Genomic DNA, 230,686 nt, shown 5'->3' on the forward strand with positions numbered 1-230,686 from the left:
CAAGTTGTTCGATGCACGGCCCCATCGGCGCCTCTTCCTTGGTGCCCTGGCACAGGAAGGCTTCGATGGGCGCGTGCAGCTGGACGGCGCGGTCGGTGATCGGGTCGGCGCCGGGCACGTAGGCGCCCAGCGGGATCAGGTCGCGCACGCGCGCATGGCGCGCCATCGACGCTTTCAGCGCGCGCGCCGCCTGCATGTGGGTGGGCGTGATCACCTGCGCCATGCAGCGGCTGATCGAGGCGGCGATGTCGATGGCGGGGTAGTGGCCCCGCTCGGCCAGTTCGCGCGTGAGCACGATGTGGCCGTCGAGAATCGCGCGCGCCGTGTCGACCACGGGATCCTGCTGGTCGTCGCCCTCGGCCAGCACCGTGTAGATGGCGCTCATGCTGCCTTCCGGGTGGGCGCCATTGCCGGCGCTTTCCACCAGTTGCGGCAAGTTCGAAAACACGGACGGCGGGTAGCCGCGCGTGGCCGGCGGCTCGCCCAGGGCCAGCGCCACTTCGCGCAAGGCCATCGCATAGCGCGTCAGCGAGTCGACCAGCAGCAGCACGTGCTTGCCCTGGTCGCGGTAATGGGCGGCGATCGAATGGCACAGTTCGGTGGCCATGATGCGCATCAACGGCGATTCATCGGCCGGGGCGATCACCAGCACGGCTTTTTTCAAGCCTTCGGCGCCGAGCGACTTTTCGACGAATTCGCGCACTTCGCGGCCCCGTTCGCCGATCAGGCCGACGACGACGACATCGGCCACCGTCTGGCGCGTGATCAGGCCCAGCAGCACGCTCTTGCCCACGCCGGAACCAGCCATCAGGCCCACGCGCTGGCCCTTGCCCAGGGTTAGCATGCTGTTGATCGCCCGCACGCCCACGTCCAGCGGTTCGACCACCGGTTGTTTCTTCAGGGGATTGATCTTCGGCGGCGTGACTTCCAGGATGTGTTCGCCGCCGAGGCGGCCCAGGTCGTCGATCGGCTCGCCCAGGCCATTCACCATGCGGCCCAGCCACGACGGGCCGATCTGCAGGCTGGCCTTGTCGGGCAAGGGCAGAACCCTGGCGCCGGTGGTCAGGCCCGTGGCCTTCTTGAACGGCATCAGGTAGGACAGTTTTTCGCGAAAACCCACGACTTGCGCATCGAGCCACTCGCCGCTCACAGTTTCAATTTGACAACGCTGGCCCGTGTGCAGGCGGCAGCCGGCGCTTTCCAGCAGCAGGCCGGAGGCGCCGACCAGGCGGCCGGTGGGTGTCGCGACCGGGATATCGCCGATCTCGAAACTGCGCAGCGTGTCGGCGATCATGCAGGCGCGCCCTGGTCTGCGTGTTCGGCGGCCAGCGCCAGGTGGCTGCTGACTTGTTCCATGCAGGCCGACAGGCGCTGATGGCAGCCCGCGTCGACTTCATTGTCGCCCGCCTTGATGCGGCATTCGCCCGCGTCGAGGCGCGCGTCGGCGATCAGGTTCCAGCGCTTGGCGCGCTTCGGATCGAGTTCGCTGATGCGTTTGAGTTCTTCCGGATTGAGGAAGACGTCGATTTCCTCGCGCGTGGGCGGCATCGAGGCCAGGGTCTCGTCGACCAGGGCCAGCAATTGCACCGGCTGCAGCGCCAGTTCCGCGCGGATCACCTGGCGCGCCACCTTGGCCACCAGGTCGACCACTTCCTTGCGCTGCGCTTCGCGGTAGTCGGCGCGCACTTTTTTCAGGTCGCGCAGGATGGCGTCGACGGGGCGCGCCAGGCGGTCCAGCGCCACCAGGGTTTCATTGCGGCCTTCTTCTCGGCCCTGCGCCATGCCGTCGTTGCGTCCGGTGTCGTAGCCGTCCTGCTGGCCTTGCACCAGGCCCACTTCGTAGCCGTCGCGCTGGCCCTGCTCAAAGCCTTCCGAGACGGATGCCTGCCACTGGCCGTCCGTGTCCTCGTTGGAGGCACGCTGGCCGGCGGCGATGAATTGCGACAGGGGCGGGAAACGATACGAGCGGAAGTGTTTCATTCGATCACCGCTTCGGCAAACAGTTGCACTTCGATCTCGCCCGCATCGGCGAGGCCCTTGACGGTGGCCATGATTTCCTGGCGCGTTTGTTCGATACGGCTCAAAGGTACGGGGCCGGAACGGCGCATCATGTCTTCGAAGCTCTGTGCCTGGCGGCGCGGCATGGTTTTCAGCACGGCGTCGCGGATCGACGGTTCCGCACCCTTGAGGGCGATGGCCCACTGTTCCATCGGCACGTCTTCCAGGATGCGCGTGAGCGTGACATCGCTCTGCGTGGCCAGGATCAGGAAGTCGTACATGCTCAGTTCGATTTCCGACACGACTTCCGGGTCGTGCGCGCGCAGCAGTTCGACCAGTGCGGCGCGGTTGCCCGGCATGCGGTTGAGAATCTCGGCCGCCTGGCGGATGCCTTCCACGCTGGTGCTTTGCGTGTCGAGCGTGCCCAGGCAGCGGCCCACCAGTTCGTCGAGCTCGACCAGCAGGTCGCGGTCGATCTCGTCCAGGCGCGCCAGGTTCAGCAAGACCAGGTCGCGGCCTTCGACGGGCAGGGCGTCGAGGATCTGGCCGGCCAGCGCGGGCGGCAAAAAGGCCAGGAACACGGCTTGCATCTGCACGTGTTCATTGACGATGTATTCGGCCAGCCATTTTGGCGAAGCCCACTGCAGGCGCGCCATCTTGGGGCGGATCGCATCGCCGTAGATGTTGTTCAGCACGCTATTTGCGATATCGCTGCCCAGCGCCATGTCCAGCGAACGCTTCAGGTAGCTGCGCGAGGCGCCGTGCACGCCGCTTTGCTGGCGGTAGTCGTCGAAGAAGGTCTGCATCGCCGTTTTCACGGACTCGACCTTGATGCCGCTCATGCGCGACATCACTTGCGTGACTTCCAGCAATTCTTCGCGCGACAGGCAGCGCAGCACGTTGGCCGCCTGTTCTTCGCCTATGCTCAGCAGCACGATGGCAGCCTGTTCCACGGGGTTCAGGCTGGCGCTTTCGTATTCGGCGCCGTCGGAGGGATTATTGTTGTTGAGTTCGGCCATTTTTCTGCATCCATTGTTTGACGACTTCGGCGACACGCTCGGGTTCTTTTTCAGCCAGCACTTTCAGGTGGTCGACCATCACGTCGACCGCCGAGCCAGGTGGCGGCAAGTCATAGTTTTCCAGTAGCGGCACGACCGGCATGCTGCCGCCGGCGGCTTCGCCTTCGAGCGCCAGCGGTGTGCCATTCACGCCCAGGGCAGGCGCGCCGGCAACGGCCGCGCCAGTCGCGCCGGCGGCGGCGCTGCCGCCCAGTGCCAGGGCAGGGTCGAGCTGTTTCAGTGCCGGCGGCGCCAGGCGCGTGGTCAGCAGGCGCAGCAGCGGACGCAGGATCAGGAAGTAGCCGAGGATGGCGCCCAGGGCGTACAGCAGCCAGCTGCTGAAATCGACGACGGTGTCGCGCTCTTCCCACCACTGCGCCACGGGCGGCTTGGCGGGGAAGGCCAGCGCCGTCAGGCTCAGGCTGTCGCCGCGCTGGGCGTTGATGCCCAGGCCGCTGTTGAGCATTTTTTCAATATTGCCCAGTTCGGCAGGAGTCCAGCCCGTTTTCGGGTTCGGTGCGGCGGCGCTGTTGAGGACCACGGCGACGCTGAGTTTTTCCAGGCGGCCACGGCTGCGCTTGATCTGCGTGATGCTGCGGTCGTAGGCGTACTGGCGCGTGGTGGCGTTCTTGCGGGCCGTGCCGTCGTCGGACGGCTTCGGCGCGCCGTCAGCGGGTGCGGCGCCTGCTGCGTCGGCCGGTGCCGGCACGGCAGCCGCCGGCGGACGGTTCGACAGGCTGCCAGGAATGCCGGCCACGGTGCGGTTGCGTTCCTGCTCTTCGCGCATCGCTTCGCTCGTCACTTTCGGGGCTTCGCCGTATTTTTCCAGCGTTTCGTCCACGCGGTCGTTGTTCACGGCGGCCGTCACGCTGAGCTTGAAGTTGTCTTCGCCGATGACGGGACCGAGCAAGCCCGTGACGTTGCGGCGGATTTCATCCTGGAAACGTTTCGCGCCTTCATTACCGGCGGCCGAGGCGTCGAAGCCGTCCGTCAGGTCGACGTGCGCGGACAGCAGGTTGCCGCCCTGGTCGACCAGGCTCACGCGCGTGGGCGCCAGGCTGGCGACGCTGCCGGCCACCATGTTGATGACGGCGGCGATCTGTTCCGGCGCCAGGGTGCGGCCCGGTTTCAGCGCCACGACGATCGAGGCGGACGATTTGTCGCCGTCGCTGGCGACGAACGATGTCGATTTCGCAATCGACAGATGGACGCGCGCCGAAGCGATCGCGTCCATCGTCATGATGCTTTGCGCCAGTTCGCCTTCCAGGCCGCGGCGGAAGCGCACGTCCTGCACGAATTGCGATACGCCCAGCGGGTCATTCTTGTCCATCAGTTCCAGGCCGGCCGGCAGTTGCGCCGTCACGCCTTTCGAGGCGAGCAGCATGCGCACCTTGCCCAGCATGGCGTCGGGCACCAGCACCTGGCCGCTGTCCGGATGCAGGCGGTAGGGGATGTGTTCGGCGTCCAGCGTGGCCATCATGTCCGTCACGGCCACTTTTTCGCGCGCGCCAAACACCGGCTTGTAGTTGGCCTGGTCGCGCCAGGCATACATGGTCACCATGGCGGTGATGCCGATGGCCAGCACGACGATGGGAACCAGGTTTTTCAGCAGGGCGGGCGGGATGGCGGGCTGGGCACCAAGGCGCCAGCGCGCAAATGCGGACTTCATGGGGGTAATCACTTGGGGTAACTTTCGCTGGGAGGCTGGGCGTGGATCAGGACGTGAAGATTACAGAGGCAGTTTGATGAGTTCGTCGACGGCGCCCATGACCTTGTTGCGCACTTGCATCAACATGGAGAAGGACAGGCTCGCTTCCTGGCTGGCCAGCATGGCGCCGACCATGTCGTCGCTCTTGCCGCTGTCGACGTCGCTCATTTTCTGCGCCGCCATGCGGTCATCGCCGTTGACCTTGCCGATGGCGTCTTTCATGCTTTGCGCAAAGGAGTAGCCGGATTGTTCCGGCGCGCCGAACTGGGCGGCGGGCGCGATGCTGGCGCCCAGGGCGCGCGCGTCATTGCTCAGTGCTGCCAGATCGGCCTTGATCAGACCTGCGAGTTCGTTGCTCATCGTGCCCTCTACTTTCAATATGCGGTGACGTATCAATCAGAAATTACTGGTGTTGCCATTCCGGCAGGCATGACATCCCACGCCATCTTGCCCGGCCCGCTTACAGGGCCCATCAGTTTTATCAGTTGCCACACCATCCGCTCAAGCAGATTCAAACAAACCCGGCAGACCTGCGCCGACGTGATTCACATGGCCATGACAACTAATAATTATCTGATAAAAGTTTCTTCTGGTGGCAATAAGCGGGACTGGAAACTGCCATGAAAACCGGAATCAGGTAAGCGGAATGGCGCACTGCAAATCTATATTTTGTCGCTATAAGCTTACCTCGCGGCAACTATAAAGTAAAGAGAGGATTGCCTCAAGGAATATTGATACATGGCAATATTTAGCTTTTTCATGTATTGTTCAGCACCGTAGTCATCCAGCATGCGATACGATGCGCAATCGTTTGCTTGCAGACCGGTACGCCAGGTCAAGATGATGCTGTATTTAATTTCGGGCGATCCGTATAATTTGTTCTGCCACCGCAATACCGACATGACCACTACATGACAATCCTTACCAAGACAGATCAAACTGTGCGCCATCAAGTCCTCGATTCCTGTCTGCTTGGACGTCCTGTCCATTTGCTGCATGTATTCGGCGCCCAGCTGCGCGACGACCTGGCCGTGGCCCTGCGCCAGCCGATGAGTCGCCGCTACTGGGGGAATTTCCAGATCGATGCCGTGACCTTGTCGCGCGTGGAAAACGAGGACAGCGTGAACCGCTGGCTGAGTTTCTCCACGCCGGCCAGCCAGACGGGCTTTGCCCTCGAACGGCAGATACTCTTGAGCGTGCTGAACTATCGCTATGGTAGTGCCGGCGCCAAGGGCGCGCTGCCCGATCCGGCGCAGGTGCGCGTGACGGCTACGGAAGAGCGCCTCGCTGTGGTGCTTGGACAACAGTTGGTGAACAGTTTGTTCTCCCGCGTCCACAAGAACCTGCAAACCCTGGGCAAAAGCAGCGACATCGACACCAGTGCCGAGGTCGCCGCACAGTCGGGCGTGCATCCGGCGCGCGGCAGCTGGATCGTCACGGTGGCGCTCAGCGACGTCGAGGCGGGGCAGAGCGGCCAGTTCTGGTTCTCGCTGGACAAGCGCCTGATGGCCGACGTGCTGCGCGGCTTGCTGCCAGAGCGCGCGCAGGCGAAGAAAGCCTTGCGCGGCAGCGTGCGTCCGCTCGCGTCGCGCCTGCAAGTGACCCTGGAAGGCCGGCTCGTCAGCAAACAGGTGCAGCTGGGCGCCTTGTTCGACTTGCGCGTGGGCGACGTGATTCCCGTTAGCCTCAGCCGTACCGACGTCATGCTCGACGACTCCCGTCTCTTTACAGCTGCTGTTTCCGAACACAAGGGCAAGCTCTGTTTAACCTCCTTTGAAGATGTCGAATAATATGAATATGACCGATACCAACCAGAGCGAAACCCTGCTGGAAGACCTGGGCGATGACATGATCATCGACCAGGGCGACGTGTCCGACGTGGCCAGCGGCCGCGCGCGGCGCGACATTCCGCAGATGATGCGCAAGATTCCCGTTACCCTGACCCTGGAAGTGGGCTCGGCCCGCATTTCGCTGGAAGAATTGATGGCCATCGGCCCGGAAAGCGTGATTGAACTCGACATGCTGGCCGGCGAACCGCTGGTGATCAAGGTCAACGGCACGCCGATCGGCCGTGCCGAAGTGGTGGTGGCCGGCGAGAACTATGGCCTGAAAGTCATCGACCTCGACGGCCTCAATCTCGACCTGATGACAGCATGAAGCTGGCGGTACCCGGCTTGAGCCGGCGCCGCGGCGCGCTGGCTGCCGCGCTGGCTGTTCCCGTTCTGATGCTGTGCTGCAACGCCGCTGGCGCGCAGGACCTGCTGTCCGGCGTGGTGCCGGGCGCGAAGACCGACCTGTCGGTGAAGATGCAGATCCTCGTCGTCATGACCCTGCTCGGGCTGCTGCCCGTGATGGTCATGATGATGACCAGCTTTACCCGCTTCGTCATCGTGCTGTCCCTGCTGCGCCAGGCCCTGGGCCTGCAGCAGGGCTTGCCCAACCGCATCGTCACGGGCATCGCCCTGATCCTCACCCTGCTGGTCATGCGCCCCATCGGCGACCAGGTGTGGAAGGAAGCGTTCGTGCCGTACGACCGCGACCAGATCGGCATGCAGGAAGCGCTGAAGATCGCCGAAGTGCCGATTTCGCGCTTCATGCTGGCGCAGACGAGCAAGGCCGCGCTGGCGCAGATCGCGCACCTGGCCGGCGAACCGTCGACCATGCGCCCGCAAGACCACAGTTTCACGGTCAAGCTGGCCGCGTTTGTGTTGTCCGAACTCAAGACGGCGTTCCAGATCGGGTGCATGCTGTTCATACCGTTCCTCATCATCGATCTGGTGGTGGCGTCCGTGCTGATGGCCATGGGCATGATGATGCTCTCGCCGCTGGTGATTTCGCTGCCGTTCAAGCTGCTGCTGTTCGTGCTCGTCGACGGCTGGACCCTGACCGTCAACACGCTTGTTACCAGCATACAGGGCTATTGATCCATGTTTACCCCTGAAGTCGCCGTCGACCTGATCATCGAAGCGCTGCACGTCGTGATGCTGCTGGTGGTGATCCTGGTCGTGCCCGGTTTGCTCATGGGCTTGCTGGTCGCGCTGGTGCAGGCGGCCACCTCGATCAATGAACAGACCATGAGTTTCCTGCCGCGCCTGCTGGTCACCCTGCTGGCCCTGATCCTGGCCGGCCGCTGGATGGCCGGTTACCTGATGGATTATTGCGTGTCCATTTTTCAGCGCGCCGCCACCCTGGTCGGATAGCGCCGCGCGCCATGGATCAGATTTTCAATCAGGTGCTGCCGTTTCTGCTGGCCGTGTGGTGGCCGTTCTGCCGCATCCTGGCCATGCTCAGCGCCTCGCCCGTGATCGGCGACGCCATGGTGCCCGTCCCCGTGCGGGTGCTGCTGTCGCTGGTGCTGGCGATCCTGATGCTGCCCGTGATGCAGGCGTCGGGCATCTCGCAGGACTTGCTGAAGATCGATCCGTTTTCCCTGCACGCCGCCGTCGCCACCCTGGAGCAGGCCATCATCGGCTTCGTCCTCGGCCTGGCCTTCCACTTCGCCATGTCCGTCATGTCGGTGCTCGGTTACCTGGTGTCGAGCCAGGTGGGCTTTTCCATGGCCGTCATGAACGACCCGCTCAATGGCACCTCGTCGGACGTGATCACGGGGATGCTCACCATCATGTGCATGATCGTGTTTTTCGCCATCGACGGCCACCTCGTGCTGACGGGCGTGATCGGCGCCAGTTTCACGGCCTGGCCCGTGGGGCAGGGCTACGGGCCGCTGCTGCTGCAGACGGTGGCGTATAACGTGGCGTGGATTTTCGCCGCCGCCATGCTGCTGGCCTTGCCCATCGTCTTTTCCACCATGGTGGTGCAGCTGGGCTTTGGCTTCCTGAACCGGGTGGCGCCGTCGCTGAACCTGTTTTCGCTGGGTTTTTCCATGATCACCGTGTTCGGCCTGCTGATGCTGGGGCAGATCGTGCGCTTTATCCCCGAGCACTACATCGCCATGACGAATCGCGTGCTGGAAATGATCGCCGAACAGATGCGGGTGGCCCATGGATAGCGCACGTGCCAACAAGCTACTGCGCAGTCCACTTCCGGGCATCCGTTCGCTGTACCTCCGTACAGCTGCGCTACTCAACTCGGCATTGAACTTGCTCGCTACGCTTGCAGGGCAGGTGCGGAAAGGTGTGGCCCATGGCGGATAGCAGCACGGGCGACAAGACAGAAAAGGCGTCACAGCAAAAGCTGAAGAAATCGCGCCAGGAAGGGCAGGTGGTGCGTTCGCGCGACCTGTCGACGGCGCTGGGCATCCTGATCAGCATGAAGGTTTTCATTTACCTGCTGCCAAGCTATCTGCTGAGCTTTCGCGAGCTGTTCGCCATGGCTTTCATGCCGCTCGACAGCAAGGGCGCGCTGGAAAATGCCATGTCGATGGCGTTTACGACGTCGGTGGGCTTGCTGATCAAGATGATCGTGCCGCTGTTTTGCGTGCCCCTGTTCGTCGTGCTCGGCTCCTTGATCCCTGGCGGCTGGGTCATCAGCACGAAGAACTGGATGCCGAAGATGGAGCGCCTGAGCCCGGCCAAGAACCTGGGCCGTCTGTTTGCGCCCAAACATGCTTTTGAATTCGGCCTGTCCATCGCCAAGGCCGCCGTGCTGGGCATGGTGCTCGTGCATGTGAGCCGCTCCAGCCTGACGCAATACGTGGATTTGCAACACCGGCCCCTGCAGCAGGCCATGCTCGACGGCTCGGCGCTGATGCTCGACGGCTTGATGGCGCTCATTTCCGTCTTTGTCCTGTTTGCCATCATCGATGTGCCGGCGCAGGCGTTCTTCTTTGCCCGCAACCAGCGCATGAGCAAGCAGGATGTCAAGGAAGAACATAAAAGCAGCGAAGGGCGTCCCGAAGTGCGCCAGCGCATCCGCCAGCTGCAGCAGCAGATCGGCCGGCGCAGCGTGCGCAAGACCGTGCCCGACGCCGATGTGGTGATCGTCAATCCCGAGCATTACGCCGTTGCATTGAAGTATGACCAGGACCGCGCCGAGGCGCCGTTTGTCGTTGCCAAGGGCGTCGACGAGATGGCGCTGTATATCCGGCAAGTGGCGAAGGAACACGATATTGAAACGCTGGAGTTGCCGCCGCTGGCGCGCGCCATCTACAACACCAGCCAGGTGCAGCAGCAGATTCCCGTGCAGCTGTACCAGGCCGTGTCGCAGGTGCTCAACTACATCCTGCAGCTGAAAGCATTCCGTTCTGGGCAGCGCGCTGCCCAGCCCCCATTTCCCACCGAGGTGGTCGTGCCATCTCATTTGAGCGAGGTAGTACCTTCATGAATTTCCTGAACCGGTTGGTTGCCGAAATGCGCCGCCACAAGTTCGCCACGCCGCTGTTCCTGCTGGTGATCCTGGCAATGATCATCCTGCCGCTGCCGCCGGTGCTGCTCGATATCTTGTTCACTTTCAATATCGTGCTGGCACTGATCGTCATCCTCGTCAGCGTGTCGGCCAAGCGGCCGCTCGATTTCTCCGTCTTCCCGACGGTGATCCTGGCCACCACCATGCTCAGGCTGACACTGAACGTGGCATCGACGCGCGTGGTGCTGCTGCACGGCCACACGGGCGCGGATGCGGCCGGTAAGGTGATCGAGGCGTTTGGTAACGTCGTGATCGGCGGCAACTTCGTCGTCGGTATCGTGGTCTTCGTGATCTTGATGATTATCAACTTCGCCGTCGTCACCAAGGGCGCCGAGCGTATCTCGGAAGTGTCCGCGCGCTTTACCCTCGATGCCTTGCCGGGCAAGCAGATGGCCATCGATGCCGACCTGAACGCCGGCCTGATCAACCAGGAAAAAGCCCAGATCCGCCGCAAGGACGTGGCCGCCGAAGCGGATTTCTACGGCGCCATGGACGGCGCGTCGAAGTTCGTGCGCGGCGATGCCGTCGCCAGTATCCTGATTTTGATCATCAACATGGTGGGCGGCGTGGCCATCGGCTCGCTGATGCACGACCTGTCGTTCGGCGACGCTTTCCGTCAGTACGCACTGCTGACCATCGGCGATGGCCTGGTGGCGCAGATTCCGGCGCTGCTGCTGTCGGCTGCGGCCGCCATCCTGGTGACCCGCATCAGCGATTCGGGCGACTTCGAACAGCAAGTGGCAGGCCAGGTGCTGACGTCGCCGACGGTGATTTACAGCGCGGCCGGCATGATGGTGGCGCTGGCCCTGATTCCGGGCATGCCGTGGTTCATGTTCATGACGTTTGCGGCCGTGCTGGCCTTCGTGGCCTGGCGTTTGACCAAGCGCGTGAAGGGGCCCGACGCGGCCGGCATGGCGGCCATCGAGGCAGCCTTGCGCGAGGAGCGCCCGGCCGAGCTGGAGTGGCAGCAACTGCCTGCCGTGCAGCCGATGATGGTGATGCTAGGCTATAAACTGGTCGGCATGGTTGATAAAACGCAAGGCGAACCGTTGAACAAGCGCGTCAAGGGCGTGCGCCAGAGCCTGTCTGAAGCGATGGGCTTGCTGTTGCCGAATATCGGCGTGCGCGACGACCTGGCCCTGAAGCCGTCGCAATACGCGATCGTGCTGTCGGGCACCGTGGTGGCGCAGGCGGAAGTGCAGGCCGACCGCCTGATGGCGATCCCGTCGCCGAACGTGTATGGCCAGCTGGACGGCATTCCCGGCATCGAGCCGGCCTACGGCATGCCCGTCACGTGGATCGAGCCAAGCGAGAAGGCGCATGCGCTGGGTCTCGGCTACCAGGTCATCGAGGCGCCCAGCGTGATCGCCACGCACTTGTCGAAGATGGTGCGCGAATACTTGCCGGAACTGTTCCGCCACGAAGACGTCTCGAACATGATGGAACGCCTGACGGCCCTGTCGCCCAAGCTCGCCGGCGCGCTGGACAAGGCGCTCACGCACACGCAGCTGCTGCGCGTGTTCCGCGTCTTGCTGGCGGAAAATGTGTCACTGAAGGATATCGTGCCCATCGCCACCACCTTGCTCGACAGTTCGGAAACGACCAAGGACCCGATCCTGCTGGCGGCCGAGGTGCGTTGCGCGCTGCGGCGCCAGATCGTCAGCGGCCTGTTCGGCCAGAAGATGGAAATGCAGGCGTTTAACCTGGGCGGCGAACTGGAAAACATGTTGCTCGGTTCGCTGAACCAGGCGCGCCAGGCGGGCAAGGTGACTTTGGATAACTATCCGATCGATCCGCACCTGCTGTCGCAGCTGCAAGTGAACATGCCGGTGGCGCGCGAGCAGATGAAGCAGCAGGCCACGCCGCCGCTGTTGTTGGTGCTGCCGCAGATCCGTCCGCTGCTGGCCCGCTATGCGCGCCTGTTCGCGCCGGGCCTGCATGTGCTGTCGTACAACGAAATCCCGGAAAACCGCGAAGTGAGCATCATCGGCACGGTGGGATAAAACGCTGGCATGAAAAGAAAAACGGCGCTGCGGGCGCCGTTTTTTTATGCTGTATCAATTCTGTTGCTTCAATCCTGCTCGTCGATGGGCGGCAGCAGGTCGTGCTCCTGGCCGTCGGCCAGCAGCAGCACGGTGCGGCCTTGCGCCGTTTCTTCTTCGTCGCCATAGTCGTAACCGAGCGGCGCCGCCACTTCCTTCGAGACGATGATGGTTTCCTCTTCGGCCGCGTCCGCGGGGGCCGCGGGCGCATCGGGATCGGCCGCCGCTTCCGCTTCCGGCTGCGTCAGCAGCAGCGCCACTTCGGCCATGGCGCGGAACAGGGCCAGCGACAGCGAGGCGGCGCCCGCCTGCATCGGGTAATTGCCGTGCACGCGCTGCGCGTGCAGCTGGCGGTTCAGGCGGCAGCGCACGACGCGCAGGCCGGCGCGCCGCACGGCGTCGGCGATCTCGGGCAGGGCCAGGCGCACATGGCGCAATGCAGCTTCCTCGTCGGCGGCCAGCTCCAGCAGCACGCCGTCGCCGGACGGTTCCATCTGGATCACCACCCGGCCGATGCCGATGATGATCAGTTCCACGCGCAGCGCCACCTTGCCGCGCCGCCGGGGCGTCGCATCGTCTTCCTCGTCGCTGGCCAGCACGCGCAGCAGCAGGCGCTGGCCGCCCCAGCCATACACGGCGAAGCGCCACGCTTCGCTATCGACCGTCAGTGGGGGGCGGGCGCCTTCGCGCAGCAGGGCTGGTTGCTGCTCGGCCATGAACAGGTTGCCCGGCACGTGCTGGCCGCGCGCCTGTTCCTGCAAGGCAGCATATTGCTCGCCATACGTCTTGACCATCACGCGCCACGAGGCGGCCAGCTGCGCCGCGTCGGGCGGCTGCCAGACCAGCTGGCGCGTGAAGAACAGTTGATTGACTTGCATGGCGCTGCTGTCGCGCGGTAGGGCGCCGCCCGTCCCATCGGCATTCGGCTTGATGAGGGACGCCAGGCTGTCCTGTCCCTGCTGTTGCAGCTGGGCGGGCAGGGTGCCGGCGTCGGGCGCGGGCGCCATGTAGGGGCCGATGGGCACCAGCGGCTGAACCACGCCCGGCACCATCGGCGTCGCGGGGCTGACGTCGAAACGCTGGGTAATCAGGGGAACCGGGTTGCCCGATGAAATGCGGTCTATCGCCATGCCACTGTGTCCAGATGAAAGTCTATAAGAGCCGGTGAATCAGGCGGTATCAGCCATCATGGCTGCAACAGGGACAGTATCATTTTCTGCATGCTCTGGCTTTGCTTGAGCATCGCCGTGCTCGCCTGCAGCAACATTTGTGCCGAGACCATGTTGGCGCTTTCCGCCGCGTAATCGACATCCATGATGCGGCCGATGGCGGCCTTGGTATTGGTGACCATGTTGGCCAAGTTGTTGTGCACGTGGTCGAGGCGGTTGGCCGCCGCGCCCAGGGCCGAGCGCACGCCGCCGACCTGGTCGAGCGCCGCCGCCAGCTGGTCGATCATGTTGTTGGCGCTGCCATTCGTGCCGATTTCGCTGCCGGCCGTGCCGCTGGCAGCAAAGTTGGCCGAAATGGCTTTCAGCAAGGTGTCCAGGCCGCCCATCTTGCCTGACACGTCGAACTGCATGGTTTCGCTGCTGCTGGCGCCGATCTGGAAGGTCATCGCCTCCGACAGGGTGCCCTTGCCGGCACTGCCGTTGCCCAGCAGCAAGCCGCCGCCGTAGGAAGTGTTGGTCATGACGTTGTACAGCTCGAGCCCCAGCGCATCGTATTCGGACTGCATGGCGTCGCGGTCGGTCTGGTTGGACGAAGCGTCGGCCGCCTGCGTGGCCAGGTCTTTCATGCGCACCAGCATGTCGGTGACTTCGCCAAACGCGCCTTCGGCCGTCTGCAGCATCGAGGTGCTGTTCTGCGTGTTGCGCATGGCCACCGTCATGCCGCTGACCTGGGCGCTGAGGCGCGTGGCGATCTGCAAGCCGGCGGCGTCGTCCATGGCCGAGTTGATGCGAAAGCCGGTGGACAGGCGCTGCATCGATGTCGCCAGCCGGCTTTGCGCACTGGCGGCGGCGCTTTGGGCGTACATTGCGGCGATATTGGTGTGAATGCTCAGCACAAGGCGGCTCCGGTGGGCGGTGAGGGTGAATCGGGTCTACCTTGTATAGGCGACTGCGCCGCCCGCATTGTTAAATCGAAAGGCAATATAGTCAAATAAATACGTTTCGCGCATAAAAAAAGCCAGACCGCAGTCTGGCTTGGCGTTGCTGGCCGCAAGCGGCCCGGCAAAGATTATTGCAGCAAGGACATGACCATCGAGGACATGCTGTTGCTTTGTTTCAGCATCGCGGTGCCGGCTTGCAGCAGCATTTGCGACGACGTCATGTTCGAGCTTTCGGTGGCGAAGTCAACGTCCATGATACGGCCGGTAGCGGCCTTGGTGTTGGTGGCGATGTTCGACAGGTTGCTGTTGACGTGGTCGAGGCGGTTGGCGGCGGCGCCCAGGGAGGAGCGGATCGTGCCGACATTGTCGATGGCATTTTTCAGCAGGTCGATCGTGGCGTTTGCCGTGCCGGTCAGTTCCGTGCCGACGCCGGCGCTGGCTGCCTTGAAGTTGTTGGCGGACAGGCCTTTCAGCGCGCCGTCCAGCGTGACCATGCCTGCTTGCACGGTGAAGTCCATGGTTTCCGACTTGGCGGCGCCGATCTGGAAGGTCATCTTGGCTTCCGACAGGGTGCCCGTGCCGGTCGTGCCGGCGCCCAGCAGATTCTGGCCGCCGAACGTGGTATTGGTCATCACGTTGTACAGTTCCAGGCCCAGTGCGTCGTATTCGGCTTGCATGGCGGTCTTGTCGGCCGTGTTCGACGAAGCATCGGCAGCTTGCGTGGCCAGATCTTTCATGCGCACCAGCATGTTGGTGACTTCACCGAACGCGCCTTCAGCCGTTTGCAGCATCGAGGTGCTGTTTTGCGTGTTGCTCATGGCGACCGTCATGCCGCTGGTCTGTGCTTTCAGGCGGGTAGCGATCTGCAGGCCGGCAGCGTCGTCCATTGCCGAGTTGATGCGGTAGCCGGTCGACAGGCGGGTCATCGAGGTCGACAGTTGCGATTGGGTCTTGGCGATCGAGTTCTGTGCGGACAGCGATGCGTTGTTGGTGTGAAGGCTCAGCATTGTATTGCTCCTGGTAAGTGAATTCGTCGAGCGGCAGGTAATTTCTTGCCCTCACCCCTACAAGGCGACAGGGGAGCGTCTTTCATTAAATTCCACATGGAAATTTTTTATCTGGCGCGCCACCATGAAAAAAAGCCCCGGCAATCGCTTGCCGGGGCTTTCATGTGGCGCGAGGCGCCGGTGATTATTGCAGCAAGGACATGACCATCGAGGACATGCTGTTGCTTTGTTTCAGCATCGCGGTGCCGGCTTGCAGCAGCATTTGCGACGAGGTCATGTTCGAGCTTTCGGTGGCGAAATCGACGTCCATGATGCGGCCGGTAGCGGCCTTGGTGTTGGTCGAGATGTTCGACAGGTTGCTGTTGACGTGGTCGAGGCGGTTGGCGGCGGCACCCAGTGCCGAACGTACCACGCCGATGCTGTCGATGGCCGAAACCAGGCTGCCGATGGCGGCGTTAGCGCTGGCGGTCAGTTCGGTGCCCAGGCCGGCGGCGCCGAAGTTGGCGCTGGCCGAACCCAGTGCGGCGGTGACGCTGCCCATCGAGGTGGACAGGTTGATGCTCATCGTTTCCGACTTCGCGGCGCCGATCTGGAACGTCATGGCGCTGGCGATGGTGCCGCCGGTCAGCAGAGCTTGGCCGCCGAACGTGGTGTTTTTCATCACGTTGGACAATTCCAGGCCCAATGCGTCGTATTCGGCTTGCATGGCGTCCTTGTCGGACGTGTTCGACGAAGCATCGGCAGCTTGCGTGGCCAGGTCTTTCATGCGCACCAGCATGTTGGTGACTTCACCGAACGCGCCTTCAGCCGTTTGCAGCATCGAGGTGCTGTTTTGCGTGTTGCTCATGGCGACCGTCATGCCGCTGGTCTGTGCTTTCAGGCGGGTAGCGATCTGCAGGCCGGCAGCGTCGTCCATTGCCGAGTTGATGCGGTAGCCGGTCGACAGGCGGGTCATCGAGGTCGACAGTTGCGATTGGGTCTTGGCGATCGAGTTCTGTGCGGACAGCGATGCGTTGTTGGTGTGAAGGCTCAGCATTGTATTGCTCCTGGTAAGTGAATTCGTCGAGCGGCAGGTAATTTCTTGCCCTCACCCCTACAAGGCGACAGGGGAGCGTCTTTCATTAAATTCCACATGGAAATTTTTTATCTGGCGCGCGGCCATGAAAAAAAGCCCCGGCAATCGCTTGCCGGGGCTTTCATGTGGCGCGAGGCGCCGGTGATTATTGCAGCAAGGACATGACCATCGAGGACATGCTGTTGCTTTGTTTCAGCATCGCGGTGCCAGCTTGCAGCAGCATCTGCGACGATGTCATGTTCGAGCTTTCGGTGGCGAAGTCAACGTCCATGATGCGGCCGGTAGCGGCCTTGGTGTTGGTCGAGATGTTCGACAGGTTGCTGTTGACGTGGTCGAGGCGGTTGGCAGCGGCGCCCAGTGCCGAACGTACCACGCCGATGCTGTCGATGGCCGAAACCAGGCTGCCGATGGCCGTGTTGGCCAGGGTTTTCAGTTCGGTGCCGCCGGCGGTGCCGGTGAAGTTGGCGGTGGCCGAACCCAGTGCGGTGGCGACGCTGCCCATCGAGGTGGACAGGTTGATGGTCATCGTTTCCGACTTCGCAGCGCCGATCTGGAACGTCATGGCGCTGGCGATGGTGCCGCCGGTCAGCAGAGCTTGGCCGCCGAACGTGGTGTTGTTCATCACGTTGGACAATTCCAGGCCCAGTGCGTCGTACTCGGCTTGCATGGCGTCCTTGTCGGCCGTGTTCGACGAAGCATCGGCAGCTTGCGTGGCCAGATCTTTCATGCGCACCAGCATGTTGGTGACTTCACCGAACGCGCCTTCAGCCGTTTGCAGCATCGAGGTGCTGTTTTGCGTGTTGCTCATGGCGACCGTCATGCCGCTGGTCTGTGCTTTCAGGCGGGTAGCGATCTGCAGGCCGGCAGCGTCGTCCATTGCCGAGTTGATGCGGTAGCCGGTGGACAGGCGGGTCATCGAGGTCGACAGTTGAGATTGGGTCTTGGCGATCGAGTTTTGTGCGGACAGCGATGCGTTATTGGTGTGAAGGCTCAGCATTGTATTGCTCCTGTAGGATATATTCAGCGAGACGCGCTATTTTTCTGCTCTCACAAGCACAAGGCGGCTATTTCTGCTTATGTATTAAATGCTACATGGAAATATTTTTTATCTGGCCGCTGGCCTGCGATGATTTTTTATTGCCATGGAAATTATGATTAAAAATGCACCTTTAACTATTTTTCACGGCATCCCGCACGCGCAATTGCTCTTCCGCAATTAACAGCCCCTGGTCGCGGCTTTTGATACGCTTCGCCGGTGTGCCCGCATAGATTCCCCACGCCGGCAGGGACCTGGTGACCAGGCTGAGCGCGCCCACGGCGACGCCTTCGCCAAGCTGCGCGCCGGGCAGCACCACGCTGCCCGAGCCGATGATGACGTGCCTGCCCAAGTGGACGGCACCGCTCTTGCAGTTTGTAAATTCCGCCGGCACGGTGGGGTTGGTCATGCTCGCTCCGCTGTAGTCATCGGTCTTGCTGTACAGGCGCACGCCTTGCGACAAGCCGGCGTAGTCTTCCAGCGTGATGCCTGCGCCACCGGAGAGAAAGCAGCCGCCGCCAATGTGAACGTAGCTGCCGATGCGGATATGGCCACCTGCCGCCACCAGCGTGCTGTAGCCATCGATGCGCACGTTGTTGCCGATGGCGATATTGTCGATGCCGATGATGACGCAGTTCCTGGCGATGCGCACGTTGTGGCCGAGGCTGCGAAACCCCGCGCCGTGCAAGTCTTCTTCGGTGTAATAGCCGGGATTGAAAAGTTCAGACATGGTCATCCTTGTGCGGGTGTGCGGCGCCGGCTTCCAGGTGGCGGCGCTTGCTTTCTGCCAGTTCGGCAATGATGCGCAGCGCCTCGCCGTCGTCGGCCGTCATGTTTTGCAGGAAATGCGCATTATTCTCGCGTATCCAGCTCAGCGGCAGTTCCCACCAGGCCAGCGCCAGCAGGGCTGCGCGCACTTCCTCGCTGAAGCGGAAGCGCAGCAGCCGCGCCGGCGTCCCTGCGTAAATGCCGTAGGGTTCGCTGCGGAAATTGGGCTGCACCAGCGTGCGCGCACCGATGACGCAGCCATTCTCGATGACCGCGCCGCCCAATATCATCGCCTCGTCGCCGATCCACACATCGTTCTTGATGACCGTATCGGCATATTGGGGAATCGGGCTGTTTTCCAGGCCCATGCCACCCAATGCCAGAAGATACGTGGAAATGGTGCGCATGTCGTGCTGGCCGTTGAGGATGAAGCGCAGATTCGCGCCGCCGGAAACGTAGCGCCCGATTTGCAGGTGCTGCGCGGTCGAATCGTATTTGGCTTGCGAACCGATGCCGATGCCGGAACAGCGGCCGATGGTAAATTGCCCGAAGTCCGGCTCATTGCCCAGCCAGTTACGGAAAAAGCCATGCGGTATCAGGGTCTGGCCGCCGTCCTTGTAGGACAGCACGGTAAATTGTGCCGCCCAGCGATGGTCGTCGATGGTGCCGAAAAAGTCGGTGTCTGTGGAAATATTCATGGAGTCAGGCCGGCCTGTGCGTGACGCTCGACGATGGCGCAGATGGCATCGACCTGATCGAGGCCCAGGCCGGGATAGATGGGCAGGCAGATGATTTGCCGCGATGCCTGCAGCGCGTTCGGCAGATTGCTGTGGGCGGCGGTCGGCATGCTGCGGTACATGGGGAAGTCGCTGATGAGCGGATAGAAATAGCGGCGCGCATAGATATTCTCGTCCCGCAGCAGCTGGAACAGTACGTCGCGGCTGGTGCCGTAGGCTTCCTTGACGAGTATGGGAAAGTAGGAATGGTTGGCTGATTCTTCCTCTCCCGCCGGCAGGCAGTCGATGCCGGCGATGGCCGCCAGCCGTTCCCGGTAGCGGCCATCGATGGCGCGCCGCTGCAGGCGAGCCGCATCGATGCCCTTCAATTGCAGGAGGCCGAATGCGGCGTTGATCTCGCTCATCTTGCCGTTGATACCGGGTGCCACCACCGTCACTTCGTCGACGAAGCCGAAATTTTTCAGATGGTCGATGCGTTGCTTGGTCTTGGCGTCGGGGCAGACGATCGCGCCCCCTTCAAAGGTGTTGAAAATCTTGGTGGCGTGAAAACTCAGCACGGACAGGTCGCCGCAATTGAGCACGCTGCTGCCCTTGTGCCGCACGCCGAACGCATGCGCCGCGTCGTAGATGACTTTCAAGCCATAGTTGTCGGCGATCTTTTCGATGCGTTCCACGTCGCAGGGACGGCCATAGCAGTGCACCGGCATGATGGCGGTGGTGTGCGGCGTGATGGCTGCCTCGATCCTGGCGGGATCCATATTCAGGCTCAGCGGGTCGATATCGACAAAAATGGGCTTGATGCCATTCCACAGCAGCGAATGGGCGGTGGCGACGAAGGAATAGGGCGTGGTGATCACTTCGCCGGTGATGCGCAGCGCCTGCAGGGCCGTGATCAGCGCCAGCGTGCCATTGGTAAACAGGCAGATGTGCTTGACGCCCAGATAGTCGCACAGCGCCTGTTCCAGTTGCTGGTGGAACGGGCCGCCGTTGGTGAGGATCTTGTTTTCCCAGATCTCCTCCAGATACGGCAGGAAATCTTGCAAATCCGGCATGAGCGGCTGCGTGACGTAAATGGGCTTCTTGTCGCTCATGACTGCACCGCCTGCTTGCTGGCGTCGTCGGGCGCAATGGCGAACGATGCGGGCGGCAAGCCGCCGCACCAGCGCTGCCACATGGTGCGGAAAGCCTGTTCCATATTGTGGGCAATCGCCCGGGAGTCGGCTAGTGCCGACACTTGCATGCGGTTGCGCAAGTCTGCGCGCAGGACGGCCAGTTGCATGATGTTGCTAGACAAGAATATTCCTTTCCGGACGAAATCGTCGTCGTCGGTCGCGATGAAGGCGTCGAGACCCACATGCTGCAAGATGCAGGCGCCGGCATGGCTCGGTACGCTTGTACCCTTGAGCGTCAGCGTGGGCACGCCCATCCACAGCGCGTGCAGCGTGGTGGTGCCGCCCGTGTACGGGAAGGTGTCGAGGCACAGGTCGATTTGCTGGTGCAGGGCCAGATAGCCGCCCAGGTGGGTGCGGCCGTGGAAAGTCAGACGGTCGGCGGCGATGCCTTCCTGCGCGAACCAGGCTTGCAAGGTGGCGATGTCGCTGTCCTTTTGCATGGCAGCCAGATGCATTTTCGCTTCTGGCAGGGCCCGCAGCAGCTTTGCCCAGCGGGCGATGACGCCTGGATTGAGCTTGCTGAGCCGATTGAAGCTGCCGAAGGTCAGGTAGCCGTTGCCCAGCGCGGGCGCGCGGACCAGTTCCGGGGAGTCCGACGATGGCAGGAAGGGCACGCTGGCGGGCAGCAGCACGACTTTTTCCGTGAAGTACTTTTCATCGACGTCGAATTGCGGGTCCGTCAGGTAGTAATCCATGGTTTTCAGGCCCGTTGTGCCGGGATAGGCGATCCAGCTGACCTGAATCGGCGCCAGTTTGCGGCCAAAGGCCGTCAGGCGGTTGAAGGCCGTATGGCTGGACAGGTCGACCAGGATGTCGATGCCGTCTTCGCGGATCTTTTCCTGCAAGTTGCTGTCGCTCACCTCGATGATATTTTGCCAATGCGGGAAATAGCCGCGCAGGCGCTGCGTGACGGCGTCTTCCAGCGTATTGTTGTAATAGGCATACAGGCTCAGGCCGGGGCTGGCGCTCAGGTGCGCGATCACGGGCACGACGAAATTGGACACCACGTGCGAATTGAAGTCGCCCGAGACAAAGCCGACCCTGATGCGCCGCGCGGGATCGTTGTCGTTGTGAAAACCTTGGCCTTCCGCTGTCCCGGCCGTGGACGGGTGGTCGAAGGCGTCGCCGAAGCGGCAATGTTCCTCAAACAGGCGTTGGGCGTCGATATCGATGCTATGGCTGAGGCAAAACAGCAGGCCGCTGTGGCTTTCCGGAATATGCGGCGCCACCGTCCGTGCGCGATAGCCGCTGGCGATGGCTTCCTCCAGGTGGCCTTCGGCATGGAGTAGCGAGCACAGGTTGATTTCCGCCGCTGCGTAGTCGGGCTTGATTTCCAGGGCGCGCTGGAACGCGGCCAGCGCTTCCTTGCTTTTGCCCATGGTGCGCATGACATTGCCTAAATGAAAGTGCAATTCTTCATCATCTGGTTCGGATTCCATGGCCGTGTTGAGGCACGTCAATACATCCTGATACTGTTTCAGCGCCAGGTAGGCGGCGACCAGATTGTTCCGTGCCGCCCGGTAATCGGGTTTGATCTGCAACGCGCGCTGGAAGCTGCGCACGGCGTCCTGCACATTTTTGTTTTCGTGCATCGCCTGGCCGAGCCGGTTGTGCGCTTCGGCGTCGTCGGGCAATGCAAGGGTGGCGGCGCGGAAACTGTCGGCAGCGGCGCCAAACTGTTTCTGGCGCAGCAGCGCATTGCCCAGGTTAAATGCCGCCAGCGCGTAGTCCGGCTTCAAGGCAAGGGCGCGGCGGTAGCTCGCCACGGCCTCGTCCAGCCGGTTTTCCGCCTGGAGCAGGTTGCCCAGGTTGCAGTGCGCCTCGGCGAACGCCGGCTCGATTTCCAGCGCCCGCAGGTAGCAGTCGCGGGCTGCATCGAGTTTTCCGGCCGTTTGCCAGGCATTGCCCAGGTGGCCATGCGCCTGCGCATCGTGCGGCGTCAGTTCCACCGTCCGCTGCAGCGTGGCGAGGGCATCCTTGCCTTGCAGCTGCAGGGCCGTGCCCAGCACGCTCCAGCCGAACGGCGAGTCGGGATAGCTTGCCAGCAATTGCCGGCAGGCCGCTTCCATCTGCGCATGCTGGCCTGCCTGGTACAGCTGTACGATGTGGTCCATTTCCGGCTGCGACGGCGACAGGGCCGCCAGCGCGACGGCCTCCTGCGCCTGCCGGCGCAGCGCTTGCGAAGCATCGTTGTCCAGTCCGCGGGCGATGGCGGTGTCGACGATGTCGAGCGCTTCGTCGGGCTGTCCCGCCTGCAGCAATCCCTGCGCATAGGACAGCCAGAACTGGCCTTCGTCCGGGGCGACGGACAGCGCCTTGCGCAAATACGGCAGGCCGGCCACGTGCTGGCCTACTTGTCCGGCCAGCAAGCCCAGGTTGTGGTTGGCGATGGCATGGTAGGGATGGGCCTGCAGGATCGACAGGTAAATCTCTTCCGCCTCGGCAAAACGCCCTGCCTGGTGTTCAGCGATGGCTTGCTGTAATTCGGTGTCGGGGGAGACTGCGGGAGGGAGGGGCGGGTGCATGGGCTGAGGCTGGCAGAAATGTTTAGCAACGGGAATTGTAACTGGTGACAGTGCCCGTGAGAAACTTTCCGAGGGGAATTTGTTGACGCACGCCGCGCGAATGCGCACTTGCTGTTGCAGTTGGTCCAAAGTGCGGGCAATTCTGGTCCTTCCGACAAAAAAACAGCGCACTGCCGGACGGGAGTGCGCTGTTCTGGCCGATTGTCAGCCGCTGCTGCGGAGCCTTGCGATTACATATTCGGATAGTTCGGCCCGCCGCCGCCTTCCGGTGTCACCCACACGATGTTTTGCGTTGGATCCTTGATGTCGCAGGTTTTACAGTGCACGCAGTTCTGCGCATTGATCTGCAGGCGTTCGGCGCCGTCGTCGTTCTTCACGAACTCGTACACGCCGGCGGGACAGTAACGGGCTTCCGGACCCGCATACGTGGCCAGGTTGACGTCGACAGGCACGCTGGCGTTCTTCAGCGTCAGGTGGATCGGCTGGTCTTCCGCGTGGTTCGTGTTCGAAATGAACACGGACGACATCTTGTCGAAGGTCAGCTTGCCATCCGGTTTCGGATACACGATCTTCTTCGACTGGGCGGCCGGTTTCAGGCATTCGTGGTCGCCATGCGAGTGGTGCAGGGTCCACGGCGCCTTGCCGCGGAAGATCAGCTGGTCGATGCCCGTCATCAGGCTGCCCAGGTACAGGCCTTTCGACAGCCATGGCTTGACGTTGCGCGCCACGTGCAGCTCTTCATGCAGCCACGATTGTTCGAAGGCGACAGGGTAGCTCGTCAGTTCGTCGTGCTGGCGTTGTTCGCCCAGCGCGCCGAAGGCCGCGTCCGCTGCCAGCATGCCGCTCTTGATGGCCGCGTGGCTGCCCTTGATGCGGCTCATGTTCAGGAAGCCCGCATCGCAGCCGATCAGCGCGCCGCCGGCAAACACCAGTTTCGGCAACGATTGCAGGCCGCCGGCCGCAATCGCCCGCGCGCCGTACGAGATGCGCTTGCCGCCTTCGAAGAACTTGCGGATTTCCGGATGCGTCTTGTAGCGCTGGAATTCCTCGTATGGTGACAGGTACGGGTTTTCGTAGTTCAAGCCGACCACATACCCCACCATGACCTGGTTGTTTTCCAGGTGGTACAGGAAGGAACCGCCGTAGGTTTTCGTGTCCAGCGGCCAGCCGCTCGAGTGGATCACCAGGCCCGGCTTGTGCTGGGCGGGGTCGATTTCCCACAATTCCTTGATGCCGATGCCGTAGGACTGCGGGTCCTTGCCGGCATTCAAGTCATACTTGGCCATCAATTGCTTGCCCAGGTGGCCGCGCGCGCCTTCGGCGAACAGGGTGTACTTGGCGTGCAATTCCATGCCCAGCTGGAAGTCGGGGCCCGGCTCGCCGTCGCGCTTGACGCCCATGTTGCCGGTCGCCACGCCTTTGACGGAACCGTCGTCGTTGTAGAGGATTTCCGCGGCAGGGAAGCCGGGGAAGATTTCCACGCCCAGGTTTTCCGCCTGCTGGCCCATCCAGCGCACCACATTGCCCAGCGAGACGATGTAGTTGCCGTGGTTTTCAAAGCAGGCCGGCACGGCGAAGCCCGGCGTCTTATACGCTTTCGTTTCGGTCAGGAACAGGATGCGGTCTTCCGTCACTTCCGTGTTCAGGGGCGCGCCCAGTTCTTTCCAGTTCGGAATCAGTTCGGTCAACGCTTTCGGGTCCATGATGGCGCCCGACAGGATATGCGCGCCCAGTTCGCCGCCTTTTTCCAGCACGCAGACGGACACTTCCTGGCTCTTTTCAGCGGCCAGCTGCTTCAGGCGGATCGCCGCGGCCAAGCCTGCGGGGCCACCGCCGACGATCACCACATCATACTCCATGGTTTCGCGCGGTCCGTACTGTTCAACTAAGTTATTAGGCTGTGTCATGGTCTCGATTTATAGTCACTCAATTAGGTAGCAAGGATAGGGAATAAAGCATCATCGGGGAAATTTAAGCACGAGTGTGCTTGTTTTTGACGAGGATTGCAACTTTGGCGCCATTTTGCGTGACATTGCCCCTCGCCGCAATCTAAATCCGGCCATTTTGTGTAATGATGGCGTTTACCTTTGCTCAAGTGCGACGCAGGGTATTTTGCCCCTGCGCCATCGGCACGGCGTAAAGTGTTATCTAAAATAAAACAGGAGTAGCTCGTGGGCATAGAAGTCAATTTCGAGGGCAAGATTGCCCTGATTACCGGCGCATCGAGCGGCCTCGGCGCGCGCTTTGCGAAAGTGCTGGCCCAGGCCGGCGCGCAGGTCGTGCTGGCGTCGCGCCGCACCGAACGCCTGAAGGAATTGCGCGCCGAAATCGAAGCCGATGGCGGCGCCGCGCACGTGGTGTCGCTCGACGTGACCGACTTCGCCAGCATCAAGTCGGCCATCGCGCACGCGGAAACGGAAGCGGGCCCCATCGATATCCTCGTCAACAATTCCGGTGTCTCCACCACGCAACGCCTGGTCGACGTCACGCCCGAGGATTACTCGTTCGTGATGGATACCAACCTGCGCGGATCGTTCTTCGTGGCCCAGCAAACGGCCAAGCGCATGATCGCGCGCGCCAAGGGCGACCCGAAGAAGCAGCACCGCATCATCAATATCGCCTCGATGGCGGGCTTGCAGGTGCTGCCGCAGATCGGCGTGTACTGCATGAGCAAGGCGGGCATGGTGCACATGACGCGCGCCATGGCGGTGGAGTGGGGCAAGTACGGCATCAACACGAACGCCATCTGTCCCGGCTACATTTCCACGGAAATCAACGAAGATTACTTTGCCACTGAACAGGGCAAGAAATTGATCGAAATGCTGCCGAATAAACGTCCGGGCAAGCCGGAAGACCTCGACGGCCTGCTGCTGCTGCTGGCGGGCGAGGATTCGCATTTCATCAACGGCGCCATCATTTCCGCCGATGGCGGCATGAGCACGTTTTAACGCCATACAATCTGCTGCGCGTCGCGCTTCTCGGCCACAAATCGCTGCCGCTCGCGACGGTTTTATTCGGCGTTAAAGATAAGTAACCATGGCTGCAGCCTTAGCGCTGCAGCTGCAGTCCCACCAGCTTATGCACCAGCTCGGACGACGTCGAGGCGGCGAACTTGCGCATCAGCTTGGCGCGGTGCATTTCCACCGTACGGGGGCTGAGGTCGATCTGGCGGGCGATGACCTTGCTCGTCTTGCCTTCCACCAGCAGGGCGGCGATTTCGCGCTCGCGCGGCGTCAGTTCCGCCGTCACGGGACGTTTCTCGCTGACATCCTCGAACGTCCAGATGCCCGGCCCCAGCGGTTCCCGCGGCAGCATGGCGTGGCCCGTGACGTGGCACCAGAACAATTCTCCATTACTGCGGCGCATGATGCGTTCGTCCGAATAGCGGCCCTTGGCGTTCATGATGGGGATGATGCGGTCACCCGTGCGCAGGAATTCGTCGTGCGTGGGGTAGAGTACTTCGAACGACTGGTCGTCCAGCTGGGCGCGCGCATAGCCGAACATGGCCGCCAGCGCTTCGTTGCAGCTGCGCATGATGCGGTTTTCCGACATGCACATGCCCACGGGCGCGTGCAGGAAGATACTTTCATAATCGATGGCTGACGCGGCGTTCATCTGATACGTATCACTCTCACAGGGGGATTGCCGGCACGGCGCCGGTAGTTCTACGGTATTGTACTTTCCACTCGCGTATTTTATGCTGAGTCGCTGCCTGAGTCATGGACTCAAGACCAAAGCTTAACAAAAGATAGAGGGACACCCATGAATAAAGTTTATCCTGACGCCGCCTCGGCGCTGGCCGGTATCGTCCAAGATGGCCAGACCATCGCCGTTGGCGGCTTCGGCCTGTGCGGCATACCCGAAGCCCTGATCGGCGCCTTGCGCGATTCGGGCGTGACGGGCCTGACCGCCATTTCCAACAACGCCGGCGTCGACGGCTTCGGCCTGGGCCAGTTGCTCACCACGCGCCAGATCAAGAAAATGATCGCCTCCTACGTGGGCGAAAACAAGGAATTCGCGCGCCAGTACCTGGCCGGCGAACTGGAACTGGAATTCACGCCGCAAGGCACCCTGGCCGAAAAACTGCGCGCCGGCGGCGCCGGCATTCCCGCCTTCTTCACCAAGACTGGCGTGGGCACCATCGTCGCCGACGGCAAGGAACTGCGCGAATTCGACGGCGAGCAATACGTGATGGAACGCAGCCTCGTGGCCGATGTGTCTCTGGTGAAAGCCTACATGGCCGACCGCGCGGGCAATTTGGTCTACCGCAAGACGGCGCGCAATTTCAACCCGAACGTGGCCATGGCCGGCAAGATCACCATCGTCGAAGTGGAAAAACTCGTCGAAGTGGGCGAGATCGACCCGGACCAAGTCCACACGCCGAGCATCTTCGTGCACCGCATCGTGGTCAACGCGCACCCGGAAAAACGCATCGAGCAGCGCACCGTGCGCACTGACTAATAAATAGAAGATTTACGCATGGCAAAACCGTAGCGAGCGGCAGTGATTTGTGGCTAAGAAGCGCAACCGTACTTTAGTACGGTGAGCACCGCAGGCCGCAAAGCGCGCCGCACAGTAGGTTTGGACAGGCGTTCCACGAAAATTGAGGGAGATGATAATGGCTTGGACACGTGACGAAATGGCCGCGCGCGCGGCAAAGGAATTGCAGGATGGCTTTTATGTGAACCTGGGCATCGGCTTGCCGACCCTGGTGGCGAACTACGTACCGGAGAATATCGAAGTGTTCCTGCAGTCGGAAAACGGGTTATTGGGCATCGGCCCGTTTCCCACGGACGAGGAAGTCGATGCAGACCTGATCAATGCCGGCAAGCAGACGGTGACGGCCTTGCCGGGCGCCGCCTACTTCAGCTCGGCTGACTCGTTTGGCATGATCCGCGGCGGCAAGATCAACCTGGCCATCCTGGGCGCCATGCAAGTGTCGGAAAAGGGCGACCTGGCGAACTGGATGATCCCAGGCAAGATGGTCAAGGGCATGGGCGGCGCGATGGACCTCGTCGCCGGCGTCAAGCGCGTCGTCGTGCTGATGGAACACGTGGCCACGGCCAAGGATGGCACGACGTCGCACAAGCTGCTGAAACAGTGCGACTTGCCGCTGACGGGCGTGGGCGTGGTCGACGTCATCATCAGCGACCTGGGCGTGATCGACGTGACGGAAAACGGCCTGAAGCTGGTGGAACTGGCGCCGGGCGTGACCAAGGAGCAGGTGCAGGCGGCCACGGGCGCTGAATTGGACGTTTCCGCCGTATAAACGGATCGTTGCAGGCAATGAAAGGGCGGACAGCGATGTCCGCCCTTTTTTTATGCGCCTGCCTTGCCGCGCAAGCCGTCCAGGCTGTAGGCGCCGGCGCCGGCCACTGCGAAATACAGGAAGGTGAAGCAGTACATGACGGCCATTTCGCCGCCGTTCAGGATCGGCAGGAAACCGGCAGGCGCATGCGCCATGAAGTAGGCGGCCGCCATCTGGCCCGACAGGATGAAGGCGACGGGGCGCGTGAACAGGCCCACCAGCAGCAAGCTGCCGCCGACGAGCTCGATGACGCCGGCCGCGCCCATCACGGACAACAGTTGCAAGCCGTCGAACATGGCCACGTGCGGCGCACCGAACAGTTTGGCCGTGCCGTGTTGCAGGAAGAGGAAGCCGAGGATGATGCGGAGCAGGCCCAGCAGGCGTGGGTTCCAGGTGGCGTAGAAGGCGGGCGAGAGGGACATGACGTACTCCATTCAAAGGTGAGGATGGTTCGGTGTCAGGCTTGCATTAACGCAATGTCATTATGCGGGAACCAAGTGGCGAACAGGTGACCGTACTGTAATGGTTTTTCATTCATTGATCATCCAATGAAATATTGATGGATGATTTACTGTTTGTTGATGATGCCGGCAAAAGCCTGCACGCATGAAAAAAGCCCCGCAGAGTGATCTGCGGGGCTTTTCAATGAAGCGTACGGCTTACTTGACGATATTCACGGTCGGGGCGACATAGGCGTCGTCGGTCGGGTGGGTTGGATGGGCCAGCTCGCTATGCAGCTTGTCCATGTCCAGTTCTTTTTCCCATTTCGACACGACGATGGTGGCCACGCCGTTGCCGACGAAATTGGTCAGCGCGCGGCATTCGCTCATGAAGCGGTCGATGCCCAGGATCAGCGCCATGCCGGCCACGGGAATCGTCGGCACGACGGCCAGGGTGGCGGCCAGGGTGATGAAGCCGGCGCCCGTGATGCCGGACGCGCCTTTCGAGGTCAGCATCGCCACGCCCAGGATGGTCAGTTCCTGCCAGATGGTCAGTTCCGTGTTGGTGGCTTGCGCCACGAACAGGGCAGCCATGGTCATGTAGATATTGGTGCCGTCCAGGTTGAACGAGTAGCCGGTAGGCACGACCAGGCCGACGACTGGCTTGGAGCAACCGAGACGCTCGAGTTTTTTCATCAGGGCCGGCAGGGCCGATTCCGACGAGCTGGTACCGAGCACGATCAGCAGTTCTTCCTTGATGTACAACAAGAAGCGGCCGATGGAGAAGCCCGTGTACTTGGCGATCAGGCCCAGCACGACGAAGACGAACAGGAAGCAGGTCAGGTAGAAGGAACCCATCAGTTTCGCCAGCGGGATCAGCGAAGCCAGGCCGTATTTACCGATGGTAAAGGCCATCGCGCCGAATGCGCCGATGGGAGCGACTTTCATGATGATGTTGACCATGCCGAAGATGGCATGCGACAGCTCGTCGATCAGCTTGGTGACCGGACGGCCGCGCTCGCCCAGCAGGGACAGCGAAAAGCCGAACAGGATGGCGATCAGCAGCACTTGCAGGATGTCGCCCTTGGCGAAGGCGTCGACGAAGGTCTTCGGGATGATATTCATCAGGAAGTCGACGGTGCTCATGCCTTCGGCGTGCGTGTATTGCGCGATCGACTTGGCGTCCAGGTGGGCCGGATCGGCGTTGAAGCCGGCGCCCGGTTTGAGGATGTTAGCAACCAGCAAGCCGATGGCCAGCGCGAAGGTGGAAACCACTTCGAAGTACAGCAGCGCCTTGCCGCCCACGCGGCCGATTTTCTTCACATCCTGCATGCCGGCGATGCCGGAGACCACGGTACAGAAGATCACCGGGGCGATGATCATCTTGATCAGTTTGATAAAGCCGTCGCCCAGCGGTTTCATGTCGACAGCGTTCGTTGGGTAGAACACCCCCAGCAGCACGCCAGCCACGATGGCGAACAGCACCTGTACGTACAGGATTTTATAGAATGGTTTTTTCACGAGTGGTCTCCTCTTGCGGGTTGATGCTGCGATCATCCGCCCATTGCCAGGCAGGCTCAATTGTGGATAACCGCAGATATGCATTTTCGCTATATCGGGTATTGCGCCATGGCGAAGGTGCCAGTGCTGTGCTGCGGCGCAGCATTTCAGGCGCGCGCTTGGAGCATTGCCCGCGCTGCGCTACACTGCCGTAGCGTCGCGCGCGAGGCAACCGGCAAATCGCCGGTTTCTTTGTTTTTTACTACCAAATAACGACGCCGGACAAAACCGTAGCGAGCGGAAGGGAGTTGTGGCCGAGAAGCGCAACCGTACTTTGGTACGGTGAGCATCGCAGGCCGCAACCACCGACGCGCAGTAGGTTTTCTCCGGTGTTATAAGGAATCGCATGATCGAAGCGAGCATCAAGTCAGTGCAATGTATCTCCCCCGCAGGCTTGCACACCATGTCGTATAAAGAGTGGGGCACGGCGGACAATCCGAACGTGCTCGTCTGCGCCCATGGCGTGACGCGCGTGGCGGACGACTTCGACAACCTGGCGCGCGCCATGGCCAGCGATTACCGCGTGATCTGCCCCGACGTGGTGGGCCGCGGGCGCTCGGGCTGGCTGGCCAACCCGCAGTTTTACCGCGTGCCGCAATATGTGAGCGACATGGTGACCCTGCTGGCGCGCGTGCTGGCCAATGGCGAGCGCCAGACGGTGGACTGGTTCGGCACCTCGATGGGCGGCTTGATCGGCCTGGGCCTGGCATCGTTGCCGGACAGCCCGATCAGCAAGCTGGTCTTGAACGATATCGGCCCGACACTGGCGCCGGAAGCCTTGCAGCGCATCGGCGACTACATCGGCCAGGACCTGCGTTTCGAGACATTCGAGCAAGGCGCCAGGTTCGTGCGCGACGTGTCCGCCAGCTTCGGCCCGCACACGGACGCGGAATGGCATAAACTGGCGGTGGATGTGTTGCGCCAGGATAAGGATGGCCACTGGCGCCGCCACTATGATATGGGACTGGCCATGCCGTTCCGCTCGGCCACGCCGGAATCGGCGGCCAGCGACGAAGCCATGCTGTGGGCCGCGTATGATGCCGTGCGCTGCCCCACCTTGCTGGTGCGCGGCTCGGAATCCGATCTGCTGTCGCACGAGACGGCCACGCTCATGCTGGGCCGCGGCCCGAAGGCGGAGCTGGTGGAAATCGCCGGCGTCGGCCATGCGCCCACGTTCGTGCACGACGACCAGATCGCCATCGCCCGCAAGTTTTTGCTAGGCAAGTAATACCGCTGTACAGATTTTGAAACAACCGAAAGAAGAAGCATGGAAATTACACGACTGCACGTAGGCAAACGCCTCTCCGAAGTAGCCATACACAACAACACCATCTACCTGGCTGGCCAGATTGCGGAAGACACCACGCAGGGCATCGTCGGCCAGACGCGCGAAGTGCTCGGCCACGTCGACCGTCTGCTGATGGAAGCGGGCAGCGACAAGACTTGCATCCTGTCGTGCCAGATCTACATCGCCGACATGAAAGATTTTCCCGGCATGAATGAAGTGTGGGATGACTGGGTGGCTTCCGGCCACACGCCGCCGCGCGCCACGGTGGAAGCGAAGCTGGCCAATCCGGCTTGCCTGGTGGAAATCGTCATCATCGCTGCAGAGCGTTAAGTTATTCAGTTGTTGAGTTATTAAGTTTAAAGGTATTACATGGTTTCCATCTCGGCCCCGAATAGCGTCACCTCGGAACAACTGGTAGAGGGCTTGAGTGCGCCGGACAGCGCGCGCGTGCTGGACGCGCTCGCGTATGCCACCGAAGCGTATGGCGACAAGCTGACCTTTGCCGGCCGCTCCGCGCTGGAGTTCGCCCTCGGCGTGGCCACCACGCTCGCTTTCCTGCGCAGCGATGCGGAAACGCGCATCGCCGGCCTGATGTTCGAGCTGACCCTGCTGGAACCCGACACGGCGGCCGATATCGAGCCGCGCTTCGGCAAGCAGGTGTGCGACCTGGCAACAGGCGTGCGCCAGCTGATCCGTTTGCGCGCGCTGACCCAGGCGCAGCATGGCAGCGCTGGCGGGCGCGGCAAGAATGCGGCGCAGCAAGCCGTGGCCCAGGTGGAAACCCTGCGCAAGATGTTGCTGGCGATGGCGTCCGACATGCGCGTCGTGCTGGTGCGCCTGGCTTCGTGCGTGACCACCTTGCGTTACTTTGCTGAACTAAAACTGTTCAATGAAATGACGCGCGAGTATGGCAAGGAAACGCTGGACCTGTACGCGCCGCTGGCCAACCGCCTCGGTATCTGGCAGCTGAAGTGGGAACTGGAAGATTTGTCGTTCCGCTTCATCGAGCCGGAAGCGTATAAACGCATTGCCAAGATGCTGGAAGAAAAGCGCATGATGCGCGAGGGTTTTGTTTCCTCGGCGATCTTGCGCCTGCAGACGGAGCTGGCCTCGGCCGGTATCCAGGCGGAAGTGTTTGGCCGCCCGAAACACATTTACAGCATCTGGAACAAGATGCGCGGCAAGGAGCTGGACTTTACGGCCCTGTACGACGTGCGCGCCTTCCGCGTCATCGTCGCCGACGTGAAAACCTGCTACACGGTGCTGGGCGTGGTCCACAATATCTGGACCCCCATCCCGAAAGAATTCGACGATTACATTTCGCGGCCGAAACCCAACGGTTACCAGTCGCTGCACACGGTGGTGACGGCCGAGGATGGCCGTCCGCTGGAAGTGCAAATCCGCACGAATGAAATGCACAGCTTTGCCGAGTACGGCGTGGCTGCGCACTGGCGCTACAAGGAAGAGGGCGGTTCGAACTTTGCCGGCCAGAAATACGACGAAAAGATCGCCTGGCTGCGCCAGTTGCTGGCGTGGAAAACGGAAGTGGCCGACGCCGTCGTAGGCCAGGAAGAAATCCAGCGCGAATGGGTGGAAAAGCTGAAATCGGCCACCCTGGACGACCGCATCTTCGTCATGACGCCGCAGGCGCGGGTGCTGGAATTGCCCGTGGGCGCCACGCCCGTCGATTTTGCGTATCACTTGCATACGGACGTGGGCCACCGCTGCCGTGGCGCCAAGGTCGACGGCATCATGGTGCCGTTAAATACGCAATTGAAGAACGGCCAGACCTGCGAAATCATCACGGCCAAGGGTGCGCCGGGCACGGCGGGGCCGTCGCGCGACTGGCTCAGCGCCGGCTACGCCGTCAGCACGCGCACGCGCTCGAAGATCCGCGCCTGGTTCCACGCCATCGACATGCAGGAAACCCTGGCCCATGGCCGCGCGCTGGTGGAAAAATCCTTGCAGCGCGAAGGCAAGACGGCCGTCAACCTCGAAGCGTTGGCGCAAAAGCTGGGCTTTGCGAAAGTCGACGAACTGTTCCTGTCGGTGGGCAAGGATGAATTCAGCCTGCGCCACGTGGAGCAGGCGCTGCACGACAATGGCGAAGTGGTGGTGCCGGAAGACGCCGTTCTGGTCGGCAAAAGCCGCGCGTCCAGCGTGGAGCAGGGCGCCAAATCCGGCGTGCTGGTGGTAGGCACGGAAGGCCTCATGACGGTGCTGGCCAAGTGCTGCAAGCCGGCGCCGCCGGACAGCATCGTCGGTTTCGTGACGCGCGGCAAGGGCGTCTCCATCCACCGCGCCACGTGCAAGAACTTCGAGGAAATGCGCGCCAAATCGCCCGAGCGCGTGATCTTCACGGAGTGGGGCAGCACGGGCGGACACGATACCGTGTATCCTGTCGACATCTTCATCCTGGCCGGCGACCGCCAGGGCTTGCTGCGCGACATCTCCGAAATTTTTTCGCGCGAAAAGATCAACGTGATCGGCGTCAACACCCAAAGCGCCAAGGGCCAGGCCCGCATGACGTTTACGGCCGAGATCAGTTCGACGGCGCAGTTATTAAAAGCGCTGAATGTGATCAAGGACGTCAGTGGCGTGCTGGAAGCAAGAAGAAGTTAATTTATCCGTGGGAGTCCGGCCCGGATTCCCACGTTTCTTATCAATGCGTCTTGTCGCTCGCATGCAGCCCCGCCATCGTGGCCGTCTCCGGCTGCAAAGTAATGTGGTCGATACCGTGCTTGCTGAGTAACATTTTCTTGATCGCGCGCAATACCTTCGGCCAATGGTCGAGGTGCTCGATTTCCACGTGGCCGATCAGGGCCGGCTGGCCCGGCGACATGTCCCACACGTGCAAGTCGTGCACGGCAATCACGCCGTCCACTTCTTCCACGTCCGCACCCACCTGGATGTAGTCGATATGCATGGGCACGCCTTCCATCAGGAAATGGTAGGACTCGCGCAGCACGCCGAATGTCGACTTTAAAATCAGCAGCGACACCAGCACGGAGAGCAGCGGGTCGATCTGCATCCAGCCCGTGAAGTAAATCACGGCGCCGGCGACGATGGCGGCGACCGAGCCCAGCAAATCGCCCATCACGTGCACGAGGGCGGCGCGCGTGTTCACGCTTTGCTTGTCTTTCGATAATACCCACGCCACCACCACGTTGATCGCCAGGCCGATGAAGGCGACGATGAAGACCATGCCGCCCTTCACGGGTTGCGGGGAGGAAAAGCGCAGCGCCGCTTCGTAGCAGATCCAGCCCACCACGCACAGCATGGCCAGGCCGTTTACGAAGGCGGCCAGCGCCTCGGCGCGGCCAAAGCCGAACGAGTGGCGCGGCGAAGGAGGGCGGCGCGCGATCAGTTGCGCCAGCAGTGCCAAGCCCAGCGCGGCCGCGTCCGTGACCATGTGGCCCGCGTCGGAAATCAGGGCCAGCGAATTGGACAGGAAGCCGGCCGCCACTTCGATGCCGGCAAATGACAGGGTCAGCCCCAGCGCCCACGCGAGGATACTTTGGCTGCGCCCCTCGAACGAGTGGGTGTGCTTGGCGTCGCCCTTCAGGTGGGCGTGCAAATGGGTGGCGTCGTGTTCGGTGTGCGTCGGCTGCATGGAATGCTTTGTGGAATGATGTTGCCGCCAGTGTAATTGAAAAGCAACAATATAGTCGGCACGAAAAAAAACCTGCAAGCCCGGAGGACTGCAGGTTTTTGATGGAACAGGCAATTTTATTGCGCCGCCGTCTCGCCAAACTTCCCTTCACGGAAATCCTGTACGGCCTGGAACACTTCTGCCTGGGTATTCATGACAAACGGGCCATATTGCGCGATCGGTTCGTTCAAGGGCTGGCCGGCGACGAGGATCACGCGGCCGCCTTGCGGCGCTTCGATGCGCACGCAGTCGGATCCTGGCGTGTTGGCGAAAATCGCCATGCGCAGGGCGGGCACGGCCTTGCCATCGACTTGCACTTCGCCACGGAAGGTGTACAGGAAGGCATTATGGCCTGGCGGCAAGGGCTGCTCGAAGCTGGCGCCGGCCGGCAAGTCGATGTCGAGGTACAGCGGTTCCGTCAGCTCGCGCTGCACGGCGCCCGTCACGCCATGGCTGGCGCCGGCGATCACTTGCACGGTCACGCCCGCGTCCGTCGTGTAGCGGGGGATTTCGCTGCTGTCGAAGTCGCGGTACCACGGCGTGCGCATCTTGTCGCGCGCGGGTAGGTTCAGCCACAGCTGAAAACCTTCCATCACGCCTTCTTCCTGTTCCGGCATTTCCGAGTGGATCACGCCGCTGCCGGCCGTCATCCATTGCACGCCGCCCGAGGTCAGCAAGCCTTCGTGGCCCGCGCTGTCCTTGTGGCGCATGCGTCCCGTGATCATGTACGACACGGTTTCGAAGCCGCGGTGCGGATGCTCGGGGAAGCCGGCGATATAGTCGTTCGGCTTGTCGCTGGCAAAGTTGTCGAGCATCAAGAACGGGTCGAGGCGGCGCTGCAGCTGCTGCGTCAGCACGCGGTTGATCTTCACGCCGGCGCCATCCATGACGGCCTGGCCGGCGATCACGCGCTCGACGGCGCGTGGTTTGTTGATGGTGGTGGTATCGCTCATTGTTCTCTCCTCTAGGCCAGGACGGCGCCAGTGCGCCGCCCCTTTCACTGCTGGGGATTACACCAGGATCGCGTTGATCTCGGCGTCCGCCTGGGCTTGCGCCTTGGCCACGGCTTCCGGGCCCATGCCCATGCCTTCCGAATACACGTATTGCACGTCGGTCAGGCCCAGGAAGCCGAACATGGTGTTCAGGTAAGGCACCTGGCTATCGTTGGCGCTGTCGCGGTGCAAGCCGCCGCGGGACAGGCCCACGTAGACTTTCTTGCCGGTCAGCAAGCCCACGGGGCCGTTTTCCGTGTACTTGAAGGTGACGTTGGCGCGGGCAATCGCGTCGAACCAGCTTTTCAGTTGCACGGTGATGCCGAAGTTGTACATGGGCGCGCCGATGACGATCACGTCAGCCGCTTGCACTTGCGCAATCAGCGCGTCGTCCAGGGCGATGCGGGCCGCCTGCTCCGGCGTACGCTTGTCCGCTGGCGTGAACAGCGCTTGCAGGGTCGGCTCGTCGAGCACGGGGTGCGGTGCGGCAGCCAAGTCGCGGCGCACCAGGGCGGCGCCTGGGTTGGCCGCTTGTACGCGGGTAACGATGGCGTCAGCCAGGCGGGTCGAGGCGGAACCGGTGCTGCGGGCGCTGGAATTGATTTGCAGGATGTTCATCTTGTTTCTCCGTTGTGAGGTGTCTTGCGATGGATGAACTATAGCAATTCCAAAATTGATGCGGAAGCCGTTAAAATGGATAACATTAATCCATTAGTGGAACAATCGAACGTAAAGGTCAGTGATGGATATCGATCCCGGAGATTTGCTGCTGTTCGCCCGCGTCGTCGAATGCGGCAGTTTCTCGCGCGCCGCCGTGCGCGTGGACTTGCCCAAGTCGACCCTGTCGCGGCGCATCTCGCTGCTGGAAGCGAAATTGGGCGAACGGCTGCTGCTGCGCACCACGCGCAAGCTGGCGCTGACGGAATTCGGCGCCAGCCTGCTCGAGCATGCGCGCAAGGTGGTCGAGGAAACGGAGGCGGCCGGCGCGCTGGCCCAGCACCGCCAGGCGGGACCCAGCGGCTTGCTGCGCATTTCCATGCCGGCCGATTTTGGCGACACGCTGATGCGCCAGGTGCTGGCCGAGTTCGTGCGCCGCTATCCGGCCATTTCGCTGGAACTGGACTTGTCGGCGCGTCGCGTGGATTTGCTGGAAGAGAACTTCGACCTGGCCATCCGCATGGGCAACTTGCCCGACGACGCTAGCCTGGCCGCGCGCCGCGTGGCCTTCAGCACCCTGGCGCTGTATGCCTCGCCGCAATACACGAGCGTGCACGGCTTGCCCGAGCATCCCGACGATCTGTATGGCCACGATTTGCTCAGTTTGCCACGGTCCGTGCATGGCCTCGTGCACTGGACTTTGATCCGCGGCAAGACGACGTGGGAACGCGACTTGCCCGTGCGCCTGCTGGCGAACTCGCCGGAATTGCTGGTGCGCATGGCGTGCACGGGCGTGGGCATCGCGGCCAGCACGGACCGTTTTGCCAAGGCGTATGTGGCGACGGGGGAATTGGTGCGGGTCTTGCCGGAATGGAGTTTTCCGCTCGTCACGGGCTGGGCCGTGTTTCCCGGCCGGCGCTTGATGCCGGCCAAGACGCGCGCATTTCTGGACTTGATGGAGGAAATGTACCGGACCGACGCGCCCGTCTAGGCGCGCGTCTTGCTGCCTTACTTGGGCAGCTTGCCCATGACTTCGCCCAGCTGCACGGGGCCGGCCGGCTGCCAGCTGGCATTGAAATCGACCGTGTTTTTCGGGAACAGCATGACGACGGTGGAACCGAGCAGGAAGCGGCCCAGCTCGTCGCCTTGTTTCAGCACGACATTGTCGTTGGCATAGCTCCAGTCGCGAATTTCACCCGTGCGGGGCGGGTTGACGACGCCGTGCCAGACGGTGGCCATGCTGCCGACGATGGTGGCGCCCACCAGGGTCATGACGAAGGGGCCGTTGGCCGTGTCGAACACGCAGACGACGCGCTCGTTGCGGGCGAACAGGCCGGGAATGCCGCGCGCCGTGGTCGGGTTGACGGAAAACAGTTCACCGGGAACATAAATCATGCGCGTCAAGCGGCCATCGCAGGGCATGTGGATGCGGTGGTAGTCGCGCGGGCTCAGGTACAGATTGGCAAAGCTGCCGTGTTCGAACTGGGCCGCCAGGGCCGCATCGCCGCCGACCAGGGCCGTCGTGCTGAAATGGTGGCCCTTGGCCTGGAAGATCTGGTCCTTGTCGATCGTGCCGAACTGGCTGATGCGGCCGTCGACGGGGCAGACGTAGTCCGCTTGCGCCAGCGGACGCGCGTCCGGGCGCAGCGCGCGCGTGAAAAAGTCGTTGAAGCTCGCGTAGTGCGTGATGTCCGGGTCCAGCGCCTCATCCATGTTGACGTTGTAGCGGCCGACGAACCAGCGGATCAGGCGCGTCGTCATGGCGCCGCCCTTGGCACCGGCGATCCGGCCGGCAAAATTGGTCAACGCTCCCTTGGGCAGCAGATATTGAGGCAAAACGGCAAGACGGTCAGACACGATGGGAAGCCTTTGACGGGGTGATGGGAACAATGATGAAAACGCATTATAGCGGCGATGTGGCGCGCAATGATATGTACCGTATGCAAGGGGGCGTAGCGCAGCCGGCCGCCGAATTTAATTTGCCATAGGAAATATTTTCAGGAAACTGTGCCACGCGGAAAAAATTACAGCACAATACAGCGGCCTGTTTTTTAGCTTTTAGCCATTTTTATTCAGCCAACTTTTTTAGCCAGGTCATGATGCCACGCCGTTGCCTTCGCCTTACCGTCCTTTGTTCCTCCGTGTTACTTGCCTGGAATGTCCAGGCCCAGCAATCCGAAACGCCAGCCGCGGATGCCGCCGCTGCGCCGCTGAAGGCAGAGAAGGCCGAGAAATCCGCCGCTCCCGCCATGCAGACCGTGGAAGTGAAGGGCAGCGGCTACGATCCGCGCCGCGACGATACGGCCAGCAAGATGATCGTGGGCAGCGAGGAAATCCTCAAGTATGGCGACACGAATGTCACCGACGTGCTCAAGCGCTTGCCCGGCATTACCGTGTCCGGCGCGGCGGGGCGCTCGGGCGGCGAAATCCGCATGCGGGGCCTGGGCAGCGGCTATACGCAGATATTGCTCAACGGCGAGCGGGCGCCGGCTGGTTTTTCGCTCGACACCCTGTCGCCCGACGTGATCGAGCGCATCGAGATCTTGCATGCGGCCAGCGCCGAATACAGCACGCAGTCGATCGCCGGCACCATCAACGTGGTGCTGAAAAAGGCCGTCAAGACGGCGCAGCGCGACGTCAAGCTGGGCGTGGGGGGCGGGCGCGATGCGTTTTCCAGCAATGGCAACCTGCAATTGTCGGACAAGGATGGCATTTTTTCCTATTCGCTGGCGGCCTCGTTTTATCGCTACGATTATCACTATGAAAACCCGGCACGGGACCTGGGCTATGCACCGGAAGGCCAGCAAAATCTGCTGCGCAGCAGCAAAGGCACGGGCGATGGCCGTTCGGAAGGTATCAATATGTCGCCGCGCCTGAACTGGGCTTTTGCCGGCGGCGACAATCTGACGGCGCAATTTTTCCTGAATGTGGGACGCAACGAAAGCCGTACGCACAGCCGTACCGACACGCTCATGGGCTTGCGGCCGGACTACGATACGAATGACAGCGACGGCGGCAACCATTATGTCTTTGGCCGTACGGATCTGACCTGGGTGCGCAAGCTCGATGGCGGCGCCAGGCTGGAGCTGGGACTGCGCGTAGGCCTGAGCAATAATTCCTCCGATAACCATCCGCTCGGCCATATCGATGGCGTGGGACTGGCGCTGGACCGCAGCGCGCGCGTGGATGCGTCGGAAAAGAGCGTGTCGTCCACCGGCAAGTATTCTTCGCCGCTCATCCCGGGCCATGCCTTGTCGATGGGCTGGGATGGCAGTTACGGCAAGCGGGATGAAGAGCGCTGGCAGCGTGAGCTGGCCTTGCCGGGCGGGCGCCCTCCGTTCAACGTCGATGAAGACTTCAATGCCGACATCAAGCGCCTGGCGCTGTATGCGCAGGATGAGTGGGAAATCACGCCGCGCTGGTCCATGTATGCGGGCGTGCGCTGGGAAGGCATCGATACGCGCAGTATCGGCAATACCTATGACGAGGTGCAGCAGCGCAGCAGCGTCTGGAGCCCGCTGCTGCAAACCTTGTGGAAATTGCCTGATACCAAGGGCGACCAGGTGCGCCTGGCCTTGACGCGCACCTACAAGGCGCCGGCCACTTCCAGCCTGATTCCACGCCGTATGATGTCGACGAACAATAGCCAGACCGAGCCTGACCGCGAAGGCAATCCGAACCTGAAGCCGGAGCTGGCGCTGGGCATCGACGCTTCCTACGAACATTACTGGGCCGAAGGCGCCTTGCTCAGCGCGCGCGCCTCGGCCCGCCGCATCGATGGCTACACGCGCCAGGGTTTGTTATATATCAATGAGCGCTGGGTATCGACGCCCGTCAACGACGGCCGCGCGAATACGCAGACACTGGAGCTGGAAGCGAAGTTCCCGCTGCGCGCCGTGCTGGCAGCGCCCGTGCCGGCCATCGACTTGCGCGCCAGCGTCAGCCGCAACTGGTCGCAGGTGGAGCACGTGCCGGGACCGGACAACCGGCTCGACCAGCAAACCCCCGTCAGCGGCAACTTTGGCCTCGACTACAAGACGCCCGATGGCATGCTCACCACGGGCGGCAGCTTCAATTTCCGCAATGGTGGCCCCGTGCGCATCACGGAGCGTCAGAGCGCCTACACGTCGCCGCGGCGCGATCTCGACATTTATGCGCTGTGGAAATTCGATGCGAAGAACCAGTTGCGCCTGGCCGTGTCGAACCTGCTGGCGCAGGATTTTGAAAGCACCACCACGTATGCGGATGCCAGCGGCACGATCGTGCGCAACAACATTTCGCCGAGTTCGCCGCAGGCGCGCGCGACCATGGAAATGAAGTTCTGATGGCGATGTTTTAGTTGTGAAACCCCGGCCGGCATCCCCGCTGGCCTATAATCTCGGCAATCGCGCGCACGGCCCGTCCGTGCGCGCCACCTTTTCCTTTGCCAAGATTGCTTTTCCCATGACGTTTTCCTCCCTCGGCCTGATCGATCCCCTGGTCCGCAAACTTGACGAGCTCGGCTATGCCAAGCCCACGCCCGTGCAGGCGCAAGCGATTCCTGCCGTGCTGGCCGGGCGCGACCTGATGGCCGCCGCCCAGACGGGCACGGGCAAGACGGCCGGCTTTGCCGTGCCGCTGCTGCAGCGCATGACCCTGGAAGGCGTGGTGGCGCCCCAGTGCGTGCGCGTGCTGGTGCTGGTGCCCACGCGCGAACTGGCCGAGCAAGTGTATGCGAGCTTCCGCAGCTATGGCGGCAACTTGCCGCTGCGCAGCTTTGTCGCGTATGGCGGCGTGCCCATCGAGCCGCAGATCAGCAAGTTGCGCAAGGGCCTCGACGTGCTGGTGGCCACGCCGGGCCGTTTGCTCGACCTGCAGACGCAGGGCGCCGTCAAGTTCGAGCAGGTGCAAACCCTGGTGCTGGACGAGGCGGACCGCATGCTGGACCTGGGCTTCGAGCGCGAACTCGATATATTGCTGATGACCATGCCCAAGCAGCGCCAGACGCTGCTGTTCTCGGCCACCTTCTCGGACGCCATCCGCGCCATGGCGAAAACCATGTTGAAGGATCCCGTCTCGGTGGAGGTCAGCGCGCGCAACAGCACGGTCAAGGCCGTGAAACAGTCGGTGATCGTGTGCGACAAGAAACGCAAGCCGGAACTGTTTTTGCACTTGCTGAAGAAAAAGCGCTGGGGCCAGGTATTGGTCTTCGTCAAGACGCGCAAGGGTGTCGAGTTGCTGGTGAACACCTTGCTGGAGCAGGGCGTGCGCGCCGATTCGATTCACGGCGACAAGACGCAGCCGAACCGCCTGCGCGCGCTGGCCCGCTTCAAATCTGCCGAAGTGCAAGTACTGGTAGCCACCGACGTGGCTGCCCGCGGCCTCGATATCGACCAATTGCCCGTCGTCGTCAATTTCGACTTGCCCACCGTGGCGGAAGATTATATTCACCGCATCGGCCGCACGGGCCGCGCGGGCGCCTCGGGCGAAGCGGTCTCGCTCGTTTGCGCCGACGAGGTGGAATTGCTGTCGGCCGTGGAAGCGCTGACCCGGCAAACCCTGAAACGCAACGAGGAAGCCGGTTTCGAGGCGGAACACCGCGTGCCGGGCACGTCCGCCGGCGGCACGATACAGAAGAAAGCCGTCAAGGTGCTGGCGCCGAAGGCGGCGGAGCGGGCGAAAAAACGCCGCTTCTACAAGTAAGCGGGGAAGTTGGCCGGGCAGGGCAAGGCGCGCAGCACGGATATGCCATTCGTGCCATCATGCGCCTATGACCTCGATACCTTTGTTCCCGCTCAATACGGTGCTGTATCCCGATGGCTATCTGCCCCTGCAGATATTCGAGGTACGCTACCTGGACATGATACGTCAGTGCATCATGGGCGAGCAGCCGTTCGGCGTGGTGCAGCTGCTGGACGGCGCGGAAGTGCGCAAGCCGGGCCAGCAGGAAACCCTGGCGCCCGTGGGCACCCTGGCGCGCATCGTCGACTGGGCCGCGCCCCTGTCGGGCTTGCTGCAAATCAAATGCATGGGCATGCAGCGCTTTCACATCGTGTCCAGCGAGCAGCTGAAGCACGGCTTGTGGGTGGCGCGGATCGAAATTTTGGCACCCGACAAGACCATCCCCATCCCGCAAGAGCAGCAGAACGTGGCTGACGCGCTCGGCGCCCTGATCCGCACCTTGCAGGAGCAAAAGATCCCGCCTGAGCAAATGCCCCTGCAGCCGCCATACCGGCTCGACGAATGCGGCTGGGTGGCGAACCGCTGGTGCGAGCTGCTGTCGCTGAACGCCATGCAGAAGCAGCTTCTGCTCAGCCAGGACAATCCCGTGCTGCGCCTGGAACTGGTGCAGGATATGCTGACGGAGAATGGCTTGCTGGAAGAATAAATCAGCCGAAGCCGCATGTTTGCACACGCTTCCGTTGTGCAATTGCAATTTCTATTGAGAAATACTTTACGCTTTGCCGCCGCTGGCATAAGATAATGCCCCTGGGCAAGATTGCCCTGAGCAATATTCAAGAGTAGACGACATGGCAAAAGTAAGCGCGGAACAGATCAATGCGGCAATGGAAGCGATGGCGGGCGAAGGGCAGGCCATCACGGTGCGCGCCTTGCGCGAACGGCTGGGCAACGGCGCCTGCCTGGGCACCATCAGCAAGCTCTTGCAGCGCCGCAAGGCGGGTGCGCAACGCCAGATCGCTGCCGCCGCCGAACTGTCGCCCGTGCTGCAGCAAGCCATCCTCGATTATGTAGGACAGGAATTAAGCGCCAGCCACAGCGCGCATGAAGCCGAGATGAACGACAATCAACAGGAATTGATGGACCTGGCCAGCGAGAACGAGCGCCAGCAAGAGTTGCTCGACTTGCAGGCCGGCGAGCTGGAAACCTTGCGCGAGGAGCTGGAACGGGAGCGGCAAGTGGCGAACCAGGCCCGCACGGACCTGGCCAAGGCGCAGCTGCGCCTGGAAGGCTTGCCGCGCCTGGAAGAGGCGGCCGAGCAGGCGCGCATGGACCTGGCCAAGGCGCAATTCAAGCTCGAAGGCATCCCGCGCCTGGAAGAGGCTGCCGAAGCGGCACGCGCCGAACTGATCCAGGCCCAGCTGAAGCTGGAAAGCCTGACGCGCGTGGAAACGGAACTGGCGGCCGCGCGCCTGGAACTGGAAGCGGAACGCGAAGAGCTGGGCGAAACGCGCGCCGAGCTCGATGAAGAGCGCACCTTGCGCATCAAGGCGCAGCAGTTCATCGTCGATCCGATTTTCAAGACGCCCGTCTGAGGACGCCCGGCCCCGATGCGTCCCAGGGTGACGTGACGTCATGCGGCCCTGTGTTAGGCGGCGCACGGAATCGCGATGCAAGGCGCCGCAGAATAACTGCTGGACCTGAGCGCGAAAGGGGCCGGCATGGAAACGCTGATCGTCATGGGCGCCTCGGTGGGCGGCGTGGAAGCGCTGTCCGCCATCTTTTCCGCCTTGCCTGCCAATATGCCGGCGCCTGTGCTGGTGGTCGCGCATGTGGGGCGGCGCAGCAGCGTGCTGCCCGAGATTCTCGCTAAAACCTCCGCCTTGCCCGTGCGCTTTGCCGAAGAGCGCGAACCCGTGCGCGCGGGGCGCATCCTGCTGGCGCCGCCGGACCGGCATATGCTCGTTGCCAACCTGGCTGGCCAGGCGACGGTCGGGCTGAGCCGGGGCCCCAAGGAAAACCATACGCGTCCCGCCATCGACCCGCTGTTCCGCAGTGCCGCCGCCGCTTTCGGGCCGAAGGTGGTGGGCGTGATCCTCAGCGGCTATCTCGACGATGGCACGGCAGGCTTGCAAGCCATCAAGGCTTGCGGCGGCAAGGCGCTGGTGCAGGAGCCGCAGGACGCGGTGGCGCCGTCGATGCCGCAAAGCGCGATCGAGCATGCGGGGGTGGACTGGCGCTTGCCGGCCGCCGAGATCGGCCCGGCGCTGCTGGCGCTGGCCAGCGGCACGCCGGCCCGCGCCGCGCAACCCTTGCCGCCCGCGCCCCCATGGATCGCCGTGGAAAACCGTTTTGCCCGGGGAGTGGGAAATATGGACCAACTGGAAAAAATTGCCACGCCATCGACTTTCACCTGTCCCGAATGCCAGGGCACGCTGTGGGAGCTGCACGGCCAGCAGCCGCAGCGTTTTCGCTGCCATACGGGCCACAGTTTCACGGCGCAAATGCTGGGCGAGTTGCAGCATGACAAGGCGGAAGACGCCATCTGGGCGGCCGTCAGGGCACTGCAGGAAAAAGAACGGCTGTACCTGAACCTGGCCGCCAAGGCCCAGGCCTGGCTGCATCCGGGCACGGCCAGCGAATATGCCGCCAAGGCGCGCCAGGCGGGCGAGCAGGCCGATGTGCTGAAACGGACCTTGCTGGCTTAAAATAGCGCACTGTCGCGCCATGCCGCGCGGCGCCTGATCGCAAAGAAGATTTATGTCTGCAGAAAAAAAAGAACCGCTCCCGCTTGCGGCAGCCCCCATATCGACGCGCGCACTGCCGCCCAGGCCGCCGGCAGAATTCAGTTCTGCCGCAACAGCCCTTGCGCACAAGCAAGCGCGCGAAGCCAAGGATGCGCAGGTGCGCGGCGTCACCTCGATCGACGCCATGCGCGAGGCCATCAAGCAGGCGGCGCGCGACTTGCCCAGCATCACCGAGGTGCCGCGCCTGGCCATGCTGGACGCCGCCGCCTTCCGCGCGAGGGCCGCGCTGGGCCTGCCTTTCCTGATGCGCGGGCTGGTGCAGCGCTGGCCCCTGTCGGCCCTGGGTCCCGACGTCTTGTGCGAACAGTTCAGCCATGTGCCCGTGCGGGCGCGCGTGGGCGACTACATCAACACGGCTTTTGCGGCCGACCGCGCCATGCAGGATATGTCGATGGGGCAATACCTGGACCTGGTGGCAGAGGGCAGGCACGCGTTGCCGCCTTACCTGGGCAACCTGGAATTGCGCGAACTGAACCGTTTGTGCCACTGGCCCACGTATTTCGACAAGATGGGTCCGCCGCGCTTCTGGGTGGGGCCGGCCGGCACGGTCACGCCCCTGCATTGCGATTACGACGACAATATCTTCGCGCAAGTGTGGGGCCGCAAGCGCATCATGTTATCGCCGCCGCACCACGACGCTTTCCTGTATCCGAGCGAGGCGAACGCCATCCTGTTCGGCTCGCCCTTCGACCCGGAAGCGCCCGATTTCGAGCGTTTTCCCCTCGCGCGCCAGGCTGCCATGATCGAATGCCTCGTCGAGCCGGGCGACATGCTGTACGTGCCTGCCGGCTGGTACCACCAGGTGCGGGCGCTGACGTTTTCCCTGTCCTCGAACCGCTGGGCCAGGGCCGTGCCGCTGGCCTTGCATGGCGATGCGGCGCTGCGGCGGCGCGGGGACTGAAGCTTATGGCTGCACGGCCTTGGCCGCGCCGCGGCCCCGCTTCGGCCGCCATTCGCTGAGGATGCCCGCACAAATGATCAGAATCGCGCCCACGATGGCCAGGGCCGGCAGGCGCTCGCCCGCGATGCGTCCGATCACGCCGGCCCAGACCGGTTCGCCCGCATAGATCAAGGTGGCCTTGGTGGCGGAAATGCGCTTTTGCGCCCAGTTCATCACGTACTGGATCAGCGCGCTGGCGCAGCCCAGCGCCAGCACGCTGAAGATGAAGGTCTTGCTGAGGACGGGCGGCGCTTCGCCCATGACGGGCATCAGCAGCAGGGCGATCAGGGACGCCGTGGCCAGTTGCACGATGGTCACGCGCAGGATGTTCAATTGCGGCGAGACGCGGCTGATGAGGATGATTTCCAGGGCGATCGCGATGGCACCCACGGCCGTGATCAGCTCACCCGTGCCAAAACCCATGCTCAAGCCATCCGTGCCCGTCAATAACAGCAAGCCGATGAACGCCAGCACGACGGCCGCCCACACGGCAGGGTGGGGCCGCTGCTTGAAGACCAGCCATTGCACCAGCGGCACGATGGGCACATAAAAAGCCGTGATGAAAGCGGACTTGCTGCTCGTGATATACATCAAGCCATAGGTTTGCAGCGCATAGCCGCCAAAGATGCTCACGCCGATGGCCATGCCCGTCAGCAACTCCGCTTTCGTCAGCTGGCGCAGCTGGCCCCGGCAAATCAGGGCGCCGATGCTGGCGGCCACGGCAAAGCGGGCGGCGACAAAGGCCAGCGGCCCGCTGACCGTCATGGCATGTTGCACCACGAGAAAAGTGCCGCCCCAGATGAAGGTGATGGCGATCAGGGCCAGTTCGGGCATGCCGAGGGCGGGCGGGGGACTTGCGTGTGTTTTCATGGGGAGCTATGCTATGAGCAAAATATTTCCCATCATGATAGGAGCAATATATTGCGCAGTCAAGTCGAGGCCGGTGGCGTGCTGGAACACCTGGCCAAAAATCTGCGGCGTTTGCGCCTGGCCGCCGGCCTCAGCCAGGACGAGCTGGCCCGCCAGTCGGGCCTGAGCCGGCGCATGGTCAACGGCGTCGAGGCGGGCGGCACCAACATCAGCCTGGCCAACCTCGACCACGTGGCCGCCGCCTTGAACGTGGCCTTCGTCGACCTGGTCCAGCCGCCGCGGCAGCCGCACGACAGCTTGCGCGTGCTGATGTGGCAAAGCGCATCGCAAGCCAGCCAGGCCGTGCTGCTGGGGGCGGCGCCCGCCAGCCACCAGGTGGAGCTATGGTCGTGGATACTGGCGCCGGGCGCGCGCTACGATGCCGATCCTGATCCGGCCGGCTTCAGCGAAATGCTGTACGTGCTGGAAGGCGAGCTGCAGCTGGAGCTGGCGGCCGGGACGAAAACGCTGGGGACGGGCGATTTTTTCGTGTTCAGCAGCGCGCAAGCGTATAGCTATGTCAACGCTGGCTCATCCACCTTGCGCTTTACGCGCAACGTGGCCAGCTGAGGGGAGACTACGCCAGGCCGCAGCCGATGAGGAGCAGCATGGGCCGTTCGCGCTCTTCCGCCAGGGCCGGCTGCAGGGCGACCTGCTCATCGCTGGGACCCCATTCTTCCACGTGTTCCAGCTGGAAACCCGCTTGCAGCAGCGCATTGATGGTCGTGCCCAGCGTGCGGTGCTGCTTGATCACACCCGGTGCCAGCCAGTCGGACACGCGCGGGCCTTGTTCCTGGTAACTGTCGACGGGCCAGCGCTTGCGGCCTTGCGCATCCGTCAGCCAGCCGGGTTGGCGCGGCGCCATGAAGATCGGGTGCTCGATGGAAAACACCAGCTTGCCGCCCGCTTGTAAACCCTGGCGGATGGCGGCCAGCAGGGTGGTGAAATCCTCGATGTAGTGAAACGCGAGCGAACTGTAAATCAGATCGTAACTGGCGGGCGGCAAGGCCAGTTGTTCCAGGTCAAGCCGGGCATAGCTGACGGCCGCATGGTCTCCCATGCCGGCTGCCTGCGCCAGCATCTTTTCCGACACGTCCACGCCCAGCACCCGCGCTGCGCCAGCCTCGGCAGCCCAGCGGCAGAACCAGCCATAGCCGCAACCCAGGTCCAGCACGCTTTTTCCTTGCAGCGCAGGCAGCATGGCGCGCAGGGCTGGCCATTCTGGCGCGCTGTCGAGTCCGCCGACGGAGCGCGGCAACTGGCTATAGGCCGTGAAGAAGGCGTCGTTGTCGTAGATGTTCTGCGTCATGGGTCGAGTTCCTTGCGGGGCGTGCGCTTGGCGTGGCCGCCCCGCTGCGCCCGGTAAATGCCCGCATGGCCGGAAAACAGGTAGGCCACGACGCAGGCGATGGCCGCGTACACGCCGATCTCGGCGCCGAACAGTTCCATCGCCATCAGGGTCGAGGCGATGGGCGTGTTGGCGGCGCCCGCAAACACGGCGACGAAGCCGATGGCGGCCAGCAAGGTGACGGGCTGGTGCAGCAGCGGCCCCAGCGCATTGCCCAGGGTGGCGCCGATGAAGAACAAGGGCGTCACTTCGCCGCCCTTGAAACCCGTGCCCAGCGAGACGATGGTAAACGCCATCTTGCCGAGGAAATCCCAGGCGGCCAGCGGTTCTTTCAGCGCATCGACGATGGTGGGAATGCCCAGGCCGATGTAGCGATCCGTGCCCAGCAGCCACACGGCGAGCGCGACGACGAGGCCGCCTATCAGCGGGCGCAGCGGAGCGTAGGCAATCTTGCGTTTCATCAAGGCACTCAAGCCGTGCGTGGCTTGCGCAAACACTTTGCCGGTCACGCCGAACAGCACGCCCGCGATGACCATCGCGGACAAGGTCCAGGCGGAAATGGCGGGGGTCAAAGGCACGGCGTAATGCGTGTGAGCAATGTGCAAAAGCGGACCCCACAGCAGGACCACCTGGTCGGCGATGACGGCGGCAGCCAGGCAGGGCAGCATGGCTTCGTAGCGCAGTCGGCCGATGGCCAGCACTTCCAGGCCGAAGAGGGCGCCCGCCAGCGGTGTGCCGAAGACGGAGGCAAAGCCGGCACTGATGCCGGCCATCAGGATGATGCGGCGGTCTTCATTGTTCAAACGAAACATGCGGGTCAGCTGGTCGGCCAGTGCACCGCCCATCTGCACGGCCGTGCCTTCGCGTCCGACGGAGGCGCCGAACAAATGCGAGACGACGGTGCCGCCCAGCACCAGCGGCGCCATGCGCAAGGGGATGATTTTTTTCGGGTCGTGGATTTCATCGATGAGCAGATTCGCGCCGCCTTCGACGCTGCTGCCGTAGCGCAAGTACAGCCAGCCGACGGCAAAGCCCGCCACGGGCAGCAGCCAGATCAGCCAGGCGTGCGCCAGGCGCGTGCGTGTCGCCCAGTCCAGGGCGAACAGGAAAGCGGCCGAGGCCGACCCTGCCAGCACGGCCACGACGCTCGCCAGCAGCAGCCATTTCAACAGATGCTTTAACAGATCGGTGAGGGCGCTGAGGCGGTGCATCGGGCATCCAGTCAAGGTTGGTGGGTGGAACGTTCTTACAATCCCAGTTCCGCCGTCAGCGCCTGGCCGATGGCCCGCTGTTCGGCCAGGATGGCGCGCAAGTGGTGGGGGCGCGTCTTGACATTCGTCATGACCACGCGCAGTACATTGGTCGGGCCGGGGTAGCGCGTCGATTCGAGTACCGTGCGCGACACAAAGCTGTGGCCTTGCGCCTTTTGCCGGTTTTGCAGCTTGGCGTTCAAGGTGTTCAGCTGCTTGTTCAGTTCGGTCGCCGCGTCCACCTGGCCGCCGGCCAGCAAGCTGTCCATACGCTGGCGCAAATGCGCGGGCACGTAGCGGTAGGTCAGGATGAAGGTGTCCGAGCGTGTGACGAGTTCGAAATCCTGCTGGTCGGCCAATAAATCCTGCAACTGGCCGGACAAGGTGGCCGCCTGCTGCAGCAAGGTCGTGTAGCCGGACACGCCCAGCACCTTGAACGAGGTCCACAGTTTCAAGGCGTCGAAGCGGCGCGAGCCTTCCAGCGAAGTCTGGCCCAGGTCGCCCGAGTTGTCGCGCAAGATGTAGTTGGCGTTGTGTTTCAGCAGGTTCAGGCTGGCGCTATCCTTGAACAGCACCATGCTTTGCGCCATCGGCACCCACAGCAATTTATGCCCGTCGATGACGACGGAGTCGGCTAGGGCGATGCCGTCGTACAGCGCGCGGTACTGTTCCGCGATCAGCAGCGCGCCGCCCCAGGCCGCATCCACATGGAACCAGATGCTTTCCCGCGCGGCAATGGCTGCCATGGCGGCCAGCGGGTCGATGGCGCCCGTTTCCGTCGTGCCGGCGATGCCGATCATGGCGACGACCTTGATATTGCGCAATTTCAAGTCGGCAATCGTCGCTTCCAGCGCCTGGACGTCGATGCGGTTGTCGCGGTCGACGGCCACCAGGTGCAAGGCGTTTTCACCGAGGCCCAGGGTCGCCAGCGCCTTCTTCACGGAATAGTGGCTGCGGGCCGAGCCGATCACGGCCAGCCCCGCATAGCCGGATTCTTGCATGGCGGCAAACAGCCCCCGCTTGCGCGTGCCGGGCAATTGCTGTTCCAGTGCGACGGCCAGGGCCGTCAAGTTGCCCATGGTGCCGCCATTGACGACATTGCCCAGCGCGCCGCTGGTGGCGACCATGGCTTGCGTGTAGACATGTTCGGGCTGCTGGTACACCTGGCGGTGCAGCCAGCCGAGGATCTGCTTTTCGATCAGGGTCGACACATACGCCGTCTCGATCTTGACCTGGTTCTGGTTCAGGGTGGCCGTAAACGCTTCGGCCAGCACGCTGATCCACGGCAAGGCCTGGGTCATGTGGCCGATGTATTGCGGGTGGTTCAGCTGGGCCGTATTGGCCAGCACGGTGGTGTCGAGTTCTTGCAGGAAATCCGCCACGGGCATGCCGTGCGCGGGCAGGCTGGTGTCGGACAGCTGCGTCAGTAGTTCCGCATACGGCGTGTGCGGATAGGCCGTGTCGCGCTCGGCGGCCAGCCAGCCGCCCAGCATGCCCAGCGCCTGCCGCAGGGGCGCGGGCGCCTGCTGCAATGCATCGATGGAAAAATGCTGCTGCAGCAGCTGTTCGACAGGGGTATCGGTCATGGCGCGTTGTTTTCTCTACGGATTGCTGGTGCCACGGTGACAAACGAATTGCGCCCAGGCGGAAGCGGGATTTTACCCGACTCCGCCTGAGCGCATCAGTTTGCTATGTCAGTTTGCTATTGCTGCTGATCAGAAATAGTTCAAGCCCAGGGCCGACTTGACTTCATCAGCCGTGCGGGCCGCCACTTCGCGTGCCTTGAAGGTGCCTTCTTTCAGCATCTGGATGACTTGTCCCTTGTCTTTGGCGAAATCTTCGCGGCGGGCGCGGATCGGCGCCAGCATTTCCTGCAAGACCAGGTCCAGGCGCTTCTTGACGATGCTGTCGCCCAGGCCGCCGCGCACGTAATGGGCTTTCATTTCGGCCAGCGCCGCTTTTTCCGGGTCAAACGCATCCAGGTACGTAAAGGCGATGTTGCCTTCCAGGTGGCCCGGATCTTCCACGCGCAGGTGCAGCGGGTCGGTATAGACTTTTTTCACGGCAGCCGTGATTTCGGCCGGGGTCGCGCCCAGGTTGATGGTGTTGCCCAGCGATTTGCTCATCTTGGCCTTGCCGTCGATGCCGGGCAGGCGGCCGATGTCCGGCACCAGCGCCTTGCATTCCATCAATACTTCGCGGTTATACATGCGGTTGAAGCGGCGCACGATTTCATTCGTTTGCTCGATCATCGGGATCTGGTCTTCGCCCACGGGCACCACGCCCGCCTTGAAGGCCGTGATGTCGGCCGCCTGGCTGGCCGGGTAGGTCAAGAAGCCGGCCGGGATGTCGCGCTCGAAGCCGCGCAGGCGGATTTCTTCCTTGACGGTGGGGTTGCGCTCGAGGCGCGCCACGGTGACGATGTTCAGGTAGTAAAAGGTCAGTTCGGCCAGTTCCGGAATCTGCGACTGGATGAACACGGTGGTTTTCGTCGGGTCGATGCCGACGGCCAGGTAATCGAGCGCCACTTCGACGACATTGCGGTGCACCTTGTCGATGTCGTCCATATTGTCCGTCAGCGCCTGCGCGTCGGCCAGCATGATGAATTGCTTGTAGCTGTTCTGGTAGCGCACGCGGTCGCGCAGGCTGCCCACGTAGTGGCCCAGGTGCAAGGGGCCGGTAGGGCGGTCGCCCGTCAGGATCACGGATTGCGAAGCGATGGCGGCGGCGGACAGCGGCGCGGCGTCGTTCTGGTCCTGGCTGTCGGGGGTATCGGGCGTATTAGGCAAGCTCATCAAGTTTCCTTTTGAGCCGCCTGCATCGGGGATGATCCAGGCTGAGCCTGTTACGCCACCGATCGAGGCGGCGTGGATCAAATTCACATCACTATGCAGTGGCCGCGCGAAAGTGAGCGGGACCACCAATTCAAGCAGGCGTGTTGTGAAGGGATAAATTTCATGGCGTTATGGTTGCAGTTCGGGCGCGTTCTGTCAAGTTTGCGCCCGGATTTATCTGCTGCGCTGCGTCAGAGGCTTGCCTTATGTAAAACTTGCTTTCCGGGTACTATTGCCGTTCGGCCACTTTTGCGTGGCATGAATCATTGGAGAACAGTATGCGCATGTCGTCCCCCGTCCGGCTCACCGGCCTGGCTTTTGTTGTCAGTTCCCTATTCAGTTCCTTGTTTGCAGTACCCGCGATGGCGCAAACGCCGCCCATGACGCCCGATATCGGCGCCAAGCTGGTCATGCCCGATGTGAATGACTACGTCAAGCGCGTGGTGATGATCCCCATGCGCGACGGCGTCAAGCTGTACACGGTGATCGTCGTGCCGAAAGGCGCCCAGAAAGCGCCGATCATGCTCACGCGCACGCCGTACAATGCGGCCCGCCGCGCCCAGCGCGCTGCCAGCCCCAGCATGCTGGCCGCCCTGCCGCAGGGTGACGATACCCTGGTGGAAAACGGTTACATCCGCGTGTTCCAGGACGTGCGCGGCAAGCATGGCTCGGAAGGCGATTACGTGATGACGCGCCCCGTGCGCGGACCGCTGAACCATACCAAGGTCGATAACGTGACCGATGCGTGGGACACCATCGACTGGCTCGTGAAAAACGTGCCGGAAACGAATGGCAAGGTGGGCATGCTCGGTTCCTCGTACGAGGGCCACACGGTGCTGATGGCCCTGGTCGACCCGCATCCGGCGCTGAAGGTGGCCATTCCCATGAGCGCCATGGTCGATGGCTGGCGCGGCGACGACTGGTTCCACAACGGCGCCTTCCGCATGCCGAGCCTGTCCTACCTGGCGTGGCAGACGAGCGCGCGCGGCAGTAGCGAGGCGCCGGCGCTGGGCGTGTATGACGAATACGATGCGTATCTGCGCATCGGCTCGGCCGGCGATTACGCGAAGAAGTTCGGCATCGACAAGCTGACCTACACGAAAAAGCTGTTCGAGCACCCAGCCTACGACAGTTACTGGCAGGAACAGGCGCTCGACAAGATCCTCGCCAAGCGCCCGTTGATCGTGCCTACCATGCACGTGGTGGGGCAGTGGGACCAGGAAGACATCTATGGCCCGTACGCCACCTACACGGCGATGGAGGGGCGCGACAAGCGCAACAACCTCAATTACCTGGCCATCGGCCCGTGGCGCCATAGCGGCGTCAACTATGACGGCTCCAGCCTGGGTGCCCTGAAGTTTGACGGCGATACGGCGCGCCAGTTCCGCGAAAAAGTCATGCAGCCATTCCTGAATCAATACCTGAAGGATGGCGCGCCGGAAGCGAACACGGCGCCCGTGGTGTCGTACCAGACCGGCACCAACCAGTGGCAGCGCCTGCAGCAGTGGCCGCTGGCCTGCGAGACGTGCGACACCAAGCTGACGCCGATCTACCTGCAGGACGGTTCCAGGCTGGGTTTTGCGGCGCCATCGGGCGCTGCGGATGCGGCTGAAGGCGCCTTCGATGAATACGTGGCCGATCCCGCCAAGCCCGTGCCTTTCGTGCCCCGTCCCGTGCGCCTCACGGACCCGGACGTGTGGAAGCCATGGCTGGTCAGCGACCAGCGCGGCTATGCCGACCGCACGGACGTGCTCAGCTATATGTCCGAACCGTTGAAGACGGCCGTGCGCATCGCCGGCGCGCCGATGGTGAACCTGTTTGCCGCCACCAGCGGCACGGATGCCGATTGGGTGGTGAAACTGATCGATGTGTATCCGGACGAAGTGCCGTCGCAGCCGGCCATGGGCGGCTACCAGCTGGGCGTGGCGATGGATATCTTCCGCGGCCGCTACCGCGACAGCTTCGAGCACCCGACGCCGATACCGGCAGGTAAAGTGGAACGCTACCGCTTCGCCTTGCCGAACGCCAATCACGTCTTCCTGCCCGGCCACCGCATCGCCGTGCAAGTGCAGTCGAGCTGGTTCCCCCTGTACGACCGCAACCCGCAAAACTACGTGCCGAACATCTTCCTGGCCGACCCGGGCCATTATAGAAAGGCGACGCAGCGCGTGTACCACGCGACAGGGGCGGCCAGCGCGATCGAGTTGCCGATTGCGCCGCTCGACGCGCGCTAAGCGATTCGCATGAGGATGGCGCCCGCCGCGATCAGGCCGATGGCCAGGTAGCGGCGGGGGCTGATCTTTTCGCGCAGGAACAGGGCCGCAATGGCGATGGCGAACAGGATCGACGTTTCGCGCAGGGCCGCGATGGCGGCCACGGGCGCCTGCGTCATGGCCCACAGGGCCAGGCCATACGATGCGAGGGTGCCGAAGCCGCCAACGGCGGCCAGGCGCCATTGCGTTTGCGCATACGCAAGCAAGTCGGCGGGGCGGCGCAACGCCGTCCACAGCAGCAGTCCTGCGCCGTTCAAGACAAAAATCCACATGGTGTAGGCGGCCGGCGCGCCGGACAGGCGCACGCCGATGCCGTCGATCAAGGTATAGCTGGCAATGACGCAGGCGTTGCCGAGCGCAAAGGCGGTGGCGCGGCCCGTGTTTTTCGGCATCCTGCCGATGGCGCCCGTGCGCGCGGCCACGTACAGGCCGAGGATGCCCGCGCAGATGCAGGCGACGGCGCCCATTTGCATGGGGGAAAGGCGTTCGCCGATCAGCGGCCAGCTGGCCAGCGCCACGAGCAATGGCGCGCTGCCGCGCATCAAGGGGTAGGCATGGCTCATGTCGCCCGCCCTGTAGGCAGCCGCCAGCAGCGAGTAATACGCCAGCTGTGCCACGGCCGAGGCGGCCAGGTAGGGCCAGCTGGCGGGCGCGGGAGTGTTGACGAAGGGCAAGACGGCCAGCGAAATCAGGGCCGCGCCCGCGGAAACGAGCACCGTGCTGAGGAAGGTATCCTTGCCCGACTTGACGATGGCGTTCCAGCTGGCGTGCAGCAGGGCGGCAAACAGGACGACGGCGACGACCAGACCGGACATGCAGGCCTTAGCGGGGGCGTATGCTCAGCGACAACAGTTCCTGGCGGTGATGGCGCTGGAAGCCGTCCATCACGGCGCCGGAGCGGCCCGCCCTGTCGAGCAGTTCGCGCAGGGTCGCCTGGTCTTCCGCCGTCAGCGACTTGCGCGACAGGTAGACGCCGCTCATGCCCCAGGGCAATTCCGGCAACGCTTCCAGGCGCAGGCGGTCGGCCAGGCCATACACGCGCGCATCGTTTTGCGCCACGCCGGCGAGGATGGTGGGCGCCATGATGGTGGCATCGATGAAGCCGCTTTGCATCAGGCGCGCCACGGACAGGGCGTCGACTTCGTAGAACAGGCGGCCCTGGCTGCTCAATTCCTTGGCCAGCGCCTGGTACGGTGCGCCATAGTCGTAGCCGCGCACGAGCGCCACGCGCAATTCGCGCCGCTCGATCAATTCCTGCATGGTGTTGATGGGCGGTCGCGCGCCCTGGAGCGAGATCAGCAGGGGGCGGCTGCCCAGCATGGGGATGAACAGGCCATGCTGGTCGCGCCGCAAGGTGCTGCTGGCCGGGATCAGCAAGTCGGCCTTGCCCGCCTCGAACATCGCTTCCAGGCGCGCGCGGGGGACGGCCGTGAAGATGAAATTGCAGCCGAGCTTGGCACCCATGCCGCGCAGCAAGTCGGGATAGATGCCGCTGATGGTGGCGCCATTCACCACGACGCTGGCGCCGATGGCCGAGACGGGCACCTGGATGTCGCGCGAGCATTGCGCGCCCGCCAGCGATGGCAGCGCCAGCGCCAGCATGGCCACGGTTCGGCGCCAGGCGCTGGAATAAAAGTCAGTCATACCCATCCTTGCTCACCATCGTATCGCCGGCGTCGGCAACGCCCGCTTGATTATCCCATTCTCGCCTATTTATTTCCCAAATACAATATTATCCCGCCGACTACTTTGTGGTGGAAACCATAAGTCTTGCCTGGCGTTGCGCCTTGAAGTAGCGCCAGGCCACCAGGATGCCCAGGGTTTGCATGATGGCGCACAGGTAGAAGGTGCTGCCGATGCGCCAGTCTTGCGGCGGCAAGTGGCTCACTTCGCCGAGGATCATGCTGCCGAGCAAAGGCATGAAGATGATGCCCAGGCTGCTGATCGATTGCAAGGAGCCCATCAGTTCTCCCTGTTCGCTGGCGTTCGATGATTTCGAGATGATGCCTTGCAGCGCCGGCCCGGCGGCAAAGGCCAGCAGGTTGCACAGGATCAGCGCATACATCATCCAGCCCTGCGTCGCCAGGCCGTACAGCAGGTAGGTGAGGGCGCCCGAGGCCATGCCCAGCAGGGACAGGCGCACTTCGCCGAAACGCTTGATGAGGATGCCCAGCAAGCCCGCCTGCACGACGGCCGCGCACAGGCCCACGCAGAAGAGGGCGATGCCGTTCTGGCGCGGCGTCCAGTCGAAGCGGAAGTGCGTGTACAGCACCCAGGTGGTGTTGAGCATCATTTGCGCAAACGTCATCAGGCCGAAGGCCAGCACCAGGCCGCGGATCTCCACGCGGCGCACCAGCTTGAGCAGGGCGGCAAACGGGTTGATGCGCGCCAGGGTGAAGGGCGCGCGCGGACCCGGCTGCAGCGATTCGGGCACGCAGAAATAGCCGTAGATGAAATTGGCCGCCGACAGGCCCGCCGCCACGTAAAACGGCAGGTGCAGGTTGATTTCGCCCAGCAGGCCGCCCAGCATGGGGCCGCAAATGAAGCCCAGGCCAAAGGCGGCGCCGATCTTGCCGAAGCTCTTGGCGCGGTTGTCGTGCGTGGAGACGTCGGACGCATAGGCGGACGCGACCGACATGCTGGCCGACGAGACGCCGCCGATGATGCGGCCGATGAACAGGCAGGCCAGGTTTGGCGCCCAGCCCGTGGCGAGAAAGTTGATGCCCATGCCGGCCATCGAATACAGCAGCACGGGGCGGCGTCCCACGCGGTCGCTGATGGCGCCCAGCATGGGCATGAAGATGAATTGCAGCAAGCCGAAGACGGCCGCCATGATGCCGTACCAGAATGCCTGCTCATCCTTGCCGTTGACAAAGTCGCCGATCAGGATGGGCAGCACGGGCACCACCAGGCCGATGCCCAGCATGTCGATGAAGACGCAGACGAGGATGAAATTGAGGTTGCCGGCGCGCGCGGGCGCGGCGGGCGATGACGGTGAATGGCTGTCGGGGCTGGTTTTATCGGACATGCATGCTTTCGGCGCGCACCCCGCGCCGCCGTGCGGCGTGCGGAGTTCAGTTGTTGGCGTGGCGCCGGCGCGTGGCAGCTTCCTGCTGGCGCGCGGCGCGATAGCTGAGCCTTGCATTATAGACAGCGTGGGCCATGCTGGCTATCGCCACCCATGCTAGATGGCAATTCCCCATTCGTCGGCGAAGGCGGCGCGGAAATCCGTCAGCACGGCCAGCCGCTGTTCGGCCAGCGCGCGGCCCGCCGCCGTCTGCATCTTGCCGGGCAGCTTGTCGAGCTTGGTGACGATATGGTCGAGCGCGTAAGCCTTGTCGTCGAGCGGACGCTGCTGCGCCAGCGGGTCCGTGCCATGCGCCAACGCGCTATCCATGCGCGCCGCCGTATAGAACAACCGCGCCAGTCCCACGGCGCCCAGCGCATCGATGCGGTCGGCATCCTGCACGATTTGCGCTTCGAGCGTGTGCGGCGGCAAGTTGGCGGAAAAACTGTGCGTCTCGATGGCGTGGGCCACGCCGGCCAATTTTTCTGCCGGAAAATCCAGTTCCGCCAACTGACGGCAAGCCAGCGTTGCCGCCTGGCGCGAAGCCAGGTGGCGCTCGGGGTGGTTTTTGGGCAGGTTGACCAGGTCGTGCAGGTAGCAGGCGGCCATCACGGTGAGCGCATCCGCGTCCGCATGCTCTTGCAGCAGGACACTGGCATTGCGCCAGACGCGGTGCAGGTGGTTGAGGTCGTGGGCGCCGTCATCGCCCAGGCCGGCCGTAGCCAGCGCCAGCAGGCGTGGTTGCCATTGGGAAAGCAAAGAATGCATGTTCACAGTCGTAAAAAGCAGGGGCCGCCAGTGTGGCATAAAACGTCGCAGCGCGTGGCGGGGCGGTTGGTGCTCCAGCGTGCCGTATTTGCCACATGAGTTGTATTTTTGAAAAGTATAAAGCCATCGATGGCTCTTTTTTAGTGCATGTCAAATTTACATAAAGCAAGGGCCGCCAGTGCGGCGGGGGCCTGGCGCGCCGGCGTGCCGTAATCGCCACATAAATTGCATTTTTGAAAATCAAAAATCAGACGGTCGCTCTTTTTTAGTGCATGTAAAATTTACATGGGGTAACATTGCCGCATGGAAATTAGAGGCATAAGCTAATTGCTAGAAAATATTTGCAAAAACACACAAGTGGCGGCCATCCCCTGTTGGGTGACTCTGCCACGTCCAAGGCTTGCTTGCAGCGTGCCTTGGCCTGCGCCCCAGGCGAGTTAACGAAAGGAATATCATGAACACCATTTCCAGCGACACTGGCGCAACCGTTGCCAAGGCTGCCGAATACCTGGCCTTTACCCTGGGCCAGGAAGAATATGGCATCGACATCCAGAAAGTCAGCGAAATCCGCAGCTATGAAACGCCGACCCGCATCGCCAACGCGCCCGAGTTCGTCAAAGGCGTGGTCAACCTGCGCGGCATCATCGTGCCCATCGTCGACATGCGCATCAAGTTCAACCTGGGCACGCCCAGCTATGACCAGTTCACCGTCGTCATCATCCTCAATATCGGCAACCGCGTCGTCGGCATGGTCGTCGACCGCGTTTCCGACGTCACCACCCTGATGCCGGAACAGATCAAGCCGGCGCCGGACATGGGCCGTTCGATCAACACGGAATACGTGATCGGCCTGGGCACCATCGACGAGCGCATGCTGATCCTGGTCGATATCGACCAGTTGATGTCCAGCGCCGATATGGGCTTGATCGAAAAATTGGCAGCCTAGGCCGCCAGGAAAAGTCCAGGACGGCGTTGCATTGCCTCGCCGTACATTCGTACTGTCTTCGGCAACGCGCCTTGCACTGAACATTTCCTGACACCCTAGTGCGATAGGGTTTTTTAGAAACAATTGACCCCAAGCATTGTTTGCTTTTTCAGCAAGGCGCACGCTAGCGCATTTCCTGGCGCACGGTTCAGCCGAACCGTGCGCCAGTTTCACTTGAGTTTCACTTTTTACGCCCGTTTCGCCACGTCAGCCAGCCAGCGTCCGCCCTGAGCGGGAGCGCCAGCCGGCCGCCACGCCGGCATCCGGGTTTTTAGGATAGTCACATGAATTTATTACGCAACGTCAGCATCGGTGTCCGCCTGGGACTCGGTTTTGCCGTGATTTTGCTGTTTTCCATGCTCATTACGGGCATCAGCGTCTGGCGCTTGCACGACGTGGCCAGCGCCACGCGCGTCATGATGGAGCAGCCGCTGGCGAAGGAACGCTATATTTCCGACTGGTATGGCCGCATCGACAGCGCCGTGCGCCGCACCATCGCCATTGCCCGCAGCAGCGATACCTCGCTGAGCGGCTATTTTGCCGAAGAATCGAAAGTCTCCTCGTCCAGCTCGGCCGAGCTGCAAAAGAAAATCGAGGCGCTGATCGACAAGCCGGAGGAAAAAGCCATGTTCGCGGGCTTGCTGGAGCAGCGCAAGGTGTATATCGGTTCGCGCGACCAGGTCTACAAGCTGAAGGGCGAAGCGCAGGTCGATGCCGCCAATGAGGTATTTGAAAAGACGTTCGTGCCGGCCGCCGCCAAGTACCAGAAGATGGTGTCGGACTTGCTGGAACACCAGCGCGCCACGATCGACGCCACCGCGCGCGCGATCGACGCCGTTGCCAATACCAGCCGCAACCTGATGCTGGTGCTGGCCGCGCTGGCGCTGGCTTTTGGCGTCGTGTGCGCCTGGGTCTTGACGATGGGCATCGTGCGCCCCCTGCGCACGGCCGTGGACATTGCCCGCAAGGTGGCCGATGGCGACTTGACGGCGCAGATCGACGCCAGCGCCAAAGATGAAACTGGGCAACTTTTGCTGGCCCTGAAGGACATGAACACGAGCTTGCTCAATATCGTGGGCGAAGTGCGCAGCGGCACGGACAGCATCGCGACGTCGTCGACGCAGATCGCTGCCGGCAACCAGGACCTGTCTTCCCGCACGGAAGAGCAGGCCGGTTCCCTGGAAGAAACGGCGTCGTCGATGGAAGAACTGACCAGCACCGTGAAACAGAATGCGGACAACGCGCGCCAGGCGAACCAGTTGGCGGCCTCGGCCGCGCAAGTGGCCGTCAAGGGCGGCGCGGTCGTGGCGCAGGTGGTGGGCACGATGGAATCGATCAATGCTTCGTCGAACAAGATCGTCGACATCATTTCCGTCATCGACGGCATCGCCTTCCAGACGAATATCCTGGCGCTGAATGCGGCCGTGGAAGCGGCGCGCGCGGGCGAGCAGGGCCGCGGCTTTGCCGTCGTGGCATCCGAAGTGCGCAACCTGGCGCAGCGCTCGGCATCGGCGGCGAAAGAGATCAAGACCCTGATCGGTGCTTCCGTGGAGCAAGTCAACGCGGGCAGCATGCTGGTGGCGCAAGCCGGTTCGACCATGAACGACATCGTCGACAGCGTGCAGCGCGTGAGCGACATCATCACGGAAATCACGGCGGCCAGCAGCGAGCAAAGCGTGGGCATCGACGAAATCAACCGGGCCATCGGCCAGATGGATGCTGTGACGCAACAAAATGCGGCCCTGGTGGAAGAGTCGGCGGCCGCCGCCGAATCGATGCAGCACCAGGCGCACAACCTGGCGCAAGTCGTCAGCGTCTTTAAACTCAATGGCCAGCAGGCCGGCGCCGGCGGCGTGAAGGGTGTGCAACACGCGCAGAAACGCCCGGCAGCGCCGCAAACCACTTTGCGCATCGGCACGCGCTGATGCCGCCGCGGCTGCCCCGGGCAGCCGCAACCCCTTTTATATAGTCTGGTTCCGCTTTTTTAGGATATTCACATGAATTTGTTAAGAAACGTCAGTATTGGTGTGCGCCTCGGCCTAGGTTTTGCCGTGATTTTGCTGTTTTCCATGCTCATTACGGGCATCAGCGTGTGGCGTTTGCACGACGTGGCCATGGCCACGCGCACCATGATGGAGCTGCCGCTGGCGAAGGAACGCTATATTTCCGACTGGTATGCAAAGATCGATAGCGGCGTGCGCCGCACCACGGCCATCGCGCGCAGCAGCGACACGTCACTGGGCGCGTATTTTGCGGAAGAGGCCAAGCAATCGTCCGTCGTGTCGGGCGAATTGCAAAAGAAAATCGAAGCCTTGATTTCCAGCCCGGAAGAAAAGGAACTGTTCCGCCTGGTGAGCGAACAGCGCAAGGTCTACCTCGATTCGCGCGCGCAAGTGTCGAAGCTGAAGGCGGATGGACAGGAAGCCGAGGCGGAAAAGGCGTTCCAGGGCATCTTCGTGCCCGGTTCGACGAAGTACCTGAAAGTGGTCAACGACATGCTGCAGCACCAGCGCGCCAGCATCGACACGACGGCGCGCGAGATCGACGAGGTCGCCAAGACGAGCCGCAACTTGCTGCTGACCCTGGCCGTGCTGGCGCTGGGTTTTGGTGTCGTCTGCGCTTGGCTGCTGACGACGGGCATCGTGCGGCCCCTGCGCACGGCCGTGGAAATCGCCCGCAAGGTAGCCGATGGCGACTTGACGGCGCAGATCGACGCCAGCGCCAAAGATGAAACCGGGCAACTGTTGCTGGCCCTGAAGGACATGAATACGAGCTTGCTCAACATCGTCAGCGAAGTGCGCGCAGGTACGGACAGCATCGCGACGTCGTCGACGGAAATTGCCGCCGGCAACCAGGACCTGTCTTCCCGCACGGAAGAGCAGGCCGGTTCCCTGGAAGAAACGGCGTCGTCGATGGAAGAATTGACCAGCACCGTGAAACAGAATGCGGACAATGCGCGCCAGGCCAACCAGTTGGCGGCCTCGGCGGCGCAAGTGGCCGTCAAGGGCGGCGCAGTGGTGGCGCAGGTGGTGGGCACGATGGAATCGATCAATGCTTCGTCTAACAAGATCGTCGACATCATTTCCGTCATCGACGGCATCGCCTTCCAGACGAATATCCTGGCGCTGAATGCGGCCGTGGAAGCGGCGCGCGCGGGCGAGCAGGGCCGCGGCTTTGCAGTCGTGGCGTCCGAAGTGCGCAACCTGGCGCAGCGTTCCGCATCGGCGGCGAAAGAGATCAAGACCCTGATCGGCGCTTCCGTGGAGCAAGTGAACGCGGGCAGCATGCTGGTGGCGCAAGCCGGTTCGACCATGAACGACATCGTCGACAGCGTGCAACGCGTGAGCGACATCATCACGGAAATCACGGCGGCCAGCAGCGAGCAAAGCGTGGGCATCGACGAGATCAACCGGGCCATCGGCCAGATGGATGCCGTGACGCAACAAAATGCGGCCCTGGTGGAAGAATCGGCGGCGGCCGCCGAATCGATGCAGCACCAGGCGCACAATCTGGCGCAAGTGGTCAGCGTGTTCAAATTGAATGGCCAGCAGGCCGGCGCCGGCGGCTTGAAGGCCGTGGGCGGCGGCAAGCGCCCGGCGGCCAAGGCGCCGCAAGAGGCATTGCAGATCGGCCGCGCCGCCTAAACGGCAAGGGGTGGAGGGTCGTCCTCCACCCAGCCGGCGATCGCCAGCTGCGACAGCCGGTCCGCCTCGCCATTGCGGTGGCGCGGCAGCCAGCGCAGCGTTACATCGTGTAATTGTTCCAGCAGGGCCACTACGGTGGCCCTGTGTATTTCCAGTCCCTTGGCGCCTGCCGCCGCCGTTCCCAATACATCGTTGATCACCACCTGGCTGTCGCCGTACAGCAGCAGTTGCGCGGGCGGCGGGCGCACGCCGAGTGCCGCCTGCAGCACGGCCGTCAGGGCCGCATATTCCGCGTCGCTGCTGCTGCCATAACCGGCCGCCTCGCTCACTTCGATACGTTCGCCATGTGGCCCCAGCAGCAGGGCGCCGATGCCCAGCTTGCCCGGGTTCGGGTGGGCGGAGCCGTCGAACCAGCCGCGCCACGCCGAAGCGGGGCCCGCCGGCAGGCGCTTGGCAGCTTGCGCCTGCTGGCGGTCGCTGATCTTTTGCGCCTTGCGCTGCGCGTCGGCCGCGCGCGCCTGCGTCCGCGCCGCCAGCAGGGCGGCAAGGCCCTGCGTGCCGGCCGCCTGTTCCAGTATGCGCTGCAGCGCCGCGTCGCCGGCGATGCCTTCCAGCGCCGCCAGCCGGCGCGCCTGTATCCGCTCGCTCTTGAACGCTGCTGCCAGCAATGTTTCCAATTCCTCTTGCATGGGGCTTTCCCTGTTCGTTGTGCCGCGAATCTACGCGAGTGCGGCGCGGACCGCAAGACAGGCTGCGCCTTTTTCGGCATGCCCGCTTGCGCCGTATAACGCGGAGTGATATAGTCCTCGTTATCAAATCAAGGAGAAAAAACATGACACAGCGCGTATTGATCATTGGTGCCGGCTTTGCCGGCTTGTGGAGTGCCCTGGCCGCCGTGCGCCGCCTGCGGCTGGAAAACGTTGCGGCAGGCGAGATCGAAGTGGCGCTGGTGGCGCCGGAAGCGGTGCTGACGATGCGCCCGCGCCTGTACGAGCCGGCGCCTGCCGGCATGGTGGCGCCGTTGCAGCAATTGTTTGACGACACGGGCGTGCGCTTCATCGCGGGCAAGGTCGAGGCCATCCGCAGCGCCAGCGACGAGGTCGACATCGTGGCCGCCGACGGCAGCCGTTCGACCCTGGCCTATGACCGCCTGGTGCTGGCGGCGGGCAGCAGCCTGTTCCGGCCGGATATTCCGGGTTTGCAAGAATTTGCCTTCAGCACCGACCAGCGCGACGACGCGGTGGCGCTCGATGCGCACCTGCATGGTCTGGCTGCCCGGCCCGCATCGGCCGCGCGCAATACGGTCATCGTGGCCGGCGGCGGCTTCACGGGCATCGAGCTGGCGGCCGAGCTGCCGGCCCGCCTGCGCGCCATCCTGGGCCAGGATGCCGAGATCAAGGTGATCATCGTCGAGCGGGCGCCCGACATCGGCCCCGACCTGGGACCGGGACCGCGTCCCGTGATCGAGCAGGCGCTGGCGGAGCTGGGCGTGGAATGCCGGCTCGGTTCCGCCGTCGCCGCCATCGATGCGGACGGCTTGACGACGGCCGATGGCGAGCGCATCGAGGCGGCCACCGTGGTGTGGACGGCGGGCGTGCGGGCCAGTGCGCTGACGGCGCAGATTCCCGGCGACAAGGACGCGGCGGGCCGCCTGCGGGTGGCGCACGACTTGCGCGTGCCTGGCGCGGGCAAGGTCTTTGCCACGGGCGACGCGGCCGTCGCGGCCACGGACGACGCTGGCAATCACACGCTGATGAGCTGCCAGCACGCCATGTTCCTTGGACGTTCCTCGGGCGATAATGCCGTGGCCGACCTGCTGGGCCTGGCCACGCGGCCCTACCGCCAGCCGTATTATGTGACGTGCCTGGACCTGGGGGCGTGGGGCGCGGTCGTCACGCAGGGCTGGGAGCGCAAGGTGTGGATGACGGGCAGCGAAGGCAAGGCCTTGAAGGTGGCCATCAATGGCCGCGTGATTTATCCGCCCGCCGACAGCGCGGCGGCGCTGGCGGCCGCCGATCCCGCGTTCGAGCTGTCGCTGTAGTCTTGCGGCTGCAAACGGGGAGTGCTACAGTCCCCGTTTTGCAACGGAGGAATGGCATCATGGCACATTATGGAAGCGGCACCGAGTATGGCTTGCATTGCCTGCTGTATCTGGCGCAGCCGCTTGCCGAGCCTGCCAGCAGCCGCGACCTGGCGGAGTTGCAGGGCATTTCCGTCTCTTTCCTGGCAAAAATCTTCCCCAAGCTGGAAAAGGCGGGCATCGTGACGGCGTCGGAAGGCATACGCGGCGGCTACCAGCTGGCGCGTCCGGCTGCCGAGATCAGCGTACTCGACGTGGTGGACGCCATCGAGGGGCCGAAACCGCTGTTCGATTGCCAGCAGATCCGCAGCCGCTGCACCCTGTACGAAGGCGAGCCGCCCGGCTGGATGACCAGCGGCGTGTGCGGCATCCATGCCTTGATGCTGCGCGCCGAGAAAAGCATGCGCGCCGAGCTGGCCAAGACGACCCTGGCCGACCTGGCGCAAGGCGTGGGCAGTGCGGCGCCGGCCGGCTTTGGCGAGGATTTGCAGGGCTGGTTCAGCGGCCGCGTGCAGGTGCGCAGCGAGGCGCGCATCGCCGCCGTGCGCGGACCGAAGCCGCGCCGCGTCAAGGGCGATGCCGTCTGACGCCAGCGATCTTACGGTTTCAATAGCATGGTATCGACGAGGCTGCCGATCCAGCATGCCACCAGCACACAAACGGCCACCGTCATGGCGGGGCCGTCATGGGCCGACAGCGCATCGACTTTTTCCACGATCAGCTGCACGTCGAGGGGCAGGGCGCCGCTGTCGATCTGTGCCATAACTTGATCCAATCGTGCCATGATCTGGCGCAATACGAGCACCAGCGCGACGAGGGCGGGCACGAGGAACAGGCAGCCGCGCGCCTTGCGCTTTAATAAGAAATGCCCGCTGCCGGGAAACACGAGGCCCGACAGCAGCAGGGCCTGCGTGCGTTTGGATATGGATGAAGGTGAGGGGGAGCCGCTCATGCGCGCCTTGTGTAGGGGTAAGAGCGGCCCATCATACTATTGCCAGCCGAATTTGCGCAGGTACACGCGTTTCATGAACGTCGTCAGCAGGGTGTAGCAGACGAGGATGCCCAGCAGCCATGGGAAGTAGCTCAATGGCAAGGCTTGCAGCTTGAAGTAAGTCGCCAGCGGTCCCATCGGCAGGAAGACGCCCACGGCCATGATCAGGGTCGTGGCCACCAGCAGGGGCACGGAAGCGATGCTGTCGATGAAAGGCAGCTTCGGCGTGCGGATCAGGTGCACGATCAGGGTTTGCGTCAACAGCCCCACGACGAACCAGCCGGACTGGAACAGGGTTTGCTGTTCCGGGGTATTCGCGCCGAACACATGCCACATCAGGATAAACGTGCTGATGTCGAAGATCGAGCTGATGGGGCCGAAAAACACCATGAAGCGGCCGATGTCGCGCGGGTTCCAGCTCAGCGGCTGCTGGATCAGTTCGGCGTCGACATTGTCGAACGGGATGGCGATCTGCGACACGTCGTACAGCAGGTTTTGCACCAGCAAGTGCAGCGGCAGCATGGGCAGGAACGGCAGGAAGGCGCTGGCCACCAGCACGGAAAACACATTGCCGAAGTTCGAGCTGGCCGTCATGCGGATATATTTCAGCATGTTGCTGAAGGTGCGGCGGCCTTCCAGCACGCCTTCTTCCAGCACCATCAGGCTCTTTTCCAGCAGGATGATATCGGCCGCTTCCTTGGCGATATCGACGGCGGAATCGACGGAAATGCCGATATCGGCCGCGCGCAGGGCGGGCGCGTCGTTGATGCCGTCGCCCATGAAGCCGACGATGTGGCCATTGCCGCGCAGGGCGCGCACGAGGCGCTCCTTGTGCAGCGGGCTGAGCTTGGCAAATACCGTGTTGTCCTCGGCCGCTTTCGCCAGGGTGGCGTCGTCCATGTCGTCCAGTTGCGGGCCTTGCAGCACGCCATGCACGGCCAGGCCCACTTCGCGGCAAATCTTCGTCGTCACGAGGTGGTTGTCGCCCGTCAACACTTTCACGGTGACGCCGTGTTCCGCCAGCGCGCGCAGGGCGGGCGCCGTCGATTCCTTCGGCGGATCGAGGAAGGCGACATAACCGATCAGCGTGAGCGCCGTTTCATCGGCCACGCCGTACACGGTTTTGTGCGGCGGCACTTCCTTGACGGCCACGGCCACCACGCGCAAACCTTCCGCATTCAGGCCATGCGTGGTTTCCAGCACCTTGTCCAGCAGGGCCGCGTCGAGGGGAATATTCACGCCGCCCAGGCGCAGGTGGCTGCAGGCGGCGAGGATTTCCTCGACGGCGCCCTTGCAGATCAGTTCATGGTGGTCATTCTTTTCGGAAACGACGACGGACATGCGGCGGCGCACGAAATCGAAGGGGATTTCATCGACCTTTACGTAGTCGCGCGCCAGCTGCATTTCCGTCTGCAATTCCACGTGGTCGAGCACGGCGCGGTCCAGCAGGTTTTTCAAGCCCGTCTGGTAGTGGCTATTCAAATAGGCGAATTGCAGCACTTCATCGGATTGCTGGCCGAACACGTCCGTGTGGCGTTCCAGCACGATCTTGTCCTGCGTCAAGGTGCCCGTCTTGTCCGTGCACAACACGTCCATGGCGCCGAAGTTCTGGATGGCGTCCAGGCGCTTGACGACGACTTTCTTTTTCGACAGTTTCACGGCGCCTTTGGCCAAGGTGCTGGTGACGATCATGGGCAGCATTTCCGGCGTCAGGCCGACGGCCACGGACAGGGCGAACAGGAACGCTTCCATCCAGTCGCCCTTGGTCCAGCCGTTGATCAGGAAGACGAGCGGCGCCATCACGAGGGCGAAGCGGATCAAGAGCCAGCTGACGCTGTTCACGCCCGCCTCGAACGCCGTCGGCGTGCGCTCGGTGGCCGTCACGCGCGTGGCGATGGTGCCGAAATAGGTGCGGTTGCCCGTAGCCAATACCAGCGCCGTGGCGGCGCCCGAGATCACGTTCGTGCCCATGAACAGCAGATTGGCCAGTTCCATGGGATCTTTGCCATGGGCGTCGGCCAGTTCGGCCATCTTTTCCACCGGCAAGGATTCGCCCGTCATGGCGGCCTGGCTGACGAACAGGTCTTTCGCGGACAGCAAGCGGCAATCGGCGGGGATCATGTCGCCGGCCGACAGCACGATGAGGTCGCCCTGCACCAGTTGGCGGATCGGCAGCTCGACTTGCTGGCCATTGCGCAGCACGGTGGCTGTATTGCTGACCATGGCTTTCAGGCGCTCGGCGGCCCGGTTCGAGCGGCCTTCCTGCACGAAACGCAGCAGGGTCGACAAGATCACCATGGTGCCGATGACGATGGTCGCCTTAGGATCTTCTGTCAGGTAGGAAACGATGGCCAGCACGGTGAGCAGCAGGTTGAACGGATTCTTGTAGCACAGCCACAGGTGCTGGTACCAGGCCAGCGGTTTTTCATGTTCGACCTCGTTCGGACCCGTTTGCGCGCCGATCACTTGCGCTTCGGCATCGCGCAAGCCTTCCAGGCGCGTGTGCAGGCGGTTCAGGGCGCTATCGAGGTCTTCATGGGCGGCGGCCAGCAACTGGCGCGCCAGGTGGTCGGGCACGGGGCGGGCCGTGCTGTTTTCCAGCGGCATGGCGCGGCGGCGGAAGTTGCCTGCCGTATGGCGCTTGCGCAGGAACGATTCGAATAAGCGGGTGAAGAGATTCATTGCTCTTCCTTTCACGACGAGGTGTTGACGGGCGGCGCAGCCGCAGGCAAGACTTGCGTGCCGCCAAAGCACGATAGTGCTGGCGGGCAATCCGGGTCAGTAGCCGGTCGCGATCGGAAAGAGGGGGGAGAGGCGTGCGGCCGTACTGGCCGCGCGAGACACCGCACCTTGCTCAGCAAGGCACGGAGGAAAGAGAGTTCCGCGTTGCTTGCTGTTTAGCTGCCGAGGCAATCGCCGATACAAGATCGGCTACTGTCACTAGAACAAGTACCCACGTGGGACTCCGTAAATGAATAATGGGGGCATCTTATGCACATGCTGCAAGAGTGTCAACTGAAGAAATCTTAGGTTTCCAAAGTGTAATGTGACTGTGGCAGGCCGCATGCTCAGCCATGTTGCGTGGCCATCGCCAGCGAATCGGACAATATCTGCCACAGCGCCGCATGACGCTGCTGCAGCGCGGCGCCGCCCGCGTAGATCAGCTCTACGTGCAGGCTGTCGACGATGCCCAGGTAGGCTTGCGCATACAGGTCGATGCGCTGCGACGATAACGTGGGCGCGAGACGGGCCAGGCTCTGCACGTAATACTGCTGCAGCTGCGCCAGCAAGGCTTCGTAGCCCGTGCCCACTTCCACGCGCAGGGGCGCGGGCGGCAAATACGCCGTGCGCAGCAGAAAGCGCAAATGGGCCGAGTCCGCATAGCGCTGCGCCATGCGGTCGCAGTACAGGGCGCCGGCTTGCTGGCCGCCGGGCGCCGCCAGCGCCGCTTCGTCGGCGAAGCAGCTGTCCATGAAGGCTTGCTCTTCGGCCAGGGCGTCGGCAAACACGTCGAGGAAGAGGGCGTCCTTGCCGGCGAAGTGCGAGTACAGCGAAGCCTTGCGCATGCCCGCCTGCGCGGCGATGTCGCTGAGGGACGAAGCGTCGTAGCCGTGTTCCGAAAAGTGGACGACGGCGACGGCACAGATATTATCGGCCGAGGCCGAGCGTTTTTTCATCATGGGGGTGATATGGGGTGAGGCGTCAGTGCGCTCCCAGGCTGCTGGCATGGACCGGATGGACGCGCGCAGTGGCCAGGGTCAGCCATGATACCAGCAGGCCGGCCACGGTCAAGAACAGCAGCCACGGCAGCGGCCCCCATTCCGACAGGCTGGCCGCCAGCGGCGTGGCCAGCGACGACAAGGTCATCTGGATGGCACCCAGCAGCGCGGCCGTGGAACCGAGCGCACGCTGCTGGGAACCCATGGCCATGGCCATCAGCGCCGCTTCCGCGATGCCCAGGCCAAACAGGGCCACGAACATGCCCGGCACGACAGCGGCGATGCCTGCTCCTGCCCAAGCGCCGAGCAGGGCCAGCCCCGCGCCGCCCAGCATGGCCGCGCTGCCCGCCACGCAAAGGCGCGCCACGCCGTGCTTTTCCACCAGGCGGCCGCTGGCCATGGCGCCCAGCAGCACGGCCACGCCCGTGGCGCCGAACACGAGGCCGAAGCTGCCCGCGGACAGGCCGAAATCGCGCTGGTACACGAGCGACGCTCCGCCGATATAGGCAAACAGGAAAAAGAAAGTGGCGGACAGGGCCAGTGCGGGCAGCAGGAAGGCGCGGTCCAGCGCGATGCGCGCATACGTGCGGTGCATGCCGCGCGGCGCGACGCGTCGGGCCGCTGGCAGGGTTTCTGATAGGAACAGCGCGCTATTGAGCAGGGTCAAGAGACCCAGCGCGGCCAGGGCCAGCATCACGGCGCGCCAGCCGTAGTGGGCGTCGAGCAAGCCGCCCACGGCGGGCGCCAGCACGGGCGCCAGGCCGACGATGGTCATCAAGAGGGCAAACAGCTGCGCCGCTTTGACGCCATCGGCCACGTCGCGCACCATGCTCATCACCACGACCAGGGTCAGCGCGGCGCCCAGACCTTGCAGCAAGCGCGCCAGCAGCAGGGTGCTCAATTGATCCGCCTGCGACGCCCACACGGCGGCAAGAATGTACACGGCGATGCCGGCCAGCAGCGGACGGCGCCGGCCCAGCATGTCGGTCAGCGGCCCGCACAGCAATTGCCCGCCGCCCAGGGCCAGCAGGAAAACCGTCAGGCTCAGCTGCACGTTCGCATACGAGGTGTGCAGCTCGCGCGCCATGGCGGGCATCGAGGCCAGGTACATGTCGATGCCGGCCGGGCCGAGCACGGCCACCAGGGCCAGGGAAGCCGCCAGCCCGAGACTGGCGGCGGGGAGAGTGGTTTGCTGCTGCATTGCGCTTCCTTTGTATCGTCAAAAAACACGGCATGGACATTGCCGTCTTTTTTATTGTACACTGACTACCTACCGATAGGTAGCCAACTCAATAAAGGCAAAGGATGACGACGATGATGAACGTAACAATGGCGGCTGCGCCGTATCTGCGGGGAGAGCGGTCATGACGGAAGTGGGAATTTCGCTCAGCGGCGTGGCCGTGGCCTTGCTGTTTGCCGCCTGGAGTTCGCACCGCGCCCGCTGCGAACGGCGCGATGTCGTGCTGCTGACGATGCTGGGCACCGCCCTGGGATTGCCGGGCGCGGCCTTGCTGGCGCTGTAGCGCGGCGCATAAAAAAAACGGCAGACCTTGCGGCCTGCCGTTCTGTGTTCCTCCTGCCCGGCTAGCCGGGCAGATGGCGTTTACTCTTCTTCGTAGGAACTGATCGGTGCGCAACCGCAGAACAGGTTGCGGTCGCCGTACACGTTGTCGGCGCGGCCGACCGGCGGCCAGTACTTGCGCTGGCGCAAGGAAGCGACGGGGTAGGCGGCGATTTCGCGGCTGTACTTGCGTTCCCAGTTGTCCGACATCAATACCTGTGCCGTGTGCGGCGCATTTTTCAACGGGTTGTCGTCGTGGTCGAATTCACCGCTGGCGACCTTGGCGATTTCCGCGCGGATGGCGATCATGGCGTCGATGAAGCGGTCGATTTCCACTTTCGATTCGCTTTCCGTCGGTTCGATCATCAGGGTGCCCGGCACGGGGAAGCTCATGGTCGGCGCATGGAAACCGAAGTCCATCAAACGCTTGGCCACGTCTTCGTTGCTGATGCCGGTGGCGTCCGTGATCGGGCGCAGGTCCAGGATGCACTCGTGCGCGACCAGGCCGTCGTGGCCCGAGTACAGCACGGGGTAGTGCGGCGCCAGGCGGCGCGCGATGTAGTTCGCCGCCAGGATCGCCGTCTCGGTGGCGGCCGTCAAGCCTTCCGCGCCCATCATGGCGATGTACATCCACGAAATCGGCAGGATGCTGGCCGAGCCGAATGGCGCGGCGCTGACGGCACCGATGCCGGCAGCATCGCGCTGGTAGCCCGAGGAACGCTGGTTCGGCAGGAATTTCGCCAGGTGGGCGCCCACGCCGATCGGGCCGACGCCCGGTCCGCCGCCGCCGTGCGGGATGCAGAAGGTCTTGTGCAGGTTCAGGTGGGACACGTCGCCGCCAAACGAGCCGGGAGCGGCCACGCCGACCAGCGCGTTCATGTTGGCGCCGTCGATGTAGACCTGGCCGCCGTGCGCATGGATGATTTCGCACAGTTCCTGGATGCCTTCTTCAAACACGCCGTGGGTGGATGGGTAGGTGACCATCACGCAAGCCAGGTTGGCGCTGTGCTTTTCCGCCTTCGCCTTCAGGTCGGCCAGGTCCACGTTGCCGTTGGCGTCGCAGCTGGTGACGACCACCTGCATGCCGACCATGTTGGCCGAGGCGGGGTTGGTGCCATGCGCCGACGACGGGATCAGGCAAATGTTGCGATGGCCTTCGCCGCGCGACTCGTGATACGCCTTGATCACCAGCAGACCCGCGTATTCGCCCTGCGAGCCGGCGTTCGGCTGCAGCGACACGGCCGCGTAGCCCGTCAAGGCGCACAGCATCTCTTCCAGCTGCGAAATCATCTCGCGGTAGCCGACCGTTTGCGCATCCGGCGCGAACGGGTGGATGTTCGAAAATTCCGGCCAGGTGACGGGGATCATTTCGCTCGTCGCGTTCAGCTTCATGGTGCACGAACCGAGCGGGATCATGGTGCGGTCCAGCGCCAGGTCCTTGTCGGCCAGGCTGCGCAGGTAGCGCAGCATCTCATGTTCCGAGTGGTAGCTGTTGAAGACGGGGTGGGTCAGGTAGGCGCTCTCGCGTGCCAGGTTGGCCGGCAGCGCGCTGGTCACATTTGCTTCCACGCTGTCCAGGTCCGGGGCGGCAGGCGCGTTGGCCAGGCCGTGCGCGAACACTTTCCACAGCAGCGCGATATCGTCGCGCGTGGTGGTTTCGTCGAGCGACACGCCCACGTGGGTATTGTCGATCTTGCGCAGGTTGACGCCGTGGTGCATGGCCGTCGCGTGCAGCTGCGCCGCATCGGCGACGTTGATGGTCAGGGTGTCGAAGTAGCTCGCATTGACGACGCCATAGCCGAGGGTCTTCAGGTTGGCGGCCAGCACGCCCGTAAAGCGGTGCACGCGGCGGGCGATCTGCAGCAGGCCGGCCGGGCCGTGGTAGACGGCGTACATCGAGGCCATCACGGCAAGCAGCACTTGCGCCGTGCAGATGTTCGAGGTCGCTTTTTCGCGGCGGATATGCTGTTCGCGCGTTTGCAGGGCCAGGCGGTACGCCTTGTTGCCTTGCGCATCGACGGTCACGCCCACCAGGCGGCCCGACATATTGCGCTTGAATTCATCGCGCGTGGACAGATAGCCCGCGTGCGGGCCGCCGAAGCCGAGCGGCACGCCGAAGCGCTGGCTGTTGCCGACGACGACGTCGGCGCCCCATTCGCCCGGAGGCGTGAGCATGGTCAGGGCCAGCAGGTCGGCCGCGACGATGACCATGGCGCCGTTCGCGTGCAGTTTTTCCACGCCGGCGCGGTAGTCGCGCACGACGCCGTTCACGCCAGGGTATTGCAGCAGCACGCCGAAGCAGGCGTCCAGCGACTCGATTTCTGCCGGATCAAACGTGCGCACTTCGATGCCGATCGGCTGGGCGCGCGTCTGCACCACTTCCAGCGTTTGCGGCAGCACGTCATTGGCCACATACAGCACGTTCGACTTCGACTTGCCCACGCGCTGGATCAGGGTCATCGCTTCGGCGGCGGCAGTGCCTTCGTCCAGCATCGAGGCGTTCGAGATGCCCATGCCGGTGAGGTCCGTGATCACTTGCTGGAAGTTCAGGATCGCTTCCAGGCGGCCTTGCGAAATCTCAGGCTGGTAAGGCGTGTACGCCGTGTACCAGGCCGGATTTTCAAAGATGTTGCGCAAAACGACACCGGGCGTGAATGTGTTGTAGTAGCCTTGGCCGATCAGGGATTTGAGAACCTGGTTCTTGCCGGCGATGGCTTTCAGGCGCGACAGGGCTTCCTGTTCCGGCATCGGCTGCGAATACGTGCCCAGGGGCAGGGCGCCCTTGTTGCGGATGTTGGCCGGTACCAGGGCGTCGATCAGCGCGGCGCGCGATGGATAGCCGAGGGTCGCCAGCATGGCTGCTTGTTCGGTGTGGGAAGGGCCGATGTGGCGGGCGATGAAGGCATCGCGTGCTTCGAGTTGGGTCAGGCTGGTGCGGGTCATGATATAGAGGCCAAAAAAGACTGAAAAACCGGGATGCGGCGCGCGGGCGCAGCGCAGAAAAAATGCAAACGGGCCGCGATTGCGGCCCGTGAGTCAAACGCGATTACGCGCCGGTGGTGGCGCCATAGGCGGCAGCGTCGAGCAAGCCGTCCAGGGCCGACACGTCGGCTGGCTTGATCTTGAACAGCCAGTTGGCGTAGGCGTCGGCATTGATCGACTCTGGCGAGTTGACCACGTCGTCGTTGACGGCCACGACTTCGCCGGCGATTGGTGCGTAGATGTCGCTCGCTGCCTTGACCGATTCCACCACGGCGGCGTCGTCGCCGGCGCCGTAGCTGTTGCCCACGGTGGGCAGTTCGACGAAGACGATGTCGCCCAGGGCGTCCTGCGCGTACTCGGTGATGCCGACGGTGATCGTGCCGTCGCCTTCAAGGCGTACCCATTCGTGGGAAGCGGTGTACTTCAGGTCTGCAGGAATGTTCATGTGTGGCTCCAGATGGTAAGTGTTCGTTATTGATTATGGTTGTACGGTCTTGCGGGCGGCTCTATAAAACCTTACGCAGCCAGGATTTTACCGTTACGCACGAAAGGCAGCTTGACGACGGAAGCGGCCAGCTGCTTGCCGCGGATTTCCACGTGCACGGTGTCGCCCACGGCGACGCCGTTCGGCACGCGCGCCAGCGCGATCGCTTCCTGCATCGTCGGGCTGAAGGTGCCGCTGGTGATTTCGCCCGTGGCTTCGCTGCCGGCGATGATGACTTTTTGATGAGCGCGCAGCACGCCGCCTTTTTCGCGCAGGATCAGTCCCACGAATTGTGCGTTCTGGCCCTTGGCCAGCAGGGCCGCCTTGCCGATGAAATCGCGTTCGCTGACGAGGTCGATGGTCCATGCCAGGCCCGCGTCGAGCGGGTTGACGGTTTCATCCATGTCCTGGCCGTACAGATTCATGCCCGCTTCCAGGCGCAGGGTGTCGCGCGCGCCCAGGCCGGCAGGCTTGACGCCGGCCGCCGCCAGGGCGTTCCACAGCGCTTCCACCTGGGTCGCGGCCACGCCGATTTCAAAGCCGTCTTCGCCCGTGTAACCGGTGCGCGCCAGCATGACTTCGCCGAAAGCCGTGTCCTTGACGATGACGACGTTGAACGGCTTGATGGCTTCGGAAGCGGCTTGCGTTTCCGGCAGCACTTGCCACACTTTGGCGCGCGCGTTCGGGCCTTGCACGGCCACCAGGGCCATCGGATTGTTGGCATTGCGGCGCTCGGTGATCGTCAGGCCGCTGTTGGTGTTGGTGTTTTGCTGCTGCATCCACGCCACGTCTTTTTCAGCCGTGCCCGCGTTGACGACGAGGCGGAACCAGTTTTCGTTGAAGAAGTAGACGATCAGGTCATCGATGACGGTGCCTTCGGCATTGAGCATGCACGAGTACAGCGCCTTGCCCGACACTTGCAGCTTGTCAACGTTGTTGGCCAGCAAGCCGCGCAGGAAGGCGCGCACGTTCGGACCTTCGATATCGACCACGCACATATGGGACACGTCGAACATGCCGGCATCGCCGCGCACGGCGTTGTGTTCTTCGATTTGCGAGCCGTAGTTGACGGGCATGTCCCAGCCGCCGAAATCGACCATGCGGGCGCCGAGGGCACGGTGGGCGTTATTGAGTGGGGTCGCTTTGAGCGTCATGGATTCCTCGGGACGAAGGTAAAAGGGGAGTTAACAAAACATAGAATAGCCAAACACGGCTTTCCAGCGTGATCACTGACCCCCCTGTCCTTTGTACCTGAGAGATTACGGGGGCCTGCCCCGTGCGCCCCTTCGGTGGGCCGCCGGCAATAGCCGCGGCCGCTCTCCAGAGTTGAGCTGAAACGTGTCGCCAAAGCAACAGCTGCAGTCCGCCTGATCGGTCCTTTTGCCTGAGAGTTTTTGGGTAGTGCCCCTTCGGCGGCAACGCTGGTTTGCCCTCTCCCGATCAAGTGGGAGGAATATATGCCAGCAGGGTGTTTCTGTCAATCTGAAAAGACATTGTCAAATTGCAGCAAAAGCCCCGGTTTGCGGGGCTGTCAGGGGGCTGGCGGCGCCGCAAAAGGGCGCCCGGCCGCGCGGGAATGCGCTATGATGAAATTCTGGCTTTCTTGCGGGTGCCTGCCATGAACACTACACAAAGCGAGACGCAAAACAACACCGAGCAGCACGGTTACTTTACCCTCTCGGGCGACGTCAACAGCGATATGGTGCGGCGCGTCTTCAACGCCGCGGCCGACATCACGGAAGACAAGCTCACCACCGCCCACATCCTGATCCAGTCGAACGGCGGCTACGTCAGCGACGGCATCTGTCTGTACAACTTCCTCAGCAAGTTGCCGCTCGACATCATCACCTATAACGCGGGCGCCGTGGCCTCCATCGCCGTCACCCTGTTCCTGGCGGGGCGGCGCCGCCATGCCAGCGACACGGCCCGCTTCATGGTGCACAAGTCGCATGCGACAGCCTCGCCCGGTTCCCGCCCCGACGCGCTCAGCATCATCGTCGAGGGCTTGCGCGCCGACGACATGCGTACCGAGCGCATCCTGCGCGGCCACGTCAGCCTGACGGAAGAGCAGTGGCAGGTGCACGCGTATTCCGACCTGCACCTGACGGCCGACCAGGCGTTGGAAGTGGGCATGATCGAATCGATCCGCGACTTTGCGCCGCCCAAGGGCAAGCGCCTGACGAATATCTGACGCCTGCCGCGCCATGCCGGGCAGATGGTTTCAGCGTGGAAAGTTTGTAATCGAATGTAATTCTTCGCTGCAGCACAGCAAAAGCCGCGCGGAACAGGGCAGAGTCGTGGCATAGTGCAAGCTGATCATGAAATAAGTGCAGGCGCGATGACTTGGTGGAATGGGATTTCTTTTGCGGCCGATATGTCCGTGATGGGGCCGGCTGGCGTGGCGATTGCCCTGTGGCTGCTCGTCTCGCGCCAATGGCGCCTGGTGCTCAGCTGGAGCCTGTGGTACGGCGGCGGCCTGGCCCTCGTGGTGCTGTCGAAGCTGGCCTTCATGAGCTGGGGCGTGGGCAGCAGCGCGCTCGATTTTACGGGCTTCAGCGGCCACGCCATGCGCGCCGGCGCCGTGTTTCCCGTGCTGATGTATGTGCTGCTGCAGCGGGCTGCACCGCGCTGGCGCCATGCCGGCGTGCTCGTCGGCGTGGCCTTTGCCGTGCTGGTGGCCATTTCGCGCGTGGTCGTGCATGCGCACAGCGTGTCGGAAGCCGTCAGCGGCTGCGTGCTGGGCCTGGCGCTGGCGCTGGGCTTCATGTGGAGCGCCCGCGGCGCCGTGAATATCGCCGTCAGCCATGCGCTGGCCCTGGCCAGCCTCGTGCTGATGGTGGTGCTCAGCTTCAAGGCGGAGCCCATGCCGACCGAGCAATGGCTGCAAAAACTGGCCCTGGCGCTGTCCGGCCATGAGCGCGTTTTTTCCCGCGAAGACTGGAAACTGGCGCAGGATGGCCGCCCAGCCCCGTAAGGCGGGGCACGCCGGCGCCTGGCGCTGCGGTTTTTTGGCCAGAAAAGCATCAGGAAATGGTATGATGAACCACTCCCTGCGGTGAGTGGCTAGACTGTTGCCGCAAGGGTGGCCAAGGTGGCCATGAACTGAATATGAACCGGGTTCACCCAAATATAACCGCCAGCATAGGCCAGGAACTCTAAAACACGTGCGTCTCTCTTCCATCAAGTTGTCGGGATTTAAGTCTTTCGTCGATCCCACCAATTTCCAGGTGCCAGGCCAGCTCGTGGGCGTGGTCGGGCCGAATGGCTGCGGCAAGTCGAACATCATCGACGCCGTGCGCTGGGTGCTGGGCGAATCGAAAGCGTCGGAATTGCGCGGCGAATCGATGCAGGACGTCATTTTCAATGGCTCCACCCACCGCAAACCGGCCGGGCGCGCTTCCGTGGAACTGGTGTTCGACAATAACGATGGCAAGGCGTCCGGCCAGTGGGGCCAGTACGCCGAGATCGCCGTCAAGCGCACCCTGACGCGCGACGGCACCTCCACCTATTACATCAATGGCCAGCCCGTGCGCCGGCGCGACATCCAGGACATCTTCCTCGGCACGGGCCTCGGTCCGCGCGCCTACGCCATCATCGGCCAGGGCATGATTTCGCGCATCATCGAATCGCGCCCGGAAGAATTGCGCGTCTTCCTCGAAGAAGCGGCCGGCGTGTCGAAATACAAGGAACGCCGCCGCGAGACGGAAAACCGCTTGCAGGACACGCGCGAGAATTTGCTGCGCGTGGAAGACATCTTGCGCGAACTCAATGCCAACCTGGAAAAGCTGGAAGCGCAGGCCGCTGTCGCCACCCGTTTCCACGCCTTGCAGGCGGACCAGGAAGAAAAGCAGAAGCTGTTGTGGCTGCTGCGCAAGAACGAGGCGCAAAACGAGCAGACGCGCTATTTCCGCGAAGTGGAACAGGCGCAGACGGACCTGGAAGAGCAGACGGCCAAGCTGCGCAACGTGGAACTGACCCTCGAGCAGATGCGCCAGGCGCACTTTGCCGTGGGCGACCGTTTGCATACGGCGCAAGGCCATCTGTACCAGACGAATGCGGAAATCGGCAGCCTGGAAGCGCAGATCAAGTTCGTCATCGAATCGCGCGCCCGCCTGCAGGCACAGCTGGCCACCCTGACGGCCCAGCGCGACCAGTGGACCAGCCAGGGCGGCGAATACCAGGAACAGATCGAAGAGGCGGAATTCCACCTCGAAGAACTGGCCGCGAAGGTGGAACAATCGCAAATGATGGCGGAACAGAAGGGCGAGCAATTGCCCGAGCTCGACGCCGCCTGGCGCGCCGCGCAAAACAAGAGCACGGAATCGCGCGCGCGCATCATGCAGGCGCAGCAGCAGCTGGAGCTGGAATCGGCGCACCAGCGCAATGCCTCGAACATCCTGGCCAGCCTCTTGAGCCGCCGCGAGCGCCTGCAGCAGGAAAAGAACAGCCTCAGTTTGCCCGACAGCAGCCACCTGGAAAACCTGAAGCTCCAACTGGAAGAAAAGCAGCAAACCCTGGAAGAACAGGGTTTCTACCTGGAAGAAGCGCTGGAGCAGCAGCCAAAGCTGGAGCAGGAGCGGGCCGAGGCGCAGGCGCAAGTCAATGCCGAGACGGCGGCGAATGCCCAGCTGGAAGCGCGTCTTTCCGCTTTGAAACAATTGCAGGAACGGGTACAGACGCAGGGCAAGGTCCAGCCATGGCTGAAAAAGCACGAGCTCGACACCTTGCCGCGTCTGTGGCAAAAGCTGCAGATCGAAGCGGGCTGGGAAGCGGCCATGGAATCGATCTTGCGCGAGCGCACGTCGGCCTTGCAACTGTCGAATATCGACTGGGCCAAGGCCTTCTTTGCCGACGCGCCGCCGGCCAAGCTGGCCCTGTACGCGCCATCCACGGTGGCGCCCCTGCCGCTGCCGGAAATCGCCGGCCTGAAACCGTTCCTGAACTTGTTGAAACTCAACGATCCGGGCTTGCGCGGCTTGTTGCAGGATTGGCTGTACAACGCCTATGCCGTGGAAGACGCGGCCGAAGCCCTGGCCGAACGCGGTAAATTGCCGCCGGGCGGCTATTTCGTCACGCGCGCCGGTCACGTCGTGACGGCCACCAGCGTGCGCTTCTATGCGGCCGATTCTGAGCAGGAAGGCATGCTGGGCCGCCAGCAGGAAATCGACAATATCGGCAAGCAGTTGCGTGCCCAGCAATTGCTGGCTGAAGAGGCGCGCGCCCGTTCCGTGCGGGCCGATGCGGCCGTTGCCACCCTGACGCGCAATCTGTCCGACTTGCGCTTGCGCATACAGCAACTGACGTCTTCCGTGCATACTCTGCAACTGGACGTGGTGAAACTGTCGGAAGTGGAAGCGCGCTTCAACCAGCGCAGCACGCAGATCGGCGCCGACCTGGCCGAGATCGCCGCGCAGGAAGCGGAGCAGATGCAGACCAAGCTGGAATCGGAAGAGAAATTCGAACAGCTGGACATGGAGCTGGGCAACTTGCAGGAAGCGCACGAAGACGGCCACACGGATTTCCTGCAGAAGGAACAGCGTCTGGCAGAGGCGCGCGAAGCCTTGCGCGACCTGGAACGGGCCGCCAAGGATACGGAATACGCGGAAAAAGCCCACCGCGCGAAGATCGAGGAATTGCGCCGCAACATCGCCACGGCCAGCACGCAGGCGCAGCAAGTGACGGAAAGCCTGCAGGCGGGCGAACTGGAATTGGCCAACCTGGAAAGCGGCGCGGCCGCGGACGGCTTGCAGGACTTGCTCGAGCGCCGCACGACGCAGGAGCGGGCGCTGGCGGACGCGCGCCACGAACTCGATCAAATTACGCAGCAGCTGCGCCTGTCCGAAGATGCGCGTACGCAATCGGAACGCAGCTTGCAGCCGCAGCGCGACAAGATCATGGAAATGCAGCTCAAGGAACAGGCCGCGCGCCTGAACCAGGAGCAATTCGCCCAGCAATTGCTGGAAGCGGGCGCCGACGAGGCCGCGCTGACGGAGAAATTGCACCCGGACATGCGTCCATCGTATCTGCAGGGCGAAGTGACGCGCCTGACGAACGCCATCACGGGCCTGGGCGCCGTCAACCTGGCCGCGCTGGACGAGCTGGCGCAGGCATCCGAGCGCAAGAATTTCCTCGACGCCCAGAATGCCGACCTGACGGAAGCGATCAACACGCTGGAAGACGCGATCCACAAGATCGACAAGGAAACGCGCGACTTGCTGCAAGACACGTTCGACAAGGTCAACCATCACTTTTCCGAGCTGTTCCCGATTCTGTTCGGTGGCGGCCAGGCCAAGCTCACCATGACGGGCGACGAGATTCTCGATTCCGGTGTACAAGTCATGGCGCAGCCTCCCGGCAAGAAAAATGCCACCATCCACCTGTTATCGGGTGGAGAGAAGGCGCTGACCGCGACCGCATTGGTGTTTTCCATGTTCCGCCTGAATCCGGCGCCGTTCTGCCTGCTCGACGAAGTCGATGCACCGCTGGACGATTCGAACACGGAACGCTTCTGCCGCATGGTCAAGCGCATGTCCGACCAGACCCAATTCCTTTTCATTTCGCATAACAAGATTGCGATGGAAATGGCCCATCAATTGATCGGTGTGACGATGCAGGAGCAGGGCGTATCGCGCATCGTGGCGGTGGACATGGAGTCCGCCGCAAATTTTGCAACCGAGGCACAAGCAGCATGACAGACCTTCAAATTACCTTGTTCGGCGCCGGCGGCGTCTTTATCGTCGGCGTTTTCTCGTACAACAAATGGCAGGAATACAAGGCCAAGAAAAGCGTGGAACGGGCTTTTTCCACCGACCACGACGACGTGCTGATGCGCGAGGGCGACGCCCCTGCCGTGGAAGCCCAGGAACCCGTGCTGCGCCAGGAACCGCGCTTCGACGCGGCGCCCGCCGCCAAGGCCGAACCGTCGTTCGGCGCGCCGCCGGCGGCCGTGGTGCCGGACGCGCCCGTGCATGCGGAACCGTCGCTGGCCGATGCCGACCCCGCACCCGCCGCTCCTGCCGCGCCGGCGCAGCCGGAAGTCAGCGCCGCCAGCGAACAGGCGACCAGCCTGGTCGACCCGCTGATCGATTGCCTGCTGCCTTTGTCGCTGGAAGCGCCCGTGCGTGGCGACAAGATCCTGCCCGTGCTGCAAACCCTGCGCCTGGTGGGCAACAAGCCCGTCCACTTCATCGGTTTGCACGTGAATGGCGACTGGGAACCGATCACGCATGGCGGTGTCTACACCAAGATGCAGGGCGGCGTGCAGCTGGCCAGCCGCAGCACGGCCCTGAATGAACTGGAATACTCGGAACTGGTCACGCGCCTGCGCGGCGTGGCTGACGAGATCGGCGCCGAGCCGGAAGTGCCCGACATGATGGAAGTGATGGCCGAAGCGCGCAATCTGCACCGCTTCGTGGCCGGTCACGATGCCCAGCTGGGCGTCAACCTGCACACGAATGGCGCGCCATGGGCTATTTCCACCTTGCTGTTCGCGCTGGAAAAGCAGGGCTTCGACGTGCGTCCGGACGGCCGTTTCGTCATGCCCGACGGCGAAGGCGGCTATCTGTTCTCGCTGTCGACGAATGTCACCCTGGCCGAGGAAACGACGCCGCGCCTGACCTTGCTGCTGGATGTGCCATGCGTGGCGCCCGCGCACGACGGCTTCGGCGCCATGGTCGCTTGCGCCAAGGCACTGGTGGGCCGCCTGGACGCCACCATCGTCGACGATTACAACCAGGCCTTGTCCGATGCGGCGCTGGCCGAGATCGCCGGCCAGGTGCAAGAGTTTTACCAGGAAATGGACGCGGCCGACATTCCGGCCGGTTCCACCCGCGCCCTGCGTTTATTTAGCTGAAGAATCCCGCAACAATGACTGATCCGATCAACCAGGACGCCGCCCAGCGGAATGCCGCCCAGCGCGTCCTGGCACTCACGGCCGAACTCAATCGGCATCTGCACGCCTACCACGTGCTCGACAATCCCACCATCCCCGACGCCGAGTACGACAAGCTGTTCGTCGAACTGCAGGCGCTGGAAGCGGCCCATCCCGAATTGCGCACGCCCGATTCGCCCACCTTGCGCGTGGGCGCGGCGCCCTTGCCGCAATTCGAGCAAGTCACGCACACGGTGCCGATGTTGTCACTGAACAATGGTTTCACCGATGACGATATCGTCAACTTCGACCGCCGCGTGCGCGAAGGCCTGGACCTTGACGGCGCCGAAGTCGATTACGCTGCCGAAGTGAAATTCGACGGCCTGGCGATCAACCTGCGCTATGAAAACGGCCTGTTCGTGCAGGCGGCCACGCGCGGCGATGGCGCCACGGGCGAAGACGTGACGGCGAATATCCGCACCATTTCCAGCATCCCGCTGCGCCTGCATGGCGACCGGATTCCGGCCGTGCTCGACGTGCGCGGCGAAGTCATGATGTTCAAGGCCGATTTTGCCCGCCTGAACGAACGCCAGCGCGAAGCGGGCCAGAAGGAATTTGCCAACCCCCGCAATGCGGCGGCCGGCAGCCTGCGCCAGCTCGATTCGCGCATCACGGCCCAGCGCAAGCTGCGTTTCTATGCGTACGGCATCGGCGCCCTCGATGGCGCCGCCATGCCCGTGTCGCATTCTGCCTTGCTGGACTGGTACGAAACCCTGGGCATTCCCGTATCGAAGGAGCGCCGTGTGGTGCAGGGCGCGCAAGGCTTGCTCGATTACTACGCTGACATCGGCGCGCGCCGTCCCGCCTTGCCGTATGAAATCGACGGCGTCGTCTACAAGGTGAACGCGACGGAAGACCAGCAAGAGCTGGGCTTTGTGTCGCGCGCGCCGCGTTTTGCGCTGGCGCACAAGTTCCCCGCCGAAGAGGCGCTGACGCAGGTGCTGGGCATCGATATCCAGGTGGGGCGCACGGGTGCCATGACGCCCGTGGCGCGCCTGGCGCCCGTCTCCGTGGGCGGCGTGACGGTCACCAACGCCACCTTGCACAATGAAGATGAAGTGCTGCGCAAGGATGTGCGCGTGGGCGATACGGTTATCGTGCGCCGCGCCGGCGACGTGATCCCCGAGGTGCTGTCCGTGGTGCTGGAAAAGCGCCCGGAACCGGCGCCGCCGCCGTTCAAGATGCGGGAAAGCTGCCCCGTGTGCGGCTCGCACGTGGTGCGCGAAGAGGGCGAGGCGATTGCCCGCTGCTCGGGCGGCCTGTTCTGCTCGGCGCAGCGCAAGGAAGCGTTCCGCCATTTCGCGGGCCGGCGTATGATGGATATCGAAGGCTTGGGCGAACGTTATATCGATACCCTGGTCGAACTGGAATACGTGCACGGCCTGGCCGACTTGTACAGCCTGACCCTGGATAAATTGCTGGAAATGAAAGTGCGCGCCGACGAGCGCGACGGTTCGACGCCAGAAACAGTGCAACAAGGCAAGATTCCCACCAAGTGGGCGGAAAACCTGCTGGCCGGTATAGAAGCGAGCAAGCGCCCGCCGCTTGAGCGTTTCCTGTTCGCGCTGGGCATCCGCCACGTGGGCGAATCGACGGCCAAGACCCTGGCCGAGTGGCTGGGCAGCCTGGCGTATGTGCGGCAAGCGCCCGCGGCCTTGCTGCGCGTGCTGCCCGACATCGGCGGCACGGTCGCCGAGTCGATTGCCGATTTCTTTGCCGAAGAAAAGAACCAGCAGGCGCTGCAGGCGTTGCTGGACGCCGGTGTCGCGCCGCAAGGCGAACATGCGCCCAGCGCCAAGCTGCGCACGCAGCTCGAACAAACCACCTTGCTTGCCGCCATCGGCATCCCGAAGCTGACGGAGCCGCGCAGCAAGCAGCTGGTGGAGCGGGGCGTGACCCTGGCCAGCCTGGCCGCGCAAGGCGCCAGCTTCCATGCGGGCTTGCCTGCCGCCGTGGCCGAGTCGCTGGCGCAATGGCTTGCCGATGAGAACAATGTCAAGCTGCTTGCTCAACTGGACGCCCTGCGTCATGAATTACTGTCACAATTGCCTGAAATGCCAGCCGCTGGCGGCAAGCTGGACGGCAAGACTTTCGTCTTGACGGGCACCTTGCCCAATATGAGCCGCGACGAGGCGGCGGAGCTGATCGAAGCGGCCGGTGGCAAGGTCAGCGGTTCTGTTTCGAAGAAGACAGGATATGTCGTGGCCGGCTCGGACGCCGGCAGCAAGCTGGCCAAGGCCCAGGAACTGGGCGTGGCCATCCTCGACGAGGCTGGTTTGCTGGCCTTGCTCGCGCAGGATTAATTCTTAAAATATTACAGAAGACCCATGAAAAAAATCAGAAAAGCAGTCTTTCCCGTCGCCGGCCTGGGCAGCCGCTTCTTGCCAGCGACCAAGGCACAACCGAAGGAAATGTTGCCTATCGTCGATAAACCGCTGATCCAGTACGCGGTGGAAGAAGCCGTGGCGGCCGGCATCACGGAAATGATCTTCATCACGGGACGCAACAAGCGCGCCATCGAAGACCATTTCGATACGGCTTACGAGCTGGAATCGGAGCTGGAAGCGGCCGGCAAGCGCCAGTTGCTCGACATGGTGCAAAACGTCATTCCCAAGCATATCAATTGCATTTACATCCGCCAGTCGGCGCCGCTGGGCCTGGGGCATGCCGTGCTGTGCGCCCGTCCCGTGATCGGCGACGAGCCGTTTGCCGTCTTGCTGGCCGACGATTTCATGGATGTACAAGAAGGCGTGCGCCCCGTGCTGGCGCAGATGACCGATGTCTTCCAGTATGAAAATTGCTCGCTGCTGGCCGTGCAGGATGTGCCGCGCGCGGAAACCAAGCAGTACGGTATTGTGTCGGCAAAGAATTATCAGCCCGACCTGGAGCTGGTCTCGGCCATCGTGGAAAAGCCCGCGCCCGAAGAGGCGCCGTCAACCCTGGCCGTGGTGGGCCGTTATGTGCTGACCAGCCGTATCTTTAACCACCTGGAAAATATCGGCACGGGCGCCGGCGGCGAAATCCAGTTGACGGACGGCATCGCCGCCCTGATGCGCGAAGAGCGCGTGCTGGCTTACCGCTACCAGGGGCAGCGTTATGATTGCGGCTCCAAGCTTGGTTACCTGAAGGCAACGACGGCGATGGGCATGAAACATCCGGAAACGGGCGCCGCCTTCCGCACTTACCTGCAACAACTGCAAGCGACACTGGAAACAAAATGACGGTACGTGACATCCTCAAGATGGGCGATCCGCGCCTGCTGCGCATGGCCGAGCCCGTGCGTGAATTCGATACGCCCGAACTGCATGCCTTGATCGCCGACATGTTCGACACCATGCATGCGGCCAATGGCGCGGGCCTGGCGGCGCCGCAGATCGGCGTCAACCTGCAGCTGGTGATCTACGGCTTCAAGCAGAACCTGCGCTATCCCGATGCGCCGCAAGTGCCTGAAACCGTGCTGATCAACCCTGTGCTGACGCCTTTGTCGGAACGCAAGGAAGAGGGTTTCGAGGGCTGCCTGTCCGTGCCCGGCCTGCGCGGCAGCGTGCCGCGCTGGAGCGAGCTGCACTACGAAGGCGTGGACCAGTTCGGCCAGCCCATCAGCCGCGACTGCGATGGTTTCCATGCGCGCGTGGTGCAGCATGAAGTGGACCACTTGCACGGCATTTTGTATCCGATGCGTATCGTTGATTTTACGCAATTCGGTTATACGGAAGTCATGTTTCCCGACCTCGACCCGAACGACGACGATTGATCGGCGGCTGAGAAAACGCCCATGGCGGCGTTGCATTGCCTCGCCGTACTCTTCGTGCTGTCTTCGGCAATGCGCCTTGCCCTGAACGTTTTTCAGGCGCCTCGTGACTTTGGCTGTTAAACAAAAAATGGCCGCGCAGCATCAGCTGGGCGGCCATTTTTCATGCATGAAGCAAAGCTAGCGCACCTTGCGGCTGCTGCCCAGGTTATCGAGCAGCAATTTCAATTCATCCTGCATGGCTTCCGTCAGGTTCAGGAAGCGGCAGCCGATCTGCACCTGCTCGCCCAGCAGGAAGGAGCGGAAGGTGCGCGACAGGCGGATTTCCAGGTCGGCGATCATGACCTTGTTCGGTCCCAGTTCCAGGCGCACGCGCGACAGCTTGCGCCCCACGTACAGGCCTACCGTGTCGCGCGGATGGGCGCGCATGCCGATGCCGCCGGCCGAGAAATCATACAGCTGCAATTCATACGGACGGCCCTCGAGCACGAAGGCGGCCAGGTAGTACACGCCCAGCGGCGTTTCCAGGCGTGCCGATTCGCGCCGTTCCAGCACCAGGCAATGGCTGGGGAAGTTCGTCAGGTACACGTTCGGCCGCTCGGGATATGCTTCCCATTCGCCATTGATGGTAAATTGCAACTTGGCGCTTTGCACCCACGACACAAACGTGGCGCCGCCTTCGGGCAGGGTGGCGCCTTCATTCAGCTCCAGCACGAATTGCGGCAAGTCGTCGTCGACGGACAGGATGCGCGCCATGATGACGTCTTCGCCGCCCGCCGGGTAGATGGAAATGGCGTCGCCGTTGTCTGCCAGGCTGCACAGGGTTTCGCCGATATCCCACGGATCGCTCATATGGTGCGGCTTGGTGCCTGGCGCCATCGGCTCGGCCACGTCAGCCAGGCTGGGCGCGCCTTTGCGCAGGGGATTGGGGATGGGATCGTTCACGACAGCGTATCTCTTTTGTTCTGATGGGGAATAGTGTATAGGTTTAAAGCAATATTTACTAAGTAAATCACAATAATTGTTTTTATATCACTATATTCCTGTTGCTTATATGGCTTGGCATGCCACGCGGCATGCCACCTTGATGCCGTCGCTTAAAACTGTTCGTCCGCGCTCAGGTAACGCCATTGGCCCGTCGGCAAGTCGCCCAGCTTGACCTTGCCGATGCGCACGCGTTTCAGGCCCAGCACTTTCAGGCCGACGGCTTCGCACATGCGGCGGATCTGGCGTTTCTTGCCTTCGCGCAAGGTAAAGCTCAGCTGGTCTTCATTTTGCCAACGCACCTTGGCCGGCAGCAGCGGCTTGCCGTCGAGCCACAGGCCGTGGTTGAGCTTTTTCAGTTCGCTGTCGGGCAGAGTGCCGCCCTTGGTGTAGCTCACGCGCACCAGGTATTCCTTGTCGATATCGGTATCGTGGCCGATCAGCTGCTTGGCCACGCGGCCGTCCTGGGTCAGGACGAGCAAGCCGACGGAATCGATGTCCAGGCGGCCCGCCGCCACCAGGCTGCGCAGCTGGGTGGGGTGGAATTGTTCCGGGCTGCGGTCTTCCGCCCAGCGGTTTTCCGCCTTGATCAGGGCCACGGCGGGCGTGTAGCCGTCTTCGGCCTGGCCGCTGACGTAGCCGACGGGTTTGTTGATGAGGACGGTGACCCGCTTCGATTGCTCGGCCGCCGCCTGGCGTTCCACGGTGACCCGCTGGCTGGGGTAGACCTTGCTGCCCAGCTCGGACACCACCTTGCCATCCACACGGACCCAGCCGCGTGCGATCCATTCATCGGCTTCACGGCGGGAGCACAGGCCCAGTTCGGACATGCGTTTGGACAAGCGTAATAATTCTTCGGTCATGTTGTTTCAGTTTCAGTAAGGTAGGCGCTGCGCGGAAAGTCTACACTTTCAGCGCATCGAGTAAATCGGTTTCCAGCAATATCTGGTTGCGGGCATTGTTGAGCGCGGGACCGTCGACGAGGAAAACGTCTTCGACCCGCTCGCCCAGGGTCATGATCTTGGCCGTGTGCAAGTTGATGCGGTACTTGGTCAGCACGTTGGCGATCGCATACAGCAGCCCCGTGCGGTCGTTGGCCGCCACCGACAGCAAATAGTATTGGCCCTTTTCATCGGGCCGCAAATCCACGGTCGGCTGGAAGGGGAAGGTGCGCGACAGGCGCGACAGCCGTCCCTTGCCCGGCGGCGGCAGCGGCGTTTGCGACTGCAGCAGCTCGCCCAGCTCATGCTCGATCAGGCTGATGATGTCGCGGTAGCTCTTGGCGAAATTTTGTTCCGTGACAAGGAACGTGTCGAGCGCATAGCCATTCTTGGTCGTGTGGATCTTCGCGTCGAGAATGCTGAAGTTCTTGCGGTCGAAATAGCTGCAGATGCGCGCGAACAGGTCGGGCTGGTCGGGAATGTACACGGCCACCTGCAAGCCTTCGCCGATGGGCGCCAGCCGGCATTTTACCACCGGCAACTTGCTGTCGAGCTTGTCATACAGCGAGCGCGTCTGCCAGGCGATGTCGGACGCGTCGTGGCGCAGAAAATACGCCACGTCCAGCTGCTGCCACAGTTTCAGATGGGCGTCCGGCGGCAAGCCGTACAGGCGCAGGGTGGCCAGCGCTTCCTGCTGGCGGTTTTTCAGTTCGCGGTCGGCCGTGTGCGGCTCGCCGCCCAGCACGCGCAAGGTGATCTTGTACAGGTCTTCCAGCAGCTTGCCCTTCCAGGCATTCCACACTTTCGGGCTGGTGCCGCGGATGTCGGCCACCGTCAGCAGGTACAGGCCCGTCAGGTGGCGCTCGTCCTTGACCACCTTTGCAAAGGCGGCGATGACGTCGGGATCGGACAAATCCTGCTTTTGCGCCACTTGCGACATGGTCAGGTGATTTTCCACCAAGAAAGCCACCAGTTCCGTGTCTTCTTCCGACAGGCCGTGCTCCTGGCAGAACTGGGTGGCGTCGGCCACGCCCAGCTTCGAATGGTCGCCGCCGCGGCCCTTGGCGATGTCGTGGAACAGGGCCGCCACGTACAGCAGCCACGATTGCGAGAAATCGGCCATCAGCTGACTGCAGAACGGGTATTCGTGCGCGTGTTCGCTCATGGTGAAGCGGCGCATGTTGCGCACCACCATCAAAATATGCTGGTCGACCGTGTACACGTGGAACAGGTCGTGCTGCATCTGGCCCACGATGCGGCGGAAATTCGGCAGGTAGCGTCCCAGGATGCTCATCTCGTTCATGCGCCGCAGCGCATGGATGATGCCGACCGGCGCTTGCATGATGCGCAGGAAGAGGGCGCGGTTGACGGGGTCCTGGCGGAAGGCGGCATCGATCTTGAAGCGCGCGTGCCACAGGGCCCGCGTGGCGCGCGAGGTCATGCCCTTCAGGGCGGGGCGTTCCGTCATCAGCACGAAGACTTCCAGCATGGCCGATGGGTATTGTTCGAAGGTATCGTCGGCGCTGATGTCGATCAGGCTATTGACTTCATTGAAGCGTGCGTTGATGGGCACGGCCACATTGTCTTGTGGAAACAATCGCGCTTCGATGTTTTGCAGCAAGATCGTGTTGAGCTGGGTCACCGTCTTGGCGGCCCAGTAGTAGCGCTGCATGAGGAATTCGCTGGCGCGGCGCATGTGCGGCCCGCTGCCCGTCGCCTGTAAGCCCAGCGATTCGGCGATCGCCGTCTGCACGTCGAACACGAGGCGGTCTTCGCGCCGCCCCGCATGCAGGTGCAGGCGCACGCGGATATCCTTGAAGGCGCGCTCCTTCTCCATCAGCTGGCGCGCTTCCGTCAGGGTGATCAGGCCGCCCGTGGCCAGGGTGCGCCACGAGTTCGCCAAGCCGGCCGCCTTGGCTACCCACAGGATAACTTGCAAGTCGCGCAAGCCGCCCGGGCTTTCCTTGCAATTCGGCTCCAGGCTGAAGGCCGTGTCTTCATATTTGGCATGGCGCTGGCGCATTTCCGCCGTTTTCGCGTGGAAAAACGCCTGCGGGTCCATGGCCGCGTCATAGCGTTGCTGCAATTGCGCGAACAAGTCCGCGTTGCCGCACACGAGGCGCGCTTCGAGCAAGCTCGTTTGCACGGTGATGTCGGCCTTCGATTCGACCAGGCATTCATCGACCGTGCGGATGCTGTGGCCGATTTCCAGGCCCAGGTCCCACAGCAGCTGCACCAGTTCCTCGAGCTTTTCCTGCGTGGCCCCATCGGGCGGTTGTTGCAGCAGGATCAGCAGGTCGACGTCGGAATACGGAAACAGTTCGCCGCGGCCATAGCCGCCCACGCCCACCAGGGAAGTGCCTGGCGGCAAGCCCGCTTCCTGCCAGGCGCGCGCCAGTACGCCGTCGACGCTGTGGCGCAGGCTGCGCAGCAGTTTTTCAGGCTTGCCGTCGGCCTGGAAGGCCGCAATGACGACTTGGCGGTCGGCTTTCAGTTGCTGTTTCAGCTGTTCCCGAACTTGCTTTTTCATCTGGGCCCTGGGTGGCGGTGCGTGGGGTGGAGAATCAGGCTTTGTTCAGGATCAAGGCCGGTGGCGGCGGCATGCCGGGCGAGACGGTCAGCACTTCATAGCCCGTTTCCGTCACCAGCACCGTGTGTTCCCATTGCGCCGACAGGCTGCGGTCCTTGGTTTTGATGGTCCAGCCATCGTTCATTTCTCGGATTTCGCGGCGGCCCGAGTTGATCATCGGTTCGACGGTGAAAATCATGCCCGCTTCCAGGCGTTCCAGGGTGCCTGGTTTGCCGTAATGCAACACTTGCGGTTCTTCATGGAAGACCTTGCCGATGCCGTGGCCGCAGAATTCGCGCACCACGCTGTAGCCGGCCTTTTCCGCGTGCTGCTGGATGGCGTGGCCGATATCGCCCAGGTGGGCACCGGGCTTGATCTGGGCTATGCCCAGCCACATGCATTCATAGGTGATTTCCGACAGGCGCTTGGCCAGGATGGTCGGCGTGCCGACGAGGAACATGCGGCTGTTGTCGCCGTGGTAGCCATCCTTGATGACGGTGATGTCGAGGTTGACGGAGTCGCCGCTTTTCAAGACCTTGTCGCCGGGGATGCCATGGCAGATGACGTCGTTGACGGAAGTGCAGATGGCTTTCGGGTAGGGCGTGTAGCCGGGCGGGCAATAGTTCAGCGGGGCAGGGATGGTGCCTTGCACGTTGACCATGTATTCGTGGCACAGGCGGTCCAGTTCGCCGGTCGTGACGCCGACCTTGACGAAGGGAGTGATGTAGTCGAGCACTTCGGCGCCGAGTTTGCCGGCAACGCGCATGCCTTCGATGTCGGCGGCGGTATTGATACGGATGGTGGACATGATGTAATTCGCAATCTGCAAGTTGTTCGGGTGAAAAGCACAGACGAATCTCAGCGTAGGAGGAAAAGTCTGCAAATATGTCGAAATTATAAACGAGGCGCCCTGTATCCGCCGCCTCCATCCTAGGGCGAGCAGGCGTTTTTTGCGGGAATGGCCATGGCGGATACGCGTTGCACCAGCGTGGTGCAACGCTTGCCGTCGCTGCGCGCGCGATTTGCGCCGTGGACTTGATGAAATGGGCATTTCGGTGTAGAATCCCAGGTTGCTTGAATTCTCTTTTAAGCAATGTAGTAAAACAGTGTCTTTAATTTATATAAACACGCGAATCCGGTCGACAAGGGTGCCTGTATGGTGACTGATCGGATTCCAGACCCAACCCTGGAGTTAATAATGTCCGTAACAATGCGCGAAATGCTGGAAGCCGGTGTCCACTTTGGTCACCAAACCCGTTTTTGGAATCCAAAAATGGCACCGTTCATCTTCGGCCATCGCAACAAGATCCACATCATCAACCTGGAAAAAACCATGGCGATGTACCAGGACGCAATGAAGCACGTGCGTCAACTGGCTGCAAACCGTGGCACCATCCTGATGGTTGGCACCAAGCGTCAAGCTCGCGAAATCATCGCTGCTGAAGCACAACGCGCTGGCGTGCCTTTCGTTGATCAACGTTGGTTGGGCGGCATGCTGACCAACTTCAAAACGATCAAAACCTCGATCAAGCGTCTGAAAGACATGGAAGTGATGATCGAAGACGGTTCGATCGAGAAGCTGTCGAAAAAAGAAGCGCTGATGTTCTCCCGCGAAATGATCAAGCTGCAAAAATCGATCGGCGGCATCAAGGACATGGGCGGCATTCCTGACGCAATCTTCGTCGTCGACGTCGGCTACCACAAAGGTGCGATCACCGAAGCAGCTAAACTGGGTATCCCGGTCATCGGCGTTGTCGATACCAACCACTCCCCAGAAGGCGTGAACTTCGTGATCCCAGGTAACGATGACTCCTCGAAAGCCATCATGTTGTACGCTCGCGGTGTTGCTGATGCAATCATCGAAGGCCGTGCAGCTGCCGGTAACGAAGTTGTTGAAATGGTTAAAGCAGCCGCTGGCGACGAATTCGTCGAAGTAAACGAACAGGCTTAATGGCCAGGCTATCGCAGGATAGCCGTTTGTAAGCACAGCAGTAAGGGAAAAGGGGTGGCAGCAGCTCCCCCTTTTTTTTAACAAAAAAACGATAGTGACCGCTGGCGAGGCATGCATGCCCGGCCGCGACTATCGACTCACCGAATCAGGAGAAACACATGGCAGCGATTACAGCAGCGATGGTAGGCGAATTGCGCGGCAAAACCGACGCACCAATGATGGAATGCAAAAAAGCACTGACCGAAGCCGAAGGCGACATGGCGCGTGCGGAAGAGATCCTGCGCGTCAAACTGGGCGGCAAGGCATCGAAAGCATCGGCACGCATTACCGCTGAAGGCGTCGTGGCAACTTACATCGCCAATGGCGTAGGCGCCCTGGTCGAAGTGAACTCGGAAACCGACTTTGTTGCGAAAAACGACGATTTCCTGGCACTGGCCAACAACGCTGCCCGTCTGGTAGCGGAACACAACCCGGCTGACGTCGCTGCCCTGCTGGCCCTGCCACTCGATGGCAAGACCCTGGAAGACGTGCGCGCTGCCCTGATCGGCAAAATCGGCGAAAACATGACCATCCGCCGCTTCCAGCGTTTCGAAACCAGTGCCAAGCTGGCTTCGTACCTGCACGGTTCGCGCATCGGCGTGATCGTCGAATTCGACGGCGCCGATGAGCAAGTCGGCAAAGACGTGGCCATGCACATCGCTGCCATGAAGCCAGTGTCGCTGTCGTCGAACGAAGTTCCTGCGGAACTGATCGAAAAAGAGCGTTCGGTTGCACAACTGAAAGCCGAAGAAGACGCAGCCAAAGCGGCCGCCGAAGGCAAGCCAGCGCAATCGCCGGAAATCCTGGCCAAGCGCCTGGAAGGTTCCGTACAGAAGTTCTTGAAAGAAGTTTCCCTGCTGAACCAAGCTTTCGTGAAAAACGACAAGCTGTCGGTTGAGCAAATGCTGAAGGCGGCTAACACCAGCGTCAAAGGTTTCGCCATGTACGTAGTGGGCGAGGGCATCGAGAAGAAGCAAGACGACTTCGCAGCAGAAGTCGCAGCACAGATGGCTGCCTCCCAGGGAGCGTAAGTAAAGCGGGCCGAGAGGCCCGTTTTTTTGGCCCGCCCGCACCTGTCGTGCCGGGCGGCGGCATGGGCAGCTTCCTCCCGCCTATCCGGCGCTGCAAGGCGCTGCGCCATGTCATACTCGAATAACCTCATTTATGGAGCCCCAGCTCATGTCAAAACCAGCCTACAAGCGCGTCCTCCTCAAGTTGTCCGGCGAAGCCCTGATGGGTGATGATCCCTACGGCATCAACCGCGCCACGATCGAGCGCATGGTGGCCGATGTGGCCGAGGTGGCAAAGTTGGGTGTGGAACTGGCAATCGTGATTGGCGGCGGCAATATCTTCCGCGGCGTCGCGCCTGGTGCGCAAGGCATGGACCGCGCCACCGCCGACTACATGGGCATGCTTGCCACGGTGATGAACGCCCTGGCCCTGGCCGATGCCATGCGCCACGTCGGCATCACCGCGCGCGTCATGTCGGCCATCGGCATCGAGCAAGTGGTCGAGCCGTACGTCCGCCCGAAAGCCCTGCAATACCTGGAAGAAGGTAAAGTGGTCGTCTTCGCCGCCGGTACCGGCAATCCGTTCTTCACCACCGACACGGCAGCCGCCCTGCGCGGTTCCGAGATCAGCGCCGAGATCGTCCTGAAGGCCACCAAGGTCGACGGCGTCTACACGGCCGATCCGAAGAAGGATCCGAACGCCACCCTGTTCCACACGATTACGTTCGACGACGCCATCGCCAAGCACCTGCAAGTGATGGATGCCACCGCATTCGCCCTGTGCCGCGACCAGAAACTGCCAATCAAAGTGTTTTCGATCACCAAGCCGGGCGCGCTGATGCGCGTCATCATGGGTGAAGATGAAGGCACGCTGGTTCACGTATAAGGGAAGCGGAGCGCCGAGAAACCGTTCATGGCTGCGTTGCAGCGCCTCGCCGTACAGTACTGTCTTCGGCGCTGCGCCTTGCCCTGACCGGTTTTCGGCACTCCCGACTGCGCGGGTTTGTTTGCTGAATCCGGCAAAGTAGAATATTCATTGTTATCAAGATTGGAGAGCAGCATGTCCTTAGCTGACGTTAAAAAGAACACCCAGGAACGCATGACGAAGTCGCTGGAAACACTGCGGGCCGACCTGGCCAAAGTGCGTACCGGCCGCGCCCATACGGGTATCCTGGACCACGTGATGGTCGATTACTACGGTTCGCCGACGGCGCTGACCCAGGTCGCCAACGTGACCCTGATCGACGCGCGCACCATCGGTGTGCAGCCATACGAAAAGAAGATGGCCAACACCATCGAAAAAGCCATCCGCGACGCCGACCTGGGTTTGAACCCGTCGGCACAGGGCGACCTGATCCGCGTTCCGACGCCGCCGCTGACGGAAGAGCGCCGCAAGGAAATGGTCAAGTTGGTCAAGAGCGAAGCGGAAGACGCGAAGATTGCCGTGCGTAACATTCGCCGCGATGCGAACGAGTCGCTGAAGAAACTGGTCAAGGAAAAAGCCTGCTCCGAGGACGATGAGCGCCGCTCGTCGGAAGAAGTGCAGAAGCTGACGGACAAGTTTATTGCCGACATCGACAAGATGGTGGTCGACAAAGAAAAAGAAGTGCTGACGGTCTAGTTTTCAGTTCTTTTGACGCTGCCCGGAAAAGCATGGCTTTTCCGGGCAGTGCTATTTGGCGCATAATAGCTATCTTTTATTTTTGGTATTCGTGTTTTCATGATCTATTCGAGTTCGACAACGGCAGTACCTGAGGTGGGCACGGTGCCGCGCCATGTGGCAATCATTATGGATGGCAATGGCCGCTGGGCAACCAAGCGCTTCCTGCCCCGCGTGGCTGGCCACGTCAAGGGCGCCGACGCCGTGCGCGGCATCGTCGAGACTTGCCTCGATCGCGGTGTCGAGTACCTGACCCTGTTTGCCTTCAGTTCGGAAAACTGGCGCCGCCCGGAAGAAGAGGTGTCGATGCTGATGCGCCTGTTCGTTACCATGCTGGAACGCGAAGTGGTCAAGATGCACGCCAATGATATCCGTCTGAAGGTCGTGGGCGACCTGTCGCGCTTCAATGAGCAGTTGCAAACCCTGATCGCCAATGCGGAACGCAAGACGGCGAACAACACGCGCCTGACGGTGTCCATCTGCGCCAATTACGGCGGCCGCTGGGATATCATGCAGGCAGTCAACAAAATGACGGCCGAGGCGGCAGCCAACGGCCAGAGCGCCGGGCACGCCTACACGGAAGAGCAACTGGCGCCGCACCTGGCCATGGCTTACGCGCCCGAGCCCGACCTGTTCATCCGCACGGGCGGCGAGCAGCGCATTTCCAATTTCCTCCTGTGGCAACTGGCGTACACTGAGTTGTTTTTCACCGAGACTTTCTGGCCCGACTTCAATGACGAGTGCCTCGACGCGGCAATCGCGTCTTACCAGCAGCGCGAACGGCGCTTTGGCCGTACCAGCGCGCAATTAACTGAAAAGACAAACTGATGCTGAAAACACGGATAATCACCGCCCTGGTCTTGTTGGCGGTCTTGCTGCCGGTTCTGTATCTGAATTACTTCCCCGCCTTCGCCGTGATCGCCACGGCGTTCTTCGGCGCCGCCATCTGGGAAAGCTTCCGCATTTTCAAAAATCGTCAGGCGCTCCTGATTGCCGCCATCTGGACTGCCGCCTTCGCTTATACGTTTTTTGTCGGCAACGGCATGGCGCAGCTCAATTTCTGGTTCGCCCTGTGCGTGGCCATCTGGCTGATCCGCTTCGTGCCTTCGCTGGCGACGGGCTTGCCGCCCACCGAAGGCCTGGGCAATACCTTGCTCAGCCTGGTGTATCCGGTGACCATCGTCGGCTGCTTCGTCGCCATCATCGCCCTGTTCCTGCATAGCCCTTTGTACCTGCTGTCCGTGATGGCCCTCGTGTGGATCGCCGATATCGGCGCGTATTTCTCGGGCAAGGCTTTCGGCAAGCGCAAGCTGGCGCCAAGTATTTCTCCTGGTAAATCCTGGGAAGGCGCCATCGGCGGCGGCATTGCCGTGCTCGTCATCGCCGCCATCACGATTTTCGCCGCGCCAGCGCTGCCGGTCTTGCAAGACACCTTTGCCGTGCAGCTGCAATTGCGCCGCGGCTGGCTGGTGGCCTTGCTGGTGCTGCTGCTGATCGTCGCCGCCAGCATCGTCGGCGACCTGTTCGAATCCCAATTGAAGCGCCGCGCCGGCATCAAGGACAGCAGCAACCTGCTGCCCGGCCATGGCGGTGTACTCGACCGTATCGACGCGTTGATCCCGGTCCTGCCATTTGCCGCCCTCGTGGCCAGCTGGCTTTAAGGAAACTCATGCAATACATCACCATCCTTGGCGCGACCGGTTCGATCGGCGTGTCCACCCTGGACGTGCTCGCGCGTCACCCGGAGCAATACAGCGTGTACGCGTTGAGCGCGCACAGCCGTGTGGCCGAACTGGCCGCCCAGTGCCTGCAATTCCGTCCCCAGCGCGCCGTCGTCGGCACGGCTGACTCCGCCCTTGAGCTGACGCGTTTGCTGCGCGGGCAGGGCGTCGATACGCAAGTCGAGTATGGCGTGGAGGCCCTGTGCGCCATCGCCAGCGCGCCGCAAGTGACGGGCGTGATGGCGGCCATCGTCGGCGCGGCCGGCCTGGCGCCGACCCTGGCGGCGGCCCGTGCTGGCAAGAAAGTATTGCTGGCCAACAAGGAAGCGCTGGTCATGTCCGGCCAGCTGTTCATCGATGCCGTGCATGACAACGGCGCCGTACTGCTGCCGATCGACAGCGAACATAACGCCATCTTCCAATGCATGCCGCATGCCCATGGCCGCGCGCCGGGCGCCGCGGGCGTGGCGAAAATCGTGCTGACGGCGTCAGGCGGCCCCTTCCTCACGCGCGACGTCGAGACGCTCGACACGGTCACGCCGGACCAGGCTTGCAAGCATCCGACCTGGGCCATGGGGCGCAAGATTTCCGTCGATTCGGCCACCATGATGAACAAGGGCCTGGAAGTGATCGAGGCGCACTGGCTGTTCGGCGCGCCGGCGGAGCAGATCGAAGTACTGATCCACCCGCAAAGCGTGATCCATTCGATGGTCTCGTACATCGACGGTTCCGTGCTGGCCCAGCTGGGCAATCCGGACATGCGCACGCCAATCGCGCATGCGCTGGCGTATCCACAGCGTATCAACTCTGGCGTGGCGCAGCTTGACTTGGCGCAAGTGGCCACCTTGCAGTTCGAACGTCCCGATTTCCGCCGCTTCCCCTGCCTGGCGCTGGCCTTCGACGCCCTGCGCGCGGGCGGCACGGCGCCGGCCTTGCTGAACGCGGCCAATGAAGTGGCCGTGCAAGCCTTCCTCGATGAACAGATCGGCTTCCGCCAGATCGACCGCGTCATCGCGCACGTGATCGAGACGGTGCCGCACGGCGCCGCCTCCAGCATCGAGGCCGTGATGGAGCAGGACCGCCTCGCCAGAGCGGCCGCGCACGCGTACATCGCCCACAGGCTGGCCGCATGACCCTGATTACCACCTTGCTGGCGTTCATCGTTGCGCTGGGCTCGCTGATCACCCTGCACGAGCTGGGCCACTACCTGGTGGCGCGCTGGTGCGGCGTAAAAGTGCTGCGTTTCTCGATCGGCATGGGAAAAGTGGTGTATTCGCGCAAGTTTGGCAAGGACCAGACGGAATGGGCGATTTCCGCGCTGCCGCTGGGCGGCTATGTCAGCATGCTCGACAGCCGCGCGCAAGACCTCAGCGACTTGCCGGAAAGCGAATTGCGCCGCGAATTCACGCGCCAGAGCGTGTGGCGCCGCATCGCCATCGTGGCCGCCGGCCCGCTGGCCAATTTCCTCGTCGCCATCGTGCTGTACGCGGGCCTGTTCATGCATGGCATCGAAGAGCCGTCGAGCAAGCTCGGTCCCGTGGCCGAGCAGACCGCCGCCTATGCGGCCGGCTTGCGCAGCGGCGATACGGTCGAAGCGGTGAATGGCAAGGCCGTGGCCAGCTGGTCCGAGCTGCGCTGGGAACTGATCCAGGCCACCCTCGACAAGCAGCCGGCGCGCATCGAAGTGCGCCGTCCCGACCGTGGCCAGCAGGAAGCGACCTTGCCGACGGCCAGCCTGACGGAAGCGGACCTGGAAGGCGACGTGCTGGGCAAGCTGGGCCTGACCCTGGCCCGTTCCGCGCCCACCTTGATGGAAATCATGCCCGATGGCGCCGCCGCGCGCGCCGGCCTGCAGAAAAACGACCAGATCCTGGCCATCGACGAACAGCCCGTGCACGACGTGGCGGCCGTCATCGCCACCCTGAGCCAGGCGCCGGGCCGGACCTTGCAATTGCAGCTCTTGCGCCAGGGTCAGGATCTGACCCTGTCCATTACGCCGGACGCCGTGCCGGGCGCCGGGGCAGAGGGAGCTGTAACAGTTGGTAAGATACAGGCAAAGCTGGGACAGGTGCCGGATATGATCACCGTGGCCTCCGGACCGTTCTCCGCCGTGGGCAAGGCGTCCGCCAAGGTCTGGGATACCAGTGTCATGAGCCTGAAAATGCTGGGCAAAATGATCACCGGCCAGGTCTCGCTGAAGAATGTGACGGGTCCCATTACCATCGCCGATTACGCTGGCCAGACGGCGCGCATCGGCCTGGTAAGCTACCTGAGCTTCATTGCCTTCATCAGTATCAGTCTGGGCGTGATGAATTTGCTACCCATTCCTGTTCTGGATGGCGGGCATTTGCTGTATTATTCGCTGGAAGTTTTGACCGGACGCCCCTTGCCGGAGCGCGTAGGCGAGATTGCCCAGCGCCTGGGGATCGGTTTGTTGCTGACCTTGATGGTGCTTGCCGTCTTTAATGACGTGTTGCGATTGCTGAATTAGGGCGGTGGTTGATGCCATTGCGTGAGTCGCACAAGCAATCTTTTGTGTATGTTGTCCATTGATTTACCCATTGAATAACCCCAATGAAATTACATTCTGCTCGTTTTGCCTTGCCTTCCTTTCGTCGCAGCCTGATCGGCGCCGCCGTCATGGCCATCTGTTCCGGCCACGCGCTGGCCGTCCAGCCATTTACTGTCAAGGACATCCGGGTCGAAGGGATCCAGCGTACCGAAGCGGGCACCGTCTTTGCCTACCTGCCGGTGCGGGTCGGCGAAACGTTCTCCGACGAGAAGAGCGTTGCCGCCATCAAGGCCCTGTATGCGACGGGCATGTTCAAGGATGTGCGCCTGGAAGCCGAGGGCGACGTGCTGGTGGTGCTGGTCGAGGAACGTCCGGCCATCGCTTCCGTGGCATTTACGGGTACCAAGGAATTTGAAAAGGATGTGCTGGTCAAGGCATTGAAGGAAATCGGCGTGGGCGAAGCCAAGATTTTCGACAAGGCATCCGTTGACCGCGCGGAACAGGAACTCAAGCGCCAGTACCTGTCGCATGGCCTGTACGGCGTGAAGATCACCACCACCGTCACGCCGATCGAGCGCAACCGCGTCAACGTGGTGTTCGCCGTCGACGAGGGCGACGTGGCCCGCATCAAGCAGATCAACATCGTTGGCAACAAGGCCTTCACCGACAAGGAACTGCGCGAGCAGCTGGCCCTGAACACGGGCGGCTGGTTCAGCTGGTACACCAAGGCCGATCAATATTCGAAGACCAAGCTGACGGGCGACATCGAGTCGCTCAAGTCCTACTACCTGGACCGCGGCTATATCGAGATGCAGGTCGACTCGACGCAAGTGTCGATCACGCCCGATAAAAAAGACATTTACCTGACGATCAATATCACCGAAGGTGAAAAGTACAAGATCGCCGGCACCAAGTTCGAAGGCGAGATGTTTGGCCGCGAAGAAGAGCTGAAAGCCCTGAACCTGATGCGCGAAGGCGAAATCTATTCGGGCGCGCGCCTGACGGCGACGAACAAGCGCATCCAGGACCGCCTGGCCACGTTCGGCTACGCGTTTGCCAACGTCAACGCCAATCCGGAAATCAACCGTGAAAAGCATGAAGTCGGTTTCACTTTCTTCATCGATCCGGGCAAGCGCGTCTACGTGCGCCACATGAATATCGCCGGCAATACCACCACGCGCGATGAAGTCATCCGCCGCGAATTCCGCCAGTTCGAATCGTCCTGGTATGACAGCAACAAGATCAAGCTGTCGCGCGACCGTGTCGACCGTCTGGGCTACTTCAAGGACGTGACCATCGACACGCCGGAAGCGCAGGGCACGACCGACCAGGTCGACGTCAACGTGACGGTGGTGGAAAAACCAACGGGTAACTTCCTGATCGGCGGCGCTTTCTCGCAGTCGGAAAAATTCACCCTGTCGGCGTCGATTTCGCAGGCCAACTTTGCCGGTAGCGGCAACACGGTCGGCATTGAACTCAATACCAGCCATTACAGCCGCACGATTGCGTTTTCGCAAACCAATCCGTACTTCACGGACGACGGCATTTCGCGCAGCTTTGAAGTCTACCTGCGGACGACGGAACCGCCAGCGCTGAACATCGGCAGCTACAAGATCAAGCAAACCGGTGGCCGCGTCAGTTTCGGCGTGCCGTTCTCCGAAGTCGACACCGTCTTCTTCGGTATCGGCGCCGAGCGCTCGCGCATCGAAACCGACGTCACCAGCCCGGTCCGCTTCAAGCAGTACGTGATCGACAATGGCGGCCCGTCGGACGGTATCGGTTCGGCTACCACGAATTCCATCCCGCTGACGGCGGCATGGCAGCGCGACAGCCGCGACAGCGCCCTGACGCCATCGATCGGCCGCTACCAGCGCATCAACTTGGAGGCTGACCTGATCGGCGACCAGAAATACTTCCGTGCCATCTACGAGCACCAGTATTTCCGTCCGCTGTTCAGCAAGGTCACCCTGGCGCTGAAGGGCGAGATCGATTACGGCCACGGTATCGGCAATCACGTGTACCCCGTCTTCAAGAACTTCTACGGCGGCGGTATCGGTTCGGTGCGCGGCTACCTGAGTTCTTCGCTGGGCGCGGTTGAACCGAGCACCAACGATGCATTGGGCGGCGCTTCGCGCCTGATCGGTAACGCGGAACTGCAGATGCCATTCCCCGGTTCGGGCAATGACCGCAGTCTGCGCTGGTTCGGTTTCCTTGACGGCGGCCAGGTCTATCAGGAAGGCGAAAAAATGCGGATCTCGCAATTGCGCTATTCTGCTGGCTTGGGCATCAGCTGGATTTCACCGGTGGGCCCGCTCAAGCTGAGCTATGCCAAGCCGCTGAACGCCAAGCCGACGGACCGCCTGGAGCGCTTCCAGTTCCAGATGGGCACCGGTTTCTAACCGGCCATCTGAAACGGGGCGACAGCTTTTACTTTTTGACCATGGAGTATCATGAACACCGCATCCGCCACCCTGCCCAAGTCCCTTGCCATGATTGCATTGTGCTGGAGTTCGCTGTTGCCGGTGCAGGCGCAGGCTCAGGAGTCGAAGATCGCCTGGATCAGCAGCGAACGTATTTATAACGAATCGAGGCTGGCCAAGCTGGCCAGCGCCAAGCTGGCCGAAGAGTTCCGCTCGCGTGAAAAAGCCGTGCAGGAACTGGCCAGCCGCTTCAAGGTCGCCAACGAAGCCCTGGAAAAGGACATGCCGACCCTGAGCGAGGCGGAGCGCGCCAAGCGCCAGCGCGAGTTTTTCGAGCTGGACAAGGAGCTGCAACGTCGCCAGCGCGAGTTCCGCGAAGACCTGAGCCAGCGCACGAACGAAGAGCGCAGCGCCATCGCGGAAAAAGCCAACACCATCATCCAGCAGATGGCGCATATCGAAGGATATGACATCGTGCTGCAGGAAGCCCTGTGGGCCAGCCCGCGCATCGACATCACCGACAAGGTCTTGAAGGCGCTGGACAAGTAATCGAAACGGTTTCAAGCCTGCCAGTGCATGCTCTGCGTGCACTGGCAGGCGTATTTATAAAGGTAATCAGATGGGCACTCGACTAGGAGAATTGGTCGAACGCTTCGGCGGGCAATTGGCGGGCGATCCCAACCTGGAAGTCACAGGTATCGCACCGCTGGCCGACGCCGGCGCTTCGCACATCAGCTTTCTCAGCAATAGCAAATTCCGCGCACAGGCGGCCAGCAGCGGCGCTGCCGCGCTGATCCTCACGCCGGCCGACGACGCGCTGATCGGCGACGAGTACGCGGGCGCGCGCATCGTCACACCGAATCCCTATGTGTATTTCGCGCGTGCGGCGCAGTATTTCGCCGCCTTGCACGAGATCAAGGCCCCGGTCGGCATCCACCCGGGCGCCTTTGTCGACGCCAGCGCGCAGGTTGACGCCAGCGCCTCCGTCGGCGTGCATGCGGTGATCGAAGCGGGCGCCGTGATCGGTGCCGGCTGCGTCATCGGGCCTGGCTGCGTGGTGGGGCGCGACGCCGTCATCGGCGCAGGCACGCAACTGCTGGCCAACGTGACCTTCCATGCGCGCTGCGTGATCGGCCAGCGCGGCATCATCCATTCGGGCGCCGTGATCGGCACCGACGGATTCGGCTTCGCCAACGAAGGCGGCGTGTATATCAAGATTCCGCAGACGGGCAGGGTGGTGGTCGGTGACGATGTCGATATCGGCGCCAACACCACCATCGACCGCGGCGCACTGGCCGACACCATCATCGAAGATGGCGTCAAGCTCGATAACCAGATCCAGATCGGCCACAACTGCCATATCGGCGCACACACGGCCATGGCCGGCTGCGTCGGCGTGGCTGGCAGCGCCATCATCGGCAAGTACTGCACCTTTGGCGGCGCCGCCATGGTGCTGGGTCACCTGACCATTGCCGACCGCGTCCACGTGGGCTCGGGCAGCATGGTCTCGCGTTCGATCGCGGAGCCGGGCCAGTACACGGGTTTTTATCCGCTGGCCAAGAACGCCGACTGGGAAAAGAGCGCCGCCATCGTGCGCAACCTGTCAAGCATGCGCGAGAAGATCCGCGCGCTTGAAAAAACAATTAAAACACTGACCACGCAAGACGAAAAATGACTACTGAAAAAAAGACACTCGACATCCTGGCCATCAAATCGCTGCTGCCGCACCGCTATCCGCTGCTGCTGGTTGACCGCGTGCTGGACTGGGAAGCGAACAAAACCATCACCGCTATCAAGAACGTGACGGTCAACGAAGAGTTCTTCCAGGGCCATTTCCCGCACAAACCAGTCATGCCCGGCGTGCTGATGATCGAAGCGCTGGCGCAAACGGCGGCCTTGCTGTCGTTCCTGTCGATGGGCGTGAAACCGGACGAAAATTCGGTGGTGTACTTCGTCGGCATCGACAATGCGCGCTTCAAGCGTCCTGTCGAACCGGGCGACCAGCTGAAAATGGATGTGGAAATCCTGCGCGTCTCGCGCGGCATCTGGAAATACAAGGCAGTCGGCTCCGTCGACGGCAAGGTGGCGCTGGAAGCGGAACTGATGTGCACCATCCGCAGCGCGCAGGATGCGAGCCAGTCTGCGAGCCAGCCAGCGGGGCAGTAATATGGCGGCCATCCACTCCACGGCAGTGATCGACCCGAAGGCCGAGCTCGACAGCTCGGTCGAGGTGGGTCCGTATACCATCATCGGTCCGCACGTGCGCATCGGCGCCGGCACCAAGGTCGGCCCGCACGTGGTCATCGACGGCCACACGACGATTGGCAGCGACAACCACCTGTTCCAGTTTTCTTCCATCGGCGCGCAGCCGCAGGATAAAAAATGGGCGGGCGAGGCGACGCGCCTGGAAATCGGCGACCGCAACACCATCCGCGAATTCTGCACCTTCAACACGGGTACCGTGCAGGGCGGTGGCGTGACGCGCCTGGGCAACGACAACTGGATTTCGGCATACGTGCACCTGGCGCACGACTGCCTGGTGGGCAACAACACCATCTTTTCGAACAACGCCCAGCTGGCGGGCCACGTGGAGATCGGCGACTGGGTCATCATGAGCGGCTTCGCCAATGTGCACCAGTTCTGCAAGATCGGCGCGCACGCCTTTGTCGGCATGAGCACCAGCCTGACGCAGGACGTGCCGCCTTTTGTGCTGTTGAACGGCAATCCGGCGCAGGCGCATGGCGTCAATATCGAGGGATTGAAACGCCGCGGCTTTACGCGCGAGCAGATCAACGGCATCCGCACCGCGTATAAAATCATCTACCGCTCGGGACTGACCCTGGAAGAATCGAAGGCAGCCCTGTTCGAAGAAGAAGCGGCGTCGTCGCCCGAGGTGGCGCAACACATTCGCGCCATGCGCGAATTCCTTGGCGTGGCCTCGCGTGGCATCGTCCGCTGACCAGGCCAGCGGCCTCGCTGTCGCCAACGTCGCCATCGTCGCCGGCGAGGTGTCGGGCGACCTGCTGGCCAGCCGGCTGCTGTCCGGCCTCGTGCCGCAGCTGCCCGGCACGCGCTTCCACGGCATCGGCGGCGAGCACATGGCCAAGCAGGGCTTTATTTCCGACTGGCCGCTCGACAAGCTGACGGTACGGGGCCTGTTCGAAATCATTCCCCGCTACCGCGAAATCAAGGGCATCCAGAACGCGCTGCGCGACCAGTTGCTGGCCGAGCGTCCCGCCGTCTTCATCGGCGCCGACTATCCCGGCTTCAACCTGGGGCTGGAACAGCAGCTCAAGGAAGGCGGCATCCCCACCGTGCACTACATCGGGCCGCAGATCTGGGCCTGGCGCGGTGGCCGCATCAAGAAAATCATCAAGGCCGTCTCGCACATGCTGGTGATCTTCCCGTTCGAGGAAGAGATCTACCGCAAGGCAGGCGTGCCCGTCACCTATGTCGGCCATCCGCTGGCCGAAATGATCCCCTTGCAGCCCGACGAAGCGGCCGCGCGCCGCACCCTGGGCTTGCCGGACGACGCGAACGTCGTGACCCTGATGCCAGGCAGCCGCATGGGCGAGCTCAAATACAATACGGTGGCGTTCGTGGCTGCCTGCAAGCTGCTGCTGGCGCGCGACCGCTCCCTGCGTTTCGTCGCGCCCATGGCCGGTGAAAAACAGCGCCAGTACTTTTTGCAGCTGATCCGCGAAGCGGGCCTGCAGGACGTCGAGATACTGCTGACGGATGGCGGCTCGCATACGGCCATCTGCGCCGCCGATGCGGTGCTGGTGGCGTCCGGCACGGCCTCGCTGGAAGTAGCGTTGTACAAGAAACCCATGGTCATCGCCTACAAGATGATGCGGGCGTCGTGGGAAATCATGCGCCACATGGGTTACCAGCCGTGGATCGGTTTGCCGAATATCCTGGCGCGCGACTACCTGGTGCCCGAACTGCTGCAAAACGCGGCCAGCCCGGAAGCGCTGGCCGAGGCCATGTGGCAGCAGCTGAGCGACGTGCCGGGTCGCCTGCGCCTGGTGCAGCGCTTCACGGACATGCACCACAGCCTGCTGCGCGACAGCGCGCGCGAAAGCGCCAACGCCGTCATGCAAGTCATCGACGCCAACCGCAAGTAACTCCCGATCACCGCTTCAACTGCAGTACCAACCAAAGATTCAACGTGAAAAATATCTATCCCGGCCTGTTTGACGACTTGCCATTCTCGCTCGATGAAATCATCTGCGGCGTCGACGAAGCAGGTCGCGGTCCGCTGGCAGGCCCCGTATTTGCTGCAGCCGTGATCCTCGACCCGAACCAGCCCATCGACGGCTTGCGCGATTCGAAAAAGCTCACCGAAGCCAGGCGCGACTTGCTGGCGCCGCAGATCAAGGCCAAGGCCCTGGCCTGGGCCATTGCCGAAGCGTCGGAAGAGGAAATCGACCGCCTGAACATCCTGCAGGCATCGATGCTGGCCATGCGCCGTGCCGTCGAGGCCTTGGCGACCGTGCCGACCCTGGCCCTGATCGATGGCAACCGCTGCCCCGTGATGCCGGTACGCGGCATGGCCATTATCGGCGGCGACGACAAGGTCGATTCGATTTCCGCCGCCTCCATCCTGGCCAAGACGGCGCGTGACGCGGCCCTCGTGCACCTGCATGCGGCCTATCCCGAGTACTGCTTTGACCAGCACAAGGGCTATGGCACCAAGCTGCACCTGGAGCGGCTGCACCTGCACGGCGCCTCGCCCGTGCACCGCCGTTCGTTCGCGCCCGTGCGCAACGTCATTGCGCTGTTCGGCGCGCAGGAGGTGGTGGCATGAAGACGATCACTTCGCGCGACAATGCGCAATACAAGGACTTGCTGAAGCTGGCGGGCAGTTCGCAGGCGCGCCGCAAGTCGGGCCGCACCCTGCTCGATGGCGTGCACCTGTGCCAGTCCTACCTGCAGCTGCGCGGCATGCCGGAACAATGCATCGTCAGCGAAAGCGCCTTGCAGAACCCGGAAGTGGCGGACATCGTCGGCCAGCTGGAAAGCCAGCGCGCGCACGTATTGGGCTTGCCCGACGCGCTGTACAACGCGGTCAGCCAGGTGGAACACGGCGTGGGCGTGATGTTCCTCATCGAGACGCCGGAACGGGCCGTCACGCAGCCCCTGAGCGTGTCGGCCGTGCTGCTCGATAACCTGCAAGACCCGGGCAACGTGGGGTCCATCCTGCGCAGCGCGGCCGCCGCCGGCATCACGCAGGTGTACTGCAGCGCCGGCACGGCTTTCTGCTGGTCGCCGAAGGTGCTGCGCGCGGCGATGGGCGCGCACTTCGTGCTCGACATCTTTGAAAACGTCGACCTGGCCGCACTGGTCTCCGGCGCGAAGGTGGCGACCCTGGCCACCAGCGGCTATGCCACGCAGCGCTTGTACGACGTCGACCTGCGCCAGCCCGTGGCCTGGCTGTTCGGCCATGAAGGGCAGGGCGTGGCCGACGATCTGCTGTCGATGGCGACGCACCAGGTGGTCATTCCCCACCTGGGCCAGATCGAATCGCTGAACGTGGCCGCCTGCGCCGCCGTCTGCTTCTTCGAGCAGCTGCGCCAGGGCCAGGCCTGAACAGGGTAGCCATGTCTTTCCCCCTGCTTGCCGACGGTGCCGCACGTGACGAAGCCTGGTGGCGCCAGGTGGCCGCCTTGTATCCCGCGCCGCTGGACGCCATCGTCAATCTCGAACACGGCTATTTCGGCGCCATGGCCGCGCCCGTGCAAGCGGCCTTCGAGCAGGCCGTGCGCTACACCAATGAACAGCTGAGTCCTTTCGTGCGCGGCGAATTCACGCGCACGCATGTGGATATCCTGCGCCAGCGCGTCGCGGAACTGATCCATGCCGAACCGCACGAAATCCTGCTGACCCGTAGCGGCACCGAGTCCATGCAGGTGCTGATCACGCAATACCACGGCCTGGCGCCCGGCGATACGGTGCTGTGGAGTAATCTCGACTATCCGGCCATGCGCACGGCCATGCGCTGGCTCGCGCAGCGCCGTGGCGTCACCAGCACGCAAGTCACATTGCGCTTGCCCATCAGCGATGACGAGATCGTCGCCCGTTACGCGCAAGCCATGCGCCAGGCCGTCCAGCCCAAATTGCTGCTGCTGTCGCAGGTGACACCGGCCAACGGCCAGCAACTGCCGGTGCGGGAGATCATGGCGCTGGCGCGCGAGCATGGTATCGACGTGCTGCTCGACAGCGCCCATGCGCTGGGGCAGGTCGACGTGGACGTGCAGGCCATGGGCGTCGATTTCGCCGGTTTCAATCTGCACAAATGGCTGGGGGCGCCGGCGGGACTGGGTGTCGTGTATATCCGCGCCTCGCAGCTGCACAAGATCGAGCCGCATTTGGGCGACGAGGATTATCCGTTGGATGATATCCGCGGCCGGCTGCACATGGGCATGCCGCCGATCGGCGCCATCCTGGCCGCGCCTGCCGCATTGGATTTTCATGCGCACCTGGGCGGTACGCCGGCCAAGATGGAGCGCCTGGCCTGGCTGCGCGATTACTGGGTCAGCCGCTCCGCGCAACTGCCCGGCGTGCGCATGTTGTCGCCGCTTGATGCGAAACGGGGCACGGCACTGGTGGCGTTTGCCGTCGACGGCATGAGCGCGCGCCAGTTGCAGCAAGCCTTGCTGCAGCGCTTTGGCATCTTCACGGTGGAGCGCAATATCGGCGATACCGACATCGTGCGCGCCACGGTGGCCATCACGACGCAGACCAGTGAACTCGATCAGCTGGTCGCCGCGCTGACGGTGCTGTCCAGAGAAACGGACACCTGACAAAACCGACGCGCAGCAGGTTTGCTCAGGTGTTCTCAGTATTCGCGGCGGTTCGGCTTGATCTCTTGCAGGATCGTCGTGGAGATCTCTTCGATCGACTTGGTGGTCGACGACAGCCAGCGGATACCCTCGCGTTTCATCATTTTTTCCGCCTCGTTGACCTCGTAACGGCAGTTTTCGATGGCCGCATACTTGCTTCCAGCGCGTCTTTCGTTGCGTATTTCCGACAAACGTTCGGGCGTAATGCTTAATCCGAAAATTTTATTCTTAAATTCCAGCAAGGCCGATGGCAGCTTGTCGCGCTCGAAATCGTCGGGGATCAGCGGATAATTGGCCGCCTTGATGCCGTATTGCATGGCCAGGTACAGGCTGGTCGGGGTCTTGCCAGAGCGCGAAACACCCACCAGAATGACATCGGCCGAGGACAGGTTCTTGTGCGACTGGCCATCGTCGTGCGCCAGCGAATAGTTGATCGCCTCGATGCGGTTCTTGTATTCCTCGCTGTCGACGATGTTGTGCGAGCGCCCGATGGTATGGGTCGACATCACGCCCAGTTCCTGCTCCAGCGGGGCGACAAAGGTCTGGATCAGGTCCATGTGCATGCCGCTGGACTTGCGGATCACGGCCGACAGGTCGTTCTTCACCAGGGTCGAGAAAATGATCGGGCGCTGCCCATCGGTGGCGAAGGCTTCGTTGATCTTGCGCGCCGCCTCGTAGGCCTTGTCCATGGTATCGATGAAGGGCAGGCGGATCTGGCGGAAGCGCAGATCGAACTGCGTCAGCACCGAGTGGCCGAACGTCTCGGCGGTGATGCCGGTGCCGTCGGAAACGAAGAAGACGGTGCGGGCCGCGGAGGGCAGAGGAGGGCGTGGTTCTTGTGTCATGGGTTTTCGGATCAAGATTGTGCGTCGTCAATTTGCGCCGCACAAGGTAAAATGGCTGCAACGGTATGATTGTGCTGCACGACGCCAAGAATAACAAGAAGACTGTCTGTGCGCCGCGCGTAAAGATTTCTATCATCAGTAAGGGTGTCATTATGACCAACGCAGTATCGCAACAGCAGGAAGACAAGGACGCGGTGTATGTTGCCTCGTTCGAGCATTTGCGCATGACGGATGTCGAATCCGTCGGCGGCAAGAACGCCTCCCTGGGCGAAATGATCAGCCAACTGGCTGAAGCCGGCGTGCGCGTGCCCGGTGGCTTTGCCACCACGGCGCAGGCATTCCGCGATTTCCTGTCATATAGCGCCAACGGCGGCTTGCCGCTGGCCGAACGCATCGCTCAGCGCCTCGAAGGGCTGAACATCGATGACGTGCGCTCGCTGGCGCAAGCCGGCGCCGAGATCCGTCAATGGATCGTGGAAACGCCATTCCAGCCACGCCTGGCCGCCGAAATCGACCAATTCTACGCCAAGCTGGTGGCCGATTCCGATACCGAAATGTCGTTTGCCGTGCGTTCCTCGGCCACGGCGGAAGACTTGCCGGACGCGTCTTTTGCTGGTCAGCAAGAAACCTTCCTGAACGTGGTCGGCATCGACAACGTGCTCGAGGCCATGAAGCAGGTGTTCGCGTCGCTGTACAACGACCGCGCCATCTCGTACCGCGTGCACAAGGGCTTTACGCACGCTGAAGTGGCCTTGTCGGCCGGCGTGCAGCGCATGGTGCGCTCCGACCTGGGCGCCGCCGGCGTGATGTTTACCATCGATACCGAATCGGGCTTCAAGGACGTGGTCTTCGTCACTTCCAGCTATGGCCTGGGCGAAACCGTGGTGCAGGGCGCCGTCAATCCCGACGAATTCTATGTACACAAGCCGATGCTGGAAAAAGGCAAGTCGCCTGTGATCCGCCGCAATATCGGCTCGAAACTGCTGAAGATGGAATTCACGAATGAAGCGAAAGCCGGCCGTTCCGTGAAAACCGTCGACGTGCCCGTCGAAATGCGCAACCGCTACTCGCTGAACGACAGCGAAGTGGTAGAACTGGCCAAATACGCCGTCATCATCGAAAACCACTACGGCCGTCCGATGGACATCGAGTGGGGCAAGGATGGCCGCGACGGCAAGCTGTACATCCTGCAAGCGCGTCCTGAAACCGTCAAGTCGCAGCAAAAGGCGACCGACGTGCAAGAGCGCTTCAAGCTGAAAAGCACCGGCACCGTGCTGACCTCCGGCCGCGCCATCGGCCAGAAGATCGGCGCCGGCCCCGTGCGCGTGATTCACGACCCGGCCGACATGGAACGCGTGCAGCCAGGCGACGTACTCGTTGCCGACATGACGGACCCGAACTGGGAACCGGTCATGAAGCGCGCTTCGGCCATCGTCACCAACCGTGGCGGTCGCACTTGCCACGCGGCAATTATCGCGCGTGAGCTGGGCGTGCCTGCCGTCGTCGGCTGCGGCAACGCCACCGACGTGCTGAAAGACGGCACCTTTGTCACCGTGGTGTGCTCCGAAGGCGACGAAGGCAAGATCTACGATGGCTTGCTGGAAACGGAAGTGTCGGAAGTGTCGCGCGGCGAATTGCCGAAGCTCGACACCAAGATCATGCTCAACGTGGGCAATCCGCAACTGGCGTTCGACTTCCAGTCCGTGCCGAATGCCGGCGTGGGCCTGGCGCGCCTGGAATTCATCATCAATAACAATATTGGTGTGCATCCGCGCGCGATCCTGGAATACCCGAACATCGACGCCGACCTGAAAAAGGCCGTGGAATCGGTGGCGCGTGGCCACGCTTCGCCAAAAGCGTTCTACATCGACAAGCTGGCCGAAGGCATCGCCACCATCGCCGCCGCGTTCTGGCCGAAAAAAGTCATCGTGCGCCTGTCCGACTTCAAGTCGAACGAGTACAAGAAGCTGATCGGCGGTTCGCGCTACGAGCCGGACGAAGAAAACCCGATGCTGGGCTTCCGCGGCGCGGCGCGCTACCTGTCGGCCGACTTCTCCGAAGCGTTCAACATGGAATGCGAAGCGATGAAGCGCGTGCGCAATGACATGGGCCTGACGAACGTGGAAATCATGGTGCCCTTCGTGCGCACCCTGGGCCAGGCCGAGAAAGTCATCGACTTGCTGGCGAAGAATGGCTTGAAGCGCGGCGAGAACGACTTGCGCGTCATCATGATGTGCGAAGTGCCGTCGAACGCCATCCTGGCCGACCAGTTCCTCGACCATTTCGACGGCTTCTCGATCGGTTCGAACGACCTGACCCAGCTGACCCTGGGCCTGGACCGCGATTCCGGCATGGAATTGCTGGCCGCCGACTTCGACGAGCGCGATCCTGCCGTGAAAGCCCTGCTGGCCCTGGCCATCAAGGCTTGCCTGGCACGCGGCAAGTACATCGGCATTTGCGGCCAGGGTCCTTCCGACCATCCGGACTTCGCCGTCTGGCTGATGGAGCAGGGCATCGAATCGATGTCGCTGAACCCGGACTCGGTGATCGATACCTGGCAAAAGCTCGCTGCGCTGAAAGCGTAAGCGTCTTGTCCGCCCTCTGAAAACCCGCTGCCGCTCACCCGGCAGCGGGTTTTTTTATGCCTGCCATGCGGCGCACGCCTGTATTCGATGGCATTGCGCCAGATCAGCTAAAATGATTCCACCAATACATTGAAACGGGAGTTCTCATGGCAAGCAAGAAACCGAGCAAAGTGGCAAAGATCGACATCGGCATTTCCGAGGCGGACCGCGCGAAGATTGCGGAAGGCCTGTCCGGCCTGCTGGCCGACAGCTACACCTTGTACCTGATGACCCATAATTTTCACTGGAACGTCAAGGGGCCGATGTTCAACACCCTGCACCTGATGTTCATGACGCAATACACGGAACAGTGGGCCGCGCTGGACCTGATCGCCGAGCGCATCCGCGCCCTCGGCTATCCTGCGCCCGGCACCTACAAGGAATTCGTCAAGCTGGCCTCGATCAAGGAAATCGACGGTGTGCCGCCGGCGCTGGATATGGTCAGCCACCTGGTATCGGCACAGGAAGCGACCGCGCGCACGGCGCGCCGCCTGTTCCCGCTGCTGGAAAAAGCCAATGACCAGCCGACGGCCGACCTGATCACGCAGCGCCTCGATTTGCATGAAAAGACGGCGTGGATGCTGCGCAGCCTGCTGGAAGAGTAATTGCCGGGCCTGCGGCGCTAATTCGCCCCTGCCTATTGACGCCATCAGGAATTGCGTTAGACTGCTTGTATATAGGTGTTTGGCAAGAATAATATCAGGCAGTAATACGCATTAAACCCCGTCGCTTATATAGGCTGCGGGGTTTTTTATTTTCGGATTCGCAAAGATGGAGGCATCATGGCTGAATGGGTAGGCTGGTTTGTGGCGGCTGGCGCGGTATTGATCCTGGAGCTGTTTACGGGCACGTTTTATTTGCTGATGATCGCCATCGGTATCAGTGCCGGAGGACTGGTGGCGCTGGCGGGCGGCAATGGCGGCTGGCAAGCCCTGACGGCCGCCATTGTCGGCGTGGCGGCCACCCTGTTATTGCGGCGCAGCCGTTTTGGCAAGGCGGCGCGGCGCGATGCGGCGCAGGATCCGAATGTCAATCTCGATATCGGCCAAAGCGTGGCGGTCGCGCATTGGGTCGATGGCGCGGCGCGCGTCATGTACCGCGGCGCCTTGTGGGATGTGGAACTGATTCCCGGCAGCGATACGCAGGCCGGCCATTACACCATACGCGCCGTGCGTGGCAGCCGTTTGATTGTTGGATAACCTGGAGAGTAGATTATGGAAGTAAGCATCGGAAGCATGTCGTTGATCTTGTTATTGCTGGCATTGGTATTTGTCTTCAAGACGGTCAATGTGGTACCGCAGCAGCATGCCTGGGTGGTGGAGCGCCTGGGCAAGTTCCATGCGGTATTGGGGCCTGGCTTGAATATCGTTGTGCCTTTTGTCGACCGTATCGCCTACAAGCACGTGCTCAAGGAAATTCCGCTCGACGTGCCGCCGCAGGTATGTATTACGCGCGACAATACGCAATTGCAGGTCGATGGTATTCTGTATTTCCAGATTACCGACGCCATGCGTGCTTCGTATGGCTCGTCGAATTATATCGCCGCCATTACGCAACTGGCGCAAACGACCTTGCGTTCGGTGATCGGTAAAATGGAACTCGACAAGACATTTGAAGAACGCGACCATATCAATACGGCCATCGTGAATGCCATCGATGAATCGGCGGCGAATTGGGGCGTCAAGGTATTGCGCTATGAAATCAAGGATTTGACGCCGCCCAAGGAAATCCTGCATGCGATGCAGGCGCAGATTACGGCTGAACGCGAAAAGCGTGCGCTGATTGCCGCCTCGGAAGGGCGCAAGCAGGAGCAGATCAATATCGCCAGCGGCGAGCGCGAAGCGGCGATTGCCCGCTCGGAAGGCGAAAAGCAGGCGTCGATCAACCGCGCCGAAGGCCAGGCCACGGCCATCGTCGCACTGGCGCAAGCCAGTGCCGAAGCGCTGCGCCAGGTGGGCGCCGCCATCCGCGAGCCGGGCGGCGAAGATGCCGTCAACCTGAAAGTGGCCGAGCAGTATGTGGGCGCGTTCGCGCAATTGGCGAAAACAAATAACTCGATTATCGTGCCGGCCAATCTGGGCGATATGAGCGGTTTGATCGCCACGGCGATGCAGGTGGTGAAAACGCAAAAGCCGAAAAGCGGCGTGGCTATTCCCTGATTGCCTGGTGAATAGCAAACTCGTAGCAAGTTAGTCGTCAAAACTGCCCGCCATATCGCGGGCAGTTTTCATTTGCGCTGCTGGAATATATGCTGGCACAGGGCCCGAGTATCTGCGCTTTAAATGGCAATGTTGAAAATATTTTCTTTATGCTATGCTGTGCGCACTTTCGGGATTATATGCTGTCGTGCGACGCTTATCTTTTTGATTGAAGTAGAATCTGCTGCTCATGCATTGCGATGATTCAACTGATATCCGCGGCGGATACTTGGGTAGTGATTGGGACTCGAGGCATAATTGGCGATAGTATTGCTCCCATGTATATTTTGAATTGCAATTTATGAATACTATAAATTGCAATGAAGCAGAAAGTGCTGCAAAATAAATACTGCCGATGGTGCTGCATTGAATCGCGATCGCACAAGGAAGGGAAGTCGGCGCAGGCAGTCGGTCCGGCGCGATGTCCGCTCCCTGGATTGAAGACTTACATCATCTGAAGGTCGGGGAAGTCGGGTTTTTGGTAAAAGAATTGTAAAAAACAATCAAATCTCAAGAAAAATCACCTCAGTCGCGTTACAATTGGATAGAATTTAACTGTTCAGTTATATTTTTCAACTCACACAAGGAAATATCATGGATCTGTCCAGCTTATCCCTGTCCGAACTGCGCACCTTGCAGGACGACATCAAGAAGCAAATGAAGAAACGCGAACAGGACGATCTGTCCAAAGCGCGTGAACAAATCCTGGCAATCGCCCAGAGCGTTGGCGTTTCCGTAAAAGATCTGGTTGGTACCGGTATCCGCGCTAAAACCGGCACGGTCGCAGTACGCTATCGCAATCCGGATGATGCGACGCAGCAATGGACTGGCCGTGGCCGTCAACCGAAATGGGTCAAAGAGTGGACCGATTCGGGCAAGTCGCGTGATCTGCTGAAGGTTTGATCCTGAAGGTTTAACAAACCGTTCATTCGGATGCTTGTCCTGTGGAGTAGTACAGGTGTAGTACAAGGCAGCATGCAAGCATCCGGAACTTTCCTGATTAATCGTCTTTGGCCAGGCAGGCAAAGCTGATTCATTCGCTTATCTCCATGGTATTTTCGATAATGCCTGTCTTATTCCCGTAGTATTTCTTCCTTTTCCTGTTTTCATCCCATTGCGCTGTGCATTTCCGTTTGCCGCAGGTACCGGCAAAATAAAACCCGGCATATAGCCGGGCTTGGTGGTATTGGCGCAGATCGCTGCGCGTGGTGCCGGATCAGCGGCGGTGCGACTTCATTGCCGCCTGCACTTCACGCGCGCCGTCGCGGTCGCGTTCCGCTGCCCGCTTGTCGTGCTGTTTCTTGCCTTTGGCCAGGCCGATTTCGCATTTGACGCGGCCGCCCTTGTAGTGCAGGTTGAGCGGCACCAGCGTATAGCCGGAGCGTTCCACCTTGCCGATCAGTTTATCCATTTCCGCACGGTGCAGCAGCAGCTTGCGCGTGCGTACGGCTTCCGGGTGGATGTGGGTAGAGGCGGTCGGCAGGGCGCTGATATGCGCGCCGAACAGGAAGAGTTCATCGCCGCGGACGACAACGTAGGCTTCCTTGATTTGTACGCGGGCGTCGCGGATGGCTTTGACTTCCCAGCCTTCCAGCACGATGCCGGCTTCGTAGCGATCCTCGATAAAGTAGTCGTGGAAGGCTTTTCTGTTGTCTGCTATGGTCATGAGATGGTAAATGTGCGCGGGTCGGTTAAACTACTGTCTCGCGCAAGCGCGATAAAATCAAATGTATCCAACATCATAGCAAATGGTTCTTCAATGGCAGTAGTACATAAATCAGTTTTTCTCGGCTATAGCGCCGAACAAATGTTCGCGCTGGTGGCGGCGGTGGAGGATTATCCCAAATTCCTGCCCTGGTGCGGTGCGGTCGAGATTCGCGAGCGGGGCGAGAACACGGTCGTCGCCAGCGTGGGCATACATTACCACGGCGTGCGCCAAAGCTTCACCACGTCCAACGAGAACGTGCCGCCGAGCTCCATCAAGATGAAGCTGGTAGACGGCCCTTTCAAGACCCTCGACGGCGTGTGGACCTTCAAGGCCCTGCGTGAAGATGCGTGCAAGATCGAACTGGACTTGCACTACGAGTTTTCCAGCCGCGTGCTCGAGCAGATCATCGGCCCCGTCTTCGGCATGATCGCCAACAGCATGGTCGATTCCTTCTGCAAGCGCGCGGAGACGGTGTATGGCTGAAGTGAGCATCCAGGTGCAAGTCTGCCATGCCTTGCCCGATAGCAGCTTCCTGCGCACCTTGACGGTGGCTGCAGGCGCCACCATCGGGCAGGCGGTGGAGCAGAGCGGCTTGCTGCAGGAAGTCCCCGGCATCGACCTGGCCGTGAATATGGTCGGCATCTATGGCAAGAAGAAGCCGTTGGACACCGTCTTGCGCGAACATGACCGGATCGAGGTGTACCGTCCGCTGCAGGCGGACCCGAAAGAAGCGCGTCGCCGGCGTGCCAGCGGCAAGCCCGCCAAGACCTGACGGGTCTGGAAGAGGGCTGGGCTGCGGCTTGCGGCAGGCCCTGGCGGGACATTTTTTTGCTATTTCCAAATATCTTTTCTATGCTGCAAGGACGGAGGGCGCTTTTTTCTGTATAATCTGCTTTTGCGCCAATAGGAAATGCTATGCGTCTACTTCAAAAAGCACTCACATTCGATGACGTGCTGCTCGTCCCAGCCTACTCCAACGTTCTGCCCGCCGATACGTCCCTCAAAACTCGCCTGACCCGCAATATCACCCTGAATATTCCCTTGCTGTCCGCAGCCATGGATACGGTGACGGAAGCCCGCCTCGCGATCGCGATGGCCCAGGAAGGCGGCATCGGCATCATTCACAAGAATTTGAATCCGAAAGACCAGGCACGTGAAGTGGCCCGCGTGAAGCGTTTCGAAGCCGGCGTGCTGCGCGACCCGATCACGATTCCGCCGGAAATGAAAATCCGCGACGTGATCGCCCTGACGGAACAATACGGCATCAGCGGTTTCCCTGTTGTCAAAGGCAAGGAAGTCGTCGGCATCATCACCAACCGCGATTTGCGCTTTGAGCAGGAACTCGACGCGGAAGCTTCCGCCAAGATGACCCCGCGCGAAAAACTCGTGGTCGTCAAGGAAGACGCCGATACGGCCGAAGCCAAGCGCCTGATGAACAAGCACCGCCTCGAGCGCGTGCTGGTCGTCAACGACGCGTTCGAGCTGCGCGGTCTGATCACCGTCAAGGATATCCAGAAGTCGACTTCCCACCCGTTCGCGTCGAAAGACAGCCAGGGCAAGCTGCTGGTCGGCGCTGCCGTCGGCGTGGGCGCCAAGGATGAAGAGCGCATCGACCTGCTGGTCGCTGCCGGCGTCGACGTGCTGGTGGTCGATACGGCCCACGGCCACTCGCAAGGCATCCTCGACCGCGTACGCTGGATCAAGACCAAGTACCCGCAAGTCGAAGTGATTGGCGGCAACATCGCTACCGCCGCCGCCGCCAAGGCGCTGGTCGAATACGGCGCCGATGCGGTCAAGGTCGGCATCGGCCCTGGCTCGATCTGCACCACGCGTATCGTCGCCGGTGTGGGCGTGCCGCAAATCACGGCCATCTCGAATGTGGCTGAAGCACTGGAAGGCACGGGCGTGCCATGTATCGCCGACGGCGGTATCCGTTTCTCGGGCGACATCTCGAAAGCGCTGGCCGCTGGCGCCTCGACCGTCATGATGGGTTCCATGTTTGCCGGTACGGAAGAAGCACCGGGCGAAGTGATCCTGTACCAGGGCCGCAGCTACAAGTCGTACCGCGGCATGGGTTCGCTGGGCGCGATGTCCGATGGTTCGGCTGACCGTTATTTCCAGGACGCCACGATGAAGGCCGACAAGTTCGTGCCTGAAGGTATCGAAGGCCGCGTGGCCTACAAGGGCAGCGTGCTGGCGATCATCTTCCAGCTGGTGGGCGGCGTGCGTCAATCGATGGGTTACTGCGGATGCGCCACCATCGACGAACTGCGCGAAAAAGCGGAATTCGTGGAAATCACCTCGGCCGGCATGCGCGAGTCGCATGTCCATGATGTGCAGATCACGAAAGAAGCGCCTAACTACCGCTCCGAGTAAGCGTACTGGAGAAACTGTCCATGGCTGCGTTCCAGTGCCTCGCCGTACTATTCGTACTGTCTTCGGCACTGCGCCTTGCTCTGAACAGTTTTCCAGCTACGCTATTGTGGTAGCGAAAGTCCAGACCGGCGCCCAGTGCGCCGGTTTTGCAATTGACCCTGAATAAAGCTCCGACCATGCACTCTAAAATCCTCATTCTCGATTTCGGTTCCCAAGTCACCCAGTTGATCGCCCGCCGCGTGCGCGATTCCGGCGTGTTTTCCGAAGTCTTCCCGTATGACGTCAGCGACGAATTCGTGCGCAACTATGGCGCCGCCGGCGTGATCCTGTCGGGCAGCCACAATTCCACCCTGGACGGCGATTCGCCGCGCGCGCCGCAAGCCGTGTTCGAGCTGGGCGTGCCCGTGCTGGGCATCTGCTACGGTATGCAAACCATGGCGGCCCAGCTGGGCGGCAAGGTGGAAAACGGCCTGGTGCGCGAATTCGGCTACGCCGAAGTACGCGCCCGCAGCCATACCAAGTTGCTCAACGGTATTGCCGACTTCGTCACCGATGAAGGCCACGGCATGCTGAAAGTGTGGATGAGCCACGGCGACAAGGTGCTGGAAATGCCGCCAGGCTTCAAGCTGATGGGCAACACCCCGAGCTGCCCGATCGCCGCCATGGCCGACGAAGAGCGCCAGTTCTACGGCGTGCAATTCCACCCGGAAGTGACGCACACGGTGCAGGGCAAGGCCATGATTGGCCGCTTCGTACATGAAATCTGCGGCTGCAAGTCGGACTGGAACATGCCCGATTACATCAGCGAAGCGGTGGAAAAGATCCGCGCCCAAGTCGGTACGGATGACGTCATCCTGGGCCTGTCCGGTGGCGTCGATTCGTCCGTCGCGGCAGCCCTGATCCACCGCGCCATCGGCGACCAGCTGACCTGCGTCTTCGTCGACCACGGCCTGTTGCGTCTGGACGAAGGCAAGATGGTGATGGACATGTTCGCCAAGAACCTGGGCGTGAAAGTCATCCGCGTCGATGCGGAAGACCAGTTCATGGGCCACCTGGCCGGCGTCACCGACCCCGAGCAAAAGCGCAAGATCATCGGCCGCGAATTCGTCGAAGTCTTCCAGGTCGAGTCGGGCAAGCTGGTCAACGCCAAATGGCTGGCGCAAGGCACGATCTACCCGGACGTGATCGAATCGGCCGGCAAAGGTAAAAAGGGCCAGACCATCAAGAGCCACCACAACGTGGGCGGCTTGCCGGACACCATGAAGCTCAAATTGCTCGAACCCTTGCGCGAACTGTTCAAGGATGAAGTGCGCAAACTGGGCGTCGCGCTCGGCTTGCCGCATGACATGGTCTACCGCCACCCATTCCCGGGCCCGGGCCTGGGCGTGCGCATCCTCGGCGAAGTCAAGAAAGACTATGCCGATCTGCTGCGCCGCGCCGATGCCATCTTCATCGAAGAGCTGCGCAATACGCCGTACGAGTTCGTCGCCGGCCAGGCCGTCGACCCGGACGCGCTGCCAGCGAACTGGTACGAAGCGACCAGCCAGGCGTTCGCCGTCTTCCTGCCCGTCAAATCGGTGGGCGTGATGGGCGATGGCCGTACCTACGAATACGTGGTGGCCCTGCGCGCCGTGCAAACGCAGGACTTCATGACGGCCCACTGGGCGCATCTGCCGCACAGCTTGCTGGGCAAGGTCTCCAACCGCATCATCAATGAAGTGCGCGGCATCAACCGCGTCGTCTACGATATTTCGGGCAAGCCGCCGGCGACTATCGAGTGGGAGTAAGTTTCCTCTAGGAAGCTTTGCATCCCGGAATGACTGAGTAAGTGAAAGCCCTGTTTTTACAGGGCTTTTTTTATGGCCTCGATGCCGGGGCTCCCATTGCCGGCTCTGACGCCACGAGGCCGCGTGCCCGTTTACTAGTGGTAATTCGATAGATGAGAGGCAGTTACCAAAGAGGTAAAGTTCTCAAGAAATAAATATAGTTGCCCTATAGAAATAATTAATTTATAATTTCATTACGTAAATAATTACCTAAGGCAACATATGCACCTGCGCTTGACGCCATGGTGCGGTGTATTTTTGTTAAGCGGCACCTTGTGCGCCGCCGTGTCCGCGCAGACCCGTCCTGAAATCGCGCCGCCCCTTTCCAATCCGCCTGGCGTCAGCCAGCGCGACGATGCCAGCCAAGAACTGATCCGCCAGCAAGAACGTGAGCGCCTCCTGCGCCAGCAGCAGGAACGCACTCCCGACGTGCGCCTGCTCGAGGCGCCCGCGGCCGCCTCCGCCAACCGCCTGCCCGCCGGCGAATCGCCATGCTTCACGATTGACCAGTTGGTGTTGCGTGGCGAGGACGCAGCGCAATTCCAGTGGGCGCTGGCCGCCGCCGGGCGCGACGACCTGGGCGCGCCGGACTCTGCTCTGGGGCGCTGCCTGGGCACGCAGGCCATCAATGTACTGATGGGCCGGCTGCAGAACGCCATCATCGCGCGCGGCTATGTCACAACGCGCGTGCTGGCCGAACCGCAGGATTTGAGCAAGGGGACGCTGGCCTTGAGCGTGATACCGGGGCGTATCCGCCAGATCGGCTTTGCGCCCGGCACGAATCCCCGCGCCACGTGGTGGAATGCCGTGCCGGCGCGCCCTGGCAACTCGCTCAATGTGCGCGATACGGAACAGGCGCTGGAAAACTTCAAGCGCGTGCCGACAGCGGAAGCCGATATCCAGATCATGCCGGCCGAGGGCGGCAATGCGAAGCCGGGCGAGAGCGACTTGCAGATACAGTGGAAGCAGGGCTTGCCATTCCGCCTGGCGCTGGGCCTCGACGATGGCGGTTCGCGCTCGACGGGCAAGCTGCAGGGCAGCGTGACCCTGTCGTATGACCACTGGCTGACCCTGAACGACCTGTTTTACCTGAGCCTGAACCAGAACGTCGACGGCGACCGCGACGGCCCGCGCGGCACGGCCGGCATGGTGGCCCACTATTCGATTCCCTACGCCTACTGGCTGCTGGCCTTCACGGTCAGCAACAGCCATTACCACCAGTCCGTGGCCGGCATCAGCCAGGACTACAACTACAGCGGCGCCAGCCAGAATCGCGAAGTCAAGTTGTCGCGCCTGGTGTACCGCGACGCCTCGCGCAAGACGACTGTGTCGCTACGCGGCTGGCAGCGCGCCGCGCAAAACTTCATCGACGACACGGAAGTGGAAGTGCAGCGCCGCCGCATGGCTGGCTGGGAAATCGGTATCGGCCACCGTGAATTCATGGGCCAGGCCACCCTGGACGTGAACCTGCAATACCGGCGCGGCACGGGCGCGATGGAGGCGCTGGCCGCGCCCGAGGAGGCGTTTGGCGAGGGTACCTCGCGCATGCGCTTGCTGCTGGCCGACGCGGCCGTGTCGGCGCCGTTCACGCTGGCTGGCCAGCCGCTGCGCTACACGGGCAGCTGGCGCATGCAGCACAACCGTACGCCGCTGGTGCCGCAAGACCGTTTTGCGATTGGCGGGCGGTATACCGTGCGCGGCTACGACGGCGAAAGCAGCCTGTCGTCCGAACGGGGCTGGCTGCTGCGCAACGAGCTCGGTATGCCGCTGGGCAGCAGCGGCCAGCAAGCGTATGCGGGCCTCGACCATGGCGAAGTGGCGGGGCCGTCCGCGGAATGGCTGATCGCGCGCCGCCTGACGGGCGGCTTCGTCGGCTTGCGGGGGCAATGGCTGGGCGTGCAGTACGACGCCTTTGTCGGCTGGCCCGTGCATAAACCTGAACTCTTCCGCACGGCCAGCCATACGGCCGGTTTCAGCCTGAACGCCAGTTATTGATATTTAGCAATGTAGTTATGTAGTTTTAAAGAATTAAGTCACTAAACGCAGCCATCCGCCAGACGTTTTCCTTTCTCTGTATTTGGCCGCTATTAGGACTTTTATGAACAAGAACCTGTACCGCATCATCTTCAACAAACGCCGTGGCCAATTGATGGTCGTGGCCGAAAATGCTTCTTCGCAAGGCAAGGCTGCCAAGGGGGAGGGAGGCCTGGACAGCGGTGTCTTCGGCGGTGATGGCGGTGGCGGGGTCAATGCCAAATTGCGGCCGCTGGCCTTGGCGATATTTGGCGCGCTGGGCATGGTGGCCTTTGTCGCCGGTCCTGCCATGGGACAGATCGTGGCCGACCCGAGTGCGCCGGGCCGCCAGCGTCCGACGGTGGTGCAAAGCGCCAATGGCGTGACACAGGTCAACATCCAGACGCCGAGCGCGGCGGGCGTGTCGCGCAATACCTACAGCCAGTTCGACGTGACGGCGAATGGCGCCATCCTGAACAATAGCCGCGGCAACGTGCAGACGCAGACGGGCGGCTGGGTGCAAGGCAATCCATGGCTGGCCGGCGGCAGCGCGCGCGTGATATTGAACGAAGTCAACTCGGCCAACCCGAGCCAGCTGCGCGGTTATGTCGAGGTGGCCGGCCAGCGGGCCGAGGTTGTCATCGCCAACCCGGCCGGCGTGGCCATCGACGGCGGCGGTTTCATCAATGCGAGTCGGGTCACGCTGACGACGGGCACGCCGATCCTCAACGGCGGCAGCCTGGACGGCTACATGGTGCAGCGCGGGGTGGTCAGCATCAACGGGCGTGGCCTGGACACGTCGCTGAGCGACTACACGGCCATCCTGGCGCGCGCCGCACAGATCAATGGCGGCATCTGGGCGCAGGAATTGAAAGTGGTCACAGGAACTAACCAGATCGATGCGGCGCATGGGGTGACGGGCCCCGTCGCTGGCGTTGGCCCAGCACCGGCTTACGCGCTGGACGTGGCGCAACTGGGCGGCATGTACGCAGGCAAGATCACCCTGGTCGGCACGGAAGCGGGCCTGGGCGTGCGCAATGCGGGCGTCTTGGCGGCCACGGCGGGTAATCTGGTGCTGCAATCGAATGGCTGGCTGAGCAACAGCGGCAATATCCAGTCCGCCGGCGCGGGCAGCCAGACCAGCATCGCCGTCACGGGCGACATGGCCAACAGCGGCACCGTGTATGCGGGCGGCGACAGCCAGGTGCAGGCGCAGGGCAATATTGCCAACAGCGGCGTGATCGGCGCGCAGAACAATGCCGAGGTGCACGCCACGGGCGCGGCAGCGCGCATTGATGCCACCGCCGGCTCGGTGCTGGCGGCTGGCTTGAATCTGGACAATACCTTGGCCGCCAGCGGCAAGCTGAGCGTTTCTGCTGGCGACACCATTGCCGTGCACGGCACGGCCATGGCTGGCGGTGACAGCAGCCTGGCGGCGCGCCAGCTGGACCTTGCTGGGGCGCAAGTTTCGGGTGGGAACGTCAGCCTGGGCGCCAGCGCCGGCGACCTCGATGCCAGCCGCGCGCAGGTCACTGCGCGCGACCGCCTGCAACTGGACGCGGCGCACACCGTGCGCAGCGATGCGGCGCAGTTGACTGGCCAGCAGCTGGGCGTGAATGCGTACGGCTTGTCGAACGTGGGCGGCCAGATCATGCAACTGGGCAACAGTGATCTGGCCATCCGCTTGCCGGGTGCGCTGGACAATACGCGCGGCGTCATCGCCACGAATAGCCAGGCCTTGCGCCTGCAGGCCGCCGGCCTGAGTAATCAGGACGGGCAAATCCAGCATGCGGGCACGGGCGCGCTGGAGATTGACGCCGCGCAAATCAACTTGCAGCGCGGCAGCATCCTCAGCAATGGCGCCATGGCGCTGACGGGCGAGCACATCGACCACCGCGATGCGCGCACGGTGGCGGGGCAGCTCAGTATCGACTCCGCTAGCCTGGACAACCGGGGCGGTAGCCTGGCGCAGAGCGGCCAGGGCGCGACCGGCGTGCACGTGCGCGGCGGGTTGGACAACCGCAGTGGCGCGCTGGAAAGCAATGGCGCTTTGAGCGTGCAGGCGGGGAGTGTACAAAATCAGAAGGGCCGTATCGTCTCGGGCACGGACATGGCGTTGTCGACAGGCGCGCTGGACAATACCGAGGCGACCCTGGCGGCGGGCGGCAAGTTGCGCCTCGACAGCGGGGACATCGACAATACGCGCGGCCAGATCCAGGCGCTGGCGGGCGATGCGGCCTTGACTGTGGCAAAACTGAACAATACGGCCGGCAGCGTCTTTGCCGGTGGCAATCTTGCTACCCGGGCCAGTGAAGTGCTCAATAGCGGTAACCTGTATGCAGCCGGTAGCCAGGCGCTGCAGGTGAGCGGCGCCGTCAGCAACAGCGGCGTCATTGCCGCGCAGGGCGACAACCGCATCGACGCCAGCCGCCTCGACAGCGCTACTGGCAGCTTGCTGGGCGCCGGCATCCGCGCCGACGGCAGCCTGGCCGGCAGCGGCCAGTTGCAACTGACGGCCACGCAGGCGATCGCGGCCCACGGCCAGAACCTGGCGGCAGGCAAGACCAGCATGCATGCTTCCGCCATCGACCTGAGCGGCAGCCAGACGGGCGGCGCGGCGATTAGCCTGAACGCCAGCGCCGGTCATGTCGTGACCGATAACGCGCTGGTGACCACTACGGGCGTGCTGTCCGTGACGGCGGCCGGCAGCGGCCAGGCTCTGTCGAACGTGCGCGGCACCTTGAGCGCCGGGCAATTGGATATCACAACGGGATCGCTCGACAACCGCGGCGGCACCCTGATCCAGACGGGCACTGGCGACACGGTATTGACAGGCAGCACCCTGGACAACACGGGCGGACGCATCGCCGTCAACAGCGCCAAGCTGGCGCTGACTGCGGAAACTGTGACTAACCGCGACGGCAGCATCGAGCACGCGGGCACGGGCAGCCTGAGCATCGACGCGGTGCGTTTCGATGACGAGCGCGGCAAGGTGACGGGCAATGGCCTGGTTGATATCCAGGCGGAAACAATTGATCACCGCCATGCCGTCACGACCGGGCAGCAGATAACAGTGCAGGCCGACAATCTGGACAACCGCGACGGTACCCTGCAGCAGACGGGACCAGGACAGATGCGCGTGGACGTGGCGCAGGCGCTGGACAATACGGGCGGCAACATCGCCGGCAATGGCGGCGTGCAAGTGCAGGCTGCTGTGGTGGACAACAGCAAGGGCCGCATCACGTCCGCTGCCTCGGCAGATATCACCAGCAAGGGTGCGCTGACCAACACGGACGGCGTGATCGCGGCCACGCAGGCGCTGCAGTTGACCGGTATTGGGTTCGACAACACGCGTGGCGTATTGCAGGCGGACAATTTACGTCTGGAGGCGGCATCCTTGCTGAACCAGCAGGGCACGGTCAGCGCCGGTTCGGACCTGACGGCGCGCCTCAGCGCAGACTTGAGCAACACCGGCCTGCTGTATGCAGGCCGTAACCAGCAACTGACGGTGGGTGGCTTGCTGAACAACAGCGGTTCCATCGCCTCCGTTGGCAACACCAATATTTCCGCTAATAAAGTGACCAGCAGCGGCTTGCTGGGCGCCGGCTTGAAAGCCGACGGTAGCCTGGGTACGGCAGGCGACCTGACTATCAACGCCGATGGCGTCTTGCAAGCAAGCGGGCAGAACCTGGCGGCGGGCAGCGCCGTGCTGGCGGGCAACAATGTGGACTTGTCGGGCAGCCAGACGGGGGCAAGCAACATCGCCATCACCGCGCGCAGCGGCGACGTATTGACGAACAAGGCCGTGATTTCCGCCAGTAATCTGCTGGCTATTACCGCCAATGTGAACAATGGACAATCGCTGGTGAATAGCCAAGGGCAACTGGTGGGTGGGCAGTTGCAGCTGAGCGTGGCGAATGTGAACAACGCCAGCGGCGAGATCGTGCAGACGGGCACGGGCGACACCGTCATCAGGACGGACAAGCTGGACAACACGGCCGGCCGTATCGCCGTCAATAGCGCGAACCTGGCGTTGAACGCGACGGTCTTGACGAACATCAATGGCAAACTGGAACACGCGGGTGCGGGCGTTCTGGCCATTAACGCAGGTCAGTTCAACAACCAGTACGGCAAGATCACGGGCAACGGCAAGCTTGACATCACGGCCGCTGCCTTCGACCACCGCAATGCGACGACGGTGGCGAATCAGCTGACCGTCAACGCCGGCAGCCTGGACAACCGTGCCGGCAGCCTGGCGCAAACGGGCACAGGTTTGATGAGCCTCAATGCCGCCGGCTCGCTGGACAACACGGGCGGCAAGATCGAGGGCAATGGCGATGCGCTGGTGAAGGCAAACACTTTGCTGAACAACACTGGCCGCATCGTGGCGGCGCAGGATGCCACGTTGAATGTAGATCGTCTGGACAATACGGAAGGGATCGTGGCCGCCGGGCGCAACCTGGCATTAAGCGGTGCTGATATCGACAATACCAAGGGCCAACTGCAAGCCGTGGCCGGTAACGCTGCCTTGACCGTGGCGAACTTGAACAATGCGGCAGGCAACGTGTTTGCAGGCGGCAATCTGGCCACCACGCTCGATGCCTTGAGCAACACGGGCAGCCTGTATGCGGCCGGAAATCAATCCCTGACCGCAACAGGCGCCATCGTGAACACGGGCGTCATCGCGGCGCAGGGAGATACCAGTATCACGGCCAATCGCCTCGACAGCAGTGCGAGCAGCCTCATCGGCGCGGGTATCCAGGCCGATGGCAAGCTGGGCACGTCTGGCGACCTGGCGATCAGCACCGCGCAAGCGCTGAATGCACACGGCCAGATTTTGGCGGCCGGTAATGCCAATCTGACAGGCACCACGCTCGACATCAGTGGCAGCCAGGCCAGCGCGGTCAACATCGGCCTGACGGCAACACAGGGCGATGTCATCACGAACAAGGCCGTGGTGACGACGCCGGGCACGTTGAACGTGACGACCGGCGCCGCGTTGCACAACACGGACGGTACCTTGCAGGCGGGCCAGCTCGACTTGCATGTGGCAAACCTGGACAACGCCAAGGGTACGTTGCTGCAAACGGGCACGGGTAACACCATCATCCAGACGGGCAATCTGGACAACACGGCTGGCCGCATCGCCGTCAACAGCAACAAGTTGACCCTCGATGCGACTACGCTGACGAACCGCGATGGCAAGATCGAGCATGCGGGAACCGGCATCCTGTCTGTGCAGGTAGGCGTGCTGGACAACAGCAAGGGCCGTATCACGTCGGCCGCGTCGTCGGACATTGTCAGCAAGGGCGCGCTGAACAATAAGGATGGCGTAATTGCCGCGATTGCCGACTTGCATGTTGGAGGTGTTGCACTGGATAACACCCGAGGCGTATTGCAAGCGGACAATTTACGTCTGGACGCGGCGACCTTGCTGAACCAGCAAGGCACGCTCAGCGCCGGCACGGACCTGACGGCGAAAGTGAGCGGTGACCTGAACAACGCTGGCCTGCTGTACGCAGGCCGTAACCAGCAATGGATGGTGGGCGGCGTGCTGAATAACACGGGGTCGATCGCCTCCGTCAACAACACCCATATTACCGCTGGCAAAGTGACCAGCAGTGGCTTGCTGGGCGCCGGTGTGAAAGCCGATGGGAGCCTGGGTACGGCAGGTGATCTGACCATCAATGCCGATGGCGTCTTGCAGGCGACCGGCCAGAATCTGGCGGCGGGCAATGCCGTGCTGACGGGCGCCAATGTGGACCTGTCGGGTAGCCAGACAGGCGCGGCGAACCTCGCCATCACGTCCCTTGCTGGCGATGTCATCACCAGCAAGGCGGTCATTTCTACGAGCAAGCTGCTGGCGATTACCGCCAATGCGGCCAACGCACAGTCGCTGATCAATACCCAGGGCCAACTAGTGGCAGACCAGCTGCAGCTAAACGTCGCGAATCTGGACAATGCCAACGGCGACATCGTGCAGACGGGCACGGGCGACACCGTCATCACCACAGGCAAGTTGGACAACACGGCTGGCCGTATCGCCGTCAACAGCGCGAACCTGGCTTTGAACGCCACGGTATTGACGAACATCAATGGCAAGCTGGAGCACGCAGGCGCCGGCATCCTGGCCATCAACGCGGGCCAGTTCAACAACCAGTTCAGCAAGATTACGGGTAATGGCAAGCTCGACATCACGGCGACTAGCTTGGATCACCGCAATGCCACGACCATCGCGAACCAGCTGACGGTCAATGCGGGCACGCTGGACAACCGCAGCGGCAGCCTGGCGCAAACGGGTACAGGTTTGATGAACGTCAATGCGACTGGTTTGTTGGACAATACGGGCGGCAAGATCGAAGGCAATGGCGATGCGCTGGTAAAGGCCACTACCTTGCTGAACAACAAGGGCCGCATCGTGGCGGCGCAGGATGCTACGTTGAATGTAGATCGTCTGGACAATACGGAAGGGATCGTGGCCGCCGGGCGCAACCTGGCATTGAGCGGTGCTGACATCGACAATACCAAGGGCCAACTGCAAGCCGTGGCCGGCAACGCCACCTTGAACGTCGCGAACTTGAATAACACCGCCGGCAACGTGTTTGCCGGCGCCAACCTGACCGCGACACTGGCCAGCTTGAACAACACGGGCAGCCTGTATGCGGCCGGAAATCAATCCCTGACCGCAACAGGCGCCCTCGTCAACACGGGCGTCATCGCGGCGCAGGGAGATGCCAGTATCACGGCCAATCGCCTCGACAGCAATGCAAGCAGCCTCATCGGCGCGGGTATCCAGGCCGATGGCAAGCTGGGCACGTCTGGCGGCCTGGCGATCAGCACCGCGCAAGCGCTGAATGCACACGGCCAGATTTTGGCGGCCGGTAATGCCAATCTGACAGGCACCACGCTCGACATCAGTGGCAGCCAGGCCAGCGCGGTCAACATCGGCCTGACGGCAACACAGGGCGAGGTCAGCACGAACAAGGCCGTGGTGACGACGCCGGGCACGTTGAACGTGACGACCAGCGCCGCGTTGCACAACACGGACGGTACCTTGCAGGCGGGCCAGCTCGACCTGCATGTGGCAAACCTGGACAACGGCAAGGGTACGTTGCTGCAAACGGGCACGGGTAACACCATCATCCAGACGGGCAATCTGGACAACACGGCTGGCCGCATCGCCGTCAACAGCAACAAGTTGACCCTCGATGCGACTACGCTGACGAACCGCGATGGCAAGATCGAGCATGCGGGCACGGGGACGCTGAATGTGCAGGCGGGTGGACTGGACAACAACAAGGGCCGCATTACGTCGGCGGCAGCAGCTTCTGTCATTAGCAAAGGTGTGTTGAACAATACGGATGGCGTGATCGCCGCCACCACCAATCTGCAGGTTGGCGGCACTGCACTGGACAACACGCGCGGCGTATTGCAGGCGGACAATTTACGTCTGAACACGGCGACCTTGCTGAACCAGCAGGGCACGGTCAGCGCCGGTACGGACTTGACGGCGAAAGTGAGCGGTGACCTGAACAATGTTGGCCTGCTGTACGCAGGCCGTAACCAGCAGTGGATGGTGGGCGGCGTACTGAATAACACGGGGTCGATCGCCTCCGTCAACAACACCCATATTACCGCTGGTAAAGTGACCAGCAGCGGCTTGTTGGGCGCCGGTGTGAAAGCGGATGGGACCCTGGGTACGGCAGGCGATCTCACCATCCATGCTGATGGCGTGTTGCAAGCGAGCGGGCAGAACCTGGCAGCGGGCAGCGCTCAGTTGACAGGTGCATCGGTCGATTTGTCGGGTAGCCAGACTGGCGCAACGAATATCGCCATCACGGCAAATACTGGCGATGTAGTGACGAACAAGGCGGTGATTTCCGCCAGCAACGTGCTGGCCATCACGGGCAACGCGAGCAACGCCCAGTCACTGGTGAACAGCCAGGGGCAGTTGGTGGCCGGCCAGTTGCAACTGAACGTGGCCAATCTGAACAACGCCAGCGGCGATATCGTGCAAACGGGCTCGGGCGACACCGTCATCACCACCGGCAAGCTGGACAATACGGCCGGCCGCATCGCCGTCAACAGCGCGAACCTGGCCTTGAACGCCGCCGTCTTGACCAATATCAATGGCAAGCTGGAGCACGCGGGTGCGGGCATCCTGGCTATCAACGCGGGCCAGTTCAACAACCAGTTCGGCAAGATTACGGGCAATGGCAAGCTCGACATCACGACGACTACCTTGGATCACCGCAATGCCACGACCATCGCGAACCAGCTGACGGTCAACGCGGGCACGCTGGACAACCGCAGCGGCAGCCTGGCGCAAACGGGTACAGGCTTCATGAGCATCAACAGCACGGGTTTGCTGGACAACACGGGCGGCAAGATCGAAGGCAATGGCGATGCGCTGGTGAAAGCAGGTACGTTGTTGAACAACAAGGGCCGCATCGTGGCGGCGCAGGATGCTGAGCTTGCAGTGGGTAGCCTGGACAATACGGAAGGCACGGTGGCGGCTGGGCGTCATCTGGCACTGTCCGGCGGTGATGTCGACAATACCAAGGGCCAGCTGCAAGCCGTGGCGGGAGATGCAACCTTGAACGTTGGCGAACTGAACAACAACGCGGGCAGCGTGTTTGCCGGCACCAACCTGAGCGCGACACTGGCCAGTCTGAACAACACGGGCAGCCTGTACGCGGCTGGCAATCAAACCCTGAGCGCCAGCGGCGCCATCGTCAACACGGGCGTGATCGCCGCACAGGGCAACAACAGTATCACGGCGAATAGCTTCGACAGCAGCGCGAGCAGCCTGATTGGTGCCGGCATGCAGGCCGATGGCAAGCTGGGCGCGACTGGCGATCTGACCATCAACACCGCGCAAACGCTGGCCGCGTACGGGCAGAACCTTGCGGCGGGCAGCGCCAATCTGACAGGTGGCAGTGTGGATCTGTCTGGCAGCCAGACCAGCGCCGCCAAAATCGGCCTGACGGCAACAACGGGCGATGTCAGCACGAACAAGGCGGTGGTGACGACGCCAGGCACATTGAACATCACGAGCAACGCCACCTTGCACAACACGGAAGGCACTGTGCAGGCGGGCCAGCTCGACTTGCACGTGGGCAATATGGACAACGCCAAGGGCACCGTCATCCAGACGGGCTCGGGCGATACCGTCATCCAGACGGGCAAACTGGACAACAGCGCTGGGCGCATCGCCGTTAATAGCGCGAATCTGACCCTGGGCACGGCCAACTTGACGAATGCGGGCGGCAAGATCGAGCATGCGGGCAGCGGCACCTTGGCCATCACGGCGGCCACCTTGCAGGGCGCAGGCGGCAGTATCATCGGCAATGGTGCCGTCGATCTGAAGGCAGGCTTGTTCGACCACGCCAACGCCACCACCACGGGACGGTCCCTGAACGTGCAGGCCGAGAGCCTGAGCAACCGAGGCGGCCATCTGCTGCAGACGGGCGCGGGCGGCATGACGGTTGCTGTCACCGGCCAACTGGACAATTCAAATGGCGAAATCGCCGGCAACGGCACCTTGTCGGTGCAGACCGGCAGCCTGGACAACAGCAAGGGCAAGATCACCTCGGCCACGTCCGCCGACATCGCCAGCACTGGCGCGCTCGTCAATACCGATGGCGTGATCGCGGCGGCAACCGATCTGCACCTGGGTGGCGCCATCGACAATACGCGCGGCTTGCTGCAGGCGGGCACTGGCGCCTTGCGCCTGGACGCGGCCAGCGTGCGCAATGCGCAAGGCACGCTCAGCGCGGGCACGGATATCACGGCCAAGGTCAGCGGCGACGTGCTGAACGCTGGCGTGCTGTATGCCGGACGCAACCAGGCCTTGGACATTGGCGGCTTGCTCAGCAATACAGGTAGCCTCGCCGCGCTGGGCAATACGACGATCACGGCGGGCAGTCTGAGCGGTAATGGATTGCTGGCGGCAGGCATGCGCGCCGATGGCAGCTTTGCCGCGGCCGGTGACCTGACCGTGACGGCCCGTGGTGCCTTGCAAGCTGGTGGCCAGAACATGGCGGCCGGCCAGCTGCAGATGACGGGCGCATCGGTCGACGTGGGCGGCAGCCAGACCAGCGCGGCGAATATCGGCTTGACGGCCTTGACGGGCAATGTGACGACCAGCAAGGCCGTCGTGTCGACCAATGGCCTATTGAGCATCACGGCCAATGCCGCCAACGGGCAGGCACTGGTGAACCAAGGCGGCAGCCTGAGCGCGGGGCAACTGTCCCTGCGCGTGGCCAACCTGGACAACGCCAAGGGCACCTTGATACATACGGGCGCTGGCGACACGCTCATCGAAACGGGCAAGCTGGACAATACGGGCGGGCACATCGCCGTCAACAGCGCCAACCTGCGCCTACAGGCGGGCGACCTGACGAATACGGATGGCAAGATCGAACATGCAGGCAAGGGCGTGCTGGAGATCCGTGCCACGAATCTGTATGGCCAGCGGGGTCAGCTGACGGGCAATGGCGCGCTGCAGGTGGCGGCCAATTACCTCGATCACCGCAACGCCAGCCTGCTGGCGCAGCAGGTGAACGTCTCCGCCGGCATCCTCGATAATCGCCAGGGACAGATCACGCAGCTGGGCACGAGTGCGGCAACGGTGCTGGCCAGCACGCGCCTGGATAACAGCGGCGGCAAGATCGAGGCGAATGGCAATGTGCGCGTGGAAACGGGCGAGTTGCTTAACGATCATGGCCGTATTGCGTCTGCGCAAGGTGTCAATGTGGCAGCGACGGGCAAGCTGGACAATACTAGCGGCGTGATCATTGCCGGGCGCGACCTGACACTGGCTGGCGGCAAGCTGGACAATACCCTGGGCCAGTTGCAGGCGGCAGGCGGCAATGCGCAATTGACGATGGACGAGCTGCTCAATGCGCAAGGCAGCATCGTTGCCAGCGGCAATCTGACGACGGCGGCGGGCAGCGTGCGCAACAGCGGCAACCTGTTTGCCGGCGCAGATCAGGTACTGACCGTGACGGGGGCGCTGGAAAATACTGGCGTGATCCTGGCCCAGGGCAACAACACGATCAGCGCCAACAGCGTCAATAGCAGCGCGGCCAGCCTGATCGCCGCGGGCGTGAAGGCCGACGGCAGCCTGCAGACGAGCGGTAATCTGCAAATCACGGCGCAGCAGACATTGGGAGCGCATGGGCAAGTGTTGGCGGCAGGCAATGCCGTCCTGCGCGGCGGCAGTGTCGACCTGGGCGGTAGCCGCAGCAGCGCCGGCAATATCGGCCTGACGGCGACAAGCGGCGATGTCAGCACCAGCGGCGCCGTGGTCACCACGCCGGGCGCCCTGACGATCACGGCCGGTGCGAATAGCCAGACGTGGAACAACCAGCGCGGCGATGTCAGTGCGGGTCAGTTGGCGGTGGCTGTGGGCAACCTAAACAACCAGCAAGGCGGCATCGTGCAGACCGGTGCTGGCAATACAGCCATCGAGCTGACGGCGCCGGCAGGCGTGCTGGACAACACGGGCGGGCGCATCGCCGTCAACAGCGCCAACCTGGGCCTGAAAGCGGGTACGCTGACGAATACGGATGGCAAGATCGAACACGCGGGCAGCGGTACCTTGAGCCTGCAAGCCGCGCAGTTGAACGACCTGCGCGGACAGATCACGGGCAATGGCGCCCTGGTCGTCACGGCCGGCGCCATTGACCACCGCAACGCCAGTACCATCGCGCAGCAAGTGAGCGTGACGGGCACGACCCTGGACAATGCGGGCGGCAACCTGACGCAGCTGGGCAAGGGCGACACCAGCATTCAATTGACGACTAGCCTGGACAACCGCGGCGGCACGATTGCCAGCAACGGCAACACGACGATTGTTGCACCGACCCTCAACAATCAGGGCGGCAAGCTGCAGGCGGCCGGCACGGCCAACCTGACGCTGACGGCAAACAACGTGCTCGACAACCGCCATGGCGGCGCCATCGCCGGCGGCGGCAATGTTGTGATGGGTACCGGAAATCTGCTGAACCAGGGCGGCAGCGCCACGGCAGGTGGCCAGTTGACGGCGAACGTGGTGCTGGCATTGAACAATGCGGGCGGCTTGCTGGCGGCCACGGGCAATATGACCGTGAACGCAGCCAGCGTCGACAACAGCGCCGGCGGCAAGCTGGCCTCGGTGCAAGGCCTGTTGACGGTCACTTCCACGGGCGCCACCGTCAACAATGGCGGCACCTTGCAAGCGGGCGGCGATATCATCCTGCGCAATGGCGGCCTGTGGAACGGGCAAGGCACCATTGCGGGCGCGAATGTCACGCTCGACACGCACGGCCAAATCTTCAACAACACGCAGGGCACGCTGGCGGGCGCAGGCACCGTCAACTTGCAGACGGGCATCCTGGACAACGATGGCGGCTTGCTGCAGTCGGGCGGCGCCATGACCATCGACACGCACGGCAACGCTTTACTCAACACCAATGCGGGCGCGTATGCCGTGCGCCATCCGGGCAGCGCGGGCGGCATCAGCAGCGGCGCAGGATTGACCCTGCAAACGGGCAGCTGGAACAATGCGGGCGGCTATCTGGGCGCGGCCGGCAACATCACGGGCAGCGTGGGCCAGCTGGATAACCGTGGCGGCCAGCTCGTCGGCAAGTCGGCGCTGGACCTGGCCTTGAGCGGCTTGCAAAACCAGGGCGGGCAAATCCAGGTGCTGGGCAATATTGGCTTGAACGCGGGTGGCGGCAGTATCAACAACCAGCAAGGCTTGATCCGCTCCGGCGCGGCCGTCACGGTGACGGGCGGCGCTATCGACAATGCCAGCACCCTGGGCGCGAACCAGGGCATCGAAGGCATCCATGTGACCCTGAACAGTGTCAATGTCAGCAATGTGCAGGGCGCGGTGCGCGCCGATGGCAACCTGGCGATCAACAGCGCAGGCATTATCAACAACACACTGGGCATGCTCAGCGCTGGCGGCGCGCTGGCACTGCAGGACACTGGCCCCGGCCGGGGATTGGCCGTGACCAACTCGGGCGGCACCATCATCGGCGGCCAGCGTACCGACATCCGCGCGGGCAGCTTGAGCGGCGATGGCAAGGTGTTGTCGCAGAAAGATATGGCGCTGGACCTGGCCGGCAACTTTACGCTGAACGCGGGCGCCGAGATCATGGCCAACGGCAATGCGGATATCACCATCGGCGGACAACTGGCCAATGCCGGGAAAATCCAGGCGCTCAGCATGCTGACCCTGGGCGCCGCCAATTTCGACAATGCCAGCACGGGCGACATCAATGCGGGCACGACGCGCGTCAACGTCGGCGGCGTGCTGAACAACCGGGGCGTGATCGACGGCATCAGCACGCAACTGAACGTGGGCACGCTGAATAACGTCGGCACGGGCCACATCTATGGCGACCATCTGAGCATAGCAGGTGGCACCGTCAACAATGACGTGGAGGGCGGCGTGGCGGCCACCATCGCGGCGCGCGAGCGGCTCGATATCGGCGTCACCACACTCAATAACCGCGAACACGGCCTGATCTTCAGCGGCGGCGACATGGCCATCGGTGGCTACCTGGACGGCAACCGCATCGCCACGGGCTGGGCGGGAACGGTGACGAATGCCAGCGCGACGATCGAGGCGTTGGGGAGCTTGAACCTGGGTGCGAGTCAGGTGAATGTACTCAATAACCATCTGGTTTTTGAGGAAGGGCGGATGACGACGGAGACGACAACTGAGTATCAACTGCCAGGGAGCGATATCACGTATGGAGAGGGTACGCCAGGCATGTCCGCCCAGCCGATCACTCAAGTTAACCTCCGTACTATCTTGACTTTGCCGGATCGTGGGGGTTTTGTTCACTTTACAAAACGTGAAGTCACTCGTACAAGCCTTGAGAGCGTTGTCATTAGTTCCGATCCAGGGAGAATTATTGCAAGCAATAATTTGAAAATTAACGCCAGCGCTATTGTGAATGACAATAGTCATATCATTGCTGGTGGTACGTTGGATATGGATCGGGCGATTCTCAATAATAAGACAACGAAGGGGCAGAAAACGGTACATGAGAAAGGAGTGTTGACAGTTTTTACAACAGCTCGTGGCGGAAACAATGAAGTTTACTCGAAAGGGACTTACACCCCCTTCGAGCGGACTGTAACTGAGCCCTCCAGTTCTGCCAGCACCTCACGCAATGAAGGAAATGCCAATACCGGCGGCCAGGGCACAAAACCAGGCAGTGCCGTCAAAAGCGGCGTTGGCGGAACGGGCGAGCGCATAGGTGGTGCGGAAACGCAGGTGCGTACTTCGGCTTTCTCTACGGAAACAACAGAAATCCGGAAAGCCGATATCAGCGGTCAAGGAACTAGTCGGGTCGATGGCGGCGGGATTGTCCAGAAGACTGACCGCGCCGGCAATCCCGTCACCAATGCGGCTGTTGGCGTCACGCCAGGCAGCAAGCTTGATGGCGCGACAGGCATCGCTGCGGATACAGGGACGTCACTGAACCACGTGTCGACAGGCGCGGCAGGTAGCGTTACCGCACAGGGTGCAGCCACGGTGTCGGGCGCTCACGGTGCGACGGGCAGCACGCGTACGGGCGATGCGGCCCGTACTGTTGCCGTTGACACGGTTTCCGGCGCGCGCGTTGATGCGGCCAGCGGCGCTGGCCAGCATGGTGCAGGCGTTGATGCGGCCTTGCTGTCTCGCTCGTCTGTGGGGGCGGTCACGGCCGTGTCGGGCGGCAATGAACCCGGCGGCGCGGCTCATGGTGGCGTCCTTGGCCAAGCTGGAGAGCTTGGGATGGTGAATGCTGCTCAGTTGAGTGGCATTGCCGGCAGCCAAGCCAGCTCGCACACAGGCCTTGGTCCGGTAGCCGGGGCCGGCATTGCGGCAGATCAAGTGCAGGGCAAGGGCGGACCAGGCGGTATTGCCGATGCCGCCAAGCTTGGCCGGGCCGGCGAAATTGCAACGCTGGCGCCGACTGCGCTGGCCGGTGTCAACGGCGCGCAAGCAAGCACCGGAACCGGATTGAACCCGCTGAAAGACGTGGCTATCGCAGCCTCGACAGGCAGCGCGGCACACGCAGGCGCCGTCGGTGGAGTGGGGCAGGTACGCATGAATGGCATTACCCAAGTGAAACTGGGCAACCCATCCACGCGTGCGCAAGTGGTGCGGACCACGGGGTCATCGCTACAGATTCCGAACGCCAGTTTGTATAAAGTGAGCTCTGCGCCATCGTCCCGCTATCTGGTGGAAACCGATCCGCGCTTTGCCAGCTACCGCGAATGGACGGGTTCCGACTATCTGCTCAACCAGGTAAAAAACGATCCCTCCGTGACGCAAAAGCGCCTGGGCGACGGTTTTTATGAGCAGCGCCTGGTGCGCGAGCAAGTCGCAGAGCTGACAGGGCAGCGTTTCGTCGGCGATTACACCAGTGACGAACAGCAGTACAAGGCACTGATGGATCAAGGTGTCGCGTTTGCCAAGCAATGGGACCTTCGTCCCGGTATTGCGCTGACAGCGGAGCAAATGGCGGGGCTGACCAGCGATATCGTCTGGCTGGTGGAGCAGGACGTCGTGCTGGCCGACGGCAGTACGCAAAAAGTGCTGGCGCCGCAAGTGTATGTGCGCGTGCGTGAGGGCGATATCGATGGCCAGGGCGGATTGTTGGCCGGCAAGGAAGTCAATCTGAATCTCGAAGGCGATTTGACCAATAGCGGTACGATCGCCGGACGCACGATCGTCAAGCTGAATGCCGAAAATATCGACAACCTGGGCGGGCGCATTACTGGCGACGCCATTTCGGCCCATGCCAGGAATGACCTGAACAACATCAGCGGCACCATTTCTGCCAATAGCGAGCTGCAAGTCAGTGCGGGAAGGGATATCAACGTGAAGACGTCCACGCTGACGTCCAGCGGCGGCGATGGCAAAAACAGCTTCAGTCGTACCACCCTGGATAATCTGGCGGGCCTGTATGTCACAGGCAATGGCACGGCCGGCAGCGGTAATTTGCTGGTATCTGCGGGGCGCGACGTGACTATCGCGGGTGCATCCGTCGTGAATACGGATGCCGGTGGCGGCATTGGCATCGCAGCTGGCCGTGATATTGCCGTCACGACAGTGAACAGCGGTAGTGAGTTCACATTGGCAGGTCCTGGGAAGCGGCATATGACCGATACGTCCAGCAAAGAAACCGCCAGCACGATTGCATCTGCCGGCGATATTCGCCTGAGTGCCGGTGACAATATCCAGCTGAAAGCGGCAAATGTCCAGGCAGCGGAAACGCTGCAGCTGTCTGCGGAACGCAATATCGACATTTCTACGGCCCGGGATACAGAAACGCGTCAAAGCTGGTATGGCAACAGCTCGACCAAAGGCACTAGCCAAGGCAGCGAGCTGGGCGGCAAGCAGATCGTCATGCTGGCCGGCAATGACATTAATAATACTGGCGGCCAGGTGATCGCGACAGACAAGCTCATTGCAAGCGCGGGACGAGACATCAACATCGTCACGACCACTGTCAGCAACGCCAGTTCTAAATGGGCAGGCAACAGCGAGACCAGCACCGTCGTCGACAAGGTGGCGGGCCTGTATGTGACCGGCACGGGTGAAGGCAATACGCTGGTCGCCCAGGCGGGCCGTGATATGACGCTGACCGGAGGCGTCATCGCCAATGCGGGCGCAAATGGCCAGACCAGCCTGATCGCGGGCCATAACCTGACCCTCAATACCGTCGCCGTCGCCTCGACGCACGATGAAGTGCGCAATGCGGACAATTACCGCAAAGAAAGCAAGACGGGCGAAGTGGGCAGCCAGATCATCGGCGCCGGCAATGTCAATTTGCAGGCAGGAAATGATTTGCTGGCGCGTGCGGCCGATGTGCAGGCGGGCGGGGTGCTGGGATTGGTGGCGGGCAATGACATCAGTCTGGTCAATGGTTTCCAGAACGAAGTGACCGATGTTGCAAGCAAATCGACGAAGAAGGGCTTCTGGAACAAGACTACCACCACCAAACATGATGTGGTCGATACCACCACGGCGATCGGCACTTCGCTTGGCGGCAGCAGCGTGACGGTGCAGGCTGGGCATGATTTGCAAGTTACTGGTTCGAGCATCTTGAGCGACGATGCGACGAAATTACTTGCGGGTAACAACATCACTATCGATGCGGCCACCAATACCGTGTACGAGCTGCACCATTCCAGCACCAAGAAAAGCGGTTTCATGAGTAGCGGCGGCATTGGCTTCAGCTATGGCACCAAGACCACGACGGTGGATCAGGAGCGGGACGCCACCTTGCAAAGCGGCGAGGCGCGCAGTTCGATTGGCGCCACAGGCGGTGCATTGACGATGGTTGCCGGCAATAACGTGACGATAGGCGGCAGCGATATTCTTGCCGCTACCGATCTCGATATCATCGGCAAGAGCGTCACCATCAAGCCGGGCCAGGACAATGAGAAGGGGAAATTTGAAGTCAAGACGACGCAGGATGGCTTGACCCTGGCTTTGGGCGGCAGCGTGATCAGCGCCATCCAGACCTTGCAAACCATGAGTTCGGCGGCCAGCACGGCCAAGGATGGCCGCGTTACGGCCATGGCGGCGGCCACGGCGGCCATGGCCGCCAAGGACGCTGCCAAGGACATGATGAAGGAAGGCGGTCCAAGCATCAGCATCAGCCTAACGGCGGGCCATTCGGAAAGCATCCAGACGCAAAATACGGCCAGCACCACGCATAGCGGCAGCGTGTTGACAGGCAACAATATCAACATCACGGCCCTGGGTGGCGGCAAGGATAGCAACATCAATATCCTGGGCAGCGACCTGAACGCGAAGAATGATATCCGCCTGCATGCCGACAATAACGTCAATCTGCTGGCCGCGCAGGACACGGAAAGCCAGCACAGCAAGAGCTCGAGCCTGAGCGCCTCCGTCGGCGTGAAGGCTATCGTGAGCACACAGGGTACCTCGTTCGGCTTCACCGCCAGCCTCAGCGGCAGCAAGGGGCATGAGGACGGCGATGGCACGACGCAGCTCAATACGCATGTGAATGCGGGCGACAAGCTGGTGATCAGCAGCGGCGGCGATACCAACATCAAGGGCGCCGTGGCCAGCGCCAACCAGGTAATTGCCGATATCAAGGGCAACCTGAACGTGGAAAGCCTGCAGGATACGGCCAAGTTCGACAGCAAGAACCAGAGCCTGTCCGCCAGCGGCACGGTCGGCTTTGGCGCCAGCGTCAGCGGCAGCTATAGCCAGAGCAACATGCACAACGACTACGCTAGCGTGCAGGAGCAAAGCGGCATCAAGGCGGGCGACGGCGGCTTCCAGATCAAGGTGGGCGGCAATACGGACTTGAAGGGTGCAGTCATCAGTGCCACGGAGGCGGGCAAGCCAAACAGCAGCCTGATTACGTCGACCCTGACGCACAGCGACATTGCCAATCATGCGATATCGAAGGGCAGCAGTGTTGGGGTGTCGGGTGGTATGTCCTTTGCTGGCACGGGCACACGAAATGAGAGCCTGACGGATGTCGGTGGCAAAAAAGATGCTACTACGGCAGGCCTGCCAGCTATCGTTTCCCTCAGCGAAAATTCCACCAGCACGACCCGTAGCGGTATCAGCGGCGGCACAATCGTCATCACCGACGATGCGGCTCAGCGCGCGGCGACGGGCAAAGGCGCGGATGAGAGTATCGCCGGTGTGAACCGCGATGTGACGACCGGAGTGGATAGCAGTGGCAAGATCGGCAATAATTTCGACAAGGCCAAGTTGCAGGCGACGATGGATGTGACGGCGGCGTTTGCTGCAGCGGCAGCGAAAGAAGTTGGAGACTATGCGTCTGCTAAGCTGAAAGAAGCGGCACTGTTAGAGCGTGAATCGGGTGAGATTAGTCAATCGGATCCTGAGAGAAGCAAAGAGTTAAAGCGTCAAAGTGACGAGATCAAGAATAACTGGAAAGAGGATGGACTAGCGCGGGTTGCGTTGCACACGGCCGTTGGTGGGCTTGCTGGCGGCACAAATGGCGCTTTGGGCGCAGGTGCAGCGGCGTTGTCGACGGATACTATTGCTAAGCAACTTAAAGAAATGGACATGCCGCAAACGCTGCGTAGCGCGCTGACATTGGCAGCGGGCGCAGCGGTGGGTGCCGCAGCCGGCGGCGCGACGGGATCAGCCAGTGCTGCGAATGAGGTGGCAAATAATTATCTGAAGCATCAAGAAATTCTGGAGTTGGAAAAGAAAATTAAGGAATGCAGTCCTACTAATAAGTCAGCATGTGCTGAACGGGATGAGTTGCTCGCGTTAAGTAAAGAGAGGGATAGGAAATTAGACGATTGTAGCGGCGTTGAAAATAGCTATTGTAATGGATTGCGGAAAGACGTGAGATACGCCTATGCTGATATTATTCGAAAGGCGGATCAAAAATTTGGTGTTCTTGGCGCACCTGGATTTTACTATAAAGAGCAAATGAGAAATACTGAGTTGATGGCTGACTCTGCCATTTCAAAACTTGAATTGTCTAAAGGGGGGATTCACGGTTTAGCTAATGGCATATATGAAGGAGGTGTTGAGACGCTAAAAATGGGGATTACTTTTGGAAAGGTATTGTTTGGGGATGAAGAGGCAGAGAGGAGAGCTGATAAAGCATTTTCAGATATTTGGAGTGTATTGAAAAATCCAGGCATATGGGCGCCGGCTCTGGAAACAGCATTGAGTGATCGCCATAATAAGCTTGCAAATGCTTACGAAGATGGGGATGCATTTTTGATCGGTTCGATTCGAGGCGGAGACCTATCCAATATTGTTGGATCCATCGGGAAGGTTGGGAAGGTTGGGGGAGCTGCGGAAGATGCAATACTGTTATCAAAGAATGCTGAGAAAGTTGCTCTCGGAATTGAGAAGTCAGGAATAGCCGCATTAGGGGAGTTAGAGTCTGTTACTTATTCTGGGTCGGGAAGAATTAGCAGTGGGAAAATTTCAAAAAATAGTTATTCGCTTATTGACTTAAATGTGGTGGAGGATGCCATTATTAAGGATGTCATAAAAAACAAAGATAAACTCGGTACGGCAACGGAAAAGTTAGTCGAGATGGTAGGGGAGCGACAAGGACTAAAATCATTGGCTGGTGGGAAGTATGGAAGTAACAATGGATTTGATCATGTGTTTCAGAATACAGATGGTAGTGTTACAATTTTACTGGATTCAAAGCAGATGACTGAGGCAGGGGCGAAATTAAGCCCTGCCGCCGCCGGGAAAACGGTTCAAATGAGCGATGAATGGGTTGAAAAGGTGCTAGATAACCTTGTTCCAACATCGCCAGCAGCGATTGCCATAGAAAAAGCCTTAAGGAATGGCACCTTGGTCAAGGGCGTAGCCGCAATTGATAAGAGTTCTGGGAAGTTAATAATTTTAAGAGTGCAGTGAGGATAAACATGAGCGACGATTTTTATAATAAGATATTGCATGTTAAATCACATGCAGAAATTGACATGGCGGAAATAGATGAGGCTGTTGGATTGATTGTTGAAAATAAGGGTAATCCAGTTGCCTCTGCCAGGTTTTTGTCAAGAAAAGCATTGGCAAGTGCAATTTACTCTTGGTTTGGGATGCATGATTTAATGAGTTCGAAACAATGGTTTTACGTTTCTGCAAACACTCTGAGGTATAGTATAAGCATCAATAAAAAAAGAGGAAAAATTGGTCTTGGCTACGATCAATTGCTAGCGCCAATTATATCTGATAATAATGATATGATTAATTGGTTTTCTCACTGCGATGAACTATTTGATGAGTCAAAAATAGAAGACCTGCATACAGCTGATTTTTTTTCATTTCAGTATATTCTTGCTATGCGGGGGCATTGGGAAAGATTGATTTCTCGATGTGAAAAATTAATGAAGAGCCCTCCTAGTAATAATTTAAAAAATTACATGCTTGACCAAGTTTTCTTTTTGGCCTTGGCAAATGGTGACATTGAAAGAATGAAAGAGGTTATAGCAGACTTGGCTTCCGATAAGGGCAGGAAGGCGCGAATAGATGATGAAAGCCCATTTACGGAAAATTTAATATCAACCTCTGCCGTAATTTTTTCTAAAATTGCTTGGCGAAATGGATATGAAGTGAACGTACATTCTCCGTATGTTCCGATAGAATGGCTGCCTATCAATCCCTTGGAATGTTATCAAAAAAAATATCCTTTTTTAACTTAAAGCAACAATAAAAATCCTCTGAGTGTATCGCCAGTAGATGAGGTGGTTCAAGCGGCCTAGCAGGGACAGGGCAGGTTGGGGGCCGTGCTCAGGTCCGGCATTCGTACACGATCTCAGCCTTGGTCGTCTCGATCTGCAGCAGGTTGCGCTTTACTAAATGCCGACACAGTTCGACTGACTGTCCTGCTCGAGACGTGAAAAGCGGAGGCGATGTGGGACATGGTAAAAGCGGTTGACAGATAAGCGCGTGCCATGGCCACATCTCTGTCGCTATAGCGCGCCCGAAACTGCTCTAATGACAGCGTGACAGCGCGGCGCTGCGACCTTGGCGTATCTCTGGGCGTCTCGATGCGCTGCGATTGCTGATGTGCTGAAATGAAGGCGTTGTCACCCAGAAGAATCTGAAGACAGGTGCTAGCAAGCGGACTGGTGTCTTCCATCTCGGTCGCGACAAACCGGCAATAGCTGATTTTGCAGGTGAGGGTATTTTTGAGGGTATCGGTACCTGAATGGTTTGGAAAACACCGAAAAATCAAACGCTTAGCCACCTCATTGATCATCGAATGGGAATAATCGTTCATTCGGCAGCGTAAGCTGACGCTTGCTCAGCGACGCCGCCAAGTCCCTGATTTATCAGGGACTTTTTTTGCCGAAGGGCTTGCAAACTGTCGGTGATGTCAGCGTCAGCTATGCCGTCTGCCCCAAGCTGGCCAGGCGGCCCAGGGTTTCCTGCGCATGCATGCTCTTGGCCAGTGAAGCGGCAGTCATGCCGCGGCTGTCCACGGCATTGATGCGGGCGCCGTGTTGCAGCAGCAGGTCGAGGATGGCCAGGCGGTTGAACATGGCGGCCATCATCAAGGGGGTCTTGCCGTCCGGACTGTTGCCTTCCACCTTGGCGCCGTGCTGGAGCAGCAGTTCGGCGATGTCCAGGTAACCCTTGTAGGCCACGCCGGCCAGCGGTGTCTGGCCCTGGTCGTTGGGGACGTTGGCGTCGGCGCCCGCTGCGAGCAGCAGGCGTGACGTTTCAAGGTGGCCATGGTAGCTGGCCAGCATGATCAGGCTGTCGCCTTTTTCGTTGCGAAAGTTTACTGGCACGCCCTGAGCCACCATGGCGCCCAGTTGCTGCGTATCGCCTTCGCGCACCAGGGCGAACAGGCCCTGGATGAATTCCAGCGTTTCCGCATCCATCGTTGCGGGGATTTTTCGTGCATCGGTGTTCATCGTTTTCTTTCCGCGAAGGTGGGCTATGCCTGCAGTGTAAATGGATGTGGAAGCATTGGCCCGGAAGTTTCAATTGTACGATCCGGCTCCGCATTTGAGGTAAGTGCGGCAGGTGCTCTGCTTGTAAATTTCCATTATTAAACTATATTGGAAAATGATGTGATTTTTATATTGTGTCAGTTATTCCAATTCGGAAATTTAATACTTCCAGAAATTCCAAAGGAGGGACGGGTCATGAGTGCAATGTTAGAAAAGAAATCCTTGGATAAGCCGGACGAAGTCCGCCCATTCAAGGACGGAGCCGGCCGGATGGCTGTCTTTACGCTTGGCGAACAGACCATGGGGCGCGGCGAATTTGAGCCTGGCTGGCGTTGGAGTCTGCACGTAAAACCGATTGCAGGAACCGATTCGTGCCAGGCAGCTCATACCGGCATGGTCCTTGAGGGACGGATGGTGGTAAGGATGAATGATGGCGCCGAAATGGAATATGGCCCGGGTGACGTCTTCTATATGCCACCAGGGCACGACGCCTGGGTGGTTGGAAACCAGCGTTGTGTACTGTTCGATGTAACAGGCGTCGCAAAGTATGCCAAACCGCAATAAGCGGGGCCAATGCATGTGCGAGACAGTCGCTTACGCGCCCGCCGCCAGCGCCTTTTGCCGTGCGGCCAGCGCCGCGCCGATGAAGAGGGCGATGGCCGAGGCGATCAAGCCCCGTTCCAGGCCGGCGGGGCCGTCGGCGATCCAGCCGACGACGATGGGGCCGACGATCTGGCCCAGCGCGAACACCGTCGTGTAGGCGCTGATGCCGGCTGTCCAGGATTGCTGCGGCAGGTTATGCCGCACCAGGGCCGTGGTCGACGCCACCACCGACAGGAACACGGCGCCGAAGACGAGTCCGGAGAGGAACACGACGGGGACAAAGCTCGTCAGCGCGGGCAGGATGGTCACCGCGCCCAGGACGCCATTCAATATCGCCAGCGATTCGCCGCCCTTGTAGCGGTCCAGCATGCGCGCCCAGATGCGCGACGACGCCACCACCGCCAGGCCCAATACCGTGTAGAACACCGTGATCAAGGTGGGCGGCATGCCTTGCTGCTTGAGCAGGGCGATGACGAAGGTCATGTAGCCGATGTAGCCGACGCCGAACATGAAGTAGCCGGCCAGGCTGGGGGAAAAGTCGCGCCAGGCGAAGCGCCGCGGCGTGTCGACGGCACGCGGCGCTTCGCCGATGGCTTTCGCTGGCACGGCCATGATGGCGGTGGCGAGCAGGCAGGCGATGCCCAGTGCCAGCCACGGCCATTGCCAGGCATGCGCGGCGCCGTGCTGCTGGGCGGACGTCAATGCGGCCGGCACCAGCAGGGCCGACAGCGCGATGCCGAATCCCGTGCCGCCGTAATACAGGCCGATGTAGAAGCCGGCGCGCTGGCTGTGTATGGAGCCGAGCCGCGCCGCCAGCACGCCGCCGGCGATGAAGATGAAGGCGCTGGCCACGCCCGCGCACACGCGCTGCAGGAACAGGGTGGCCGTATCGCTGACGAGGCCCGACATCAGCATGAAGATGCTGGCCAGCACGGAACCGACGATCAGCAAGCGCCACACGCCCAGGCGGCGCATCAGGGCCGGCGTGGCCAGGGCGCCGAGAAAATAGCCGAGCGCATTGAAGGTGTTCATGGCCCCTGCCAGCAGGTAGGACCAGCCCAGGTCGGCGCGCATGGGCGGCAGCAGCAAGCCATAGGAAAAGCGCGACAGGCCCAGGGCGACGGCCGCGCCCAGCGAGAGCGCCAGCGCCGTGGCCAGCGGATGGGCCGGGGAATGATCGTGTATCGGCATGGCCAGGAGACCCGTCCAGGTGGAAAGCGTGGAGTTGGCGCCGGAGTGGGACGGGCCGGCGGGCGAAGTCCGTGAGGGACAGGGGCACAGGGCGCTGACGGCGCGCTTTTTTACTACTAAGTTAACGAATCGGCCCGGGGAAGTCAAGCAGGGCCGCGCCTGAGTAGCGCTGGCAATCATGCAATCCTTGCCATCGTTACTTTTGGAGAGAATTGTGAGACATGCAATACCATATAATTGCCATTAGGAAATTAACTTGCCAAAAATCAATTTCGCAGGTTGCTCCTGATCCTCCATATCATAAGGGCACTATGAACAAGAATAAACCCGGCGCGTTGTTGATTGCAGCGCTGATTGGCGCGGCGTTGGCTGGTTGCGCTTCCGAATCCTCGCAAGCTTTGGCTGTCCCCACGGTTGCCAGCGCAGCCCGTCCCTACGTTGGTCCACGCACCCTGATCGCTGTCGGCAAATTCGACAACCGCTCGAACTTCATGCGCGGCATCTTTTCCGATGGCGTCGACCGCCTGGGCAGCCAGTCGAAAACGATCCTGATCGCGCACCTGCAGACGTCCAACCGTTTCAATGTGCTCGACCGCGACAACATGGCGGAACTCAAGCAGGAAGCCGAGTTCAAGAAGCAGGGCCAGAACATCAAGGGCGCGGATTTCGTCGTCACGGGCGACGTGACCGAATTCGGCCGCAAGGAAGTTGGCGACAAGCAATTGTTCGGCATCATGGGCCGCGGCAAGACGCAAGTGGCATATGCCAAGGTCACCTTGAACGTCGTCAACATCGCTACGTCGGAAGTCGTGTTTTCGGCCGCCGGCGCCGGTGAATACAGCCTGTCGAACCGCGAAGTGCTGGGTTTTGGCGGCACAGCCAGCTATGACGCGACCCTCAACGGCAAAGTGCTGGACCTGGCCATGCGCGAAGCGGTCGAGCGCCTGGTGGCTGGTGTCGAAGCGGGCGCAATGCGCAAACAATAAGGTATCCCATGAAAACAATGATGAACAAGGGCGCAGCCCTGCTGGCGCTGCTCGCCTGTGCCGCACTGACCGGTTGCGCCACGCAATCGAAGACCCTGTACCAATGGGAAGGCTACGAGCCGCAAGTGTACGAATACCTGAAGGGTGAAAGCCCGGAACAGCAGATCGCCGCCATGGAAAAAGACTTGCAAGTGATCGGTGCGAAGGGCAACCACGCGCCGCCGGGTTTCCATGCCCACCTGGGCATGCTGTACTCGATCGCTGGCAAGCCGGAGCAAGTCGAAGCGCAGTTCGAAGACGAGAAAAAACTGTTCCCGGAATCGACGCCGTACATGGACTTCCTGTTGGGTAAAATGAAAAAAGGCGAGAAATTATGATGTCGCGCATGTTGAAAATGGCCTTGTGCCTGGGTCCCGCCATCTTCATGGTCGGTTGCGCCACCAAGCAGGCGGCCTACGATTACACCGCCTTCAAGGCAGCCAAGCCCCGTTCCATCGTGGTCTTGCCTCCGTTGAACAACTCGCCGGAAGTCAATGCCGGCAACAGCGTCTACGCGCAAGTGACGTATCCGCTGGCCGAAGCGGGATACTATGTGCTGCCGGTGGCCGTGGTCGGTGAAACCTTCAAGCAGAACGGCTTGACGAACGCCGCCGATATCCACGGCGTCGATGCGAAAAAGCTCAACGAGATCTTTGGCGCCGATGCGGGCCTGTACGTGACGATTTCCAAGTACGGCACGACCTATGCCGTGATCGACAGCGTGACGGTGGTGTCGGTCGATGCCAAGCTGGTGGACCTGAAGACGGGCGCCTTGCTGTGGCAGGGCGCGGCCAGCGCATCGAGCAACGAAGGCAACAACAGCGGTGGCGGCGGCCTGGTCGGCATGCTGGTGACGGCGGCCGTCAAGCAGATCATCAATACCAGCACCGATGCCAGCCATCCGCTCGCTGGCACGGCAAATGCGCGCATGCTGTCGGCCGGCGTGCCGAATGGCTTGCTGTACGGTCCCCGTTCGGAGCGCTACCTGGCGCAGTAATCGTTTGCGAGTAGCGTGCTCACGCCCTGCATCAGGCAGGGGAGGGGCAGTGACAACCGGCGCCGGAGGAAATCGTGGACTCGTCCTCCGGCGCTGTCTTTCCTGAGTTCGTGCAGATTCCAGGCAGGGAGCAAGCGATGGGCATTCAATTCAACGTCCGCTACAACGTGGAAACAGACGATTTGCAAGGCAACTCCGTGCTGGTCTTCCTGAAGCTGCACAACCCGCAGGGCCATTACCGCAGCCATGCCTGGCAGGTGTTGACGGGGTCGGCCGGCGCCACCGAATCGTTCCACTACGAGGACAGGATCTCGACTGACGTGAACAGTTTCGGCATCACCGGGAACAAGATCGTCTCGGGCCGCCAGGTCATCGCGCCGGGCCAGCTGCTGTCGGCCGTGAGTCCGCATGGCTTGTCGCCGCTGCTGCAGCCGGCCGCCGCCTCGCTGGCGCAATCGAAGCTGACGCCGGCACAATGCGGCGTCATGAACGAGACCAACCCATTCATCCCATTCAGCTGCAATTGGTACGTGAACGACCGGCCGGTTGCGACCATGCCCGATGTCGATGCCAACATGACGGTCGGTTTCGAATACCTGCCCAGCCTCTATTTTGTGGTGGCCATGCGGCCGGCGGCGGGCCAGACCTACAGCCTGGAGAGTTTCCAGGACATGACGCAATATGCGATGCCGGTCTCGGCTACCGAAGTGGACGTTACCTTGCACCGCAGCCAGGACGCGTGGCGCTTCGACTTCGCCGCCCGCTAGCGCGCGCCGCGACCGGCGCTGCTCACACTTCGACGGCCAGGTCGTCGAAATCGGCCAGGGTGCCGCCATTGGCGATCAGCTGCTCGAAGCTTTGCCGGCGGCGCAGATCGATATCCGTGTTGCTGACGCCCCGTTTCCAGTAGCCTGCCACCAGCACCTGTTCCTTGGACAGGCCCGCGTCGACGCGAAAATGCTGGCGGATGGCGCGCATTTCATCGCGCTCGCCGGCGCCCCAGATCGCGTAATCGTGCGGATCTTGCAAGGCCCTGGCCTGGGCCGCCAGCGGCCCGTCCGGCGCCACGTGGGCCGTGCCGAGGCGTTGCAACGCCAGGCCCGGCACGGTGGGCAGCTCGGCAAAGGCGGCCGCATCATCCGTCACCACCCAGCCGATGCCGCTCGCGCCGGCGGGCCACTGCTGCAGCATGGCGTACAGCGCGGGTATGCCCGTTTCGTCGAGGAAGAGGGCGATTTTCTTTTCGGCACCTGCAGGAACGAGGAACTGCGGGCGCGGTCCCGTCAGGCGGAAGACCTCGCCCACGCGCAAGCTGTTACCCCAGTGCATCATCGGACTCGCGTGTGCATGCCGCACGATATCGAAGGTAAACGCGCCTGCCTGCGCGTCAAAGCTGCGCACGGTGTAGATGCGCGACGCGCCGCCATACGCTGGCCCGTCGAGATGGATGCGGAAGGCCACGTTGGGCAGCGCCCATTGGGGATCGTCGCCGGAACGGTCCAGGCGGGCCGTGACGCGCAGCACGCTGGGAACGGGGTGCGCGATGGCGCTGACGGCGGCCGTGACTTCATGCAGGCTGCGGTCATGCTCGGCATTGCGCAGCTGGCCGCCGGATTGCTGTTCTACGGGTGTTGCCATGGTAAGTACTCCTTGGTATTGGGTAATTAGTTTCATCATGCTAAACTAATTAGCTGAAACCGACAACGCAGCTGCCGCCACGGACAATAACGATGACTATTGCAAGCACTTCGCCCCGCCCCGGGCGTCCCCCCAGCATCACGCGCGAACGCATCGCCGACGCCGGCATGGCGGTGGGCCTGCCCGCCATGACGTTTACCGGTGTCGCCACCTTGCTCGGCGTCAGCCATGTGGCGCTGTACAAGCATGTGGCGAACCTGGCGGCGCTCAAGCTGCTGGTGGCCGAGGAAATTTTTGTTCGATGGAAACTGCCGGCGACGGGCAACGACGACCTGGAGGGCTATCTGCTGCGTTTCAGCGCTTCGCTGCGCGCGCTGGTCAAGTCGCATCCGGGGCTGGCGCCGTACTTGCTGCGCAGAAAAGCGACGACACCGGCCATGCTGGCCCGGATCGACGCCCACCAGGCGCACGTGGCGGACAGCTACCGGCTGCCCAGGGAGCGCGCCCGCTGGCTGCTGTCGACCGTGGCCTTCCACTGCGTGGCCCTGGCCGACACCGTGTATGCGCCTGCCGGTGACGCCTGGGAAGCAGAGGACGATGCGCTCATCGAGGCCGAGTTTGACCTGGGTATGCGCGCGCTGGTGATCGGGGCGCTGGCCATGCAGCCATAGCGGCAGCGCGTGGCAGCACGGCGGCGCGGCGATTCTTTGCGGGCCGGCAGGTCAGCGGGCCGCGAGCGGCCGGCGCCGGCTCCAGAATGGCGCCGACGGCCAGCGCGTTTCCTGGCCGTAACAGTATGCCAGGTGGCGTCCGTATGCCGCGCCGATGGCCGCCAGTTCCGCATTGTATTGCTGGCAAGCCGTGGCGTCGCCCTGCAGCGTGCGGTCGGCCGCTTCGGCGGCGGCCAGGCCCGTGTACAGGGCGTTGAAGATGCCTTGCGACGACAGCGGGTCGAAGCTCAGGGCCGCGTCGCCGGCGGCAAACCAGCCCGGTCCCGCGGCGGCGTCCAGGGCGGCCGTATGGGCGGGCGTGGCCAGGGCCGGTGTATCGGCCCCGTAACCTTGCTGCTCCAGCAATTCCCGCGTGGCCGGCAAGCGCCGCGCCGCCGCTTCCAGCCAGCCGGCATCGCGCAGGGCGGTGTTGCCGAGCAAGTCCGCATCCGTATGCAGGGCCAGCACGCGGCGCTGGCCGGGCAGGGGCGCGCTGTACCACCAGCCGTATTCGCACGCCTCGATGTGGGCAAAGCCCCGCGCGGAGGGCGTGCGTTCATGTCCGTATTGCCATATAGATATCAGCCGGTCGCTGTGCCGGCGCTGCGCGCCCGCTTTGCGGGCCAGCCGGGCGCTGCGTCCCGTGGCGTCGATGACGATGCGCGCCGCCGCGTCGCATGGGCCGCGTTGCGTTTCCAGCCGTACTCTCCAGCCGCCATCATCCGGCGCGATGTCCGCGACCCTGGCCGAGGCCAGCAGGGCGGCGCCGCGTTGGCGCGCCTCGTCGCGCAGCCACAGGTCGAAGGTGCCGCGCGCCAGGTGCCAGCCGTGGCCATCGGGGTCGCTGAGGAAGTGGTGTTCCGCCCAGGCGCCGTTCCACCACGCGCGGTTGCCGTGGTAGGGCGCATGGCCCTGGCGCAGGAAGGCGTCGAGCAAGCCCATGTCCTGCAGCAGGCGCGCGGCGGCGGGCGGCAGCGATTCGCCGATGCGCGCCAGCGGCGCGGCCAGCCGGTCGACCAGCAAGACCCGGTGCCGCCCCGCCAGGTTCAGGGCGGCCGTGGCGCCGGCCGGCCCGGCGCCGACGACGAGCACGTCGGCCTGCAGCATCGTCACAAGCGGTGCCGCTGCAGATGCCGCGCTTTTTCCGTGCCTTCCAGCTCGACGTCGACAAACTCGTCCGGTATGGGCGCCGCGGCGCGCAATGGATGCTTGCCGGCGATCGCTTGCGGCAGGTTTTCCACCTGCAGGAAAGCGGGGAAGCCGCTCACGTCCGTGGGGCCGGGGCGCACCTCGACCACGCCCACTTGCGCCAGGTCGGCGATCATGTTGTTGATCTGCTCTTCATAGCTGATGTTGCCCAGCGGACGTATCCACGCGGCGCGCCGGGCGAAGGCGGCCAGGCGGTCGTCGGTGGGGGCTTCCCGGTTCATCACCGTGTCGTAGGCGAGCTTGCTCATCACCTGGTTCGGCACGCGCGCGGGCCAGAAGGTCGGGACGTAGGGATCGTAGTCGGATTGGTAGCCGGAGCGGCAGCTGGCCGTGTCCGTTTGCCATGGCACGGCCATCCAGCGCGTCACACCGCCGGCGATCTGCGCCGAGCAGGGGCTGCCGATATTGTCCGGCGTCAATACGGCGCCGTAATCCGGCTCCACCCAGCCGGGCGGCCGATGTGCCAGGCGGAACGGCGCGCTGTACATGCTGGCCTGGCGCATGGGCCAGGTCATTTCGCAGCCGGGGTGGAAGGCGTCGGCCAGGCAGAATTCCATGGCGGCGCGCAGCAGGGTGTCCGGTTGCTGCGCCACTTCCACGTCGGCCAGGCTTTGCGGCGGCGTCTTGCCGGGCGCGTAGTCGTCCGTGAACTTGCCGTCGGCCCATTGCTTGAGGAAGCGCAACTGCAAATTGCTCAGCGCGCAGTTCTGGCGCGGCGTGTCTGCCGGCGGGATGGCCATCGCATCGCCATACAGCCATGGCCACGGCGAAGGCGCCCAGGCGTCGCGCTCGAACTGGCGGAACTGGTTATAGATGACGTTGCGCCACTCCTTGCGGTTTTCGGACGGGCTGGCCAGGCGCGCCATCCATTCGTCGCGGCTGAACGGCGTGCTGCCATCCCAGCCGAAGGCGGCCGCGAAGCCGGCATTGACCCATTGCAGGTTGGACAGGCGCTCGAAAATGGGACGGATGTCGTCCTGGAACGAGGGAACGGCAGGCGCGGTAATTTTGTCTTCGGAAACAAACAAGTCGCGCATCAAGTCCCACATGGTGCGCACCGACTTTTGCTGCGGCGCGTAGTCGGGCGGCGCGACGACCACCCAGGCCATGTCGACGGGCAAGGCCTGGCCCTGGTAGTGCACCGTGGCGCAGACGGGGCCGTCGGCCGTGTCGTCATGCCAGCCTTCGTTGTTGGCGAAGGTGATGGCGCGCGCGCCATTCCACGAGGCGGACTTGCCATGGCCGCCCAGCACGATCAGCCGTCCCATGGCGTCCGTGCGCAACTCGCCCAGGTAGACGGGCGTGCCCATGAAGCGGCCGCTGTCGAAGGCGACGGCCGGCTGTTCGCTGCCGCCGATCTTGCGCTCGCCGGGCGTGATGGACAGTTGCGCGCGGTCCGTGACGGCCATGTTGCGCAGGAACGAGGGCTGGGTGACATTCGCCTCGGGAATGTCGAGCGCGATCTGGAACTGGTACCACGCCGCCTTGGTATTGGCCAGCGTGACGGACCATTCGATGTCGGCATTGCTGGCGTTCAACTCGGCCACGGCCACGCCGGCGGCGTTCAAGCCGTAGATGCGAAAGCCCGCCGCCTGGCGCTTGATGGCCCCGGACGCATCGCGGTAATAGCCGGCCGGCCGCGGCGCCGGTTCCGGCACCTCCGGTCCCATAAAGTATTCACTGGGGCTGTTGCCCACGCGGGCAATGCCGATGGGCGGATAAATCGCCGCCTTGACGATGACGGTATCTTGGGTGGAACTGGACATGGCATGCCTTTCCAGATGCGTGGAGGGAAGGAAAATATACCGCATAAAAAACGCGCCAAATGCGCACATAGTCACGGTATCGCGAATTCAAGCCATGCCTGGCATGGGCGGACACGCGGGCAATTCAGTTGCTGCGGAGATTGACTTGTTGCCGGCATGTAGCTATCTTGGACGGGCATTGCCTGTTTATCAATATATAAAATAATGTATTGATCCGATATTTTTCTATGCAACCTTTGAAGGAATGATATGAAAATCAAGGCTGTTTTCTGTGTTGGCGCGGTATCCCTGCTGGCCGTTCTGCCCGTATCGCAAGCGGCCCAGCCCGGCGAGGCGCTCGCTGCGGCAGCACCGCTTGCGAAAGGCGTGGCGCTGTATCCGCAAGAAGGCAATATCCCGCCGTTCCGCGGGTCCGGGTCCAAGTAAGGCCACCGCGGCAGCCCCTGCGGCGCGGCGCCAGTCAAGGTAAGATGGTGGCTTTTTCAAGACTTTGAGAGGCCCGCGTGCGCGTGTTGCTGGTGGAAGACGATCCGATGATCGGGGAAAGCCTGGTCGAGGGCTTGCGCGGCGAGTGCTATGCCGTGGACTGGGTGCGCGATGGCCACGATGCGGAGCTGGCGCTGGCCGGCTTCGCCTACGATTTGATGTTGCTGGACCTGGGCTTGCCCGGCAAGGAGGGCATGGACGTGCTGCGCGCCATGCGCGCGCGGGGCGCCGAGTTGCCCGTGCTGATCATCACGGCGCGCGACGGCACGCCGGCCCGCGTGGAAGGGCTCGACAGCGGCGCCGACGATTACCTGGTCAAGCCGTTCGACCTCGACGAGCTGCTGGCGCGCATCCGCGCGCTGCTGCGCCGTCGCGTCAGCCGTTCGCGCTCCGTCATCGAGCATGGCGCGCTGATCCTCGACCTGGCCAGCCACGACGTCACGTTCGAGGGCGAGCTGATCAAGCTGCCGCCGCGCGAGTTTTCCGTGCTGCGCGCCTTGCTCGACCATCCGGGCAAGGTGGTGTCGAAGCGCCAGCTGAGCGAAAAGCTGTACGGTTGGGATAGCGAAGTGGAAAGCAATACCGTCGACGTGTATGTGTACCAGCTGCGCAAGAAGCTCGGTGCGGATTGCATCCAGACCGTGCGCGGCGTGGGCTACAAGATGCGGGTAGCATCTTGCTGACCATCCGCCGCCAGTTATTGCTCGGTTTGCTGGCCGCCACCCTGCTGTGCGTGCTGGGCGCCGGTATTTCCCTGTTCCGTTCGCTGCTGGAAGAAACCAATGAGCTGGCCGACTTGCAGCTGCGCCAGCTGGCCGTGACCTTGCCCGACGAGTTCGAGCCGCAGGAGGGACTGGCCGCCGCGCAAGAGCCGGAAGAAGCGTTCGTGCTGCAGGCGTGGGACGAGGATGGCCAGCCCTTGCCCGTCCTGCAGGAGCAGCCGGCACTGCCGCGCTATGCGCTGGCCGGTTTCGCCGATGTCGAGCTGCACGGCGAGGACTGGCGCCTGTACGGCGAAACCCGGCGCGGCCGCTACGTGCAGGTGGCGCAGGCGCAGGCCGTGCGCGACCAGCTGGCCTGGCGGATGACGATGCGGGCCGGCGCGCCCCTGCTGGTGTTCGCGCTGATCCTGGCGCTGCTGATCGTTGCCGTCGTGGGACGCGCGCTGGCGCCCCTGCACCGGCTGGCCGAGTCCGTGGCGGGCCGTTCGCCGGACGCGCTGACGCCGCTGGCGGCCGACGACATGCCGCCCGAACTGCGGCCCGTGGCGCTGGCGCTCAACAGCCTGATGGGGCAGTTCGAGGCGGCGCTGACGGCGCAGCGCACCTTTGTCGCCGATGCCGCGCATGAATTGCGTTCTCCTCTGACGGCATTGAAACTGCAGCTGCAGGTGGCCGAGCGGGCCGGCAGCGAGGAAGAACGCCGCGTGGCGCTGGCGCGGCTGCACGAACGGCTGGACCGCAGCACGCACCTGGTGCGCCAGTTGCTGAGCCTGGCGCGCCATGAAACGGCGCTCACGGCCAGCCAGCTGCACACGGTGGACCTGGGACAATTGCTGGAAGCGGCCGTGGGCGACCACAGCGCGCTGGCCGACAGCCGCGCCATCGACTTGGGCGTGGTGGAAGCGCCGCCCGCCAGGGTGCTGGTGCAGGCCGATCCCGACGGCTTGCAAGTGTTGCTGAACAACTTGATCGACAATGCCTTGCGCTACACGCAGCAGGGCGGCCGGGTCGACTTGCAGGCGGCGGTGGAAGAGGGCAGGCCCCTGCTGCGCGTGTCCGACAACGGCCCCGGCGTGCCGCGCCAGCACCATGCGCGCCTGTTCGACCGCTTCTTCCGTCCTGACGGCAACGACGCCTGGGGCTGCGGCCTGGGCCTGTCCATCGTGCGCCACATCGCCGAGCACCACCAGGCCGATATCGCGCTGGCCGACGGCGAGGCGGGGCGGGGATTGCAGGTGACGGTGCGCTTCCCGCAGGCGGCCTGAACGGTCAAAAAAAAGCGGATGCCGGTCAGGGCATCCGCTTTTCAGTCACTGGCGTAGCGCTTACGCCAGCTCGGTGATGAATTGCTCGCGCGCAGGGCGCACTTTTTTCAAGTCCACCAGCCAGTCGCCTTCGTCGGCGCGGTAGCCGAGCGGCAGCATGACGACGGAACGCAAGCCTTTTTCGCGCAAGTTCAGGATTTCATCGACCTTGGCCGGATCAAAACCTTCCATCGGCGTGGAATCGACTTGTTCCTGCGCCGCGGCGATCAGGGCCGTGCCCACGCCGATGTAGGCCTGGCGCGCCGCGTGCTGGTAGTTGGTTTCCGCGTCGCGCTGCGGATACGTGGCCAGGATTTGCTGGCGGTACGCTTCCCAGCCTTCATTCTTGAAGCCGCGCACCTCGTTGACCAGGTCGAAACGCGCGTTGATGCGTTCCACCGTGTAATTGTCCCAGGCGGCAAACACCAGCAGGTGCGAGGAATCCGTCACCTGGCCCTGGTTCCATGCATGCGGCTTGATCTGCTCGCGCAGGGCCGGATTCGTCACGACGAAGACTTCGTAAGGATGCAGTCCGCTGGAGCTGGCCGTCAGGCGCACGGCTTCCAGGATGCGCTCGACCTTGTCTTGCGGCACCGTTTTCGTCGGGTCCATTTTCTTGGTGGCATAGCGCCATTGCAGTGTTTCGAGCAGTGCGGACATGTAAATCCCTTTCATAATGAATAGTTCAGATTGGAAATGATGGCGGATTCAGGCATTTCAAGTGCGGCGGGCAAAAAGAAGCGGTATTCGTACTCAAATTAGCGTACTCGAGTACGCTTGTCTACAGGCCAAGCATGGCAAGTTCCACATCCGGGTAGCGCGCGCCTTGCACGGCGGCGGGCGCGATGGCGGCGCCGATGGCGGCCAGCTCGCTGTCGCTCAGGGTGATACGCGCGGCGGCCACGTTTTCTTCCAGGTGCGCCAGGCTTCGGGCACCGGGTATCGGCACGAGGTCGTCGCCTTGCGCCAGCAGCCAGGCCAGGGCCAGTTGGGCCGCCGTGACGCCACGCGCCGCCGCCAGGCGCTGCAGTTCTGCCACCAGGTGCGCGTTGGCCGCCATCGCCTGCGGCTGGAAGCGGGGCAGGCTGTGGCGATAATCGTCGGGCGCCAGCATCGCGCTGGACGTGAGCTGGCCCGTCAGGAAGCCCCGGCCCAGCGGGCTGTAGGGCACGAAGCCGATGCCGAGGGCGCGGCAGGCGGGCAGCACCTCCGCTTCCACGTCGCGGCTCCACAGCGAATACTCGGACTGCACGGCCGCAATCGGGTGCACGGCGTGGGCGCGGCGCAGGGTGGCGGCCGACACTTCCGACAGCCCCAGGTGGCGCACCTTGCCCGCGCGCACCAGGCCGGCCATGGCGCCGACGACGTCTTCGATGGGCACGGCGGGGTCCACGCGGTGCTGGTACAGCAAGTCGATGCACTCGATGCCCAGCCGGGACAGCGACGCCTCCACCGCCTGGCGAATATGCTCGGGGTGGCTGTCGACGCCCGCCATGCGTGCCACGCCTTTTCCTTCAGGCAAGATCTTGAAGCCGAACTTGGTGGCGATGCTGACTTTGCCGCGCAATTGCTTCAGGGCGCGGCCTATCAAGTCCTCGTTGGCGTAGGGGCCATAGACTTCCGCCGTATCGATCAGGGTCACGCCCAGTTCCACGGCGCGGTGCAGCACGCGCAGCGAGGTGGCTTCGTCCGCGCCGCCGTAGGCAAAGCTCATGCCCATGCAGCCCAGGCCGATGGGGGCGACGCGCAAGCCGGAGTTGCCCAGTGTTCTGTGTTCCATTTTTCACTCCTCTTCAAAAAAAGATGCAAGGAGTATGGATGAAGCAACAGCATGCGATAAGATGCATAATCTTGCATGCATTACTGAATATTGCTCATGAATTTTTTTCCGAATAATGGCTGACCTGAATGAATTGACGGCCTTTGCCGCCGTCGCCCGCCTGCGCAGCTTTCGCAAGGCGGCCCTCGAACGGGGCGTCTCCGCTTCCGCCCTCAGCCATGCGCTGCGGACGCTGGAAGAGCGCCTGGGCGTGCGCCTGCTGAACCGCACCACGCGCAGCGTCACGCCGACCGAGGCGGGGCAGCAGCTATTGGCGCGGCTGGCGCCGGCCATGCGCGAAATCGACGATGCCTTGCTGGACCTGAGCGCCTTGCAGGATGTGCCCGCAGGCAAGTTGCGCCTGAACGTGCCCCGTCCGGCCGCCCGGCTGCTGCTCGCGCCCATGCTGGCCAGCTTCGTCGCCCGCTATCCGCGCGTGCAGGTGGAAGTGGTGACGGATGACGGCATGATCGATATCGTGCGCGACGGTTTTGACGCGGGCATCCGCTTTGGCGAGCAGGTGGCGGCCGACATGGTCGCCGTGCCCGTGGGCGCGCCGCAACCGTTCGTCGTGGTGGCGTCGCCCGCCTACCTGGCGGCGCATGGGGCGCCAGGCACGCCGCGCGACTTGCTGGACCATGCCTGCATCGGCCGGCGTTTTCCCAGCGGGCGCCAGTATGCGTGGGAGTTCGAGCTGGAAGGGGAAGCCGTCAGCATCGCCGTCGGCGGCCCGCTGGTGTTCGACGACGATGAGATGATGCTGCGCGCGGCCCGCGATGGCGCAGGACTGGCGTATGTGTACGAGGCCGATGCGCGCGCCGATCTCGCGGCGGGGCGCCTGGCGTGCGTGCTGGAGCGCTGCCTGCCGCCGCCGCCCCGTTACTACCTGTACTACCCGGGCCGGCGCCAGATGCCGCCCGTCTTGCGCGCCTTCGTCGACATGCTGCGCGCGCCGCCCGCGTAGTCAGCCGGCGGGCGGCGGGGCGCCATGCTCGACCGGCCACTTGACGGTGAACAGGCTGCCGCCCGCCTTGCCACGCGTGCAGACGGCGCTGCCGCCGTGGGCGCGCGCGATGGCTTCGACCACGGCCAGGCCCAGGCCGCTGCCCGCGTTCAAGTCGACCCTGGCGCTGTCGCCGCGGCGGAACGCTTCGAACACGTGCGGCGCCAAGTCGTCGGCAATGCCGGGACCTGCATCTTCGACGCTCAGGTAGTACTGGCCGGCCTGCACGCGGGTGCGCACGCGCAGCAAGCCCGGATGCGCGTAGCGGCGCGCGTTGTCGAGCAGGGCCAGCACGATTTGCCGGATGCGCGCCGCGTCGCAGCAGACGGGATGGTCGGACAGGTGCAGTTGCAGCGTAAAACCGGCAGCTTCCATCTCCTGCGCCAGCAGGCGGCGCACTTCCCCGATTTCCAGGGTCAGGTCCGTCCACGCCATGCGTAGCTGCATGTGGCCGCTGTCGGCCAGGCTCAGGGTGCGCAAGTCTTCGATCAGGCGGCCCAGGTCCTCGACTTGCGCCAGCAGGCTGGAAAACGGCACTTCCTCGGGCTTGAAGACGCCGTCGACGACGCCTTGCAAGGTGCCGCGCAGGATGGTCACGGGCGTGCGCAATTCGTGCGCGATGGCCGCATTCCACGTCTCGCTTTCCTTGGCCGCCCGCTGCAGGCGCTCGGCCATGCTGTTGAAATCGTCGACCAGCATGGCCGTTTCGCCCAGGCTGCGGTCGCCCGCGAAGGCGCGCGCGGACAGGTCGCCATGCGCCACGCGGCGCACGCTGTCCATCACGGAATTGATCGGCTTGAGAATGCGCGAAGCGAGCTTGATGGCGAAAAACGCGGCCAGGCCCAGGCCGAAGATGGTGATGGCGAAGATCCACAGCCATTCGGCCGTCGTCGGCGACCAGTCGTCCGGTTCGGACAGCATGCCGGGGTCGATCTTGAAGGCGATGGCGAAGAAGGTCCAGGAACCGATCCAGATGATCAGGATACCGCTGACCATCAGCACGGACATCGACAGCACGATCTGCCGGTTCAAGCCCGTGAAGCGCATCAGAGGTCGCTTTCCAGGCGGTAACCCACGCCGCGCAGGCTGGCCGGCATGTTCATCACGCCCGCTTCCTCCAGCTTCTTGCGCAGCTTGCTGACGTGGCTATCCACCGTGCGTTCCAGCGAATTGCTCTCGGGCATGCATGATTCCAGCAATTCCAGGCGGCTGCAGACGCGGCGCGGCGTGCGCGCCAGGTGGGCCAGCAGGCGGAATTCCGTCAACGTCAGGCTCAGGGGCACGGGCGCGCCGTCGCGCAGCACGCTGGCCACGTAGGTTTCCTGGTCGATGTCGATGGGACCGCAGCGCAGGCGCTGGCCGCCCACCGGGTGGTGGCGCACGCGCGAGCGGCGCAGCACGGCCGCCACGCGCGCCACCACTTCGGCCGGATTGAAGGGCTTGATGATGTAGTCGTCGGCGCCCACGCGCAGGGCGGCCAGTTTATCGGCATCCTGGTCGCGCGCCGTCAGCATGATGACGGGCGTTTCGCCGCGCCGCCGCACTTCCGCCAGCACGCCCCAGCCATCGACCCTGGGCATTTGCACGTCAAGCAGCAGCAGGTCCGGCGCCAGCGCCAGGTGCTGCTGCAGCGCTTCCTGGCCGTCGTGCGCGAAGGCCGTGCGGTAGCCGTCGCGCTCCAGGTAACCGGCGAGGATGCGGGCGATTTGCGGTTCATCTTCGGCGATCAGGACGAGGGCGGAAGGGGGCGTGGTGGCAAGAAACGAGGGCTGGCTGGCGCTGTGATGATAGTTCATGCAAATAGTCTAGCATTCTTCGCGCTCTCCATCGAATCTCCACATTTCTTTGACGGAACATCCATGTTGGCCTTCTATGCTCTTGTTATCTGTCGACCGGACCGCCGGTTGGGATCTGCCATAGAGAAAGACCATGCATCCGAGCCACCTCACCAAGAAAAACATGTTGATCGCCGCGGCACTGCTCAGCCTTGCCGCCTGTTCCAAACCCGCGCCGGAAGAAGGCGCGGCGCCGCCCGCCGCCGTGACGGTACTCAAGCTGCAAGCGGCGCCCGTCGTCCTCAGCGATGAATTGCCGGGCCGGGTGGCCGCCTTCCGCACGGCCGACATCCGCCCGCAAGTGGGCGGCATCGTGCTGCGCCGCCAGTTCGAGCAGGGCGCCGAAGTAAAGGCGGGGCAGAAGTTGTTCCAGCTCAACCCGGCGCCGTTCCAGGCGGACGTCGATTCGGCCGCCGCCGCCCTGCAGCATGCGGTGGCCACGGCCAACCGCGCCAGCAGCCAGGCCGACAGGTTGAAGCCGCTCGTGGAGGCGGACGCCATCAGCCGCCAGGCGTATGACGATGCCGTGGCCCAGCGCGAGCAAGCCGTGGCTACCGTGGCGCAGGCGCGCGCCGCTCTGGCGCGCCGCCGCCTGGACCTGGCCTTCGCCAGCATCGAGGCGCCCATTGCCGGGCGCATCGGTTCGGAGCTGGTGACGGAAGGCGCGCTGGTGGGCCTGGCCGATGCCACGCCGATGGCGCGCATCCAGCAGATCGACAAGGTGTATGTGGACGTGCGCCAGCCGGCCGCCGCGCTGGCGGCATTGCAAGCGTCGGGCACGGGCGGCGCGGACAAGCTGCCCGTGACCATCCTGGGCGCCGATGGCCAGCCGCATCCCGTCACGGGGCGCATCCTGTTCTCGGGCATCAGCGTCGATGCGGGCACGGGCGACGCCGTCATCCGCGTGCTGGTCGACAATCCGCAGCGCCAGTTGCTGCCAGGCATGTTCGTACGCGCCCGCATCGCCCGCGCCGTGCAGGCGAATGGCGTGCTGTTGCCGCAGCAAGCCGTCTTGCACAGCAGCGGCGGCCAGGCGCAGGCCTGGGTGCTCGATGGCACGAACAAAGCAAGTCTTAAACCCATTAGCGTGGGCGACGTGATCGAGCACCAGTACGTGGTCAACGGCGGCTTGAAGGCTGGCGAAACCGTCGTCATCGAAGGCCAGGAGCGCTTGCAGCCGGGCGCCACGGCCGCGCCGCAGCCGTGGAAGCCAGCCGTCGTGGCAACGGCGGCTGCCGCCAAGGCGCGTTGATGCACCATATGAATACAATGAAAGCCTAATGACATGCCTCAATTTTTCATCAACCGCCCCGTCTTCGCGTGGGTGGTGGCGGTCTTCATCGTCCTGTTCGGACTGATCGCCATACCACAATTGCCGATTGCGCGCTTTCCCTCGGTGGCGCCGCCCAGCGTCAGCATCAGCGCCAATTATCCCGGCGCCACGCCGCAAACCATGAACGATTCCGTGGTGGGCTTGATCGAACGCGAACTGTCGGGCGTCAAGCACCTGCTGTATTTCGAGTCGTCCACCGATACGTCGGGCTCGGCCTCGATCACCGTCACCTTCCAGCCGGGCACGAATCCGGAAATGGCGCAGGTGGACGTGCAAAACCGCCTGAAAGCCATCGAACCGCGCCTGCCGCAAGCCGTGCGGCAAAACGGCTTGACGGTGGAATCGGCGTCGTCCGGCTTTTTGATGATCGTCAGTTTGATCTCGGACAATGGCCAGCACGATGAAGTGGCGCTGGGCGACTACCTGGCGCGCAACGTGACGGAAGAACTGCGCCGCATTCCCGGCGTGGGCAAGGTGCAGCTGTTCGGTTCCGAGCGCGCCATGCGCATCTGGGTCGATCCGGCCAAGCTGGTGTCGTACAACATCGCCATGGGCGAGCTGACGGCCGCCATCGCGCAGCAAAATGCGCAGATCGCGCCGGGCCGCCTGGGCGACTCGCCCGCCGTGCACGGCCAGCGCGTGACCATCCCGCTGACGGTGCAGGGCCAGCTGCAAACGCCGGCCGAATTTGCCGCCATCGTGCTGCGCGCGAATGCCGACGGCTCGAAAGTGACCATCGGCGACGTGGCGAAAGTGTCGCTGGGCGCGCAAAGCTTCAATTTCAGCATCCGCGAAAACGGGCAAGCCGCGTCGGGCGCCGCCATCATGCTGTCGCCCGGCGCCAACGCCGTGCAGACGGCGGCCGCCGTGCGCGCGCGCATGGCCGAACTGGCGCACACCATGCCGGCCGGGATCAAGTATTCGGTGCCGTTCGATACGGCGCCGTTCGTGAAGATCTCGATCGAGAAGGTCATCGTCACGCTGTTGGAAGCGATGGTGCTGGTGTTCCTCGTCATGTACCTGTTCCTGCAAAAGATACGCTACACCTTGATTCCCGCCATCGTCGCGCCGATCGCCCTGATGGGGACGTTTACGGTGATGCTGCTGGCCGGCTATTCCGTCAACGTGCTGACCATGTTCGGCATGGTGCTGGCCATCGGCATCATCGTCGATGACGCCATCGTGGTGGTGGAAGCGGTCGAGCGCCTGATGGCGACCGAGGGCTTGTCGCCGAAGGAAGCGACTTCCAAAGCCATGCGCGAAATCACGGGCGCCGTGGTGGGCATCACGCTGGTGCTGACAGCCGTGTTCATCCCGATGGCGCTGGCCAGCGGTTCCGTGGGCGCCATCTACCGCCAGTTCACGCTGGCCATGGCCGTGTCGATCCTGTTCTCGGCGTTTTTGGCGCTCACCCTGACGCCGGCCCTGTGCGCCACGATGTTGAAACCCATCGGCCCGCACGACCATGACAAGAAGGGATTCTTCCTGTGGTTCGACCGCCAGTTTGAGCGCATGACGGCGCGCTATGAAAAGGGCGTGGTGGCCATGCTGAAACGCGCGGGACGCTCGATGGTGCTGTACGGCGCCATCGTCGCGGCGCTGGGCGTGGCCTTCATGCAGCTGCCGTCGGCCTTTTTGCCGGAAGAAGACCAGGGCTATTTCATCACCTCGATCCAGCTGCCGTCCGACGCCACCATGGAGCGCACGCTCGATGTCGTCAAGCTGTACGAACAGCATGTGGCCACGCGGCCCGGTATTGAGGTAAATCAATCGATCCTTGGCTTCAGCTTTTCCGGCGCGGGGCCGAATGCGGGCCTGGCGTTCACCATGCTGAAGGACTGGAAACAGCGCAACGGCGCCACGGCGCAGGAAGAAGTGGCGCTGGCGCAGGCCGCCATGTCGCAGGCGAAGGAGGGCGTGATCATGAGCCTGATGCCGCCCGCCATCGATGAACTGGGCAACTCGTCCGGCTTTTCCCTGCGCCTGCAAGACCGCGCCAACCAGGGCATCGCTGCCCTGCAGGCGGCGCAGAACCAGCTGCTGGGCCTGGCGGCACAAAGCGCCAAGGTGGCGGGCGTGTATCCGGACGGCTTGCCGCCCGGCGCCAGCGTGCGCCTCGATATCGACCGCACCAAGGCGGAAGCGCTGGGCGTGTCGTTTACGGCCATCGCCGACATGCTGACGGCGGCCATGGGGTCGACCTATGTCAACGATTTCCCGAATGCGGGCCGCATGCAGCAAGTGATCATCCAGGCCGATGCACCGTCGCGCATGCAGCTGAACGACGTGCTGGCCTTGCGCATTCGCAATAACGCGGGCGGCATGGTGGCCCTGGGCGAGCTGGTGCGCCCTGTGTGGAGCGAATCGCCGCTGCAGCTGGTGCGCTACCAGGGTTATCCGGCGGCGCGCATTTCGGGCAGCGCGGCGCCCGGCGTGTCCAGCGGCGACGCCATGCTGGAAATGGAGCGCCTCGTGAAGCAATTGCCGCCCGGTTTCGCGCTGGCGTGGACGGGCCAATCGCTGCAAGAGAAGGAATCGGCCTCGCAAGCGCCCATGCTGATGGCGCTGTCGATGCTGGTGGTCTTCCTCGTGCTGGCGGCCCTGTATGAAAGCTGGAGCATTCCCGTCTCCGTCATGCTGGTCGTGCCGTTGGGCTTGCTGGGCGCCGTGCTGGCCGTGATGTTGCGCGGCATGCCGAACGATGTGTTCTTCAAGGTGGGCATGATCACGATTATTGGTCTTTCCGCGAAGAACGCCATCCTGATCGTCGAATATGCGCGCCAGTTGCAGGCGCAGGGCAAGGGATTGGTCGAGGCGACGGTGGAAGCGGCCAGGTTGCGCTTGCGCCCGATCCTGATGACGTCGCTGGCGTTCGCGCTGGGCGTGGTGCCGCTGATGCTGGCCACTGGCGCCAGCGCCGAGACGCAGCATGCGATCGGCACGGGCGTGTTCGGCGGCATGATCACCGCCACCGTGCTTGCCGTGTTTTTCGTGCCCGTGTTCTTTGTCGTGGTGCTGGGCGCCGTCGACAAGATGGACACGTACTTCAACAAACGCAGTAATCGCATCGCCGTCAAGGCGGTGGAAGGAGAGTTGTAATGCGTTTGATTTTTATCACGCCGCTGGCCGCGCTGGCCTTGTCGGCCTGTTCATTGACGCCGCCGCTGGTCAAGCCGGCGCCGCCGATTCCCGCCGCGTATGCCGAGGCCGCCGCGCCAGGCACGGCCGACACGGCGGCCAACCTGGGCTGGCGCCAGATGCTGCTCGATGCGCGCCTGCAGCGCCTGGTCGACATCGCGCTGGAAAACAACCGCGACTTGCGCGTGGCATCCCTCAACGTGGAAGCCGTGCGGGCCCAGTACCAGATCCAGGATGCGGGCCGCTATCCGGCGATTGGTCTCAACGGTGGCGGCACGCGCCAGCGCGCTGCCGATGCCACGGGACAAAATCCCACGGTGCAAAACCAATTTACGGCCGGCATCGCCATGAGCGCGTTCGAAATCGACCTGTTCGGCCGCCTGCGCTCCCTGTCGGAGGCCGCCTTTGCGCGCTACCTGGCCACGCAGCAGGGCCAGCGGGCCGCCCACATGGCCCTGATCGGCGCCGTGGCCGACGCCTACCTGGAACAGCGGCTGGCCGAGGAGCAGCTGGCGCTGGCGCGGCAAACCCTGCTCGATTGGCGCCAGGCGCTGGTCCTGACGCAGCGCCTGCACGGCGCGCAGCAGGGCAGCGGTCTTGATGTAGCGCAAGCGGAAGGACAGGCGGCCACGGCGGAAGCGGACGTGCAGGCGCGGGAACGTGCCAGCGCCTTGGCGCGCAACAACCTGGAATTGCTGCTGGGCGCGCCGTTGCCCGCCGACTTGCCGGCGGGCCGGGCGCTCGACGGCCAGCCCGTGCTGACGCAGCTGCCGCCCGGCCTGCCGTCGGACTTGCTGGCGCGCCGTCCCGACATCCTGCAAGCGGAATACGCGCTGGTGGCGGCGAATGCGGAAATCGGCGCCGCGCGCGCCGCCTTCTTCCCGCGCCTGTCGCTGACGGCGCAGCTGGGCCTGGCCAGCCCGGAACTGGGTGACCTGTTCCGCGGCGGCGCGCGCAGCTGGTCGTTCGCGCCGCAAGTGACGCAGCCGCTGTTCCAGGGCGGCCAGCTGCGCGCGGAATTGCAGCTGTCGCGCCTGCGCAAGGATGTGGCCGTGCTGCAATACGAGCAAGCCATCCAGGCGGCGTTTCGCGACGTGCGCGACGGCCTGGCGGGCAGCGCCACGTATGCGCAGCAGATCGCCGCGCAGGAACGCGTGGTGACGGCGGCGCAGCAGCGCCAGCGCCTGTCGCAGCTGCGCTACGACGCGGGCCAGGACAGCCGGCTGGAATTGCTCGACGCGCAGCGCCAGTCGTATGCGGCGCAGCAAGCCTTGCTCGACGCGCGGCGCGACCAGTTCAAGTCGGCCGTGGCCCTGTACAAGGCGCTGGGGGGCGGGCTGGAAGAGTAGCCCGCTTTGCGGGATGGCGGCCAGCCGGGCGTGGGCTTGCCGGGCTATGCGCCGGGCCAGTCGATCAACAGCGGTTGCGGCATCCACGGGTGCCGGATGGCAGCCAGGTTCCACGGCAAGCGGCTCAGCAGTACATCGAAGGGATTGCGCACGACAGCCAGCGTGCATTTCCCGTCGCCTTTTTGCAGTCGGCCTTCGCGCTGCAGAAAGACCTGGCGCAATCCCTCGGGCGAGGTTTGTCCCACCGCTGGCCAATGGCGCATCACGGCGGCCAGCACTTGTTCGCACAGGGCCCGTTCTTCTTCGCCGAGGTCGACGGGTGGAGCAGGGAAGTCCGGTTCCAGGCCGCACAGCAGCTTGTTCAGCAGCAGTGCCGGTTCCGGCGCGTCGCTCCTGCCATCGACCAGGTATTGTAGCAAGTGAACGGCGCGCGCGCCGTGTTCGCCGCGCAGCTGCGGCCTGCCATCGCCGCCAGTGGCGAGCAAGTCCAGCCGCTGGAACATTGTGGGCAGGAACGGGTGGAGCAGCGCCAGGCCGGCGTTGCCGATGTCGGCGATGTCAGTAGCGTGTACAGCGTCGTTCATGTGCTTATCCTGTAAATGCCCTGATCGGGCGGTTGCGCGCCAGGCTCCAGCCCGTCGTCTGCTGGTCGCCGGGCTGGTCGTCGGCCTGCTGCACGCTGTACGTCCAGAGGATTTCCGTAAAGTTCAGCTTGAACTGCTCGGTGGGCATGTCGTCGGGATGGGTTTGCAGCTGGATTTCGCTGATCAGGGCGTCGCGCAGGGCGATGGTGATGAGGTTGGCCGTCTTGTCGCCCGTCTGGCGGGTGATGTACAGCCTGGTCGGCTGGTCCGGGCCGCTGCCCAGCGGCTTCGCCCGCAGGCACAGATCGTACAGCTTGACCGAGGTCGCATCGACATACTTGACGCAGGTAAATTCGGTGATGACGGGCCGGCCGGACGTGCGCGCAGAGTTGCTGATGTCGGTCGTCACTTGCTGCTTCATGCCTTGATGTAATGACACCAGCTCGAAGCACCGGCCGATGCCCCGCAGCGTGGCAGCGTCGCGCCAGATGGCGTCGATACCGCCGCTCTTGCTTTCACCGTCCGGCGCCTTGCCGAACACGAGTTCCCCGTCGCCGGGTTCCAGTAAGATCAAATCCATGGCGATGCTCCCTTCCAGTGAGTGAACACGGATGCCACCCTGCTACAGGTGGAGATTGCGCGGCCGGGGCGCTTGCCAGCCTGCCTCGCCGTGGCTGTCGACAAAACAGATTTTCAGCTGCGCCATGCCCTGCGAGACGAAAAATACGCTGGCCGTGGCGCTTTGCCGGTCGCGGGTGATGTACCACAGGGCGTCGCCGTGCGCCAGGCCCCAGCTGGTCACGCGGTGCACCAGCAGGTCGGCACTGCCGCGTTCCACCAGGGCCACGCGCACGTCGGCCTCTCCCATGCTCTGCGCTTGAAATATGCGTGCCACCTGTCTTGTTCCCCGTTGCCATCGTGCCCGTGACTATACACTGCTTAAGTTGCTTAAAGACAATCATAAAGGCGCGAAGAATAACTTTTTTTGCGCCGCTGCATCCAAACGGGCGCCTGGCGAGTAGTACAGGGGTGCGCTCGCTGCGACCGCGGCATGGGCGGCACTTCCACTCACTCTTACAGGGGCCACGACCATGCCGATCCTTCCAACCTTGCCAACCTTGCCATTCGCCAAGCTGCTGCTCGCTTCCGCCGTCGCCATGTCGCTCACCGCCTGCGGCGGCAGCAGCAGCCACCATGACCCCGTCACGCCACCCGTGGTGGTGGCTGGCGATGTCTTCGTGCTTACCGCCAGCAACAAACTGCTGTCGTTCGACCGCGCCACGCCCGCCACCATTCGCACCACGGCCACTGTCACGGGCCTGCAGGCGGGTGAAAACCTGCTGGGCATCGATTTCCGTCCCGCCGATGGCCAGCTGTACGGCGTCGGCAGCACGGGGCGCATCTACACCCTGAACGGCGCGACGGGCGCCGCCACGCTGAAGTCCAGCCTGGCGGCCGACGCGGCCGACACGACGGCGCCCTATGCGGCGCTGGCCGGCACGCAATTCGGCGTCGATTTCAACCCGGTCGCCGACCGCCTGCGCATCGTCAGCGACACGGGACAAAGCCTGCACATCAATGTCGACACGGGCGCCACGACGACGGATGGCAATATCAACGGCGGCGCGGGCAACACGGCCATCACGGCGGCGGCCTACACCAACAGCTTCGCCGGCACGGCTAGCACCACGCTGTTCGTCATCGATGCGGCCAACGCCACCCTGTACACACAAAATCCGCCCAACAACGGCACCCTGGCCGGCGCCGTGCCGCTGGGCGTGGCGGCCACCGGCGTGGCCGGCTTCGACATCGATGCGCGCAACAACACGGGCTACGCCGTCATGACGGTGGCCGGCGTGCGCAACCTGTACACCGTGAACCTGGCCGCGACCACCGCCCCGGCGACCCTGGTGGCGGCCATCGGCGTGACGGAGGACCTGCGCGGCATCGCCTTGGCAGGGCCGGGCGCGCCCATCGCCTACGGCTTGACGGACGACGCCCGCATCGTCACCTTCAAGACGGCCACGCCGAACACGCTGGACGCCAACGTGGCTGTCACGGGCCTGGCGGCGGGCGAGCGTTTGCTGGGCTTTGACATCCGTCCCAAGGATGGCTTGCTGTACGGAATCTCGTCGGCGGGGCGCATCGTCACCATCGACCCGGCTACGGGCGCGGCCACCGTCAAGGCGACGCTCGCCGCCGATGCGGCGGATGTCACCGCGCCGTACACGGCCATCGCCGGCACGGCCTTCGGTGTCGATTTCAACCCCGTCGCCGACCGCCTGCGCGTGATCGGCAACACGGGACAAAGCCTGCGCATCAACGTCGACACGGGCGCCACCACGACCGACGGCGCCGTCAACCGCGCGGGCGCGGCGCCTGTCGTCACGGCGGCGGCCTACACTAACAGCTTTGCCGGCACGACGGCCACCATGCTGTTCGATATCGACACGGCCAGCGCCGCGCTCGCCCTGCAAAATCCGCCCAACGACGGCACCCTGGTGAATGTGGGCTTGCTGGGCGTGGCGGTGGCGGGCGACGCGGGCTTCGATATCGCGGGCGGGGCGAACGGCCTGGCCCTGGCGGCCCTGCGCACGTCTGCCGCGGGACCGAGCTCCCTGTACCGCATCGACCTGGCAACAGGCGCGGCCGTGCTGAGCGGCGGCGCGGCCACGCCGGCGGCATCCGCCATCGGCAACGGGGCGGTGGGGCTGACCGATATCGCCATCGCGCTCAAGTAAGGCGGGCTGGCGCCGCCCGGCGTGTCACGATTTCTGCATCTGCTGCTGGAATGTGAGCTCGATGAATTCGGCCGGGCGGCTGACGGCGACCAGGATGGTGACCCGCAAGATGCCTTCCAGGATGTCTTCCGGCGTCATGGTTTCGCCCAGGCCGACGGACACGCTGAAGCTATCCTCCGGCGAGGCGCCCGCCAGGCCGCCACGCTTCCAGACGCCGGTCAGGAAGTTGTTCGTCATTCCCCGGACGGTGACCCAGGTGCCGGACACGTTTGGCTCGAACACATAGGCCAGGTAGGCCAGGCGCAGCGATTCCGCCAGCATGATCACGGTGCGGCGGACATTAATGTAGCGCCAGTCGAGGCTGTTGCCATCGAGGGTGCGGGCGCCCCACACCAGTGTGCCCTCGCCAACAAAGCTGCGGATGGCGTTGACCGACGTGCCGCTGCCGCTCACGTTGAGGTCTTCCTGCTCATCGTGCGAGATGTGTACGGCCGGTGCGCTGACGGCGTCGAGGCTCACATTGGCCGGTGCTTTCCACACGCCGCGCGCGTTGTCGACCATCGTATATATGCCCGCCATGGCGGCGCCGGGCGGCAGCAGATTGAGCTGGCTTTGCATGGCCAGCAGCAGTTGCGCGTACACGGGGCAGAGGGCGAGCAGCGACTGATGGATGGCAGCGATGCGGCTGGCCTGACCGTCCGCTGACGCAGCTACGCTGGCCATCTGCTCGAACAGGGCGGACACTTGCCGCTGCCGGCCGGCGTCCAGCGCCTGCGGCAGCAGGTTTTTCAGTGCGTTCCACTGGCTGGCGCGAAGGCAGGTGAAGTTGAGCTCGTCCAGCGAAACCACCGTGGTTTCCAGCCACGGATAATAGGCGGCGCCATACGCCAGCGCGGCGCTGCCGATGCCGTTCCGGAAAGCGGCCACGGGCCCATCCGTCAATGGGGCTGCGCCGGCATGGATGTCGAGGATGGCGAAGCGGTTGCGCATTTCCTGGCCGCAATGCTCGAGCATGTGCCGTTGCAGCGCATGGCAGTCGTCCTGCGCCAGCAGCATGGCGTCGGGCACGGCCAGCAGCGTGACTTCCGGCGCCTGCCGCAGGGCATCGATGCCGGCGCGCAGTGCGCCGACATCGGGCGCGTCATGGTAGTTGCCGACGGAAACGATATGGCAGGCACCGCCGCCGTTGCGGAAAAAGAGCCGCATGCTGTGATACAGCAGGAATCTTCCGCCGACCTGGTGCAGCGCAAAGGGCGTTGCGGCGCCTGGGGTCGCTTCCGCCTCAAGCGTGAATTCCGGCACGGGCGCGCCGCCGAAACAGGCTTCAAATTCCTCCATCGAGGTGATGCGCCAAGGCTTGTTGTGCAGCGACTTTCCTTGATGGCTGGCGCCGGCCGTGTAGCCGACAAAGGCTGGCACGGCCGTCGCGACCTCGATGACTGAATTGGGGAAGGCGGTTTTTTCCACGATATACACGCCGGGAGTCTGGTATTGCGCCATATGCATGCTTTCCTGGTGGGGCAGAGGGGGGGCGGGGCCGAGCGATGGGCTAGTATAATCAGTTATCAGACTGGCATGGGAATTTATGCTCACATCTATTTGATATTTCCAGTATTATTGAAGTATTGAATTCATTGTCTATTTTCGGATGCCCCACCCATGCTGACCGCTTTCCTGATCTTCCTCGCCACCCTCATCCTCGTCATCTGGCAGCCGCGCGGCCTGGGCATCGGCTGGAGCGCCGTCATCGGCGCGTGTGTCGCCTTGCTGGCGGGCGTCATCCACTGGGGCGACATCCCCGTCGTCTGGCACATCGTGTGGAACGCCACCGGCACGTTCATCGCCGTGATCATCATCAGCCTGCTGCTGGACGCGGCCGGTTTCTTCGAGTGGGCCGCCTTGCACGTGGCGCGCTGGGGCGGCGGCAGCGGCAGCAAACTGTTCGTGCTGCTGGTCTTGCTGGGCGCCCTCGTTTCCGCCGTGTTCGCTAACGACGGCGCCGCGCTGATCCTCACGCCCATCGTCATCGCCATGCTGCGGGCGCTGAAGTTTTCCGCCAAGGCAACCCTGGCCTACGTGATGGCGGCCGGCTTCATCGCCGACACGGCCAGCCTGCCGCTGGTGGTGTCGAATCTGGTGAATATCGTCTCGGCCGATTTCTTCAAGATCGGCTTTGCCGAGTACGCGGCCGTGATGGTGCCAGTCAACGTCGTCGCCGTGCTGGCCACCCTGGCGGCCTTGCTGCTCTTTTTCCGCCAGGATATTCCCCGTGATTATGCAGTGGCGCAGCTGAAACGCCCGGACGCCGCCATCCGCGACCTGGCCACCTTCCGCGCGGGCTGGCTGGTGCTGGCGCTGCTGCTGGTGGGCTTTTTCTCGCAGGAATCCCTGGGCGTACCCATCAGCCTGATCGCCGCCGTGGGCGCCGCGCTGCTGCTGGGCGTGGCCGGCAAGGGCCACGTGATTTCCACGCGCTACGTGCTGCGCCATGCGCCATGGCACATCGTCGTCTTTTCGCTGGGCATGTACCTGGTCGTGTACGGCTTGCGCAATGCGGGCTTGACGGCTTACCTGACGGGCATGCTGAACCACTTTGCGCAGTACGGCGTGTGGGGCGCGGCCATGGGCACGGGCGTGCTGACGGCGTTATTGTCATCCGTGATGAACAACTTGCCGACGGTGCTCGTGGGCGCGCTGGCCATCGACCCGACCACGGCGCAGGGCGCCGTGCGCGAAGCGATGATTTACGCGAACGTCATCGGCAGCGACCTGGGGCCGAAGATCACGCCGATCGGCAGCCTGGCCACCTTGCTATGGTTGCACGTGCTCGACAGCAAGAACATCCACATTTCCTGGGGATACTATTTCCGCGTCGGCATCGTGCTGACCGTGCCCGTGCTGCTGGTGACGCTGGCCGCGCTGGCGCTGCGCCTGTCCTGAGTTCCGTGTATGGTGGTGGCTGTGAGCAACTTTATACTGGGATGCAATGAAATTACTGCTCGTAGGCGCTACCGGGCTCGTCGGCAGCGAAGTGCTGCGCCTGGCGCTGATGGATGCGCGGATCACGGCCGTCGTGGCGCCCGTGCGCAAGCCCTTGCCGCCCCATCCCAAGCTGGCCGCGCCGCTCATTGATTTCGATCAATTGCCGCCTGACGCATCGTGGTGGCAGGCGGACGCCGTCATCTGCACCCTGGGCACGACGATGAAGGTGGCCGGCACCCGGCAAATATTTTCGCGCGTGGACCACGACTATCCGCTGGCCGTGGCGCGGCTGGCGCTGGCGGCCGGCACGCGCACGTACGTGCTCAATTCCGCGGCCGGCGCCAACGCCGCTTCGCGCATCTTCTATAACCGCGTCAAGGGCGAGCTGGAACGCGACCTGCAAGCGCTGGGTTTTCGTTCGCTCACGCACGTGCGCCCGGGGCTGATCGGCGGCGAGCGCGCCGTGGCGCGGGCGGGCGAGGGCGCCGCCTTGCGCATCCTGCGCGTGCTCGGTCCCGTGCTGCCGCGCCGCTGGCGCATCAATCCCGCGCCGCGCATCGCCAGCGCCTTGCTGGAAGCGGCGCTGGCCGCCGCGCCGGGCGTGCACGTGGTGACGTCGGAGCAGCTGCTGTGAGTGCGCGCCCGTGTAATTTCCCTTCCTGTTTCTGAAAAGGATAGCAATGCAGACTGTACGCCCTTACCAGGCCGGCGACCGCGATGCCTGCCTGGCCCTGTTCGACGGCAATACACCGCGCTTTTTCGACCCGTCCGAGCGCGCGGACTTTGCCGCCTGGCTCGATACCTCGACGCATCCCTACCTGGTCATTCTGCGCGACGGCCGCATCGTCGCCTGCGGCGGCCATGCCATCGAGGCGGGCGGCAGCGTCGCCAGCCTGTGCTGGGGCATGGTGGCGCAGGATGCGCATGGCCAGGGACTGGGCCGGGCGCTGACGCAGGCGCGCCTGGACGCCATCCGCGCCGTGCCGGGCATCGCCAGCGTGCGCATGAATACCAGCCAGCACACGCAAGGCTTTTATGCGGGCTACGGTTTCGTGACGGTCAACGTGACGCCGGACGGCTTCGGGCCGGGCATCGATCAATGGGACATGGTGCTGCAACTGCCGGTGTAGCGGCGGCAGGCATGGCGCCGTGCCGTGCCCAATAATTGATTGAAATGCTAACGTTAATCGCTTACCATCGTTGGGTGTTTCAACTAGGAAAGATGCCCATGCACCCCTCGTTCTTGCTTGATTTCCCGCTGAAAATTGCCGCCAGGCACGGATGGCTGCATGGCTGACCCATCCCCGCTCGTCATCATCGCCAGCAGCGGCACCGGCGGCGACATGCAACCGTTTATCGCGCTGGCGCAGGGCTTGCAGCAACGGGGCCGGCGCGTGCTGCTGCTGGTGCCGGGCTGGCAGGAAGCGGCCGCGCAGGCGTCAAAGTTGCCGTATCGCACCTTCGGCAGCGCGGAAGAGGGGCAGGCCATGCTGGGCAACCCCGGCCTGTGGGATGAACGCAAGGGCTGGGGCGTGGTGTGGAACGGCCTCGTGCCGCACCTGGGCGCCGTGCGCGACATAGTGCAAGGCTTGCCGGCCGATGAGGCTTGCGTGGTGCTGTGCCATCCCATCCTCGTGCCGATGGCGGCCCTGGCGCGGTCCGTGCGCCCGGATTTGCGCATCGTCGCGGCGTATCTCGCGCCATCGAACCTGTGCAGCAGCCATGATTTCCTGACGGCCGGTTCGCTGCGCATTCCCGCGTGGCTGCCGCTGGCCTGGCGCCAGGCCCTGTGGCGGATGATCCACCGCGCCATGATCGACCCGGTGCTGCTGCCTGGGCTGAACGGCGCGCGCGCGCAGCACGGCTTGCCGCCGGAAGCGCATTTTTTTGGACACATGCTGGCCGCGCCGGACGCCTCGCTGGGACTGTTTCCCGCCTGGTTCGCCGCGCCGCAGGCGGATTGGCCGCCGCACTTCGCGCAAGCCGATTTCACCGCCGCCGCCATGCCTGGCGCCGTAGCGCTGCCAGCGGAACTGGAACGTTTTCTGGGCGAGGGCGAGCCGCCCATCGTGTTTACGCCCGGTACCGGTCACCAGCACGCGCAGCGCTATTTCAGCATCGCCCTGGACGTGTTGCGGCGGCTGGGACGGCGCGGCCTGTTCCTCACGTCCCATGCGGCGCAGGTGCCGCAGCACTTGCCCCCCAGCGTCATGTGGCAGGCGTACGTGCCGTTCGCGGCGCTGTTGCCGCGCGTGGCGGCCGTGGTGCACCACGGCGGCATCGGCACCAGCGCGGACGCTTTCCGCGCGGGCATCCCGCAACTGATCGTGCCGTTCGCGTACGACCAGTTCGACAATGGCTGGCGCGCCAAACGGCTCGGTGTGGGGGAAGTCTTGCTGGCCAGGCGCTTGTCTGCCGGGCGCATGCAGCGGCAGCTGGCGCGCCTGCTGGCCGCGCCCGAAGTCAGGCTGGCGTGCGGCGAGGTGGCCCGCCGGATGGGTCAGGGGCTTGAATCAGCGCGCCTGCTGGATCACGTCGAAGCGGCCCTGGCCGCTTAGTCTGCCTGGGGACGCCAGGTGTCGTCGAGGGCGATGACCCGGTCGTTTGCGCCGGGCACGCAGCCGTCGGCGATCGGTTCCCAGCCCCGGTGCACCACCACCTGCTTGCCGTCGTGGCAGATTTCCACGCGTTCGCTGGCGGGCAGGCGCTGGCGCGCGAATGCTTCCAGGCTGGCCGGCAGGCTCACCGCCAGCTGCATCGAGCGAATTGCCTCAGGCGGGTGGTCATCCATATGCACGAGGGGCACGAAGATGGAGCCGAGCATCAGCCAGCGCGCACCCACGTCGACGGGGGCGGGCGCATATTGGGCGGCGCGCAGCCAGTCCTGGGCGCGGACGCGCAAGTCGCCGCCTGCCGCCAGTTCGCCCCAGGCCGAGGCCAGCATTTCCACCACCCACTGATTGCAATTCTGGTATGTCAAATTGAAAGCATACGCGTTGGCGCTGTAGCGGCCCGCCAGCAACTGCTGCACGCGCACGGGGTCGAGCAGGGCGCGGCGCAGGGGCGGCACGGTTTCGGCCGGCAATTTCACGAGCGAGATGTAGCCGAGCGCCGGGTTTTCCGTGCCCATGGCGAAACCGGCCGTGCCCTGGTCGAAGATGCGCGGGCGGCCTTCGTCGCAGGCGTAGTACAGCTGGCGCGCGGACCAGCCGCTGTCATTGTCGTGGCGCCAGGCCAGCGCGGCGTGCGAATAGCGGATGCCGAAGCGGGCCAGGTCCAGGCCGGAGCGGCTGATCAGGGCCACGCTGCCTTCGCTGGCGGCCAGTTCTTCGCGCACGACGGCGGCAAAGCGCAAGAGCCGGTCCTGTTCCGTGGCCGTGAGTTCCTGGGCGCGGTCGCAAAAGCGCGAGGAGGACATGGAGGTGCCCGCCTGGGCGGCGCCAGCCAGGACGAGTGCGGCGCAGCCGGCCAGCAGCGGCGCCAGTTTGCGCAAGATCAAAGGCTGACGGGACGCGTGGCCATTTCGCCGTACCAGTCGTCGGCCAGCACGAGGAAGAAGGCGGCGCGCGTGTCGTTGCGCGAGAATTCGATGCCGTAGGCGCGGTTTTGCGCATGCACCACGTCGCCCTGCGCCAGCTGCTGCTTGTCGAGCGCCGCTTGCGGCAAGTCCAGCACCAGCGGCGTGGCCGTGGCGTCGGCCTGCATCGTCAAGCGCGTCATACCGGCGCGGCCCGGCACGGCGGCCACGTCGATGATGCGGTAGGGACCATTGGCCACCTTGTTGTCGCGCGAAGAGCTGTTGCTCGAACCGTTGAGCGAATCGGAAATGCTGCCGCTCGACTGGGAACCGGCGCTGGAGGCCGAGGAAACGAAGCTGTCGGCGTTGGCGTTGCACGCCATGGTCAGAGCTGCGGCCAGGCCGAGCATGCGTAAGGAGGTAGTCAAGGCAGTTTTCCAGTGAGCATCAATGAAAGCGGACCGGGTCCATCCCGGCTCGCGCCATCATAGCAGATCGGCCATCAGCTGAGCAGTACCTCGATCAGGCCCTTCGCTTCGGCCGACGGCTGCGTGCGCAGCGCCTGCAGCACGGGATCGTGTTCCAGATAGGCTTGCAGAGCCTCGCTGACGGTGACGCTGGCCTGCGGCAGCGGCGAAGGGACGGGAGAGAGCGCCTTGGCCAGCAGCAGGGTGTCGCGCAAGCCCTCGGGCGGCAGCATGATGGTCGAGCCGGGCAAGGCGTTGACGGCGTCGGCCACCGGCAGCGGCACGCCCAGCTGGCGCATCAGCGCGCGGCCGATCACTTCCAGCGTGGATGCCATCTGCGTTTCCAGCTGGTCGTACAGGCCCGGAGTCTTGTCGGCCTGGGCCAGCAAATAAAAGCCGGCCACTTCATGCACGATGCCGGCGAACAGCGCCGTATCGGCGTCCGTCTGCGTGACGGTGGCGGCCAGCCCGTGCGCCAGCGCCGCCACGTGCACGGTGTGCGCCCACAGCTGGGTGGCGCGGGCGCGCAAGGCTTCGTCGCGGATGCCCGCGTTCAGCTGGCGGATGACGGCCGCCGTCGCCAGCGCATACAGGTTGCGGTGGCCCAGCCGCTCGACGGCGGCGCGCACGCTGGTGATGGCGGGCGCCTGGCCGGGCGAGAACAGGGCCGAATTGGCCAGCGCCACGGCGCGCGCCGACAAGGTCGGTTCACACAGCAGCAAGCGGCTGATGTCGGCCGAGTGGCAATCCGGGTTGGCCAGTTCCTTTTGCAGGAGCAGGGCCGTATTGATGCTGGTGGGAAAAGCCAGGGTTTCCGTTTCGGCGCTGGCCAAAAGTTGCGCCAGGCTGCTGAGCGTGTTGACGTGCATGGATAGGGGAGCGGGAAGTAGCAATGTCCCCATCTTATCAGGCAATCCAGGCCGCATGGCGCCCGGCTGCCTTTCCTGTCAGGCACGGCTGGCTGGCGGCGCCATTCATAAGCTGTACTTATAGACTTTAGTGGATTTGCCTGTCTATTCACGGTGGGCGAGGGCGGGTACGCTTGATCTGCCACAAGCGTGCCTCGTACGCGGCTTGTTCCATATCAATGTTTACAAGGAAAATACAGATGCGTGATGAAGTCCCCCAGCCGCAGCGGCGCACATTCCTGAACACCTCGCTGGCCATGGTGGCCGGCGGCGCCGGCATGGCCCTGGCAGACGCGGCCCAGGCGCAAGCGCCGGCGTCCGCGCCCACCCGGCCCATGGTCGTGGGCCATTCCCGGCGCAACGGCGTCGCTATCGAACGCGTCACGTTCCCCAACACCAGCGCGCAGACGGTCATCGCGGCCAACCTGTTCACGCCAGCCCGCTTCGATGCGGCAAAAAAATACCCCGCCATCGTCATCGGCCACCCGTTCGGCGGCGTGAAGGAACAGACGGCCGGCCTGCACGCGCAAAAGCTGGCGGAACTGGGCTATGTGACCCTGGCGTTCGACGCTTCGCATTACGGCGACAGCAGCGGCTTGCCCCGCTACACGGAAGTGCCGGGCACGCGCGTGGGCGACTACAGCGCCTGCGTGGATTTCTTCAGCAATCATCCGGCCGTGGACCCGGCGCGCATCGGCGTGCTGGGCATTTGCGGTGGCGGCGGCTATGCCGTCAGCGCGGCGCAGGTCGACCACCGCATCAAGGCCATCGCCACCGTCAGCATGTACGACATGGGCCGCGCGCGCCGCCAGGGGCTGGGCGACACGCTCACCTACGAGCAGCGCATGAAGACCTTGGACGAGGTCGGCGAACAGCGCACGCGCGAGGCGCGCGGCGAGCCGCGGCGCGACATCCGCGCGTTGCCCGAGTCGGCCGGGCCGGACGCGCCGGAAATCGTGCGCGAATTCCTCGACTACTACGCCACGCCCCGGGGCCAGCACCCGCACTCGACCAGCCTGTACGCCTTGACGAGCCTGGCGCCGATGATGAATTTCTTCCCGTTCGCGCAGATCGAGGCGATCGCACCGCGCCCGTTGCTGATGATCGTCGGCGAGCGCGCCGTGTCGGCCTACTTCAGCGAGGATGCGTACGCCAGGGCGGCGCAGCCGAAGGAGCTGTTCGTCGTGCCCGGCGCCTCGCATGTGGACCTGTACGACCGGCCGCCTTACATCGCGCAGTCGCTGGCCAGGCTGGACGCGTTCTTTCGTCAGCACCTGGGGGCGTGATGGGCGTTTTCTCGAACAGCATGAAAATAGGCTTCCTGGCGGCCTGCCTGGCGCTGCCCGTCTTTGCGTCAGCGCAAACGCTGGATGCGCAGAGCAAGCCGCCCTCGCGCGCGCAGCAATTGATGGGGGACCTTGCGCCGAAGATGGCCGACCTCACGGACAAGGTGCTGTACGGCGACATCTGGGAGCGTCCCCAGCTGTCCAAACGCGACCGCAGCCTGGTGACCGTCAGCGCGCTGGTGGCCATGCACCGTCCCGAGCAGCTGAAATCGCACCTGTTGCTGGCGCGCCAGAACGGCTTGACGGAGGACGAGCTGGTCGAGGCGATCACCCACCTGGCCTTCTATGTGGGCTGGCCGAATGCCGTCTCGGCGCTGGCCGTGGCGAAAGAAGTCTTCCGCAAATAACGACCGCCGCCCCGCGCGGCAAGAAAGGATATCCATATGCACCGATACGCCGCGGCACTCCTGCCGCTTTGCCTGCCCGCCGGGGTCGCGTCTGCCGCGCCGGCTGCCGCGCCAGCGGCCGTCACCGTCACGCGCGCCGCCGCCATGCCGGCCAGCATGGGCGACGCCGCCTACTTCACGGGCAAGGTTGCAGTCGACGCCAGGTTCCAGCGCCTGGCGCCGGCCCGCGTGGGCGGCGCCATCGTCACCTTCGCGCCCGGCGCCCGCACGGCATGGCATACGCACCCGCTGGGCCAGACCCTGATCGTCACGCAAGGCCAGGGCTGGGTGCAGCACTGGCAGGGCCCGCTGCAGGCGCTGGCCGTGGGCGACGTGGCGTGGATACCGCCCGGCGTCAAGCACTGGCATGGTGCGACGGCCACGTCCGCCATGCAGCACGTCGCGATTGCCGAGGCGCAAGATGGCACGGCCGTCAGCTGGCTGGAACAGGTGGCGGACGACAGCTATCCCCGCCAAGGCGCTCAATGACGATGCCGCGCCGGGCGTTCAGGCAGATTACGGCAGCAGCAGCGCATGCTGGCTGGCCGTATGGAAATCGCGCCACACGCGGTTGATGGCGCTGTCTTCGCGGGCCGCGTACAGGCCGCAATACGGATACACATCACCGACGGCCGCGCGGCATGCGGCGACCAGGTCCAGCGAACGGTCCTGCACGGCTTGCATGGCGTCCGCGCCGAGCGCCGCACCGCCCGCCACCTGCGCCCAGCTGTCGTCCAGCACGGCATAGAAGCGGGTGCGGGCGGCCGCGAACGCTTGTTTCCTGGCTTGCAGCATGGCGGCCACTTCCGGCACGTCCAGCAGCGGCAAGCCGGCGCGCGCATGGCGGCGGTGGCGTATGCCTTCTTCGGCCAGTTGCATGAAATGGCTGGCCATGCCGGCCACGTTGGCGGCCAGGGTCACGTAGGCCAGCGAATAGAACGGATAGCGGTACAGGGGGCCGCCGGCCGTCGCGGCCGAAGGATCGATGGTGAAACCGTGCTCCTTGGCAACCCATTGACCGTCGATGCGGTAGCTGTGCGAGGCGCTGGCGCGCATGCCAATGCTGTTCCACGAGGGCACCAGCTGCACCAGGGCGGCGGGGACGAGGAAGGCGCGGATGCGCGGCTTGCCATCCGCATCGAGCAGGGGCTGGCCATCGCGCCGCAGCCGGGCGTTCAGCGTGAAATGGGTCGCCATCGGCGCGCCGCTGGCGTAGTCCCAGCTGCCCGTGATGCGGTAGCCGTCGCCTTCCTCTTCCGCATCACCGGTGGCCGCGCCGCTGCCGCCCAGGCAGACGCGGGGCGTGCCGATGATGGTCCGCGCCATGTCGGGCGCCAGGAAGCCCGCAAACCATCCCGCGCCCGCGCACAGGGTCAGCACCCAGCCCATGCTGCCGTCGACGGCGGCCACGGCTTCTTCCAGGCGCACCACCTGCGGCAAGGGCAGCTCGGCGCCGCCCGCGCCGCGCGGCGCCAGCATCGTCAGCCAGCCGCGCCGGTGCAGCAGGGCTTGCTGGGCCGGATGCAGGAAGCGGGCGGCGTCGGCGGCCGGCGCATGACGCGCGATGCGGCGCGCGTCGCGCCCGGAAAGGGTAGCAGGGGTAGCGAGGGCAGCGTGCGGCATGGGCAGAATCCGGCAATGGCGAAGGCGGGCATTTTCGCACGGCGCGGGGGGCCAGCGATAGCCGGCGCCTGTTGCGGCGCCAGTCCCGCGCCTGTAAGCTGCAGGAAAAGGGGAAAAACATGTGCAGATTCGTCCATGCGGGAAGCGCGGCGGCATTGCTGCTGTGCCTGGCGGCTTGCGCCAGCGTGCCGCCACCGCCGCCCGTGGTCATGCTGGGCAAGGAAGACATCACCGTGGCGGGCCGGCGCGTCCACACGGTGGACGAGATGCTGGCCGTCCTGTCCGAGGAGCACATTGCCAGCGTTGCCTTGCGCACGCAGCCGGACGTGCCGTATGAGCGCGTCGGTGCCGTGATCTATTCCATCTTCCGCGCCGGCAGGAAAGTGTCGGAAGTGGGCGCCGCAGCGCCGTAAGCCTGCATGCCGCCGTTTTGCCGCATCATGGCGCGGACCGGCGCCACCCACCAGGAGCCTCCATGAGCGCATCGGCTGCGACGCAAATGAACCGCTGGCAAGATGCCAGCGCTGGCCTGTCGATCGCCGGCCTGCTGCTGCCGGAAGCGGTGGCGTATGCCAGCATCGGCAACCTGGCGCCGCAGGCGGGCATCCTGGCCCTGTTTGCGGGCTTGCTGTGCTACGGCGTGCTGGGCACGAGCCGCTTTGCCATCGTCTCGGCCACGTCGTCCTCGGCCGCCGTGCTGGCCGCCGCCATGGCATCCATGCCGGGCGGCACGGCGGGGCACCGGCTGATGCTGATGGCGGGACTGGTGATATTGACGGGGGCATTTTTCCTGCTGGCCTGGCTGGCCAGGCTGGGCAGCATCACGGAATTCATCGCCAAGCCCGTGCTGCGGGGCTTTTCCTTCGGCCTGGCCATCGTGATCATCGTGAAACAGTTGCCCGGCGTGCTGGGCGTGCAGCCGGCGCACGGCGATGTGCCGCATCTGCTGGCGGGCTTGCTGGCAGGTGCAGGACAGTGGAACGGCAGCGGCGCCGGCCTGTGCGCGGCGGCGCTGCTGTCGCTGTTCCTGCTGCGGCGGCTGCAGCGTTGGCCTGCCGGCCTGATCGTCATCGGGCTGGGCATCGCCGCCGGGCAATGGCTGGACTTGCCGCGCCATGGCGTGGCTCTGGTGGGCGCCATCGATGTGCGCCTGGCCATGCCTGTCCTGCCGCGCCTGACGCAGGAGGAATGGACGCGCCTGGCCGAGCTGGCGTTTGCGCTGGCGCTGATCCTGTATGCGGAATCGTATGGCGCCATCCGCAGTTTTGCCTTGAAGCATGGCGACGCCGTGGCGCCCGAGCGCGACTTGCTGGCGCTGGGCGCGGCGAACGTGGTGGCGGGCCTGTTCCAGGCCATGCCGGTGGGCGCCGGCTATTCGGCCACTTCCGCCAACGAGGCGGCCGGCGCCACCTCGCGCCTGGCGGGGCTGGTGGCTGCCGCCGTCGTGGGCGTCATCGTGCTGACCCTGCTGCCGCTGGTGGCCCTGATTCCCGTGCCCGTGCTGGCTGCCGTGGTCATCCATGCCGTCAGCCATACGCTGAACCCTGTTTCCTTGCGGCCTTATTTCACCTGGCGCCGCGACCGCCTGTTGGTGCTGGCGGCCATTGCCGGCGTGCTGCTGTTCGGCGTGCTCGACGGCTTGCTGGCAGCCATCGCCATGAGCCTGCTGCTGATGCTGCGCCGCCTGTCGCGGCCGGGCCTGTCCGTGCTGGGCCGGCTGGGCGACAGCCACGACTACGTGAAACTGGCGTTGTACCCGGCGGCCCGCGCGCAGCCCGACACGTTGATCCTGCGCCTCGATGAACCCTTGTTCTTCGTCAATGCCGAGCGCAGCCTGCACCTGGCACGCACCCTGCTGGAGGAGCGGGCCGGTCCGCTGCGCAAGGTGATCCTCAGCCTGGAAGAGTCGCCCGACCTCGATGGCAGCAGCGTCGAAGCCTTGCGCGACTTTGCCGCGTTTGCGCGTCAGCGGGGGCTGGCCCTGGCGCTGGCGCGGCTGAAGGAGCCGGCGTGCGCCGTGCTGCAACTGGCGCTGCGCGACATGCTGGCCGCCGAGGCGGCGCCGGCGCTGCTGCTCAGTGAATTGAGCGTGGCCGAGGCCGTGCGCCTGCTGGGCTGCGCCACGCCTGAAAAGTAGCGGCGACTATGCTACGCTGGCGGCCAGGCCATGCATCTGGGAGACGGTATGACAAGCGCGAAACCGCAACTGGTCAAGGGACGGCTGAACAAGCTGCTGCCCACGCAAATCACGGTGGGCATGGCCGAGGTGGCGCTCAAGCGCGCGCATTGGGCCAGCCTGGGCCGGAAGGCGCGGGCGGCGGCGCTGGCCGACCACTGGTTTCCCAGCATCATCGGTCCGGAAGGGCGCCATTACATCGTAGACCACCACCATTTCGGCCTGGCGCTGCACCAGGAAGGCGTGAAAAGCGTCAGTTTGATGATACTCAAGGATTTGTCCTGGCTGGAGCCGCTGCACTTCTGGCATGTGATGGACCACCACCAGTGGGTGCACCCGTACGACAGCGAAGGCTTGCGCCGCGATTTTTCCGCCATCCCCCGGCACCTGAGCGGCTTGCACGACGATCCCTACCGCAGCCTGGCCGGCGAATTGCGCAGCGCGGGCGGCTACGCCAAGGACGTGACGCCGTTCAGCGAATTCCTGTGGGCCGATTTCTTGCGCAGCCGCATCGCGCCCGCCAGCCTGCAGAAAAATTTCCCCAAGGCGCTGGCGCAGGCCATGAAGCTGGCGCGCAGCCAGCAGGCGCGCTATTTGCCGGGCTGGAGCGGCATCGTGCCGCCCGCCTGACCCCGCCTGTCGCTACAGCAGGAAGGCGCTGCCGGCCGCCAGTATGCCGGCCGCCGCCGCACCCACGGAGCCCCACAGCAGCCAGCGCCGCCGCGTCAGCACGGTGATGGCGGCCAGCGCCACGGCGATCTGGATGAAGGTCAGGGCCATGGCCAGCCGTTCGTGCGGGCGCAGCTTGGCTTCCGACGCCTCGCCCAGCTTTCTCGACTGCTCTTCCAGCTGGCGCGCCTGCGCCTGCACCAGGGGCTTTTCCCGTTCCTGCCGCGCCTGTTCCGCCAGGAAGCGGGCCCGCACCTCGGGTACGCTGGCCAGCGCGGCCGTCGCTTCGGCGATATGTCCCTTCGTCGACTTCGCCTGGTACAAGGCCCACTGGTCGCTCGCCTGCGCCTGTTTCAGGATGCTCTCGTTCTTCAGAAACATGGCCTCGTTCTGTGCATTGCCGCTCTGGTAGCTGATCAGGGCGCCGATGGTGGCGAGGATGGCCGTCATCAGGGCGATTTTCTGCGTCAGGCCATCGCGCTCCCTCTCCGTCGCCTCTTCCACGGCGTGCTCATGGGGGCTGGGTACTTCGTATTCTTCTTCCATGGCGGACCTTTCGCGGGGGCAGGAGGAGGGATCATGTGTCGACATGGCGATACTACCGCATCCGCCGTGTAAGCTGGCGGGCGCCGCGACATGGTGCGAACGGGCATAAGCGGGTACAGTAAGGCGTTCTCCCCTTGAAAGCGCACAGCCCATGAGCACGTCCCGTCTGCCCGACCCGCACTTCGCCGAAAAAGTCCGCGCCAGTTTCGATCTGCAAAACGCCATGACCCTGATCCAGGCCAGCCTGCCCGTGGTGGCGCATGGCAGCACGGAAATCCACGTGCCGCACTGGCGCGGCATCGAGCAGCAGCACGGTTTCGTGCACGGCGGCGTGGTGGGCATGATCGCGGACTCGGCCGCCGGCTACGCGGCCATGACCATGGTGGCCGACGGCGCGTCCGTGCTGACGGTGGAATACAAGATGAACCTGCTGGCGCCCGCCGATGGCGAGAAATTGATTGCGCGCGGCAAGGTGGTGCGCCCGGGGCGCACCCTGATCGTCACGCAAGCCGAAGTGTTCGCCGTGCGCGATGGCAAGGAAACCCTGTGCGCGCTGATGCAGCAAACCATCATGGTGATGCACGGCAAGTCGGAAAAGACGTGAGCCGTGCACCGGGCGATGGCGCTCAAGCCGCCTTGGCCAGTCCTTCCGCTTCCAAAGCCGCCTTGACGCTGTCGCGCCGTGCCACTCTGGCCAGGAAGGCTTGCACATGCGCCAGCGCGGACAAGTCCACGCCCACGCCTGGCGCCCAGCCCGTGATGACGAACAAATAGGCGTCGGCGACCGTGAACGTGTCGCCCGTCAGGTAGGCCTGGCCTTCCAGGCGGCTGTCCACCCATTTGTATTTCTTGGCCAGTTGCTGGACGAACAAGGCCTTGGCGGCCGCGTCGATGCGCGGATCGAACAGGGGGCTGAACGATTTATGCAGCTCGGACGTGATGTAGTTCTGCCATTCCAGCACCTTGTAGCGGGCAAAACTGCCCACGGACGGCAGCAAGTCCTGCCGGCCAGCCTGTTCGGCGATGTACTGGGCGATGACGGGGCCTTCGCTCAAGGTCGTTCCATCGGCGAGCGCCAGCAGCGGCACCTGGCCTTTCGGGTTGAGTTCGTAGTAATTGCCGCCTTCCTGCGTCCGGTGCTGGCCCAGGTCGACCTTGACCAGGGTAAACGGAGTGCCCGTTTCGCGCAGGATGATGTGCGGCGCCTGCGAGCAGGCGCCCGGCGAATAAAAGAGTTTCATGGCGATCCTTGAACAGGTGGGAAAGTAGCCACTATAGCCCTGCGCCGCCGCACGGTAAACGCATGTTCGTTTGGCGACTGTCCACGCCCGGTGGACGATTGCGCTGGCTCAAACGCGGGGATAGCGCAAGGTGTCGAGCAGCAAGGTAAACGCGGGAGAAGGGTGGCGCCGGCTCGGGTAATACAGCTTGTAGCCCGCGTACGCGGGGCACCAGTCGTCCAGCACGCGCATCAGGCGGCCATCGGCCACGTAGGGCAGGACCACGTCTTCCGCCATGCAGGCCAGGCCCAGGCCATCGAGCGCCGAATGCAGGCGCATGGCCATGTTGTTGTAGATCATCTGACCTTCCACGCGTACCTTCAGTTCCTGCCCATCCTTGGCAAATTCCCAGGCAAACAGGCCACCCAGGGTGGGCAGGCGCATGTTGATGCAGTTGTGCGCCATCAAGTCCTGCGGCGTGACGGGCGGCGGATTCCGGCTGAAATACGCTGGCGAGGCAACGATGGCCATGCGGAAATCGGGACCGATGGGCATGGCGATCATGTCCTTGGCCACTTGCTCGCCCAGGCGCACGCCCGCGTCGCAGCGCGCGGCCACGATGTCGGTCATGCCATTGTCGACGATGACTTCGATGTGGATGTCCGGGTAGTGGGGCAGCAGGCGGGCGATGGCCGGCTGCAGCACCGTCAGTGCCGAATGCTCGCCCGCGCTGATGCGGATGTTGCCGGCCGGCTTGTCGCGTCGTGCGCTGAGCAGGGCCAGTTCCGCCTCGATCTCGTCGAAGCGGGGCGCCACCGTGCGCAGCAGCTGTTCGCCCGCCTCCGTGGGCGAGACGCTGCGCGTGGTGCGCACCAGCAGGCGCAAGTCGAGCCGTTCCTCCAGCGCGCGCACGGTCTGGCTCAGCGCCGACTGCGACACGCCCAGCTTGGCCGCCGCCCGGGTGAAACTGCCTTCGCGGGCCACAGCCACGAAGGCGAGTATGTCGTTGAAGTTGGTTTGTGCCATGGCGGATGTCTTTCCAATTCATTAGTTGCGCTAATAAGTTCATGCAGACTTTAGCATCTATTCATGGTAATGCATACGGCTTACAGTGATGGCATGAACAATCCGCCAGTTGCTACTCCCTCTGCCGCGCCGCACAAGGCGGCCATTCTCGCCATCATTCTTGTCAGTTACGTGATGATCGTGCTCGACACGTCCATCGTGCTGACGGGCTTGCCGAACATCCACCAGGAACTGGGCTTTACGGATACGGGCCTGGCCTGGGTGCAAAGCGCGTATACGCTGACGTTTGGCGGCTTGCTGCTGGCCGCGCGCGCCGGCGACGTGCTTGGCCGGCGCCGCCTGCTGCAACTGGGCCTGGCGCTGTTCACGCTGGCGTCGCTGGCCATCGGCCTGGCGCGCTCGCCGGCCATGCTGATCGCCGCGCGCGCCATCCAGGGCGTGGGCGCGGCCATTTTGGCGCCATCCACCCTGGCCTTGCTGCAAACCACGTTTTTGGAGGGACGCGAACGCACGCGGGCCATCGCCCTGTACAGCGCGGTGGCAGGCATCGCCGCCAGCGTGAGCCTGGTGCTGGGCGGCGTGCTGGCCGAGTGGCTGTCGTGGCGCGTGGGCTTCTTCATCAACCTGCCCATCGGCGCCGCCATGCTGCTGGCCGCGCGCCGCTATATCGCCGACAGTGAAACCATCCAGGGCCGCTTCGACGTGGCCGGCGCGGCCAGTTCCACCCTCGGCATGTCGGCCCTCGTGTATGGCTTGATCCGCTCGGCCGGCGCCGGCTGGGGCGATTCCTTGACGCAAGGTGCGCTGGCGGCGGGCGTGCTGCTGCTGGCCGCTTTCATTGGTATCGAACGGCGCGCCGCGCAGCCCATCCTGCCGCTGCGCCTGTTCGCCGATGCGCAGCGCAATGCGGCGTACGGGGCCAGGGTGCTGTTCCTGGGCGCCATGATCGGTTTCTTCTTTTTCACCACGCAATTTCTGCAAGTGGTGCTGCGCTATCCGCCATCGCTGACGGGCCTGGCTTTCCTGCCCATGACCCTGGTCAACTTCGGCATGGCCCTGTGCGTGCCGCGTTTGACGCGCCGCCTGGGCAATGCGCGCCTGCTGGCCATGGGATTGGCGACAACCCTGCTGGGCATGGCATGGCTGAGCCGTATCGATGCGGGCACGGCGTACTGGCTGGGCGTGGCTTTGCCCATGGTGCTGATCGGCGCGGGGCAGGGCATGGCCTTGAGTCCGCTGACGGCGGCTGGCGTGGCGGGCGTGCCCGCGCAGGATGCGGGCGCCGCCGCGGGCATCGTCAACGTGGCGCACCAGCTGGGCAATTCGCTGGGGCTGGCGGCGCTGGTGGCGATCTCGTCCTTTGGCGCACACCAGCGCGTCGGCGCGGCGCTGCTGGCGCACCGCGTGACGGTGGCCCTGGGCGGTGCGAGCGCCATGCTGGCGCTGGCCTTGCTGCTGGTGCTGTCAAGCCGCCGCGGCGGCTGACCATTCGCGCAGCAACTGTCCGAACGCTTCGGCCGCCGCCGTGCTGCCGGCGGCGCGCCACAGCAGCTGGAAGCGGGCGGCGGGCAAGGCGGGCAAGCCATGCTGGCCATCGATGACCACCATGCCGGGCTCCAGGTCGCCTTGCGGCAAGGCCGTGACGGCCAGGCCCGCCAGCACGGCGGCGCGCAAGCCCTGCTGGCTGGGCGAGGTGAACGCCACGCGCCAGTCGAGGCCGGCGCCCTCGAGGGCGTCGACGCCCACTTGCCGGTGCATGCAGGGCGCCGGTGAAAACGCCAGCGGCAGGGGCAGCGCGCCGTCGTGCCGGAAATCCTGCGCCGCGGCCCAGACGAAGCGCGTGCGGCGCAGCACGGCCGCTTCATCTTGCCCGTCCGCCATGGTCATGACGACGGCCAGGTCCAGCGCATCGGCGGCGACCAGTTTTTGCAAGTCAAGATACGTGCCGACCGTCACATCCAGGCGCACGGCGGGAAACAGGTGGGCGAACCGCGCCAGCAGGGCCGGCAGGCGTGCGCCCATGAAATTTTCCGGCACGCCAAAGCGCACGGCGCCGGCAAGCGAGGAACGCTGGAAGCGGCGCGACAGCGCTTCCTGGGCCGCCAGCACCTGCCGCGCGTGGCGCAGGAAATCCTCGCCATCTTCCGTCAGGCGCAGGCTGCGCGTCGTGCGCACCAGCAGCGCCGTGCCCGCTTGCTCTTCCAGGCGGCGGATCTGGTGGCTGATGGCGGACTGGCTCAGGTGCAGCCGTTCGGCGGCGCGCGTAAAGCCGCCCGTGTCCTGTACGGCCACAAAGGCGCGCAGCAGGGCGGTATCGAAGTCCATGGGGTTCCCGTGATTCATGACGAAAATGAATGAATTGTACAAAATTTTATCATTTCCCTCATGAGTTTAGGCTTTCTAGAATGGCGGCTCGCAGTGCGCCGCCTCTACGCGCCCCTCCATGACTACCGACATCAAGGCTTCGATGCTACCGACTACTTCGCAACAAAACGCACTGACCCTGGCCGCCGTCTGCCTGGCCTCGCTCATGTTTGGCCTGGAAATTTCCAGCGTGCCCGTCATTCTGCCCACGCTGGAAACCGTGCTGCATGGCGACTTCAAGGACTTGCAGTGGATCATGAATGCCTACACCCTGGCGTGCACCACCGTGCTGATGGCCACGGGCACCCTGGCCGACCGCTATGGCCGCAAGCGCTTGCTGTTCGCCAGCCTGGCGCTGTTTGGCGTCAGTTCGCTGGCCTGCGGCTGGGCCGGCAGCACGGGCGTGCTGATCGCGGCGCGCGCGCTGCAGGGCATGGCTGGCGGCGCCATGCTGATTTGCCAGGTAGCCGTGCTGTCGCAGCAGTTCCCGGCCGGCGCCGCGCGCGGCAGGGCGTTCGGCGCCTGGGGCATCGTGTTTGGTCTGGGCCTGGGCTTCGGCCCCATCATTGGCGCGGCCATCGTCGCGCTGTCGAATTGGCAGTGGGTATTCCTCGTGCACGGGCCGCTGGCGCTGGCGGCCCTGCTGCTGGTGGCGCTGGGCGTGAGCGAATCGCGCGACCCGCAGCGGCGCAAACTGGACGTGGCGGGCATCGTCATGCTGTCGCTGGCCGTGTTCAGCCTGGCGTGGTGCCTCACGCAGGGGCCGGCGCTGGGTTTCGATGATCCCCTTGCGCTGGCCAGCCTGGCCGTGGCGCTGGCCGGTTTTGCCGCGTTTGCCGTCATCGAACGGCGTCAGGCGGAACCGATGATCGACTTTTCCGTATTTCGCATCCGCCGCTTCTCGGGCGCGCTGCTCGGTTCGGCGGGCATGAACTGCAGTTTCTGGCCGCTCATGATCTATCTGCCCCTGTACGTGCAGCATGGCCTCGGCTACAGCAGCCTGGACACGGGCCTGACCTTGCTGGCCTACACCTTGCCCACCTTGCTCGTGCCGCCGCTGGCCGAGCGGCTGGCGCTGCGCTACCGGGCCGATGCCGTGATTCCCGCCGGCTTGCTGGCCATCGGCACGGGCTTGCTGCTGATGTGCTGGGGCAGCCGCGCGGATGCCGCCAGCTGGCTGACGATTTTGCCCGGCTGCCTGCTGGCGGGCGCGGGCCTGGGGCTGACCAACACGCCCGTCACCAACACGACGACGGCTGCCGTGCCCGGCGAGCGGGCGGGCATGGCGTCCAGCATCGACATCAGCGCGCGCATGGTCAGCCTGTCCATCAATATCGCGCTGATGGGTTTTATCCTCGTTGCAGCCATCCAGTCCGCCTTGCGCCGGCATGTGCCTGCCGGGATTGACGGGGCGGCATTGCGGGCGTTGGCGGAGGGAGTGTCGGCAGGCAAGGGCGGTGCGCTGCCGGCCGGCGTGGCGAAGCTTGCGCTGGCACAAGGTTTTGGCGCCGTGATGCTGTACGGCGGCGTTGCCGCCTGCCTGTTCGCCGTGGCCAGCTGGCTCGTGTTTGGCGTCGGACGTGCGGGTGCGCCAAGGCTTGGGAGGCTATAATCTGGGCACGTTGACAAGTGTTGCTCAACGTCATTACGAGGCCGTCCATGCATAAACTGATTTCCGAACTCACCCGCCTGTACCTGTTCGATGAACAGCAGCACTATGTCGATGGCGAGGGCGGCGCGCAGCCGCTGACGCCGGCCGTGCTGGCGCGCCATCTGTCGGGCGAGCAGACGGTAGCGGTGCGACTCGTGACCGGGAGCGGCCTGACGCGCGCGCTGGTGCTGGAGTTTGGCGGCAAGGGCGGCGGCGAGGCGCACTGGAGCGCGCTGTGTACGATCGCCAATGCCGTGCAACACGAGCTGGACTTGCCGGCGCCCGCCGTCAGCATCTCGGGCACGGCGTTCCAGCTGTGGTTATCCTTGGCCACGCCCGTGCCCGTCGCCCAGGCGCGCCAGTTCGTGCAACTGCTGCGTTCGACCTTTTTGCCTGCCTCGACCGACATTCTTGCCGCCGCGCCGCCCGCCGACGTGGAACAGGTGGCGCTGCCGCCAAGCCTGCAGCCGTCGGGCAAGTGGGCCGCCTTCATCCACCCCAGCATGGGCGCCGCCTTCGTCGACGAGCCGGGCCTGGACATGCCGCCGCCGCCCGCTGCCCAGCTGGGCTTCCTGGAAAGCTTGCGCAGCATCAATCCGGCCCAGTTCGCGCAGGCGCTGGCGAAATTGCAGGGACATGCGGGCCTTTCGGAGTCTTCGCCAGCGCCTGTTCCCGTGGCCACATCGCCTGTTGTATCTTCCGTCAGCGCGTCCGGCTTGCTGTTGCAGGACGCCACCCTGGAAGACATCGTGCGCTGGCTGCATGCGCGCAACATCGAACCGACGTTCCGGCACCGGCTGCCGTAGCCACGGCATGGCTGGCTTGAGGTGAACAAGCAATATATATCGACATTCAGAACAATTGAAATTTCGGATGAAAGGCAGTATTCAATGGATTTCCATGTAGTCGCAAATTCCTATAATTGCTACGGCGGTCACACAACGTTGTCTCCGATCGGGGATTTTCTTCTCGCGGGCAGCGGCAGTTTTGGCGACGCGATTCAGGAAATTGCGGTCACGCTTCACTTCAGGGACTCTGGTCCGGCAAAGAAGACGCTGGAATCTCTGTTGGAGACGCACAACAATTTCCGCTCGACGCTGCCCAAGGTCACTTATCGAAGAGCAAAGGGCAAGGTCGAGATCGCCATCGCCAGCGAATTGATGGAAGGCCGGGACTGGACGCATTCTTCAACATTGTCCTTGCCACTTTTTAAAGCAGGTGTTGATGAAGTCATCCATGCATTAGGGCTATTGAGCAAGCGATTGAAGCGCACTGATGATTTTAGCCTGGAGAAATTTCTGAACCACTGTGAAGCTGCCAGGAAACGCGTCCCGGATTCCGAGGAAGCTCTGCAACTCCTGGCATCCGGCTTGAAGGCAGCGGCACAAGCCAAGCGTGATGGAATGTCGGCCTGGGAGCAGTTGGGAATCGACTGGGAAGACTTTCATCCCAAGGCACGCGAGATGCTGGATGATCCATTTTTTTGGAATTGCGCGGATGATTTCTCGCCGAACGGCAATGATACTGGAGCTGATCTTCTGGAGAGCTATCGCGATTGGCACAAGACGCACAAGGATGTCACGCCAATTCGATTCCTCGAGAAACTGGCAAAGCAGTGGGGATACGCCGACATACACGCCATGGACGATGATGTGCGCTGCGAAGCGTCGATTGCTCTTGCATTTGCGGATATCAAGTTAAGAGCGGCATGCAACCAACAGGTGCGACAACTGGCATTGGACGCTATCGGGCAGCAAAGAGCCCAGGCGCTGGCCGCGGGTGACTGGTCTCATCGCGAAGAAAAGCTACATGCGTTGGATCAGATCGAAGCAAAGTTGAAGCAAATGGATAACACCATGCTGCATTTGACGGACTGAAGCGCGGCGATCACTTTGACGTTGAATGTGATTTCGGGCGGCACAATGGGGCGTAAGCTGCCAATGACAGCAGCCACAAGCGGCCATGGGAAAGCACTTTTCCGCTAACCCAGTCAATATTACAGTTGCACTTGATTAGAGATGTACTTGAAAAAACATCAGAAAATGATATGCGTGGCGCTAGGTGCGATGCTGTTGTGGCCAGTAGTGGCGCAGGCCGATATTATTCAGCGACACGTGTTTACGGCTATTTCTAACGAGAAAGATAGCAAAGGCGCCGATGTGCTGACCGTGGCGGAATCTACGGCCTGCGGCGGCAATCACCTGCGCATAAAAGAGGGGATGCTGGAAAACAAAGATGAGTATGCGAGCCTCAGACCCGCACTCGCCGAGCGCATCCGTGACAAGACAGCAATGGTCGTGACCTTGTTTGGCTGCCCTGTCGGGAAAGCCGGCGATGAGGCCATTCCGTTTGCGCGCATGATGACCGACTGTGGCCCGGACTCCTGTCCCGACGGCAAGGCGCGCCTCTACCTGGACGAACAGCTGATGCCGCAGGTCAAGCATCGCTCGCCTTATGTGCTGGTGCTGCCCTTACCAAAAGCAGCGTTGCCCGGCACTTGGAAGGTGGAGATTTTCGATACCATCAAGAGCGATCTGGTACGAATCTCCGGACAGACCAATGCAGCCGATTTTGTTTCTGGCAAGATGGTTGGCGGTTACCGCTATTATGATCGAGATGGCAATATCAAATCGCAGGTAGAGCTAGATGAGCATGGCCGCGAACACGGCGTAGCAACTACCTATTTTAGTGATGGCAAGCTGGAGTTCCGAGGGCAATGGCGCGATGGCCAGCCCGTGGGTGTGCAAAATAGTTACCATCTCAACGGTAAGGTAAGCATTCGTCAGGTTTACAGTGATAAGGGCGTGCTGCTGAGTACCCAGCAGTTCAACGAGCAAGGTGTGCTGGTGTATTCAAATGGTCAGAAGTCGAAAAAATGAACTGATGCGGTGTGCCAGGCTCCCAGAGTATGTAGAGAGACGTAGCAGTGATGCACGACGTCGTGGGGTTCCGGTTCGTTTTGAAGGTGGAGAGGTTGGCTGAAATCGGCCAAGAGCGGACATTCGTAGTACATGAATCACGGTGTAATAATGAAAGAATCGAGACAGCATGCGATGGTCGCAACTTAAGAAGCAGCTACACGATCGCATCGCGAAGAGCGTTGTGGCGAGCATTGATCTCAACCAGACACGATATCGCTATTCTCATGACGAAGAAGGAGAGTTCTGGATAAGTTTTCACGGTAGCCGAATCTTTAGCACTGGGTCGCTAAGCTATTTGTCATCGCTTGCAGCCTTGACTGCGAAGAATCGCGCCGATGGGTCAACGCCCGCACAGGCATACGAGCTGGCTTGGCCTGTCATGGACGCTAGCGGGCTGTTTCTTCTGGAGCAGATGAACAAGGATTTGTTCTGCAGTCTTAGCCTGACGGTTGAGGAAATGTTGGATCACAACAATCCAGTCGTTAGGGGTTTAGCGATCATCGACGCTCGTTACGGCAAGCGTCGGCTGGCCATGTTGAATCCAATTACCGAACATCCTCTTGTTCAGAGACTACATAATCTGCGGTGCGAAGCAGAAGGCGTAGAAGCTCATACCTTATCGTAACTCCTGGCTACAGCAGGTGCCGATGCAGGGTATTTGCGAACGCGTGGAGGTCCGCTTCGGGGCGACAGCGGACGGTCGCCCAGGCGACGAGTCTGCCTGCAGACTGTGTCCACATTTTTTGTTCGTCCACCCCCGATTATTGAAACAGGGAAATGCCAGCGATGAAGAATCTCGTACTTGCCGTTGCGCTGTGCCTGGCTAACGGCGTTTCGCCAGCGGCGCTTGCCGCCGACGCCGCGCCTGTGGTCACCATCGAGAACGCGTTTTCCCCCGATGGCGGGGCGGAGGCGCTGGTGCTCAAGGTCATTGATAGCGCGGCGTCGACGATCCGGCTGGCCGCTTATTCGTTCAGCTCGCCCCATGTGGTCGAGGCCTTGCTGCGGGCGCGGCAACGGGGCGTGGATGTCCGGGTGCTGGCCGATACGCGGCGCAACGCGCGCAAGAACAGCCGGGCCGCGCTGGACCGGCTCGTCGGCGCGGGCATTCCCACGCGCCTGATTTCCCGCTATGCCTTGCATCACGACAAGTACATCGTTGTCGATGGCGTGACCGTGCAAAACGGCAGCTTCAATTACACGGCCGATGCGGCCACCGCCAACAGCGAAAACGTGCTCGTCGTGTGGCACAGCGAGCGCCTGGCGCAGTCGTATCTGGCGCACTGGGAAAACCGTTGGGCCAGCGGCGTCGACTATGTGCGCGTGCCGCGGCCCTGATCATTGCCCCTGCGCCGCGCCTTGCGCGCGCAGCCAGTCGAATACTTGCCCGACGATGGGCGAACGCGGGTGTTCCGCCACGCCCGACAGCCACCACGTGGCGCCGGGCACGCGCGGATAAGCGGGCAGGATGTGCAGCAGGCCGCGCGCCAGGCTGGCATCGACCAGCAGGCGCGGCAGGCAGGCGATGCCGCGCCCGTCCAGGGTGGCGTCCAGCAACAGGCGCGCATCGTCATAGATGGCCCGCTTGCGAAAGCGCGCCAGCGGCCCCAGGAACAATGGCGCCGTAGTGTCGCCCGTCAAGCTTTCTTCCAGACACACCAGATCCGCGTGCAGGTGATGCGCATCCTGCGGCACGCCGGCCAGCCGCGCCGCCAGCTCGCTGTTGGCGACCATCACCCATTCATCGCGCAGCAGGGGGATTTCCTGCAAGTCCGGCTGCAGGATGGGGCGCTCGCCGATGGCGATATCGACGTCGATTTCATCGACGAAGCGGGCGCTCTCGTCGACCGACAGCAGCAAGCACAGTTCGGGCAGCCGCGTTTCCAGTTCCCGCAGCCGGGGCTGCAGCCAGCCGTGCAGCAGGGGTGCCGGACACACCAGCACGACCAATCCCGGATCGAGATAGGTGGCGATGCGCCCCAGGCCGCTGCGCAGCACGGTCATCGAGCGCTGCACGCTGCGCAGCAGTACTTCGCCCGCCACCGTCAGTTCCACGCCCCGTCCCGCGCGGCGGAACAGCGGCTGCTTGACTTGTTCTTCCAGCAATTGCACCTGGTGGCTGATGGCCGACTGCGTCACGTGCAGCTCGTCGGCCGCGCGCGAGAAATTGCCGTGGCGGGCGGCCGCTTCAAAGCCCATCAATAACTTCAGCGAGGGAATGCGATGTTCTGACATATGAGAAAACCTAATGAATTGGCGTAAATCATATCATTTGTTTTCATATCTTGATCGCTCCACAATGCCGTCCATGCCAGCGCATCGACTGCGCGGCACTCTGACTAACTAATCAAGGATGGATATGAACACACGTCGATATTTCTTGCGCCATTGCATGCTGGGCGGCAGCGCGCTGGCCATGGGCGGCATGCTGGCCGGCTGCGGCGGCGGCACGCCGGAAACGGGCCCCGTCGCGCCATTGCCTCCGATCAATAGCGGCGGTGGCGTGCAACAGGCCGACGGCTGGCGCATGCCCGACGAGGCCGAAGCCCACAAGGCGACGTGGATGGCGTATGGCGCCTCGAACGCCGTCTGGACGCGCGCGCAAGTGCCGCAAGTGCAGCTGGCGCTGGTGCGCATCGCCAACGCGATCGCCGCCTACGAACCCGTCAACATGCTGGTGCGTCCTGCCGAGCTGGCCAGTGCGCGGCAGTTGCTGGACGCCCGCGTGAACCTGATTCCCGCCGAGATGGATGATGTCTGGATGCGCGACACGGGGCCCGTCTTCGTGCGCAAGCCGAATGGCGAGCGGGCCGGCGTGAAGTTCAACTTCAATGGATGGGGCAACAAGCAGCAGTCCGGCAAGGATGGCCAGGTGGCCGACGTGGTCGCGGCCCAGGCCAAGGTGCCGCTGCTGGCCACGCGCCTGGTGCTGGAAGGGGGCGCGCTGGAAGTCGATGGCAAGGGTACGGCCATCATCACGGAAAGCTGCGTGCTGAACAGCAACCGCAATCCGGGCTGGAGCAAGGCCGATTGCGAAGCGGAATTGGGCCGGCTGCTCGGCATCCGCAAGGTGATCTGGCTGCCAGGCATCAAGAACCAGGACATCACGGATGCCCACACGGACTTTTACGCCCGCTTCGTGCGCCCCGGCGTGGTGGCGGCGCACCGCGAGATGGACCCGGCATCGTACGATTACGCGCTGACCCGGCGCCACCTGGAGATCCTGCGCGGCGCCACCGATGCGGATGGCCAGTCGCTGCAGATCGTCGTCATCGATGGCCCCGAGAAAATTCGGCCTGGAAACAACCCGAACACCTTCGCCGCCGGCTACATCAATTACTATGCCACCAGCAACGCCATTTTCCTGCCAGAATTCGGCGATGCGCAAGCGGACGCCAGCGCCAAGGCGCAGTATGCGCAGCTGTATCCGGGACGCGCCGTGATCCAGATCAATATCGACCCCATCGCGGCCGGTGGCGGCGGCATCCATTGCACCACGCAACAGGAACCGGCGTAAGCGCGCCGCACAGGAGAATAGTATGCAACGACGACATTTTCTGAACGGCGCCATGGGCCTGGCGGCCAGCGCCGCAGCCGGTTTGCCGGCCTTGTCCGCGCTGGCGGCCGGCGCCGGCTGGCGCATGCCCGACGAAGGCGAGCGCCACGCCGCGACGTGGATGGCCTTCGGCGCGAATGACGACGTCTGGGGCAAGCGCCTGAAGGCGGGCGCGCAGGCGGATCTGGCGCGCATCGCGCAAGCGATCGCCAGCGTCGAACCCGTGCACATGCTCGTCAACGAGGAAGATTACGACGTGGCGGCTCGCCTGTGCGGCAACAAGGTCAAGCTGCTGGTACAGCCCATCGACGACCTGTGGATGCGCGACACGGGGCCCGTCTTCGTGAAAAAGGCGGGCGGGGCGCTGGCCGGCGTGAATTTCAATTTCAATGGATGGGGCGAAAAGCAGGACTACGACGACGATGCGCAGGTGGCCCCTTTTGTGGCCGGACGCGCCGGCGTGGCCGTGCTGGAAAGCAGCCTGGTGCTGGAAGGGGGCGGCATCGAAGTCGATGGCCAGGGCACGGCCATCATCACGGAAAGCTGTGTGCTGAACGCCAACCGCAATCCCGGCGTTGGCAAGGCAGCATGCGAACGTGAATTGCGCCGGCTGCTGGGCATCGAAAAAGTCATCTGGCTGCCCGGCATCGCCGGCCAGGACATTACCGATGGCCACACGGATTTCTATGCCCGATTCTGCGCCCCCGGCGTCGTGGCGGCCGGTTTCGACAGCGACCCGGCGTCGCCCGAACGGGCCATCACCCAGCGCCACCTCGACATCCTGCGCAAGGCCACGGATGCGCGCGGCCGTGCGCTGCAGGTGGTGGTCTTGCCCGGACCTGGGTCAGTCCGTCCGCGCTATGAAAACAAGGACTTCGCCGCCGGCTACATCAATTTCTATGTCTGCAACGGCGCCGTGCTGTGTCCGGAATTCGGCGATGCGGCAGCCGACCGCAACACCAAGGCCATCCTGCGCGAGCAATTCCCCGGCCGCGACATCGTGCAGCTGAACATCGACGCCATCGCGGCCGGTGGCGGCGGCATCCATTGCACCACGCAGCAGCAGCCGGCGTGAGGCGCGGATAGCTGAGGGAAATTCGCTGCTTTCCTGACGCGCGCCTCGTGTAAGATTTGCCAGCCGCGCGCATGCGCTTACAAGAATGGGAAGAAAATGAATAGTTGGTCTCCTCGCACCGTCCGCGGACTGCTTTTTTTGGGTATCGGCATGTGTGCCTTTAAATTGCAGCCGGTGATGACTGCCGCCCTGGCCAGCTCATTATTCTGGTCCGGCTTGTCGCAAGCGGGATTGAGCCTGGTCGGCATGGTCTGCTTGGCTGCTGGCGTTTATTTGCTGGCGACGCGGTATAAAAAATAAGACACGTGGCAGTCATCCGTCCACTGCCAGCCGTGCGAGGCAAGCCCACAGGCTGGCCTTGTAGTACGTCACCTCAACGCCATCCTGGAATCAGCGGGCCATTTCCCGCGCCAGGGTGGCCACCAACTCCTCCGCCCCCATTTCCCGCGCCAGCGGGGCGCCCTGGCCGGCCCACTGGGCGGCAAATTCGCTGTCGCCGCGCTGGCTGGCTAGCGCGTTCAATTGCTTGGCGGCATCGTAGGCGACGGGATAGTCGGCCGGCGGCGGGCTGCCCGGCGCTTCGCCATATTCGATGAAGCGGTTCACCATGCCGCGCGCCAGGCGGCCCGAGAGCACGCTGGTCAGCCGGGTGCTGGCCGCCCGTCCGCTTTTCAGGTTGGCCCGGTAGCCTGCATTGGCCGACGATTCCGGGCACAGCACGAACGCCGTGCCCAGTTGGGCGGCAGCCGCGCCCAGGTCCAGCGCGGCGCGGATGCCATGTCCATCCATGATGCCGCCGGCGGCGATGAGGGGTAGGGCGGTGCGGCGCGCCAGCAGGCGCAGCAGCACGGTGGTGCTGTGGCGCTCGTCCGGCGCTTGCGGGTCGAAGACGCCGCGATGCCCGCCCGCTTCCACGCCTTGCGCCACGATGGCGTCGACGCCCGCCTGTTCGATCAGTGCTGCCTCGCGCACATTGGTGGCCGTGGCCATCGTGTAGATGCCGGCCTGGCGCAGGGCGGCGATCTGCTGCTGCGTCGGCAAGCCGAAATGGAAGCTGACGACGGCGGGACGCTGTTCCAGCAACAGGGCAAACGCCGCTTCGTCGCCGATGAACGTTTTATAGATCTCGTCGAGCGCCTCTGGTACGGTTGCACCCAGCTCCGCAAACAGGGGCGCCAGATGGGCCAGCCAAGCCGCTTCGCGCCGCGCATCCCTGACGGCTGGCGCATGGCAGAACACATTGATATTGAAGGGCTTGTCCGTCAGCGCGCGCGTGTCGGCGATCATCTGGCGCGCCTGCGCCACGGTGCCGGCGCCGATGCCCAGTGAACCGAGGCCGCCCGCGTTCGACACGGCGGCGGCCAGGCGCGGTGTGGAGACGCCCGCCATCGGCGCCTGGATGATGGGCAATTGCAAGCCGAGACGGTCGAGGAAGCGCTGGATTGACGTCATGATGATTCCTTCATGAAGTTGAGGATGCTGCATTTAATTCGTATTTTAAGAATATAATAGCATAATCATTTTCAAAAAGAGAATACGATGGATTCGGAATCATTGCGGATTTTTTGCTCGGTCGCCAGTGAACTGAGCGTCACCCAGGCCGCCGCGCGGCTGGGCCGCGCGCCGTCCAGCGTCACCACGCGCATCCAGCAGCTGGAAGCCGATATCGGCGCGGAACTGTTCGTGCGCACCAATAAACGCATGGCCCTGACGGCGGCGGGCGAGCGCTTTCTCGAGTATGCGCAGCGCCTGCTGGCGCTGGCGGACGAAGCGCGGCATGTCGTCACGGGCGGGCGCGAGGGGGGCACCTTGCGCGTCGGCAGCATGGAAAGCACGGCGGCCAGCCGCTTGCCGGCCTTGCTGGCCGCGTATCACGCGCGCTATCCGGCGACGCGCCTGGCGCTGGGCACGGGGCCGTCGCGGCCCCTGATCGAGCAAGTGCGCACGGGCTTGCTCGACTGCGCTTTCGTGGCCTTGCCGCCAGCGTTCGGCGGCGCCGCCGCGCTGGCGGAGCTGGGCCTGGCGTCGAAGGCCGTGTGGCGCGAGGAACTGTGCCTGCTGCTGCCGGCCAGCGAAGGGCTCGTGCGCCGCGCCATGGATGTGCGCACGCGTTCGCTGGCGGCGTTTCCGCAGGGCTGCACCTACCGCGGCATCGCGGAAGAGGTGCTGGGCGTGGCCGGCAGCACGCAGTGGCGGGTGCAGGAAATGAGCTCGTATCACTGCATGATCGCCTGCGTGGCGGCCGGCGCCTGCGTGACCCTGCTGCCCGCCAGCGTGCTGGCGCTGTCCGGCGCGCCGGCCACCCTGGCGACTATTTCCGCAGGGCAAATTGACACCGTGCTGGTGTGGCGCGCGGGATTCGACGTGCCCGCGTTCCAGCACTTGCTGGCGCAGCTCGGCGAGGCGGCGTGAGCGGGGCGGCCAGGCTGCGCGCGGCCATCGCCGCGGCCGTCATCCTCGCCATCGGCATGGGCTTCGGCCGCTTCGCCTTCACGGCCATCTACCCGCACATGCTCGAGGAAGGCGTCTTGACCTTGCGCGACGGCAGCCTGGCCGCCTCGGCCAACTATGCCGGTTACTTGCTGGGCGCCATCCTGGCCATGCGCGCGCGGGCGCAAGATGCGCACCGGCTGTGTTTATGGTCGGTGGCCGGCACGGCCCTGTGCCTGGGCGTGCTGGCCTGGCCGATGCCCGTCTGGCTCATCGTGACGGTGCGCGGCGTGGCGGGCGTCTTCAGCGCCCTGGCCATGGTGGCGGCGTCGCTGTGGCTGCTGGTGCAGCGCGGGCAGGCGCGCGGCGCGCCGTTGCTGTACGCGGGCGTGGGCGCCGGCATTGCCGTCTCGGCTGAATTGCTGGTGCTGGCGTCGCACCTGGGCTGGCGCAGCGCCGGCATGTGGCTGCTGCTGGCCGGGGTCACCGTGCTGGCGGGGCTGGCGGCCGCGCCCGCGCTTGCCGTGAGCGGCCAGGCGACCCCCAATGCGCCGCCCGCACCGGCCGCGCCGGCGCTGGCGCCCGTGGCGCCTTGGCCGCTGGTGCTGATCTATGGACTGGCGGGACTCGGCTACATCGTCACGGCCACCTATCTGCCCGTGCTGGTGGGCGTGGCCTTGCCGAATCTCAATTCCGCCCACGTGTGGGCCGTGTTCGGCCTGGGCGCGGCGCCTTCGTGTTTCCTGTGGCACCGGCTGCACGAGCGCCTGGGCACGCGCCAGGCGCTGCGGCTGAATTTGCTGCTGCAGGCGCTGGGCGTGGCGCTGCCCGTGCTGGCGCCCTCGGCCGCCGGCTATTTGCTCAGCGCCATCCTCGTCGGCGGCACGTTCGTCGGCACGGTGACCATCGCCATGCCGGCTGCGCAGCGGGCAGCCGGCAAGGCGGGCGCCAGCATGATGGCCATCATGACGGTGGTGTATGGCATCGGACAGATTATCGGCCCCGTGCTGGCCGGCAGCCTGTATGCGCAGTCGCACAATTTCAATGGTGCATTGGTGGCGGCGGCCGGCGCGCTGCTGCTGGCCATCGCGGTGAGCTGGCGCCTGTAAACCTCAGAGGCCGAAGGCGCAGCGCATGAAGTCGCCCCGCAGCGCGTTGACCCGGGAGGAATCGCGCGTGTAATACAGCTTGTTCGTCAGCAGCACGGCATAGCGGCCGCGCCGTGGGCTGAGCCACATGGCCGTGCCCGTGAACCCCTGGTGGCACCAGACATCGTCTTGCGGCCCGGTGCCTGCCGCCGGATGCCATAACAGGCCGCGCGACGGCCGCAAGTCGCCCGTCTGCACCGTCAGTGAAGCGTGCACCCAGCCGGCGTCAAACACCTGGCCTGCGCCATGCAGGCCTGACGCCAGCATTGCCCGCAGGAAGCGCTGCAAGTCGGGCACATTGGAAAACAGCCCGGAGATGCCGCACACGCCGCCCAGCAGGCGGGCCGAGAAATCATGCACCACGCCGGCAAGGTGGGCGCCCGCCTGTTCGCAATACTCGGTCGGCGCGATTAACTGGCCGTGGCGTGGCGCGAGCGGGCCGTAGCCCGTGGCGGCCATGCCCAGCGGCTGCAGCACATGCTCTGCAAGCGCCTGTTCCAGTGGCTGGCCCAGCAGGCGCTCGATGACAAAGCCGAGGATCAGGGCGGCGCGGTCCGTGTATTCGACAGCCTGGCCCGGCGTGCCTTCCAGCGGCTCGCGCAGCACGCCGCGCACGATATCGTCGTACACCTCGCCATAGCTGGCGCGCAGGCGGGCGCGCAGCGGCAAGCCGGCCGTATGGGTGAGCAGCTGGAAAATCGTGATGGGCGCCAGCGCGTAGCCCGCCGTGCCGGGCAGCAGGTAGGCCAGCCGGTCGTCCAGGCGCAGGCGTTGCTGGCCAATCAGCCTGCCGATCAGCGACCAGACGCTGACGATCTTGGTCAGCGAAGCGATATCGAACAGGGTGTCGACCTGCATGACGGCGCTGGCGGGCTCCGGCGTGAGCCGCCCGGCCGCGCCCGCCACGCCGTGGTCGACGGTGCCGACGGCCCAGGCCGCGCCTGGGAAAATATGTTCGCGCACGCCGGCTTGCACCAGTTCCGCCAGTTGCTCTCTTTGCTCGCTTATCGGCATGATGATTGTGCCGTGTTGGTCTGCTCATCGCCTGCCGCTGCCACCCCCAGCCAGCGCGCCACCGATTGCGCCAGCCATTCCCCCTCGTCGAGCGGCAAGTCGTGCCCGGCGTCGCCGTGGATCAGGCAATCGGCTTGCCAGGCGCGGGCCAGGCGCTGCGAACAGCGGTGGTCGACCAGCTGGTCTTGCGCGCCGGCCATCACCAGCACGGGCATGGCCGGGCGGACGAGGGGCGCGCGGTAGCGGGCGGCCGACAGCAGCTGGCGCAGCGCGTTGCGGCGGCTCACCGGGTATTCCCGCTGGTAACTGAGCCAGTCGGCCAGCAGCGCGGGAGTGCCGCCGGCATGCCGACGGCTCGTCAGGCGCAAGATCAATGCTTCCTGGCTGGCGGCATCGCCCAGTAGCAGCTGGCGCAGCAGGGCGCCGTAGTTTTGCCAGCGCAGGCGTTGATGGAAGGGATTGAACGGCCGCATGCTGGTGTTGATCAGCACGCAGCGGACGATTTCCTGCGGGTAGCGGCTGGCCCATTCGACGGCCACCATGCCGCCCAGGGACAGGGCCAGCAAGTGGTAGGGCGCCGGGATGCCCCGCGCCAGCAACTCCCGGCGGCAGTCTTCCACCATGTCGGCCACGCGGGTGGCGCTCGTTTGCAGATGGCGCGTGCCGTTGCCGGGCAGGTCGGGCGTGACGATGCGGGCGCCGGGCAGGGCGCGCGCCAGGGTGGCAGGGAAGCTGCCCCAGTGGCGCTGTTCGCGCATCAGGCCGCGCAGCAAGACCCAGTTATCGTGCGTGTTGATCTGCGTCATGATTCATACCATTGCGCCAGGGCGCGCCGGCGCTGTGCCTTGCGCAGCAAGCCTTCCGGCATCCAGCGACCGTGGCTGCTGGCAGCGCGCATGAGGAAATCGAACCACACCAGGTGCCGCCGCAGCACGCGCTGCAGGCGGTGCGCGGCCGTGGGGTTGAAGATGCTGACCCGGTTGAACAGCTGGCGCGGGTTTTTCTTGACCCACAGCCAGGAACCCATTTCCAGGGTCAGCGGCAGGAACACGCGCCCGGTATAGCTGGTGCCGTTCAGGTACAGATAATCCCACAGGTCGCCATGCGTGCGGTATTGCCGGCTTTGCGGCTCGAATACATAGTTGTGGTTGGGGTAGCTCTGGCTGAACAGCTCTTCCAGCGCGCCGATTTCTGCCAGGTGTTCGATGGGCACCTTGGTGTGCGCGTGGGGAAACCAGATACGGTCGCGCAAGCCGAAGCCGGAATGGCAATCGAGGGCGATGCTGAACTGGCGCGACAGCAGTTCGCGCTCGACGAGGTCGCACACGGCGGCGCTTTCCAGCTCCATCGGCCCCCCGGCCGCGCCCCGGTACCAGGGCAGGCGGGCGCTGTAGCGCTGTCCGCCCAGCATGAACGGCACTTTTTCGCGCGCGCTCAGCGGCGCGTTGCGCATCAGGTCCACGCCGCGCGGATTGCAGCGCGTGGCTTGCCACATGCCGCCCGGATTGACCAGCGGCATGAACACGAGGCGCATGCTTTCCAGCTGCTGGTGCAGGGTGGCATCCCAGCGCAGGCGTGCGACCAGGCTTTCCAGGAATGACAGGATGACTTGCGTGCCGATGCGCTCGAGACCATGGATGCCGCCGAAAAAGCCCAGCACGGGCACGTCGGGGCTCGGATTGCCCAGCGCGATGGAGTACACGGGAAACTCGCGCCCATCCATGGCGATGCTGCAGGGCGCGGCCACTTCCAGGTGGCTGCCGCCCTCGTCGATGAGGCGCTTCAGCATGACCAGCTCGGGCAGATTCTTTTCGATCATCAGGCGTCTGAAAGGGAAAGTGACAGCCAGTGTAGCCGAAATAGGTGGCGCGCCGGACGTCCCGCATGGCGAAATTTATGCACGCTGGCGATGTCACGAAGCCGTCATTTTTTCTGTGTAGGCTATTGCAGTTGATGCAAGAGTTGTTACTTGGCAATGCCTTGTTTCCATGCAATTCCCCCCTCACACGATAGCGACTCGATAGCGATATGACAGGCAGCCCGGCATCCGTCCATGTGCTTGCGCTGGCAGGATACCTGGTTTTGCTGGGTTTCCTGGCCGCGGTGGGACCCGTGCGGGCGCAGTCCGCCGACGGCCCCGTGCTGCAGTTCGATATCGCCGCGCAAAACCTGGGCGACGCGCTCGACCTGTACAGCCGCCGCACGGGCATCGCCGTGCTGATGGACCAGCGCTACGCGCAGCGCCGGTCGGGGGCCGTGCGCGGCGCCCATGCGGCCGGCGCGGCCCTGCAAGCCTTGCTGGAAGGCACGGGCCTGCAATCGCGCCTGTCCGACGCGCAAGCCGTCATCGTGTACGCCCCGGCCGGCGCTGGCGTTGCCGCCACGGCGGAGCTGCCGCAGGCCGCCGTCGTGGCCGCCGCCGACATCCCGGGCGCCATGCAGGGCGGCGGCGACCATGCGGCCTATGTCAGCCGCCTGCAGCACGTGCTGCTGGGCTTGCTGTGCCGCGCGGCGCAGACGCGTCCCGGCGGCTATCGGCTGGCGCTGCAACTGTATCTGAACCGCGCCGGCGTGGTGGACCGCGTGCACCTGCTCGACAGCACGGGCTTGCGCGCGCGCGACACGGCCATCGCGCGCCTGGTGCTGGGCATGCGCGTGGGCGCGGCGCCGCAGCCGTCGATGCCGCAGCCCGTCTCCATCCTGCTGCTGCCGCAAGGGCCGGGCAGCGAAGTCGATTGCGCCCCCGGAACAATGGGAAGGCTCGCGCCATGAGCATGCCCGACCTGCGCACCAAGCTGAAACGCCACCTCAGTTCGCGCTACGCCGTGCTGCGCTGGCGCCTGGAGCGCGTGGTCGGCTGCAAGCACCATGCGGCCGATGCGCTGCAGGAAACGTGGCTGCGCCTCGAAGCGATGGTGGCGCCAGGTCCCGCCGCCGCGCCCGTCCACAATCCCGACGCCTATCTGCTGCGCATGGCGGCCAATATCGCTACCGATGCCTACCGCCGCGACCGCATCATCGTCACCGAGCGCGAGCGCGAAGAGCTGATGCACATGGCCGACGAGGCGGGCGACGACATCAGCGACCCGGCGCGCATCGTCTCGGCGCGCCTCGACGTGCAGGCGCTCGACGCGGCCTTGGCGGGCCTGTCGCCGCGCCGCCGCGCCATCCTGACGGCCGCCAGGGTCGATGGCTTGCTCAATGCGGACATTGCCGAGCGCTTCGGCATTTCCGTGGCGATGGTGAAGAAAGAATTGCAGGCCGCCATGCAACACTGTAAAACGTGCATGGCCGACGCCGACGCCGCCCAGCGCAGCGATGTGTCGGGCCGCCGTAAATATTGATGAATCTCATGACTGCTCCTGACCGCGATCCACGCGCCCCTTCCCATACCGCCGAGAGCGACGCTGACATCGACCGGCAAGCCGCTGCCTGGTGGGCGCGGCTGCGCGGCGACGATTTCACGCAGGCGGACGCCGACGCCTTGCGCGCCTGGTGCGCGCGCAGCCCCGCGCATGCGCGCGCCTGGCGCGAACTCCAGCAAGTGTGGCAGGCGCTCGATCCCGCCTTGAGCCGCGCCGCCGCGCCGCAGCGGGCGAACGTGCTGGCGTTCCCGCCGCGCCCCGGGCGCCGGGCTTTCCTGGGCGGCGCGCTGGCGGCCGGCGTGGCCGTGCTGGCCTTGCGCCCGCCGCTGGGCGCCTGGCCGTCGCTGCAGGAATGGAGCGCCGATTACCGCACGGGCACGGGCGAGCAGCGGCAGGTGGCCGTGTCGCAGCAGATGACGGTGCAGATGAATACGCAGACGCGCATCGATGTGCGGGCGCCGGAAGCCATCGAACTGCTGGGCGGCGAAGCGGAAATCCTCGCCAGCGGCGCGCGCCAGCCCGTCACGGTGGTGGCAGGCGCGGGGCGCTTGTTGGCGCAGTCGGCCCGCTTCAACGTGCGCCACACGGACGATGCCGTGTGCGTCACCTGCCTGGCGGGTGCCGTGGACGTGGTCTGGCAGCAGCGGCGCCAGACCCTCGATGCGGGGCAGCAACTGGTCTACGATGACCGGGGCGTGCAGGCGGCCACGGCCGCGCCAGCGGAGGAGGCCAGCGCGTGGCGCACGGGCGCGCTGTCGTTTGTCGGCAAGCCGCTGGCCGAAGTCGTCGATGAAATCAACCGCTACCGGCCGGGCCGGGTGTTGCTGCGCAATGCCGAACTGGGGCGCCGCCTCGTGCGCATGCGTTTTTCCATCGGGCAAACCGATGGCGCGCTGGCGATGATACGCGACCTGTACGGCGCGCAAATGACCAGTTTGCCGGGCGGCATCGTGCTGCTCAGTTGATTTCCGCTGATTCCAGGTTTCCCTTTGGCAGGCTTATTTGAAAATATCTGAAAATATTTTTCAAAAAACATTATCCCTTCCGCCATCCGGCTACGTCATGGAGGCATGGACGCTTGCGCTACCGCCAGGCTCCGTTCCCTTCTCTCTAGCCAGGAAACCATTGCCATGACCAAGCTTCACACTGCCCAGCGCCCAGTCCCGAACGTCGACATGGACGCGCAGCGTACCTCCACGCTGGGCAGCCGCTTGCGGCTCACGCCGCTCGCCTACGCACTGACCACCATGCTGATGGCGGGCGCCTTTGCCACGCCGGCCCGCGCGCAGCAGGCGTTCAGCGGCGGCTGGTTCGCGGCCAAGGGCGCGGCGCAGAATACGGCGGCCACTTCGGGCCGCCTGCCGAATGGCCAGCCGCTGCCGCTAGGCAGCCGGCCCGAGGGCCAGCAACAGCAGGCAAATCAGCAGTTGCAGCGCTCGCTCAACAACCTGAACCTGGCCGCGCGCGCCATCGCCGCGCAGCAAGCGGCCCAGGCGCAGGCGCGCCAGGCGGCGGCTGGCGTGCCCGGCGCACCCGATGGCCTCGTGAAAGGCGGCTTGCAGGTCGACACCAACAGCCTGACGGCCGGCTGGCTCAACGCCCAGGCGCCCGTGCAGACGGTAGCGAACGGCAAGACGGCCGTGGTGGTGCAGCAAACGGCGGACAAGGCCATCCTGAACTGGGAAACGTTTAACGTCGGCAAGGACACGACCTTGACGTTCCAGCAACAAAAGGATTGGGCCGTGCTGAACCGGGTCAACGATCCGCAAGCCCGTCCCAGCCAGATCCAGGGCCAGATCAAGGCCGACGGCACGCTGCTGCTCGTCAACCGCAACGGCATCGTCTTCAACGGCGCGAGCCAGGTCGACACGCGCAGCCTGGTGGCGGCCGCGGCCCGCATCAGCGATGCGCAATTCCAGAAAAACGGCATCTACAGCCCCGGCACGGCCGGCGCCACGACGTTCACGGACGCGGCCGGCAAGGTGCAGGTGCAGGCGGGGGCGCGCATCGCCAGCAATGCGCCCAAGGGCAGCACGGAAGGCGGTGGCTATGTGATGCTGCTGGGCAAGGAAGTCCACAACGGGGGCGAGATCGGCACGCCGAAAGGCCAGGCCCTGCTGGCCGCCGGCGACAGCTTTACCATTAAAAAAGGCGTGGGCACGGATGGCAATCCCCTGTCGACCACGCGCGGCAGCGAAGTCACGCCGCAGTTCGCGGCTGGCAGCACGGCGGGCAAGGTGGTCAACACGGGCCTGATCCAGGCGCGCGAAGGCGACGTGACCCTGGCCGGGCGCACGGTGCAGCAGGACGGCGTGCTGCTGGCGACCACCACCACGGCCACGCGCGGCACCATCCACCTCAACGCCCTGGGCAGCGACGCGGCCGTCACCGTGGGACGCGGCGCCACCACGGCCATCCTCGTCGAGGATGACGGCAAGACGACGGCGCTCGACAGCCAGCGCGACGCCATGCGCGGCCCGGCCGTGACGTCGACGGAAAATATCCTCGCCGTCAACGACCGCCGCGACCAGTCGCGCATCGAGATCGGCAGCGCCGGCACGGTGGAATTGCTCGGCGATTCGCTGACCCTGGCCACGGGCGGCCAGATCGCCGTCAACGCGGCCAGCCGCAGCCTGCTGCGCGACGGCGCCCAGCTCGACGTTTCCGGCGCCGTGGGCGTGAAGGTGGCGATGGAAGCGAACAATGTCGAAATCAACGTGCAGGGCAACGAGCAGCGCGATGCGCCCGTCAACCGCGACGGCAAGGCCTTGATCAATAACAATATCTGGGTGGACCGCCGCAAGCTGGTGTTCGTGCCAAAAGGCACGAACGGCTACGACAGCGACCGCTGGTACACGGCGGGCGGCTTGCTGGAAGTGGCCGGCTACCTGGGCACGCAGGGCCACTCCGTCAGCGAATGGATGGCGCAGGGCGGCACGGTCACCTTCGGCGGCAAGGATGTCGTCACGCAGCTTGGCTCCAGCATCAACCTGTCGGGCGGCACCCTGGACGTGCAGACGGGCGCGCTGCGCCAGACTTGGCTGAAAGGCGCGGACGGCAAGCTGTATGAGGCAGGCAGCGCGCCCGCCGACTTGCCGTATGCGGGCGTGTACAAGGGTTACGAGGAAGAGCATGTGCGCTGGGGCAAGGATGCCAGCGCTTTTTACGCCAATCCTTTGATCGCCGCGCAAAAGCGCCTGGAAAACGGCTACACGGTGGGCCGCGACGCGGGCAAGCTGGTGGTGGCGACGGGGTCGGCCGTGCTGGAAGGGGGCATCGCGGGCGAAGTCTTCCAGGGCGAGCGCCAGGCGCAGGCGCCGCAAGCGCTGCTTGACGGCTACCAGCAGTCGCAGCTGGCGGCCGCGCAGCGGGGGCAGCTGATCGTGGGCCAGTACGTGCCGATGTTCGACAAGCGCACGGGCGTGCTGCAGCATGCGCTGTCGGCCGTCATGGACGAGGTGCGCCTGACGCGCGTGCAGGACGGCATCGCCGCCGGCCTCGACGTGACTGGCGTGCTGTCCACCGAGCGCGAGGGCAAGCTGCTGCTCGACACCACCTTGCTGAACAATCAGCAATTGGGCGCCCTGCGCATCGCCGCCAAGGGCGCGATCACCGTCGACAGCGCGCTGCAGGTGGCCGATGGCGGCAATATCACCCTGTTCGGCAAGGACGTGGCCATCAATGCCAGCCTGCGCAGCCGTGGCGGCAGCATCGCGGCAGGCAACGTGCTGAACCAGATCGGTTCGCTGGGCATGCTCGATACCTTCGTCAATCCTGGCGTGCCTCCGGGCACGCTGGTGCTGGCCGACGGCGTCAGCCTCGATGCCAGCGGCCTGCTCAGTAACGTGCTGCGCGATCCGCTGGCCGCCGCCGGCCTGCCTTATATGAACGGCGGCAGCGTATCGTTGCGAACGTATGGTGACGTGCGCATCGGCAATGGCAGCATGGTCGACGTCAGTTCCGGCGCGGCCATCCTGGCGCAGGCGAAACAGCAGGGCGGCAAGGGCGGCAACGTGACCCTGGCCAGCTACGGACCGAAGGCCGACCTGGTGCTGGGCAAGGGTGCGCAAGTGCGCGGCCACGGCGTGGCGGGCGGCGGCAAGCTGGAATTGCAGGCCAACAAGATCATGATCGGCAACGTTGAAAAATCCGGCGCGGGCAGCCTGCAGCTGGACGGCGGCTTCTTCGACAAGGGGTTTTCCAGCTACAGCCTGGTCGGCAAGCAGGGCGTCACGGTAGCGGACGGCACGCAGGTGGACGTGCGCATGCCGGTATTGCGCGTGGCGGACAATGAAAAACTGGCCCTGTGGATGCCGGAACAGGTCACGGAAAATCCGCTGAAGGGTACCTTGACGCAGCGCAAGGGCGCCAGCCTGGCCGTGCAGGTGGGCGATATCCAGTCCGGCGCGGCCGACATGGCCATCGCCGAATTGCTGGTGGGCAAGAACGCCGTGGTGAGCGTCGATGCGGGCCAGTCCATCAAGCTGTCCAGCGTGGGCCAGCTGACGGTGGAAGGCCGCCTGAATGCGTGGGGCGGCAAGATCAGCCTGGGCGGCGTGGGCGTCAACGGGGCGGTGTCCGAGGCGGTGGAAGCGGCCGGCCATGGCCGTTCCATCTGGATCGGCGAGCATGCCGTGCTGGACGTGGCCGCGCGCGCCGTCAGCGCCACGGATGCGCAGGGCCGGCGCTACGGCAAGGTGGTCGATGGCGGCAGCATCGTCGTCGGCGGCGAGATCGACCATGCACAGGGCAGCACTTCGGCGGCCAGCTTGTTCGTCGTCGTGCGCGACGGCGCCGTGCTCGATGCGTCCGGCGCGCATGCCGTGCTCGACGTCAATGGCGACGCCATTGACGTGGCCAGCGCGGGCGGCAGCATCGCGCTGGCGTCGAACAATGGCTTGTACCTCGATGGCCAGCTGCGGGCCAGGGCCGGCGGCGCGGGCGCGGCGGGCGGCACCCTGTCCTTGGCCACGGGCACGCCCGAGTACCTGAAAGTGCTGGCCACGCCCAAGGTGCTGCAGGGCCGCCAGCTGGCCATGACGCAGCGCCAGGGCGCCAGCGACCTGACCGCGCACCTGAGCGCGCAGGACGCCGCGGCAACGCTGCAGTATGGCCACGGCCGTTTTTCCGTGGAGCAGGTGGAGGCGGGCGGTTTCGCCAACCTGGCGCTGCTGGGCGCCGCCTCCTTCGACGGCGACGTGGCGCTGCGGCTGCAGCAAAGCTTCCAGCTGTACGGCGCGCCCGTGCTCACGCCCGGCAGCCAGCCCGGCGCGCGCATCAGCATCGCGGCGCCGTATGTGCGCCTGGCCAGCATCAAGCCGGCCGGCCGCGATTTCTATACGACGCCAGGCAGCGCGGGGGCGTCGCCGGTTGCCAGCCAGATCAGTATTGCGGGCGACCTGATCGACGTGCGCGGCATGGTGAACATGCTGGCTGACGACGTGCGCCTGAGCAGCCGCGGCGACCTGCGCTTCCTGCTGTCGCCCTTGGGCTGGGACGGCAACCAGCCGTCGACGGTATTGTCATCGCCCGGCGACATGACCCTCAATGTGGCCCAGCTGTATCCGGCCACGGGCGCCGGCGCCGCCGTGCGCGTGGGCTATGGTTCCGTTGGCGGCAAGTTCGGCTACGATCCGGCGCACAGCCTGACCATCGGCCGGAGCACGGCGGACGTGCCGGCCATGCCGTCTTCCGCTTTCGGCTCGCTGGAGCTGGCGGCCGCGCATATCGAGCAGGGCGGCGTCGTGCGCGCGCCGCTGGGCCGCCTGGAGATCGGCGTGGCCCGCTATGACAATGACAAGAGCCTGACGGTCAATCTGCTGGCCAACAGCATCACCTCCGTCAGCGGCGCCGGCATGGTCATGCCGTATGGCGGCACCGTCGACGGGCAGAACTGGAACGTGGATGGCAAGGCGGCCACCTTCATCGGCGTGGGCGGCGTCAATTCGCAGGGCAGCTTGCACATCGGCGTGGAAATGGCGGGCGTAGCCGTGGATGTGCAGCCGGGCGCGCTGCTCGACCTGTCCGGCGGCGGTGAACTGACGGGCGCCGGCTTCATCGCCGGCCGCGGCGGCTCCACCGATGCGCGCTACCATCCGCTGTTGCAGGTGGGAGCGAACGGCGGCTTTGTGCTGCCGGGCCTGGCCACCAACCCCGTGTACGCCATCGTGCCGGGCGTGCAGGCGCCGCAAGCGCCTTCGGGCGGCGAAAAGGCGGCGTCCGACCCGGCCGTGGGCCGGCAGGTGACGATAGGCAGCGGCGTGCCGGGCCTGGCGGCCGGCACCTACACGCTGATGCCGTCCACCTATGCCTTGCTGCCGGGCGCCTTTCGCGTGGAACTGAACGGCCTGGCGGGCCAGGGCGGCGCCGGCAGCGTGGCGCAGCCGCTGCGCAACGGTTCCTGGGCCGCGCCCGGCACCCTGTCGATCGCGGGCACGGACATCCGCGCGCCGCTGGCCAGCCAGCTGATACTCACGCCGGCCAAGGTCTTGCGCACGTATTCGCAGTACAACGAAACGGGCTATGCCGCCTTCGCGCTGGCCGACGCGCAAACGCGGGGCATTCCCCGCGCGCTGCTGCCGTCCGATGCGAAAACGCTCAAGCTGACCATGGCGCCCGGCGGCGGGGCGGACACGCTCCAGTTCCGCGGCACGGGCAAGTTCGCCGCCGCCGAGGGGGGCTACGGCGGCACCGTGGTGCTGATGTCGAGCATTCCTTCCGCTGGCGACATCGAGATCCTTGGCGACGGCGCGCCGGGCACCAGCGGCGCCGGGCAGGTCAGCGTGCGCGCTTCAAGCCTGAACAATATCGGCGCGGCGCGCATCGTGGTGGGCAGCTCGCCGATCACGGAATTTGGCCAGGGCGGCAATTATGTGAATTTCGGCAACAATTTTGCGCGCGCCATCTACCTGCGCGCGGGCGCCGTGCTGTCCGCGCCTGAAGTATTCCTGATCGCCCAGGACCCCAGCAATACCGAGCTGGGCATCGGCGTGATCGATATCGCCGCCGGCGCCGGCATCAGCACCTTGGGCAAGGGCAAGGCAGCCTACGACGCCAACGACGGCTTCATCTACAAGAGCAAGGCGGACATCCACATGCTGGCAGCGTCGAACGGCTTGCTCAACGTGGCGCCCGTGGGCGGCACGGCGCGCGGCGGCATCCGCATCGGCATGTGCGCGCTGGCGTGCACGGACACGGCCAGCCTGTACTCGGAAGGCACCCTGCTGCTGTCGACCAGCGGCAGCTTCCAGCTGCACGACACGGCCCGCTACGGCACGCGCAACCTGAGCCTGGCCGTGGGCGCCATCAATATCGGCTCGAACGAGGCGCTGGCGGCAGCCCAGGCCAGCGGCACGCGTCCCTCCGGCCTGACCCTGAACCAGGGCGTGCTGGACCGCCTGCTGCGCGGCGATACCAGCACGGGCGCACCCGCCCTGCAGGCGCTGATGCTGAGCGCGGCCGACAGCGTCAATTTCTATGGCGACGTGGTGCTCGACACCTACGACAAGGCGAGCGGCAAATCGAACCTGGAACGCCTGGTGCTGACCACGCCGGCCATGTATGGCCAGGGCGGGGCCGGCACGGCGGCCACCATCCGCACGGCCAACCTGATCTGGGGCGGCGCCGTGTCGGCGGCCGGCAACGTGATCGCGCACGGCGCCGGCACGGGCAGCGGCACCCTGAACCTGGAAGCGGAACGCATCGATTTCGGCTTCGGCCCGTTCACCCAGCCGGCCGGTGTCGCCTCGTTCGACCGCCTGGCGCTCGGTTTTGGCACGGTCAACCTGAAAGCGTCGGGACAAGTCACGGCCAACCACAAGGGCAGCCTGTCCGTCTACCAGGCACAGGGCGCATATGAGACGGGCAAGGGCTTCCGGTACAGTGGCGGCAACCTGCACATCAGCACGCCGCTGCTGACGGGCGACGCCGGTTCCGCGCACAGCTACACGGCGGGCGGCGCCCTGACGGTGGCGGCGCCGGCCGGCGTGGCTCCCGCCGCGCCCGTCAAGAACAACGATGGGCTCGGTGCTCAGCTGAGCTTGAACGGCGACAGCGTCAGCGTGGCGACGGCCGTGGTGCTGCCAAGCGGCAAGCTCACCATCAACGCCCTGCACGACATCAGCGTGGCCGACGCGGCGCGCATCGACATGGCGGGCCGCAAGAGCACCTTCTTCGACGTGGACAAATACAGCTGGGGCGGCGACGTCATCCTGGACAGCCGCGCCGGCGACATCCGCCAGGGGGCGGGCAGCGTGATCGACCTGTCGGCCGAGCATAACCGCGCCGGCAGCCTGAAGGCCGTGGCCCTCGACGGCGGGGCCGGCATGGTGGACTTGCAGGGTAAGATCCTGGGCGGCGCCAGCGGCAGCTACGACGCGGGCGGCACCGTGGTGCCCTACAAGCAGGGCAGCGTGGACGTGCGCGCGCAGACCCTGGGCGCCGGCGGCACCCTGGACAGCCAGTTCGCCTCGCTGAACAAGCGCCTGACGGACGGCGGCGTGACGGGCGCGCGCAGCTTCCAGCTGAAACGGGGCGACTTGACGATCGGCAATGAGGTCAAGGCGGGCGAAGTGCAGGTGGCCGTCGACAATGGCCGTCTCACCGTCGCTGGCGTGATCGACGCCAGCGGCGAGCGCGTGGGCAGCATCCGCCTGGCCGGCAAGCATGGCGTCACCTTGGCCGGCAACGCCGTGCTCGACGCGCATGGCACCGTCCTGCGCGTCGACAGCTATGGCAAGATCATCGACAGCCCGAACCGGGCAACGGTGGAACTGAATGCGGGCGAAGGCGCATTGAACCTGGCCGGCGGCGCGCAGATCGACGTGCGCCATGGCACGGCCGCCGTGGCGGGCAAGGGCAAGGGCGAATACGACGGCGCCGCGCGCGGCACGGTGGAATTGAGCGCGCCGCGCCTGGGCAGCGACGGCGCGCGCACGGATGCGGACGCCGCCACCTTTGGCGACATCGCCATCGCGGCCGGCGGCGGCTTGACCATCCGCGGCGCGAAATCCATCGCCGTCAACGCCATGCAGCGCTATGACGATGCGGCCTACGCCACTGTGCCGGGCGCCGATGGGCAGCCCGTGCCAGACCTGGCGGCCAGCGGCCGTCCCTATCAGGTGATCAACCAGGCGTATCTTGACAGCAAGCACGGCGACAGCACGGCCTTCATCGATGCGGCGCTGGCGAATACGGCCTTGCGCAACGGCAAGCTGGCCGGCTTGACCACGGCCGCGTATGCCGATGCGCTGCACTTGCGTCCCGGCGTCGATATCGTCAGCAAGACGGCGGACGGCGACCTGGTGGTGCAGGGCGACCTGGATTTGTCGGGCATGCGCTACGCCAGCCTCAATCCCCGCTTCCAGCGCACGACCGTGCGCGGTTCGGGCGAGGTGGGCAGCCTGCTGCTGCGCGCCGGCGGCGATTTGAGCATCTACGGCAGCATCAATGACGGCTTCGCGCCGCCGCCGGCCACCCAGGACGACAGCGGCTGGAAACTGCTGCCGGGGCGCGACTTCAACGGCAGCGACGTCATCGTGCCGGGCAAGGGCGTGACCCTGGCCGACGGCACCATCTTCCCGGGCGGCGTCACGCTCAATTACGACGTGCCCGTCAAGGCCTTCAATGTCCGCGCCAACACGCGCCTGCCCGTGGACGTGGTCCTGAACCAGGTGCTCACCTTGCCGGCCGGCACGGTGCTGGCGGCCGCCGTGCGCGACAGCACCGGCAAGGTCCTCCACGCTGCGGGCACCTTGCTGGCCACGGCGCAAACCTTGCCATCCGGCACGCGCCTCGACGCGGGCAGCGTGATTGGGCAGCTGATCAAGGTGCGCGCCATGACCTGGCCGAAAGGCGTCGCCTTGCCCGGCTTGCTGGGCGAGCTCAATGTGGTCACCCTCAGCGGCAGGGTGGTGTTGCCCGTCGGCGCGCTGATCCCGAATGGCACGAACGTCAAGCTGCTGCCGGGCGTGGACGCCATCGAACTGCGCCCGGAAGTGGCGGGCCGCCAGGGCCGGTTGTGGGCCATCGCGCCCATGCTGGCCGACGGCTCGCTGGCGTGGGGCATGCGCCTGGTAGCCGGCGCCGACCTGGACGGGGCCGACACGCGCGCCGTGCAGGCGCATCCCGCGCACGGCACCCTGCGCCTGGCCGACAGCCATTACGGCATGTATGGCGTGTTGATACCGCCGAAAGGCGTGCAGTACTGGACCAAGGAAGCGCAGGAGCTGGGCGAGCGCGAAGGCATTCCCGGCATCGTGGCGGGCGAGCCCATCACCGAGGAGTTCACCAGCCAGTTCGGCCAGACTGTCGAGGTATTTTGCGCCAACGACCCGAGCCTGTGCGTGCTGAAGGTGGCATACGTGTGGACCAGGGCGGGCGCGGAAGAGTTCGCTGACCCCAGCGTGAAGGCGGGCGACGTGGTCGACCTCGACGGCCTGGGCTGGCCCACCATGTGCGAGGAGAATCCCACCTGGTGCGGCACGTCGCAACCCACGTTCGACTACAAGGCGTCCAGCCTGCGCTACAGCGTGCTGCGCACGGGCACGGGCGACCTGGACCTGGTCAGCGGCGGCAACTTGCGCATGGACAGCCTGTATGGCGTGTACACGGCCGGCACGTCGTCGGTGGCGACGGCGGCCGGCGACCCGTACAACCTGCCGCGCGCGCGGGGGCTGGACGGCACGGTGCTGTCCAACCCCGATGGCGCGCATGAGCGCCTCGTCGACGGCGGCAGCGACAGCCTCTACCGCGCCTGGTATCCGGACCAGGGCGGCAATCTGCTGCTGCAGGTGGCTGGCGACCTGAGCGGTTCGCTGGTGGGCGCGGCGGCGGCCAGCAACGGGCGTCCCGTCAACAAGGATGGCCTGGGCGGTTCGGTGGCGGTGGGCAACTGGCTGTGGCGCCAGGGCAGCGGTGGCGTGGCCACGGGCGGCCCGGCCCAGCCGACGGCGTGGTGGATCAATTTCGGCACCTATGCTGCCCGCAGCGGCCTGGCCGACACCGTGCTGGGCTTTACGGGCTTCGGCACCCTGGGCGGCGGCAATGTGCGCGCCGACGTGGCGGGCGACGCCGGCATGCTGGCGCGGCAGGTCGGCGCTATCTACGACAGCAACATCAATGTGCGCTCGCAAGGCTTGCTGCTGGCCGTAGGCAGCACCGGCCGCGTGCTGGCCGATGGCAGCCTGCAACTGACGGGCGGCGGCGACCTGGACCTGCGCGTGGGCGGCGCCCTCAATCCCGCCAGCAAGCCCGGCGACGGACACTTGAATGGCGCGCTGGCCGACCTGCGCGGCCATGCCGACGTGGCGGCGGGCCAGCTGGGCACCGTTGCGCTGCAGTACGGCACCTGGGGGACCGACCATGTGCCGCTGGAAACGCGCGCCTTCGACGCCTTCCGCGCCACGCGCGCGACGCCACGGGGCGGCATGACCCTGGTACCGGGCGACGCCACCTTCAGCGTGGCAACCCTGGGCGACCAGGTGCTGCAGGAAGTGGCCGATCCCGGCCGCGTCCTGCAGCTCAATACCTCGTCCTATACCAGCGCGTCGGGCGAGCAGGGCGCCGGCTACAGCTGGTTCAGCCTGTGGACGCCGCGCACGGCGCTCGACCTGCTCTCCGCCGGCGGCAACATGACGCCGCTGACGGCGGGCATCGACACGGCCACCGACCTGGCCATCGTCTACCCGTCCATCGTGCGGGTCGCGGCGCCGCATGGCAGCCTGTACTATGGCAAGGCCATCACGGACTGGAGCTCCGCATCGCTGTATGCCGCGCCTTTGCTGCTGGCGCCGTCGCCCAACGCCCAGCTGCAATGGCTGGCCGGCGACTCCATCTATGCGGGCGGCTATGCCATCAGCCAGTCCGGCGCTGCCGCCGACAGCATGGCGACGCCGTTCAAGCCCGCCTTCGCGGCGTGGAACCTCAGGCCTGGCAGCCTGACGCCCTTGGCCGACAATGTCGCGAGCACGGGCGTGCCATCGTCGACAGTGAACTATCCCCTGTTCGCCTTCGGCCCCGATTCCGCCGCCGGCCCGGCCAACAGCGGCACGCAGGCGGCGCGCATCTATGCCGTCACGGGCGACCTGATGGGCGTGAACAGCGGCCGCATGGTCGCGTTTTACGATGCCCCGCGGGCGGGCGTCACCTGGTACGAGGGGGCGCAGCCGGTGTGGATGAAGGCGGGCCGCGATATCGTCGGCAGCGGCACGGCCCAGCTGGAAGCCGTGGGTGCCAGGGGCGACGGCGACATGATGTTCCGCAATTACAGCAACCTGTTCGTGCACAATAATGCATTTGACGTATCGGTGGTGTCGGCCGGGCGCGACATCCTGAACAGTTCCTTCAACGTGGCCGGTCCCGGCACGCTGGACATCAGCGCCGGGCGCAACATATTGATGCAGGACAAGGGCAGCGTCGTCAGCCTCGGTCCCGTGGTGGCGGGCGACAAGCGTCCGGGCGCCGGCATCGCCATGCAGGCGGGCGTGGGCGCGGCCGGACTCGACTACCTGCGCTTCGTCAAGCCGTATCTCGACCCGGCGAACGTGGCGCAGAAGGGCGTGCCGCTGGCCGACCAGGCCGGCAAGGTAGTGAAAGCGTACGACGCCGAATTGGCGGCGTGGCTGGGTGAACGCTACGGTTTCAAGGGCACGGCCGCCGAGGTTCTGGCCTTTTACCTGGCCCTGCCCGAGCCGCAGCAGCGCGTGTTTGCCCGCAATGTGTATTTCGCCGAACTGAAGGCGGGCGGGCGCGAGTACAACGACTGGGACAGCTCGCGCTATGGCAGTTTCCTGCGCAGCCGCAACGCCATCGCGGCCCTGGCGCCGGCCACGGACGCCAACGGCAAGGCGCTTGCCTATGCGGGCGACATCGTCATGTACCGCGGCCTGTACGCGGTGCGCAATGACGGCGAGCAGCGCTGGGATTACTTCCCCCGCAGCGGCTACGTGCACACGAACTTCGGCGGCGACATCCAGCTGCTGACGCCAGGCGGCAAGCAGGTGTTCGGCATCGAAGGCGAGGCGCCGCCGGCGACCTCGGGCGTCATCACCAAGGGCGGCGGCAATATCGAGCTGTTCTCGCACGGCAGCATCCTGCTGGGCCAGAGCCGCATCATGACGACGTTTGGCGGCGATATCCTCGGCTGGTCGTCGGAAGGCGACATCAACGCGGGGCGCGGTTCGAAGTCGACCATCGTCTACACGCCGCCCAAGCGCGTGTATGACAACTGGGGCAACGTGACCCTATCGTCCGACGTGCCGAGCACGGGCGCCGGCATCGCCACCCTGGCGCCGATCGCGGAAGTGCCGGCCGGCGACGTGGACTTGCTGGCCCCGCTGGGCACCATCGACGCGGGCGAGGCGGGCATCCGCGTCTCGGGCAACGTCAACCTGGCCGCGCTGAAGGTGATGAATGCGGCGAATATCCAGGTCAAGGGCGAGGCCAAGGGCATGCCGACGGCGGCGTCCGTCAATGTGGCGGCCATGACGAACGCCAGCGCGGCCGCTTCCCAGGCCACGGCGGCGGCGCAGGACGTGGTGCAGCGCGAACGCGCCGCCACCCGTTCCGCGCAGCCATCCGTGTTCACGGTGCGCGTGCTGGGCTTTGGCAGCGAAGCACCGCCCGACAGCGCGCAAGCGACGCCGCAGGAGGGCGCGCGCATCGAGGCGGCCGACTACAACCCGCGCAGCGCCGTGCGCGTGCTGGGACTGGGCACCTTGCCGGAATCGGCCACGCGCCAGCTGACGGCGCAAGAGCGCAGCAGGTTGTCGCCATGATGGCCGGCATGGCGAATGTGGCTGCTGTCTTGCCCCTGCGCGCGGCGGGGCATGCCGGCATGGCCTGGTGCCGGCCCGCCATCCGGCCCCGCTTGCAGGCGGCCAACGACGTGGCACCCCTGCCGATACCGGCGCCGGCGCAGGGCGCCCGGCTGCAGGCTGTGCTGGAAGGCAATTACGCGGGACTGCACCGGCGCCTGGCGCGCCACCTGGGCTGCGCCGAGCTGGCCAGCGACAGCCTGCACGACGCCTGGCTGCGGCTGGGCGCGCTGGCGGCCGGCGACGGCGCGGCGCTGGCGCACAGCCCCGTCGCCTATGTCTTCCGCGTGGCGTGCAATGCGGCCATGGACAGCCTGCGCCGCAACCGCGCCTGGCTGTATGCGGACGAGGGCGGTGACGATGGCGCCGCCGGCCTGGTCGATTTACTCGCCGATACGGCGGCCGGGCCGGAACGCCTGGCCGAGCTGCAGGCGGACGTGCGGCGCCTGGCGCAGGCCGTCGACTTGCTGCCGCGGCGCCACCGGCAAGTGCTCGAAGCGCTGCGCGTGGATGAGCTGACCCGCCAGGAAGTGGCCGAGCGGCACGACATGTCGCTGCGCAACGTCGATACGGCCCTGCGCCAGGCGCTCGACCATTGCGCGCGCCACACGGGTTACGCGGCGCAGGGGGGCGTCGGCACGACCCGGCGCGGCCTGCGCTTGCGCCAAGGATAGGCGCTCCCCCATGTTTTACGTTCGTTCGCGTACAGACGCGCAGAAATTCCGCTGACAGACTGGAACTCCGGGCCTGCATGCGCCCACCCAGCCCACTGCCAGGAGGAAGCGCGACATGACCGAGTGTAATCACATCAATGCCGGCAGGCGCGGCGTGCTGATCGCCGGCGCGCTGTCGGCCACGGCGGTGGCCGTGCCCGGCGTGGCGGGAGCGGCGCAAGCGGTGAGCACGTCCGGCCAGGCGCCGCCCGTCCTGATGCAAGTGAGCCTGGACGTCAACGGCCAGCGCCACAGCCTGGAACTCGACACGCGCACCACCTTGCTCGACGCCTTGCGCGAACACCTGCACCTGACGGGCACCAAGAAGGGCTGCGACCACGGGCAATGCGGCGCCTGCACCGTCCTGCTCGACGGCCAGCGCATCAATGCCTGCCTGACCCTGGCCGTGATGCATGACGGCGCGAAGGTCACCACCATCGAGGGGCTGGGCACGCCCGACAAGCTGCATCCGATGCAGGCGGCCTTCATCGCGCATGACGGCTATCAATGCGGCTATTGCACTCCGGGGCAGATCTGTTCGGCCGTGGCCGCGCTGGGTGAGATCCGCCAGGGCATCCCCAGCCACGTCAGCACCGACTTGAATGCGGCGCCGCAGGCGACGCCGGAAGAATTGCGCGAACGCATGAGCGGCAATCTCTGCCGCTGCGGCGCGTATTCCAACATCATCGAAGCCATCACGGAAGTGGCGGGGAGGCCGGCATGAGAGTGTTCAGCTACCAGAAGCCCGCCACGCCGGCCGAAGCGGCGGCCGCCGCCGTGAACACGCCGGGCGCCCGCTTCATCGCCGGCGGCACGAATCTGCTCGATCTGATGAAACTGGACATCGAAACGCCCGCGCATTTGATCGACGTCAATGGCCTCGCCCTGGACAAGGTGGAAACTACAAAGGACGGCGGCTTGCGCATCGGCGCCCTCGTGCGCAACACGGCGCTGGCGGCGCACGCCACGGTGCGGCGCGATTATGCCGTGCTGTCGCGCGCCTTGCTGGCCGGCGCTTCGGCGCAATTGCGCAACAAGGCGACGACGGCCGGCAATTTGCTGCAGCGTACGCGCTGCCCGTATTTCTATGACACGAACCAGGCGTGCAACAAGCGCGTGCCGGGTAGCGGTTGTTCGGCCATCGCCGGCTTCAGCCGGCCGCTGGCGATTTTGGGCGGCAGCGAAGCCTGCATCGCCACGCATCCCAGCGACATGGCCGTGGCCATGCGCGTGCTCGATGCGGGCATCGACACGGTGCGGGCCGACGGCGCCGTGCGCACCATTCCCATCGCCGATTTCTACCGCTTGCCGGGCAGCACGCCGCAGCTGGAAACCGTGCTGCAGCCGGGCGAGCTGATCACCAGCGTGACCTTGCCCCGGCCCGTCGGCGGCATGCACGTCTACCGCAAGGTGCGCGACCGCGCCTCGTATGCGTTCGCGCTGGTGTCCGTGGCGGCGATTATCTTGCCGGACGGCACGGGCAGGCTGGCCCTGGGCGGCGTCGCGCCGCAGCCGTGGAGAATTGCCGCGGCGGAGCAATCGATGCCGCAAGGCGCCGCCGCCGTGAGCGAACGCCTGCTGGCCGGCGCCGCACCGACGGCCGACAACGCCTTCAAGGTGACCCTGGCGCAGCGCACGATCGCCGCCGTGATGGCGCAAGCATCCGCACAGAAAGGCTAGGGCCATGAAATTTACGACACCGGCGACCACCAATCCCATCGACCAGCTGAAAGTCGTGGGCCGCCCCACGGACCGCATCGACGGCCCCCTGAAAACCACGGGCACGGCGCCGTACGCCTATGAACAAAACAAGGCCGCGCCGCACGCCGCCTACGGCCAGGTCGTAGGCGCGGCTATCGCCAGGGGCCGCATCGCCTCCATCGACAGCAGCGCGGCGCGGCGCGCGCCCGGCGTGCTGGCCGTGGTGACGGCGGAATCGGCTGGGAAATTGGGCAAAGGCAAGATGAACACGGCCAGGCTGCTGGGCGGCCCCGAGGTCGAGCATTACCACCAGGCCATCGCCCTGGTGGTGGCGGAAACCTTCGAACAAGCCCGCTCGGCCGCGCAGTTGCTCGACGTTAAGTATGTCGAACAGCCGGGCGTTTTCGACCTGGCCAAGGCGAAGAATACGGCCACCAAGCCGAAGGATGGCCAGCCCGACAGCAAGACGGGCAACTTCGCCGGCGCCTATGCCCAGGCCCCCGTGCGCCTGGACGCCACTTATACGACGCCCGACCAGTCGCACGCCATGATGGAGCCGCACGCTTCGATTGCCGCCTGGGAAGGGGATAAATTGACGGTGTGGACGGCGAACCAGATGGTGGACTGGGGCCGTGGCGACCTGGCCCGTACCCTGGGCATGCCGAAAGACAAGGTGCGCATCGTCTCGCCCTACATCGGCGGCGGTTTCGGCGGCAAGCTGTTCGTGCGCGCGGAAGCCTTGCTGGCAGCCCTGGGCGCGCGCGCGGCGCAGCGTCCCGTCAAGGTGGCCCTGACGCGGCCCTTGATGTTCAACAACACGACGCACCGGCCCGCCACCATCCAGCGCCTGCGCCTCGGCGCCACGCGCGATGGCAAGATCACGGCCATCGGCCATGAATCGTGGTCGGGCGACTTGAAAGGGGGCCAGCCGGAAACGGCCGTGATGCAGACGCGGCTGCTGTACGCGGGGCCGAACCGCATGACGGCCATGCGCCTGGCCGTGCTCGATTTGCCGGAAGGCAACGCCATGCGTGCGCCGGGCGAGGCGCCGGGGCTGATGGCGCTGGAAGTCGCCATGGACGAGATGGCCGATAAATTGAAAATGGACCCCATCGTCTTTCGCATCCTGAACGACACGAAAGTGGACCCGGAAAAACCGGGCAGGCCGTTTTCTCAGCGCCGCCTGATCGATTGCCTGCGCACGGGCGCCGTGGAATTCGGCTGGAAGGATAGATCGACGCAGCCGGGCATGCGGCACGATGGCCGCTGGCTCGTGGGTATGGGCGTGGCGGCCGCTTTCCGCAACAACCTCGTCATGCCGTCCGCCGCCCGCGTGCGCCTGGACGGCAATGGCATGATCACGGTGGAAACGGACATGACGGACATCGGCACGGGCAGCTACACCATCATCGCGCAGACGGCGGCGGAAATGCTGGGCGTGACCTTGACGCGGGTCGTCGTGCGCCTGGGCGACTCGGATTTCCCCGTCTCGGCCGGTTCGGGCGGGCAGTGGGGCGGCAACAGTTCCACGGCCGGCGTGTACGCGGCCTGCGTGCGCCTGCGCCAGGCCATCGCCGCCAAGCTGGGTTTCGATGAAAAAGAGGCGCGCTTTTCCGACGGCCAGGTGAGCCAGGGCGAGCGCAGCGTGCCCCTCGCTGCCGCCGCCTACCATGGCGACGTCGTCGCGGAAGACCGCATGGAATATGGCGACCTCGATAAAAAATTCCAGCAATCGACGTTCGGCGCGCATTTCGTCGAAGTGGGCGTGGACAGCGACACGGGCGAAGTGCGCGTGCGCCGCATGCTGGCCGTGTGCGCGGCCGGCCGCATTTTGAACCCGAAGGCGGCGCGCAGCCAGGTGATCGGCGCCATGACCATGGGCGTGGGCGCGGCCCTGATGGAGGAACTGGTGGTCGACCAGCGGCGCGGCTACTTCGTCAACCACGACCTGGCCGGCTACGAAGTGCCCGTGCACGCCGACATCCCGCAACAGGACGTCATCTTCCTCGATGAAACGGACCCTATGTCCTCGCCCATGAAAGCCAAGGGCGTGGGCGAACTGGGCATCTGCGGCGTGGCGGCCGCGATCGCGAATGCCGTCTACAACGCGACGGGGGTACGCGTGCGCGACTATCCGCTGACCCTCGACAAGCTGCTGCGGGGCCTGCCCGTCATGACCTAGCCTCGGCCTGGCGTCCTGGCGCCGCCGTGCGCGTGACAAAGCGTGTATTTTTGGTAATTTTCAAGTGCTATGCTCGGAACGCATCTTGCGGGGCAGGTTCCAGGTCCGCAAGGCCATGCCGCCAGGAGAATGCATGAACAGCTCACCAATGCCGCCGCGGATACTGATCGTCGATGACGAGCTGGCGCATGTGCGCGCGCTGTGCGACACCTTGCGCGGCCAGGCTTACGACACGACGGGGCTCGCCTCGGGCGAGGCGGCGCTGTCCCTGCTGGCCGTCGAATCGTTCGACCTGCTGCTGGTCGACCTGATGATGCCGGGCATGAACGGCATCGCCGTGGTGGAAGCGGCGCGGCAGATCGATCCCGACCTGGCCTGCATCATCATGACGGGCGAAGGCACGATTGCCTCGGCCGTGCAGGCCATGCAGGCGGGCGCGCTCGATTACGTCGTCAAGCCGTTCAAGGTGTCGGGCATCCTGCTGATACTGGCGCGGGCGCTGGAAACGCGCCAGTTGCGCATCGCCAATGCGCGCCTGGAACTGCTGCTGCGCCAGCACACGGCCGAACTCGACGCCATGAACAAGGATTTGCAGCTGGCCCGCGAAGTGGCCGAGCGGGCGAACCAGGAAAAGACCAATTTCCTGTCCAGCATGAGCCACGAGTTGCGCACGCCGCTCAACGCCATCCTGGGCTTTTCGCAGATGCTGACATCCGATTCCATCCCCTCGACGGCGCAGGAAAGGAAAACCTTTGCCTCGCACATCTTCGGCGCCGGCCGGCATTTGTTGACCTTGATCAACGATATCCTCGACATCGCCAGGATCGAGTCGGGCAATATGTCGCTGTCGATGGAGCCAGTGGACCTGGCCGGCATCTACCACGAATGCTGGCAAATGATGGAACCGCTGGCGCACAAGCGCGGCATCACCCTGACGTTCGTGGAAGCGGTCGGCCTGCATGTGCTGGCCGACCGCACGCGCCTCAAGCAGGTGCTGATCAACCTGCTGTCGAACGCCGTCAAGTACAACCGCGAACAGGGCGAGATCCACGTCGATTGCCAGCCCGTCGATGCGCAGCGGCTGCGCCTGTCCGTGCGCGACACGGGCGCCGGGCTGAGCGCCGCGCAGCTCGAGGCGCTGTTCCAGCCCTTCAACCGCCTTGGACGCGATGCGCGCGACGAGGAGGGCACGGGCCTGGGACTGGTGGTTAGCAAGCGCCTGGCCGAAGCCATGCAGGGCAGGCTGGGCGTGGCCAGCACGCCCGGGCGCGGCAGCACCTTCTGGCTCGATATCGCCAGTTGCCCGGCGCGCCAGCCGCTGCAGGAAAGCCCGCGCCTGCCCGCCATCGCCCGGCCCGCCGAGCCGATAACGTTGCCGGAGCGCAAGACGCTGCTGTATGTGGAAGACAATCCCCTGAACGTGACCCTGGTGGCGGGTCTGATCCATTTTCGCCCCGATCTCGACCTGCTGTCGGCCGGCGACGGGCAAACGGGCCTGGAGATGGCGCGCCGCCACCTGCCGCAGCTGATACTGATGGATATCGACCTGCCCGACATCAGCGGCACGCAAGTCATGCAGCTGCTGCGCGCCGATGCCCGCACGGCGCATATTCCCGTCATCGCCCTGACGGCCGTGGCGGGGCCCGGCGATGTCCGCCAGGGGCTGGCGGCCGGCTTTTACTGCTATCTCACCAAGCCGGTCGACGTGGTGGCGTTTTCCGAGGCCGTCAACAGCGCGCTGGAGTTGGCCACGGCGCAGTGCAGCGCATGAGCGGCCCGACGCCAGCGCGGCGGACGGTCTGGCTGGCGGCCGCACTGCTGCTGGCGATGCTGGCCGCCATCGCCCTGTGGCGGCTGTTTGCCCGTCCCGCGCCGCCGCCCGGCCCCGTGGAAGAGCTGCGCCTGGCCGTGAACGCGGAATACGTGGGCAGCTGCCCCGTGCTGGCCGCGCACGGGCAGGGCTATTTCGCGCGCGAAGGCATCCACGCGCGGCTGCAATCCTACTCGTCGGGCAAGGCTTCGCTGGAAGCCGTGTTGCAGGGCCAGGCCGACCTGGGCACCGTGTCCGATATTCCCGTGGTGCTGGCGAGTCTGAAGAACCAGTCCGTCGTCATCATCGCCAGCATCTTCGAGGCCGAACGCGACCACGGCATCGTGGGGCGCCTGGACCGCGGCGTGTCCACGCCCGCCAGCCTGAAGGGCAAGCGCATCGGCGTGACCCTGGGCACCTCCGGCCAGTTCGCGTTGGACGCCTTCCTGAACCGCCAGAAGCTGCTGCCCGGCGAAGTCACCCTGCACAACTACGCGCCGGACCAGTTGGCCGCTGCGCTGGCGCGGGGCGAGGTCGATGCGGCGGCCGGCTGGGAACCGTTCCTGACGGCCATGACGCACGCCATCGCGGGCAAGGCGGCCATCTTCTATGGCGAGGACGTGTATGCGGGCCTGTTCAACGTGGCCGGCGCGGGCGATTACGTGCGCGCGCACCCGGCGACGATGCGCAAGGTGTTGCGCGCGCTGATCGCCGGCGCGCGCTTTTGCCAGGACGAACCCGACGCCGCGCGCGCCCTGTTTGCCAGGGCGTCGCCCGGCGAAGCGGCGCGCCTGCAGGCGGCCTGGCACGGCTATCAGTTTGGCGTCGTGCTCGACCAGGGCTTGCTGCTGGCGCTGGAAGACGAGGCGCGCTGGGCCATCAAGAACCGCCTGGGCGAGCGCGGCGACATGCCGAACTTCCTCGACGCCGTCTACCTGGATGGCCTGGAAGCCGTGGCGCCATCGGCCGTGACGGTCATTCATTGAGAGGGCCACCGTGAAAATTGTCACGCGCTTCAAGCTGGCCCAACTGTTTTGCGTGGTGCTGGTGGCCATCATCGTCGCCGTGCTGTTCTCCACCACCATGGCGATGCAGCGCGAACTGGCGAAGAACAAGGCGGCGGCCGATATCCTGCAAGCTGTCACGTCGCTGCGCTACCTGTCGATCGAGTATGCGCTGCACCATGGCGCGCGCACGCGCGCCCAGTGGCAGCTGCGCAGCGAGTCGCTGTCCACGGGGCTGCTGGCCACGCCCGCCTTCAACGGCGACGAAGAGCGCAAGCTGCTGCGCGAATTGCAGGGCGACCTGGCCGGCGTGGGCGGCCTGTTCGAGCTGTTTGTCGCGAATCACCGCGAGCTGGGGCAGGACCCGCAGCGGCGCGAGGTGCTGGGCGAGCTGGAAGCGCGCCTGTCGGGCCAGATCATGGGCAAGGTGCAGGGCATGATTTCGGATGCGATGCGGCTGTCCGAATTGAGCCGGCAAGGCGTGCTGGAGGCGCAGCAGCAAGCCAACGTGGCCGTGGTGCTGTTTGGCGGCATGATCATCGCGCTGGTGGCCGGCTTGATCTACTTCACCATGACCAGCGTCACGGGACCGCTGGAAAAGTTGCGCCAGGGCACCCTGATCGTCGGCGCCGGCAAACTCGATTTTGCGCTCGGCGTGCACACCAAGAATGAAATCGGCGACCTGGCGCGCGCCTTCGACGGCATGACGGAAAAGCTGCGCCGCACCACCGTCTCGCGCGACGAGCTGGCGCACACGAATGCCGCCCTGGAAACGCAGATCGCCGAACGCCAGCTGGCCGAGCGCAAGGTGCATGAACAGCTCGAGCGCCTGAACCTGCTGCAGCAGATCACGCGCTCGATCGGCGAGCGGCAGGACTTGCGCAGCATCTTCCAGGTGGTGGTGCGCAGCCTGGAAGAGCAGCTGCCCATCGATTTCAGCTGCATCTGCCTGTATGAGCCGTCGCAGCACGCGCTGCAGGTGACGTGCGTGGGCGTGCGCAGCGAGGCGCTGGCGCAGTCCTTCATGATGAGCGAACACGCGCACATTCCCATCGATGAAAATGGCCTGTCGAGCTGCGTGCGCGGCAAGCTCGTGTATGAAGCCGATATCGCCGATGTGGCGTTTCCGTTTCCGCAGCGGCTGGCGCAAGGGGGGCTGCGCGCCCTCGTCATGGCGCCGCTGCTGGCTGAAAACACGGTCTTCGGCATCCTGATCGTGGCGCGCCGTGCCGCGCACAGTTTCACCAGCGGCGAATGCGAATTCCTCAGCCAGCTGAGCGAGCACGTGGCGCTGGCCGCCAACCAGGCGCAGCTCTACGGCGCGCTGCAACGCGCGTATGACGATTTGCGCCAGACCCAGCAGTCGGTGATGCAGCAGGAGCGCCTGCGCGCGCTGGGGCAGATGGCCAGCGGCATCGCGCACGATATCAATAACGCCATTTCCCCCGTGGCCCTGTACACCGAGTCCTTGCTGGAGACGGAAACCAATCTCAGTCCGCAGGGCCGGCATTGTCTGGAAGTCATCGAACGGGCCATCGACGACGTGGCCGCCACCGTGGCGCGCATGCGCGAATTTTACCGCCAGCGCGAACCGCAACTGGCGCTGTCGCCCATCAATGTCAACCTGGTGGTGCAGCAGGTGCTGGACTTGACGCGCGCGCGCTGGAGCGACATGCCGCAGCAGCGCGGCATCGTCATCGCCCTGCGCATGGAGCTGGCGGACGGGTTGCCCATGCTGCCCGGCAGCGTGGGTGAAATCCGCGAAGCGCTGACGAACCTGGTCTTCAACGCCGTCGACGCCATGCCGGAAGGCGGCACCCTGACCGTGCGCACGGCCTGCATCGCCGGGCCGGGCCAGGCCGGGGTACGGCAGGTGCAGGTCGAAGTGGGCGATACGGGCATCGGCATGGACGAAAATACCCGCCGCCGCTGCCTGGAGCCGTTTTTTACCACCAAGGGCGAGCGGGGCACGGGCCTGGGCCTGGCCATGGTGTACGGCATGATGGAGCGCCATGGGGCCGGCATCGACATCGTCACGGCGCCGGGGCAGGGCACGGCGGTGCGCCTGGCGTTTCCCGCCTGCGCGGAAGGCGAGGGGGTCGAAGTGCCCGACACGGCCCACGCTGTGCCGCCGCGCCTGCGCATCCTCGTGGTGGACGACGACCCGATGGTGCTCAAGTCCCTGCGCGACATCCTGGAAATCGACGGCCACGACGTGGTGTCCGCCGATGGCGGCCAGGCCGGCATCGACTGCTTCCTGGCCGCCTGCGACAGGGGCGAGCATTTCGCGGTGGTCATCACGGACCTGGGCATGCCCCACGTGGACGGGCGCAAGGTGGCCAGCGCCGTGCGCCAGCATTCGCCGGCCACGCCCATCATCATGCTCACGGGCTGGGGCCAGCGCCTGGCGGCCGACAGCGACTACCCCGAACACGTCAACTGCGTGC

At 63.7% G+C, this 230,686-nt stretch carries 184 protein-coding genes and 2 riboswitches (2 of these 186 running past the window's edge); of the genes, 112 read left to right on the top strand and 72 right to left on the bottom strand.

What is annotated here, in order from left to right:
- The 5 genes in view from fliI to O3301_RS00300 are tightly spaced (at most 60 nt apart) and all read right to left on the bottom strand, a layout consistent with a single transcriptional unit that may run on beyond the window.
- Positions 1-1,294: the 5' portion of a flagellar protein export ATPase FliI gene (gene fliI, locus O3301_RS00280; RefSeq protein WP_077403166.1), read on the bottom strand. The gene continues 17 nt to the left of window position 1, outside the view; 1,294 of the gene's 1,311 nt are visible here — the first part of the coding sequence; it begins with the start codon at positions 1,292-1,294; its stop codon lies beyond the left edge, outside the window.
- Positions 1,291-1,980 (bottom strand): flagellar assembly protein FliH, encoded by a 690-nt coding sequence (gene fliH / locus O3301_RS00285; RefSeq protein ID WP_034787861.1) that lies wholly within the window; start codon positions 1,978-1,980, stop codon positions 1,291-1,293. The genes fliI and fliH overlap by 4 nt, the downstream gene beginning before the upstream one ends.
- Positions 1,977-3,017, bottom strand: a complete 1,041-nt coding sequence (locus O3301_RS00290; protein ID WP_077403172.1) for a flagellar motor switch protein FliG — start codon at positions 3,015-3,017, stop codon at positions 1,977-1,979. The genes fliH and O3301_RS00290 overlap by 4 nt, the downstream gene beginning before the upstream one ends.
- Positions 2,995-4,725, bottom strand: a complete 1,731-nt coding sequence (gene fliF, locus O3301_RS00295; protein ID WP_305055153.1) for a flagellar basal-body MS-ring/collar protein FliF — start codon at positions 4,723-4,725, stop codon at positions 2,995-2,997. The genes O3301_RS00290 and fliF overlap by 23 nt, the downstream gene beginning before the upstream one ends.
- Positions 4,726-4,785: 60 nt before the next feature.
- Positions 4,786-5,124: a flagellar hook-basal body complex protein FliE gene (locus tag O3301_RS00300; RefSeq protein WP_305055154.1), complete on the bottom strand. Its 339-nt coding sequence runs from the start codon at positions 5,122-5,124 to the stop codon at positions 4,786-4,788.
- 551 nt (positions 5,125-5,675) lie between these two features.
- Between O3301_RS00300 and O3301_RS00305 the strand changes: the two genes are divergently transcribed.
- From O3301_RS00305 to O3301_RS00335, 7 genes are all read left to right on the top strand, one after another.
- Positions 5,676-6,554: a FliM/FliN family flagellar motor switch protein gene (locus O3301_RS00305; RefSeq protein WP_257218649.1), complete on the top strand. Its 879-nt coding sequence runs from the start codon at positions 5,676-5,678 to the stop codon at positions 6,552-6,554.
- Between the two features lies 1 nt (position 6,555).
- Positions 6,556-6,921, top strand: coding sequence for a FliM/FliN family flagellar motor switch protein (locus O3301_RS00310; RefSeq protein ID WP_077403184.1), 366 nt, complete (start codon positions 6,556-6,558; stop codon positions 6,919-6,921).
- On the top strand, positions 6,918-7,688 hold the full coding sequence (fliP, locus tag O3301_RS00315; RefSeq protein WP_251349167.1) for a flagellar type III secretion system pore protein FliP: 771 nt from the start codon (positions 6,918-6,920) through the stop codon (positions 7,686-7,688). Before O3301_RS00310 ends, fliP begins: the two co-directional genes overlap by 4 nt.
- Positions 7,689-7,691: 3 nt before the next feature.
- Entirely contained in the window at positions 7,692-7,964 is a 273-nt protein-coding gene (locus O3301_RS00320; protein WP_034757874.1) for a flagellar biosynthetic protein FliQ, read from the top strand.
- An 11-nt stretch (positions 7,965-7,975) separates the two neighbouring features.
- A complete protein-coding gene (locus O3301_RS00325) occupies positions 7,976-8,773 on the top strand; it encodes a flagellar biosynthetic protein FliR (protein ID WP_077403190.1) in 798 nt (265 codons plus the stop codon).
- Between the two features lie 134 nt (positions 8,774-8,907).
- Positions 8,908-10,047 carry a flagellar biosynthesis protein FlhB gene (locus tag O3301_RS00330; RefSeq protein ID WP_077403194.1) on the top strand — a complete coding sequence of 380 codons (1,140 nt, stop codon included), beginning with the start codon at positions 8,908-8,910 and terminating at the stop codon, positions 10,045-10,047.
- Positions 10,044-12,131 carry a flagellar biosynthesis protein FlhA gene (locus O3301_RS00335; RefSeq protein ID WP_289905387.1) on the top strand — a complete coding sequence of 696 codons (2,088 nt, stop codon included), beginning with the start codon at positions 10,044-10,046 and terminating at the stop codon, positions 12,129-12,131. The genes O3301_RS00330 and O3301_RS00335 overlap by 4 nt, the downstream gene beginning before the upstream one ends.
- A 68-nt stretch (positions 12,132-12,199) precedes the next feature.
- Here the strand turns inward: O3301_RS00335 and O3301_RS00340 are convergent, their stop codons facing one another.
- The 10 genes from O3301_RS00340 to O3301_RS00385 all read right to left on the bottom strand — a co-directional run bounded on the left by O3301_RS00340 (position 12,200) and on the right by O3301_RS00385 (position 24,507).
- On the bottom strand, positions 12,200-13,300 hold the full coding sequence (locus O3301_RS00340) for a hypothetical protein (RefSeq protein WP_305055155.1): 1,101 nt from the start codon (positions 13,298-13,300) through the stop codon (positions 12,200-12,202).
- A 56-nt stretch (positions 13,301-13,356) separates the two neighbouring features.
- Positions 13,357-14,235 (bottom strand): flagellin, encoded by an 879-nt coding sequence (locus O3301_RS00345; protein WP_099664379.1) that lies wholly within the window; start codon positions 14,233-14,235, stop codon positions 13,357-13,359.
- A gap of 173 nt (positions 14,236-14,408) precedes the next feature.
- Entirely contained in the window at positions 14,409-15,287 is an 879-nt protein-coding gene (locus O3301_RS00350) for a flagellin (RefSeq protein ID WP_289915600.1), read from the bottom strand.
- 184 nt (positions 15,288-15,471) lie between these two features.
- A complete protein-coding gene (locus O3301_RS00355; protein ID WP_099664378.1) occupies positions 15,472-16,323 on the bottom strand; it encodes a flagellin in 852 nt (283 codons plus the stop codon).
- A gap of 184 nt (positions 16,324-16,507) precedes the next feature.
- Positions 16,508-17,359, bottom strand: a complete 852-nt coding sequence (locus tag O3301_RS00360; protein WP_099664377.1) for a flagellin — start codon at positions 17,357-17,359, stop codon at positions 16,508-16,510.
- A gap of 172 nt (positions 17,360-17,531) precedes the next feature.
- Positions 17,532-18,128, bottom strand: coding sequence for an acyltransferase (locus tag O3301_RS00365; RefSeq protein ID WP_305055156.1), 597 nt, complete (start codon positions 18,126-18,128; stop codon positions 17,532-17,534).
- Positions 18,121-18,864, bottom strand: coding sequence for a CatB-related O-acetyltransferase (locus tag O3301_RS00370; protein ID WP_305055157.1), 744 nt, complete (start codon positions 18,862-18,864; stop codon positions 18,121-18,123). The genes O3301_RS00365 and O3301_RS00370 overlap by 8 nt, the downstream gene beginning before the upstream one ends.
- Positions 18,861-19,994, bottom strand: coding sequence for a DegT/DnrJ/EryC1/StrS aminotransferase family protein (locus O3301_RS00375; protein WP_305055158.1), 1,134 nt, complete (start codon positions 19,992-19,994; stop codon positions 18,861-18,863). Before O3301_RS00375 ends, O3301_RS00370 begins: the two co-directional genes overlap by 4 nt.
- The gene (locus O3301_RS00380; RefSeq protein WP_305055159.1) at positions 19,991-22,600 is read right to left on the bottom strand and encodes a tetratricopeptide repeat protein; all 2,610 of its coding nucleotides are present in this window, start codon (positions 22,598-22,600) and stop codon (positions 19,991-19,993) included. The genes O3301_RS00375 and O3301_RS00380 overlap by 4 nt, the downstream gene beginning before the upstream one ends.
- A 230-nt stretch (positions 22,601-22,830) precedes the next feature.
- On the bottom strand, positions 22,831-24,507 hold the full coding sequence (locus O3301_RS00385; RefSeq protein WP_174718100.1) for an electron transfer flavoprotein-ubiquinone oxidoreductase: 1,677 nt from the start codon (positions 24,505-24,507) through the stop codon (positions 22,831-22,833).
- Between the two features lie 264 nt (positions 24,508-24,771).
- Here O3301_RS00385 and O3301_RS00390 point away from each other — a divergent pair, with 264 nt between their 5' ends.
- Positions 24,772-25,548, top strand: a complete 777-nt coding sequence (locus tag O3301_RS00390; RefSeq protein WP_034752351.1) for an SDR family oxidoreductase — start codon at positions 24,772-24,774, stop codon at positions 25,546-25,548.
- Positions 25,549-25,648: 100 nt separating this feature from the next.
- On the opposite strand, the gene O3301_RS00395 is transcribed toward O3301_RS00390, so the two are convergent.
- Positions 25,649-26,215 (bottom strand): LuxR C-terminal-related transcriptional regulator, encoded by a 567-nt coding sequence (locus tag O3301_RS00395; protein WP_166450196.1) that lies wholly within the window; start codon positions 26,213-26,215, stop codon positions 25,649-25,651.
- A gap of 147 nt (positions 26,216-26,362) precedes the next feature.
- Here O3301_RS00395 and O3301_RS00400 point away from each other — a divergent pair, with 147 nt between their 5' ends.
- Both O3301_RS00400 and O3301_RS00405 read left to right on the top strand, forming a co-directional pair.
- Positions 26,363-27,061 (top strand): CoA transferase subunit A, encoded by a 699-nt coding sequence (locus tag O3301_RS00400; protein ID WP_290603951.1) that lies wholly within the window; start codon positions 26,363-26,365, stop codon positions 27,059-27,061.
- A 157-nt stretch (positions 27,062-27,218) separates the two neighbouring features.
- On the top strand, positions 27,219-27,869 hold the full coding sequence (locus O3301_RS00405) for a CoA transferase subunit B (RefSeq protein ID WP_251349161.1): 651 nt from the start codon (positions 27,219-27,221) through the stop codon (positions 27,867-27,869).
- A 50-nt stretch (positions 27,870-27,919) separates the two neighbouring features.
- Here O3301_RS00405 and O3301_RS00410 read toward each other — a convergent pair whose 3' ends face one another.
- Together O3301_RS00410 and O3301_RS00415 are read right to left on the bottom strand one after the other, a co-directional pair.
- On the bottom strand, positions 27,920-28,330 hold the full coding sequence (locus tag O3301_RS00410; RefSeq protein ID WP_077409084.1) for a DoxX family protein: 411 nt from the start codon (positions 28,328-28,330) through the stop codon (positions 27,920-27,922).
- A gap of 237 nt (positions 28,331-28,567) precedes the next feature.
- Positions 28,568-29,905, bottom strand: coding sequence for a dicarboxylate/amino acid:cation symporter (locus O3301_RS00415; RefSeq protein ID WP_289905371.1), 1,338 nt, complete (start codon positions 29,903-29,905; stop codon positions 28,568-28,570).
- A gap of 349 nt (positions 29,906-30,254) precedes the next feature.
- Here O3301_RS00415 and O3301_RS00420 point away from each other — a divergent pair, with 349 nt between their 5' ends.
- From O3301_RS00420 to O3301_RS00430, 3 genes are read left to right on the top strand one after another with little or no spacing between them, the layout of a single operon-like run.
- Positions 30,255-31,136, top strand: a complete 882-nt coding sequence (locus O3301_RS00420) for an alpha/beta fold hydrolase (RefSeq protein WP_305055160.1) — start codon at positions 30,255-30,257, stop codon at positions 31,134-31,136.
- Between the two features lie 39 nt (positions 31,137-31,175).
- Complete coding sequence (locus O3301_RS00425; protein ID WP_034784210.1) at positions 31,176-31,526, top strand: RidA family protein; 351 nt, start codon at positions 31,176-31,178, stop codon at positions 31,524-31,526.
- Between the two features lie 39 nt (positions 31,527-31,565).
- Positions 31,566-33,818 (top strand): bifunctional (p)ppGpp synthetase/guanosine-3',5'-bis(diphosphate) 3'-pyrophosphohydrolase, encoded by a 2,253-nt coding sequence (locus O3301_RS00430; protein ID WP_099664369.1) that lies wholly within the window; start codon positions 31,566-31,568, stop codon positions 33,816-33,818.
- Between the two features lie 40 nt (positions 33,819-33,858).
- Here O3301_RS00430 and O3301_RS00435 read toward each other — a convergent pair whose 3' ends face one another.
- From O3301_RS00435 to O3301_RS00445, 3 genes are all read right to left on the bottom strand, one after another.
- Positions 33,859-34,809 carry a cation diffusion facilitator family transporter gene (locus O3301_RS00435; protein WP_305055161.1) on the bottom strand — a complete coding sequence of 317 codons (951 nt, stop codon included), beginning with the start codon at positions 34,807-34,809 and terminating at the stop codon, positions 33,859-33,861.
- Between the two features lie 116 nt (positions 34,810-34,925).
- Entirely contained in the window at positions 34,926-35,801 is an 876-nt protein-coding gene (locus O3301_RS00440; RefSeq protein ID WP_305055162.1) for a pirin family protein, read from the bottom strand.
- 57 nt (positions 35,802-35,858) lie between these two features.
- Positions 35,859-36,458: an FMN-dependent NADH-azoreductase gene (locus O3301_RS00445; RefSeq protein ID WP_099664366.1), complete on the bottom strand. Its 600-nt coding sequence runs from the start codon at positions 36,456-36,458 to the stop codon at positions 35,859-35,861.
- A 124-nt stretch (positions 36,459-36,582) separates the two neighbouring features.
- On the opposite strand from O3301_RS00445, the gene O3301_RS00450 reads away from it, so the two are divergent.
- Entirely contained in the window at positions 36,583-37,488 is a 906-nt protein-coding gene (locus O3301_RS00450) for a LysR family transcriptional regulator (protein WP_099664365.1), read from the top strand.
- A gap of 17 nt (positions 37,489-37,505) precedes the next feature.
- On the opposite strand, the gene asd is transcribed toward O3301_RS00450, so the two are convergent.
- Positions 37,506-38,354 carry an archaetidylserine decarboxylase gene (gene asd / locus O3301_RS00455; protein WP_251349155.1) on the bottom strand — a complete coding sequence of 283 codons (849 nt, stop codon included), beginning with the start codon at positions 38,352-38,354 and terminating at the stop codon, positions 37,506-37,508.
- 284 nt (positions 38,355-38,638) lie between these two features.
- On the opposite strand from asd, the gene O3301_RS00460 reads away from it, so the two are divergent.
- The 6 genes from O3301_RS00460 (at position 38,639) to O3301_RS00485 (ending at position 45,863) form a co-directional block, all read left to right on the top strand.
- Positions 38,639-40,822: a TonB-dependent siderophore receptor gene (locus tag O3301_RS00460; protein ID WP_305055163.1), complete on the top strand. Its 2,184-nt coding sequence runs from the start codon at positions 38,639-38,641 to the stop codon at positions 40,820-40,822.
- A gap of 118 nt (positions 40,823-40,940) precedes the next feature.
- A complete protein-coding gene (locus tag O3301_RS00465) occupies positions 40,941-42,179 on the top strand; it encodes a DEAD/DEAH box helicase (protein ID WP_305055164.1) in 1,239 nt (412 codons plus the stop codon).
- Between the two features lie 67 nt (positions 42,180-42,246).
- The gene (locus O3301_RS00470; RefSeq protein ID WP_099664363.1) at positions 42,247-42,864 is read left to right on the top strand and encodes an LON peptidase substrate-binding domain-containing protein; all 618 of its coding nucleotides are present in this window, start codon (positions 42,247-42,249) and stop codon (positions 42,862-42,864) included.
- Positions 42,865-43,006: 142 nt separating this feature from the next.
- Positions 43,007-43,750, top strand: a complete 744-nt coding sequence (locus tag O3301_RS00475) for a DNA-binding protein (protein ID WP_046684938.1) — start codon at positions 43,007-43,009, stop codon at positions 43,748-43,750.
- A 126-nt stretch (positions 43,751-43,876) separates the two neighbouring features.
- Positions 43,877-44,863, top strand: coding sequence for a chemotaxis protein CheB (locus O3301_RS00480; RefSeq protein ID WP_305055165.1), 987 nt, complete (start codon positions 43,877-43,879; stop codon positions 44,861-44,863).
- A 52-nt stretch (positions 44,864-44,915) separates the two neighbouring features.
- A complete protein-coding gene (locus tag O3301_RS00485) occupies positions 44,916-45,863 on the top strand; it encodes a cupin-like domain-containing protein (protein ID WP_305055166.1) in 948 nt (315 codons plus the stop codon).
- Between the two features lie 3 nt (positions 45,864-45,866).
- Here the strand turns inward: O3301_RS00485 and O3301_RS00490 are convergent, their stop codons facing one another.
- The gene (locus O3301_RS00490; protein WP_289915580.1) at positions 45,867-46,772 is read right to left on the bottom strand and encodes a DMT family transporter; all 906 of its coding nucleotides are present in this window, start codon (positions 46,770-46,772) and stop codon (positions 45,867-45,869) included.
- A 51-nt stretch (positions 46,773-46,823) separates the two neighbouring features.
- Between O3301_RS00490 and O3301_RS00495 the strand changes: the two genes are divergently transcribed.
- On the top strand, positions 46,824-47,381 hold the full coding sequence (locus tag O3301_RS00495) for an XRE family transcriptional regulator (RefSeq protein ID WP_305055167.1): 558 nt from the start codon (positions 46,824-46,826) through the stop codon (positions 47,379-47,381).
- 7 nt (positions 47,382-47,388) lie between these two features.
- Here the strand turns inward: O3301_RS00495 and O3301_RS00500 are convergent, their stop codons facing one another.
- From O3301_RS00500 to trpS, 4 genes are all read right to left on the bottom strand, one after another.
- Positions 47,389-48,120, bottom strand: a complete 732-nt coding sequence (locus tag O3301_RS00500) for a bifunctional 2-polyprenyl-6-hydroxyphenol methylase/3-demethylubiquinol 3-O-methyltransferase UbiG (RefSeq protein WP_305055168.1) — start codon at positions 48,118-48,120, stop codon at positions 47,389-47,391.
- On the bottom strand, positions 48,117-49,370 hold the full coding sequence (locus O3301_RS00505) for a voltage-gated chloride channel family protein (protein ID WP_305055169.1): 1,254 nt from the start codon (positions 49,368-49,370) through the stop codon (positions 48,117-48,119). The genes O3301_RS00500 and O3301_RS00505 overlap by 4 nt, the downstream gene beginning before the upstream one ends.
- A 35-nt stretch (positions 49,371-49,405) precedes the next feature.
- Positions 49,406-50,995, bottom strand: a complete 1,590-nt coding sequence (locus O3301_RS00510; protein WP_305055170.1) for a pyridoxal-dependent decarboxylase — start codon at positions 50,993-50,995, stop codon at positions 49,406-49,408.
- A gap of 129 nt (positions 50,996-51,124) precedes the next feature.
- Positions 51,125-52,204, bottom strand: coding sequence for a tryptophan--tRNA ligase (gene trpS, locus O3301_RS00515; protein WP_305055171.1), 1,080 nt, complete (start codon positions 52,202-52,204; stop codon positions 51,125-51,127).
- A gap of 383 nt (positions 52,205-52,587) precedes the next feature.
- Here trpS and O3301_RS00520 point away from each other — a divergent pair, with 383 nt between their 5' ends.
- Positions 52,588-54,477: a CocE/NonD family hydrolase gene (locus O3301_RS00520; protein WP_289913850.1), complete on the top strand. Its 1,890-nt coding sequence runs from the start codon at positions 52,588-52,590 to the stop codon at positions 54,475-54,477.
- Here O3301_RS00520 and O3301_RS00525 read toward each other — a convergent pair.
- The 4 genes from O3301_RS00525 to O3301_RS00540 form a co-directional block, all read right to left on the bottom strand.
- Positions 54,474-55,331, bottom strand: a complete 858-nt coding sequence (locus O3301_RS00525) for a DMT family transporter (RefSeq protein ID WP_305055172.1) — start codon at positions 55,329-55,331, stop codon at positions 54,474-54,476. The genes O3301_RS00520 and O3301_RS00525 overlap by 4 nt on opposite strands.
- Positions 55,332-55,338: 7 nt before the next feature.
- The gene (locus O3301_RS00530; RefSeq protein ID WP_099664353.1) at positions 55,339-56,160 is read right to left on the bottom strand and encodes an ABC transporter substrate-binding protein; all 822 of its coding nucleotides are present in this window, start codon (positions 56,158-56,160) and stop codon (positions 55,339-55,341) included.
- A 100-nt stretch (positions 56,161-56,260) separates the two neighbouring features.
- The gene (locus O3301_RS00535) at positions 56,261-57,544 is read right to left on the bottom strand and encodes a TCR/Tet family MFS transporter (protein WP_099664352.1); all 1,284 of its coding nucleotides are present in this window, start codon (positions 57,542-57,544) and stop codon (positions 56,261-56,263) included.
- Between the two features lie 156 nt (positions 57,545-57,700).
- Entirely contained in the window at positions 57,701-58,351 is a 651-nt protein-coding gene (locus tag O3301_RS00540; RefSeq protein WP_289898342.1) for an HD domain-containing protein, read from the bottom strand.
- 454 nt (positions 58,352-58,805) lie between these two features.
- Between O3301_RS00540 and O3301_RS00545 the strand changes: the two genes are divergently transcribed.
- The 3 genes from O3301_RS00545 to O3301_RS00555 all read left to right on the top strand — a co-directional run bounded on the left by O3301_RS00545 (position 58,806) and on the right by O3301_RS00555 (position 62,980).
- Positions 58,806-59,297: a chemotaxis protein CheW gene (locus O3301_RS00545; protein WP_035818113.1), complete on the top strand. Its 492-nt coding sequence runs from the start codon at positions 58,806-58,808 to the stop codon at positions 59,295-59,297.
- 323 nt (positions 59,298-59,620) lie between these two features.
- The gene (locus O3301_RS00550) at positions 59,621-61,261 is read left to right on the top strand and encodes a methyl-accepting chemotaxis protein (protein WP_305055173.1); all 1,641 of its coding nucleotides are present in this window, start codon (positions 59,621-59,623) and stop codon (positions 61,259-61,261) included.
- Between the two features lie 72 nt (positions 61,262-61,333).
- Positions 61,334-62,980, top strand: coding sequence for a methyl-accepting chemotaxis protein (locus O3301_RS00555; RefSeq protein ID WP_251349139.1), 1,647 nt, complete (start codon positions 61,334-61,336; stop codon positions 62,978-62,980).
- On the opposite strand, the gene O3301_RS00560 is transcribed toward O3301_RS00555, so the two are convergent.
- Positions 62,977-63,669 carry a ribonuclease HI family protein gene (locus O3301_RS00560; RefSeq protein WP_305055174.1) on the bottom strand — a complete coding sequence of 231 codons (693 nt, stop codon included), beginning with the start codon at positions 63,667-63,669 and terminating at the stop codon, positions 62,977-62,979. The two genes, O3301_RS00555 and O3301_RS00560, sit on opposite strands and share 4 nt — an antisense overlap.
- Before the next feature lie 143 nt (positions 63,670-63,812).
- Here O3301_RS00560 and O3301_RS00565 point away from each other — a divergent pair, with 143 nt between their 5' ends.
- Both O3301_RS00565 and O3301_RS00570 read left to right on the top strand, forming a co-directional pair.
- Positions 63,813-65,021, top strand: coding sequence for an NAD(P)/FAD-dependent oxidoreductase (locus tag O3301_RS00565; protein ID WP_305055175.1), 1,209 nt, complete (start codon positions 63,813-63,815; stop codon positions 65,019-65,021).
- A 59-nt stretch (positions 65,022-65,080) separates the two neighbouring features.
- Positions 65,081-65,647 carry an Rrf2 family transcriptional regulator gene (locus O3301_RS00570; protein WP_289905349.1) on the top strand — a complete coding sequence of 189 codons (567 nt, stop codon included), beginning with the start codon at positions 65,081-65,083 and terminating at the stop codon, positions 65,645-65,647.
- A gap of 11 nt (positions 65,648-65,658) precedes the next feature.
- On the opposite strand, the gene O3301_RS00575 is transcribed toward O3301_RS00570, so the two are convergent.
- From O3301_RS00575 to O3301_RS00590, 4 genes are all read right to left on the bottom strand, one after another.
- The gene (locus tag O3301_RS00575; RefSeq protein WP_305055176.1) at positions 65,659-66,012 is read right to left on the bottom strand and encodes a DUF6677 family protein; all 354 of its coding nucleotides are present in this window, start codon (positions 66,010-66,012) and stop codon (positions 65,659-65,661) included.
- A 36-nt stretch (positions 66,013-66,048) separates the two neighbouring features.
- Complete coding sequence (gene mgtA, locus O3301_RS00580; protein ID WP_305055177.1) at positions 66,049-68,733, bottom strand: magnesium-translocating P-type ATPase; 2,685 nt, start codon at positions 68,731-68,733, stop codon at positions 66,049-66,051.
- Positions 68,734-69,119: 386 nt separating this feature from the next.
- Positions 69,120-69,731 carry a TetR/AcrR family transcriptional regulator gene (locus O3301_RS00585; RefSeq protein ID WP_305055178.1) on the bottom strand — a complete coding sequence of 204 codons (612 nt, stop codon included), beginning with the start codon at positions 69,729-69,731 and terminating at the stop codon, positions 69,120-69,122.
- 22 nt (positions 69,732-69,753) lie between these two features.
- On the bottom strand, positions 69,754-70,971 hold the full coding sequence (locus O3301_RS00590) for a Bcr/CflA family efflux MFS transporter (protein ID WP_305055179.1): 1,218 nt from the start codon (positions 70,969-70,971) through the stop codon (positions 69,754-69,756).
- A 163-nt stretch (positions 70,972-71,134) separates the two neighbouring features.
- Between O3301_RS00590 and O3301_RS00595 the strand changes: the two genes are divergently transcribed.
- Entirely contained in the window at positions 71,135-71,293 is a 159-nt protein-coding gene (locus tag O3301_RS00595; protein WP_171985004.1) for a hypothetical protein, read from the top strand.
- Positions 71,294-71,373: 80 nt separating this feature from the next.
- On the opposite strand, the gene gcvP is transcribed toward O3301_RS00595, so the two are convergent.
- The 3 genes from gcvP to gcvT form a co-directional block, all read right to left on the bottom strand.
- Entirely contained in the window at positions 71,374-74,274 is a 2,901-nt protein-coding gene (gene gcvP / locus O3301_RS00600; RefSeq protein WP_305055180.1) for an aminomethyl-transferring glycine dehydrogenase, read from the bottom strand.
- Between the two features lie 103 nt (positions 74,275-74,377).
- Positions 74,378-74,758, bottom strand: a complete 381-nt coding sequence (gene gcvH, locus O3301_RS00605) for a glycine cleavage system protein GcvH (RefSeq protein WP_305055181.1) — start codon at positions 74,756-74,758, stop codon at positions 74,378-74,380.
- A 71-nt stretch (positions 74,759-74,829) separates the two neighbouring features.
- The gene (gcvT, locus tag O3301_RS00610; RefSeq protein ID WP_251349130.1) at positions 74,830-75,951 is read right to left on the bottom strand and encodes a glycine cleavage system aminomethyltransferase GcvT; all 1,122 of its coding nucleotides are present in this window, start codon (positions 75,949-75,951) and stop codon (positions 74,830-74,832) included.
- Positions 75,952-76,025: 74 nt separating this feature from the next.
- Positions 76,026-76,131: riboswitch (glycine riboswitch) on the bottom strand.
- 28 nt (positions 76,132-76,159) lie between these two features.
- Positions 76,160-76,246, bottom strand: a riboswitch (glycine riboswitch).
- Positions 76,247-76,415: 169 nt separating this feature from the next.
- Here gcvT and O3301_RS00615 point away from each other — a divergent pair.
- The 7 genes from O3301_RS00615 (at position 76,416) to def (ending at position 86,481) form a co-directional block, all read left to right on the top strand.
- A complete protein-coding gene (locus O3301_RS00615) occupies positions 76,416-76,988 on the top strand; it encodes an ATP-dependent Clp protease proteolytic subunit (protein ID WP_289913826.1) in 573 nt (190 codons plus the stop codon).
- A 147-nt stretch (positions 76,989-77,135) separates the two neighbouring features.
- Positions 77,136-77,771 carry a phosphatase PAP2 family protein gene (locus O3301_RS00620; RefSeq protein WP_253192868.1) on the top strand — a complete coding sequence of 212 codons (636 nt, stop codon included), beginning with the start codon at positions 77,136-77,138 and terminating at the stop codon, positions 77,769-77,771.
- A 190-nt stretch (positions 77,772-77,961) separates the two neighbouring features.
- Positions 77,962-81,489, top strand: a complete 3,528-nt coding sequence (gene smc / locus O3301_RS00625; RefSeq protein WP_305055182.1) for a chromosome segregation protein SMC — start codon at positions 77,962-77,964, stop codon at positions 81,487-81,489.
- Positions 81,486-82,649 (top strand): cell division protein ZipA C-terminal FtsZ-binding domain-containing protein, encoded by a 1,164-nt coding sequence (locus O3301_RS00630; protein ID WP_305055183.1) that lies wholly within the window; start codon positions 81,486-81,488, stop codon positions 82,647-82,649. The genes smc and O3301_RS00630 overlap by 4 nt, the downstream gene beginning before the upstream one ends.
- A gap of 14 nt (positions 82,650-82,663) precedes the next feature.
- Positions 82,664-85,030 (top strand): NAD-dependent DNA ligase LigA, encoded by a 2,367-nt coding sequence (ligA, locus tag O3301_RS00635; RefSeq protein WP_305055184.1) that lies wholly within the window; start codon positions 82,664-82,666, stop codon positions 85,028-85,030.
- A gap of 24 nt (positions 85,031-85,054) precedes the next feature.
- Positions 85,055-85,948, top strand: coding sequence for a UTP--glucose-1-phosphate uridylyltransferase GalU (gene galU, locus O3301_RS00640; RefSeq protein ID WP_289905338.1), 894 nt, complete (start codon positions 85,055-85,057; stop codon positions 85,946-85,948).
- Positions 85,945-86,481, top strand: a complete 537-nt coding sequence (def, locus tag O3301_RS00645; protein WP_076569759.1) for a peptide deformylase — start codon at positions 85,945-85,947, stop codon at positions 86,479-86,481. Before galU ends, def begins: the two co-directional genes overlap by 4 nt.
- 177 nt (positions 86,482-86,658) lie before the next feature.
- On the opposite strand, the gene O3301_RS00650 is transcribed toward def, so the two are convergent.
- The 4 genes from O3301_RS00650 to map all read right to left on the bottom strand — a co-directional run bounded on the left by O3301_RS00650 (position 86,659) and on the right by map (position 91,780).
- Positions 86,659-87,423 carry a flagellar brake protein gene (locus O3301_RS00650; RefSeq protein ID WP_289915541.1) on the bottom strand — a complete coding sequence of 255 codons (765 nt, stop codon included), beginning with the start codon at positions 87,421-87,423 and terminating at the stop codon, positions 86,659-86,661.
- A gap of 152 nt (positions 87,424-87,575) precedes the next feature.
- Complete coding sequence (locus O3301_RS00655) at positions 87,576-88,325, bottom strand: pseudouridine synthase (protein ID WP_034752263.1); 750 nt, start codon at positions 88,323-88,325, stop codon at positions 87,576-87,578.
- Between the two features lie 40 nt (positions 88,326-88,365).
- The gene (locus O3301_RS00660; protein WP_305055185.1) at positions 88,366-90,933 is read right to left on the bottom strand and encodes a [protein-PII] uridylyltransferase; all 2,568 of its coding nucleotides are present in this window, start codon (positions 90,931-90,933) and stop codon (positions 88,366-88,368) included.
- A 34-nt stretch (positions 90,934-90,967) separates the two neighbouring features.
- Positions 90,968-91,780 (bottom strand): type I methionyl aminopeptidase, encoded by an 813-nt coding sequence (map, locus tag O3301_RS00665; protein WP_099668116.1) that lies wholly within the window; start codon positions 91,778-91,780, stop codon positions 90,968-90,970.
- A gap of 390 nt (positions 91,781-92,170) precedes the next feature.
- Between map and rpsB the strand changes: the two genes are divergently transcribed.
- The 17 genes from rpsB to O3301_RS00750 all read left to right on the top strand — a co-directional run bounded on the left by rpsB (position 92,171) and on the right by O3301_RS00750 (position 109,091).
- Positions 92,171-92,923 carry a 30S ribosomal protein S2 gene (gene rpsB, locus O3301_RS00670; RefSeq protein WP_010397614.1) on the top strand — a complete coding sequence of 251 codons (753 nt, stop codon included), beginning with the start codon at positions 92,171-92,173 and terminating at the stop codon, positions 92,921-92,923.
- Positions 92,924-93,081: 158 nt separating this feature from the next.
- The gene (tsf, locus tag O3301_RS00675) at positions 93,082-93,993 is read left to right on the top strand and encodes a translation elongation factor Ts (RefSeq protein ID WP_034752260.1); all 912 of its coding nucleotides are present in this window, start codon (positions 93,082-93,084) and stop codon (positions 93,991-93,993) included.
- 148 nt (positions 93,994-94,141) lie between these two features.
- Positions 94,142-94,858, top strand: a complete 717-nt coding sequence (gene pyrH, locus O3301_RS00680) for a UMP kinase (RefSeq protein WP_034752258.1) — start codon at positions 94,142-94,144, stop codon at positions 94,856-94,858.
- Between the two features lie 174 nt (positions 94,859-95,032).
- The gene (gene frr, locus O3301_RS00685; protein WP_034784152.1) at positions 95,033-95,593 is read left to right on the top strand and encodes a ribosome recycling factor; all 561 of its coding nucleotides are present in this window, start codon (positions 95,033-95,035) and stop codon (positions 95,591-95,593) included.
- Positions 95,594-95,692: 99 nt separating this feature from the next.
- Positions 95,693-96,460, top strand: coding sequence for a polyprenyl diphosphate synthase (gene uppS / locus O3301_RS00690; RefSeq protein ID WP_099664331.1), 768 nt, complete (start codon positions 95,693-95,695; stop codon positions 96,458-96,460).
- On the top strand, positions 96,460-97,293 hold the full coding sequence (locus tag O3301_RS00695; RefSeq protein ID WP_251349122.1) for a phosphatidate cytidylyltransferase: 834 nt from the start codon (positions 96,460-96,462) through the stop codon (positions 97,291-97,293). Before uppS ends, O3301_RS00695 begins: the two co-directional genes overlap by 1 nt.
- 8 nt (positions 97,294-97,301) lie before the next feature.
- A complete protein-coding gene (gene ispC, locus O3301_RS00700) occupies positions 97,302-98,486 on the top strand; it encodes a 1-deoxy-D-xylulose-5-phosphate reductoisomerase (RefSeq protein WP_305055186.1) in 1,185 nt (394 codons plus the stop codon).
- Positions 98,483-99,844 (top strand): RIP metalloprotease RseP, encoded by a 1,362-nt coding sequence (gene rseP / locus O3301_RS00705; RefSeq protein WP_099664328.1) that lies wholly within the window; start codon positions 98,483-98,485, stop codon positions 99,842-99,844. The genes ispC and rseP overlap by 4 nt, the downstream gene beginning before the upstream one ends.
- Positions 99,845-99,927: 83 nt before the next feature.
- Positions 99,928-102,264: an outer membrane protein assembly factor BamA gene (gene bamA, locus O3301_RS00710; protein ID WP_305055187.1), complete on the top strand. Its 2,337-nt coding sequence runs from the start codon at positions 99,928-99,930 to the stop codon at positions 102,262-102,264.
- A 51-nt stretch (positions 102,265-102,315) separates the two neighbouring features.
- Positions 102,316-102,834, top strand: coding sequence for an OmpH family outer membrane protein (locus tag O3301_RS00715; protein ID WP_099379860.1), 519 nt, complete (start codon positions 102,316-102,318; stop codon positions 102,832-102,834).
- Positions 102,835-102,904: 70 nt separating this feature from the next.
- On the top strand, positions 102,905-103,960 hold the full coding sequence (gene lpxD, locus O3301_RS00720; protein ID WP_305055188.1) for a UDP-3-O-(3-hydroxymyristoyl)glucosamine N-acyltransferase: 1,056 nt from the start codon (positions 102,905-102,907) through the stop codon (positions 103,958-103,960).
- Entirely contained in the window at positions 103,957-104,451 is a 495-nt protein-coding gene (gene fabZ, locus O3301_RS00725) for a 3-hydroxyacyl-ACP dehydratase FabZ (protein WP_071077748.1), read from the top strand. Before lpxD ends, fabZ begins: the two co-directional genes overlap by 4 nt.
- A 1-nt stretch (position 104,452) precedes the next feature.
- On the top strand, positions 104,453-105,244 hold the full coding sequence (gene lpxA, locus O3301_RS00730; RefSeq protein WP_305055189.1) for an acyl-ACP--UDP-N-acetylglucosamine O-acyltransferase: 792 nt from the start codon (positions 104,453-104,455) through the stop codon (positions 105,242-105,244).
- Positions 105,228-106,412, top strand: a complete 1,185-nt coding sequence (lpxB, locus tag O3301_RS00735) for a lipid-A-disaccharide synthase (protein ID WP_305055190.1) — start codon at positions 105,228-105,230, stop codon at positions 106,410-106,412. Before lpxA ends, lpxB begins: the two co-directional genes overlap by 17 nt.
- Positions 106,413-106,456: 44 nt before the next feature.
- Positions 106,457-107,095 carry a ribonuclease HII gene (gene rnhB, locus O3301_RS00740; protein ID WP_305055191.1) on the top strand — a complete coding sequence of 213 codons (639 nt, stop codon included), beginning with the start codon at positions 106,457-106,459 and terminating at the stop codon, positions 107,093-107,095.
- Positions 107,092-107,877 (top strand): RNA methyltransferase, encoded by a 786-nt coding sequence (locus O3301_RS00745; protein WP_305055192.1) that lies wholly within the window; start codon positions 107,092-107,094, stop codon positions 107,875-107,877. The genes rnhB and O3301_RS00745 overlap by 4 nt, the downstream gene beginning before the upstream one ends.
- A gap of 11 nt (positions 107,878-107,888) precedes the next feature.
- A complete protein-coding gene (locus tag O3301_RS00750) occupies positions 107,889-109,091 on the top strand; it encodes an aminotransferase class V-fold PLP-dependent enzyme (RefSeq protein WP_305055193.1) in 1,203 nt (400 codons plus the stop codon).
- 35 nt (positions 109,092-109,126) lie between these two features.
- Here O3301_RS00750 and O3301_RS00755 read toward each other — a convergent pair whose 3' ends face one another.
- A complete protein-coding gene (locus O3301_RS00755; protein ID WP_035818186.1) occupies positions 109,127-109,975 on the bottom strand; it encodes a pyruvate, water dikinase regulatory protein in 849 nt (282 codons plus the stop codon).
- Positions 109,976-110,127: 152 nt separating this feature from the next.
- Between O3301_RS00755 and ppsA the strand changes: the two genes are divergently transcribed.
- The 5 genes from ppsA (at position 110,128) to O3301_RS00780 (ending at position 115,700) form a co-directional block, all read left to right on the top strand.
- The gene (gene ppsA, locus O3301_RS00760; protein WP_077409088.1) at positions 110,128-112,560 is read left to right on the top strand and encodes a phosphoenolpyruvate synthase; all 2,433 of its coding nucleotides are present in this window, start codon (positions 110,128-110,130) and stop codon (positions 112,558-112,560) included.
- A 146-nt stretch (positions 112,561-112,706) separates the two neighbouring features.
- Entirely contained in the window at positions 112,707-113,204 is a 498-nt protein-coding gene (locus O3301_RS00765) for a Dps family protein (RefSeq protein WP_034752224.1), read from the top strand.
- A gap of 177 nt (positions 113,205-113,381) precedes the next feature.
- A complete protein-coding gene (locus tag O3301_RS00770; RefSeq protein WP_099664321.1) occupies positions 113,382-113,798 on the top strand; it encodes an NfeD family protein in 417 nt (138 codons plus the stop codon).
- Between the two features lie 15 nt (positions 113,799-113,813).
- Positions 113,814-114,758, top strand: coding sequence for an SPFH domain-containing protein (locus O3301_RS00775; RefSeq protein ID WP_099664320.1), 945 nt, complete (start codon positions 113,814-113,816; stop codon positions 114,756-114,758).
- Positions 114,759-115,391: 633 nt separating this feature from the next.
- Complete coding sequence (locus O3301_RS00780; RefSeq protein WP_010397665.1) at positions 115,392-115,700, top strand: H-NS family nucleoid-associated regulatory protein; 309 nt, start codon at positions 115,392-115,394, stop codon at positions 115,698-115,700.
- A 313-nt stretch (positions 115,701-116,013) separates the two neighbouring features.
- Here O3301_RS00780 and smpB read toward each other — a convergent pair whose 3' ends face one another.
- Positions 116,014-116,463, bottom strand: coding sequence for an SsrA-binding protein SmpB (smpB, locus tag O3301_RS00785; protein ID WP_034784131.1), 450 nt, complete (start codon positions 116,461-116,463; stop codon positions 116,014-116,016).
- Positions 116,464-116,556: 93 nt separating this feature from the next.
- Here smpB and O3301_RS00790 point away from each other — a divergent pair, with 93 nt between their 5' ends.
- The 7 genes from O3301_RS00790 (at position 116,557) to O3301_RS00820 (ending at position 143,912) form a co-directional block, all read left to right on the top strand.
- Positions 116,557-116,988, top strand: a complete 432-nt coding sequence (locus tag O3301_RS00790; RefSeq protein WP_034752216.1) for a type II toxin-antitoxin system RatA family toxin — start codon at positions 116,557-116,559, stop codon at positions 116,986-116,988.
- Positions 116,981-117,277 carry an RnfH family protein gene (locus O3301_RS00795; RefSeq protein ID WP_251349112.1) on the top strand — a complete coding sequence of 99 codons (297 nt, stop codon included), beginning with the start codon at positions 116,981-116,983 and terminating at the stop codon, positions 117,275-117,277. The genes O3301_RS00790 and O3301_RS00795 overlap by 8 nt, the downstream gene beginning before the upstream one ends.
- Positions 117,278-117,420: 143 nt before the next feature.
- Positions 117,421-118,881 carry an IMP dehydrogenase gene (gene guaB, locus O3301_RS00800; protein WP_034752206.1) on the top strand — a complete coding sequence of 487 codons (1,461 nt, stop codon included), beginning with the start codon at positions 117,421-117,423 and terminating at the stop codon, positions 118,879-118,881.
- Between the two features lie 176 nt (positions 118,882-119,057).
- Positions 119,058-120,668, top strand: a complete 1,611-nt coding sequence (gene guaA / locus O3301_RS00805; RefSeq protein WP_101480991.1) for a glutamine-hydrolyzing GMP synthase — start codon at positions 119,058-119,060, stop codon at positions 120,666-120,668.
- 261 nt (positions 120,669-120,929) lie between these two features.
- Positions 120,930-122,702, top strand: a complete 1,773-nt coding sequence (locus tag O3301_RS00810) for a ShlB/FhaC/HecB family hemolysin secretion/activation protein (protein ID WP_305055194.1) — start codon at positions 120,930-120,932, stop codon at positions 122,700-122,702.
- Between the two features lie 103 nt (positions 122,703-122,805).
- Positions 122,806-143,127 carry a hemagglutinin repeat-containing protein gene (locus O3301_RS00815; RefSeq protein WP_305055195.1) on the top strand — a complete coding sequence of 6,774 codons (20,322 nt, stop codon included), beginning with the start codon at positions 122,806-122,808 and terminating at the stop codon, positions 143,125-143,127.
- A gap of 8 nt (positions 143,128-143,135) precedes the next feature.
- Positions 143,136-143,912 carry an Imm49 family immunity protein gene (locus O3301_RS00820; protein WP_305055196.1) on the top strand — a complete coding sequence of 259 codons (777 nt, stop codon included), beginning with the start codon at positions 143,136-143,138 and terminating at the stop codon, positions 143,910-143,912.
- A 113-nt stretch (positions 143,913-144,025) separates the two neighbouring features.
- Here O3301_RS00820 and O3301_RS00825 read toward each other — a convergent pair whose 3' ends face one another.
- Together O3301_RS00825 and O3301_RS00830 are read right to left on the bottom strand one after the other, a co-directional pair.
- Complete coding sequence (locus O3301_RS00825) at positions 144,026-144,493, bottom strand: hypothetical protein (RefSeq protein WP_305055197.1); 468 nt, start codon at positions 144,491-144,493, stop codon at positions 144,026-144,028.
- A gap of 106 nt (positions 144,494-144,599) precedes the next feature.
- Positions 144,600-145,133 (bottom strand): ankyrin repeat domain-containing protein, encoded by a 534-nt coding sequence (locus O3301_RS00830; protein ID WP_305055198.1) that lies wholly within the window; start codon positions 145,131-145,133, stop codon positions 144,600-144,602.
- Between the two features lie 234 nt (positions 145,134-145,367).
- Here O3301_RS00830 and O3301_RS00835 point away from each other — a divergent pair, with 234 nt between their 5' ends.
- Entirely contained in the window at positions 145,368-145,736 is a 369-nt protein-coding gene (locus O3301_RS00835) for a cupin domain-containing protein (protein ID WP_215409092.1), read from the top strand.
- 30 nt (positions 145,737-145,766) lie between these two features.
- Here the strand turns inward: O3301_RS00835 and O3301_RS00840 are convergent, their stop codons facing one another.
- On the bottom strand, positions 145,767-146,966 hold the full coding sequence (locus tag O3301_RS00840) for a YbfB/YjiJ family MFS transporter (protein WP_305055199.1): 1,200 nt from the start codon (positions 146,964-146,966) through the stop codon (positions 145,767-145,769).
- Between the two features lie 311 nt (positions 146,967-147,277).
- Between O3301_RS00840 and O3301_RS00845 the strand changes: the two genes are divergently transcribed.
- The 4 genes from O3301_RS00845 to O3301_RS00860 all read left to right on the top strand — a co-directional run bounded on the left by O3301_RS00845 (position 147,278) and on the right by O3301_RS00860 (position 149,755).
- Positions 147,278-147,952 (top strand): CsgG/HfaB family protein, encoded by a 675-nt coding sequence (locus O3301_RS00845; protein WP_077403418.1) that lies wholly within the window; start codon positions 147,278-147,280, stop codon positions 147,950-147,952.
- A gap of 8 nt (positions 147,953-147,960) precedes the next feature.
- Positions 147,961-148,329 (top strand): DUF4810 domain-containing protein, encoded by a 369-nt coding sequence (locus O3301_RS00850; protein WP_230521897.1) that lies wholly within the window; start codon positions 147,961-147,963, stop codon positions 148,327-148,329.
- Positions 148,326-148,988, top strand: a complete 663-nt coding sequence (locus O3301_RS00855) for a DUF799 domain-containing protein (RefSeq protein WP_034788080.1) — start codon at positions 148,326-148,328, stop codon at positions 148,986-148,988. The genes O3301_RS00850 and O3301_RS00855 overlap by 4 nt, the downstream gene beginning before the upstream one ends.
- Positions 148,989-149,062: 74 nt before the next feature.
- Positions 149,063-149,755, top strand: coding sequence for a hypothetical protein (locus O3301_RS00860; protein WP_305055200.1), 693 nt, complete (start codon positions 149,063-149,065; stop codon positions 149,753-149,755).
- A 22-nt stretch (positions 149,756-149,777) separates the two neighbouring features.
- On the opposite strand, the gene O3301_RS00865 is transcribed toward O3301_RS00860, so the two are convergent.
- Positions 149,778-150,626, bottom strand: coding sequence for a siderophore-interacting protein (locus O3301_RS00865; protein WP_305055201.1), 849 nt, complete (start codon positions 150,624-150,626; stop codon positions 149,778-149,780).
- Positions 150,627-150,718: 92 nt separating this feature from the next.
- On the opposite strand from O3301_RS00865, the gene O3301_RS00870 reads away from it, so the two are divergent.
- Positions 150,719-151,297: a TetR/AcrR family transcriptional regulator gene (locus tag O3301_RS00870; RefSeq protein ID WP_289905319.1), complete on the top strand. Its 579-nt coding sequence runs from the start codon at positions 150,719-150,721 to the stop codon at positions 151,295-151,297.
- A gap of 51 nt (positions 151,298-151,348) precedes the next feature.
- Here O3301_RS00870 and O3301_RS00875 read toward each other — a convergent pair whose 3' ends face one another.
- Together O3301_RS00875 and O3301_RS00880 are read right to left on the bottom strand one after the other, a co-directional pair.
- On the bottom strand, positions 151,349-152,443 hold the full coding sequence (locus O3301_RS00875) for a tryptophan 7-halogenase (RefSeq protein ID WP_305055828.1): 1,095 nt from the start codon (positions 152,441-152,443) through the stop codon (positions 151,349-151,351).
- 2 nt (positions 152,444-152,445) lie between these two features.
- Complete coding sequence (locus O3301_RS00880; protein WP_305055202.1) at positions 152,446-154,311, bottom strand: LodA/GoxA family CTQ-dependent oxidase; 1,866 nt, start codon at positions 154,309-154,311, stop codon at positions 152,446-152,448.
- Between the two features lie 249 nt (positions 154,312-154,560).
- On the opposite strand from O3301_RS00880, the gene O3301_RS00885 reads away from it, so the two are divergent.
- The 3 genes from O3301_RS00885 to O3301_RS00895 all read left to right on the top strand — a co-directional run bounded on the left by O3301_RS00885 (position 154,561) and on the right by O3301_RS00895 (position 156,784).
- Positions 154,561-154,737, top strand: coding sequence for a hypothetical protein (locus tag O3301_RS00885; protein ID WP_305055203.1), 177 nt, complete (start codon positions 154,561-154,563; stop codon positions 154,735-154,737).
- Between the two features lie 77 nt (positions 154,738-154,814).
- Positions 154,815-155,480, top strand: coding sequence for a response regulator transcription factor (locus tag O3301_RS00890; protein WP_289909527.1), 666 nt, complete (start codon positions 154,815-154,817; stop codon positions 155,478-155,480).
- Positions 155,474-156,784: an ATP-binding protein gene (locus O3301_RS00895; RefSeq protein WP_305055204.1), complete on the top strand. Its 1,311-nt coding sequence runs from the start codon at positions 155,474-155,476 to the stop codon at positions 156,782-156,784. Before O3301_RS00890 ends, O3301_RS00895 begins: the two co-directional genes overlap by 7 nt.
- Before the next feature lie 60 nt (positions 156,785-156,844).
- On the opposite strand, the gene O3301_RS00900 is transcribed toward O3301_RS00895, so the two are convergent.
- Together O3301_RS00900 and O3301_RS00905 are read right to left on the bottom strand one after the other, a co-directional pair.
- Complete coding sequence (locus O3301_RS00900) at positions 156,845-157,483, bottom strand: NAD(P)H-dependent oxidoreductase (RefSeq protein WP_099664303.1); 639 nt, start codon at positions 157,481-157,483, stop codon at positions 156,845-156,847.
- A 121-nt stretch (positions 157,484-157,604) separates the two neighbouring features.
- A complete protein-coding gene (locus O3301_RS00905) occupies positions 157,605-158,603 on the bottom strand; it encodes an aldo/keto reductase (RefSeq protein WP_305055205.1) in 999 nt (332 codons plus the stop codon).
- 115 nt (positions 158,604-158,718) lie between these two features.
- On the opposite strand from O3301_RS00905, the gene O3301_RS00910 reads away from it, so the two are divergent.
- The gene (locus O3301_RS00910) at positions 158,719-159,606 is read left to right on the top strand and encodes a LysR family transcriptional regulator (RefSeq protein WP_305055206.1); all 888 of its coding nucleotides are present in this window, start codon (positions 158,719-158,721) and stop codon (positions 159,604-159,606) included.
- On the opposite strand, the gene O3301_RS00915 is transcribed toward O3301_RS00910, so the two are convergent.
- Both O3301_RS00915 and O3301_RS00920 read right to left on the bottom strand, forming a co-directional pair.
- Positions 159,607-160,692, bottom strand: coding sequence for an ATP-binding protein (locus O3301_RS00915; RefSeq protein ID WP_305055207.1), 1,086 nt, complete (start codon positions 160,690-160,692; stop codon positions 159,607-159,609).
- Positions 160,692-161,441, bottom strand: a complete 750-nt coding sequence (locus tag O3301_RS00920) for a response regulator (RefSeq protein WP_289909535.1) — start codon at positions 161,439-161,441, stop codon at positions 160,692-160,694. The genes O3301_RS00915 and O3301_RS00920 overlap by 1 nt, the downstream gene beginning before the upstream one ends.
- Positions 161,442-161,574: 133 nt before the next feature.
- On the opposite strand from O3301_RS00920, the gene O3301_RS00925 reads away from it, so the two are divergent.
- Genes O3301_RS00925 through O3301_RS00935 form a run of 3 tightly spaced genes read left to right on the top strand, consistent with a single transcriptional unit; the run spans position 161,575 to position 167,300 of the window.
- Positions 161,575-162,732, top strand: coding sequence for an efflux RND transporter periplasmic adaptor subunit (locus O3301_RS00925; RefSeq protein WP_251349092.1), 1,158 nt, complete (start codon positions 161,575-161,577; stop codon positions 162,730-162,732).
- Between the two features lie 33 nt (positions 162,733-162,765).
- Entirely contained in the window at positions 162,766-165,912 is a 3,147-nt protein-coding gene (locus O3301_RS00930) for an efflux RND transporter permease subunit (protein WP_305055208.1), read from the top strand.
- Entirely contained in the window at positions 165,912-167,300 is a 1,389-nt protein-coding gene (locus O3301_RS00935; RefSeq protein ID WP_305055209.1) for an efflux transporter outer membrane subunit, read from the top strand. The genes O3301_RS00930 and O3301_RS00935 overlap by 1 nt, the downstream gene beginning before the upstream one ends.
- Before the next feature lie 44 nt (positions 167,301-167,344).
- On the opposite strand, the gene O3301_RS00940 is transcribed toward O3301_RS00935, so the two are convergent.
- Genes O3301_RS00940 through O3301_RS00950 form a run of 3 tightly spaced genes read right to left on the bottom strand, consistent with a single transcriptional unit; the run spans position 167,345 to position 168,779 of the window.
- Positions 167,345-167,884, bottom strand: a complete 540-nt coding sequence (locus tag O3301_RS00940) for a contractile injection system tape measure protein (RefSeq protein WP_305055210.1) — start codon at positions 167,882-167,884, stop codon at positions 167,345-167,347.
- Positions 167,885-167,888: 4 nt separating this feature from the next.
- Positions 167,889-168,464: a type VI secretion system tube protein Hcp gene (locus O3301_RS00945; protein ID WP_305055211.1), complete on the bottom strand. Its 576-nt coding sequence runs from the start codon at positions 168,462-168,464 to the stop codon at positions 167,889-167,891.
- Positions 168,465-168,506: 42 nt separating this feature from the next.
- Positions 168,507-168,779: a DUF6150 family protein gene (locus O3301_RS00950; protein WP_289909541.1), complete on the bottom strand. Its 273-nt coding sequence runs from the start codon at positions 168,777-168,779 to the stop codon at positions 168,507-168,509.
- Between the two features lie 196 nt (positions 168,780-168,975).
- Here O3301_RS00950 and O3301_RS00955 point away from each other — a divergent pair, with 196 nt between their 5' ends.
- Positions 168,976-170,625, top strand: a complete 1,650-nt coding sequence (locus O3301_RS00955) for a DUF4394 domain-containing protein (RefSeq protein WP_305055212.1) — start codon at positions 168,976-168,978, stop codon at positions 170,623-170,625.
- Between the two features lie 24 nt (positions 170,626-170,649).
- On the opposite strand, the gene O3301_RS00960 is transcribed toward O3301_RS00955, so the two are convergent.
- The gene (locus O3301_RS00960; protein ID WP_305055213.1) at positions 170,650-172,131 is read right to left on the bottom strand and encodes a phage tail sheath C-terminal domain-containing protein; all 1,482 of its coding nucleotides are present in this window, start codon (positions 172,129-172,131) and stop codon (positions 170,650-170,652) included.
- 153 nt (positions 172,132-172,284) lie between these two features.
- Here O3301_RS00960 and O3301_RS00965 point away from each other — a divergent pair, with 153 nt between their 5' ends.
- The 4 genes from O3301_RS00965 to O3301_RS00980 all read left to right on the top strand — a co-directional run bounded on the left by O3301_RS00965 (position 172,285) and on the right by O3301_RS00980 (position 176,165).
- Positions 172,285-173,565, top strand: a complete 1,281-nt coding sequence (locus tag O3301_RS00965; protein ID WP_305055214.1) for an arsenic transporter — start codon at positions 172,285-172,287, stop codon at positions 173,563-173,565.
- A gap of 46 nt (positions 173,566-173,611) precedes the next feature.
- The gene (locus O3301_RS00970) at positions 173,612-174,241 is read left to right on the top strand and encodes an NAD-dependent dehydratase (protein ID WP_305055215.1); all 630 of its coding nucleotides are present in this window, start codon (positions 173,612-173,614) and stop codon (positions 174,239-174,241) included.
- A gap of 46 nt (positions 174,242-174,287) precedes the next feature.
- Entirely contained in the window at positions 174,288-174,737 is a 450-nt protein-coding gene (locus tag O3301_RS00975) for a GNAT family N-acetyltransferase (protein WP_305055216.1), read from the top strand.
- Positions 174,738-174,896: 159 nt separating this feature from the next.
- Entirely contained in the window at positions 174,897-176,165 is a 1,269-nt protein-coding gene (locus O3301_RS00980; RefSeq protein ID WP_305055217.1) for a nucleotide disphospho-sugar-binding domain-containing protein, read from the top strand.
- Here O3301_RS00980 and O3301_RS00985 read toward each other — a convergent pair.
- The 3 genes from O3301_RS00985 to O3301_RS00995 all read right to left on the bottom strand — a co-directional run bounded on the left by O3301_RS00985 (position 176,162) and on the right by O3301_RS00995 (position 178,460).
- Entirely contained in the window at positions 176,162-177,106 is a 945-nt protein-coding gene (locus O3301_RS00985; RefSeq protein WP_305055218.1) for a DUF2145 domain-containing protein, read from the bottom strand. The genes O3301_RS00980 and O3301_RS00985 overlap by 4 nt on opposite strands.
- On the bottom strand, positions 177,103-177,534 hold the full coding sequence (locus O3301_RS00990) for a hypothetical protein (RefSeq protein ID WP_099664287.1): 432 nt from the start codon (positions 177,532-177,534) through the stop codon (positions 177,103-177,105). Before O3301_RS00990 ends, O3301_RS00985 begins: the two co-directional genes overlap by 4 nt.
- Positions 177,535-177,626: 92 nt before the next feature.
- Positions 177,627-178,460 carry an HDOD domain-containing protein gene (locus O3301_RS00995; RefSeq protein ID WP_305055219.1) on the bottom strand — a complete coding sequence of 278 codons (834 nt, stop codon included), beginning with the start codon at positions 178,458-178,460 and terminating at the stop codon, positions 177,627-177,629.
- Between the two features lie 239 nt (positions 178,461-178,699).
- Here O3301_RS00995 and O3301_RS01000 point away from each other — a divergent pair, with 239 nt between their 5' ends.
- The 3 genes from O3301_RS01000 to O3301_RS01010 are packed head-to-tail and all read left to right on the top strand — an operon-like array spanning position 178,700 to position 180,720.
- The gene (locus O3301_RS01000) at positions 178,700-179,785 is read left to right on the top strand and encodes an alpha/beta hydrolase (RefSeq protein ID WP_305055220.1); all 1,086 of its coding nucleotides are present in this window, start codon (positions 178,700-178,702) and stop codon (positions 179,783-179,785) included.
- A gap of 20 nt (positions 179,786-179,805) precedes the next feature.
- Complete coding sequence (locus O3301_RS01005; protein WP_305055221.1) at positions 179,806-180,192, top strand: carboxymuconolactone decarboxylase family protein; 387 nt, start codon at positions 179,806-179,808, stop codon at positions 180,190-180,192.
- Between the two features lie 36 nt (positions 180,193-180,228).
- Positions 180,229-180,720 (top strand): cupin domain-containing protein, encoded by a 492-nt coding sequence (locus O3301_RS01010; protein ID WP_305055222.1) that lies wholly within the window; start codon positions 180,229-180,231, stop codon positions 180,718-180,720.
- A gap of 27 nt (positions 180,721-180,747) precedes the next feature.
- Here the strand turns inward: O3301_RS01010 and O3301_RS01015 are convergent, their stop codons facing one another.
- On the bottom strand, positions 180,748-181,854 hold the full coding sequence (locus O3301_RS01015; RefSeq protein WP_305055223.1) for an acyl-CoA dehydrogenase: 1,107 nt from the start codon (positions 181,852-181,854) through the stop codon (positions 180,748-180,750).
- Positions 181,855-181,973: 119 nt separating this feature from the next.
- Between O3301_RS01015 and O3301_RS01020 the strand changes: the two genes are divergently transcribed.
- The 3 genes from O3301_RS01020 (at position 181,974) to O3301_RS01030 (ending at position 184,660) form a co-directional block, all read left to right on the top strand.
- Positions 181,974-182,267, top strand: a complete 294-nt coding sequence (locus O3301_RS01020; protein WP_289898210.1) for a hypothetical protein — start codon at positions 181,974-181,976, stop codon at positions 182,265-182,267.
- Positions 182,268-182,329: 62 nt separating this feature from the next.
- Positions 182,330-183,991 carry a SulP family inorganic anion transporter gene (locus O3301_RS01025; protein WP_305055224.1) on the top strand — a complete coding sequence of 554 codons (1,662 nt, stop codon included), beginning with the start codon at positions 182,330-182,332 and terminating at the stop codon, positions 183,989-183,991.
- A 48-nt stretch (positions 183,992-184,039) separates the two neighbouring features.
- A complete protein-coding gene (locus O3301_RS01030) occupies positions 184,040-184,660 on the top strand; it encodes a ParB-like protein (RefSeq protein ID WP_251349075.1) in 621 nt (206 codons plus the stop codon).
- 12 nt (positions 184,661-184,672) lie between these two features.
- On the opposite strand, the gene O3301_RS01035 is transcribed toward O3301_RS01030, so the two are convergent.
- Positions 184,673-185,245 carry a DUF4337 domain-containing protein gene (locus O3301_RS01035; protein WP_305055225.1) on the bottom strand — a complete coding sequence of 191 codons (573 nt, stop codon included), beginning with the start codon at positions 185,243-185,245 and terminating at the stop codon, positions 184,673-184,675.
- Positions 185,246-185,396: 151 nt separating this feature from the next.
- Between O3301_RS01035 and O3301_RS01040 the strand changes: the two genes are divergently transcribed.
- Entirely contained in the window at positions 185,397-185,849 is a 453-nt protein-coding gene (locus O3301_RS01040; protein ID WP_289905289.1) for a PaaI family thioesterase, read from the top strand.
- 22 nt (positions 185,850-185,871) lie between these two features.
- On the opposite strand, the gene gstA is transcribed toward O3301_RS01040, so the two are convergent.
- Positions 185,872-186,486: a glutathione transferase GstA gene (gene gstA / locus O3301_RS01045; protein WP_305055226.1), complete on the bottom strand. Its 615-nt coding sequence runs from the start codon at positions 186,484-186,486 to the stop codon at positions 185,872-185,874.
- Between the two features lie 108 nt (positions 186,487-186,594).
- The gene (locus O3301_RS01050) at positions 186,595-187,491 is read right to left on the bottom strand and encodes a LysR family transcriptional regulator (protein WP_305055227.1); all 897 of its coding nucleotides are present in this window, start codon (positions 187,489-187,491) and stop codon (positions 186,595-186,597) included.
- 93 nt (positions 187,492-187,584) lie between these two features.
- On the opposite strand from O3301_RS01050, the gene O3301_RS01055 reads away from it, so the two are divergent.
- A complete protein-coding gene (locus O3301_RS01055) occupies positions 187,585-188,976 on the top strand; it encodes an MFS transporter (RefSeq protein ID WP_305055228.1) in 1,392 nt (463 codons plus the stop codon).
- On the opposite strand, the gene O3301_RS01060 is transcribed toward O3301_RS01055, so the two are convergent.
- A complete protein-coding gene (locus tag O3301_RS01060; RefSeq protein ID WP_305055229.1) occupies positions 188,956-189,816 on the bottom strand; it encodes a LysR substrate-binding domain-containing protein in 861 nt (286 codons plus the stop codon). The genes O3301_RS01055 and O3301_RS01060 overlap by 21 nt on opposite strands.
- 118 nt (positions 189,817-189,934) lie before the next feature.
- Here O3301_RS01060 and O3301_RS01065 point away from each other — a divergent pair, with 118 nt between their 5' ends.
- The 6 genes from O3301_RS01065 to O3301_RS01090 all read left to right on the top strand — a co-directional run bounded on the left by O3301_RS01065 (position 189,935) and on the right by O3301_RS01090 (position 195,765).
- A complete protein-coding gene (locus O3301_RS01065) occupies positions 189,935-191,467 on the top strand; it encodes an MFS transporter (RefSeq protein WP_305055230.1) in 1,533 nt (510 codons plus the stop codon).
- 47 nt (positions 191,468-191,514) lie between these two features.
- On the top strand, positions 191,515-192,312 hold the full coding sequence (locus O3301_RS01070) for a hypothetical protein (protein WP_305055231.1): 798 nt from the start codon (positions 191,515-191,517) through the stop codon (positions 192,310-192,312).
- Positions 192,313-192,333: 21 nt separating this feature from the next.
- Positions 192,334-193,383 (top strand): hypothetical protein, encoded by a 1,050-nt coding sequence (locus O3301_RS01075; RefSeq protein WP_305055232.1) that lies wholly within the window; start codon positions 192,334-192,336, stop codon positions 193,381-193,383.
- A 147-nt stretch (positions 193,384-193,530) separates the two neighbouring features.
- Positions 193,531-194,385, top strand: coding sequence for a toxin-antitoxin system YwqK family antitoxin (locus O3301_RS01080; RefSeq protein WP_305055233.1), 855 nt, complete (start codon positions 193,531-193,533; stop codon positions 194,383-194,385).
- Positions 194,386-194,554: 169 nt separating this feature from the next.
- Positions 194,555-195,052, top strand: coding sequence for a hypothetical protein (locus O3301_RS01085; RefSeq protein ID WP_251349063.1), 498 nt, complete (start codon positions 194,555-194,557; stop codon positions 195,050-195,052).
- A gap of 161 nt (positions 195,053-195,213) precedes the next feature.
- Complete coding sequence (locus O3301_RS01090) at positions 195,214-195,765, top strand: phospholipase D family protein (protein ID WP_305055234.1); 552 nt, start codon at positions 195,214-195,216, stop codon at positions 195,763-195,765.
- Here the strand turns inward: O3301_RS01090 and O3301_RS01095 are convergent, their stop codons facing one another.
- Positions 195,766-196,662 carry a LysR family transcriptional regulator gene (locus O3301_RS01095; RefSeq protein WP_305055235.1) on the bottom strand — a complete coding sequence of 299 codons (897 nt, stop codon included), beginning with the start codon at positions 196,660-196,662 and terminating at the stop codon, positions 195,766-195,768.
- Positions 196,663-196,786: 124 nt separating this feature from the next.
- Here O3301_RS01095 and O3301_RS01100 point away from each other — a divergent pair, with 124 nt between their 5' ends.
- From O3301_RS01100 to O3301_RS01110, 3 genes are all read left to right on the top strand, one after another.
- The gene (locus tag O3301_RS01100; protein WP_305055236.1) at positions 196,787-197,944 is read left to right on the top strand and encodes an agmatine/peptidylarginine deiminase; all 1,158 of its coding nucleotides are present in this window, start codon (positions 196,787-196,789) and stop codon (positions 197,942-197,944) included.
- 22 nt (positions 197,945-197,966) lie between these two features.
- Positions 197,967-199,058, top strand: a complete 1,092-nt coding sequence (locus tag O3301_RS01105) for an agmatine/peptidylarginine deiminase (protein WP_305055237.1) — start codon at positions 197,967-197,969, stop codon at positions 199,056-199,058.
- A gap of 96 nt (positions 199,059-199,154) precedes the next feature.
- Positions 199,155-199,358 carry a hypothetical protein gene (locus O3301_RS01110; protein ID WP_139144478.1) on the top strand — a complete coding sequence of 68 codons (204 nt, stop codon included), beginning with the start codon at positions 199,155-199,157 and terminating at the stop codon, positions 199,356-199,358.
- A 90-nt stretch (positions 199,359-199,448) separates the two neighbouring features.
- Here O3301_RS01110 and O3301_RS01115 read toward each other — a convergent pair whose 3' ends face one another.
- Positions 199,449-200,510 (bottom strand): nitronate monooxygenase family protein, encoded by a 1,062-nt coding sequence (locus tag O3301_RS01115; protein WP_305055238.1) that lies wholly within the window; start codon positions 200,508-200,510, stop codon positions 199,449-199,451.
- An 87-nt stretch (positions 200,511-200,597) separates the two neighbouring features.
- On the opposite strand from O3301_RS01115, the gene O3301_RS01120 reads away from it, so the two are divergent.
- Together O3301_RS01120 and O3301_RS01125 are read left to right on the top strand one after the other, a co-directional pair.
- Complete coding sequence (locus O3301_RS01120) at positions 200,598-201,470, top strand: LysR substrate-binding domain-containing protein (protein ID WP_305055239.1); 873 nt, start codon at positions 200,598-200,600, stop codon at positions 201,468-201,470.
- Positions 201,467-202,597, top strand: coding sequence for a YbfB/YjiJ family MFS transporter (locus O3301_RS01125; protein ID WP_305055240.1), 1,131 nt, complete (start codon positions 201,467-201,469; stop codon positions 202,595-202,597). Before O3301_RS01120 ends, O3301_RS01125 begins: the two co-directional genes overlap by 4 nt.
- A gap of 3 nt (positions 202,598-202,600) precedes the next feature.
- Here the strand turns inward: O3301_RS01125 and O3301_RS01130 are convergent, their stop codons facing one another.
- From O3301_RS01130 to O3301_RS01140, 3 genes are read right to left on the bottom strand one after another with little or no spacing between them, the layout of a single operon-like run.
- Positions 202,601-203,650, bottom strand: a complete 1,050-nt coding sequence (locus O3301_RS01130; RefSeq protein WP_305055242.1) for a serine hydrolase — start codon at positions 203,648-203,650, stop codon at positions 202,601-202,603.
- Positions 203,641-204,456, bottom strand: a complete 816-nt coding sequence (locus O3301_RS01135) for an alpha/beta fold hydrolase (RefSeq protein WP_305055243.1) — start codon at positions 204,454-204,456, stop codon at positions 203,641-203,643. Before O3301_RS01135 ends, O3301_RS01130 begins: the two co-directional genes overlap by 10 nt.
- Positions 204,453-205,469, bottom strand: coding sequence for a M14 family zinc carboxypeptidase (locus tag O3301_RS01140; RefSeq protein WP_251349043.1), 1,017 nt, complete (start codon positions 205,467-205,469; stop codon positions 204,453-204,455). The genes O3301_RS01135 and O3301_RS01140 overlap by 4 nt, the downstream gene beginning before the upstream one ends.
- 209 nt (positions 205,470-205,678) lie before the next feature.
- On the opposite strand from O3301_RS01140, the gene O3301_RS01145 reads away from it, so the two are divergent.
- From O3301_RS01145 to O3301_RS01195, 11 genes are all read left to right on the top strand, one after another.
- Entirely contained in the window at positions 205,679-206,422 is a 744-nt protein-coding gene (locus O3301_RS01145; RefSeq protein ID WP_305055244.1) for a hypothetical protein, read from the top strand.
- On the top strand, positions 206,419-206,994 hold the full coding sequence (locus O3301_RS01150) for an RNA polymerase sigma factor (RefSeq protein WP_289915395.1): 576 nt from the start codon (positions 206,419-206,421) through the stop codon (positions 206,992-206,994). The genes O3301_RS01145 and O3301_RS01150 overlap by 4 nt, the downstream gene beginning before the upstream one ends.
- A gap of 8 nt (positions 206,995-207,002) precedes the next feature.
- Positions 207,003-207,980 (top strand): DUF4880 domain-containing protein, encoded by a 978-nt coding sequence (locus O3301_RS01155; protein ID WP_305055245.1) that lies wholly within the window; start codon positions 207,003-207,005, stop codon positions 207,978-207,980.
- A 165-nt stretch (positions 207,981-208,145) separates the two neighbouring features.
- Positions 208,146-220,790 (top strand): filamentous haemagglutinin family protein, encoded by a 12,645-nt coding sequence (locus O3301_RS01160; protein ID WP_305055246.1) that lies wholly within the window; start codon positions 208,146-208,148, stop codon positions 220,788-220,790.
- A complete protein-coding gene (locus O3301_RS01165; protein WP_305055247.1) occupies positions 220,787-221,503 on the top strand; it encodes a sigma-70 family RNA polymerase sigma factor in 717 nt (238 codons plus the stop codon). The genes O3301_RS01160 and O3301_RS01165 overlap by 4 nt, the downstream gene beginning before the upstream one ends.
- A gap of 115 nt (positions 221,504-221,618) precedes the next feature.
- Positions 221,619-222,266, top strand: a complete 648-nt coding sequence (gene paoA, locus O3301_RS01170) for an aldehyde dehydrogenase iron-sulfur subunit PaoA (RefSeq protein ID WP_289909605.1) — start codon at positions 221,619-221,621, stop codon at positions 222,264-222,266.
- Positions 222,263-223,222, top strand: a complete 960-nt coding sequence (locus tag O3301_RS01175; RefSeq protein WP_305055248.1) for a xanthine dehydrogenase family protein subunit M — start codon at positions 222,263-222,265, stop codon at positions 223,220-223,222. The genes paoA and O3301_RS01175 overlap by 4 nt, the downstream gene beginning before the upstream one ends.
- A gap of 4 nt (positions 223,223-223,226) precedes the next feature.
- A complete protein-coding gene (gene paoC, locus O3301_RS01180) occupies positions 223,227-225,425 on the top strand; it encodes an aldehyde oxidoreductase molybdenum-binding subunit PaoC (RefSeq protein ID WP_305055249.1) in 2,199 nt (732 codons plus the stop codon).
- Positions 225,426-225,558: 133 nt separating this feature from the next.
- Positions 225,559-227,196 (top strand): response regulator, encoded by a 1,638-nt coding sequence (locus tag O3301_RS01185; RefSeq protein WP_305055250.1) that lies wholly within the window; start codon positions 225,559-225,561, stop codon positions 227,194-227,196.
- Positions 227,193-228,221, top strand: a complete 1,029-nt coding sequence (locus O3301_RS01190; protein WP_289915382.1) for an ABC transporter substrate-binding protein — start codon at positions 227,193-227,195, stop codon at positions 228,219-228,221. Before O3301_RS01185 ends, O3301_RS01190 begins: the two co-directional genes overlap by 4 nt.
- Before the next feature lie 10 nt (positions 228,222-228,231).
- Positions 228,232-230,686: the 5' portion of an ATP-binding protein gene (locus O3301_RS01195; RefSeq protein ID WP_305055251.1), read on the top strand. The gene runs 65 nt beyond the window's last position; the window shows 2,455 of its 2,520 coding nt (coding positions 1-2,455); its start codon is at positions 228,232-228,234; its stop codon lies beyond the right edge, outside the window.

Source organism: Janthinobacterium sp. SUN211 (assembly GCF_030587315.1).
Taxonomy (GTDB): Bacteria; Pseudomonadota; Gammaproteobacteria; order Burkholderiales; family Burkholderiaceae_D; genus Janthinobacterium; species Janthinobacterium kumbetense.

Bases quoted from the DNA above. Each gene is read 5' to 3' on its own strand.
- fliH (WP_034787861.1), bottom strand. From the start codon at position 1,980: ATGAAACACTTCCGCTCGTATCGTTTCCCGCCCCTGTCGCAATTCATC.
- O3301_RS00290 (WP_077403172.1), bottom strand. From the start codon at position 3,017: ATGGCCGAACTCAACAACAATAATCCCTCCGACGGCGCCGAATACGAA.
- fliF (WP_305055153.1), bottom strand. From the start codon at position 4,725: ATGAAGTCCGCATTTGCGCGCTGGCGCCTTGGTGCCCAGCCCGCCATC.
- O3301_RS00300 (WP_305055154.1), bottom strand. From the start codon at position 5,124: ATGAGCAACGAACTCGCAGGTCTGATCAAGGCCGATCTGGCAGCACTG.
- O3301_RS00305 (WP_257218649.1), top strand. From the start codon at position 5,676: ATGACAATCCTTACCAAGACAGATCAAACTGTGCGCCATCAAGTCCTC.
- O3301_RS00310 (WP_077403184.1), top strand. From the start codon at position 6,556: ATGAATATGACCGATACCAACCAGAGCGAAACCCTGCTGGAAGACCTG.
- fliP (WP_251349167.1), top strand. From the start codon at position 6,918: ATGAAGCTGGCGGTACCCGGCTTGAGCCGGCGCCGCGGCGCGCTGGCT.
- O3301_RS00320 (WP_034757874.1), top strand. From the start codon at position 7,692: ATGTTTACCCCTGAAGTCGCCGTCGACCTGATCATCGAAGCGCTGCAC.
- O3301_RS00325 (WP_077403190.1), top strand. From the start codon at position 7,976: ATGGATCAGATTTTCAATCAGGTGCTGCCGTTTCTGCTGGCCGTGTGG.
- O3301_RS00330 (WP_077403194.1), top strand. From the start codon at position 8,908: ATGGCGGATAGCAGCACGGGCGACAAGACAGAAAAGGCGTCACAGCAA.
- O3301_RS00335 (WP_289905387.1), top strand. From the start codon at position 10,044: ATGAATTTCCTGAACCGGTTGGTTGCCGAAATGCGCCGCCACAAGTTC.
- O3301_RS00340 (WP_305055155.1), bottom strand. From the start codon at position 13,300: ATGGCGATAGACCGCATTTCATCGGGCAACCCGGTTCCCCTGATTACC.
- O3301_RS00350 (WP_289915600.1), bottom strand. From the start codon at position 15,287: ATGCTGAGCCTTCACACCAACAACGCATCGCTGTCCGCACAGAACTCG.
- O3301_RS00355 (WP_099664378.1), bottom strand. From the start codon at position 16,323: ATGCTGAGCCTTCACACCAACAACGCATCGCTGTCCGCACAGAACTCG.
- O3301_RS00360 (WP_099664377.1), bottom strand. From the start codon at position 17,359: ATGCTGAGCCTTCACACCAATAACGCATCGCTGTCCGCACAAAACTCG.
- O3301_RS00365 (WP_305055156.1), bottom strand. From the start codon at position 18,128: ATGTCTGAACTTTTCAATCCCGGCTATTACACCGAAGAAGACTTGCAC.
- O3301_RS00370 (WP_305055157.1), bottom strand. From the start codon at position 18,864: ATGAATATTTCCACAGACACCGACTTTTTCGGCACCATCGACGACCAT.
- O3301_RS00375 (WP_305055158.1), bottom strand. From the start codon at position 19,994: ATGAGCGACAAGAAGCCCATTTACGTCACGCAGCCGCTCATGCCGGAT.
- O3301_RS00380 (WP_305055159.1), bottom strand. From the start codon at position 22,600: ATGCACCCGCCCCTCCCTCCCGCAGTCTCCCCCGACACCGAATTACAG.
- O3301_RS00385 (WP_174718100.1), bottom strand. From the start codon at position 24,507: ATGACACAGCCTAATAACTTAGTTGAACAGTACGGACCGCGCGAAACC.
- O3301_RS00395 (WP_166450196.1), bottom strand. From the start codon at position 26,215: ATGAACGCCGCGTCAGCCATCGATTATGAAAGTATCTTCCTGCACGCG.
- O3301_RS00400 (WP_290603951.1), top strand. From the start codon at position 26,363: ATGAATAAAGTTTATCCTGACGCCGCCTCGGCGCTGGCCGGTATCGTC.
- O3301_RS00405 (WP_251349161.1), top strand. From the start codon at position 27,219: ATGGCTTGGACACGTGACGAAATGGCCGCGCGCGCGGCAAAGGAATTG.
- O3301_RS00410 (WP_077409084.1), bottom strand. From the start codon at position 28,330: ATGTCCCTCTCGCCCGCCTTCTACGCCACCTGGAACCCACGCCTGCTG.
- O3301_RS00415 (WP_289905371.1), bottom strand. From the start codon at position 29,905: ATGATCGCAGCATCAACCCGCAAGAGGAGACCACTCGTGAAAAAACCA.
- O3301_RS00420 (WP_305055160.1), top strand. From the start codon at position 30,255: ATGATCGAAGCGAGCATCAAGTCAGTGCAATGTATCTCCCCCGCAGGC.
- O3301_RS00425 (WP_034784210.1), top strand. From the start codon at position 31,176: ATGGAAATTACACGACTGCACGTAGGCAAACGCCTCTCCGAAGTAGCC.
- O3301_RS00430 (WP_099664369.1), top strand. From the start codon at position 31,566: ATGGTTTCCATCTCGGCCCCGAATAGCGTCACCTCGGAACAACTGGTA.
- O3301_RS00435 (WP_305055161.1), bottom strand. From the start codon at position 34,809: ATGCAGCCGACGCACACCGAACACGACGCCACCCATTTGCACGCCCAC.
- O3301_RS00440 (WP_305055162.1), bottom strand. From the start codon at position 35,801: ATGAGCGATACCACCACCATCAACAAACCACGCGCCGTCGAGCGCGTG.
- O3301_RS00445 (WP_099664366.1), bottom strand. From the start codon at position 36,458: ATGAACATCCTGCAAATCAATTCCAGCGCCCGCAGCACCGGTTCCGCC.
- O3301_RS00450 (WP_099664365.1), top strand. From the start codon at position 36,583: ATGGATATCGATCCCGGAGATTTGCTGCTGTTCGCCCGCGTCGTCGAA.
- O3301_RS00465 (WP_305055164.1), top strand. From the start codon at position 40,941: ATGACGTTTTCCTCCCTCGGCCTGATCGATCCCCTGGTCCGCAAACTT.
- O3301_RS00470 (WP_099664363.1), top strand. From the start codon at position 42,247: ATGACCTCGATACCTTTGTTCCCGCTCAATACGGTGCTGTATCCCGAT.
- O3301_RS00475 (WP_046684938.1), top strand. From the start codon at position 43,007: ATGGCAAAAGTAAGCGCGGAACAGATCAATGCGGCAATGGAAGCGATG.
- O3301_RS00480 (WP_305055165.1), top strand. From the start codon at position 43,877: ATGGAAACGCTGATCGTCATGGGCGCCTCGGTGGGCGGCGTGGAAGCG.
- O3301_RS00485 (WP_305055166.1), top strand. From the start codon at position 44,916: ATGTCTGCAGAAAAAAAAGAACCGCTCCCGCTTGCGGCAGCCCCCATA.
- O3301_RS00490 (WP_289915580.1), bottom strand. From the start codon at position 46,772: ATGAAAACACACGCAAGTCCCCCGCCCGCCCTCGGCATGCCCGAACTG.
- O3301_RS00500 (WP_305055168.1), bottom strand. From the start codon at position 48,120: ATGACGCAGAACATCTACGACAACGACGCCTTCTTCACGGCCTATAGC.
- O3301_RS00505 (WP_305055169.1), bottom strand. From the start codon at position 49,370: ATGCACCGCCTCAGCGCCCTCACCGATCTGTTAAAGCATCTGTTGAAA.
- O3301_RS00510 (WP_305055170.1), bottom strand. From the start codon at position 50,995: ATGACCGATACCCCTGTCGAACAGCTGCTGCAGCAGCATTTTTCCATC.
- trpS (WP_305055171.1), bottom strand. From the start codon at position 52,204: ATGAGCTTGCCTAATACGCCCGATACCCCCGACAGCCAGGACCAGAAC.
- O3301_RS00525 (WP_305055172.1), bottom strand. From the start codon at position 55,331: ATGTCCGGTCTGGTCGTCGCCGTCGTCCTGTTTGCCGCCCTGCTGCAC.
- O3301_RS00530 (WP_099664353.1), bottom strand. From the start codon at position 56,160: ATGACTGACTTTTATTCCAGCGCCTGGCGCCGAACCGTGGCCATGCTG.
- O3301_RS00535 (WP_099664352.1), bottom strand. From the start codon at position 57,544: ATGTCCGATAAAACCAGCCCCGACAGCCATTCACCGTCATCGCCCGCC.
- O3301_RS00540 (WP_289898342.1), bottom strand. From the start codon at position 58,351: ATGCATTCTTTGCTTTCCCAATGGCAACCACGCCTGCTGGCGCTGGCT.
- O3301_RS00545 (WP_035818113.1), top strand. From the start codon at position 58,806: ATGAACACCATTTCCAGCGACACTGGCGCAACCGTTGCCAAGGCTGCC.
- O3301_RS00550 (WP_305055173.1), top strand. From the start codon at position 59,621: ATGAATTTATTACGCAACGTCAGCATCGGTGTCCGCCTGGGACTCGGT.
- O3301_RS00555 (WP_251349139.1), top strand. From the start codon at position 61,334: ATGAATTTGTTAAGAAACGTCAGTATTGGTGTGCGCCTCGGCCTAGGT.
- O3301_RS00560 (WP_305055174.1), bottom strand. From the start codon at position 63,669: ATGCAAGAGGAATTGGAAACATTGCTGGCAGCAGCGTTCAAGAGCGAG.
- O3301_RS00565 (WP_305055175.1), top strand. From the start codon at position 63,813: ATGACACAGCGCGTATTGATCATTGGTGCCGGCTTTGCCGGCTTGTGG.
- O3301_RS00570 (WP_289905349.1), top strand. From the start codon at position 65,081: ATGGCACATTATGGAAGCGGCACCGAGTATGGCTTGCATTGCCTGCTG.
- O3301_RS00575 (WP_305055176.1), bottom strand. From the start codon at position 66,012: ATGAGCGGCTCCCCCTCACCTTCATCCATATCCAAACGCACGCAGGCC.
- mgtA (WP_305055177.1), bottom strand. From the start codon at position 68,733: ATGAATCTCTTCACCCGCTTATTCGAATCGTTCCTGCGCAAGCGCCAT.
- O3301_RS00585 (WP_305055178.1), bottom strand. From the start codon at position 69,731: ATGATGAAAAAACGCTCGGCCTCGGCCGATAATATCTGTGCCGTCGCC.
- O3301_RS00590 (WP_305055179.1), bottom strand. From the start codon at position 70,971: ATGCAGCAGCAAACCACTCTCCCCGCCGCCAGTCTCGGGCTGGCGGCT.
- O3301_RS00595 (WP_171985004.1), top strand. From the start codon at position 71,135: ATGACGGAAGTGGGAATTTCGCTCAGCGGCGTGGCCGTGGCCTTGCTG.
- gcvP (WP_305055180.1), bottom strand. From the start codon at position 74,274: ATGACCCGCACCAGCCTGACCCAACTCGAAGCACGCGATGCCTTCATC.
- gcvH (WP_305055181.1), bottom strand. From the start codon at position 74,758: ATGAACATTCCTGCAGACCTGAAGTACACCGCTTCCCACGAATGGGTA.
- gcvT (WP_251349130.1), bottom strand. From the start codon at position 75,951: ATGACGCTCAAAGCGACCCCACTCAATAACGCCCACCGTGCCCTCGGC.
- O3301_RS00615 (WP_289913826.1), top strand. From the start codon at position 76,416: ATGAACACTACACAAAGCGAGACGCAAAACAACACCGAGCAGCACGGT.
- O3301_RS00620 (WP_253192868.1), top strand. From the start codon at position 77,136: ATGACTTGGTGGAATGGGATTTCTTTTGCGGCCGATATGTCCGTGATG.
- O3301_RS00630 (WP_305055183.1), top strand. From the start codon at position 81,486: ATGACAGACCTTCAAATTACCTTGTTCGGCGCCGGCGGCGTCTTTATC.
- ligA (WP_305055184.1), top strand. From the start codon at position 82,664: ATGACTGATCCGATCAACCAGGACGCCGCCCAGCGGAATGCCGCCCAG.
- galU (WP_289905338.1), top strand. From the start codon at position 85,055: ATGAAAAAAATCAGAAAAGCAGTCTTTCCCGTCGCCGGCCTGGGCAGC.
- def (WP_076569759.1), top strand. From the start codon at position 85,945: ATGACGGTACGTGACATCCTCAAGATGGGCGATCCGCGCCTGCTGCGC.
- O3301_RS00655 (WP_034752263.1), bottom strand. From the start codon at position 88,325: ATGACCGAAGAATTATTACGCTTGTCCAAACGCATGTCCGAACTGGGC.
- O3301_RS00660 (WP_305055185.1), bottom strand. From the start codon at position 90,933: ATGAAAAAGCAAGTTCGGGAACAGCTGAAACAGCAACTGAAAGCCGAC.
- map (WP_099668116.1), bottom strand. From the start codon at position 91,780: ATGTCCACCATCCGTATCAATACCGCCGCCGACATCGAAGGCATGCGC.
- rpsB (WP_010397614.1), top strand. From the start codon at position 92,171: ATGTCCGTAACAATGCGCGAAATGCTGGAAGCCGGTGTCCACTTTGGT.
- tsf (WP_034752260.1), top strand. From the start codon at position 93,082: ATGGCAGCGATTACAGCAGCGATGGTAGGCGAATTGCGCGGCAAAACC.
- pyrH (WP_034752258.1), top strand. From the start codon at position 94,142: ATGTCAAAACCAGCCTACAAGCGCGTCCTCCTCAAGTTGTCCGGCGAA.
- frr (WP_034784152.1), top strand. From the start codon at position 95,033: ATGTCCTTAGCTGACGTTAAAAAGAACACCCAGGAACGCATGACGAAG.
- uppS (WP_099664331.1), top strand. From the start codon at position 95,693: ATGATCTATTCGAGTTCGACAACGGCAGTACCTGAGGTGGGCACGGTG.
- O3301_RS00695 (WP_251349122.1), top strand. From the start codon at position 96,460: ATGCTGAAAACACGGATAATCACCGCCCTGGTCTTGTTGGCGGTCTTG.
- ispC (WP_305055186.1), top strand. From the start codon at position 97,302: ATGCAATACATCACCATCCTTGGCGCGACCGGTTCGATCGGCGTGTCC.
- rseP (WP_099664328.1), top strand. From the start codon at position 98,483: ATGACCCTGATTACCACCTTGCTGGCGTTCATCGTTGCGCTGGGCTCG.
- bamA (WP_305055187.1), top strand. From the start codon at position 99,928: ATGAAATTACATTCTGCTCGTTTTGCCTTGCCTTCCTTTCGTCGCAGC.
- O3301_RS00715 (WP_099379860.1), top strand. From the start codon at position 102,316: ATGAACACCGCATCCGCCACCCTGCCCAAGTCCCTTGCCATGATTGCA.
- lpxD (WP_305055188.1), top strand. From the start codon at position 102,905: ATGGGCACTCGACTAGGAGAATTGGTCGAACGCTTCGGCGGGCAATTG.
- fabZ (WP_071077748.1), top strand. From the start codon at position 103,957: ATGACTACTGAAAAAAAGACACTCGACATCCTGGCCATCAAATCGCTG.
- lpxA (WP_305055189.1), top strand. From the start codon at position 104,453: ATGGCGGCCATCCACTCCACGGCAGTGATCGACCCGAAGGCCGAGCTC.
- O3301_RS00745 (WP_305055192.1), top strand. From the start codon at position 107,092: ATGAAGACGATCACTTCGCGCGACAATGCGCAATACAAGGACTTGCTG.
- O3301_RS00750 (WP_305055193.1), top strand. From the start codon at position 107,889: ATGTCTTTCCCCCTGCTTGCCGACGGTGCCGCACGTGACGAAGCCTGG.
- O3301_RS00755 (WP_035818186.1), bottom strand. From the start codon at position 109,975: ATGACACAAGAACCACGCCCTCCTCTGCCCTCCGCGGCCCGCACCGTC.
- ppsA (WP_077409088.1), top strand. From the start codon at position 110,128: ATGACCAACGCAGTATCGCAACAGCAGGAAGACAAGGACGCGGTGTAT.
- O3301_RS00765 (WP_034752224.1), top strand. From the start codon at position 112,707: ATGGCAAGCAAGAAACCGAGCAAAGTGGCAAAGATCGACATCGGCATT.
- O3301_RS00770 (WP_099664321.1), top strand. From the start codon at position 113,382: ATGGCTGAATGGGTAGGCTGGTTTGTGGCGGCTGGCGCGGTATTGATC.
- O3301_RS00775 (WP_099664320.1), top strand. From the start codon at position 113,814: ATGGAAGTAAGCATCGGAAGCATGTCGTTGATCTTGTTATTGCTGGCA.
- O3301_RS00780 (WP_010397665.1), top strand. From the start codon at position 115,392: ATGGATCTGTCCAGCTTATCCCTGTCCGAACTGCGCACCTTGCAGGAC.
- smpB (WP_034784131.1), bottom strand. From the start codon at position 116,463: ATGACCATAGCAGACAACAGAAAAGCCTTCCACGACTACTTTATCGAG.
- O3301_RS00790 (WP_034752216.1), top strand. From the start codon at position 116,557: ATGGCAGTAGTACATAAATCAGTTTTTCTCGGCTATAGCGCCGAACAA.
- O3301_RS00795 (WP_251349112.1), top strand. From the start codon at position 116,981: ATGGCTGAAGTGAGCATCCAGGTGCAAGTCTGCCATGCCTTGCCCGAT.
- guaB (WP_034752206.1), top strand. From the start codon at position 117,421: ATGCGTCTACTTCAAAAAGCACTCACATTCGATGACGTGCTGCTCGTC.
- guaA (WP_101480991.1), top strand. From the start codon at position 119,058: ATGCACTCTAAAATCCTCATTCTCGATTTCGGTTCCCAAGTCACCCAG.
- O3301_RS00810 (WP_305055194.1), top strand. From the start codon at position 120,930: ATGCACCTGCGCTTGACGCCATGGTGCGGTGTATTTTTGTTAAGCGGC.
- O3301_RS00815 (WP_305055195.1), top strand. From the start codon at position 122,806: ATGAACAAGAACCTGTACCGCATCATCTTCAACAAACGCCGTGGCCAA.
- O3301_RS00820 (WP_305055196.1), top strand. From the start codon at position 143,136: ATGAGCGACGATTTTTATAATAAGATATTGCATGTTAAATCACATGCA.
- O3301_RS00825 (WP_305055197.1), bottom strand. From the start codon at position 144,493: ATGAACGATTATTCCCATTCGATGATCAATGAGGTGGCTAAGCGTTTG.
- O3301_RS00830 (WP_305055198.1), bottom strand. From the start codon at position 145,133: ATGAACACCGATGCACGAAAAATCCCCGCAACGATGGATGCGGAAACG.
- O3301_RS00835 (WP_215409092.1), top strand. From the start codon at position 145,368: ATGAGTGCAATGTTAGAAAAGAAATCCTTGGATAAGCCGGACGAAGTC.
- O3301_RS00840 (WP_305055199.1), bottom strand. From the start codon at position 146,966: ATGCCGATACACGATCATTCCCCGGCCCATCCGCTGGCCACGGCGCTG.
- O3301_RS00845 (WP_077403418.1), top strand. From the start codon at position 147,278: ATGAACAAGAATAAACCCGGCGCGTTGTTGATTGCAGCGCTGATTGGC.
- O3301_RS00850 (WP_230521897.1), top strand. From the start codon at position 147,961: ATGAAAACAATGATGAACAAGGGCGCAGCCCTGCTGGCGCTGCTCGCC.
- O3301_RS00855 (WP_034788080.1), top strand. From the start codon at position 148,326: ATGATGTCGCGCATGTTGAAAATGGCCTTGTGCCTGGGTCCCGCCATC.
- O3301_RS00865 (WP_305055201.1), bottom strand. From the start codon at position 150,626: ATGGCAACACCCGTAGAACAGCAATCCGGCGGCCAGCTGCGCAATGCC.
- O3301_RS00870 (WP_289905319.1), top strand. From the start codon at position 150,719: ATGACTATTGCAAGCACTTCGCCCCGCCCCGGGCGTCCCCCCAGCATC.
- O3301_RS00875 (WP_305055828.1), bottom strand. From the start codon at position 152,443: ATGCTGCAGGCCGACGTGCTCGTCGTCGGCGCCGGGCCGGCCGGCGCC.
- O3301_RS00880 (WP_305055202.1), bottom strand. From the start codon at position 154,311: ATGTCCAGTTCCACCCAAGATACCGTCATCGTCAAGGCGGCGATTTAT.
- O3301_RS00885 (WP_305055203.1), top strand. From the start codon at position 154,561: ATGAAAATCAAGGCTGTTTTCTGTGTTGGCGCGGTATCCCTGCTGGCC.
- O3301_RS00900 (WP_099664303.1), bottom strand. From the start codon at position 157,483: ATGTCCGCACTGCTCGAAACACTGCAATGGCGCTATGCCACCAAGAAA.
- O3301_RS00905 (WP_305055205.1), bottom strand. From the start codon at position 158,603: ATGGAACACAGAACACTGGGCAACTCCGGCTTGCGCGTCGCCCCCATC.
- O3301_RS00910 (WP_305055206.1), top strand. From the start codon at position 158,719: ATGGCTGACCTGAATGAATTGACGGCCTTTGCCGCCGTCGCCCGCCTG.
- O3301_RS00915 (WP_305055207.1), bottom strand. From the start codon at position 160,692: ATGCGCTTCACGGGCTTGAACCGGCAGATCGTGCTGTCGATGTCCGTG.
- O3301_RS00920 (WP_289909535.1), bottom strand. From the start codon at position 161,441: ATGAACTATCATCACAGCGCCAGCCAGCCCTCGTTTCTTGCCACCACG.
- O3301_RS00925 (WP_251349092.1), top strand. From the start codon at position 161,575: ATGCATCCGAGCCACCTCACCAAGAAAAACATGTTGATCGCCGCGGCA.
- O3301_RS00930 (WP_305055208.1), top strand. From the start codon at position 162,766: ATGCCTCAATTTTTCATCAACCGCCCCGTCTTCGCGTGGGTGGTGGCG.
- O3301_RS00935 (WP_305055209.1), top strand. From the start codon at position 165,912: ATGCGTTTGATTTTTATCACGCCGCTGGCCGCGCTGGCCTTGTCGGCC.
- O3301_RS00940 (WP_305055210.1), bottom strand. From the start codon at position 167,884: ATGAACGACGCTGTACACGCTACTGACATCGCCGACATCGGCAACGCC.
- O3301_RS00945 (WP_305055211.1), bottom strand. From the start codon at position 168,464: ATGGATTTGATCTTACTGGAACCCGGCGACGGGGAACTCGTGTTCGGC.
- O3301_RS00955 (WP_305055212.1), top strand. From the start codon at position 168,976: ATGCCGATCCTTCCAACCTTGCCAACCTTGCCATTCGCCAAGCTGCTG.
- O3301_RS00960 (WP_305055213.1), bottom strand. From the start codon at position 172,131: ATGCATATGGCGCAATACCAGACTCCCGGCGTGTATATCGTGGAAAAA.
- O3301_RS00965 (WP_305055214.1), top strand. From the start codon at position 172,285: ATGCTGACCGCTTTCCTGATCTTCCTCGCCACCCTCATCCTCGTCATC.
- O3301_RS00970 (WP_305055215.1), top strand. From the start codon at position 173,612: ATGAAATTACTGCTCGTAGGCGCTACCGGGCTCGTCGGCAGCGAAGTG.
- O3301_RS00975 (WP_305055216.1), top strand. From the start codon at position 174,288: ATGCAGACTGTACGCCCTTACCAGGCCGGCGACCGCGATGCCTGCCTG.
- O3301_RS00980 (WP_305055217.1), top strand. From the start codon at position 174,897: ATGGCTGACCCATCCCCGCTCGTCATCATCGCCAGCAGCGGCACCGGC.
- O3301_RS00990 (WP_099664287.1), bottom strand. From the start codon at position 177,534: ATGCTCGGCCTGGCCGCAGCTCTGACCATGGCGTGCAACGCCAACGCC.
- O3301_RS00995 (WP_305055219.1), bottom strand. From the start codon at position 178,460: ATGCACGTCAACACGCTCAGCAGCCTGGCGCAACTTTTGGCCAGCGCC.
- O3301_RS01000 (WP_305055220.1), top strand. From the start codon at position 178,700: ATGCGTGATGAAGTCCCCCAGCCGCAGCGGCGCACATTCCTGAACACC.
- O3301_RS01005 (WP_305055221.1), top strand. From the start codon at position 179,806: ATGAAAATAGGCTTCCTGGCGGCCTGCCTGGCGCTGCCCGTCTTTGCG.
- O3301_RS01010 (WP_305055222.1), top strand. From the start codon at position 180,229: ATGCACCGATACGCCGCGGCACTCCTGCCGCTTTGCCTGCCCGCCGGG.
- O3301_RS01015 (WP_305055223.1), bottom strand. From the start codon at position 181,854: ATGCCGCACGCTGCCCTCGCTACCCCTGCTACCCTTTCCGGGCGCGAC.
- O3301_RS01020 (WP_289898210.1), top strand. From the start codon at position 181,974: ATGTGCAGATTCGTCCATGCGGGAAGCGCGGCGGCATTGCTGCTGTGC.
- O3301_RS01025 (WP_305055224.1), top strand. From the start codon at position 182,330: ATGAGCGCATCGGCTGCGACGCAAATGAACCGCTGGCAAGATGCCAGC.
- O3301_RS01030 (WP_251349075.1), top strand. From the start codon at position 184,040: ATGACAAGCGCGAAACCGCAACTGGTCAAGGGACGGCTGAACAAGCTG.
- O3301_RS01035 (WP_305055225.1), bottom strand. From the start codon at position 185,245: ATGGAAGAAGAATACGAAGTACCCAGCCCCCATGAGCACGCCGTGGAA.
- O3301_RS01040 (WP_289905289.1), top strand. From the start codon at position 185,397: ATGAGCACGTCCCGTCTGCCCGACCCGCACTTCGCCGAAAAAGTCCGC.
- gstA (WP_305055226.1), bottom strand. From the start codon at position 186,486: ATGAAACTCTTTTATTCGCCGGGCGCCTGCTCGCAGGCGCCGCACATC.
- O3301_RS01050 (WP_305055227.1), bottom strand. From the start codon at position 187,491: ATGGCACAAACCAACTTCAACGACATACTCGCCTTCGTGGCTGTGGCC.
- O3301_RS01055 (WP_305055228.1), top strand. From the start codon at position 187,585: ATGAACAATCCGCCAGTTGCTACTCCCTCTGCCGCGCCGCACAAGGCG.
- O3301_RS01060 (WP_305055229.1), bottom strand. From the start codon at position 189,816: ATGGACTTCGATACCGCCCTGCTGCGCGCCTTTGTGGCCGTACAGGAC.
- O3301_RS01065 (WP_305055230.1), top strand. From the start codon at position 189,935: ATGACTACCGACATCAAGGCTTCGATGCTACCGACTACTTCGCAACAA.
- O3301_RS01070 (WP_305055231.1), top strand. From the start codon at position 191,515: ATGCATAAACTGATTTCCGAACTCACCCGCCTGTACCTGTTCGATGAA.
- O3301_RS01085 (WP_251349063.1), top strand. From the start codon at position 194,555: ATGCGATGGTCGCAACTTAAGAAGCAGCTACACGATCGCATCGCGAAG.
- O3301_RS01090 (WP_305055234.1), top strand. From the start codon at position 195,214: ATGAAGAATCTCGTACTTGCCGTTGCGCTGTGCCTGGCTAACGGCGTT.
- O3301_RS01095 (WP_305055235.1), bottom strand. From the start codon at position 196,662: ATGTCAGAACATCGCATTCCCTCGCTGAAGTTATTGATGGGCTTTGAA.
- O3301_RS01100 (WP_305055236.1), top strand. From the start codon at position 196,787: ATGAACACACGTCGATATTTCTTGCGCCATTGCATGCTGGGCGGCAGC.
- O3301_RS01105 (WP_305055237.1), top strand. From the start codon at position 197,967: ATGCAACGACGACATTTTCTGAACGGCGCCATGGGCCTGGCGGCCAGC.
- O3301_RS01110 (WP_139144478.1), top strand. From the start codon at position 199,155: ATGAATAGTTGGTCTCCTCGCACCGTCCGCGGACTGCTTTTTTTGGGT.
- O3301_RS01115 (WP_305055238.1), bottom strand. From the start codon at position 200,510: ATGACGTCAATCCAGCGCTTCCTCGACCGTCTCGGCTTGCAATTGCCC.
- O3301_RS01120 (WP_305055239.1), top strand. From the start codon at position 200,598: ATGGATTCGGAATCATTGCGGATTTTTTGCTCGGTCGCCAGTGAACTG.
- O3301_RS01130 (WP_305055242.1), bottom strand. From the start codon at position 203,650: ATGCCGATAAGCGAGCAAAGAGAGCAACTGGCGGAACTGGTGCAAGCC.
- O3301_RS01135 (WP_305055243.1), bottom strand. From the start codon at position 204,456: ATGACGCAGATCAACACGCACGATAACTGGGTCTTGCTGCGCGGCCTG.
- O3301_RS01140 (WP_251349043.1), bottom strand. From the start codon at position 205,469: ATGATCGAAAAGAATCTGCCCGAGCTGGTCATGCTGAAGCGCCTCATC.
- O3301_RS01145 (WP_305055244.1), top strand. From the start codon at position 205,679: ATGACAGGCAGCCCGGCATCCGTCCATGTGCTTGCGCTGGCAGGATAC.
- O3301_RS01150 (WP_289915395.1), top strand. From the start codon at position 206,419: ATGAGCATGCCCGACCTGCGCACCAAGCTGAAACGCCACCTCAGTTCG.
- O3301_RS01155 (WP_305055245.1), top strand. From the start codon at position 207,003: ATGACTGCTCCTGACCGCGATCCACGCGCCCCTTCCCATACCGCCGAG.
- O3301_RS01160 (WP_305055246.1), top strand. From the start codon at position 208,146: ATGACCAAGCTTCACACTGCCCAGCGCCCAGTCCCGAACGTCGACATG.
- O3301_RS01165 (WP_305055247.1), top strand. From the start codon at position 220,787: ATGATGGCCGGCATGGCGAATGTGGCTGCTGTCTTGCCCCTGCGCGCG.
- paoA (WP_289909605.1), top strand. From the start codon at position 221,619: ATGACCGAGTGTAATCACATCAATGCCGGCAGGCGCGGCGTGCTGATC.
- O3301_RS01175 (WP_305055248.1), top strand. From the start codon at position 222,263: ATGAGAGTGTTCAGCTACCAGAAGCCCGCCACGCCGGCCGAAGCGGCG.
- paoC (WP_305055249.1), top strand. From the start codon at position 223,227: ATGAAATTTACGACACCGGCGACCACCAATCCCATCGACCAGCTGAAA.
- O3301_RS01185 (WP_305055250.1), top strand. From the start codon at position 225,559: ATGAACAGCTCACCAATGCCGCCGCGGATACTGATCGTCGATGACGAG.
- O3301_RS01190 (WP_289915382.1), top strand. From the start codon at position 227,193: ATGAGCGGCCCGACGCCAGCGCGGCGGACGGTCTGGCTGGCGGCCGCA.